The organism is Vibrio kagoshimensis (assembly GCF_050337535.1).
Taxonomy (GTDB): domain Bacteria; phylum Pseudomonadota; class Gammaproteobacteria; order Enterobacterales; family Vibrionaceae; genus Vibrio; species Vibrio gallaecicus.
On the sequence record NZ_JAKJSZ010000006.1, the window covers coordinates 1 to 230686 of the forward strand.

At 41.0% G+C, this 230686-nt stretch carries 195 protein-coding genes, 3 tRNA genes, 1 other RNA gene, 2 pseudogenes, 1 riboswitch and 1 other annotated feature (1 of these 203 cut by a window edge); of the genes and pseudogenes, 119 read left to right on the top strand and 82 right to left on the bottom strand.

The window, feature by feature from the left end; all coding sequences use genetic code 11:
• Positions 1-54: 54 nt before the first annotated feature.
• The 3 genes from L4C37_RS06300 to L4C37_RS06310 form a co-directional block, all read right to left on the bottom strand.
• Positions 55-139 (bottom strand) — tRNA-Tyr (locus L4C37_RS06300).
• 101 nt (positions 140-240) lie between these two features.
• Positions 241-325 (bottom strand) — tRNA-Tyr (locus tag L4C37_RS06305).
• Between the two features lie 102 nt (positions 326-427).
• Positions 428-512 (bottom strand) — tRNA-Tyr (locus L4C37_RS06310).
• A 346-nt stretch (positions 513-858) separates the two neighbouring features.
• Here L4C37_RS06310 and L4C37_RS06315 point away from each other — a divergent pair.
• The 6 genes from L4C37_RS06315 (at position 859) to L4C37_RS06340 (ending at position 10804) form a co-directional block, all read left to right on the top strand.
• Positions 859-1932: an efflux RND transporter periplasmic adaptor subunit gene (locus L4C37_RS06315; RefSeq protein WP_137374626.1), complete on the top strand. Its 1074-nt coding sequence runs from the start codon at positions 859-861 to the stop codon at positions 1930-1932.
• Positions 1932-5045 (top strand): vibriobactin export RND transporter permease subunit VexH, encoded by a 3114-nt coding sequence (gene vexH / locus L4C37_RS06320; RefSeq protein WP_429768150.1) that lies wholly within the window; start codon positions 1932-1934, stop codon positions 5043-5045. Before L4C37_RS06315 ends, vexH begins: the two co-directional genes overlap by 1 nt.
• A gap of 230 nt (positions 5046-5275) precedes the next feature.
• The gene (locus L4C37_RS06325; protein ID WP_017088853.1) at positions 5276-6502 is read left to right on the top strand and encodes a tyrosine-type recombinase/integrase; all 1227 of its coding nucleotides are present in this window, start codon (positions 5276-5278) and stop codon (positions 6500-6502) included.
• On the top strand, positions 6499-8238 hold the full coding sequence (locus tag L4C37_RS06330; protein WP_429768151.1) for a hypothetical protein: 1740 nt from the start codon (positions 6499-6501) through the stop codon (positions 8236-8238). Before L4C37_RS06325 ends, L4C37_RS06330 begins: the two co-directional genes overlap by 4 nt.
• A 2-nt stretch (positions 8239-8240) precedes the next feature.
• Entirely contained in the window at positions 8241-10394 is a 2154-nt protein-coding gene (locus tag L4C37_RS06335; protein WP_429768152.1) for a site-specific integrase, read from the top strand.
• 2 nt (positions 10395-10396) lie between these two features.
• Positions 10397-10804 carry a hypothetical protein gene (locus tag L4C37_RS06340; RefSeq protein ID WP_429768153.1) on the top strand — a complete coding sequence of 136 codons (408 nt, stop codon included), beginning with the start codon at positions 10397-10399 and terminating at the stop codon, positions 10802-10804.
• Between the two features lie 183 nt (positions 10805-10987).
• Here L4C37_RS06340 and L4C37_RS06345 read toward each other — a convergent pair.
• A pseudogene (locus L4C37_RS06345) lies at positions 10988-12504 on the bottom strand (ISNCY family transposase).
• 392 nt (positions 12505-12896) lie between these two features.
• Between L4C37_RS06345 and L4C37_RS06350 the strand changes: the two are divergent.
• The 3 genes from L4C37_RS06350 to L4C37_RS06360 all read left to right on the top strand — a co-directional run bounded on the left by L4C37_RS06350 (position 12897) and on the right by L4C37_RS06360 (position 17750).
• Complete coding sequence (locus tag L4C37_RS06350) at positions 12897-14690, top strand: ATP-binding protein (protein ID WP_123284588.1); 1794 nt, start codon at positions 12897-12899, stop codon at positions 14688-14690.
• A 9-nt stretch (positions 14691-14699) separates the two neighbouring features.
• On the top strand, positions 14700-16976 hold the full coding sequence (locus L4C37_RS06355) for an nSTAND3 domain-containing NTPase (RefSeq protein WP_429768154.1): 2277 nt from the start codon (positions 14700-14702) through the stop codon (positions 16974-16976).
• Between the two features lie 456 nt (positions 16977-17432).
• Positions 17433-17750, top strand: a complete 318-nt coding sequence (locus L4C37_RS06360) for a DUF1244 domain-containing protein (protein WP_137374624.1) — start codon at positions 17433-17435, stop codon at positions 17748-17750.
• A gap of 117 nt (positions 17751-17867) precedes the next feature.
• Here the strand turns inward: L4C37_RS06360 and L4C37_RS06365 are convergent, their stop codons facing one another.
• Entirely contained in the window at positions 17868-18932 is a 1065-nt protein-coding gene (locus L4C37_RS06365) for a PLP-dependent cysteine synthase family protein (protein WP_137374623.1), read from the bottom strand.
• A gap of 153 nt (positions 18933-19085) precedes the next feature.
• Here L4C37_RS06365 and L4C37_RS06370 point away from each other — a divergent pair, with 153 nt between their 5' ends.
• Positions 19086-19544 carry an Lrp/AsnC family transcriptional regulator gene (locus L4C37_RS06370; RefSeq protein WP_273294236.1) on the top strand — a complete coding sequence of 153 codons (459 nt, stop codon included), beginning with the start codon at positions 19086-19088 and terminating at the stop codon, positions 19542-19544.
• Between the two features lie 67 nt (positions 19545-19611).
• Entirely contained in the window at positions 19612-20274 is a 663-nt protein-coding gene (locus L4C37_RS06375; protein WP_137374621.1) for a hypothetical protein, read from the top strand.
• 217 nt (positions 20275-20491) lie between these two features.
• On the opposite strand, the gene tesB is transcribed toward L4C37_RS06375, so the two are convergent.
• A complete protein-coding gene (gene tesB, locus L4C37_RS06380; protein WP_137374620.1) occupies positions 20492-21355 on the bottom strand; it encodes an acyl-CoA thioesterase II in 864 nt (287 codons plus the stop codon).
• A gap of 161 nt (positions 21356-21516) precedes the next feature.
• On the opposite strand from tesB, the gene L4C37_RS06385 reads away from it, so the two are divergent.
• Positions 21517-21945, top strand: a complete 429-nt coding sequence (locus L4C37_RS06385; RefSeq protein ID WP_137374619.1) for a YbaY family lipoprotein — start codon at positions 21517-21519, stop codon at positions 21943-21945.
• Positions 21946-21997: 52 nt separating this feature from the next.
• Here L4C37_RS06385 and L4C37_RS06390 read toward each other — a convergent pair whose 3' ends face one another.
• Positions 21998-22300, bottom strand: a complete 303-nt coding sequence (locus tag L4C37_RS06390; protein WP_429768155.1) for an MGMT family protein — start codon at positions 22298-22300, stop codon at positions 21998-22000.
• A 51-nt stretch (positions 22301-22351) separates the two neighbouring features.
• Here L4C37_RS06390 and L4C37_RS06395 point away from each other — a divergent pair, with 51 nt between their 5' ends.
• The 3 genes from L4C37_RS06395 to ffs all read left to right on the top strand — a co-directional run bounded on the left by L4C37_RS06395 (position 22352) and on the right by ffs (position 25493).
• On the top strand, positions 22352-23089 hold the full coding sequence (locus L4C37_RS06395; RefSeq protein WP_137374617.1) for a VP0952 family biofilm-associated protein: 738 nt from the start codon (positions 22352-22354) through the stop codon (positions 23087-23089).
• A 148-nt stretch (positions 23090-23237) separates the two neighbouring features.
• Entirely contained in the window at positions 23238-25244 is a 2007-nt protein-coding gene (locus L4C37_RS06400) for a GGDEF domain-containing protein (protein ID WP_429768156.1), read from the top strand.
• Between the two features lie 152 nt (positions 25245-25396).
• Positions 25397-25493, top strand: an RNA gene (ffs, locus tag L4C37_RS06405) — signal recognition particle sRNA small type.
• Between the two features lie 672 nt (positions 25494-26165).
• Here the strand turns inward: ffs and L4C37_RS06410 are convergent.
• Positions 26166-27065, bottom strand: coding sequence for a LysR family transcriptional regulator (locus tag L4C37_RS06410; RefSeq protein WP_429768157.1), 900 nt, complete (start codon positions 27063-27065; stop codon positions 26166-26168).
• A gap of 140 nt (positions 27066-27205) precedes the next feature.
• Here L4C37_RS06410 and L4C37_RS06415 point away from each other — a divergent pair, with 140 nt between their 5' ends.
• The 3 genes from L4C37_RS06415 (at position 27206) to L4C37_RS06425 (ending at position 30211) form a co-directional block, all read left to right on the top strand.
• Complete coding sequence (locus L4C37_RS06415) at positions 27206-27844, top strand: class I SAM-dependent methyltransferase (RefSeq protein ID WP_429768158.1); 639 nt, start codon at positions 27206-27208, stop codon at positions 27842-27844.
• 620 nt (positions 27845-28464) lie between these two features.
• Positions 28465-28608, top strand: coding sequence for a DUF2256 domain-containing protein (locus L4C37_RS06420; protein WP_137372822.1), 144 nt, complete (start codon positions 28465-28467; stop codon positions 28606-28608).
• 34 nt (positions 28609-28642) lie between these two features.
• Positions 28643-30211: a cryptochrome/photolyase family protein gene (locus tag L4C37_RS06425; RefSeq protein WP_429768159.1), complete on the top strand. Its 1569-nt coding sequence runs from the start codon at positions 28643-28645 to the stop codon at positions 30209-30211.
• Between the two features lie 250 nt (positions 30212-30461).
• Here the strand turns inward: L4C37_RS06425 and L4C37_RS06430 are convergent, their stop codons facing one another.
• Entirely contained in the window at positions 30462-31316 is an 855-nt protein-coding gene (locus L4C37_RS06430; protein WP_372268335.1) for a LysR family transcriptional regulator, read from the bottom strand.
• A 140-nt stretch (positions 31317-31456) separates the two neighbouring features.
• Here L4C37_RS06430 and L4C37_RS06435 point away from each other — a divergent pair, with 140 nt between their 5' ends.
• Complete coding sequence (locus tag L4C37_RS06435) at positions 31457-32425, top strand: haloalkane dehalogenase (protein WP_429768160.1); 969 nt, start codon at positions 31457-31459, stop codon at positions 32423-32425.
• Positions 32426-32440: 15 nt separating this feature from the next.
• A complete protein-coding gene (locus tag L4C37_RS06440; RefSeq protein WP_429768161.1) occupies positions 32441-33034 on the top strand; it encodes a short chain dehydrogenase in 594 nt (197 codons plus the stop codon).
• A gap of 315 nt (positions 33035-33349) precedes the next feature.
• On the opposite strand, the gene L4C37_RS06445 is transcribed toward L4C37_RS06440, so the two are convergent.
• From L4C37_RS06445 to L4C37_RS06485, 9 genes are all read right to left on the bottom strand, one after another.
• On the bottom strand, positions 33350-33757 hold the full coding sequence (locus L4C37_RS06445; protein WP_429768162.1) for a helix-turn-helix domain-containing protein: 408 nt from the start codon (positions 33755-33757) through the stop codon (positions 33350-33352).
• Positions 33758-33860: 103 nt separating this feature from the next.
• A complete protein-coding gene (locus tag L4C37_RS06450; protein WP_429768163.1) occupies positions 33861-34247 on the bottom strand; it encodes a VOC family protein in 387 nt (128 codons plus the stop codon).
• 647 nt (positions 34248-34894) lie between these two features.
• Positions 34895-35770 (bottom strand): hypothetical protein, encoded by an 876-nt coding sequence (locus tag L4C37_RS06455; RefSeq protein WP_429768164.1) that lies wholly within the window; start codon positions 35768-35770, stop codon positions 34895-34897.
• 2 nt (positions 35771-35772) lie between these two features.
• Complete coding sequence (locus tag L4C37_RS06460) at positions 35773-36654, bottom strand: metal ABC transporter permease (protein ID WP_273293391.1); 882 nt, start codon at positions 36652-36654, stop codon at positions 35773-35775.
• Between the two features lie 14 nt (positions 36655-36668).
• Positions 36669-37415 (bottom strand): metal ABC transporter ATP-binding protein, encoded by a 747-nt coding sequence (locus L4C37_RS06465; protein ID WP_429768165.1) that lies wholly within the window; start codon positions 37413-37415, stop codon positions 36669-36671.
• Positions 37412-38314 (bottom strand): metal ABC transporter solute-binding protein, Zn/Mn family, encoded by a 903-nt coding sequence (locus tag L4C37_RS06470; RefSeq protein WP_429768166.1) that lies wholly within the window; start codon positions 38312-38314, stop codon positions 37412-37414. The genes L4C37_RS06465 and L4C37_RS06470 overlap by 4 nt, the downstream gene beginning before the upstream one ends.
• 14 nt (positions 38315-38328) lie before the next feature.
• Positions 38329-38889 (bottom strand): DUF6162 family protein, encoded by a 561-nt coding sequence (locus tag L4C37_RS06475; RefSeq protein WP_273293394.1) that lies wholly within the window; start codon positions 38887-38889, stop codon positions 38329-38331.
• A gap of 9 nt (positions 38890-38898) precedes the next feature.
• The gene (locus L4C37_RS06480) at positions 38899-39234 is read right to left on the bottom strand and encodes a hypothetical protein (RefSeq protein WP_429768167.1); all 336 of its coding nucleotides are present in this window, start codon (positions 39232-39234) and stop codon (positions 38899-38901) included.
• Between the two features lie 23 nt (positions 39235-39257).
• Complete coding sequence (locus tag L4C37_RS06485; RefSeq protein WP_273293395.1) at positions 39258-41015, bottom strand: PepSY-associated TM helix domain-containing protein; 1758 nt, start codon at positions 41013-41015, stop codon at positions 39258-39260.
• Positions 41016-41232: 217 nt separating this feature from the next.
• On the opposite strand from L4C37_RS06485, the gene L4C37_RS06490 reads away from it, so the two are divergent.
• Positions 41233-43512 (top strand): TonB-dependent receptor, encoded by a 2280-nt coding sequence (locus tag L4C37_RS06490; protein ID WP_429768168.1) that lies wholly within the window; start codon positions 41233-41235, stop codon positions 43510-43512.
• A 94-nt stretch (positions 43513-43606) separates the two neighbouring features.
• Here L4C37_RS06490 and L4C37_RS06495 read toward each other — a convergent pair whose 3' ends face one another.
• Positions 43607-45280, bottom strand: a complete 1674-nt coding sequence (locus L4C37_RS06495) for an amidohydrolase (protein ID WP_429768169.1) — start codon at positions 45278-45280, stop codon at positions 43607-43609.
• Between the two features lie 238 nt (positions 45281-45518).
• Here L4C37_RS06495 and L4C37_RS06500 point away from each other — a divergent pair, with 238 nt between their 5' ends.
• A complete protein-coding gene (locus L4C37_RS06500; protein WP_429768170.1) occupies positions 45519-45986 on the top strand; it encodes a hypothetical protein in 468 nt (155 codons plus the stop codon).
• A gap of 110 nt (positions 45987-46096) precedes the next feature.
• On the opposite strand, the gene L4C37_RS06505 is transcribed toward L4C37_RS06500, so the two are convergent.
• Positions 46097-46999, bottom strand: a complete 903-nt coding sequence (locus L4C37_RS06505; RefSeq protein WP_429768171.1) for a LysR family transcriptional regulator — start codon at positions 46997-46999, stop codon at positions 46097-46099.
• A gap of 99 nt (positions 47000-47098) precedes the next feature.
• Between L4C37_RS06505 and L4C37_RS06510 the strand changes: the two genes are divergently transcribed.
• From L4C37_RS06510 to L4C37_RS06525, 4 genes are all read left to right on the top strand, one after another.
• On the top strand, positions 47099-47947 hold the full coding sequence (locus tag L4C37_RS06510; protein ID WP_429768172.1) for an SDR family oxidoreductase: 849 nt from the start codon (positions 47099-47101) through the stop codon (positions 47945-47947).
• A gap of 175 nt (positions 47948-48122) precedes the next feature.
• Positions 48123-49001 carry an AraC family transcriptional regulator gene (locus tag L4C37_RS06515; RefSeq protein WP_429768173.1) on the top strand — a complete coding sequence of 293 codons (879 nt, stop codon included), beginning with the start codon at positions 48123-48125 and terminating at the stop codon, positions 48999-49001.
• Positions 49002-49086: 85 nt separating this feature from the next.
• Positions 49087-50466 carry an amidase gene (locus L4C37_RS06520; RefSeq protein ID WP_429768174.1) on the top strand — a complete coding sequence of 460 codons (1380 nt, stop codon included), beginning with the start codon at positions 49087-49089 and terminating at the stop codon, positions 50464-50466.
• A 233-nt stretch (positions 50467-50699) separates the two neighbouring features.
• Entirely contained in the window at positions 50700-50882 is a 183-nt protein-coding gene (locus L4C37_RS06525) for a hypothetical protein (protein ID WP_429768175.1), read from the top strand.
• A gap of 481 nt (positions 50883-51363) precedes the next feature.
• Here the strand turns inward: L4C37_RS06525 and L4C37_RS06530 are convergent, their stop codons facing one another.
• The gene (locus L4C37_RS06530) at positions 51364-51744 is read right to left on the bottom strand and encodes a winged helix-turn-helix transcriptional regulator (protein ID WP_137372847.1); all 381 of its coding nucleotides are present in this window, start codon (positions 51742-51744) and stop codon (positions 51364-51366) included.
• A gap of 75 nt (positions 51745-51819) precedes the next feature.
• Here L4C37_RS06530 and L4C37_RS06535 point away from each other — a divergent pair, with 75 nt between their 5' ends.
• From L4C37_RS06535 to L4C37_RS06555, 5 genes are all read left to right on the top strand, one after another.
• Positions 51820-52572, top strand: coding sequence for an SDR family oxidoreductase (locus L4C37_RS06535; protein ID WP_137372848.1), 753 nt, complete (start codon positions 51820-51822; stop codon positions 52570-52572).
• A 247-nt stretch (positions 52573-52819) separates the two neighbouring features.
• On the top strand, positions 52820-53647 hold the full coding sequence (locus L4C37_RS06540) for an AraC family transcriptional regulator (protein WP_429768176.1): 828 nt from the start codon (positions 52820-52822) through the stop codon (positions 53645-53647).
• Between the two features lie 34 nt (positions 53648-53681).
• Positions 53682-54278, top strand: a complete 597-nt coding sequence (locus L4C37_RS06545; protein ID WP_429768177.1) for a LysE family translocator — start codon at positions 53682-53684, stop codon at positions 54276-54278.
• 15 nt (positions 54279-54293) lie between these two features.
• Positions 54294-54704 carry a DUF2000 family protein gene (locus L4C37_RS06550; RefSeq protein ID WP_137372851.1) on the top strand — a complete coding sequence of 137 codons (411 nt, stop codon included), beginning with the start codon at positions 54294-54296 and terminating at the stop codon, positions 54702-54704.
• Positions 54705-54935: 231 nt separating this feature from the next.
• The gene (locus tag L4C37_RS06555; protein ID WP_429768178.1) at positions 54936-55652 is read left to right on the top strand and encodes an NYN domain-containing protein; all 717 of its coding nucleotides are present in this window, start codon (positions 54936-54938) and stop codon (positions 55650-55652) included.
• A gap of 439 nt (positions 55653-56091) precedes the next feature.
• Here L4C37_RS06555 and pyk read toward each other — a convergent pair whose 3' ends face one another.
• Together pyk and L4C37_RS06565 are read right to left on the bottom strand one after the other, a co-directional pair.
• Positions 56092-57570: a pyruvate kinase gene (gene pyk / locus L4C37_RS06560; RefSeq protein WP_372266100.1), complete on the bottom strand. Its 1479-nt coding sequence runs from the start codon at positions 57568-57570 to the stop codon at positions 56092-56094.
• Between the two features lie 150 nt (positions 57571-57720).
• Positions 57721-59097, bottom strand: coding sequence for an MFS transporter (locus L4C37_RS06565; protein WP_137372854.1), 1377 nt, complete (start codon positions 59095-59097; stop codon positions 57721-57723).
• Positions 59098-59383: 286 nt separating this feature from the next.
• Here L4C37_RS06565 and L4C37_RS06570 point away from each other — a divergent pair, with 286 nt between their 5' ends.
• The 3 genes from L4C37_RS06570 to L4C37_RS06580 are packed head-to-tail and all read left to right on the top strand — an operon-like array spanning position 59384 to position 64282.
• Complete coding sequence (locus tag L4C37_RS06570) at positions 59384-60670, top strand: ABC transporter substrate-binding protein (RefSeq protein WP_167494010.1); 1287 nt, start codon at positions 59384-59386, stop codon at positions 60668-60670.
• Entirely contained in the window at positions 60670-63024 is a 2355-nt protein-coding gene (locus L4C37_RS06575; RefSeq protein ID WP_273293405.1) for an ATP-binding protein, read from the top strand. Before L4C37_RS06570 ends, L4C37_RS06575 begins: the two co-directional genes overlap by 1 nt.
• Positions 63014-64282: a sigma-54-dependent transcriptional regulator gene (locus L4C37_RS06580; protein ID WP_273293416.1), complete on the top strand. Its 1269-nt coding sequence runs from the start codon at positions 63014-63016 to the stop codon at positions 64280-64282. Before L4C37_RS06575 ends, L4C37_RS06580 begins: the two co-directional genes overlap by 11 nt.
• A 129-nt stretch (positions 64283-64411) precedes the next feature.
• Here the strand turns inward: L4C37_RS06580 and L4C37_RS06585 are convergent.
• The 3 genes and pseudogenes from L4C37_RS06585 to L4C37_RS06595 form a co-directional block, all read right to left on the bottom strand.
• Positions 64412-65173: pseudogene (locus tag L4C37_RS06585) on the bottom strand (IS5 family transposase).
• Between the two features lie 401 nt (positions 65174-65574).
• Entirely contained in the window at positions 65575-66042 is a 468-nt protein-coding gene (locus L4C37_RS06590; protein ID WP_429768179.1) for a DUF3429 domain-containing protein, read from the bottom strand.
• A complete protein-coding gene (locus tag L4C37_RS06595) occupies positions 66039-66584 on the bottom strand; it encodes a glutathione peroxidase (protein WP_429768180.1) in 546 nt (181 codons plus the stop codon). Before L4C37_RS06595 ends, L4C37_RS06590 begins: the two co-directional genes overlap by 4 nt.
• 350 nt (positions 66585-66934) lie before the next feature.
• On the opposite strand from L4C37_RS06595, the gene L4C37_RS06600 reads away from it, so the two are divergent.
• Complete coding sequence (locus L4C37_RS06600; protein ID WP_273293408.1) at positions 66935-67903, top strand: nucleoside hydrolase; 969 nt, start codon at positions 66935-66937, stop codon at positions 67901-67903.
• Between the two features lie 266 nt (positions 67904-68169).
• Here the strand turns inward: L4C37_RS06600 and L4C37_RS06605 are convergent, their stop codons facing one another.
• The 5 genes from L4C37_RS06605 to L4C37_RS06625 form a co-directional block, all read right to left on the bottom strand.
• On the bottom strand, positions 68170-70590 hold the full coding sequence (locus L4C37_RS06605) for a GH92 family glycosyl hydrolase (RefSeq protein ID WP_429768181.1): 2421 nt from the start codon (positions 70588-70590) through the stop codon (positions 68170-68172).
• A gap of 109 nt (positions 70591-70699) precedes the next feature.
• Complete coding sequence (locus L4C37_RS06610) at positions 70700-72124, bottom strand: PTS fructose transporter subunit IIBC (RefSeq protein ID WP_372266105.1); 1425 nt, start codon at positions 72122-72124, stop codon at positions 70700-70702.
• Between the two features lie 13 nt (positions 72125-72137).
• Complete coding sequence (locus tag L4C37_RS06615; protein ID WP_429768182.1) at positions 72138-72578, bottom strand: PTS sugar transporter subunit IIA; 441 nt, start codon at positions 72576-72578, stop codon at positions 72138-72140.
• 270 nt (positions 72579-72848) lie between these two features.
• Positions 72849-74066, bottom strand: a complete 1218-nt coding sequence (gene manA, locus L4C37_RS06620) for a mannose-6-phosphate isomerase, class I (RefSeq protein WP_137372862.1) — start codon at positions 74064-74066, stop codon at positions 72849-72851.
• 94 nt (positions 74067-74160) lie between these two features.
• Positions 74161-76065, bottom strand: a complete 1905-nt coding sequence (locus tag L4C37_RS06625; RefSeq protein WP_429768183.1) for a PTS fructose transporter subunit IIABC — start codon at positions 76063-76065, stop codon at positions 74161-74163.
• A gap of 378 nt (positions 76066-76443) precedes the next feature.
• Here L4C37_RS06625 and L4C37_RS06630 point away from each other — a divergent pair, with 378 nt between their 5' ends.
• Positions 76444-77283, top strand: a complete 840-nt coding sequence (locus L4C37_RS06630; RefSeq protein ID WP_137372864.1) for a helix-turn-helix transcriptional regulator — start codon at positions 76444-76446, stop codon at positions 77281-77283.
• 146 nt (positions 77284-77429) lie between these two features.
• On the opposite strand, the gene L4C37_RS06635 is transcribed toward L4C37_RS06630, so the two are convergent.
• Both L4C37_RS06635 and L4C37_RS06640 read right to left on the bottom strand, forming a co-directional pair.
• Positions 77430-78203, bottom strand: coding sequence for a PTS sugar transporter subunit IIA (locus L4C37_RS06635; protein WP_273293414.1), 774 nt, complete (start codon positions 78201-78203; stop codon positions 77430-77432).
• Positions 78204-78211: 8 nt separating this feature from the next.
• Positions 78212-78532 (bottom strand): PTS fructose transporter subunit IIB, encoded by a 321-nt coding sequence (locus L4C37_RS06640; RefSeq protein WP_137372866.1) that lies wholly within the window; start codon positions 78530-78532, stop codon positions 78212-78214.
• Positions 78533-78814: 282 nt separating this feature from the next.
• Here L4C37_RS06640 and L4C37_RS06645 point away from each other — a divergent pair, with 282 nt between their 5' ends.
• Positions 78815-80680: a fructose-specific PTS transporter subunit EIIC gene (locus tag L4C37_RS06645; RefSeq protein ID WP_273293415.1), complete on the top strand. Its 1866-nt coding sequence runs from the start codon at positions 78815-78817 to the stop codon at positions 80678-80680.
• 50 nt (positions 80681-80730) lie between these two features.
• On the opposite strand, the gene L4C37_RS06650 is transcribed toward L4C37_RS06645, so the two are convergent.
• Positions 80731-81624 carry a LysR family transcriptional regulator gene (locus L4C37_RS06650; protein WP_429768184.1) on the bottom strand — a complete coding sequence of 298 codons (894 nt, stop codon included), beginning with the start codon at positions 81622-81624 and terminating at the stop codon, positions 80731-80733.
• 104 nt (positions 81625-81728) lie between these two features.
• On the opposite strand from L4C37_RS06650, the gene L4C37_RS06655 reads away from it, so the two are divergent.
• The 3 genes from L4C37_RS06655 (at position 81729) to L4C37_RS06665 (ending at position 84297) form a co-directional block, all read left to right on the top strand.
• Entirely contained in the window at positions 81729-82640 is a 912-nt protein-coding gene (locus L4C37_RS06655; protein ID WP_429768185.1) for a DMT family transporter, read from the top strand.
• 45 nt (positions 82641-82685) lie between these two features.
• Positions 82686-83042 (top strand): nuclear transport factor 2 family protein, encoded by a 357-nt coding sequence (locus L4C37_RS06660; RefSeq protein ID WP_429768186.1) that lies wholly within the window; start codon positions 82686-82688, stop codon positions 83040-83042.
• A gap of 76 nt (positions 83043-83118) precedes the next feature.
• On the top strand, positions 83119-84297 hold the full coding sequence (locus tag L4C37_RS06665; protein WP_429768187.1) for a MalY/PatB family protein: 1179 nt from the start codon (positions 83119-83121) through the stop codon (positions 84295-84297).
• Between the two features lie 76 nt (positions 84298-84373).
• On the opposite strand, the gene L4C37_RS06670 is transcribed toward L4C37_RS06665, so the two are convergent.
• Positions 84374-85069 (bottom strand): substrate-binding periplasmic protein, encoded by a 696-nt coding sequence (locus tag L4C37_RS06670; RefSeq protein ID WP_429768188.1) that lies wholly within the window; start codon positions 85067-85069, stop codon positions 84374-84376.
• A gap of 465 nt (positions 85070-85534) precedes the next feature.
• On the opposite strand from L4C37_RS06670, the gene L4C37_RS06675 reads away from it, so the two are divergent.
• Positions 85535-87457: a sensor domain-containing phosphodiesterase gene (locus L4C37_RS06675; RefSeq protein ID WP_429768189.1), complete on the top strand. Its 1923-nt coding sequence runs from the start codon at positions 85535-85537 to the stop codon at positions 87455-87457.
• Positions 87458-87575: 118 nt separating this feature from the next.
• Here L4C37_RS06675 and L4C37_RS06680 read toward each other — a convergent pair whose 3' ends face one another.
• Positions 87576-88925, bottom strand: coding sequence for a sensor domain-containing diguanylate cyclase (locus L4C37_RS06680; RefSeq protein ID WP_429768190.1), 1350 nt, complete (start codon positions 88923-88925; stop codon positions 87576-87578).
• Between the two features lie 666 nt (positions 88926-89591).
• Between L4C37_RS06680 and L4C37_RS06685 the strand changes: the two genes are divergently transcribed.
• Positions 89592-91118 carry a methyl-accepting chemotaxis protein gene (locus L4C37_RS06685; RefSeq protein ID WP_429768266.1) on the top strand — a complete coding sequence of 509 codons (1527 nt, stop codon included), beginning with the start codon at positions 89592-89594 and terminating at the stop codon, positions 91116-91118.
• Between the two features lie 88 nt (positions 91119-91206).
• Here L4C37_RS06685 and L4C37_RS06690 read toward each other — a convergent pair whose 3' ends face one another.
• On the bottom strand, positions 91207-92499 hold the full coding sequence (locus tag L4C37_RS06690) for a YncE family protein (protein WP_429768191.1): 1293 nt from the start codon (positions 92497-92499) through the stop codon (positions 91207-91209).
• A 139-nt stretch (positions 92500-92638) separates the two neighbouring features.
• Between L4C37_RS06690 and L4C37_RS06695 the strand changes: the two genes are divergently transcribed.
• From L4C37_RS06695 to L4C37_RS06705, 3 genes are read left to right on the top strand one after another with little or no spacing between them, the layout of a single operon-like run.
• On the top strand, positions 92639-93814 hold the full coding sequence (locus L4C37_RS06695; RefSeq protein ID WP_429768192.1) for a TonB-dependent receptor: 1176 nt from the start codon (positions 92639-92641) through the stop codon (positions 93812-93814).
• Positions 93804-94700 carry a metal ABC transporter solute-binding protein, Zn/Mn family gene (locus L4C37_RS06700; RefSeq protein ID WP_429768193.1) on the top strand — a complete coding sequence of 299 codons (897 nt, stop codon included), beginning with the start codon at positions 93804-93806 and terminating at the stop codon, positions 94698-94700. The genes L4C37_RS06695 and L4C37_RS06700 overlap by 11 nt, the downstream gene beginning before the upstream one ends.
• A gap of 2 nt (positions 94701-94702) precedes the next feature.
• A complete protein-coding gene (locus tag L4C37_RS06705) occupies positions 94703-95488 on the top strand; it encodes a metal ABC transporter permease (RefSeq protein WP_137372878.1) in 786 nt (261 codons plus the stop codon).
• Positions 95489-95702: 214 nt separating this feature from the next.
• On the opposite strand, the gene L4C37_RS06710 is transcribed toward L4C37_RS06705, so the two are convergent.
• Both L4C37_RS06710 and L4C37_RS06715 read right to left on the bottom strand, forming a co-directional pair.
• A complete protein-coding gene (locus L4C37_RS06710; RefSeq protein WP_429768194.1) occupies positions 95703-96464 on the bottom strand; it encodes a transporter substrate-binding domain-containing protein in 762 nt (253 codons plus the stop codon).
• A gap of 221 nt (positions 96465-96685) precedes the next feature.
• Positions 96686-97021: a hypothetical protein gene (locus L4C37_RS06715; protein WP_429768195.1), complete on the bottom strand. Its 336-nt coding sequence runs from the start codon at positions 97019-97021 to the stop codon at positions 96686-96688.
• A 283-nt stretch (positions 97022-97304) separates the two neighbouring features.
• Here L4C37_RS06715 and L4C37_RS06720 point away from each other — a divergent pair, with 283 nt between their 5' ends.
• The 3 genes from L4C37_RS06720 (at position 97305) to L4C37_RS06730 (ending at position 99390) form a co-directional block, all read left to right on the top strand.
• The gene (locus L4C37_RS06720; RefSeq protein WP_137372880.1) at positions 97305-98141 is read left to right on the top strand and encodes an AraC family transcriptional regulator; all 837 of its coding nucleotides are present in this window, start codon (positions 97305-97307) and stop codon (positions 98139-98141) included.
• Positions 98142-98329: 188 nt separating this feature from the next.
• Positions 98330-99064: an AzlC family ABC transporter permease gene (locus L4C37_RS06725; RefSeq protein WP_429768196.1), complete on the top strand. Its 735-nt coding sequence runs from the start codon at positions 98330-98332 to the stop codon at positions 99062-99064.
• The gene (locus tag L4C37_RS06730; protein ID WP_137372882.1) at positions 99061-99390 is read left to right on the top strand and encodes an AzlD domain-containing protein; all 330 of its coding nucleotides are present in this window, start codon (positions 99061-99063) and stop codon (positions 99388-99390) included. Before L4C37_RS06725 ends, L4C37_RS06730 begins: the two co-directional genes overlap by 4 nt.
• Positions 99391-99478: 88 nt before the next feature.
• On the opposite strand, the gene L4C37_RS06735 is transcribed toward L4C37_RS06730, so the two are convergent.
• From L4C37_RS06735 to L4C37_RS06745, 3 genes are all read right to left on the bottom strand, one after another.
• A complete protein-coding gene (locus L4C37_RS06735; RefSeq protein ID WP_137372883.1) occupies positions 99479-99766 on the bottom strand; it encodes a Bor family protein in 288 nt (95 codons plus the stop codon).
• Between the two features lie 117 nt (positions 99767-99883).
• Entirely contained in the window at positions 99884-101215 is a 1332-nt protein-coding gene (locus L4C37_RS06740; RefSeq protein ID WP_429768197.1) for a sensor histidine kinase, read from the bottom strand.
• Positions 101216-101251: 36 nt separating this feature from the next.
• Positions 101252-101956 (bottom strand): response regulator, encoded by a 705-nt coding sequence (locus L4C37_RS06745; protein WP_429768198.1) that lies wholly within the window; start codon positions 101954-101956, stop codon positions 101252-101254.
• Positions 101957-102120: 164 nt separating this feature from the next.
• On the opposite strand from L4C37_RS06745, the gene L4C37_RS06750 reads away from it, so the two are divergent.
• From L4C37_RS06750 to L4C37_RS06770, 5 genes are all read left to right on the top strand, one after another.
• On the top strand, positions 102121-103221 hold the full coding sequence (locus L4C37_RS06750; protein ID WP_429768199.1) for an alpha/beta hydrolase: 1101 nt from the start codon (positions 102121-102123) through the stop codon (positions 103219-103221).
• Between the two features lie 483 nt (positions 103222-103704).
• Entirely contained in the window at positions 103705-104250 is a 546-nt protein-coding gene (gene ectA / locus L4C37_RS06755; protein WP_429768200.1) for a diaminobutyrate acetyltransferase, read from the top strand.
• Positions 104251-104269: 19 nt separating this feature from the next.
• Positions 104270-105535 carry a diaminobutyrate--2-oxoglutarate transaminase gene (gene ectB, locus L4C37_RS06760; protein ID WP_137372888.1) on the top strand — a complete coding sequence of 422 codons (1266 nt, stop codon included), beginning with the start codon at positions 104270-104272 and terminating at the stop codon, positions 105533-105535.
• A gap of 14 nt (positions 105536-105549) precedes the next feature.
• Positions 105550-105936 (top strand): ectoine synthase, encoded by a 387-nt coding sequence (locus tag L4C37_RS06765; RefSeq protein ID WP_137372889.1) that lies wholly within the window; start codon positions 105550-105552, stop codon positions 105934-105936.
• A gap of 189 nt (positions 105937-106125) precedes the next feature.
• Positions 106126-107550, top strand: a complete 1425-nt coding sequence (locus tag L4C37_RS06770) for an aspartate kinase (protein ID WP_429768201.1) — start codon at positions 106126-106128, stop codon at positions 107548-107550.
• A 120-nt stretch (positions 107551-107670) separates the two neighbouring features.
• Here the strand turns inward: L4C37_RS06770 and L4C37_RS06775 are convergent, their stop codons facing one another.
• Together L4C37_RS06775 and L4C37_RS06780 are read right to left on the bottom strand one after the other, a co-directional pair.
• Complete coding sequence (locus tag L4C37_RS06775) at positions 107671-108588, bottom strand: permease (RefSeq protein WP_137372891.1); 918 nt, start codon at positions 108586-108588, stop codon at positions 107671-107673.
• 273 nt (positions 108589-108861) lie between these two features.
• A complete protein-coding gene (locus L4C37_RS06780) occupies positions 108862-109014 on the bottom strand; it encodes a hypothetical protein (protein WP_167494014.1) in 153 nt (50 codons plus the stop codon).
• Positions 109015-109300: 286 nt separating this feature from the next.
• Here L4C37_RS06780 and L4C37_RS06785 point away from each other — a divergent pair, with 286 nt between their 5' ends.
• Positions 109301-110233 carry a DMT family transporter gene (locus L4C37_RS06785; RefSeq protein ID WP_273293912.1) on the top strand — a complete coding sequence of 311 codons (933 nt, stop codon included), beginning with the start codon at positions 109301-109303 and terminating at the stop codon, positions 110231-110233.
• A 52-nt stretch (positions 110234-110285) separates the two neighbouring features.
• Here the strand turns inward: L4C37_RS06785 and L4C37_RS06790 are convergent, their stop codons facing one another.
• Both L4C37_RS06790 and L4C37_RS06795 read right to left on the bottom strand, forming a co-directional pair.
• Positions 110286-110657: a hypothetical protein gene (locus L4C37_RS06790; protein WP_429768202.1), complete on the bottom strand. Its 372-nt coding sequence runs from the start codon at positions 110655-110657 to the stop codon at positions 110286-110288.
• The gene (locus tag L4C37_RS06795; RefSeq protein WP_372266994.1) at positions 110657-110971 is read right to left on the bottom strand and encodes a monooxygenase; all 315 of its coding nucleotides are present in this window, start codon (positions 110969-110971) and stop codon (positions 110657-110659) included. The genes L4C37_RS06790 and L4C37_RS06795 overlap by 1 nt, the downstream gene beginning before the upstream one ends.
• A 132-nt stretch (positions 110972-111103) precedes the next feature.
• Between L4C37_RS06795 and L4C37_RS06800 the strand changes: the two genes are divergently transcribed.
• On the top strand, positions 111104-111994 hold the full coding sequence (locus L4C37_RS06800) for a LysR family transcriptional regulator (protein ID WP_429768203.1): 891 nt from the start codon (positions 111104-111106) through the stop codon (positions 111992-111994).
• A 101-nt stretch (positions 111995-112095) separates the two neighbouring features.
• Here the strand turns inward: L4C37_RS06800 and L4C37_RS06805 are convergent, their stop codons facing one another.
• Positions 112096-112707 carry a TetR/AcrR family transcriptional regulator gene (locus tag L4C37_RS06805; protein ID WP_273293918.1) on the bottom strand — a complete coding sequence of 204 codons (612 nt, stop codon included), beginning with the start codon at positions 112705-112707 and terminating at the stop codon, positions 112096-112098.
• Positions 112708-113002: 295 nt separating this feature from the next.
• Between L4C37_RS06805 and L4C37_RS06810 the strand changes: the two genes are divergently transcribed.
• The 4 genes from L4C37_RS06810 to L4C37_RS06825 all read left to right on the top strand — a co-directional run bounded on the left by L4C37_RS06810 (position 113003) and on the right by L4C37_RS06825 (position 119759).
• Entirely contained in the window at positions 113003-114106 is a 1104-nt protein-coding gene (locus L4C37_RS06810) for an efflux RND transporter periplasmic adaptor subunit (protein ID WP_372267000.1), read from the top strand.
• An 8-nt stretch (positions 114107-114114) separates the two neighbouring features.
• Positions 114115-117216: an efflux RND transporter permease subunit gene (locus tag L4C37_RS06815; protein WP_429768204.1), complete on the top strand. Its 3102-nt coding sequence runs from the start codon at positions 114115-114117 to the stop codon at positions 117214-117216.
• 241 nt (positions 117217-117457) lie between these two features.
• Entirely contained in the window at positions 117458-118240 is a 783-nt protein-coding gene (locus tag L4C37_RS06820) for a nitroreductase family protein (protein ID WP_429768205.1), read from the top strand.
• Positions 118241-118478: 238 nt separating this feature from the next.
• Entirely contained in the window at positions 118479-119759 is a 1281-nt protein-coding gene (locus L4C37_RS06825) for a ferredoxin reductase family protein (RefSeq protein WP_429768206.1), read from the top strand.
• A gap of 45 nt (positions 119760-119804) precedes the next feature.
• Here L4C37_RS06825 and L4C37_RS06830 read toward each other — a convergent pair whose 3' ends face one another.
• From L4C37_RS06830 to L4C37_RS06855, 6 genes are all read right to left on the bottom strand, one after another.
• Positions 119805-120287, bottom strand: a complete 483-nt coding sequence (locus L4C37_RS06830) for a hypothetical protein (protein WP_429768207.1) — start codon at positions 120285-120287, stop codon at positions 119805-119807.
• A gap of 259 nt (positions 120288-120546) precedes the next feature.
• Positions 120547-122523, bottom strand: coding sequence for an alkyl sulfatase dimerization domain-containing protein (locus tag L4C37_RS06835; protein ID WP_429768208.1), 1977 nt, complete (start codon positions 122521-122523; stop codon positions 120547-120549).
• Between the two features lie 296 nt (positions 122524-122819).
• Entirely contained in the window at positions 122820-123809 is a 990-nt protein-coding gene (locus L4C37_RS06840; RefSeq protein ID WP_429768209.1) for an efflux RND transporter periplasmic adaptor subunit, read from the bottom strand.
• Entirely contained in the window at positions 123809-124375 is a 567-nt protein-coding gene (locus L4C37_RS06845) for a magnesium transporter (protein ID WP_372267016.1), read from the bottom strand. The genes L4C37_RS06840 and L4C37_RS06845 overlap by 1 nt, the downstream gene beginning before the upstream one ends.
• A 584-nt stretch (positions 124376-124959) precedes the next feature.
• Entirely contained in the window at positions 124960-125865 is a 906-nt protein-coding gene (locus tag L4C37_RS06850) for a hypothetical protein (RefSeq protein ID WP_137372905.1), read from the bottom strand.
• A gap of 659 nt (positions 125866-126524) precedes the next feature.
• Positions 126525-127772 (bottom strand): OmpP1/FadL family transporter, encoded by a 1248-nt coding sequence (locus L4C37_RS06855; protein ID WP_429768210.1) that lies wholly within the window; start codon positions 127770-127772, stop codon positions 126525-126527.
• 387 nt (positions 127773-128159) lie between these two features.
• On the opposite strand from L4C37_RS06855, the gene L4C37_RS06860 reads away from it, so the two are divergent.
• The 4 genes from L4C37_RS06860 (at position 128160) to L4C37_RS06875 (ending at position 131837) form a co-directional block, all read left to right on the top strand.
• On the top strand, positions 128160-129101 hold the full coding sequence (locus L4C37_RS06860; protein ID WP_429768211.1) for a LysR family transcriptional regulator: 942 nt from the start codon (positions 128160-128162) through the stop codon (positions 129099-129101).
• Between the two features lie 258 nt (positions 129102-129359).
• Positions 129360-129737, top strand: coding sequence for a lactoylglutathione lyase (gene gloA, locus L4C37_RS06865; RefSeq protein WP_429768212.1), 378 nt, complete (start codon positions 129360-129362; stop codon positions 129735-129737).
• 15 nt (positions 129738-129752) lie between these two features.
• Positions 129753-130850 (top strand): alkene reductase, encoded by a 1098-nt coding sequence (locus tag L4C37_RS06870; RefSeq protein ID WP_137373286.1) that lies wholly within the window; start codon positions 129753-129755, stop codon positions 130848-130850.
• A gap of 108 nt (positions 130851-130958) precedes the next feature.
• Positions 130959-131837, top strand: a complete 879-nt coding sequence (locus tag L4C37_RS06875; RefSeq protein WP_429768213.1) for a DMT family transporter — start codon at positions 130959-130961, stop codon at positions 131835-131837.
• 88 nt (positions 131838-131925) lie between these two features.
• Here L4C37_RS06875 and L4C37_RS06880 read toward each other — a convergent pair whose 3' ends face one another.
• The 5 genes from L4C37_RS06880 to L4C37_RS06900 all read right to left on the bottom strand — a co-directional run bounded on the left by L4C37_RS06880 (position 131926) and on the right by L4C37_RS06900 (position 135590).
• Positions 131926-132354, bottom strand: a complete 429-nt coding sequence (locus L4C37_RS06880) for a MarR family winged helix-turn-helix transcriptional regulator (protein ID WP_429768214.1) — start codon at positions 132352-132354, stop codon at positions 131926-131928.
• A 177-nt stretch (positions 132355-132531) separates the two neighbouring features.
• Positions 132532-133026 carry a peptidylprolyl isomerase gene (locus L4C37_RS06885; protein ID WP_137372911.1) on the bottom strand — a complete coding sequence of 165 codons (495 nt, stop codon included), beginning with the start codon at positions 133024-133026 and terminating at the stop codon, positions 132532-132534.
• A 243-nt stretch (positions 133027-133269) separates the two neighbouring features.
• Complete coding sequence (locus L4C37_RS06890; protein WP_273296209.1) at positions 133270-133869, bottom strand: thiol:disulfide interchange protein DsbA/DsbL; 600 nt, start codon at positions 133867-133869, stop codon at positions 133270-133272.
• Positions 133870-133961: 92 nt separating this feature from the next.
• A complete protein-coding gene (locus L4C37_RS06895) occupies positions 133962-134378 on the bottom strand; it encodes a hypothetical protein (RefSeq protein ID WP_429768215.1) in 417 nt (138 codons plus the stop codon).
• A 93-nt stretch (positions 134379-134471) separates the two neighbouring features.
• Positions 134472-135590, bottom strand: a complete 1119-nt coding sequence (locus L4C37_RS06900; RefSeq protein ID WP_137372914.1) for a sensor domain-containing diguanylate cyclase — start codon at positions 135588-135590, stop codon at positions 134472-134474.
• Between the two features lie 261 nt (positions 135591-135851).
• On the opposite strand from L4C37_RS06900, the gene L4C37_RS06905 reads away from it, so the two are divergent.
• Positions 135852-136808 carry a glycosyl transferase family protein gene (locus L4C37_RS06905; protein WP_429768216.1) on the top strand — a complete coding sequence of 319 codons (957 nt, stop codon included), beginning with the start codon at positions 135852-135854 and terminating at the stop codon, positions 136806-136808.
• Between the two features lie 251 nt (positions 136809-137059).
• Here the strand turns inward: L4C37_RS06905 and L4C37_RS06910 are convergent, their stop codons facing one another.
• The 4 genes from L4C37_RS06910 to L4C37_RS06925 form a co-directional block, all read right to left on the bottom strand.
• Positions 137060-137821: an iron ABC transporter ATP-binding protein gene (locus tag L4C37_RS06910; protein ID WP_273297244.1), complete on the bottom strand. Its 762-nt coding sequence runs from the start codon at positions 137819-137821 to the stop codon at positions 137060-137062.
• Between the two features lie 11 nt (positions 137822-137832).
• Positions 137833-138783 (bottom strand): iron chelate uptake ABC transporter family permease subunit, encoded by a 951-nt coding sequence (locus L4C37_RS06915; RefSeq protein WP_429768217.1) that lies wholly within the window; start codon positions 138781-138783, stop codon positions 137833-137835.
• Complete coding sequence (locus L4C37_RS06920; RefSeq protein WP_429768218.1) at positions 138776-139732, bottom strand: ABC transporter permease; 957 nt, start codon at positions 139730-139732, stop codon at positions 138776-138778. The genes L4C37_RS06915 and L4C37_RS06920 overlap by 8 nt, the downstream gene beginning before the upstream one ends.
• A 112-nt stretch (positions 139733-139844) precedes the next feature.
• Positions 139845-140762: a siderophore ABC transporter substrate-binding protein gene (locus tag L4C37_RS06925; protein ID WP_429768219.1), complete on the bottom strand. Its 918-nt coding sequence runs from the start codon at positions 140760-140762 to the stop codon at positions 139845-139847.
• Positions 140763-140882: 120 nt separating this feature from the next.
• Between L4C37_RS06925 and L4C37_RS06930 the strand changes: the two genes are divergently transcribed.
• Both L4C37_RS06930 and L4C37_RS06935 read left to right on the top strand, forming a co-directional pair.
• A complete protein-coding gene (locus L4C37_RS06930) occupies positions 140883-141803 on the top strand; it encodes a LysR family transcriptional regulator (RefSeq protein ID WP_137372920.1) in 921 nt (306 codons plus the stop codon).
• 153 nt (positions 141804-141956) lie between these two features.
• Positions 141957-143981, top strand: a complete 2025-nt coding sequence (locus tag L4C37_RS06935) for a TonB-dependent receptor domain-containing protein (RefSeq protein WP_429768220.1) — start codon at positions 141957-141959, stop codon at positions 143979-143981.
• 167 nt (positions 143982-144148) lie between these two features.
• Here L4C37_RS06935 and L4C37_RS06940 read toward each other — a convergent pair whose 3' ends face one another.
• Positions 144149-144382 carry a hypothetical protein gene (locus L4C37_RS06940; protein WP_137372922.1) on the bottom strand — a complete coding sequence of 78 codons (234 nt, stop codon included), beginning with the start codon at positions 144380-144382 and terminating at the stop codon, positions 144149-144151.
• A 356-nt stretch (positions 144383-144738) separates the two neighbouring features.
• Between L4C37_RS06940 and L4C37_RS06945 the strand changes: the two genes are divergently transcribed.
• The 4 genes from L4C37_RS06945 (at position 144739) to udp (ending at position 150332) form a co-directional block, all read left to right on the top strand.
• Positions 144739-145155 (top strand): CBS domain-containing protein, encoded by a 417-nt coding sequence (locus L4C37_RS06945; protein ID WP_137372923.1) that lies wholly within the window; start codon positions 144739-144741, stop codon positions 145153-145155.
• 105 nt (positions 145156-145260) lie between these two features.
• Entirely contained in the window at positions 145261-146718 is a 1458-nt protein-coding gene (locus L4C37_RS06950) for an MATE family efflux transporter (RefSeq protein ID WP_429768221.1), read from the top strand.
• A 124-nt stretch (positions 146719-146842) separates the two neighbouring features.
• Positions 146843-149179: a zinc/cadmium/mercury/lead-transporting ATPase gene (locus L4C37_RS06955; protein ID WP_429768222.1), complete on the top strand. Its 2337-nt coding sequence runs from the start codon at positions 146843-146845 to the stop codon at positions 149177-149179.
• A 394-nt stretch (positions 149180-149573) separates the two neighbouring features.
• Positions 149574-150332, top strand: a complete 759-nt coding sequence (gene udp, locus L4C37_RS06960; protein WP_004736272.1) for a uridine phosphorylase — start codon at positions 149574-149576, stop codon at positions 150330-150332.
• Between the two features lie 420 nt (positions 150333-150752).
• On the opposite strand, the gene L4C37_RS06965 is transcribed toward udp, so the two are convergent.
• Complete coding sequence (locus L4C37_RS06965) at positions 150753-151913, bottom strand: DUF1887 family protein (RefSeq protein WP_137372926.1); 1161 nt, start codon at positions 151911-151913, stop codon at positions 150753-150755.
• A 195-nt stretch (positions 151914-152108) separates the two neighbouring features.
• Complete coding sequence (locus tag L4C37_RS06970; protein WP_273293883.1) at positions 152109-154100, bottom strand: methyl-accepting chemotaxis protein; 1992 nt, start codon at positions 154098-154100, stop codon at positions 152109-152111.
• A gap of 231 nt (positions 154101-154331) precedes the next feature.
• Between L4C37_RS06970 and L4C37_RS06975 the strand changes: the two genes are divergently transcribed.
• The 4 genes from L4C37_RS06975 to lpoB all read left to right on the top strand — a co-directional run bounded on the left by L4C37_RS06975 (position 154332) and on the right by lpoB (position 157348).
• Positions 154332-154682 carry an HIT domain-containing protein gene (locus tag L4C37_RS06975; RefSeq protein WP_137372928.1) on the top strand — a complete coding sequence of 117 codons (351 nt, stop codon included), beginning with the start codon at positions 154332-154334 and terminating at the stop codon, positions 154680-154682.
• 260 nt (positions 154683-154942) lie between these two features.
• Entirely contained in the window at positions 154943-156271 is a 1329-nt protein-coding gene (locus L4C37_RS06980) for a COG3014 family protein (protein WP_429768267.1), read from the top strand.
• Positions 156268-156651 (top strand): YcfL family putative periplasmic lipoprotein, encoded by a 384-nt coding sequence (locus tag L4C37_RS06985; protein WP_137372929.1) that lies wholly within the window; start codon positions 156268-156270, stop codon positions 156649-156651. Before L4C37_RS06980 ends, L4C37_RS06985 begins: the two co-directional genes overlap by 4 nt.
• Before the next feature lie 106 nt (positions 156652-156757).
• Positions 156758-157348, top strand: a complete 591-nt coding sequence (gene lpoB, locus L4C37_RS06990; protein ID WP_137372930.1) for a penicillin-binding protein activator LpoB — start codon at positions 156758-156760, stop codon at positions 157346-157348.
• 187 nt (positions 157349-157535) lie between these two features.
• Here lpoB and L4C37_RS06995 read toward each other — a convergent pair whose 3' ends face one another.
• Complete coding sequence (locus L4C37_RS06995; protein ID WP_273293886.1) at positions 157536-158864, bottom strand: anaerobic C4-dicarboxylate transporter; 1329 nt, start codon at positions 158862-158864, stop codon at positions 157536-157538.
• Positions 158865-159235: 371 nt separating this feature from the next.
• On the opposite strand from L4C37_RS06995, the gene L4C37_RS07000 reads away from it, so the two are divergent.
• The 3 genes from L4C37_RS07000 to L4C37_RS07010 all read left to right on the top strand — a co-directional run bounded on the left by L4C37_RS07000 (position 159236) and on the right by L4C37_RS07010 (position 162445).
• On the top strand, positions 159236-160090 hold the full coding sequence (locus L4C37_RS07000) for a phosphotransferase (protein ID WP_429768223.1): 855 nt from the start codon (positions 159236-159238) through the stop codon (positions 160088-160090).
• Positions 160091-160199: 109 nt separating this feature from the next.
• Positions 160200-160739: an alpha/beta hydrolase YcfP gene (gene ycfP, locus L4C37_RS07005; protein WP_137372933.1), complete on the top strand. Its 540-nt coding sequence runs from the start codon at positions 160200-160202 to the stop codon at positions 160737-160739.
• A gap of 416 nt (positions 160740-161155) precedes the next feature.
• A complete protein-coding gene (locus tag L4C37_RS07010; protein ID WP_137372934.1) occupies positions 161156-162445 on the top strand; it encodes an NAD(P)/FAD-dependent oxidoreductase in 1290 nt (429 codons plus the stop codon).
• Positions 162446-162548: 103 nt separating this feature from the next.
• On the opposite strand, the gene L4C37_RS07015 is transcribed toward L4C37_RS07010, so the two are convergent.
• The 4 genes from L4C37_RS07015 to L4C37_RS07030 form a co-directional block, all read right to left on the bottom strand.
• The gene (locus L4C37_RS07015) at positions 162549-163085 is read right to left on the bottom strand and encodes a GNAT family N-acetyltransferase (RefSeq protein WP_429768224.1); all 537 of its coding nucleotides are present in this window, start codon (positions 163083-163085) and stop codon (positions 162549-162551) included.
• Between the two features lie 78 nt (positions 163086-163163).
• The gene (locus tag L4C37_RS07020; RefSeq protein ID WP_429768225.1) at positions 163164-163931 is read right to left on the bottom strand and encodes a peptidoglycan binding protein CsiV; all 768 of its coding nucleotides are present in this window, start codon (positions 163929-163931) and stop codon (positions 163164-163166) included.
• A 64-nt stretch (positions 163932-163995) separates the two neighbouring features.
• Complete coding sequence (gene mfd, locus L4C37_RS07025; RefSeq protein ID WP_429768226.1) at positions 163996-167457, bottom strand: transcription-repair coupling factor; 3462 nt, start codon at positions 167455-167457, stop codon at positions 163996-163998.
• 6 nt (positions 167458-167463) lie between these two features.
• Positions 167464-168033, bottom strand: a complete 570-nt coding sequence (locus L4C37_RS07030; RefSeq protein WP_137372938.1) for a PilZ domain-containing protein — start codon at positions 168031-168033, stop codon at positions 167464-167466.
• Between the two features lie 206 nt (positions 168034-168239).
• Between L4C37_RS07030 and lolC the strand changes: the two genes are divergently transcribed.
• From lolC to lolE, 3 genes are read left to right on the top strand one after another with little or no spacing between them, the layout of a single operon-like run.
• Positions 168240-169448: a lipoprotein-releasing ABC transporter permease subunit LolC gene (gene lolC, locus L4C37_RS07035; RefSeq protein WP_429768227.1), complete on the top strand. Its 1209-nt coding sequence runs from the start codon at positions 168240-168242 to the stop codon at positions 169446-169448.
• Positions 169441-170133: a lipoprotein-releasing ABC transporter ATP-binding protein LolD gene (gene lolD, locus L4C37_RS07040; protein ID WP_429768228.1), complete on the top strand. Its 693-nt coding sequence runs from the start codon at positions 169441-169443 to the stop codon at positions 170131-170133. The genes lolC and lolD overlap by 8 nt, the downstream gene beginning before the upstream one ends.
• Positions 170134-171378: a lipoprotein-releasing ABC transporter permease subunit LolE gene (lolE, locus tag L4C37_RS07045; RefSeq protein WP_429768229.1), complete on the top strand. Its 1245-nt coding sequence runs from the start codon at positions 170134-170136 to the stop codon at positions 171376-171378.
• Between the two features lie 174 nt (positions 171379-171552).
• On the opposite strand, the gene L4C37_RS07050 is transcribed toward lolE, so the two are convergent.
• Positions 171553-172062 (bottom strand): DUF2062 domain-containing protein, encoded by a 510-nt coding sequence (locus L4C37_RS07050; RefSeq protein WP_372267080.1) that lies wholly within the window; start codon positions 172060-172062, stop codon positions 171553-171555.
• Between the two features lie 17 nt (positions 172063-172079).
• Between L4C37_RS07050 and L4C37_RS07055 the strand changes: the two genes are divergently transcribed.
• From L4C37_RS07055 to L4C37_RS07140, 18 genes are all read left to right on the top strand, one after another.
• Positions 172080-174341: a DNA internalization-related competence protein ComEC/Rec2 gene (locus L4C37_RS07055; RefSeq protein ID WP_429768230.1), complete on the top strand. Its 2262-nt coding sequence runs from the start codon at positions 172080-172082 to the stop codon at positions 174339-174341.
• Positions 174342-174372: 31 nt separating this feature from the next.
• On the top strand, positions 174373-176121 hold the full coding sequence (gene msbA / locus L4C37_RS07060; RefSeq protein WP_137372943.1) for a lipid A ABC transporter ATP-binding protein/permease MsbA: 1749 nt from the start codon (positions 174373-174375) through the stop codon (positions 176119-176121).
• A gap of 27 nt (positions 176122-176148) precedes the next feature.
• Entirely contained in the window at positions 176149-177156 is a 1008-nt protein-coding gene (gene lpxK / locus L4C37_RS07065) for a tetraacyldisaccharide 4'-kinase (RefSeq protein ID WP_429768231.1), read from the top strand.
• Positions 177137-177316, top strand: coding sequence for a Trm112 family protein (locus L4C37_RS07070; protein WP_137372945.1), 180 nt, complete (start codon positions 177137-177139; stop codon positions 177314-177316). Before lpxK ends, L4C37_RS07070 begins: the two co-directional genes overlap by 20 nt.
• Positions 177316-178062, top strand: coding sequence for a 3-deoxy-manno-octulosonate cytidylyltransferase (gene kdsB / locus L4C37_RS07075; protein ID WP_429768232.1), 747 nt, complete (start codon positions 177316-177318; stop codon positions 178060-178062). The genes L4C37_RS07070 and kdsB overlap by 1 nt, the downstream gene beginning before the upstream one ends.
• Positions 178063-178320: 258 nt before the next feature.
• A complete protein-coding gene (gene cmk / locus L4C37_RS07080; RefSeq protein WP_429768233.1) occupies positions 178321-179001 on the top strand; it encodes a (d)CMP kinase in 681 nt (226 codons plus the stop codon).
• A gap of 106 nt (positions 179002-179107) precedes the next feature.
• Positions 179108-180778, top strand: coding sequence for a 30S ribosomal protein S1 (rpsA, locus tag L4C37_RS07085; RefSeq protein WP_137372948.1), 1671 nt, complete (start codon positions 179108-179110; stop codon positions 180776-180778).
• Between the two features lie 99 nt (positions 180779-180877).
• Positions 180878-181162 carry an integration host factor subunit beta gene (gene ihfB, locus L4C37_RS07090; RefSeq protein WP_137372949.1) on the top strand — a complete coding sequence of 95 codons (285 nt, stop codon included), beginning with the start codon at positions 180878-180880 and terminating at the stop codon, positions 181160-181162.
• Positions 181163-181303: 141 nt separating this feature from the next.
• Positions 181304-181576, top strand: a complete 273-nt coding sequence (locus L4C37_RS07095; protein ID WP_137372950.1) for a LapA family protein — start codon at positions 181304-181306, stop codon at positions 181574-181576.
• 23 nt (positions 181577-181599) lie between these two features.
• Positions 181600-182769 carry a lipopolysaccharide assembly protein LapB gene (gene lapB, locus L4C37_RS07100; protein ID WP_429768234.1) on the top strand — a complete coding sequence of 390 codons (1170 nt, stop codon included), beginning with the start codon at positions 181600-181602 and terminating at the stop codon, positions 182767-182769.
• A 95-nt stretch (positions 182770-182864) separates the two neighbouring features.
• Entirely contained in the window at positions 182865-183575 is a 711-nt protein-coding gene (gene pyrF, locus L4C37_RS07105; RefSeq protein ID WP_429768235.1) for an orotidine-5'-phosphate decarboxylase, read from the top strand.
• A 400-nt stretch (positions 183576-183975) separates the two neighbouring features.
• Entirely contained in the window at positions 183976-184998 is a 1023-nt protein-coding gene (locus tag L4C37_RS07110) for an ABC transporter permease subunit (RefSeq protein WP_137372953.1), read from the top strand.
• Positions 184995-186041, top strand: coding sequence for an ABC transporter permease (locus tag L4C37_RS07115; protein ID WP_218940997.1), 1047 nt, complete (start codon positions 184995-184997; stop codon positions 186039-186041). The genes L4C37_RS07110 and L4C37_RS07115 overlap by 4 nt, the downstream gene beginning before the upstream one ends.
• 54 nt (positions 186042-186095) lie before the next feature.
• Entirely contained in the window at positions 186096-187934 is a 1839-nt protein-coding gene (locus tag L4C37_RS07120) for an extracellular solute-binding protein (protein ID WP_429768236.1), read from the top strand.
• Positions 187935-187950: 16 nt separating this feature from the next.
• On the top strand, positions 187951-188817 hold the full coding sequence (locus L4C37_RS07125) for an ABC transporter ATP-binding protein (RefSeq protein WP_429768237.1): 867 nt from the start codon (positions 187951-187953) through the stop codon (positions 188815-188817).
• Positions 188818-188821: 4 nt separating this feature from the next.
• Complete coding sequence (locus tag L4C37_RS07130; RefSeq protein ID WP_273294462.1) at positions 188822-189622, top strand: ABC transporter ATP-binding protein; 801 nt, start codon at positions 188822-188824, stop codon at positions 189620-189622.
• A gap of 194 nt (positions 189623-189816) precedes the next feature.
• Positions 189817-190656, top strand: coding sequence for a hypothetical protein (locus tag L4C37_RS07135; protein WP_273294464.1), 840 nt, complete (start codon positions 189817-189819; stop codon positions 190654-190656).
• A 35-nt stretch (positions 190657-190691) separates the two neighbouring features.
• Positions 190692-194810: a zinc-dependent metalloprotease gene (locus tag L4C37_RS07140; protein ID WP_429768268.1), complete on the top strand. Its 4119-nt coding sequence runs from the start codon at positions 190692-190694 to the stop codon at positions 194808-194810.
• A gap of 88 nt (positions 194811-194898) precedes the next feature.
• Here L4C37_RS07140 and miaE read toward each other — a convergent pair whose 3' ends face one another.
• A complete protein-coding gene (gene miaE, locus L4C37_RS07145; RefSeq protein WP_273294466.1) occupies positions 194899-195672 on the bottom strand; it encodes a tRNA isopentenyl-2-thiomethyl-A-37 hydroxylase MiaE in 774 nt (257 codons plus the stop codon).
• Positions 195673-195767: 95 nt separating this feature from the next.
• On the bottom strand, positions 195768-196532 hold the full coding sequence (locus L4C37_RS07150; protein WP_137372959.1) for a DNA repair protein: 765 nt from the start codon (positions 196530-196532) through the stop codon (positions 195768-195770).
• A 330-nt stretch (positions 196533-196862) separates the two neighbouring features.
• Here L4C37_RS07150 and cysB point away from each other — a divergent pair, with 330 nt between their 5' ends.
• Together cysB and L4C37_RS07160 are read left to right on the top strand one after the other, a co-directional pair.
• On the top strand, positions 196863-197837 hold the full coding sequence (gene cysB, locus L4C37_RS07155; protein WP_137372960.1) for an HTH-type transcriptional regulator CysB: 975 nt from the start codon (positions 196863-196865) through the stop codon (positions 197835-197837).
• An 84-nt stretch (positions 197838-197921) separates the two neighbouring features.
• Positions 197922-199121 (top strand): methyltransferase, encoded by a 1200-nt coding sequence (locus L4C37_RS07160; RefSeq protein WP_429768238.1) that lies wholly within the window; start codon positions 197922-197924, stop codon positions 199119-199121.
• Between the two features lie 118 nt (positions 199122-199239).
• Here the strand turns inward: L4C37_RS07160 and ald are convergent, their stop codons facing one another.
• The gene (gene ald, locus L4C37_RS07165; RefSeq protein WP_429768239.1) at positions 199240-200364 is read right to left on the bottom strand and encodes an alanine dehydrogenase; all 1125 of its coding nucleotides are present in this window, start codon (positions 200362-200364) and stop codon (positions 199240-199242) included.
• Positions 200365-200520: 156 nt separating this feature from the next.
• On the opposite strand from ald, the gene lrp reads away from it, so the two are divergent.
• From lrp to serS, 5 genes are all read left to right on the top strand, one after another.
• Positions 200521-201015, top strand: a complete 495-nt coding sequence (gene lrp / locus L4C37_RS07170; RefSeq protein WP_004734558.1) for a leucine-responsive transcriptional regulator Lrp — start codon at positions 200521-200523, stop codon at positions 201013-201015.
• A 287-nt stretch (positions 201016-201302) separates the two neighbouring features.
• Positions 201303-204518, top strand: coding sequence for a DNA translocase FtsK 4TM domain-containing protein (locus tag L4C37_RS07175; RefSeq protein ID WP_429768240.1), 3216 nt, complete (start codon positions 201303-201305; stop codon positions 204516-204518).
• A 110-nt stretch (positions 204519-204628) separates the two neighbouring features.
• Positions 204629-205225: an outer membrane lipoprotein periplasmic chaperone LolA gene (gene lolA / locus L4C37_RS07180; protein WP_429768241.1), complete on the top strand. Its 597-nt coding sequence runs from the start codon at positions 204629-204631 to the stop codon at positions 205223-205225.
• Positions 205226-205263: 38 nt separating this feature from the next.
• Positions 205264-206619: a replication-associated recombination protein A gene (locus tag L4C37_RS07185; RefSeq protein WP_429768269.1), complete on the top strand. Its 1356-nt coding sequence runs from the start codon at positions 205264-205266 to the stop codon at positions 206617-206619.
• Between the two features lie 143 nt (positions 206620-206762).
• Positions 206763-208070 carry a serine--tRNA ligase gene (gene serS / locus L4C37_RS07190; RefSeq protein ID WP_429768242.1) on the top strand — a complete coding sequence of 436 codons (1308 nt, stop codon included), beginning with the start codon at positions 206763-206765 and terminating at the stop codon, positions 208068-208070.
• 149 nt (positions 208071-208219) lie between these two features.
• Here the strand turns inward: serS and bioA are convergent, their stop codons facing one another.
• On the bottom strand, positions 208220-209503 hold the full coding sequence (gene bioA / locus L4C37_RS07195) for an adenosylmethionine--8-amino-7-oxononanoate transaminase (RefSeq protein WP_429768243.1): 1284 nt from the start codon (positions 209501-209503) through the stop codon (positions 208220-208222).
• Positions 209504-209663: 160 nt separating this feature from the next.
• On the opposite strand from bioA, the gene bioB reads away from it, so the two are divergent.
• From bioB to bioD, 4 genes are read left to right on the top strand one after another with little or no spacing between them, the layout of a single operon-like run.
• Positions 209664-210716, top strand: a complete 1053-nt coding sequence (gene bioB, locus L4C37_RS07200) for a biotin synthase BioB (RefSeq protein ID WP_429768244.1) — start codon at positions 209664-209666, stop codon at positions 210714-210716.
• Entirely contained in the window at positions 210703-211899 is a 1197-nt protein-coding gene (gene bioF, locus L4C37_RS07205) for an 8-amino-7-oxononanoate synthase (protein ID WP_429768245.1), read from the top strand. The genes bioB and bioF overlap by 14 nt, the downstream gene beginning before the upstream one ends.
• A 3-nt stretch (positions 211900-211902) precedes the next feature.
• Complete coding sequence (gene bioC, locus L4C37_RS07210) at positions 211903-212706, top strand: malonyl-ACP O-methyltransferase BioC (RefSeq protein WP_429768246.1); 804 nt, start codon at positions 211903-211905, stop codon at positions 212704-212706.
• A complete protein-coding gene (gene bioD / locus L4C37_RS07215; RefSeq protein WP_137372971.1) occupies positions 212703-213386 on the top strand; it encodes a dethiobiotin synthase in 684 nt (227 codons plus the stop codon). The genes bioC and bioD overlap by 4 nt, the downstream gene beginning before the upstream one ends.
• Before the next feature lie 72 nt (positions 213387-213458).
• Here bioD and L4C37_RS07220 read toward each other — a convergent pair whose 3' ends face one another.
• On the bottom strand, positions 213459-213674 hold the full coding sequence (locus L4C37_RS07220; protein WP_137372972.1) for a hypothetical protein: 216 nt from the start codon (positions 213672-213674) through the stop codon (positions 213459-213461).
• A gap of 33 nt (positions 213675-213707) precedes the next feature.
• Positions 213708-215096, bottom strand: a complete 1389-nt coding sequence (locus L4C37_RS07225) for an MATE family efflux transporter (protein ID WP_429768270.1) — start codon at positions 215094-215096, stop codon at positions 213708-213710.
• A 95-nt stretch (positions 215097-215191) separates the two neighbouring features.
• On the opposite strand from L4C37_RS07225, the gene L4C37_RS07230 reads away from it, so the two are divergent.
• A complete protein-coding gene (locus L4C37_RS07230) occupies positions 215192-216082 on the top strand; it encodes a LysR family transcriptional regulator (protein WP_429768247.1) in 891 nt (296 codons plus the stop codon).
• Between the two features lie 61 nt (positions 216083-216143).
• Here L4C37_RS07230 and L4C37_RS07235 read toward each other — a convergent pair whose 3' ends face one another.
• Positions 216144-216311 (bottom strand): hypothetical protein, encoded by a 168-nt coding sequence (locus tag L4C37_RS07235; RefSeq protein ID WP_167494016.1) that lies wholly within the window; start codon positions 216309-216311, stop codon positions 216144-216146.
• A 274-nt stretch (positions 216312-216585) separates the two neighbouring features.
• On the opposite strand from L4C37_RS07235, the gene htpX reads away from it, so the two are divergent.
• Positions 216586-217449 (top strand): protease HtpX, encoded by an 864-nt coding sequence (gene htpX, locus L4C37_RS07240; protein WP_137372973.1) that lies wholly within the window; start codon positions 216586-216588, stop codon positions 217447-217449.
• A gap of 279 nt (positions 217450-217728) precedes the next feature.
• Here the strand turns inward: htpX and purB are convergent, their stop codons facing one another.
• The 3 genes from purB to mnmA all read right to left on the bottom strand — a co-directional run bounded on the left by purB (position 217729) and on the right by mnmA (position 220949).
• On the bottom strand, positions 217729-219099 hold the full coding sequence (gene purB, locus L4C37_RS07245; protein ID WP_429768248.1) for an adenylosuccinate lyase: 1371 nt from the start codon (positions 219097-219099) through the stop codon (positions 217729-217731).
• A 68-nt stretch (positions 219100-219167) separates the two neighbouring features.
• Positions 219168-219785 carry a high frequency lysogenization protein HflD gene (gene hflD / locus L4C37_RS07250; protein WP_137372975.1) on the bottom strand — a complete coding sequence of 206 codons (618 nt, stop codon included), beginning with the start codon at positions 219783-219785 and terminating at the stop codon, positions 219168-219170.
• A 27-nt stretch (positions 219786-219812) separates the two neighbouring features.
• On the bottom strand, positions 219813-220949 hold the full coding sequence (gene mnmA, locus L4C37_RS07255) for a tRNA 2-thiouridine(34) synthase MnmA (protein WP_273295850.1): 1137 nt from the start codon (positions 220947-220949) through the stop codon (positions 219813-219815).
• A gap of 203 nt (positions 220950-221152) precedes the next feature.
• On the opposite strand from mnmA, the gene L4C37_RS07260 reads away from it, so the two are divergent.
• Together L4C37_RS07260 and L4C37_RS07265 are read left to right on the top strand one after the other, a co-directional pair.
• A complete protein-coding gene (locus tag L4C37_RS07260) occupies positions 221153-221422 on the top strand; it encodes a hypothetical protein (protein WP_137372977.1) in 270 nt (89 codons plus the stop codon).
• Between the two features lie 103 nt (positions 221423-221525).
• Positions 221526-222830 carry an inosine/guanosine kinase gene (locus tag L4C37_RS07265; RefSeq protein ID WP_137372978.1) on the top strand — a complete coding sequence of 435 codons (1305 nt, stop codon included), beginning with the start codon at positions 221526-221528 and terminating at the stop codon, positions 222828-222830.
• Positions 222831-222926: 96 nt separating this feature from the next.
• Here L4C37_RS07265 and L4C37_RS07270 read toward each other — a convergent pair whose 3' ends face one another.
• Positions 222927-223337 carry an H-NS histone family protein gene (locus L4C37_RS07270; protein ID WP_137372979.1) on the bottom strand — a complete coding sequence of 137 codons (411 nt, stop codon included), beginning with the start codon at positions 223335-223337 and terminating at the stop codon, positions 222927-222929.
• Positions 223338-223722: 385 nt separating this feature from the next.
• Positions 223723-223900, top strand: a riboswitch (Lysine riboswitch).
• A 113-nt stretch (positions 223901-224013) separates the two neighbouring features.
• Between L4C37_RS07270 and L4C37_RS07275 the strand changes: the two genes are divergently transcribed.
• The 6 genes from L4C37_RS07275 to hisH form a co-directional block, all read left to right on the top strand.
• Entirely contained in the window at positions 224014-225615 is a 1602-nt protein-coding gene (locus L4C37_RS07275; RefSeq protein ID WP_429768249.1) for a Na+/H+ antiporter NhaC family protein, read from the top strand.
• 203 nt (positions 225616-225818) lie between these two features.
• Positions 225819-225954 (top strand) — a sequence feature (His leader region).
• A gap of 54 nt (positions 225955-226008) precedes the next feature.
• The gene (hisG, locus tag L4C37_RS07280; protein WP_137372982.1) at positions 226009-226905 is read left to right on the top strand and encodes an ATP phosphoribosyltransferase; all 897 of its coding nucleotides are present in this window, start codon (positions 226009-226011) and stop codon (positions 226903-226905) included.
• A gap of 5 nt (positions 226906-226910) precedes the next feature.
• On the top strand, positions 226911-228206 hold the full coding sequence (hisD, locus tag L4C37_RS07285; RefSeq protein ID WP_137372983.1) for a histidinol dehydrogenase: 1296 nt from the start codon (positions 226911-226913) through the stop codon (positions 228204-228206).
• A 9-nt stretch (positions 228207-228215) separates the two neighbouring features.
• The gene (gene hisC, locus L4C37_RS07290) at positions 228216-229256 is read left to right on the top strand and encodes a histidinol-phosphate transaminase (RefSeq protein WP_137372984.1); all 1041 of its coding nucleotides are present in this window, start codon (positions 228216-228218) and stop codon (positions 229254-229256) included.
• 90 nt (positions 229257-229346) lie between these two features.
• Entirely contained in the window at positions 229347-230435 is a 1089-nt protein-coding gene (gene hisB, locus L4C37_RS07295) for a bifunctional histidinol-phosphatase/imidazoleglycerol-phosphate dehydratase HisB (protein ID WP_137372985.1), read from the top strand.
• Positions 230436-230460: 25 nt separating this feature from the next.
• On the top strand, positions 230461-230686 hold the 5' end (the start) of the coding sequence (gene hisH / locus L4C37_RS07300) for an imidazole glycerol phosphate synthase subunit HisH (RefSeq protein WP_137372986.1). 389 nt of this gene lie beyond the right edge of the window; only the first 226 of its 615 coding nucleotides appear in the window; its start codon is at positions 230461-230463; the stop codon falls past the right edge of the window.

Genomic DNA, 230686 nt, shown 5'->3' on the forward strand with positions numbered 1-230686 from the left:
CATAAGCCCATCAATCAGGTTGTTCTCTTAACTCAAATAGAGGTAAGAAGAATATGGTGGAGGGAGACGGATTCGAACCATCGAAGGCAGTGCCGGCAGATTTACAGTCTGCTCCCTTTGGCCACTCGGGAACCCCTCCAGGGTGTATCTTAYTCTTCACAAAGTAAGCCTAAATTGATGTTTTCCCATAAGCCCATCAATCAGGTTGTTCTCTTAACTCAAATAGAGGTAAGAAGAATATGGTGGAGGGAGACGGATTCGAACCATCGAAGGCAGTGCCGGCAGATTTACAGTCTGCTCCCTTTGGCCACTCGGGAACCCCTCCAGGGTGTGTCTTACTYTTCACAAAGTAAGCCTAAATTGATGTTTTCCCATAAGCCCATCAATCAGGTTGTTCTCTTAACTCAAATAGAGATAAGAAGAAATATGGTGGAGGGAGACGGATTCGAACCATCGAAGGCAGTGCCGGCAGATTTACAGTCTGCTCCCTTTGGCCACTCGGGAACCCCTCCAGGGTGTTTTTCCTATCTCATAATGGATAGGCTAAAGAAATGTTTTTCCCAACGCATCTCTCAAGTTCGGAGCGCATCATAGCAAACACGTAAAACCTGTAAAGGGTTTTTCTAATGCTTTTGTGTTGAATGCTGACTTTTTGGGCAAAGGTGCTGAAAACTGCGCATTTTGATCGGTTACTAAGCATTTTTTCCTTAATATAATTGGTTTTAAGTAAACCGATGTTTTCCTATTTCACCTATTTACGGATATTTACACTTCTTGACGTTATAAATGGCTTCAATTGATAGAATATGTCCAACTTCATTTGCAGATACCTATTTTTTTTACTTGCAGACCAATATTATGAAAAACAAAACAATTATCTCACTGCTAAGTCTGTCTATTCTCATGGCTTCGCCAGTTGCAATGTCAAAACGTATGGGACCAAGCTCAGTTACTGTAGTGACAGAGCAAGTTGATATTCACCAAGTTAATCAATCGCTTTCTTTGATCGGAAAATTAGAAGCTGAGCAATCGGTTATTATTTCTTCAGAAGTATCAGGGAAAGTGGATTCCATCCATATAAAAGCGAATCAAGAAGTAAAGCAGGGACAAGTTCTGGTTTTACTGAATGATGACAAAGCCAAAGCAGCAGTTGCTGAAGCTAAAGCCTACTTAAAAGATGAACAACGTAAACTTGCAGAATTTGAGCGCTTAGTTAAGCGCAATGCAATTACACAAACCGAAATAGATGCACAGAAAACGAATGTTGATATAGCAAATGCTCGGTTATCTGCTGAAAACGCTAATTTAAAAGACTTACACATTACTGCTCCGTTTGCGGGTACTGTCGGCTTTATCGACTTTAGTCGTGGCAAGATGGTTAGCGCAGGGACTGAACTCGTCACCCTTGATGATCTTTCAGTTATGCAATTGGATCTACAAATTCCTGAGCGTTACCTATCTAAATTATCTGAAGGTATGGAAGTGACGGCTCAAACTAGCGCGTGGGGAGATACTGTTTTCACCGGTACCGTGGTTGGTGTCGATTCTCGAATTAATGAAGAAACCTTAAATTTACGTGTACGTATTCACTTTGATAATGAAAGTCGTCAGCTAAAGCCTGGTATGTTGACTGCGGCTAATATGAATTTCCCAGCGATTGAAGCGCCTATCATTCCTGTTCAGGCTCTAGAATACTCCGGCACCAAGCGATTTGTGTATGTGGTGGGTGAAGATAATAAAGCGACTCGTACCGAAGTGTTCTTAGGTGCACGTATTGGTAATGAAGTAGTTATCGATAGAGGCATTGAAATCGGTCAAAAGATCGTAGTTCAGGGTATTGTTAATATGCGTGATGGTGTTGCTGTTCAAGAACTGGGTGTATCAAAGTCTACTGCTCAAAAAGATAAGCCAGCAAAAGAAGGGGCTAACTAATGCTGTTATCTGACGTCTCCGTCAAGAGACCAGTCGCAGCCCTGGTATTGAGTTTGCTTCTGGTTGTATTCGGTATTGTGTCATTCTCGAAACTTGCTGTGAGAGAAATGCCAGATATAGAGAACCCTGTTGTCTCCATAAGTACTCGGTATGAAGGTGCATCTGCAACCATCATTGAAAGTCAGATAACGTCGAATTTAGAAGATCAGTTATCAGGCATAAGTGGGATCGATGAAATCGAATCCACGACTCGAAACGGCTCTTCACGGATCACCATTACGTTTGAATTAGGTTATGACCTTAATACTGGTGTCAGTGATGTTCGTGATGCCGTTGCGCGTGCTCAGCGTTCATTACCTGATGAAGCCGATGACCCTATTGTTTATAAAAATAATGGTAGTGGTGAAGCGTCTGTTTATATCAACTTAAGTTCGACAGAAATGGACCGAACGCAGTTAACTGATTATACAGAGCGTGTATTGATTGATCGCTTTAGTTTGATTTCAGGTGTGAGTTCAGTCGATATATCAGGTGGCTTGTACAAAGTCATGTATGTGAAACTGAAACCGGCATTAATGGCTGGGCGCGGCGTCACCGCTTCTGATATTACTTCAGCACTGAAAAATGAAAATATCGAAAGCCCTGGCGGTGAAGTTAGAAATGACGCCATTGTCATGTCAGTTAGAACCGCCCGTTCATACACTGAAGCCAGAGATTTCGAGTATTTAGTGGTTAAGCGAGCTTCAGATAACTCACCTATCTATTTAAAAGATGTAGCTGATGTTTATATCGGCGCTGAAAACGAAAATTCGACCTTTAAGAGTGACGGTGTTGTCAACGTTAGCATGGGTATTGTCCCTCAATCGGATGCAAACCCACTTGAAGTCGCTGACTTAGTGCATAAAGCCGTTGAAGATATTCAAAAGTTCTTACCTGATGGCACTAGGCTAGCGGTTGATTACGACTCGACTGTTTTTATCGACCGTTCAATTTCAGAGGTGTATAGCACACTCTTTATTACTGGTGGTTTAGTTATTCTCGTGCTTTATGTCTTTATAGGCCAAGCACGCGCAACGCTCATTCCAGCAGTGACGGTTCCAGTATCTTTGATTTCATCATTCATTGCTGCTTACTACTTTGGTTTCTCAATTAACCTTATTACGCTGATGGCGTTGATCTTGTCCATCGGTTTAGTCGTTGATGATGCCATCGTAGTCGTTGAAAATATTTTCCACCATATTGAGCGTGGAGAATCGCCTCTACTTGCTGCTTATAAAGGGACACGAGAAGTAGGGTTTGCTGTTATTGCGACAACGCTCGTACTCGTAATGGTGTTCCTGCCTATTTCGTTTATGGACGGAATGGTTGGTTTATTGTTCACTGAGTTTTCCGTGTTGCTTGCAATGTCGGTAATTTTCTCATCGATAGTCGCGCTAACATTAACACCAGTTCTTGGAAGTAAAATTCTAAAAGCTAATGTGAAGCCTAATCGTTTCAATATGTTTATTGAACGTATATTTGGCAAATTAGAAAGCGGTTATAAAGGTATTTTACGTCGAGCGTTGAATTGGCGTTGGGCCGCTCCTATCGTCATCATTGCGTGTATGGGAGGCAGTTACGGTTTAATGCAACAAGTACCTGCTCAGTTAACACCTCAAGAAGACCGAGGCGTAATTTTTGCGTTTGTTCGTGGTGCTGATGCAACCAGTTATAACCGTATGTCTGCGAACATGGACATTGTTGAAGAACGCTTAATGCCATTACTTGGTCAAGGGTTCTTGAAATCATTCAGTATTCAATCTCCAGCCTTTGGCGGTAATGCCGGCGACCAAACTGGCTTCGTTATCATGATCTTAGAGGATTGGAATGAACGAGAAGAAACCGCTCAAGAGGCATTGAATGTCGTTCGCAAGTCACTAACGGGTATTCCTGATGTCCGAGTTTTCCCATTCATGCCGGGTTTCCGAGGTGGTTCGAGTGAGCCTGTACAATTCGTACTTGGTGGGTCTGATTACAATGAACTTCAAAAGTGGGCTGACATCTTAAAGCAAGCTGCGGAAGATTCCCCAATGATGGAAGGTGCCGATATAGATTACTCGGAAAAAACACCTGAATTATTGGTAACGGTTGATAAGCAGCGTGCCGCTGAGCTTGGTGTTACTGTGTCGGATATTTCCGATACATTAGAAATTATGCTGGGCGGGAAAAGTGAGACAACATTTGTTGAGCGTGGTGAAGAATATGACGTTTATTTACGTGGTGATGAGAATAGCTTTAACAACGCCACTGATTTAAGCCAAATATACATGCGTACGCAATCGGGTGAGTTAGTGACATTAGATGCGCTCACTAATATCGAAGAAGTCGCTTCGTCGATTCGTTTATCTCACTACAACAAGCAAAAGTCAGTGACCATTACAGCGAATTTAATGGATGGATATACACTTGGTGATGCACTCGATTTTCTTGACCAACAAGCAATAGAGCAGCTACCTGGTGATATTTCTGTGAGCTATTCAGGCGAGTCGAAAGATTTTAAAGAGAACCAATCCAGCATTTTAGTGGTGTTTGCTCTAGCTATGTTAGTGGCTTATTTAGTGCTGGCTGCTCAATTTGAAAGCTTCATTAACCCATTAGTTGTTATGTTTACTGTGCCTATGGGGATCTTTGGTGGTTTCTTAGGGCTAGTGGTGATGAGCCAAGGGCTGAATGTGTACAGTCAAATTGGTATGATCATGCTGATTGGTATGGTAACGAAAAACGGTATTTTGATTGTTGAGTTTGCTAACCAACTGCGTGATAGAGGCATTGAGTTCGAGAAAGCAATTATTGATGCTGCAGCAAGACGCTTACGCCCAATATTAATGACCGCGTTTACGACATTAGCGGGTGCCATTCCACTAATTACCTCAACGGGTGCCGGTTATGAAAGCCGAGTGGCAGTTGGTACGGTGATATTTTTTGGTATGGGTTTCGCGACATTAGTAACGCTCTTTGTTATTCCAGCTATGTATCGCTTAATTTCTGGTTCAACTCGTTCTCCTGGGCATGTTGAAGCTGTACTTAATAAAGAACTGAGTCATGACACTGTCGGAAGAACGAACCACGGTTAGTCAGTCTGTGAACGTGATGAAGTATTTGCGCTTATGCGTAAGTATTATCGCTAGGTAGTAAAATACTCTTCTAATGAAAAGCCTGCATTTGTGTATAGCGAATAGCAGGTTTTTTTACAGCCAACATATCTAATAAGTTGTTGTGGGGGAGTAATAGTCACTCCCTTTTTAATTGAATTTATTAGACTGTTAGTCTGATCTAAAGTTAGATTTATTTTAAAGAGGCTGTTATGGATCACTATTACCATCTCACTGCAACAAGTAAAGAGATAGAGATTGGGGATGTTGAAGAAGATATCTCAGGAGGTAAGCCTGATTTCTCTATTCACAAACCTATGCGTTTCGATGGTGTGAAATTACTGTTTACCTCAGAGGGTGAGCCTGAGTTTTATGCTAACGCTTATATCCTGAGTCGTCGTATCGTTGAAGGTATAAAGAACACTGAACCTACCTCTTATGCTTTACTTCGTTTCTTTAGGTTTCTAGGGAAGAACAATCTCAACTGGAATGACGAAAATCAAGAGCTTGAACGTTATCCCATTTACCTGTTCCGAGCTTACTTAAATAAGCAAATTGACAGCGGCAATATGAGGCGCAGTGTAGGTTCAACAACCTTGTCCGTAATTAGAAGATTCTATGTGTTTTGTCTGCGACATGGTTATGTTGAAAACCTCCCTTTTGAAGTAACTGGTTACACCAAATATGGTCAGATGCTTACAGACATAACCATTACCAGCCCGAAGCAGGAAACCATATTAACACCAATGAATGACATGGATATTCAGCATATAAGAGACAACTGGCATCGTGCAGGGGTTTCAGGTGAGTTTAGGTTACTCGTTGCAACTGCTATCAACTCAGGATTAAGAGCAATAGAGGTTGCTGACTTAAAACCTCGCCATGTGAAAGTGCCCAAGGGGTTTAGGGGTAAAACTTTCACCAACATTAAGATTGGTAATTCTCACGGTTGCCGAACTAAGTTTGGTACAAATCGATTGATTTCAATGCCAGTGTGGTTAATGGAGCAGTTATCTAAATACTGTGAAAGTGAGCGATATAAGGAGCGTGCTAGGTTGTATTTTTACAATACAGGTGATGAAGATGCCCCTATTTTCATCACTAAAGAAGGTAATAGATTTAAAGAAGAAAACGAAAAATCAAACTCAATCGACGCCCTCTGGAGTAAATTGCGAAGTGCGATAAAAGAGAACAGTAATCCGCATTTTGACCATATTTTTCATGATACAAGAGTCACTTTTCTCGCCAATAAGTTTGAGCTTTTGGTTAACATGGATGACATCACAACCTCCCAAGTATTGAAGTTACTCAAAGATGAAGCGGGTCATAAAGATTTAAGTGTCACCATGCACTATTTAACGCATTGGGAAGGCAATCCAACTAAGAATCAAGTGCCTGAATTAATGATGAACTTACTGGATGAGGCTGACATTTTATGACCGATAAAATAGATGTTAACAAGCCAGAAAATGCTCGCATTTATCGCTCTATCCCAACGGATGAAATGCAATCGGACAACCCGTTAGCAACGATTCATCAATGGAAGTATGTGTGGAAAAATGGCAACGGCACTAATTCTAACTGTAATTTTGAAGAGTTACTGCAATACAGCACCAAGAAGCATGTTCGTTTTCTTATCTCTAAGTTTGACCAGTCTGGGTGGGCTGAGCCTGGAAAAGTGGTATATTTTGCAGACATAAGAGCCATATTGTCGCACGCCTTTAATGAGAAGAAAGGAAAGCAAAAGGTTGAGTTATCCCCTGAATCTGCCAGTACCTACATTCAAGCGCAGTGGTTTTCAATAAGAACAACGGGTGTTGGGTTGCGTGGTAGACCTAAAAAGGCCAAAACCCTCGGGTGGGAGGCATCGAAATACAGCTCTATGCTCAAGAAATTTGGTTTGGGCGCAATTCCCAAGGCACTTCGAAACCTTGACACTAACTCTGCTTCTTTTGATTCGAACAACTACAACAAAAAAGAGTTAAAAAAAATAGGTCGCGCTCTTTTATCCGATAGAAAAGCGCTCAATAAGCGTTATCGGGATGAATCTATTAGCGATTCTCAAAGAAGGTTGGCGTTTGATAGCTTAATAAATAATGCCGTATTTCTATACATCTATTATACGGCGGCAGGTCTGACAGAGGCTCTAAATACCTTTGTGTTAGAAGATGAATGGAAAGTCGATAACATCGGTGGAAACCGCATCTCCGTTAAGGGCTTAAAAACTCGTGGTTACAAAGAAGAAACGCGTTCATTTACCCCGAGGGCTGCATCAAAAACCTTTTTTGAAGAACACATTCAGCTATCAAAACTTAACGCTGAAGATTTAAAGTTGGATAAACATTACTTGTTTGTTCGCAGAAGCGGTGAAACACTTAATCACATAAACTTGCGGTACTACGCTAAAGGATTGATGGAGCGCTCTACAACGTTAAAGTTGGCCGTATCGAGCAACCCAAACTTTAAATTGAACTGTATGCGGTTAAAGTCCTCGATTAAACAGTATGCCGAGAGTCAATACGGTCGGATGGGAGCAATGGAAAGCTCACGCAACCAATCAGAAAGCACTTGGAATAATTCGGAATATGGCAAGAACTCCAAGGCCATCGCAAGGAGAGAGTTGGCGGTAGGCGGGGCGACATTATACGCTTATGCGCAGAACCCGACAGGTGGCGCTACGGTCGCTATTGCAAAGACAAAGGCTAAATATTGTGAGGTTTTATCAGTTGAAGAGGTTGATGCACTTAGAACAGCCTCTAAGCACACTGTTGATGATATATCCAATGGTGGTATCTGTAAGGGCGAGGACACACCTCAGAAACGTGAATTCCAAAAGACGAATGTGGATGCAGGGTTGCTAGAAGAAGACGATGTAAAGGATTTGGGATGTGGGTATGTCATTAAATGCTTTATGTGTCGTAACTTCGCCGTTGTCGATGAGGTTCATGATATTTGGCGTTTTCTTTCCTTTGAACTGAGGTTCAAAGAGGCGTTAATTGCTCATAAAGATTTAACGCATTTCATTAAAAACTTCAGTGAGGTTCAATCTTCCATCGTAGAAATCAAAAAACGCTTTAAAAAACGCAACCTAAAGGCCGCAGAAGCCTATCTCAAACGTCAAGGGTGTCATCCTATGTGGGATGAAGATTCCATTTCAGATGTCTTTAAGGGGTAACTATGTTCAGTATTAGTCACGACCACGCTTTGTTTGATAAGTATTCGTTACCAACCACTACAGACTACCCTGTGCCGACGAACCGTACCGTGGTAAGTGTAAACAAAGATGGTAGCCCAGCCTCTTACTTTGAGAATGATGTGTGGGATTTCAATGATTTATTTAATACCACAAAGGCATCTAAGTCACTGTACACACTAGCGTTTCAAAGTGCCAAGCATAACCCTAAACTACTCAGTGAACTTAAACAAAGAATGTATTGGTTAATATGGGGAGGTAAAGGGGCATTGTTAAGCGTTGAAGGTACTGATACTTTTCGTAAAATTGAGAGCTTAAAGCTGGTACAGCATTGTGCTGAACACACATTAAGAATGTTTTTTGACACAAGTATTGACTCTTTTGGCTACTTGAACAATGAAATTGTTTTTTCGCAATTGGTCGAATCACTGAAAGGCCAAGCAGAGAAAACAATTACAATTAAGCTCGATGCTTTGAGTGTCTTAACACAAGTTAATCAGTATTTTCCAGAACCTCATCGCTTTCAAATCCCATATCAAGAGGGGCAAGCAGCCAGAAGTCTAGCAAAGAAAATTGCTGGCTATGGCAAAGGGCACCACCCCACAGTAATTCCAGTGATTTATGAGCAGTATTTATCTCGTATCATTAATGACGTGGAATCAGCGTATACAGAGTTCTTAAATGGCCGTGATTTTGATGGTGATGTTGAGAGTGAATACAACGCATTGGTGGCAAGTATTGATAGTGGCGCTGAAGTAAAAGCGCTATATCAGGAGTTGACGGCTGGCGTTGATATTAAAGAAAAGGCTCAACTCAACAAGCTCTCAGAAAGTGAACTCGTTAATGATTTTATGGAAAAAGCAAAGGATGGGGTTGAAGCGATTTATCGCAATCAAGCGCATCGCTCGGTACTAGAAGCTTATAAGAAAGAGAATCCGTTGTTGGACGTAAAGGAATATGCAAAAAGCAATGGCATTACAGAACGGCAGGCAGTGAATGCGTTTAACGTTATTCGAGGCGCATGCTTTGGGGCGTGTTCAGCATTTACAGGCATGAGAAACAGTGAACTAACACAAATTGACAGTACCTCATACCAAGAGGTCGATATTGATGGCATAACACTGTGTACGATGCGGTCATGGACGAATAAGCTAGAAAAACTGGCGCGTGAGGATACGTGGGCGTGTGCACCAATTTGTGAAAAAGCATTGTTGGTGTTATCTGTACTCAATGATCACTATCGCTCAGAATCGGGGGATATTCACTTCGCTCCTCGGTTTACATTTGATGGCTCAGGTGGCAGGGGTGATAATATAAAGCGCCAGCTAAAAGATATAGCATTGAATACTACTAACCTTAGGAACCAATGGAGGTTTTACGGTAAACACCTTGATATTCGTTATATTCCAGATGAAATGGATGAACTGTATAACCTATTAAACCCTGTCGTGCCAAAGAGCTATTACCCTATCAAAGATAATGGTAGTGGAGAATTGTACTGGCACGTTTCAACTCACTCATTAAGACGAACATTTGCCCATTTTGTTGTTGGGCATGGTTTGGTATCACTCGCATCATTAAAACACCAGTTCAAGCACATTAATTTATCTATGACTGCCATTTATGCCAGTCATTCAGAAGTTTTGACGCTCATGGGCGTACAAAAGCCAGCAGAAATCAAGAAGCAGATTGAAGAGCAATATAATGCACAGCATCATGATTACATGAAGGATATTATTGAGCACCCTGAGGAGCAGTCAGGTGGATACATACAATCCTTTGAGGGTGATAGAGTAAAAAGTTCTGCTGAGTTTAATGAACTGGTCAGTAAGACAAAAGGCGCAAATAAATCAACAGGTTTTGGTACTTGCTTTGCAGGAGACTCGTGCAGTATGAATCACTTATTTGAGTCTTCTAAGTGTGTAGGTCGAGATTGTGAAAACCTCAATGTCAATAAAAGAGAAGCTGAGAATTGGGTTAGAAGACGTGAGGGTTGTATAGCTAAAATTGAAAAGATGAAAGAGATGGATTTGTTTAATAAAAGCTCTTTAGCCACTCAGCTTAGTGACATTAGGGCGGCTGAAAAGGTGATGTCAGATCACGGCATTGAATTTGATAAATATAGAGTAGAGGTATAAGCATGGCAGCGGTAGCTGTAAAGCTAGAGAGCGCTTTTAAAGCACTTTTGAAGGAAGGGAAAAAGATTAGTCCGTTCGCTGTCGAAAAACGTGCGGGTGTGTCTAACGGCTCTTTGAAGAATCATGCTGAGTTGTTGGGGAGGGTGCTTGAAGAAAAAGAAAAGTACCTTTCAGATCCAAAGAAAGTAGGTGTGGTTAAGGCGAAGGAAAATAAGTCAAAAGCTCAGGTTTCAAAGGATAAATATCAGGAAGTGTTGGAGCAAAACGAAAGGCTCAAAACTAAGAATGAGCAGTTAGAGTCGGAGCATGTTGTCATGGCTGATAAGGTGGCCCAAATGACTTGGGAGTTACATCGCTACAAAACCAAAACAAGAAAAAATTCGACGAGCGTGAAGAATTTGAAGGTGTAATCAAAAGCCTGAAATGGCAACGGCCAATAAATTTTTCTCAGTTTTAATAAAGTCTGATCTGTTTTGAGTAATGTCAGGTCTGGAGGAGTGAATTATGTGATTACCGAGGGAGGTTGACGGTCTAATTACCGAAGGACTCTGTTACAGTCTTATTAATAGTAGTCAACCATGACAGTTCTGCTCTTATTCGATAATTGATGCCTCGGCACGAGCTTCCCGTAACTCTCTTGTATTCAGCTTTTCTTCAAGCCAGATGTTCCTTACTGTTGAGTGACTAATCGAGATGTTAAATCGCTTTCTCATCTCACCACTGATCCTGATCGATGTTAGATGAGGTAATTTGAGCGTTAATGAGATGACGACATTTCGAGTCTTCTCATCGATGCGGTTACTGTGCCTTGATTGACCATACATACGTTTCAAAGCTAATGGACCATGTGCTTCGAGAAGTTGACGGTTGTTGTGAATGCTTTTGACAGAGCAACCGCTCTGCCGAGCAGCTTCTCTCACATTGCCTAACTCCTTGGCAAGTTCAATAGCATCGAGCTTTTTCTGAACTTTTTCCCCGTATTCTTTCCTAGAGCTAGGCTCAACAAGCTCTTTAATGGACAGCTCTCGGTCAGCAAAGTAAGCGGCGAAGTTACCATCAAGTTGCTTACGTAGCTCAACTTGTTGACTCACGATAGAGTGCCTTAACGGAGAGGTAATTTGATACATTGCGTTACCATAACTGAAGGTATGGTCCCGACGGATTTTTCGATATTCTTTTTGGATACATATCGCATCGAGGTTTAGGTGTTTCGGAACGGGTCTATGTTCCGAGCGCACCTGCTTAGCGTTGACGGTGAGGGTTGTCGCCCAATAGTCAGGGATGAAAGTGTTTTGCAGGTAGTCATTTGCGCTATTCATATCGGTGATCCCCGCCAGTCTTAACTCAGGGACGAGACGATCTTGGAACGTATCGAAGGCACGTTCGATACGACCTTTTCCTTGGGGGGAGTTGGCAAAAATAATTTCTATACCAAGCTCTTCGCAGGCTCGTTGCATCTGAGAGAAGTGGCAGCGTTTTGGTCCACCAAAGATACCCGCTCTATCGACATAAAGCGTCTTAAAAAGCCCCTTTTTTCGATATAAGCCTTCATTACTTTAAGGCAGCCTTCCGTAGTTTCTGAAGGAAAGAACTCTGCATGAACGTCACTGGTTGCGTCATCAATCATAGCGATAAGGCAGGACTTTTTGTCCCCGAACCAAAGGTGGGGGCTGCCGTCCATTTGCAACATTAAGCCTTCTGCCTCCATGCGCTCTCGTCGTCTTCTTACTTTGGAGCGGCGATGTTTAGCTCGTTTTACATGATGGATTTCGTGCGCCCAGGTACGAAGTGTCTCTCGCTTTACTTTGATGCCTTCAAACACTTCCAGCATGTCTGCCAAATGAAGCATGTTAAAGTCGTAATACTTGGCTTTTATCAGATCTTGAACTTGCTTCTTTAAGGTCACGGGGATTTTATTAGCGGGTGCTCTTCCTGTGTTGCCATGAACAACGAAACGAATACCATCGGTACGGTATCGCCTGAGGTAACGCTCAATGGTTCGGTGGGATTTATTGAGCAGTTTCGAGGCATTGAGAATAGAGATTTTGTTAAGTGCCACTTTAGCAATGACATCCACGGTAAGCTGGGATTTAGCATCCATAACGATCATCCTATACACCCTTTGACTAATTCACAGTGATAGTCAAAGGATTACGTAAAAAGTAGGACCGTCAATTTCCCTCGGTAATTAGGCTAACGACAAAGTCGTTTGGTAGTTAAGGTACGACAGAATCGCTTGGTGATCACATCTGGAGGAGTGAATTAGCTAACACGCTTCTGCCCCATTCTCATTTAGAGTTCTGACTCATTCACAAAATACTCAACGCTTTTTCCTTACTTTTTGTAATCACCATGGACCCTTCTCGATTCAGAGAGAAGAAGTAACCACAATTCACTATGCACAAACTTAAATTAACTAACACAATAGATGAGAGATACGTTGCGTATTGATGTGCACCTTAAGTGATATAGTGAAGAAAATTGTTTTTATGTGGCGCTGAAATGAAACTAGAAAAAATAATCATAAAAAATTATCGTGGCTACCAAGGTGCCTTTGAAGTCAACTTTAACCAATTTACAGCTTTGATTGGTAAGAATGATGTAGGTAAAACTACTATTCTTGATGCCTTAGGCCTATTTTTTGGTGAAAAGCTGTGTAAGTTTGACCCTATGGATAAGTGTGTTTTCGTAGGTGAGAATGACGATGTTAGCGTAGGTTGTGTCTTCTCTGATGTGCCAAATAATTTGATTATAGATGCTGCATCACAAACAACGCTGTCTGGTGAATATTTACTTAATTGTGATGGGAATATCGAACTTCATAAAGTATTTAAGAAGGGCAAAGGCAACGGCTCAATGCATATAAATTGCCTTCATCCATCAGCAAAAGATGCTAAAGGGATAATTCATAAAAAAAACGATGAGTTAAAAGCAATCGCTGAAAGACGTGGTATTGAAGTTGACGATAAGAGATCTAATGTTTCTTTAAGACAGTCAATATATAGCTCTTTTGATGATCTCAAGGTGAAAGAGCAGCTGATTTCATTATCTAAAGAGGATGGAAAAGCTATTTGGGAACAAATTCAGTCGCACCTCCCTCACTTTGCTTTATTCAGAGCTGATAGGCCCAATACAGATGAAGAGGCTGAAGTTCAAGACCCAATGAAAGCAGCTGTTGCAAATTCATTAGCCACCATCCAGCCCGAACTTGATGCTATAAAAGATAAAGTAAAAGATAGTGCTCTTTTAGTCGCAAATAACACTATTAGTCATTTGCATGATATTGCTCCGAACCTTGCTAGTAAACTGAGCCCTACGTTCAAGGCAGAACCAAAATGGGACAGTCTCTTTAAGTTAAATCTTATTGGTGATGATGGTATTGCTATCAATAAGCGTGGTAGTGGTGTAAAGCGTTTAGTACTGATCAGTTTTTTCAAAGCAGAAGCTGAAAGGATCAAAAATGAGAACTTAGGTCGTGGCGTAATTTACGCAATTGAAGAGCCCGAAACATCTCAACATCCTGATAATCAAGCAGCTTTAATGGAGGCCTTTAGTGAGTTGGCTAGTGCAGAAAACTGCCAAGTAATTATAACCACGCACGTTCCCGCTTTAGCTGGTTTACTGCCAGTATCATCAATTAGACATATTGCTCGAAATGAAAATGGTGAGCTTAAAATTTCTAGTGATGAACCAAGAGTACTGGAATTGATTGCTAAAGACTTAGGTGTTTTACCTGATAGCCGAGCTCAAGTAATCTTGTGTCTGGAAGGACCGAATGATGTGAATTTCTTTAAAGGTATGGCCAAAATACTTAATCGTGATGAAGTTGGTGTGCCTAAGTTGGGTGAGGACCCTAGAATTGTGCTGCTTCCATTAGGAGGTTCGACGCTTAAAGATTGGGTTAACTCTCATTACTTAAAGAATATAGGTAAGCCTGAAGTTCACGTTTATGACCGAGATGAGAATGAACCGCCAAAATACCAAAAAGCTCATGATATGGTAAACGCGAGGGATGATAATTCTGTAGCATTTTTAACAACAAAGCGTGAAGCAGAAAATTATATTCATCTCGAAGCAATTAAGAGGACATTTAGGCTTGAAGAGGACTTAGATATTGATGATATGACTGATATTCCTAAGTTACTTGTTGAAAAGACCCCTTTCAATGAAAGCAACGTGAAAAAGAAACTCAATACTAGAGCTGTAGCACAAATGTCATTGAGCTATCTAAATGAAGTGGATCCAAATGGTGAAGTGTTGGAGTGGTTTAAGGCTATAGAGTCTAGAATGAAATAATATAACATTATGAATAGATTGATTAATTTGTCTCATGCAGACTTTGAAGACTTGTGTCGTGATATCGCACAAACCGATACCGGAATGCGATTTGAAGCGTTTGGTCCTGGCGCTGATGGGGGGATTGATGGGCGTCACTCAAAAGGTAGTGAAGCTACAATACTTCAGTGTAAACATTATGTAGGTTCAAGCTTTTCTCAACTGAAAAGTTCAGCAAAAAAAGAGCTAGAGAAAGTTAATAAACTCAATCCTAGTCGTTACTTGTTTTTTACCTCGCAATCTTTGACCCCGAGTAAAAGTAACCAGCTAGCTGAAATATTTGGCTCTTATATAAAGCAAAGCCAGGATGTTTGGGGAGAAGGTGATATTGAGGGAGCGTTGAGAAAACATCCTGAGATAGAAAAATCACATATGAAACTCTGGCTTTCAAGTACAGCTGTTCTTGAGAGGATTCTACAATCAGGGCTAGAGTCATTCACTAACGCGACAAAGTCCGAGATACTTGAAGAAGTCAAAGTGTATGTTAGTAACCCAAGCTTTGATGGTGCTATAGAAAAACTAGAAAGGGAAAAAATACTTATTGTCTCAGGGCCTCCTGGAGTTGGTAAAACTACTTTAGCTAAAATGGTTGCATACAATTATTTGAATGATGGGTGGCGTTTTTATGCAATTAACTCCTTGGAAGACGGTTTTGCAAAGATTGATGATGAACACCCGACGGTTTATTTCTTTGATGATTTCTTGGGCCGTATTGAGTTAGATCGACAGTCACTTATTCAGCGAGATACAGCACTTTCAACCTTTGTTAAAAGAGTTAGAAAATCTAAAAATGCTAGGTTTATTTTAACTACACGAGCACACATTTTTGAGGAAGCAAGAAGGTTATCAGATCATGTTGATGACCAACGATTGCAATTAGCAAAGTATTTATTGGATGTGGGTGAGTACACTAGAAAAATTAAGTCACACATTTTGTTCAACCACTTATCTATATCCGCTCTAAGTCCGCAACATTTTTCCTCTCTACTAGAGGGAGATTGGCTTAGTAAGATTGTGGATCATAAAAGCTATAACCCTCGGGTAATTGCCTCGGTTTCTAGTGATTGTCTCGATACTATAGAGCCTAGTGAGTATCCGAAATATATCTATCATGCCTTGAATAATCCTGAGTTGATATGGAGTAAGCCATTTAAGTCATTGAGCATGAAATCTCAAAATCTGCTAATTGCACTTTTTTTTGGTAGTCAGTTTGGAGGAGAAAGTATCGAATTGCTCAGGACAAACTATTCAGAGCTCCATCGTTCTGTCAGTTCGTATTATTCTCAGTCAACTATGCCAAGCGATTTTGAAGATGCACTTCAGTCACTAGAGTCGGGGTTTATTTCTATATCTGGTAAATCAGTAAGTTTTGTAAACCCCTCTGTTCGAGATTTCCTCAAGTCATATCTTATTGATAGGGAATTTCTCAGCCTGTTGCCTGAGACTTCTAAAAATGTGGGTTGGGCAAGAAATCTTTGGCGACACCTTAAGGCGGTGTTTGAAAGTCGCGAAATGGATCTGAAGTTTCTTGCCTCTAAATTTAAAAAATTTTCTGAAGTTATAGATAGTACGCCGACATTGGAAAGAGTGGAAAAAAACGGTTATGTATCTTTTAAGTATCATGATCTATCAATTTCAGATCGGGTAGAGCTTCTTCTTGAGTGGTGGGAGCGTACTGGTGATCAATATTTTATTGAAAGAGCGCTGGACATCTTCCGGTCTGGCTCACTCGAAACAGTGTCGTGGGTCGATGGTCCGTCTCTACCTGATTTGCATTGGTGGGTTCATAATTTCATAAATGATGATAATAATCTTAAATTGGATATGTTGGAGACCATTGAAGATAGTCTTTTAAAGATTCTCAGTAATGGAGTTCCTATAGATGAGTTAGTATCGATTGTAGAAAAATTGAAAGAGTCCATGCTTGATACAGCTCCTCAGCAAGTAAGCGATATTATTAATCAGCTTGTTAGCTACGAATTCAACGACACACGTAATGCCATTAGCCACCTTGATACTGAGGATGAATTGTCTGAACACTTAGAGTTTCTTAGCGAACTCGCTAAAATTACTAAACATGATCTGGAAAAATCAAAAATGATTGTACTTGATCGAATAAATGAGCTAGAAGAGGAAGATCCTGCCAACCAGAACACCAGTTATACGCCTCGTAGTAATCGCGATAAAGAGGAATTTAGTGATGATGCTCTAAAAAGCCTCTTTTCAAACCTAGTAAAGAGTGAATAGTTTAATGGTTGGTTCCTCTTCTGCTGAAAGTTTGCGCTAGTTCGATTTAAATTACTTTTTCTAATATTCAGACACCTGTTTTAGTGATGACTCTAACAAAGTTTTGTCCAAAAATGAGTTTAGTGGTTAGTGTATGATTGTGTGAACAGGTGAAATCGAACCACGATTTTGTCAGACTGAGTATGAACCAGTACATATAAAGTTAGATAAAAATATAGTAGAGACCACCAGTTTTTGGTGATCTAATTTTTTCATTTAGCACCTGAACTCTTACAGAAAAATTAGATCTACACGTAAAAGTTAGATAAATGGCTTCTAGCCCTCGTTGTGTAAGGGGGGGCTAACTTTTAAGTCTAACTTTAAGTTAAGTGTGCCTTTTTTGTATAACAGGAAGGCTGGACAGAAAATTCGTAACTGAAAATAATAAAACAACAAAACCTTAAGAAGGAAAGTAAAGTGGCAGAATTCAAATACAAGAACCTTTCTCAAGAAGAGCAAGATAAGTTAGATGCGGCATCATTCCGTCGTTTGCTTGCACACTTAGATGATAATAAAGATGTTCAAAATATTGATTTGATGATCTTAGCGGGTTTCTGCCGTAACTGTTTTAGTAAATGGTACAAAGCGGAAGCTGAACAGTTAGGAGTAGATATCGATATAGATGATGCGCGTGAGCGTGTGTATGGCATGACTTACGATGAGTGGAAGCAAAACCACCAGCCAAAAGCGACAGCTGAACAGCTTGCTGCTTTTGAAGCAAAGCAAAAAGATTAATGTACAACAAGGTGGATGTAGTCGTGACTTCAAATTAAGAAAACGGTTATGGGTGATTACAGCCTCTGAAAACAAAAGAGCCCGTAAAGGGCTCTATTATGTTTCACTTAGCTAGAATTACATTTCGCCAGTTTGGTCGAAGGTTTTTAGTTTTGCAGTGTACTCTTTTAAGTCGCCAATATTTTCACGAATCCACTCATCGTTAAAATAAGTATCTAGGTATCGTTCACCGCTATCGCATAATAAAGTCACGATAGAGCCTTTCTCCCCTCGCGCTTTCATGTCAGATGCTAATTGAAGAACCCCATACATATTCGTACCAGTCGAAGCACCTACTTTTCGGCCTAACATCTCAGACAACCAGTGCGTAGTGGCAATACTGGCTGCATCAGGGATCGTGCGCATTTCATCAATCACCCCAGTGATAAAACTTGGCTCTACACGTGGGCGACCAATACCTTCAATCTTACTGCCTTTGTCACCAGTAATATGCTTATCACCCGTTTTAAAGTAATCGTGGAAAACCGAGTTTTCAGGGTCAACGACGCACAGTTTTGTTTCATGCTGCTGGTAACGAATGAATCGTCCAATCGTCGCTGAAGTACCACCAGTGCCTGGGCTCATCACTACCCATGTTGGAACCGGATGATCTTCCATCTGCATTTGGTTAAAAATGGAGTTAGCGATGTTGTTGTTCCCACGCCAATCCGTTGCACGCTCTGCGTAAGTAAACTGATCCATGTAGTGACCATTGAGTTCATCAGCTAAACGGTAAGATTCTGCGTAAATTTGGTCAGAACGATCGACCAAATGTGCTTGCCCGCCATAGTACTCAATTTGGTCAATTTTAGTTTGAGCTGTAGATTTTGGCATCACAGCAATGAAAGGTAGACCGAGCAAGCGAGCAAAGTAAGCTTCTGAAACCGCAGTGCTACCAGAAGATGATTCGATAACCGTTGTTTCAGGACCAATCCAACCATTGCAAATGGCGTAAAGGAATAATGAACGAGCTAAGCGGTGCTTAAGAGAACCAGTTGGGTGCGTACTCTCATCTTTTAGATAAACATCAATACCTTCGATGCTGGGAAGATCGAGTTTGATTAGATGAGTATCCGCAGAACGTTGGTAATCGGCTTCGATTTTTCGGATGGCGTTATTGATCCATTGATGGTCTGTACACATAGGGAACTCCATGAGCAGCTAAGCTGTCTATTCGTTATTATTAATTAGTATGGTAATAATTTATCTATTTTTCAGGAGAAAAGCTTTGCTATATTTACTATGATTAGTCAGTTTTATAGAAAAATTTTCTACTAATATTGGAATTTAAAGGAAATGTTAGATTCAATTGATAAAAAAATACTGGGGTTGTTGCAGCAAGACAGTACATTATCTTTAAGTGATATGGCTGAAGCTGTAAATTTAACGACTACACCGTGCTGGAAAAGGTTAAAGCGTTTAGAAGAAGAAGGGGTGATAGAAAAGCGAGTCGCGTTGTTGAATCCAGAAAAGCTGGACCTTTCTTTTACCGCTTTTGTCCTAATAAAAACCAGTGATCATTCTCATGAATGGTATGGTCGGTTTGTCAGTACCGTCTCAGAGTTTCCTGAGGTAATGGAATTTTATCGAATGGCCGGCGAATATGATTACATGATGAAGGTGCAGGTGAGAGATATGAAATGCTTCGATGAATTCTATAAGCGTTTAGTGAATAGCGTTGATGGGATTTCGAACGTCACTTCTACTTTTGCCATGGAGCCATTGAAATATACAACTGCTCTGCCTATCTGTTAAACAAAACTGTTGATAGAACGGTTTCATTTCTAATCTAAAGTCCATTAAATCTATTGTGGAGCGACTTATGTTTGCAAAGTTCACTACTGGTGTTCAGCTACTTTTAGCGGTATCGATTTTTTATCTCGGCTACTCCATTCATGGGTTTACGAGTAAAGTGGGTGACGTCATTGATACGTATCCACAAGCCATCACTGACTTGGAAAGCCTTACAAATGGTCTACAAGTCGGAGAGTGGTTAGTTGTTGCGAAAACTGCAGAGGAATTGCTGCCTCAAGCATTAGAAGCCGTTGAGCAAGTTCGACTTACCGTTGAGCAAGTGAACCAAACTGTCAGCTCTGTAGATAAAAAAATACCTTTGATATTAGATGAAGTAGAGAGCATACGCTCAACCTCTGTACCAGCAGTGCTTTCAGAAGTTAAACGCGTTCGAGTGGATATTATCCCACCTATGTTAACTGAGCTAAAAGGGTATCGGACGCAAGTTGTGCCGCCATTATTGTTGGAAAGTGAAGGCTATCGTCACAATACGGTACCGGCCGTTATTGCTGAATCAGAATTGTTACGTGCAGAAATCCCGCCGATACTGGTGAAAGCGGATCAAGTAATTGATAAGTCGAAAAATCTAGCTGAAGAAGCGACTCAAGGGGCTGTTAAAGGTGTTGTTTTATCTCCAATTAATTTACTCAGAGATGCTGGAAATGAATTGAAGCTAAAAGTGCAAGAGTAGCTAAAAGTACAAGAATAGCTTTACTTTGAGCACCCTAAAATTATCTGCCGCTATTGGGATGAACAAGAATAAATAGCTAGCTAGGGCAGAAGGGAATATTGAAGGATTCAAGTTAATGGTAAAGCAGTAAGTAACAGCGTAAAGAATAAAGCTCTGGTGTTTCCAGAGCTTTAATTATTTTGAAACCATCATAAACATATGGATGATTCAGATTGCGTTATTTATTTGTGAAACGCATTACACCTTCTTGAACGGCTGTTGCGACCAACTCACCTTTTTGGTTGAATATTTCGCCGCGTACAAGCCCGCGAGTGTTACTTGCTGTTGGGCTTTCGATGACGTAAAGAAGCCATTCATCCATCTTAAATGGGCGATGGAACCATATAGAGTGATCAATGGTTGCAACTTGGAAGTTGGGCGTCATTAAAGATACTTCATGGGGGTGTAATGCGGTTACTAAAAATCCCCAATCCGAAGCGTAAGCCATAAGGTACTGATGGATAAGTTGGTTATCTGGCATCTCACCATTTGCACGAACCCATAAATATTGTTTTGGCTCAGTCTTTTTCGGCTTTAATGGGTTAACGACGGTGACTGGGCGCATTTCAATGGGTTTTTCACCGCAAAAAGTCTTTCGCAATTTCTCTGGTAAAAACTCAGCAATATGGCTGGCTAGCTCTGTTTCTGAAGCAAAGTTTTCAGGGCCTGGAATCTCCGGCATGGTGTTTTGGTGTTCAAAACCAGGAGCATCACCGTGATAAGATGCGGTTAAATAGAAAATAGGTCGGCCATTTTGAATCGCTTTCACACGTCGAGTACTAAAGCTTCTGCCGTCTCTCAGGTTTTCTACATCATAAATAATTGGCTTTTCAGGATCCCCTGGGAAGAGAAAGTAGCTATGAAATGAATGCACACTTCTATCTTCTTCTACAGTATATCGAGCTGCAGAGAGGGCTTGTCCTAATACTTGACCACCATACACTTGAGGTAATCCGAGATTCTCACTTTGACCACGGAAGAGCCCTTCTTCCAGTTTTTCTAGCTGGAGTAAGTTTAATAATTCTTTTAATGGTTGACTCATTGCCAGCGTCCTTCTTAAAAAATACTCGTCAGAATAATGTGTTAAATTACTAGCTCAGTCAAATAACTGTCAATAAATCATAGGGATTCAAGACAGAAAACGAAAGCTTTCATATACTGAGTCAATGTCGCATTTGACAGGTTTAATTAAAGAGAGAAAATATGAAAAAGGCACTGCTTATTGTGATTTCGCTAGTTACATTGGGGTTACTATCAGGTTGCCAGTCTGCACCCAAACCAGAATTGGAAGGCAGTAGCATTAAAACGGTTTCAGGTACGGTGACTTACAGAGAACGAATTGCATTACCTGAAGATGCATTAGTGACGGTGACTCTTGAAGATATCTCCTTAGCTGACGCACCTTCAATTGTTATAGCAAAGCATCGTTTTATGACAAACGGAGAGCAGGTACCATTCAAATTTGATCTGGGCTTTGATAGCAAAAAGATAAAAGAAAATCACCGATACAGCGTAAGAGCAACGATAGAAGTGAATAACCGCTTACGTTTCACTACAGATACCGTTGCCCCTGTGATTACCGACACATATAAAACGGACTATGTTGACTTGCGTTTAGTTGGAGTGAGATAAGCCACACAATCAAGTTATCCATACGAAGTATGAACATTGTCATTTGGCAGCTTTATGGCTGCCATTTGTATATTCGGAGTTTGACTTTACCTTTTTCACTGACTTCAATACCTTCTCTTTCTAGTGCCGATTTCTGGCGTTCGAAACTTTCACCGACCAGTGACAACTCACCTTTGCTATTAATCACTCTAAACCAAGGAAGCTTACTGCCTTTTGGAAGGTTACCCAATGCTTTACCTACATGCCGAGCGTAGCCAGGAAAACCTGCAAAACGTGCGACATCTCCATAAGTTGTTACTTTTCCTTGTGGAATTTGGTGAATTACAGCAAAGATTTGAGATAGAAATTGGTTCATACTAAAAAGTCCTAGTTCAAAGTTACCACGGATCGGTAGAAGGAGAGAGCTATGGTATTTACCACATTTCAATTCCTAATCACTACATTATTAGCAGTAGTGTGTGCCAGAGCAATCAGTTTAAGTGATGGAGACATTCCAGTACTTGCTATGGTTATTCCTGCGCTTTGGATACTGCCACAAGGCGGTATCGCGGGTTTAGCGCTATTAGCTTCTATGACTGCTTATGGGCTCACGCTTCCGCTGCAACCTATCACACTCTCAGTCAGTGTGTGGGTGTTATTTCCATTGCTAATGGTGGTGTTTTCAAAAAGAAGCAGCCTGTCGGTCGTTATAATATCAGGGCTTATCGTTGCGACGTTACAGGTGGGGATTATGGTGACCCAATCAGCAGGAAAGCTTGAAGGCACACCATGGGTGACGATAGTACAAACTCTCGCTATCATGGTTATTTGGTGGGCAGCTAATCACTTGAAACCTATTAGTAAACACAGCTGGTGGTCATTAGGTTTGATACTTCCTTTATGGATAGCTGATTTACCCTATGCGGCATTGATAGCATTAAGTGTCACCGGAATTATGGCCTCAATGGAAGCACTTACAAAATTAAAAACCTTCAGATGGAATAAACTGTTATGTTGGACATTACCTACAGTGGGTTTTGCTGCATTAGTCGTTACCCCAAGTATTGAAGTACCCAATCCCGTTTTCGTTGTTTGGTTGTGCCTGCTTGGCACTGCGTGGATGACAGATTACATTTTAAGAGCTGAAGACGAACAGAATACATAAAAAGACAGATCATATCCGGATAAGGGTATTTTGTTCGTTTGTACAGTAAACATGGATAGAGCTTACGGTTTAAACGGTAAGTTAAATACAAGAGAATTGCAGCGTGCAATATTTTTACAGGCTTATCTGCCTACTGCTTAGTGTAATGATGACTACCTCCATTACACAAGCAGGGCAGCAACATGACTCTTATATCGTCGCGACAGAAGCGGATGACATAGTAACGAGAGTACTTTTTGATGCCATTTCTGAAGAATTTCAAATTCCCATCTATTATAAAGACTTCTCCAGTTTTGACGCTATCCTTGACTCTGTAGCGAAAGGTACCAGTGATTTTGCTGCTAATGTCACTCACACTGAACAACGCTCACTAGTCTTTGAGTATTCTCGCCCAACCAACATTGAATACACTTTTCTATTTAGTGATACAGGCAAAGATTTAGATGAGGTAAGTATCATCGGTGTCCCTAAAGACACAATCTATGGAAGTCTCGTTTTATCTCATTTTCCTAATATGGAAATTATTGAGTACCAAGGGCATGACGCTGCTAAAGCGTTACTCAAAAATAGCCAGGTAGAGGGAGTTGTTGATGCAATTAATCAGCTTAAACCTATGCTTATGGCGGGTTTCAATTCACAACTTTTAAATAACCAACTAACAATCAAACCTGTCTCTATTATTGCAAAGAAAGGTAAACATATTGCAGATCTTACTCGATTTACCGATTTCATCTATTCTGAAGGTGTACAACGTTTACTAAGAGAAACGGTTAATCAGTATCAGTATGATCTTAGAAGAAATGCGCTAAGAGAAAGGGTCGTGACGAGCGGTATTGATACTACACAGCCGCTTAAAGTGAAGCTGGAAAATATTTACCCCTATGCGCAATTTGATTTACCGGGTCAGCCCTATGGTATTAGTGCTGAAGTGTTATTTGAAGCATGCGATATCCTCACTTTGAAATGCCAAGTTGTAAATGAAGCAAATGAAACATGGCAAAGTATGTATCAAGATTTTCTGAATCAAGAAATTGATATTATTGCGCCGCTGGTCATTTCACAGCAAAGAAGAAAGGTTGCCAATTTTACTTCTGCACATTATTCCCCGCAGTCCATTCTAGTAAAAAGAATTGGTTACAAAGACAGGGTTTATCAGAATATATCTGAGCTTATTTCTGAAAGGATTGGTGTTGTAAAAGACGACTTTTTTGATGAACTATTAAGCTTGCTGCTCCCTAATAAATCTCTTCATTACTATGATAGTAATGCAGAATTGATAGATGCTTTACTTAATGAAGAAGTGGATTATGTAGCACACAGTTTGGCAGGCTTAAGTCATGTGTTTCGTGAGCAAGGCTTATTACCCATTACTCCAGCGCAATCAATCGGCAATATATATCAATCTCAAATAGCGATTGGTTTAGTCAAGAATGAAAAAGGTGCCTTGCTGACCCCTTTATTCGATAAAGCATTGGCAATGATAGACACCGATCGAATTAATCAAAAATACGATCAACTGCCAGATTGGCGAGAAACGTTGGAAGCCGAGCAACAGCTGTCCCGACGCTCTCAAGGTCTGTTTGTCATAGTATTAGGGTTTATGCTTGTTACAACTCTCTTGCTCAAGAAACAAGCTTATACAGACTCACTGACTAAATTACGTAATAGGCGTAGTTTACAGAGCAAGTATCGTAGAAAAGTGAAACCTTGGCATACTGTCGTTTCACTCGATATTAACCATTTTAAACAAGTTAATGATACCTATGGGCATGAGGTTGGGGATTTAGTTCTTCAACAATACGCCAACGTGATAAATACGCATTGGAGAGGGTATAGCTACCGTGTTGGTGGTGATGAATTTGTTTTAATCGGGGAAGCTAAGAGTAGTGACTTAGATACAATTGTTGAGCAACTAAGTGAATTCATGTTTGTGAGTGAAATACATAACTTGTATCTCTCAATTACCGTTTCAGTTGGCGTATCAGCTAATCGTAAACGAGATAAGCACTTATCAGAGATCTTGTCTAAAACCGACTCGGCAATGTATCAATCTAAAAGAGATATTGGGAGGAAATGCACTTTTGTTGATGGCAATGGTAACTGTGACAAAGTGTATAATCGATCTTGTGAGAAAAACGCTCAAAAAAGTGCTTAGTACGATGGCACAATAGGCAGATTGTTTGAATAAACAACGGTTAAACCAAAAAAGTAAGATTCCTCTACTAAGGTACTTGCAATAGAGATCCCGATGCTTGATAATCCAGTCACTCACTAAGGCAAGCCTTATTGAAACAGAATCTATGGAGGCCCTGGTCCTCCCGCAACACTAACTCGTGAACTCGGTCAGGCCTGGAAGGGAGCAGCCGCAGCGGGCGACGTGTGTGCCGGGATGTGGCTGGGGCTTCCACCCTTTAAAAAAGCCGCTCTTAATGAGCGGCTTTTTGCTATCTAAATCCTATCAAATCAGAGCTTTATCTCTATCAATAACGTGATTTTCAGCTTGCTACTAAAATACGTTATCTCTCATTACGAAAAACTGAAACTGGTATTTTCGTTATCAAATCCCCCAACAGTTCAGATATCTTTTTGTAATCACTTCTCAGCTCTTTGGTTTCCATTATCAATTAAATAATCGTAAATGCCGATATCCCCTGACTTTTTAGTAACGGATCACAATGAACAGTCAACATTCTTCGAAGTAAAACACTTTGTCAGATCCTCAAATCTGATTTTAGGAATGGATTTTAAGAGAAACAAAGAGTTGCGTTGAATGAGTTCAACAGGCGCGTAGTGTTGGTTACTGAGTTTCAAAAGCTAGTATTGGCGTTTATTCAACGTAAACGAATGGTGCAGCTACAAGAGGTGCCTTTGTGGATCTGGGTACACTTATCTTCATATGATGGATCGAAAAGCTATTCAGTCAAATGAGTAAAGGGTTAGTAAACGCACTTTTTTCTTTTCAATGACAATAATAAGGGGATTTAAATGTACCAATTAGCTCACTTTATCTAGAAGGTTGCATTCTTACATTCATAAAAATTCTCGGGTATAAATTGAACCCTCTTATTGCCCTAGATTAATTATAGTTTGATAACTCTTTGCTCAAAAATTCGAAAACATATTGGATTCGTCTATTTGTTCGAAGTTCTCGATGGGTAACAAGCCAAAGCTCCGTTGGGAAATGACCAAGTTCTGGCAGCACTTTTTCTACATTATCTGTTGGTTGAACCAAGCTATCTTGAATAAAACCAACACCAACGCCTTGCTTAACTAGCTCCCAGTAAACAGTATGATTACTTGTTGTGACTGGGAAGTTTTCAGGAGTTAGCTGTAACCCGCGTTGATTTAGCAGTGAAATGATTTTTTGATAATCCGAAGGACCAATAAAATTAGCACTATTGAAATCTGATAAAGTCTGAGGGTTTGCTATCGAGCTAAGGTATGAATTGGCAGCATAAAGATAGAAATGGTCGTCTCTGATCTTCTTAGCAATTAAGTCTAGCTGCTCAGGTCTGTATGATCTGATAGCAATGTCTGCTTCTCTGCGTTTTAAATCACTACTCGCGTTAGATGCGACTAATTCAATCGTAATTTTGGGTTCAATACTTCTCAACTTCGATATGATCGCAGGCAACTCGTAAACTGCCATGCTTTCTGATGCGCTTATGCAAACCGAGCCTTCTAATACCTCGGATTTTCCTGAAGCGGTCAGGGATAAATGGGCGGCAGCATTCCCCATGTTTTTGACGCATTCTGCCAATTCTATACCACTTGGCGTTAACTCAAGCCCTTTGCCTACACGTTCAAATAGAGCAACTTTAAGCTGTTTCTCTAATGCATTGACTTGCCGACTCAATGTTGGCTGGGAGCTATTTAAAGCCTTAGCAGCCGCTGACAAAGAACCCAGCTCAGCCGTCGCAAGAAAAGCTCTCGCATGATTCCAATCAAAATCTACCGCCTTCCAATCTATTCGCATATGAATACCTTTTATGCATTTTTCCGCCTATCAATCCATAATAGCATCGATAGAATGTATGTGATTTATGAATTTCAAGTCATCGAGATTCAATTGAAATAGCTAGTGTATGGTTTCATAGTACTGAAAGGTGGTAGGTAATGAACAAGACTGAAAAGTTCTGGAATAAGGCGTCAAAAGGCTATGACAAGTCTGAAGCCCGTTTTGAATTCATACATAATATGACCAGAAAATATGCAGAAAAATACCTCGATGCTAGCAATGTCGTGCTGGATTACGGGTGTGGAACTGGTACAAAATCATGCGAGTTAGCGAGCCATGTAAAGGAGATTCATGCCATTGATATCTCAAAAGCAATGGTTGAATCAGCAAGAAATAAAGCTGCCAATAGCAACATTGAAAATGTTCATTTCACTCAAGCTACTATCTTTGACAGCAGATATGAAAACGAGTCATTTGATGTGATCTTTGCTTTTAATATGTTACATACCGTTGATAAACCTCATCATGTTGTACAAAGGATACACGAGTTACTCAAACCTAATGGTCTGTTGATTTCGAGTACACCTTGTTTAGGGGGGAGAAAATCGTTATTGGTTACCATGCAAATTCACCTTGTCAGAATACTCTCGAAGATCGGAATAATCCCCATCACTATAAGAGAATACAGACGTTCTGATTTGGATAGTTTATTGGGAAAAGGCGACTTTAAGACAGTTGAAGCTAAAGAGATCTACAAGGGTGCATCTAGTTATTTTATTGTCGCAAGAAAAGCGTAGGGATGTGGGTTTTGCGATATAAAAATACGTTGATCGGAGATGGTTTGTTGGAAAAAAAGCCACTTAATGTAAAAAGTGGCTTTTCTATTTTTCTACAATGTACATGCTATTTCTTTCTTTTACAGTGTTACGGTTTACGTTGAAACTTGTTCATTTACCTACTGATGATGTTCTATCAGTTCTTAAAGAGTAGTCTAATTGCTAGCCTTGTCAATAAATGCCCATCTATAAAACTGACGTTGGTTAGTGACATTAAATATATAAAGATGAATGAGATCTCTTAGATAAGCGATCATGGTGACGATAACTATTTTCTAATCTGACTGAAATAGTTTAGACCAATACATCTAAATCGCTTGTGTCCAGAATCGTTACAGGTCGAATTTTTACCCGTGGCATCTTCCATCTTAAAAGGCACTATTTTCCTTATGATGCACAGGGGGGAAGGTTAAATATGCCCTGTTGAGATGACAAATAAACCTTTTACTTAAACTTTATTGATATGACTGTTTTTTTGTGAACCCTAATACTCTTTTTTGCGTAAATATATTAACTGTTTATCGATAACGACCAAGATCCGGAAAAATCGTTATCACGACAAATTAGTTCAGGCAAAAAAGATGAAAAAAACACAACTGCCAAAAAAGATATGTGTTGTTTGCCAAAGACCATTTAGTTGGCGAAAGAAGTGGGAGCGAGATTGGCTTACGGTTAAATATTGCTCTAAACGTTGTCAGTCTTTACGTCGTCGCAATAAAGAATAGATCACCATATGATGGTCTTAGTTAGAGGATGATCATGAACGCTACCCCTCATCGTTTACGACTTATTTTGGGTGACCAATTGAATGCCAGTCATTCTTGGTTTAGGCAAGCCGATACAAAAACACTCTATGTGATAGCTGAAATGCATCAAGAAGCCGTTTATGTAAAACATCATGTTCAGAAGGTGTGTGCTTTTTTTGCTGCAATGGGGCAATTTGCAACTGCGTTAGAAAAGGCGGGACATCGGGTAATACATTTAACGTTAGATGATACCCAACAATTTGAAAATATAGATGATCTACTAAACCACCTGATTGACGAATACCACATCACTCACTTTGAATATCAACTACCTGATGAATACCGATTACGCAGTATGTTAGATAAATATTGTTTGTCGTTATCGATAACTTCTCAAGTTTATGAAAGCGAACATTTCTTCCTCTCTGAAACGCAAATAGAGAAAGACTTTAAGCCTGATCATCATCATCGTATGGAAGCTTTTTATCGTAAGATGAGAAAACGCTTTAACATTTTAATGCAAGATGGAGCACCGGTTGGTGGGAAATGGAACTTTGATAGTGCAAATCAAAACAAATTAAAGCGCAGTGAGTTTGATACTGTGCCTATGCCTCTTTTATTTGCTAACGATGTATCTGATATTCTGAAACGCCTAGACCGGCATAATATAGAAACCATTGGTCAAGTAGATAAGCAATTATTGTGGCCTGTGAATCGCCAGCAGGCGAGTGAATTATTGGTATTTTTCTGTCGTTATTGTTTGCCACGGTTTGGTCAATTTCAAGATGCGATGACCTGTAAGCTCGATGATATGCTCACTCAAAAGCAATGGAGTTTATTCCATTGCCGCTTATCCTTCGCATTAAACGCCAAAATTCTCAGTCCTAGGCAAGTGATTGATGCCGCTATTATGGAATTTAACCAACGCCCTAACGAAATTAATATTGCGCAGATTGAAGGCTTTGTGCGTCAAATTCTAGGGTGGAGGGAGTTTGTTCGTGGGATCTACTGGTGCAATATGCCTACCTATCAAAGTTTGAATAAGCTCAATGCTTCATTGTCATTACCAAGTTGGTTTTGGACGGGTAATACAAAAATGAATTGTATGCATCATGCTATTAAGCAATCACTTGATTTTGCCTATGCACATCATATTCAGCGCTTAATGATCACTGGTAATTTTTGCTTGTTAACAGGCATTAAACCTGACCAAGTAGATGAGTGGTATTTAGGTATTTATATCGATGCAATTGAGTGGGTTGAAATGCCGAATACGCGTGGTATGAGTCAGTTTGCGGATGGTGGTATTGTTGCTTCTAAGGCTTACGCAGCTAGCGGTAATTATGTGAATAAAATGAGCGACTATTGCACGGATTGCCATTATAACGTGAAGCAAGTGAGTGAGGATACTGCGTGCCCTCTAAATGCTCTATATTGGTACTTTATGCATACACACATTGAGCAGTTTAATAATCCACGAACTCGAATGGTTTATGCTAACTGGAAGAAAAAATCAGCAGAGCAGCAACAAACCATTCTTGATAAAGCGAAGCTCTTGTTATTGAATGTTGAGGAGTTATGACCTTCTATCGTTGCTCGTCTCAAGTCATATACTGCTGCGCGAATTACAGGGTTCTGTTGCACTACATCTTGATACTCATGCTATTCTTCTAGCATTTTGCTTATATCGTCGGGGTTGCATATGTATTCAGTTCAAAGATATAAACTTATAGTATAGGTGCCCATTCAGTCTCAGTGGCTGTTACCAGATGTCAAACCAGCTTTTCAATTGACCGGACGATGGCATTCTTAAGCTACAAAAATGCTCACTCTTAATCATTGAAAAAATTCCATACAGTCATGCCGACAGGTCCTAAGGTTTTATTCTTAAGTTTCGCTACATATACAGGAACTTCCATTGTATTTTGGGTCTTTAGCTGGATGAGTTTGCCTTGTTCAAGCTCTTTACTCACCTCATGCATTGGCAATCGTCCCCAGCCAAGTCCGCTGCATATCAATGATTTTTTTGTATTATGATCTGACACATACCACTGTATACCTTCTTTCAATATACCCGAATCAGGACTTGTCTTGTATGAAGATTTAACGACAACTTGTGGGTATTCCGTTAGCTCTGCTTGGCTGATTTGGTCTTCACCTGCTAATGGAAAACTATCCGAAATAAAGACTGGCAACTTACAGTGATCTATGCGGCGGTACTGTACTCTTGCGTCTTGCTCGAAGCCACCATAGATACCAATGTCGACCAAATCATCTAGTAGCATCCGTTCACCTGATGCGGTTTCGATATCTATGTGGATAATCGTCTTCGGAAATTCTTGTTTAAGTCTACCCAGTAATAGCGTGACATTATCCATTGGAAATATGGCACTAAAGCTGATTCTCAGTTCGGTCTCAACTTCGCTGTTCATCTGTCGGGCAAACGTATCAAAGTCGTTGGCTTCACTAAGTAAATGCTGAATTCTGTTGAAGAGTATTTTTCCATTACGCGTTAGTTCAGGACGATAGGTATCACGAGTAAAGATCTTTATCTGGTAATACTCTTCGACTTGTTTAACTGAGTAAGATACAGCGGAACGCGCTTTGAACAGCCGCTCGCTTGCTTTGCGAAAGCTGCCTTCTTGATGGATCACGCTGATAACGTGTAAATGTTCTAATGCAATCATGGTCTAATTATATGACTGACTTGGTATAAAATATATACTTTTTTAGACCATGGTTATCATCTAAAGTTAACGCATCAGCCACCACCAAGCGTTTTCGTCGATGAAGGTAGTCGAAATAACAGACCAAAGAGGAAAATAAAATGACTCTGCAAACTCTTAGAACACCGGAGGAAGCATTTGCAACCTTAATAGACTATCCGTTTACAGCGAACTATCTAGAAATCGATGGATTGCGAATGCACTACCTCGATGAAGGTGAAAGTAATGATAAAACGATATTCCTACTTCATGGTCAACCTTCGTGGAGTTACCTATACAGGCATATGATTCCTTTGTTTGTAGCAGCAGGCTATCGAGTGATTGCTCCCGATTTAATTGGCTTTGGTAAATCAGATAAACCCGCAAGTAGCGATGTGCACTCCTATGGAAATCATGTGCACTGGATGGCTAGCTTTATACGACAGTTAGGTATTAAAAATGCTGCTGCATTTATGCAGGATTGGGGAGGAATGATTGGTCTGAGAGTTTTGGCTAAAGAGCCTGAATGGCTGGACCGACTCGTACTTTCAAATACAGCACTGTCTGAAATGAAAGGCTTAGAAAAAATACTGGTGCCTAAGGTGCTTAAGTTTATGGCGGCAGCGGCTGGCAAGCCAAGCATTACGAAATTTGCTGATAACATTAACTACGGAAATTGGGCCAGTTACTTTAAGCATTCAGATCAGCTAGAGATTGGGCAGATTATTCAAACGCTTACCACTAGACAGCTAAGTATTGAGGAAATGAAGGCTTATGATGCTCCATTTCCTACGGCGGACTATTGTGCAGCTCCCAGAAAGATGCCTGAGATCGTTGCCTCCGAATTAAATCAGGTTAATAAGGACTGGGACAAACTAAAACAGTGGCACAAACCCGTACTCACGCTATTCAGTGATCAAGATCCTTTTTTAGCTGATCGAGGTTATGACATTAAGTTTCAATTCAATTTTAGAGGAGCTCAGGGTCAGCCCCACGCTACGATTGAAAATGCATCACACTTTTTACAAGAAGACCAATCACAACAACTGGCCTTAAATGTCATCGATTGGTTAGAGCAAACGCAATATTAATAATCAGGAAAAGTAATGAAAATTCTAGCAATTGGTGCAAACGGAGTTATTGGACAAGCTGTTGTTAATGATTTGCAGCGAGACAACGAAGTGATCGCTGTTGGGCACTCTCATGGTGATTATCTGGTTGATATTGAAAGCACTGAGTCCATTCGGGCATTGTATAATAACGTGGGAAAAGTCGATGCCATTATCAGTATGGTTGGTAACGGACAGATGGGTAGCTTAGAAGATATGCCTGAATCTGGCTACCGCACAGTCCTAGACAACAAAGTGATGGGGCAAGTTAATCTGGTGCGTATAGGGCTTGATTATCTAAACAAGGGAGGCTCTATCACACTGACTTCAGGACAGGCATCTAACCGGCCTATGCTTGGCACTGGAGCCATTGCCATGGGGGTTGCTGCCGTGAATGCATTTGTAACTTCAAGTGCATTAGAGCTTAAAGAAGATAAACGAATTAATGCGGTAAGCCCAAGAATGGTGAAAGAAACTATGGAGCTTTGGGGTATAGACAGCAGCTCAGGCATACCTGCAACGGATGTGGCTGAACATTATAGGGACAGCATTGAAAGCCAGAAAAATGGGGAAGTACTCGATGCCATATAAAAGCTGATATCTACCTTCTTTTATTAAATAATATACTATTCTCTTTAATGCTCATGAATGCGAAAACGAGCAGTAGTCTCAATGCAACCATAACTTAACTGCTACATTAAAGTGCTCTATGGTTGCATTAATATTCAGCTGATACCTTAAATTCTTCGGCCTTCAAGATGAAAGCTTCTATCCATTTTCGTGCTCGATCGGTATTTCCTGAAGCGGTGCCGTTTTACTGTTTGGGAGATAGTAAACTCTCTGATGGATAGATTCCGTCCTAAGCCCCAAACTCATTCCTGTCCAAAGACGTGCCATCACGCTTGGTCATCCTTGATGACTGTGCTTGTGCTGCTCTTGAAAGATGCTTGGAGCGTAACCTGTGCTTTTTTTGAAAGTACTAGAGAATGTCGTTACGCTTTCGTAACCGACCGCATAGCATGTATCCGTGATCGAATGTCCGTCTTTAAGCAATTGCTTGGCTTTTGATATACGCATGTCTTTTAAGTAAGTTCTCGGTGTCACGCCATAGAGTTGCTTGAAGACACGCACATAGTGAAATTTTGACATGAAGGCTGCTTGTGCCAAATCGTGTAACTCAATCTTTTGTGAGTGATACTTCTCCATGAAGCGCTTAGACTGCCTGATTAACATGTATTGCTTGGCGGGAAGTGAGATCTCGTTGTAGAGGCGTTCGATTTCTTGTTCATAAAAGGTTTTCGCAGTGGATGGCATCTGACACCTGCAACTGGTTATGAGACTGCATATTAACACAGAGTGAACTTCTCTAGTACTCAGGCAACACTTTGTGCACCTGAGTCCCTCATGACAGCAGCTGTCAGAGTTGCTGCATGATTTGAATGTAATTCCCACAGGTGTCATCGAATACAGCAATGATCACATTTCCTGCTTCTCTCGGGGTTATGGAGAACTTAACTCCCAGCTTACAAAGCCTAGTGTACTCTTTATTAATATCATCGACAGAGAAAGAGGTCCAAGGGATCCCTGCTTCTTTCAGGGCATCTTGGTAGTGCTTGGCTGGCTCAAATGCCATAGGCTCAAGCAGTAGTTCGACCCCTGACTGCTCTTGAGGTGACACTAGGGTGAGCCACTTGTACTCACCGAGAGGCACTTCTGTTTTCTTTATAAATCCTAAAATGTTGGTATAGAAATCGAGCGCTTGGTCTTGATCTGTCACTGGAACGCTGGTGACGCATATTTTCATAGGTGGTTGCCTGAGTTGGTTGGGATAGGAAAATAATAACCACAGTGGTGAGTAAAAACTTCTTCTAGATTGCTTTTATCTGATTTTCAGAATAAACGGTGTGAGCCCATAACACAGGTGCATTATTAGACGGTTTTAAAGAAAAAACACGCAGAATTGCACTAGAACAATTGAAAAGCCTTGGTGTTGAAGTTGAAGTTGAAGTTGAAGTTGAATTTAACACTAGTTATAGCAAAGTCGATAGTCAAAAAACTAAAGAACAAAAAGGTAAAAGGATATAAACGTAATCCGTTAATAACGCTCATTCCAACAGGGCAAAAAAGCGGTGTAGCCGAATTACCTTTTGCTGTGACGACGTTTAAATCTCTTATCAATATGAAGCAAAAAGACCTATTTATAAAGAAAGTGTACACGGCATTCGGGGCTGATTAGAGTACGGTACTTTTATTCCGTTGAACTGTATTTTTTCCGTTGAACTTGAGTCAGACAAAGAGGACTGAACGTAGATACGTTCGGTCGTTCTTCGTAGTGAAAGGTTTCGATTCTTCAGTAGCAAAAAAAGGGCGACTTGCACTTTTAGTCGCTTAAGTCTCAGTCGTATAAACTTTCAGGTGCTTCAAATTAGATCCGCTTAAACACAGCCTAGCTTAGTTTGAGGGCAAAGCCTTCATGTTCATTTTCCAACGCTCGGTAAATGATCCTTTACGCTGTTTAGCGAAGTCATCCACGCTCCAAACTACAATATTTTCGGGAAGATCTTTTAAGGAAGAGTGGTGCAATTTTCTATTTGTGACCAAAAGGGTTTGAAGCCCATCTTCAATCGCATCTCTACGTTCAACTAATGGCAGTAGTGTGGCAGAAGCAAGTCCTTTTAGTTCTGGTTTATTCACTATGACTTGCATGGATTCGCTATTGAAAATGATGTTATCGAATGTGATTTGGCTTTGACGTAAAGACTTGTTCATTTGTGCAAAATTGGCATTTAACCTTTGTGTTTCCTCCTTGGATCCTTTATTTCCTTTGTAATCAAGAATAAGGGATAAATCTCTATGCAGAATGCCTAACATAACAAGAGCATTCGCTGGGTTTAACCAAAAATAGCTCGAAACTTTACCTTGTGAGCTCAGCACTGCGACTCTTTCACCTTTTGGTATTAACGCTTGCGCGATGTCTATGGGGATTATCGCTATATTTTGATTGCGCAAAGCTGGATAGGCGTCAACATTCGACCAAATTGAGGATATTCCAATGACAGCATCTGCAATGGGGTAAGACTCTGAAGGTTGTCGTTCCAACCATCCAGGGATACGTTTTATATTGTACTTCAAAGGCGGTAGCAACTTCACAGTGATGTTTGTGCCCTTAACCAGCTCCTCTGTCATGCTCGCGACAACAGGAATGACTGTCACGATCTTGAGATGGTTATCTTCATCGGTTTGTGCAAAAGATGAGCGATAGGTAAGAGCAAGTAAGCTAATGAATACTGCAACACGGTGTTTAACTATAAGTCGGATTAAAGTCATTGTTAGGCTGCCTTTTTATTCGCTTGTCGATGAACAAGGCTAATCAAGAACCACCCGCAGGCGAAGAGTGTAATCGCTGGTCCGGCGGATATAGGCCATTGTAGATACATGGGAATTAGGACTCCGAAAACGGAAGCCGTAGTGGAAAAGAGTACGGATAAAATAAGAAGTTGTTTTAGATTCTGTGCAACCAAACGAGCACTGGCGGCAGGAATAAGCAGCAGTGCACCGACTAATACCGCCCCAATGATCTTAACTGAGGCGACGGTAATCAAGGCGATCAAAATGACAAATGCATAGTCGTGTAATTTGGTTTTGATTCTTTGGCTATGGGCAATATCGGGGGAGATCGCGACTAAGTAAGCGTGATTACCATAGAAGTAACTTAAAATTAGTACAATAAAGCAAATAATCGCGAGCATGATTAAGTCACTCGTACTTGCAACCAAGATTGAGCCAAACATCACTTGTTCGATAAGGTGGGCATTCACTTTCTTAGCGACATAGAGGAGTAACGCAGCACCTGTCGCGAGTGCAAAAGATAAAAACACACCGATCAAAGCGTCGTAAGGAATGGTTGAACGACCTTTAACCCATTGCAGTAATAGAGCAAACAAAATGGAGAAACTGAACAAGCTAATAAGAGGGGATGTTGCGGGCTCTCCAAGCAAAATTCCGATGCTGACACCCGTTAGGACACTATGCCCAACGGCTTCTGAAAGGAAGGCTAAGCGCTTAACCACGACAAGAGTGCCAAGCAGACCAAGTAAAGGACCAATCATCATGCTGGCTAACAGCGCATTGATGAGAAATTCGTATTCAAACATTTGTGGCAATATGCCTTGCTCAACCCAGTAAGCAAAAAAATCATATACTTTGTTCATTTGAGCTCTTTAGATTATTTATTGACGATAGGGTGAAGCTTATTGGGCTGCTGGTATTGAGCAAAAAAAGTGTTTGAGTGGTCTTGGGTTTGAATTGTTTTATCTATCCAATACACTTGTTGGCAGTGTTTTTTAACTACTTCCCAATCATGTTCGACCATGAGAAGTGTTCCTCCAGAGCGGTGGAATTTTGATAAGAGGCTAAGGCATTGTTCTTGGCCTTGTTGATCTAAACCTGTCATCGGTTCGTCCAAAATGAGCAAACTCGGCTTCTTGAGGAGCGCGATACCAAGAATGAGCCTTTGTCGTTCTCCACCTGAAAGATCGCCAAGTTTGCGTTCTAATTTGTCGTCTAGACCTAACTCTTCTAGCGCTAATTGTACGTTTTTCTGTAAAGTTCGAGTAAACCAAACTGGTTTGGTGGATAGACTCATTAGTACGTAATCACGAACAGAGATTGGCAAGCTCGAATCAAAAGGGGATAGCTGTGGCATATAACCAATGTCATTCATGTGAGCTTGGGAATAGTCGGAAGAATGCGGCCAATGTATTGCCACTTCACCTGAATGGTGAGTTAACCCTAAAATGGTTTTTAATAGCGTGCTTTTTCCGCCCCCATTCGGTCCTAAAATAGCGTGCCAACCACCCGATTTTAGCTCGGTGTTAATGTTTTCAAGTATGGTTAACTTCCCTTCGACCAAGCCTACATTTTTGAGTGTGATTAACGGACCTAAAATAACATCTGGAATTAAACAACTCATAATGTTGGCTTTCCCTCTGCATACTTGAGTGAATGAACGAGGGTGCTTAGGTTGTGTTTCATATCGGTTTCAACCAAATCTTTCCGGTAGTCACCATAAGTCATGTGAGAAAAGTGGAACACACGAGTTCCGCTCTCCTTCTCAATGACGTTGATGTATTGATTAGCCATCTTGAGTTCAGTGAAAAGAACTTGAACATTCGCATTTCGAATTTTATTAATGGTTTCTTGCAACTGTGAAGCACTTGGGGATACGCCGTGTGCTGGTTCTACAACAGCAGATACTGTCATACCAAACTCTTGTAAGAGATAGCCATACGCGCCATGTGTACTCGCAATTCTAATGTTACTCACGTTTAAGCCGACAATTTCCTTTAAAGCTGTTGACTTAATTTTGCGTAGTTTTTTGGCGTACTTCAGTGCGTTGCGTTGATAGTATTTTGAATTTTCCGGGTCTAGCTTTGCTAAGCTTTTGGTAATGGTATAAATCTGACGAATCGCGGCGTCAATGGATACAAAAGTGTGGGGGTTGTGTATTTCCCCTCCCGGTTTGCTGATCAGAGGCACGTTGGCATTTGCTTGAATTACGGTGAGCTGCGGTAAGTTCAAGCTTTCCAAAGCTTCAACAGCAAACTGATCATGACCAATACCGTTTACGACAATTACATCCATGGATTTTAATCGCGACAAATCCGCAGGTGATAGCTTATAAGCATGAGGATTGAATCCCGCATCAATTAGAGGAGTTACGGTTGCTTTATCACCTACAATATTCGTCACGTAGCTGTAGTAGGGGTGTAAAGTAATCCCGATGTTTAATTTAGCAAAAGCCAAAGAGGGTAAAGAAAGGGATAAAATAGCGATAAAAATCGCAAAAATATTACGATGTAAAAAAGACATTAAAATTCCCTATATCAATGACTATGCAGTTGGTTGTTATTTGTGGAGTTTAGGGTGTGCCATGTCTTATTTGCTTGAACAGAACATAACTCTTCCAGTGTGTCTGGTTGTGCAACACGCCAAGCAATTGAAGCTCCGCTGGTATCGCCGACGATTAAGCGCATTTGATAATCAACTTGATTGATGTGGGTTTCGCCAATAAAGCAGTGATCGACTTGTTTCCATGAAACGACACTTAAATTACCGATGTTCTGCTGTGTAAAAGGCGCAATGTCGAAATTGACTAACTCAGAGAGGCTAGGGAATTTTTCGCCCATTTCACTCATCATTAATATCTCATCTGTCGCGTTTGCTAGGCTGGTTAAATGCGCGTGCATACCTTGCGGAATCGTAGGCTTGTGGTTACTTTTTGGCGGGTATAACCAAAAAAGCAATGAGGATGCAGTGAGCACAACGGCTACAATACAACTCAACACTATTTTGTCTTCTTTCTTCCCGTCGGCTGGTGGAATTATTTCAACAAGCACCATCTTTGAGTCTAACGATTTGACTTTACAGTCAATGGAATGATTCACGAGCATTACCTATAAATTGTTATTCACTTCATCGTTAGATATCTCTAGGACATGTCCTGGTCCCGCATCCATAAGAATGAAGTAATCACCTTCTGGGAGAGGAAACTGGTACATCGCCTTTTCATCAGTCACGCCAGAGGACAATACTTCATCCTCGTCAGAAAAAACTTCCATAATGACATTTGGGGCTTTAGCTCGATTTGAGAAACTAGCTTCACATACCACCAATTTGCTCTGGTCATTGTGTCCTATGTTGCAAGTCAAGATGGGGTAGTGTGCAAAGCTAGCAATACTCGTAAGCATTGAGCCAAGAGTTATTGAGAGTAGAGTTGCTCTTCTTAACATGATTTAAAGCCTTCTTATTCGTTCTAATTTAGATCGGTTGTTCGTTTGTCGAACGTACCTACACCATCAGGCATGAGTGACCAAGAGGCTTGGTAAAACTCGCCACTCCAGTCTTCAATCGTTAGCCAAAGTTTTGCGTCGGTAGGCAGCTTTTTAGGAACAACAACATGGGCGGCTAAATTGCCAGTTACACCATGGATAACAAAGCCGGGAGCTCTTAGTGTCCGTGGTTTTTTGAAGTCAACGTACATAAATTTGATGTTGGAGAAGTCACCTTCAACAAACGCATTAACGTTAGTTTTTCTACCGGGACTAATTGGAGGCAGGTCTTTTTCTAAAAGACCGAGTACGACTTGCAAGCTAATATCCCATTGCCCAACGGTTTGTTGTTGGTATTGGTATCCGCCACCGGATGTGCCCTCTCGTTGAAGCTTGAAGGCAATACTAATTCCTATGCACATAACCAAAATAAACGCCCAGTTAAGATATTTGAAACCGGACATTGGTCCACCCCAGGGTCTAATGACTAGCCAAGCTTTAAGTAGCCTTTTTTTAGATTTAGACATTGAAGGGCGAATAATGCGTGAGACTTCAGATCTGGTTCGTTTGTAGTAAATAATGGTTCCTGAAACTGAAAGTGCTGTCATTGCAAATCCAAAAACAAACCATATCGTTTTAACTAAAATATCAGTCCAGCCTGATTCTCCGAAAGTTCCGTAATGAAGAGGTCTCATTGCCCTGTCAAACCGGTGACCAAAGTTGGCATCTTCCATTAATCTTGAGCCAATAATTTCACCTGTATAAGGGTGGATGAAATACACACTATCCATTATGTGAGTGAGTAGGTCGCCTTTTGTTCCACGGATTGAATAAGCCATACCATTGTGCTCAGGTGGGCGAAGTAAAAGGGGAGTAAAGTTAGGATCATGCTTATAAACCGCATCTACAATTTGCGCAGATGTCAGTTTCGTTGGGGTTTCGGTTCCTAGCTGTTTTATATCGGCTCTTGTCAGCCCTGGCTCAATTGGGAGTGCTTCGATGACTGGGGGAGCTAGTTTATAGAGGACCAGTGGGTTGTGATAAAACCACCAACTTCCAGATACGCCAATGATGAGAACAAACCAGAGAGACCATAAGCCAATAAATTTATGTAAATCAGCAAGAAAACGGTGGAATTTTACGCCTTGGTAGCGAGGTAAAGTAAAAAAATGTCGCCAAAATCGACGGTAGGATATCAGCCCTGTGATTAATCCAATAAGGCAAAGAATGCCGAAAAAGTTGACAAATGCACGACCAATTAACGGCATGAAAAGATTGGTATGAAGGATACGAATGAAGCTACCAACGGTTAAGAAGTCGGTTTCTCCTTTATATTCGCCAGTATATGGATCGATATGGACAACAGTAAATCCACCGCTTGATGTGCTTTTAATTGCGGTAGCGGATGTTTGCTCGCGATCGGAAGCCGTGTAGTAGGACGATAGCCCTGAGTTTGGAAATTCTTCCTGAAGGCGGTCGAACACAGCCCCTGCATTCATCTTCTTTGGCTCCGAAACCACGCGTTTTTCAGAGTAAATTAGCCAGTCGATTTCTTCATGGAAAACAGCGATTGTGCCACTAAGTAGAACGACACAAAAAATAATGGATAGCTTTAATCCAATGTAGCTGTGCACAAGAAAAGCGATTCTCCCGGCGGTGATTTTCTTGGCCTTTTTATTTTTTAATTTCCGCTCTAGACTTTCGTCAACTGAACTTCCAGATACTGACACATTCGTGGTCACGACTCTCTCCCTGTCTTGTTATTCAGCTTAGGTACTGTGCTTTATTCAATATGGGATCCAGATAAAGTTATCTAAATCAGAGTATTAACGCACTTATAATTCTGAGTGATGATTATTTATAAAATGCATTGTAAATGCAAACAATTACTATTATTGTTCGCTTCTTTGCTGCTTTTTATACACAAAATTTTCACAAATAATTAAAGGGAGGTGTGTTTTGAGGTTTTCTGCAACCGCTGTGGCAGTTCTATCTGTCCTATCAAATGGCGCTTTGGCTCAATCAGATATTCGAGATTCAGCACAAACAGAAGTGATTGTCGTTACAGGACAAAAAATTGCTCGCTCTACTCAAGACACTAAGGAAAGTGTGGCAGTCGTAACCGATCAAGATATAGAAAGGTACGAGCTACAAGATCTTAATGATATATACGCTTTTTCTGCCAATGTTTATGACATGGGTTCTGGTGAAGTGTTTGGTATTCGTGGGGTATCGCAAAATTCTGCATCAACCGGTGGTGGCACTGGTGAAATGGGCAGTCTTTATATTGATGGTGTTGCTTACACTGGCTATGCGAGCCGTTTTTTAGCGAAAGATGTTTGGGATGTTGAACAAGTTGAAGTGCTGCGTGGTCCCCAGTCCACTAACGTGGGACGAAATGCCCTTATCGGTGCTGTCGTCGTTGAATCTAAAAAGCCTGAACTTGGTTATTATGACGCTGTGATGAGAGTTGGAGCCGGTAACTACGGGCGTAAAGTTCTTGATGGTATGTTCAATGCTCCTGTTGGTGATGATGCGGCTTTGAGAGTTACTGGACAGTTCCATGAATCTGATGGGTTTATGAAAAATGCAACTTTAGGTAATGATGATTTCGATGCTCGTGAGAATCACAACATCCGAGCACAATTGTTGATCGAACCAAGTGACCAGTGGAGCCTAAATCTCATGGCTCAGTTTGCTAAGTCAGATCGTGGGCAAGACATTTACTATGTGAATCCAGCCAATGGATACCCACTAGATAGCCGAACATCTTATGATGATGTGGTAGCTCGAGAGAATTATGATGGCTTTACGGCTGCGATCGATTTTACGTATTACTTAACAGAGCAGTGGACGCTCAGCTCAATCACATCTTATTTAGGCGGTGATTACGTTCGAACAGACGATAGTGACAGAATACCAGGAGTAACGGGTAATCAAGTGGACAGGACTGTTGAGGATAAGAATATTGCTCAAGAAGTCCGTTTCAATTTTGAAGGTCAAGATACAAGAGGTGTCGCGGGCATCTATTTGACTCAGGTTGAACAAAAAATTGCTACCGATAGATTACAACTCGTAGGTATACACCCGTTGATTTCTGCAGGTTTAAATCAAATGGGCGCGGGAGCTTTGGAAGGGGCTATTCTTCCTCTTTACATGGAGAATGCGCAGATTGATGACAGTATCGCTTATGATAAAACAGTTAAGAATATGGCGTTTTTCACGGAATGGGATCATGATATCGCTTCTGCTTGGACTGCTTCTGCTGGTTTCCGTTATGACTATGAGAAGAGTGAAATTGCGCCATCTCAGCAATCGCGAAGTGTTGTTGGCGGGCTAAACTTACCAGATGCTGCAGGCGCAGGCGCTGCCATTGATTCGGCTACTGGGTTACCAGCGGGCACTGGTGCGGCGATTGTGTCTTCGATTAACAATAACCTTAATTCTTACGTAGGTGTTTCTAATCAAGCAAAGCAAGAGACTTCTTATCACGCGCTGCTTCCGCAGGTTGGGTTAACTTACAATATAAACCAAGATGCATCGATTAGCACTTTCTACAAACGCGGATACCGTTCTGGTGGTACAGATATCGATGGTACAGGTACATCTCGAAGTTTTGACCCTGAACACTTAGATAACTTCGAGCTGGCGATACGTACTGCTTGGTTAGATGGTGATTTAATTTCTAATGCTAATATTTATTACGGTGATTGGAAGAATCAGCAAGTAGATGTTTGCCCTGATGGAAACTCAGTTAACTGCTATACAGAAAATGCAGGTGAGTCGGAGATTTACGGTTTAGAGTTTGAGAACATCTACCTGTTTAATGAAGACCTGTCGCTATTTGCAAATGTGGGTTTTGCTAAAACGAAATTCAAAGATTATGTGGGAGCACAAGGGGATCTTTCAGGTAACCAATTCGCATTTAGTCCTGAATATACGGGTTCACTAGGGGCTAATTATTTCTTTACTGAACGTGTCTACTCTACATTTAGCGTGGATTATGTTGACGAGATGTACGGCGACCAAGCGAATAATGAGCTTTATAAGTCCGATGCTCGCACGATTTACAACGTAACCGCAGGTTACCTTGGGGATAACTTTAAAGTAGATGCTTATGTGAAAAACTTAACTGATGAGTTTTATATTAATGGTAACTACTCTGACTACCTTGATAACCAGAATATTCGAGCGGGAGCGCCAAGAGAGTTTGGTGCTAACCTAACAATATACATGTAGTAAAAGACCTATCATCAACGGAGAGGGCACGGGTATTTCGCCCTCTCTGCTTGGTGATTTATATTCAGCTAGAGCTGACTCTTCACCAAATCATTTACTCTTCAGCATCAAATACAATATTGCCCTGCAAGACAGTCATTAAGATGTTCGTATTTGCTATATCATCGGCAGACAAGTGGGTAATATTTTGCTCTAAGATAGCAAAATCAGCAGATTTTCCTACGTCGATAGAACCTGTAATGTCTTCTATTCCAAGGCTTATAGCTGCGTTGATAGTGTATGCATCAATAGCGGTCTTTATATTAGGCAACCCTGAACTTCCCATTCTTATACTGTTTGCGATACCTACAAGTGGGTTTAACTCATGGACATTCCAGTCACTACTTAATGTGAGGTTAGCCCCTGTATCAAATATAGCTTTAAGGTTCATTAATGCGTTTGCTCTCTTTGCTCCTAAAAATAGTTTAGCCCACGGGTGGTCGTGTTCGACAATGTAATCAGATCCTACTTGAAAATCCGCTGTAACATTTAAATTCGCAAAGCGATGAATATCGTCTGGATCTATAAGCTCGACATGGGTAAGCGTGTACGACTTCGATGCCCCGTTGCTACGAGCATGTTCTATCGCGTTAAGTGATTCACGAACAGCCCCGTCTCCAATAGCATGAATATGTGCGCTATAACCAATTTTATCCAATGCAGTCAGCCAAGTTTTCATTTGAGTAGGCGGAATATAATTAATGCCGTAAGGCTCATCTGGTATGTAAGTCTCTAAATACGGTGCCAGAGTTTTTGCGGTACCATTGATCGTAATACCATCGCTATACATTTTTACCTGATCGATTAGGAGTAGGCGAGATGTATCACTTGATTGAATTTTTTCCAGATAGACTAATTGGGGATTCATGGAGTCAGCAGGGTAAATCCATGGACGTAGGGATACTCGAGCCGTTAAGTTACCGTCTTGTTCCGCTTGTTTCCATACTTCATACCAACCGCGCTTCCAATAGAGCCGACCATCACCAATAGTCGTAATTCCGTATGATGCGGACTCTTCAAGACCAGCTATTAAGCCGTCATAGCTTTGATCAAATTGACCTTCTAGGCTGTTCCATGCCATTTCCATAACGATATCGCCAGCATTATCAAATAAGATGCCGTTAAGCTCACCGCTATCTGGATCTTTGATAATCTTTCCACCTTGAGGCTCGGGTGAATCTTTGGTGATAGCTGCAAGTTCAAGAGCGGCAGAATTGACCCACATAGAATGAGAAGTCTGTTCCATGAGCACAACAGGGCGAGTAGGAAAAATGCTGTCGATTACCTCTAGTGGAGTTTGAGTATTATTTTCATTGATTATGGCATCTAACGAAAAACCATAGCCTATTAACCAGCCTCTAGACTGACTTTTTCTACTACAAGCTTTTAAGTAAGGGATTTGATCTTCAAGTGAGGCGTCCATATGCAGCTCACAGTTACCGCCGGCCTCAGAAACAGCTTCAAATACATGGTTATGGTTATCAATAAACCCCGGCATGACATACGCTTTTTCAAGGTCTATCACTTCAGTATTTTTATTACTATACATTTTTGTGTCTGTAGCTTTACCTATAAATAGGACATTTCCATCATGAATGGCTATCGTATCGGCGTTCTCATGACCGTGAATTTGTGCGTTTGTAAAGATCATATCGGCTTCATCGAAAGCCAAAGTATGCGAGCTCATTATTAAACTCGCTACCAGAATTAGAGAGGAAGTTCGGTTCATCGTTACTCCTTCGGTTCCCACCGTCATTATGAATATAGTAAAGGTATGAACCTTAACCCATGGCGTTTTTGGTTCGTAATTCGCACACTTTATTAGAGTAAAAGCTCTGTCACATTCTGTAGATGACCTGTTGAGATATATATGAAACGAAACAATTGAGTGTCAACAATAAGATGAGTTGATGCAGGTCTAACAACGCCCCGTGATGAATAAAGGGGATAAATTACTTTGGTGAAAAATGAAAAAATTTGCGATTATTGCCTCTTCAACATTACTCTGCTCATGTGCCATCTTGGGACCTCAATCATATAAGGCACCGGATACAGGGAAAACGGCAACCCTAACATTAAGAAATCAATCCTCACTAGAGGCTCACATGACCTTCTTCAGAGAATATGAATTCTGTGCAGGCAGAAGTGAAGGGATCAAAACGCCACCTAATGGAAAGAACACATATAAAATTAGTGCAGAAACGCCTTTATCCATCAATATAACTATATCTGACTATTATACTTCATGCGGTGGCTTCTTAACTTTTCCAACCGAAGATAATCATTCTTATACTATGGAAATAAATGAGACTGTTGGAGGGTGTAGTACACAAATTTATGATTTAGTGTCTGGAGAAAAGACTGCTGTACCGTTTAAAAAGCGGAAAAGTAACATTTTCATGTTAAATGGAGACAGTGAATTTTGCAGTGATTAATTCGATGGTTTAACGAATACTGATTATCGTTGGCTGCCCGCGACAATCAGCAAATGATTCGTTGTCTACTTTAGGGCAGAAAACGACAAAGAATAGCTGTCGTGTATTAGTTAACGGATGCCTGGCAGTGTTTGCAGTTGCTGCTGTTTTTCGAAGATAAATTCAATAAACGTTGACAGTTTTTTTGATTTATTTCTCGCTTCATGGAATACAAGATAAAAAACGTTCCAATCAGGCCAAAGAGCTTCACAAACTGGCACAATTTCCCCATTACTAATGGCTGAATTCGCATCAAAACAAGGGACATAAATGATTCCTAACCCTGCTTTTGCGGCTTTCACAGCTTGCTTGGGGGATTCAAGTAACAAGTCGGAATTAGGGTAAATCGTCAGCTGTTTATTATCTTGCTGAACTAACCATGGTAATCCCTTACCTTTCACACCAATGTTAACTACCTTGTGTTTTTGTAACCACTCTAAATCGTGATTACTACCGTGCTCTTTTATCCACGAAGGCGAGGCATAAATGCCGTATTGCAACTCGAACAACCGTCGCTGTTTCAGATCTGAATTGGACAGTGGTCCCTGACGAAACGCAATATCTATCCCGTCATCGTAAAAATCTAGATTTTCATTGCTACCAACTAATTCGATATTGAGTTTTGGGTAAAGGGATTTAAATTCAATGATCCAGTCACTGAGTGGCCAATCAACAAATTGTAATGGAGCGGTGATGCGCAATGTGCCAGAGACCTGTGACTGGTTATCTTGCCAATCTTTTAGGGATTGATAACCCAACTCGAGTGGCTTTGTTAGAGCTAAATACTCAGTCCCAGATTGAGTTAACTGCATACTTCGCGTGTTCCTAACCAATAATGTGACACCTAATTGAGCCTCAAGATTGGCGATACGCCGGCTGACGGTACTTGTCGGCACTCCCAACGCGATAGCAGCTTTCGAGAAAGAACCCGTTTTAACAACGGTTGAAAACCATAAGCTAGCTTCAAGATCCATATTTATCCCATTTTTGGCAAGCAGGCTCTCACTTTATCCTACTAATGATTTTAATCAATGGTGTTTATGATTAGTGAACCATTAAGAAGGAGTATTACTATGTTAAAAACAATTGCTGTAATTGGCGCCACTGGCATGCTTGGTTTACCGGTAGCAAAAGCATTCGCTCATGCTGGTTATACGGTTCGTATCATTTCCAGAGATTCATCTAAAGCTAGAGAGTTATTCCAAGGTTCGCAATTTGAATTTATGGAAGCAGACCTATTTGACCATGATAGCTTGAGTGTAGCTCTGGAGCAGGTAGAAGCTATTCATATCAACCTTAGTGGTAATAGCCCTGAGACTTATCGCCGAAATCACATTGAAGGAACAAAACATATTCTTCGAGCTGTGGATAAATCGTCCATACAGTTAATAACGATGATTTCAACCGCAACGGCGTATCCCCAAAATAGTTTTAGAATCGATACGCAGGCAAAGCTAGAAGCAGAAAACTTATTAAAGAACAGTGGCATTCCTTACATGACATATTTGCCAAGTTGGTTCTTCGAGACTCTACATTTATTAGTTGACCAAGAGACAGTGACAACAATGTGCAACTCAACGAAACCAATTCATTGGCTAAGCGCAGATGATTACGCAAAGGCCGTTGTTCAAAGTTACACATTGCCTAGCTTATACAATAAGCGTTTAACACTGCTGGGGCCGGAAGCCATGACAATAACCGAGGCTGCTGATATATATGCACAATCAAAAAAACTATCCAGGCAGCATATGATTGAAAGTGATGCTTGGGCTTACGCCAAAGAGCTGGGTGATGACACTCTACTTGATGCCGTTGATTTATTATCGTACACCGAAAAAGTTGGAGAAAAACCAGATCTTGTTACTCTGGAGCATCCACTGACTTCCTCAACCAGCCTATCCGAATGGTTAAAGGTAAATTAAATCTCGGTGGAAAAAGGCTCCTAACAATTAGGGGCTTTCATTGTTAAAAAGAAAAATTTCTTGCACCATAAACATCAATAAAGAGCTATAAAGTTCATTTCCATTTTAGACATGGGTTGCTTCATTGCCCTAGCTTCATTCCATGTTTTATTCTGATTGAAGGCACTATGATTGTATGAGTGATAGAACACGAAAAAAACTAGAGAAAGCTCTACTGTTTATAGAAAAAAATATAGAAGAGAAAATATCGGCAGAACAAATAGCTGAACATGCGATGTTGTCACCTTTCCATTTTCAACGTCTCTTCAGTGCTCATTTAGGTGAGTCCGTTGGTCAGTATGTATTACACCGTCGCTTAGAATTGGCTGCAAATAGTCTATCAACCCAACCAACACTTGGTGTACTCGATATTGCGCTGAAATCAGGTTTCGAAACTCACAGTGCATTCTCGCGGGCATTTCGTCAGCATTTTCAGGTGAGCCCTAGTGAGTTTCGTTCTCACCCTGAGCACATTCGAATAGGGTTGGATGAATCACGTCCTTTCCTAAATACTATTGCCGCAAAGAACTTGTCACCAAAGGTTGAGCTTAAAACTTTACCGACCTTGTTTTATCAATACAGTGCAACGTCTGGAACGATCAATGGAACGTTTCTGACCCAAGCTCTACGAGATGTTTCGACGGAATTCCAGCGACTAAGTCAAGAGCCACAGTTGTATGGTTTAGTGAGTGCTTTTCCTTCCAGCCCACAAAGTCTTAACGATGAACATGCCCAAGTCCTGTACGGTGCACTTTTTTATGAACCGAAGGATCATTTACATACACCATATTCAAGTCGAATTGAGCAGGGGTTATGGGCTGTATTTGAACACATCGGTCACTACGATTACCTTTATCAGACGTGGAACCATGCTTTTCGCTCTTGGCTACCAAGCTCAGGCTATGAGCTCAGAGATGCTCTTCCTTTTGAGCTATATTTGACCTCCCCAGAAAATACTCACCCACAAAACTGGGTAACACACATTTATGTGCCGCTAAAAGCTAGCAGAGATTAAACGGCGAAAAGATAGCAGAGATTGAACAGCGAAAAAGTGCGTATGCTGGTGCAATAGATCGTAGATAACACACAAGGGAGTATCTATGACTATTCACCATATGACGGCTATTGAGGCTTGCAAAGCGCTAAAGAAAAGAAGTATCACCGCTCAAGAAATCAAGACACACTTACTAAGTCGAGTTTCCTTACTCGATGATGAAATGGGCGCTTTTATTTATCAAGATCAAACCGCAGCGTTAGATAACACCGAGTTACTAGCCGGTCTTCCCATAAGTTTTAAAGACCAGTTCCATATAGAGAATCTACCTTGTAGTTTTGGCCTTAATAAAACCATACACAGTGATATCACAGCGCCAATTGCAGAAAAGCTGTTTGCCCAAGGTGCTACCTTGCTTGGTAAAACTAGCCTTCCGCCTTTAGCCATGGATTTTCAAACGAATAACCCAATACGTGGTTTTTGTAAAAATCCGTGGAACCCCGATTACACGGTTGGAGGCAGTAGTGGAGGCGGTGCGACCGCAGTTGCGACCGGGATGAGCTTCGTTGATATTGGTACTGATTTGTCTGGTTCGTTAAGGATACCTGCAAGCTTCTGTGGTGTTTATAGTTTATTACCGAGTGAAGGTGCAGTAAGCAGCGACGGAATGCTGTTAACCCCATCATTGTCTCTAAATCATTTTGCACGGCCAGGTCCAATAGCTAGGCAAGCAAAAGACTTAGCTTTAATGTGGCGAGCACTCAGTGGTGAACATGAATCTAGTATTCCAAAAAGTTTGAATTTGGCGTATTGGCTCGAAGCTGATGACGTGCCGCTGGATGCTGATATTCAGGATCTAATAACTCAAATGATGGCCTGCTGGCAACAAAAAGGTCATCAATGCGTGAAAGCTAAACCCAAGAATTTCTGCTTCAAAAAGTCTTGGGAAACATTCGGACGCATAATGGGTGATGAAACGTCGGCATTCATGAACCCTTTGACACGATGGTTGAGCTTACTCTTCGGAAACCAGAGTCGAAAGCGTTCCCCGAACTTTCTTAATAATGTAATGAAGGGTTATCGTAGAAACCCAAATGAATATACAAGCGCACTGAAAGACAGAGAAGAAACGCTTCTAGACTGTCATGATTTTTTTAAAAACATTGATGCTTGGATATTACCTGTCACCTGCTGTACCGCGTTTAAACACATGACACCTACATCTGAGCATGGTCCTAGTCGTGATTATAGAGAACCAATAATGGTCAATGGTTTAGAGGTGAATTACTTTGATGCTCTCACCGCTTTTACTACACCAGTCAGTCTGATAGGTCATCCCGTTGTAACCATCCCAATTGGTTTAGACCGAAATGGGCTCCCCATCGGAATTCAAATAGTCGGGCGCATGAACAAAGAATCAGAATTGATATCAATTGCAGAAGAGTTATCAAAGCATACCCGAATTCCTGACTGTCCGGTCTTCTAATATGCCTTCTATTAAATGAAAGTTTTTAAAAATCATGAGTTCACAGTGGTGTGAATTTTATTGTTAAACAACAACTAACAGGTGTTGATATGCAGTATGAGGTTGATGTTAAGTCGGAACATAGCGCATTGTTTTTATTGTTGAGAAACATATTAATTGAAGACTATAAGTTGCTCGAAACAAGAAAACAGCGAATAACCAGTTACTCAGACCCTTGCGGTGGAGTTTGCCATATGAGGACCACGAAAAATGGCGTTGATATCGGTTTCTTAAAAGGCGTCCACATGGTTGATACCTATAATCAACTGACAGGTACTGGAAAGATGATGCGAGTTCTACCGATTAAAACGGTGGAGCTAAAAGTAATTACTCACTACCTTACTCAAGCTATAGACATCAATAGAGCAACTCGGTGATGTTCGATTTTTGGCTAGAAATGAGCTGCCGTAAGCCAAGTTATCTGCCTATGTTCATGGGGACATGCTAATGGATCTATGCTCATGGTTTGTGTGCATAGACCAATTTCTATAGATCAGTGTTCAATGTTATAGACCTATATTTTATAGGTCTTTGAATTGTTATCACTGGCGCTGGTGGGCTAGTTTTTAGTCAGACCATTTTGTTTAGAACTAAACATCTAGATTCAGTCAGCGAACAAAGTTGCGAATAGGAGAGGCGAGATCATCCAACGGAACATGTCTTCGCAGAAATGTTGTGTCTTGGATTAACTAATGCGAACTGATCCTGTCCATCCAAAATGACGGAAGTAGTCTTGGGTAGGATCTCAAACCACCAGGCTCCCATATCACCAATCTATTGCTTTCCAGTTTGCTAATGCTATTTAGCCCGACTAAAAGTAATGTTTGTCAGAATGCAGAACTCGACCCCAGTACTGTTCTATTCATTCTCTGATACAGCTTTGCCAATCAATTGACCTCGATATTGGGTCATCCAATTAGCGAGTGAATCGAGAGTTGGTTTTAATGTAATTCCCAAATCAGTCACACGATATTCAACTCTGGGAGGCATCTCTGGATAGACTTTTCTACTAACAAGCCCAAGGCTTTCAAAAGCACGTAATTGCTTTGTTAATTCCTTTTGCGTGATAGGACCTATCGCTCTCTGTAACTCGCCAAAACGTATTACATCATTCGTGACAATCAAGCGGTATAAAATTGGGATTGCCCATTTTCCTGAAACAATATTTACGAAGTCGACCATTGGGCATGAAGACTTATTGTCTATAAATTTATTTTTATTTATTTCCTTAGTATCCATTTGGTACCTACTATGCAATTGAAACTGTTTAGCAAATAATGCCCTCCGATTACGTAAAAAACAACAGGAGATATGATGTCATTAAGATTACAGAATAAGTATGCCTTAATCACCGGAGGTACCGCAGGTATCGGACTGGAAACGGCAAAGCAGTTTCGCTTAGAAGGGGCGTGCGTTGCAATAACAGGACGTGGAGAAGAAGGGCTAATAAAAGCAAAGCAGGAGTTAGGGGATAGTACAATCTTTATTCAAAATGATTCTTCTGATGTCCATCAGCAATACAAGTTAGCCGAAACAATTAAATCTGTATTTCCGAGGCTTGATGTACTTTATATCAATGCTGGCGATGTAACACACAAATCACTCGAAGAATGGGATGAGGAAGGTTTTGATCGTGTAATCAATACAAACTTAAAAGGTCCTTTCTTTCTAATTCGCTCATTATTACCGATATTATCTGACTCAGCCTCTATCATCCTATGTGGAAGCGTTTCAGCCCAAATAGGTCTACCGAAAAGTAGTGTTTATTCTGCAAGTAAAGCCGGACTGATCTCCCTTGCCAGAACATTATCTGGGGAACTAAAACATCTAGGTATTCGAGTTAACACACTGAGTCCAGGACCAACGCAGACAGAGGCTTTTGATAAATTTGGTTTGCCTGATTGTGAGAAAGTAGCTTTGATTAACCAAGTAAAAGAGTTAGTCCCGCTAAAGCGTTTGGGAACACCACTAGAATTGGCAAAAGCAGCCGTTTTTCTCGCCTCTGACGAATCCGCCTATATGCTTGGTTCTGAATTACTGATTGATGGCGGCGTAGGGAATTTATAAGTGTTTTGTGGTGAAATCTTGCGGTGAAAAAATAGATTTGCCCACAACTTTCGATGTTTTTCATACCTATTCTTATCCAACAATACCCTGACTTTTACCCGTGGCACTTTCCAGCTCAAAAGTGCCACCAAGCTTGCTAGGTAAGAAAAAGCAACTGTTATGCATTTAGCAATTTTGTTCTATCTTCACTATCACTTGCTCTCTATACTTTCATTATGTTTCCACTAAATAGGTTGAGTCTGTAAGCATGCAAGAACAATTTAGCTATCAAAAAAGTACGCATACTAAAGGATTGTGTTCATTTTCGGCAAAGATCAAAGACTTTAGCTACGGTAAACATGCCCATGAAGAGTTCAGTATCGGTGTGACATGCCGTGGCCGTCAGGACTTTTTTAGTAATGGAACTTTTCATAAAAGTCAGGCAGGAAACGTGATCTTTTTTAATCCAGAACAGGTTCATGATGGGCATGCTGGAGGTGGAAAAGATATGGAGTATGAAATGGTCTACATACCTGAATCGACAATGATGAGTTTGATGCAAAGCATAGGTAATGTATCTAAAGATCAGTCTCTATTGAAAGTATCATCTTTCCATGATGCGGTTTTGCAAAAACAGATCATTTCAATTGCACGCTTTATGAACTTAGATCAGCCACTTTCTTCACTAGAAGAAGAGCATCTGTTACTCGGCATCGCTCATTCGATTGTTCGTCTTGGCGATGGCTCTTTTATTGATAAGGTAGCTTATGGGCGAACAGATAAACTATTGGAGCAAGCAAAGGAGTTTATTCACTTCAACCTTAATCGAAAACTAGGTATTGAAGAGATTTCAAGCGCTGCCAATATGTCTAAATATCATTTCATTCGACTGTTTAACAAACAGTTTGGCATGACGCCACATCAGTATGTACTTAGCTATAAAATCAATCGTGTAAAACGCGAATTAGAACTAGGTGACAATGCAGCGAATATTGCTTTTAAGTACGGTTTTTCCGATTTAAGTCATCTTAATCGTAACTTTAAGAATACGTTTGGCATCACGCCGACCCAATACCAAAGACAACTCTCGCTTTAGACTCAACTAAAGCATCTACCAAAAGATAAAATCTATGCTGGACATAATTATTTATGCTCTAGGGGTCATGTACACCCCAGGGCCAGTCAATGCTATCTGCTTAAACAGTGGCATACAGAAACAAAATTCGATATTTGGTTTTAGTCTCGGTGTCTCGATCGCCATGTTTGCATTATTCAGTGCTGTTTCGCTGATTGGTGAAACATTAATGAATTATGCTGTCTTACAATGGACAGCAATACTGGGTGCTATCTACATTCTTTGGTTGGCATACAAAATATTCTTAAGCCAAGTGGGTAAGGTTGAATTAAAGCCAAGCCAAAGCATGAATCTGCGAGACGGTTTGATGCTTCAGCTTCTTAATCCGAAAGGCATTACGGTTGTATTGCCTATTGCAACAGTTCAATTTCCATCAGCAGGTATTACGGGCGGGTACATCTTTGTATGGTGCGCTATTTTGGCACTACTTGCGTTTGGTGCACCTACTGTTTATTACATTGCTGGACGTCTTATTGGCAAAAAGATAAACGAAACTGACTATTTAGTTGTAATGAATAAGCTAATGGCAGTGTTATTACTGTTTGTTGGCTTAAAGATGGGTGTACCGCCTGTCATTGATTTAGTGTTCTGATTAATAAGAGGTTATATGCGATTTGATTCTAAGTTTGTCATTGTTGTGGCAGAGGATTTACCAGTATGGCAGAAATTGAATGTTGTAAGTTTTTTATCTGGTGGCATCACTTCGACATCAGCGGTTAAGACTGGAGAACGATATGTGGATGGGAGTGACAACACCTACCTACCACTTTGTATTCAGCCAACAATAGTACTTAAAGTGAAGAGAAGTAAACTGCCTACTTTTATCCAACGCGCTAATCGTGCAAACATTGAAACTGCAATATTCATCGAAGATATGTTCGCAACAGGTCATGATGAAGCTAATCGAAGAACCGTTCGTTACTATGGTACGGAAAGCTTACCCTTAGTCGGGATTGCTATGTATGCAGAGAAAAAATTAGTGGATAAAGTGGTCAAAGGTGCGAAGCTTCACGATTAGGGTTGAAGTGATTATATCTGTAATAACACAAACCTAGGGTAACGAGCCAGAGAAAAGTCCGGCTCATTTTTGTCCAGATTCGTGCTGATGGGCTAGATCATCGTAACGCAGATCTGCCCCTTTCCTGTTTAGAGTCGTTACTCATAACATTTCTGAACAATTCGATTTGAACAAATATTACTAATGCCGATATAGTGCAACTAACTACATAAGGATGGTCACGCACGGATTATGGGTAATGGAAAAATCGCTGTATTAATTGATTCAGAAAACACTCCACACTCAAAGCTAAACCTTATTATTGAAGAGCTTTCTCGTTTTGGGCAGATCATCGTTAAACGGGCATATGGCGATTTTTCTGCTGAGCAACTAAAGAACTGGAAGCAACCATTGAATGAGTTAGCGATTCAAGCTAAACAGCAATTTGCCTATACATCTGGAAAAAACTCGACAGACTCTTTAATGATTATTGATGCAATGGATCTTTTGTACAGCCAAAGGTTTGATGCTTTTGCTTTGATATCCAGTGATAGTGACTTTACAAGTCTTGCTACGAGATTAAGAGAGTCGGAGATACACGTCATCGGTGTTGGAAAAGCGATGACTCCGACTTCGTTTAAAAACGCTTGTGACGACTTTGTAGCGATAGAAAACTTAAACGCTGATCTTGGGGAGACACAATCAAGCTCTAATCAAGACGCAGAATGCGAATTATGGCAATTAATGCATCAAGCTTGGCAGAACTATAGAGATGAATCGGGTTGGGCAAAACTAGGCGAAATTGGAAAGTATTTAAAAAGATTGAAGCCAGATTTTGACCCTCGAAACTACGGATTGAAGAAGTTATCTGATTTTTTTGATAAATATCCAACGCGCTATAGAACCCGTAATACTAAACGTTCTGGTATGGAATTTCAGCTGATAACAAAGGCTAGCAAACAAAAATGATGTGCTGTCATCACTGGCGGCATACGGCAATCGAGTAACTCAAAACTGCCCCAAATTCATTCAGAATAAATACTCATTCATATCTTGCTATTATGAGTTTGCCCTACAATAAATTGTCCGGATTAAGCACCGAAGTCAGTTCGTCCAAGAGGAGAAAACCTGGCTCTATGCATAAGGAACGGACAATCGAGATGCCCCCACAAACCTAGGTGGAATGCTTACTCTTCAACATTAGCGCGCTTTTGGAGATAACAATCGCTCTACAATAGCAACTAATGACCGTACTTTTATTAACTTAAGTTCCTTGCCTAACGAGTATGTAAAGGTTAGATAGATAGTGCGAAATAAAAAGGACCTGCCATGTGGCAGGCCAAATCCCTGTGGAGCAAGTTATGGGCGATAAATTCAAGTCAGAACTTGAATAAGGGGGGAGGTCGACCTAGGCTGCGATTTCTTTGGCAGGCTTGATTTGAGAAGTCATATTCAAGCTTAGTAAGCGACAGGCGTTAACTTCTCCCATGCCTTCTATAGAATCTAACTGAGTCATTAATATTGATGAGATTTGAGCTTCTTGAGCTTTCTGGTTTAAGCATTCTACTACCTGCGATGCGAGTTCGACTTTGGCTCCTTCCGCTTTGAAGTACAAGGGTTCAACCCCTCGTAAGATTGTCATTTGTGCAAGCAACGCTGGATTATCGCTAAGAGCCCAAATCTTAGCCTTACTCTGACAGCGAGACATTAACAGCGGAGTTTCTCCCTGTTTGGTTAGAATCGCAACGCCAAGATCTTGATGAGCGCGAGAAGCTGAAATCATCGATGAAAGCGCAAAGCTTTTACCTGGGTTAGAACATAAATGTTGAAGGGTATCCCAGCAGTCATGGTTACATTCGAGTTCGTGTTCTGCGCCTTCTGCGATACGAACCATAGCTTCGACTGCTTCGATAGGGTATTTACCCGCCGCGGATTCGGCTGAGAGCATCACGGCGTCTGTACCATCAATAATCGCATTTGCCACGTCTAACACTTCTGCTCGAGTAGGAAGTGGGTTATCGATCATTGATTCCAACATTTGTGTTGCGGTGATCACTGGTTTACCCCAATACTTAGAGCGGTTTATTAGTGATTTTTGAACCATAGGTAATCGCGCGTCACCAATCTCTACGCCTAAATCGCCGCGAGCAACCATTATGATATCTGATGCGATAATCACGTCATCCATGGCTTCTTTGGTTGCCACGACTTCTGCACGTTCCACTTTTGCGACGATCTTGGCATCGCAACCTGCTTTACGCGCTAAGCTACGAGCGTATTCGATATCTTGTGCATTACGAGGGAAAGAAATAGCAAGGAAGTCGGCACGGATTTTCGCTGCGGTTTCAATGTCTTGAACGTCCTTAGCGGTAAGGGCCGGTGCAGAAAGACCGCCACCTAATAAGTTGATGCCTTTACGGTTAGATAATTTACCGCTATTCAATACCGTAGTTTTTATCCATTGCTCGTTAGTATCCACTTGGTTAATTTTCAGCTGAATGCGGCCATCATCCAGCAGCAGAATATCGTCTTTATTTACATCTTGAATGAGCTCTGGATAATCAAGGCCAATTATCTCTTGGTTACCTACGTGTGCATCGAGTGTTCCGCTCAGCGTGAATGTGTCGCCTTGATTGAGTTGAACTGCATCATTTTCGAAACAAGAAATACGAATCTTAGGACCTTGTAAATCAACAAGTACACCAACATAAGTGTCAAGTTCAGCCGCGATTTCACGAACCAAGTGTGCACGTGCGATGTGCTCTTGCGCTGTTCCATGTGAAAAATTTAGCCTGACTATGTTAGCGCCTGCTCGAATTAATTTAGTCAGTGTTTCACGGCTTTCACTTGCTGGACCTAGCGTGGCCACAATTTTGGTTTTACACATTTATCACCTCAATCGACACATAAAAAAGAAAATAGAAATAAGGGGTCTATCAATTTCGTAAGCACTCTTTGCAAAAGAACTTAAGAAAATGGAGAGCGTCAGAAAATAGTGAAGTAAGCGGGAGTTGCCTCCCGCTTTTGTGATGAATTACTAACTAGGGCGAACCTCTAGTTCTGTTTCTTTAGCTGGGTTGATATCAACTACTTTCTTCGCATTCCAAACCGTCAAAGCAAGAAGAAGAGAAACTACACCAGCGGCTAGCCAGAAGTATTGTGCTTGCGAGAAGTCGTATTTGGCTACGCCATCAACCTCAGTGATTTTGATAAGAGAAGCTGATACTAACTCTTGACCAGAAGCTGCGATGTAAGAGAACAGTCCGATAAAGCCTTTAACTGCACCTACGGCATTTTTAGGCATTAAGTCACATGCAGTTAAACCAGCAAGGAAAACAACCAGACCACCAATAGCGAAACCAATCAAACCTAGTGCAACAGCGTCAACAATGCGGTGGTCTGGGCCGAAGAACATCAAACACATACCGCCAATGTTTGCCAATCCGTAAAGTAGAGTAGGAATGTGGCGGTTAGAGTTGAACAGCTTGTCAGAGACAATGCCCGATAGTATTGCACCTGCGAGACCTGCAATAGGGTAGGTGGACATTGCAAAGCCAGCATCGAGTAACGAGTAACCTTTTACTTCTTGAAGATAAAGAACAGCCCAAGAAGACATAGCGTAGCGAGAGATATACATCGCCGCGCACGCTGCAGCAATTAACCAAACAGTCGGTTGCTTCATGATGAACATTTGAGCGCGACGAGTTTCTTTCGGGTCGTTCTTTTTCTTCATCTCAGTCGCTTCATCAAACGCCGTAGCGGCATCTGGCAAACCATAAGTTTGTGGGCGATCTTTTAGGATGAAGAACATACATAGTGCTGCGGCAATCGCTGCGATACCTGCACCGATAAAACCAGCGCGCCAGCCAAAGTAGCTCACTAGAGATGCCGTTAAGATCCAAGTAATACCTTCACCGATGTTACGTGAACCACCCCAGACAGAATATCGACTACCACGTTGCTTTGGTGAGAACCATTGGAACAGGGACACACAAGAAGGAGCTGAACCAACAGATTGGAACCAACCGTTCAAACCCCACAGTAGAATGAAGAAGAGGGCCGTTGTATTCAAACCCATGAATACTGCCGTGATGCCTGACAGTAGCAATGAGAACGACATAAATCGGCCAATGTTGGCGTAGTCAGAAAGGAAGCCGTTCGAGAACTTACCAATTGCGTAAGTGAAGAAAAAAGCCGAACCCATGATGCCGAGTTCTTCGATGGTTACGATGCCTGCATCCAGCATTGGTTTTTTAACAACGCCTAAACTCATACGTACTACGTAGAAGACTGCGTAACCAAAAACCAAGCCTAAAAATACCTGCCATTGGTAGCGTTTGAAACGCGCCTGCATCTCCTCTTTCGAGCCATCTGAAAGAGGGAGGTCAGGACGTGATTTAAAGAAATTAAACATGTTGCACTCCAAGTTTTAATTACAAATGTTTTGTTGCAGGGGCATCTTGAAGTGACAGATTGCACAGTACAAAGGTATGAATTTGAGGCAGAATTGACTCATATTGATATTTAGGCTGAGTCAAAAACGGGAATTTAGAACGGTAGGCTGCTACTTGTTACTGATAGAATATACGTAGTTTAGGTTGAAGTGCGTCAATACTGACTCAAACATACTCTGTAAGATTTTTAACGATCTTTAATAGATTTGAGTTACCGCACATTATTTAAGGTTTTTGGTTAATCTGATGGCTGATTTAAAGCAATTAGGGCGTCGTTTACTTCTGAGTGCTGCTCTTTATACACCACTCACAATCGCAGCAGATAAAGAGCTGGTAATACTCACTACTTTTTCTCAAGCTCCAATAATTGCTTTGGTGGATGACTTTACGCAGCATTATCCTGATGCGGAAGTCAGAATAGTGCACCGTCGTACTCAATCGAGTCTGCAACTGCTAAGCAAAAGCTATATGAAGGATATCGACTTGGTATTGAGCTCATCTCCATTTTTGATGAAAGAGCTTTCTAACGAGCATCGATTAGTTGATATGCCATCTAACGTGCAAGTTCCGAAATGGTTATCTGCCTATTTATTGCCGAATAAAGAGCAAGTTGTTGCGTTTGGGTACTCCGGGGCTGGGATTGTTTGGAACAAAGACTATTTAGCCGCAAACCATTTGCCAGAACCGAAGTGGTTTCAAGATCTGACAAACCCTCTGTACTTTGGACATGTCACCATGAGTACACCAAGTCGTTCAGGAACAACTCAGCTGATGGTTGAGAGTGTACTTAGTCGATATGGTTGGAAAGAGGGCTGGCGCATATTACTCAACGTAGGAGCGAATTTGGCGACGATTTCATCTCGCAGCTTCGGGGTTGCGGATTATATAGTCAAAGGCAAGTTAGGTATTGGACCAACAATTGACAGCTATGCATTGATTGCCCAGCGTAAATTTGACTATGTCGGTTTTGCTTATGATCAAGACTTTACGCTAATGCCCACTTACATTGCTCAAATAAATCGTGGTGAGAGCGACAAGTTGGCAGAAGCCTTTGTTGCGCATTTACTTTCAAAAGAAGTTCAAGAGCAAATGGAAAGCAGCGCAATTTCAAAAACGGCCCTCTATGATACGGCTCGATACAGTGGTGATAACCCAGTGCTCGACCTAAAACAGGTAATGCCGAGAGAAGCACTGATCAATTTGATTTTTGATACCGCGATTACTAAGCGTCTTCCAGAGTTACAAGACGCTTGGCTCACCCTCATTAAACTCAATCTGCTGGTTGGAGATAGTCCTGAACAACAGTGCTCACTCAAGACGATCGAGAAGCAGTTGTTTGAACTACCACTGAGCGAAGAGAAAATAACTACCATTGCCCAAAATTTGGCGACAATGGATAAAGACTCCGAAGTTGGAATGACGCACTACCAAGCCTTGTTGGCGGAGTTTTCTCATGAATTGGGGCGCGCGATGTCGGAAAAGTTGGACAACGTAAATCAACAATTGGCTCACTGTCGGGGGCAAGGGAAGTAGTGTTATACCCGAAATATAAAACCATTGGGGCTCGTTTAGTTGTAGCTTTCGCTTGCAGTACGCTTTTACTCACGGTGGTGTGTGTGGTTGCTTGGGCTACTTGGAACAGTTTAGACAATCAGGTGAGGACTTTGCTGGAAGATAGCGTGCCCAAATACAACGCCAGCTATTTCCTCGAAAGCAAAACGAGTGAAATAAACCGACGCGTTGCAGCGCTTCAAGTCGTTGATAACAAAGTACAGCTGAATGAACAAGCTATACAGGTGAATGAGGAGCTAGCTTCAATTTCAACGGTTCTAAAAAGCAATAGAATGAATTCGGAGTTCTATCAGTTGCTTGAATCGGAAGCAGGACTTACCTCGTTACTGGCAAAATATGTCGATCTGATTTCCACACGAATTGATCAAAATCGGCGTGTCGATCAACTGATGGAACAAATTAACTGGCTCCACCAAGATATTCGCTCCGAGCTCAAACCTCTTCGCCAAGAAGTGCATTGGCAGATTGAGCGGGCAAACGATTCAAAAGATATTCAAAGTTTGTTGGCTAAACTGAGTACATTACAAAAGGTTATTGACGTTGAATCGGCTGTGTATGACATGGCCATTGACGTTTCAGGAGCCTCAATGTCAGAGCAGGTCGATAATGGTATGAAAGTGATTTACTTTCGCCTGTTGGATCTTCAAGAAAGCAGCACAATGTTAATGAACCAACCAACCTCAATAGCTTACAAACAGTTGCTGCAAGAACTCGTAGTGGTGTTGAGTCCTGATGGTGAGTTCGAAAAACAACTTATGTCACTGGTGAAATTAAACGGTGGCATCAAAAAGATGCAAGACCAGATTGCACTAAGTATGGATGCCATCCATCATCAAATCGCAGAATTGGTTCTTACCGCCGACCACACGTTCAAACAAGTAAAAACGGAGACTGCCGAGCGTGTGTCATATGGTAATCACGTTTTGCTCGTTTGCTTCAGCATCTCGATCATGACAAGTATGTTCTTGACGTATTACTTTATCAACCGCCGAATTGTGGCGCGTTTGATAGGACTGGGTGACAGTATTGATGCCATCATCAAAAATGACCTAAATCATCCAGTTGTGGTGGACGGAAATGATGAAATCGGACGCTTGAGTGAAAAGCTCATCGAATATGGTGAAAAGGTACAGGAAATTCAGCGTACTAATGCCTTGAGTTTAATCAACAATACCACGGCGAGTTTGATCACAAGCGACCTCAACGGAGTAGTGGAGTCTGCAAACTTAAGTGCGCGTAAGTTATTGAAACTTGGTGAAGTAAACGAAAGTTGCTCGATTTGGGAATATTTCCCAGAAAGCTGCCGAGAACAGCTAAAAAAGGTATTCGATCGCTCGCACTTGTGGATTGAACTTGGAAAAGTTCATGTGACCTTGTCACTTGGAGGAGATCAGCCTAAATACGTACGTTTCGATATTCGCCCTTTTGCCCACGGAGCCGAATACAAACTTATCATGACTATCACTGATGTGACTCATCAAGAAGTTGCTACGCGAACATTGGAAAGTCGAGTGTTAGAAAAAACGCAAGACCTATTGCTGAAGAACCAGCAGCTAGAAAACGAAATCGAAGAGCGAATTCGAACTGAAGACAATCTTAAAAAAACACAAGATGAACTCATTCAAGCTGCAAAAATGGCGGTTGTAGGCCAAACCATGACGAGCTTAGCGCATGAACTTAACCAGCCACTAAATGCGATGTCGACGTATTTGTACAGCGCGAGAATGTTTGTTCAACAAGACAACCCAGATAAGGTCAGCGAGTCGATCACACATATCGAGGGCTTAACGACTCGGATGACCAAGATTATCAACAGTTTGCGCCAGTTCGCACGGAAGCCAGTCGGTGAGAGTGAAGCAAAGCCTGTATCTATTCATGAAGTCGCGGAGCAAGCGTCGACCATCGTGAATACGCGTGCAAAACGTCAACAGATCACGATAGAAAATAGGCTACCTGATGACGTGAAAGTTCAAGGCGATATGTTGGCGTTAGAACAGATTTTCATAAATGTCTTAGTAAATGGCTGCGATGCGCTAATGGAAAGCACAAGAGAAGATAAAAAACGAATTAAAATGGAATTGGTGGACCGGAGTAAGCAAACCACACTGGTTGCGATCAGTGACAATGCTGTTGGTTTCGGAGAAGAGATTGTGCCACGGATTTTTCAGCCTTTTGTTTCGACAAAAGAGGTTGGGTTAGGGCTAGGAATGAATATTTGTAAATCATTAATAGAAAAGCATAAAGGAAATATCTACCTCGCTTCCTCACTAGAAAAAGGTGCGATGGTTGTGTTGGAGTTACCTAATGATCAATAACCAGTATTCAGTATTATTAGTCGATGATGATCAAGATGTTTTGGATTCATATTCTTACCTAATGAACATCTCATCGATAAAGTCGAAGGCCATTAACGACCCAACACAAGCGTTGCAATACGTCTCTCCTGAGTGGGTGGGCGTTGTGATTCTAGACATGTATATGCCACAGATGCATGGTTTAGAACTGCTGAAACTGATTAAAAATGTTGATGAGCGAATACCCGTTATTGTGATTACTGGGCACGGCGATATTCCGATAGCTGTGGATGCTGTGAAGCAAGGTGCGTGTGAGTTTTTAGAGAAGCCGATTAATCCTGCGGATTTATTAACATTGGTTAAGCACCAGCTTGAAACTCGCACTGGTCAGGTAGAGTTCCAGCGTCAGGCAGAGAAGTCCATTTCACGTTCACTAATTGGTAACTCCGCGCATATGGAGCAGATCCGAAAATATGTCGCGCAATACGCTTTGTTGGACACGCACTTGGTAGTTTATGGCGAGTCAGGTACAGGGCGTCACAGTGTCGCTGGGATCATCAAAGATATGATGACGAAGAACGAAGAGATGGGATATATCACTCTTGCGCTCAGCAACACCACGACAATGAAGTGTATTGATGATGCGACTAACAAGCAGGAGCCGAGTGTGCTTGTGTTAGATAACTTACCAGAATTGCCTGAAGAGGTGCAACGGCATTTGGCTCAGTTGCTGCTGGCGCGTGAGCGTTGTGGTAAAAAAAATCTGCGTGTAGTGACAATTTTTGAGTCCGAGCCGGAAGAGTACATCACTAAGAATCAATTGTTGCCAGAATTATACTATCTGCTTAACCAGGGAGTGGTTCACGTGCCTCCTTTGCGCCAGCGGCCAGATGATATCGTCGCGATATTTCATTATTTCTTGAAATTAAGTTGTAAGAAACTAGGTAAAGCACTGCCAAATGTAGACTCTAACTATCTCGCTCTTTTGAGAAGTTACCCTTGGCCAGGCAATATCCGTGAACTGCGAAACATTGCTGAGTTGTATGCCATCGGGATTGTTAAGCTGACAGGTAAAGAGCGTATCTACTCACAAAATGATATTCAGCTTCCATTAGCAGAGTTGGTAGACGATTTCGAAAAGCAACTCATAGAAGATGCGCTGTTTTTGCATTCTGGGCGAGTTACCGATGCCGCTAATCATCTGCAAATACCCCGAAAAAAGCTGTACTTGAGAATGAAAAAGCACGGAATAGAAAAAGGCAATTACAAGTCGAGATAATAGAAATGTTTGAGAACTGCACCATTAGAATCAGGCACTTTTTATGTCATTTAACTAGTGATGAAAACTAATGTGACGCATAGGTGATGACATTTTAGGGCGTGTTGATCTTTGCTATATATTTCATGTTCAGCAATACATCGGTAGCCACATTAACATAAATACCAGCGATAACATGCTGGTATAAATCCTTTCTATCTTGTCATATCTACTTGAAATGGCTAGATAATGCTTAATTCTCGCAAAGGCATTTTCGACCAAGTGACGATACTTGTATAGACACCAATCCATACTGCCTTTGTCTATATATTGTCCGTAATTGCGTTTAGCAATTACCGTTTCTCCGCCACGTTCCTTAACAAAAGCACGAAAAGGTTCGCTGTCATACCCTTTATCACAAACCATGGTATTAACTTCATCAAGTTGCTCAACTAAACTTTCGAAATGCACTATATCGTGGCGTTGACCTTCTGATAAATCAAAGCAAATCGGCAGGCCACCACTATCAACAGTTAAATGAATTTTGGTTGAATTACCACCACGACTTTTTCCTATTTGCTCTGAGATTTCAGTAGCTGCACCTGTGCTATGCTGATACGCTCGAACTATAGAGCCATCCAGAAAGAGCTACTCAAAGTCAGCTATGCTAGATAAGTCCATGAAAATCCTATCTAAAGTCCCTTTTTTTTACCAAAAATTAAATCACCTGTAAACGGTACTCCACTCTCCGAACTCAGGTGGCAGATCTCGCCAAGGAATACCTGTTCTCATTCGATAAAGTATTCCTTCAAATGTCATTCGATGTTCAGTTTTATCGTAAATACGACCTGTATTTTTCATAAGTCGAAGTAGTAGTTCCCATCGAATATCAGTTAATATTGTTCTTGGTATGGTATTGGTTATGGTTTTACTTTTGGCAAAGCAAATTATAACTCTTTACTATGCTGTTTAAAAAATAATCACGAAAGATCAACACGCCCTAGCTCTTGAAACTCAATAAAGGCATGATCTAGAGGTAAACTCCAAAGTCATAGTTTTATATAAAAGCGTTCTAAATGCCATTTCTCAGGATTCACAATAGCGCTAGTCCTTAGATTGTGCAGTCTGACCTGATTAGTGCAAGTAATCCGTAAATCTATATTTTTGAACAACACCTAACTCATAAATGTCCAAAACCTTGTTACGTTTCTAATACGTTACAGTTAGTGAGCTAGTTTCGAGACACAAAAAAATAATGCGTGTCAAAACTCAAGACCTGCCCCTTTTTTATACGTGATGCAGGCGTCACTCGCTTAAGTCAACATCACTATACCGTGCATTAATACCACGCTGGAGGTTAATCTGGTTCGCATGTCAAAATAGCCGTCGGGACCTTCACTTTGGTTCTCTTCTCTCATTGACCTTTCCGCTCGCCAAACCGCAATGTAGCCTAAGAGCAGAATCAGAGTGGTGAGAAACTCTTGCTGCTCACCGAGCAGCGCCGCTAGCCAAGCTGCCAACACAATAACATTACTCAGAATTAGAGCCTTGTTACTAGATTGGTTTTCGAAGTTCTCTATTCCATTCCCCCACAAGATACCCGACAAAAAGCTCAATATAACCACGCTATAGGTGATGAAGAACGTTTCGCCGCTCAAGCTAAAGAGTTGGCTGTCGGTGAGCGATAACAATAGACCGAATAAAAAGGGGATTAAACCCATGTAACCGAGCTTGACCATGGTGTTGCGTGTTTGAGTTGTCTCCATACAACCTGACCTCATAACTGCTGCTCTATTGCATTTTGGAGGGTAGTACTGGTTGGCGATGTAGAACTCGGGAAGGTTGCTATCACTTTGCCTTCTTTGCTGACCAAGAACTTGTAGAAATTCCATTTCGGTTTAATACCAGCTTGTTGTTGGATCTCGGCAAAGACTGGATTTGCGGCTGGTCCAGAGAGTGATGCACGCGCCATCATCGGAAAGGTTACACCATAATCTAGGTAGCAGACTTTAGCAGATTGCTCCTCGCTTCCTCTGTCTTGGCGAAAGTCATTACTTGGAAAACCAACAACCGTGAAACCTTTCTTTTTGTAGGTTTGGTGAAGCTGCTCAAGTTGCTCGAACTGAGAAGTGAAACCGCACTGACTTGCCGTATTGACAATCAATAAAGTTTTACCTTGAAATTCTTCACAGAGTTCAATCTCTTCATTTGAATTTAACAGCCTTTGTTTGCCGTTAAGTATCTCAGGGCAGCTTGCTGAAAAGGCGAATGAACTTGTTAGGCTCGCGATTAGGGTGGTGGAGCACAGCAGCGAATATTTCATAGGTCTGACTCATTTTAGTTGGCGTAGTTATTGTTACGGTTGATCGACTTGAAATGATCACGTTAAAGACCGTTATCGCTTAAGAATTAGTCATCAGTGAGTAAGTAGGGAGCCACTAAGAGCCTTTGGACTTTACATATCTATAGTTACTCATGATTAGTTAAAGGAATTAAAGTTTAACTAATTTTTCCAGAACATAAGGAAAAATGCTCGTAGTACAATATTCATACGAACAATCCACACCTTGAGTGTTTAAGTTAATATGCACTCGTCATGCGATTTAAGTCACGTTTATCAGTGTTTTTTCTAGGTATTGTCTATTCTTTTCAACTGTTTAATTAGAGGCTGATATGACAAAGAAAATCATCCTAGATACAGATCCGGGCATCGATGATGCAATGGCAATCTTATTTGCAGAAGCGCATCCAGATATTGAGCTGATGGGGATCACCACTGTTTATGGTAATGCGACGATAGACAACGGGACTCAAAATGCCCTTTATCTAAAGCAGAAGTTTGGAATGAAGACGCTGGTGGCTAAGGGAACGGATAAGCCGTTGATAAGAGATCCCGTTGGAGCCACGGTTGTAGTGCATGGTGAGGCTGGATTTGGGGATGTGAAAGCGCCAAATTCATTAGATGTTAAAGCTATTGATAAGCCGGCTTATCAGTTCATTATCGACAGTATTCGAGCTGAGCCAGGAGAGATTACCCTTGTGGCGGTTGGTCCTCTTACTAATCTGGCACTCGCACTTGAAGCTGCTCCTGATATCGTTGACTTGGTCAAAGAAGTGGTTGTTATGGGTGGCGCGTTCGGCGAAAACGACCACAGAGGGAACGTGACACCATTTGCAGAAGCGAATATTCATGATGACCCTCATGCTGCCGATAAGGTGTTTACGGCATCATGGCCAGTAGTCATTATAGGGCTCGATGTGACGGAGGAGAGCTTTTTTACCAGTCAATACCTTGATGAGTTGCGAGATGATGCAGGAGAGGTAGGGCAGTTTATCTGGGATGTTAGCCGTTACTACTTAAAGTTTTATTCTGAAAAAGTAGGAATGGATGGCTGTCATGTTCATGACCCATCAGCTATTGCTTATGTTATCCAACCATCTCTTTTTACAAGTCGTAGTGGTCCTGTCAGGGTAGTCACAGATGGACCTGCGGAAGGGATGACTATTCAGAAAGCTGATCAACGTAACTATATGAATGATGAATGGGGCTTATTTCCAGCACAACAGGTTGGTGTTCAAGTAGATAGCGCTACTTTACTCTCACTCTACAGAGAGACATTAATACACTATTCACAGCAGTAATAGTTGGTTCTGTCGTACATGTTGGGAAGTGCGCGGCAGGCTCATCCTCTAGACACAATGCGTAGAAACGCTCAAAGGCAATGTCAGCTTCATTGGCTTCAATTTAAACTGATCTGCACCATCAATACAAAATACCGAGCTAAGTGCCTTTCCATACTAAAAAGTAATTTCATTTACTGAATTCGCCAGTTCATTTATGTCCAAACGTTTGTTGGCTTTATGATGTGTATTGAGCACAAAAGGGGGCATAAAGCCCCCAATAAGCGTTATTTTCCGAGATTGGCTTGCATAGCTTGAGATTTATCTGCAGTCATAACGAAGTGAAGTTCGCCTCCTGCTTTAAATTCACTGTGCTGGAAAGTGTTATACATATCTAGCGGCTTGCCGTTAATGCTTACCTCTTTGATATATAGGTTATCCGGTCCGTTGTTTTCAGCGGTGACAGTGAATGACCCAGATCCAATATTGACGACGGCTTTATCGAAGATTGGACGACCGATACTATAAGTAGGATCCGTTGGTGAAATTTGATAGAAGCCTAGTGCCGACATCAAATACCAAGCCGACATTTGCCCTACGTCTTCGTTACCGATGATCCCGTCAGGTGTTGGTTTGTAGAACTGGTCATAAACCTGATCTAAGTATTCTTGAGCCTTGTAAGATTCCTCTGTGCGGTTGTACAAATAGATGACGTGATGCGATGGCTCGTTACCGTGAATGTATTGACCAATGTAGCCTGTCATGTCTTGGTGCGCTTCACCACCATTAGGGTCAGCATTGAATAGGTTGTTCAACTTGTCGTTTAACCCTTCGCTACCACCCATAATTTCAGTCAATTTGTCTAAGTCTTGCATGAACGCCCATTGCCATTGCCATGCGTTGCCTTCAGTGTAGTAATACGCGTCTGATTTATATGGGTCAAAGTCAGTTGAAGCGTATTTCAATGCACATGGGTCGCCTTCTTTTAGTTCCGTTGGTACGAAGAAGCCTGTGCCATCTGCTCCGCCAGCATTGGCATCCCAATGTGTCAGAGAGTTATACGAGCGTGCTTTAAACTCTTCATATGCATCCATATCACCAGCCGCTTTCGCCATTTCAGCAATAGTCCAATCGTAGAATGAGAATTCTAGTGAATAGGAGATAGAGTTCCAGTTCGGGTAGCGAACACATGTCTCACTCTCGTGATAGTTTAGCTGTCCCGCCATTAGCGAGCTTAAAATGCCATCATGAATTTGTGGATATTCATGGGGAGTGTAGCGAGCTGATTTTACTGAGGCGGTATATGCTTGTTCTGCATCAATTAGCCCTTTAGTCACCGCGTCACCTAGAATCGCCGCTGAAGGATAGCCAATCATTGTGCCAGTTTCAGAACCATGACCTTCCCATTTAGGCAGCAGACCGAATTCATCGTTAGATTTACGAATTAAGTCTTTTGCGTAAAGTGTTGCTTGGTCAGGATCGATGATCGTCCACATTGGATGCACTGCGCGGAACGTATCCCATGTTGAGTAGATAGAGTAGTTCGGTGTATCACCTTCTTTTAGGGTGCGAACGGTGCCGAGCATATCAACATATTGACCATCTACGTCGTAGAATTCTATTGGGGCAATCATCATGTGGTACATGCCAGTATAAAAATTGGTTTTCTCGGCGTCAGTACCACCTTCCACTTTGATTTTTGCCAGCTTTTCAGCCCATGCGTATTCTGCGCCTTCTTTGACTTTTGTTAGATCAAAACTCGGAGCTTCTGCTTCTAGGTTTTTCTGAGCACCCTGCCAACTCACTGGAGAAATACCAACACGTATTTCTATGGACTCGTCACCAGCACCAAAATTGAGGTACGCGGTGAGATCATCGCCCGAATAAACAGACGATTGGCGCATCTCTCGTGTCGGTTCTTGATCTTGTTCACCTAACATAGCTTTGGCGATAGGTTGGTTAAACTGGGCATAGAAGAATATGTCTTGACCTTGGTGATCTTGACCTTGGAACCAGCCAGTCGATGTTTTTCGGCCTCGGATGGTGTAGTCGTCTACCACTTCGATTTTATTCTTTAATGATTGTCCGTTGTTGTGCATTAAGGTGTGGCCTAAATCAAACTTCACATTACGTTCGGCACCGTCTTCGAAGACATATTTATGTAAACCGACACGCTTAGTTGCCGTGAGTTCAACTTCAATTTGACCTTGATTTAGCTTTGTTTTGTAGTAACCAGCGCTGGCTTCTTCGTTAGTTTTGTCAAAAGTATTCAATTGGCTGTTTGCCATATCCGAATAAGGCAAAACCAATATATCGCCTAGATCTGTGGCACCTGTACCTGATAGGTGTGTATGAGAGAAGCCGTAGAGTGAAACGTCAGTGGAGATAACCTCTCCCGTTTCATAGTTCGATGAATCCCAGTAACCAGAAGCTGAATGCCATGGATTAAGACCAGACTCATGGTCGGTATTAGAACCAATAAAAGTGTCTGGAGACAGTTGAACCATACCCGCAGGTACGGTTGCTCCTGGGAACGTATGACCAGATGCCGCAGTGCCGATCATAGGATCTACGTATTTTAGCACCGCAAGATCAACTAGAGGATCACCGGGTATTGTGGCTGTTGAATCATCGTTGCTATTGCAACCAGTTAGACCGATAAAACTACTGAGAATCGCGCATGCGAGAAGAGAACGTTTGAGTTTCATACAAAACCTATTATTTATAATTTTGAGGGATACAAGTAGAGCGTGTTTGTATTGTTATTTTGAAAATAGAGCCCTTGGGGGAAGGGCTCTAGGGGTGGAGCTTATTGGTTTACGCCGACATCATCTGCGTGGCGTTTTTCATTGCATGCTTAGTTGAACATTCGACTACGTTTGCGTTAGCAAAGCGGTGTGCGTCTTTCACTTGAATATCGTGTGCCAAGATAACCAGTCTCGCGTTAGCTACATCTAGGTCGGTGATGCGGTTTTGAATACCGTTTTGACCTTGAGTTTCTACCTTAACCTTAAGACCTGCAGCTAAGCCTGCTTTCTCTAGTGCTTTTGCTGCCATGAAGGTGTGTGCAACACCTGAAGGGCAACATGTTACTGCTACGATGTCGTACTCGCCTTCGCCAGCGGCAGGAACCGCTTGAGTTTGTACTGGTGTTTCAGCCATATCTTCTTCGGTTTCAACCGCGACAGGTTTCCAGAAGCCAACAATAACCGCTGTGGTTAATGAGCCAAGTGCAATACCGACTACATACATTGGAATGTTGCTTGATACTGGTGCTGTGATTAGACCGCCCCACGGTGCGTGCAGAAGAACGTCTGTCATAAAGCCAAACACACAGCCAACGATACCACCGGCAACGATTGAAGGAAGTACGCGCATTGGGTCGTTCGCGGCGAATGGGATAGCGCCCTCAGAGATACCGATAGAACCCATAATTGCTGCCGCTTTGCCTGCTTCTTGCTCTTGTTTAGAGAATTTGTTTTTGAATAGGAAAGTCGCCAGAGCCATACCTAGAGGTGGAGTACAAATCGCGATGCCTACGCCGCCCATTAGCCATGGTTGTGTGTCTACTTGAGTTTGAGCAAATAGTGTTGCTACTTTGTTGATAGGACCGCCCATATCAAACGCAGTCATACCACCAAGGATGGTGCCTAAAACCATCTTAGAAGCGCCAGCCATTGAAGCTAGGAACTCGTTCATAGAAGACATGAACAGTTTGATTGGCTCACCGATTCCCCAAAGTACGATACCGGCAGAAATTAATGTGCCTAGAAGTGGGTAGATGAAGTAAGCACCAAGTGCTGTCATGTTTGAAGAAAGTGGGATCTTCTTCAGTTGGAACACCACGCCACCTGCGATAAAACCAGCCACGATACAGCCAAGGAAGCCGCCGCCCATATCTGCCATGATGCCAGATGAAATCATCGCTGGTGCAAGGGCTGGTTTGTCTGCAATTGAGTAACCAATAAAGCCACCAAGAATGATTGGGAAAAGAACAAGCCCTTTGATACCGATATTAGAAATGTCAGCCAGCAAGCCATCGGCAGGAACCGCGCCTTTACCTGATGCCATTACCGCTAGAGCTAAAAGAACACCGCCGGCTACAATGAAAGGTAGCATGTGTGATGTACCAAAAAGCAGGTGACCTTTCATGGTGCTGAGTATTTTTTTATAATCGCTACTGCTATTTTTATTTTTTGAATTAGCATTATTATTCGTAGCTTGATTTGTTAGGGTGGTCATAATTTTCTACGCCTTATGAATTAATTAAAATATTAAGTATTTGATGTTCATCTTTTGCGTTATGGATATTTTGAATAAACTCATCGCTGAATTTTCCAAATAATTCTTGTAGTACATAAATATGATGGTCAGCGCCGTTGTCTGGTGAGGCAATCATAAAAAACACGGTTGGGTTAATGCCATCTTCATCGCCATATTCAATGCCTTCTCGTTTTACTCCAACAGCTATTGCAGGCTCAGTTACCGCTTGGCTTTTCGAGTGTGGGTAGGCGATGCCATCCATCGAAGTAATGCTTTGAGATTCGCGAATTTCGATGTCTGTTAAAAAGGCATCTTTATTACCGATTCGGTTATTTTTAAATAACATTGTTGCGAGTTCTTCAAACAGTTCTTTCTTATTATTTGCTTGAAGGTTGTTATTAATTAAATTGACGTTAGTTAGCTGTGTGATCATTTATTAACTCATTCACTTTTGAAGTTCTTGAATTAAAATTAATGGATTAACAGCATTCGCGAAATAGCAAATAAAAGCCCTTCACTGTACATTTGTACCAAGCAAAATTAAGTGTGATTTGCATCATTTATACAGTGTGATATTGGTCATGGTGCATCATCGTTGATAACGATTCTTAACTTAGGAATTGGAGTGTGCAGAAACAAAAATGCCCCGCAAAGCAGGGCATGAGTAGTGTTAAGTAAGTGTGTTTGATCTGTTTATCGAAAATTAACTGTAAGCGCGTGCGACACGTCCAATACAATCCAGTTTGTAGCTCTCAGCATAAGCGGGAATGAAAACTGACTGACCTTTTTCTATCACGCAGGTTTCGCCGCAAGGGTGAGTGAGCAGCATAGATTCATCGAGCGGTAGCAAGATCTCTGCACCCTCTGTGGTGATTTTCCTTTGATGAGAGTTTTGAACAATAGAGAACTTAAAGTCCTCCACTGGAATCTGGTATTCCATTACATCACCTTGCTCAATCGGGCTTAGTAGCAACCTATCTGCAGGCTTTTCATTAAATCGAGTACAAGAGACTAGCTCATTCACGTCCATATATTTAGGCGTTAACCCTGCGCGAAGCACATTGTCTGAGTTCGCCATAATTTCTAAGCCGGTGCCTTTTATGTAGGCGTGCGGTGTTTCAGCATCCAGATACATAGCTTGCCCAGGTTTTAGAGTGATCACGTTGAGTAGCAGTGGGGCGAATAAACCCACATCACCGGGATATTGCTCTTCCAACTCTGAGATTAACTGGAATACGGGTGCATCAGAAAGCTTAGCCTTCATCAGCAACATGGTAAGTGACATTCCTTTTTGCTCGCCCTCCAAAGACAACAAGCTCGCGAAGAAGCTTGCTAACCCATTGGGAGTTTGGTCGCCCGTTAAGTCGTTGACCATTGAATGCAGCTCTGGAATGTCGAGGTATTGGAAATGCTCAAGGATCTCATTAATCGCTCTAAAGCCGTTCATCGCCGTGTAGTCGGTTAATGCGTAAACCAGCTCTGGCTTGTGATTGGCATCTTTGTAATTACGGTTACCCGCCGTCATAGGAATGCCTTGTTGCTCTTCTAGAGCATATCCAGATTCTGCTTGCTGCTTGTTTGGATGAACTTGCACAGACAGCGCTTTCTCTGCTGCTAACACCTTAAACAGATAAGGAAGTTCTCCAAATCGACGAGCCACTTTTTCACTAAGGAACAGGTTCAAGTTTTGAGAGATTAGGCTCGACAGTGTGGTTTGTTGCCCGTTATTAGTCACCATCGAGCAACCGTTGGGGTGAGCGCCCATCCATATTTCCGCTTGCGGTTCACCAGACTGGTTATCAATACCAAACAATTGGCTAAACGAAGAAGGGCTACCCCATGCGTAGTTTTGAATTACGTTGGTCATAGGGTAGAAGAAGCGTTGTACGAACGAGTCGTTCGCTAAAGAAAAATCAGACATCGAAATCACCATGAAGGGAAACATGGCTTGAGCTCTACCCGATTTATTTAAAGTACAAGAGTAGAGGGGCTCAAGCCATTGGAGTTGAAATGGCTTAAGCCGCTGCTGTCATTAGCTTGGCTTTGCGTAGGTTTTTAAGCGCGATACAAGTAACAGCAGTCACACCTGCACCTGATGCCATGCACAGAAGAGCCAGCATTGGGTAATTCATTGCGCCTAGTAGAGCCACAACGGGGCCACCGTGAGCAACGCTGTTGGTGATGCCGAATGAGAACGCCATAACCGCTGCAGTCATTGAACCAAGCACGTTGGCTGGGATAACCGACATTGGGTCTTGAGCGGCGAAAGGAATCGCACCTTCAGAGATACCCACCAAACCCATCGCGCCTGCTGCTTTGCCGGCTTCAATTTCAGAAGATTCGAACAGGTCGAACTTGCGGCCAAGTCTGGTTGCGATAGCCATACCGAGTGGAGCCACAGGGATTGCACACGCCATCGCACCCATGAATTGAGTCTGACCGCTGGCAATCATGCCAACTGAGAATAGGAATGCCACCTTGTTGAATGGTCCGCCCATATCGAAACCAGCCATACCACCCAATACGATGCCAAGCAGAACCACGTTGCCTGTACTCATGCTAGTTAGCAGTGCAGTAAGAGCATCCATTAGCCCAGCGATAGGTGCGCCAATCACAAAGATGAACAGACCTGCGATGAACAAAGAGCCAGTGATCGGAGCGATCATGATAGGCACAAGCGGTTGAACGAACTTGTGGTAGTTAAACGAGGTGATCCATTTAACGAAGTAACCTACCAATAGACCTGCGATGATCGCGCCAATGAAACCCGTACCAGCATCTGCGCCGTAGAAAGAGCCGTTGTTTGCAATCCAACCGCCAATCAAACCTGGGGTTAGGGCAGGGCGGTCGGCAATCGCGTAAGCAATGTAGCCAGCCAAGATTGGGATCATTAGGGTGAACGCAACCACGCCCACTTCTAGAATTTGGTTCCACATGCTGCCTGCTGGAATCGCCATGCCGGATTCACTTGGCTCGCCGCCAATTGCCAGTGCAAGCGCAATCAAAAGACCGCCTGTTACCACGAATGGGATCATGTGAGATACGCCATTCATCAAGTAGCGGTAAAGGTCTGAACGCGCTTGTGAGGCTTTTTCTGCGACAGATTGGTTGTTCGGTGTTTGTTCTGCTTGGTAGCTTGGCGCACTGAGTGCTTGTTTAATTAAGCCTTGTGCGTCTTTGATTGGCGCTTTTACGTTGGTGCTGATGACGCGTTTTCCGACAAAGCGAGCCATGTCGACTTGTTTGTCACAAGCCACCACAATCGCATCTGCACGTTCGATCTCTTCTTGAGTCGGGCTGTTTTTAACACCAATTGAACCGTTGGTTTCGACCTTAATATCGTAGCCAAGAGCCGCAGCGCCTTTCTCTAGTGCTTCGGCTGCTAAGTAAGTGTGTGCAACGCCAGCTGGGCAGCCTGTCACACCTATGATGAAGCCTTGATTCTCAACGTTAATTTCGGTTGCGGATGGTTCAGGCTTTTTAAGCAGTAGTTCCAAAGCCTCTTGTTCAGAGCCGGCATTCATGAAGTTTTCGATAAAACCTTCTTCAATCAGTTTTGAAGATAGCTCTGCCAGTACTTCAATATGGTGATTATCGCCACCATCTGGAGAGGCAATCATAAAGAACAGCTTTGATGGCTGACCATCATCTGCGCCGTACTCAATACCCTGTTTGTGAACACCGATAACAACGGCTGGTTTGATAACCGCGCTGCTTTTTGCGTGTGGCAGGGCAATACCTTCTTCAAACCCTGTATTACCTTGTTCTTCTCTTGCCTTAATATCGGCAAGAAATTGCGCTTTGTCTGAAATTCTGCCTTGCGCGTAAAGCACATCTATCAGCTCTTTAAAAACTTCTTCTTTTGAATTGGCGCTAAGCGAAAGCTTAATCAAATCTTGATTGATCAATGTCGTGATCATAATGAACCCCTACTTTGTTTTTATTTTGTTAGGGGTATTTTGAAATTGATTACTTGCCTTCTGTAGTGAAGAAAAAACGCATTTACTGGATGATTGTTGCGTGATTGATGGAGTGTGATTTTGATCGAGCGGTCGACCATTCTTAGACCTGTATTGACAAGACTTACGGGGTGTTAAGGCTTTTAAATATAAGGGATGTAGCGTAGTTACTTGTTTGAGATGTAATGAGGTATATCAGTTTTATGGCTGGATATTTATTTCCATTACTGGATTTTTGTAACACAGATCTCAAATTGTGATTTTGCTCAATAGCGCTATGTTTCACTTACAGGTATATCTATTGGCGTAGCCTCATTGCTGCCCATAAGAGTTCGAATAATGATATTTCATGACTTAATTTCCTCAGTGTTAAATGAGCGTGAGCCATTGCATAACATCTGGTTTGCTGGGGATTTTCACACGCCATCAGCATGTAGCTATCAGGTGAATTTTCCGCGCTTAGAACTGGTGCTTGATGGAGAGTATGTCAATGAAATGGAAAGCCATGACCGCAAAATCACCAATGTCATAGCCAAAGCTGGAGACGCGATTTTTATTCCGCCTAACTGTTGGAATAAACCGAATTGGGACACGGACTGCTCGGTATTGAGTATGTTGTTTGGTCGTCGTCAGCTGGGTTTAAGTTTGGTGAGTAAGCGCAAAGGCGAGGAGAGCTTTTATGATATTCAAAAGCACAGTATTCAGACTCGATCTGGGTTCGCGATTGATAACATTTTGGAGGCGCTCAGCTCATTAGCGAGAGAGAGCAACAAGCAACCTATGGACGAGTTATTGCTGCAAGCTTTACTTCAATACAGCAAGACGATGTTAGAAGCACCCGTCGAAAAATCTCATAGCCGGGTGCAGGATGTGTATCAGGGTATTTGTATCTATATTCAAGAGAACTTCCACCGTCAAATCACCCGAGACAGCATTGCTTCACGCTTTAGTATTTCATCCAACCATTTGTCGCGTATGTTTCGCCAACAAGGTCATATGACGCTGGCTGAATATATCACCCGCGTGCGAGTTGACCGCGCCAAGTTCATGCTTAAGAAGTACAATTTCAAGCTTAATGAAGTGGCAGTACGTTGTGGCTTTAAGGATGTGAATTACTTCTGTCGAGTATTTAAAAATCGAACTGGAAGAACACCAACTGAATACAGAGGTTCTATTTAGCGAGCCAGTTTCATTTCATAAACCTGCGCTGTTGAGTTAAGCCGAACGTTCGAGTTGAGTAGGATATCAAGTTAGTAGGCTATCGAGTTGTTAGGTTGTTGATTTAGTAGATTATTGATTTAGTAAGAAAGCCAGGGCAAAAAGTGTTAAAGCAAGCGAGATGAGATATACATCAGCAGCGCTTGTAAATCGACACTGCTTCTGGTTTTTTGCAGGCGCTCATTTACCTGATCGTGGAGTAGATTTCTCGTTAAATTGGTGGCAGCTACAATGTGTTCGCGTTGCGGTCTTGTTGGAAGAACGAGTGCGATGGCAACATGCACTTGACCTATCTGCGATGCCCAATCAATTGGGCTGTCACTGACGATAACAGCAATAGAGAGATCTTGAGTCGACTCAAACATCACATGAGGTAAAGCAATTCCAGGTGATACACACGTCGACGAACGCTCCTCTCGCTTAATAAACGCCAGAATCAGTTCATCTGGGTCTTCTGGATAAACCAAATGAGCAAGCCCTTTTAAGCATTCAAATTTGGTCAGTTCAGTTTGCGCTTTGGCATGGTGCCATTTGATGTCACAAGGTGGGCAAATCTGCGGCATACGCTGAATTAAATCGTTAGAAAATTCATGGTTCACTTGAGAGCCAACCATGTCGTAATGCTCGGCAATCACGTCTTTTAATACAAAACACGCCAGCTCTGCATCAATACCAACGGCGGTGATCTGACACAAATCTCCACGAAGTAAGCCTACTTGTAACATCGCAACAGATTGGGACAGATCGGCAGTTCGGTTTTGAGTGATGTTGATAATGCGGATGTTGCTTTTGAACTTCTTCGCTAAGCGAGTAAGAGGCTGCGCGACGTGTGAATTCGCGGCAGGATCGTTAACGAAGAAGGTAATCTGATATTCATTCATACCGAGAGTTAGGCTCGATTGCTTTTTATGTCGCGACAATACTTAATAAAGACTTTATCCACGCTCAGTAGTACCTCTTCCATTGGGACAAATATGGTTTTAGAGGTTTCAAATCGGTCTGGCTGTTCGATATCGATATCAGAGACGATCAACACTTTGTCCGCTAGGGCAATGTCCTGTGCAGATAGTAGGTTTTCAATACCCATAGCCCCCTGTGTCTCAACCTTAATTGAGACGTTGAATTTAGGGGCCGTTTTATTTAGTGCATCAGCAGCCATATAGGTGTGCGCAATGCCTGTAGGGCACGCAGTTACCGCTACAATTCTCATTGTTCTTCTCGGTTTAATCTCGGCTTATTCTCTGGTGACTAGATGACTAGATGACTAGATGACTAGATGACTAGAGTAGCAAGATCTTTATAGTAATCTGTGAATTTTATGGATTACCGTTTTTAATTCAAAGGTGGACGTCACACTCTCGATTCTTGGTTACAAATATCCAGTTAATGCACCTTTCGTCCTATATAATGAGTGCCCTCACACCGTTAATCTTTTCATCTCATTAACCTCTTTATCTCATTTACTTAAATTGGTACTCGAACGAGGCAGCACATGGACATCACTGACATTATAGAGCCGGAGATTATCTGTCTGGATTTAAAGGCAGACTCTAAACAAGCGGTATTTGAAGAGCTTGTTGAACTGCTTGACCGTGCTGGCAAACTCTCCAGTAAAAGTGAATTCCTTGATGATATTTGGAAGCGTGAGGCGATTGGTAACACCGGCTTTGATGATGGAATTGCGATTCCACATGCGAAAAGTTGTGCCGTAGCGAAACCTGCTGTCGCGGTGGGTATCAGCCGTTCCGGTATTGATTATGGTGCAGACGGTGGAGAACTGTCTGATGTGTTCTTCATGCTCGCTTCTCCTGACAACAATGATGACCATCATATCGAGGTGTTGGCTCAGATCTCGACTAAACTGATTGAAGATGACTTTGTTACAAAATTAAAGGCAGTTGAGTCGGTGGAAGAGGCTCAAGAACTGTTTCTCGAAGCTAATTCTGAATCCTTCGATAGCTATGTCTCAAATCATCAAGAAGCGTACAGCGAGCCTCTAAGCCCTTGGGCTCAATCACTTAATCGTCTCAAAGAACATCTCTTATACGGCACGTCACATATGATCCCATTCGTGGTCGCGGGTGGTGTGCTTTTGTCTCTGTCTGTGATGATCTCTGGTCACGGCGCTGTGCCTGAAAGTGGCGTTCTGGCTGACATCGCACAAATGGGTATTGCGGGTTTAACTTTGTTTACTGCCGTACTCGGTGGTTATATCGCGTATTCAATGGCAGATAAGCCGGGTTTGGCGCCCGGTATGATTGGTTCTTGGGTCGCCGTGGATCAATATAATACTGGTTTCCTCGGTGCGATAGTGGTTGGTTTTTTTGCGGGCTTTGTGGTCAATTTACTCAAGAAGATCAAACTACCAGACAGTATGATCTCGCTGAGTTCGATCTTTATTTATCCGCTTGTCGGCACCTTTGTTACGTGTGGTGCTGTGATGTGGGTGATTGGCTCGCCGATTGCCCAAGTGATGCTTGAGATGAACCAAATGCTTACTGGCATGGCAGGATCAGGAAAAATGTTATTAGGCAGTATTCTAGGTGCGATGACGGCCTTTGATATGGGCGGTCCTATCAACAAAGTCGCGACGCTGTTTGCCCAAACTCAGGTGAATACTCAACCCTGGCTAATGGGCGGCGTCGGAATTGCGATTTGTACGCCACCTTTGGGTATGGCATTGGCGACTTTCATCTCTCCAAAGAAGTTTAAACGAGATGAACGCGAAGCAGGAAAAGCCGCAGGAATCATGGGTATGATCGGCATAAGTGAAGGTGCGATTCCTTTTGCCGCCGCTGATCCTGCGCGTGTTTTACCTGCTGTTGTTGCTGGTGGTATTGTTGGTAACGTAGTCGGTTTTATGTTCCATGTTGTGAACCATGCCCCTTGGGGCGGCTGGATTGTTCTGCCTGTGGTTGATGGCAAGATTGGCTATATCGTCGGGACATTAGCAGGGGCTCTAACAACAGCTCTAATAGTGATATTACTGAAAAAGAACGTGGTCGAAAGCGATGAGCGTTTACACCAATCTCTGGGTGGCTCGGTGACGGAAGAAGGGCAAGCCGATGTACTTGCGATTACTTCTTGCCCATCAGGTGTCGCGCACACTTTTCTCGCGGCAAAGTCTTTGGAAAAGGCGGCTCATCATCTTGGAGTTCGAATTAAAGTTGAAACACAAGGTGCCAATGGAGTAGACAATCGCATTACGCAGAGGGACATTGAAAAGGCAAGATTGGTGATCTTTGCCCATGATGTGGCGATTAAAGAGGTCGAACGCTTTGCTAACGTTAAAACCTTAGATGTCAGCACCAAAGAAGCGATGCTCAATGCACAGGCTTTGATTATGAGGAAAATCTAAGGCTAAAACTAATGTTAATGATAAGTCTGAAGCTAAAACATCATAGACGTTCAACGGTCATTGAGTTCAGCTGCAAGGAAATCGATGAACAATCGTAATTTGAGTGGCATAGGGTCTCGCTCGGGAAACAAAGCATAGACATTTTTCTCTGGCATCAAATAGTTAGGAAACAAAGGCAGCAATTGTCCCGACTGAATTGGGGCATTGGCGATAAAGTCGGGGAGCCTAGCAATCCCAAGCCCTGCGATTGTCGCACACAGTAATGCCTCGCTGTTGTTGACTCGGTAATTTCCTTTTACAACAACACTGGTCACTTGATCTTGGTGACCAAAAAACCACTCGGCACTCTCAGATGCATGACGATAAAGCAAAGCGTTATACGTACTGAGTTCACCGATCTCGGTTGGCGTAGATAAACCATTCTCATCAAAATACGTAGGAGAAGCGCAGATGACGCTACGGACGCTGGTTAATCGCTTCGCCACTAAACTCGAGTCATTTAAATCCCCAGCTCGAATCGCTACATCATACCCGCCTTCGACAATATCGACGTAACCATCATCCATCGTCATGTCGATGTGAATATGAGGATAGCGTTTAAGAAATTGTGGGATGAGAGGGGCTAATACAAGACGACCAAAAGACATTGGCGCATTAACCCGCAATGTGCCAATTGCCTGATCTTGTTGACTGGTTGCTGCATCTTCAGCTTTTTTCAGCCAATAATTGGCTTTGGTGAGGTGATCATAAAACTGCTCACCGGATTCAGTAAGCGATACTTGCCGCGTAGTGCGGTGCAGCAAACGCACTCCAAGGCTTGACTCTAATTGGATCACCCGTTTGTTTACTGCCGAACGTGACACGCCCAGTTCACGCGCTGCGCCCGCAAAGCTTGAATGCTTTACCACCGCAAGGAAATAAGGAATAGCGTCTAAGTGCTGCATGATTGTCGCCAAATTGGATACGGTGTGGAGAGTGTAGAGCCTATTCTCTAATCAATCTAGGTCTTTTATGCTGATTTCATCGACTCCAATCTATAGAGTAAAACATGAAATCACTGATAAAACCGTTAACGGTAAGAAGGCATCTGAATGATATTGGTCGGCAATTTCAGTCTCCGTTATATGTGGTCAGCATTGGCAGCCTTGTTGCCGTAAATTTTGCATTAGCCAAATATTCTGTAACCATTGGTATTCCACCGATTGATGTCGCAATAATACCGATGGCAGGTGCTGCTATATTGTTAATGACGTTATTGGTGATTAGAGGTCAGCTCAACCGAACGGCATTGGTGCATTACCGTTATTATCTTTGGGCTGGCTTACTGGGTGTCGCAATCCCAAATCTTGCGTCGACCTATGCCCTGCAATCACTCAATACCAGTACGTTCAGTGTACTCGTTACTTTGTCGCCCATTTTTACCTTGCTGTTTACCTTACCTTTTCAAGGTTCCTCACTAACCTTGCGAAAAGTGCTCGGAATCATGGTTGGGTTCATTGCCGCACTCTCTGTGACTTTGTCACCACAAATGAACACTTCATCCCCATGGTCAGCGCTGGCTATTGCGCTACTCGTACCCATATTTTTGGCTGCTGGTAATGTCTATCGCAGTCGCGCGTTTCCTCCTCTTGCCAATCCAATTGTTCTGGCTGCTGGGATGCTGACACTTCAGAGCATGATATGGCTTCCGTTTACACAGGCGGTTGAAGGTGAATTCATTTCAAACGGAACTGGCGTACTGGCACTCATGGCAAGCTTATCAGCACTCAGTTATTTACTGACGTTTCGTTTTCAACGGATCACCGATGGGCTGGGCTTTAGCCAAGTGGGGAATGTGGTGACTGTGGTTGGTGTATCTATTGGGATCTCGTGGTATGGCGAGCCATTAACGCTGCAATTGATCGCAGCAGTCATTCTGTTGTTGGTAAGCCTGTACTTATTTAATCACGCTAAATCTTAATCTCGTTTAAAGCCAATTTAGTTCAAACACAAAGGAGCAACATATATGTCACTATTAATCGAACAGACCAAATATCTATATCAAGTCGTCGACCAAAAGGATGTCCACGCCTTAATGGCATTACTGCATGATGACGTGTCATTTCATTTTTCGAACGCGGAGCCAGTAGTTGGGAAGCCAGCCGTCGAAGCAGTTAACACTGCGTTCTTTGGATCAATTGAATCAATGACACATACATTTTCTGGGATTTACGTAAACGATGATACGGTTGCGTGTGAGGGGCAAGTTGATTATGTACGCCTGAATGGCAGCGCGCATGTCGCCAAGTTTGCGACCTTCTTATCTTTCAAGCAGGGCTTGATACATCAATATAAAATCTTCGCGGATGTCTCTGAATTGTAATACCTGAAAATATTTTGCATCTTTTGCGCGGTTTATTCGTCTTATAAGTACGAACCAAAAATGCAGAGAAGAAATCATGTTTAAAGCCTTTACAAACAACCCAACCGCCGCGAATAAATTTATCAAACACGATAGCGATATGCTAAGCCAAGTTTACGGCTCAGATGAAGTTACTCCATATTGGATTGCAGATATGGAGTTTCCAATTGCTTCTCCAATCACTCAAGCTATGCAGCATTTGGTAAGCCGCGAGACTTATTCCTATGAGTTTGACTCAGAGACCGTATTTGCAGGGATCTCTGCTTGGAATAAAAAGCGTCATGGTTTGACGCTTGACATGAAATCGTTTGTTCAAGTGCCAGGTGTACTAAGTGCGATTGCATTACTCATTCGTGAGTTCACAGAAAAAGGCGAAGGGGTACTTATCCAGACTCCGGTTTATCATCAGTTTCGACGCTTAATTGAATCAGCAGGAAGAACCGCTATTAGTAATACGCTAAAAATCGAGAATGATCGTTATGTGATGGACTATGAAGCTTTTGAAAACCAGCTTCGTGACGAAAACGTGAAAATGGTATTGCTATGTAACCCTCACAATCCTGTAGGTCGCGTTTGGTCAAAATATGAACTTGAAAAAATTGTAGAGATTGCTGAGAAAACTCAAACACTCATTGTGAGTGACGAGGTGCATGGCGATATCGTCTTTGACGGAGCAGATTTCACTAGCATCGCTTCTTTTGATTACGAAAACACCATCACAATTATTGGCTCGCCAGCAAAGAACTTTGGTCTTAATAGTATTTCGAATGGCTATATTTACACTACAAACAGTGAATTAAAAGATGCAATTAAAGCAACGGTTGCTTCAATGTCGCTTGACCACGGCAATGCATTTACTACTTACGCAACGATAGCCGCATATCAACACGGAGAAGAGTGGTTCAACCAATTTGTTGAATACACACAAAACAACCGTGACTGGATTATGGACTTTATTTCACAGCATATGCCACATGTGAAAGTGTTTAAGCCAGAAGGTACTAACCAAATATGGTTCGATTTTACTGGTTTGGATCTAGAAACCGGAGCGCTCAAAACATTACTAGTGAATGATGCAAAAATGGCATTAACACCGGGAACCTGGTTCGGCGAACCAGACACCAACTTCTATCGCATGAACTTTGCTGCACCTCTGGAGCAAATTCAAGCATCATTGGAGTTACTGAAAAGTGCGGTTATAAATTTGAATAAGTAAGTGCAGTTATCAAAGTTTATGTAGGTGAACTTTAATGCTCACTAGCTGTGAATATACCGAGACTTTTAAAAGGGAGCTAGTGCTCCCGATATGTCCGGATTGCTTGATTCAGCTTGGACATAAAACCTGGGTTATTACTTAGGAAATGCTTAGAAATATAAAGACCAAACTCTTTCTCTTGTTCTAAGATGATTTCGTAATCACTTATCTGGTTCACGGTATCAAGAAAAGTCATTTCAGCAATTAATATGGCAGTTATTGTTCCTGAATCTAGCTTATCTTTAAGACTTCGAACTGATGTGGCAGCGTGTACAGATGTAAAGCCACTGACTTTTAACCAGTGGTGTGTGTTGGTATTGAGCAAGCTCGCGACTGTCGAGCGTTTTTTAAACATTGGATCGCTGGGGTTAAAGTTTTGCGCATTTTCTTGGCGAATAACCCAAACCCAGCGGTTGGACATTAAAGGCTCTGAAAACTCAGCGTATTTATCTCGTTCTGAATTTTGTGATGCCATAAAGAAACCGTCAGAATGTTGCTTTCGGACCTCTTGTAATGCGCGACCATGGTTCGACGATATAGTAATCGTATAATTAACTCCCATAGAATCCAGAACTTGTTTGACTGCATCTGTTCCAATGCCTGAGGGAAGGGAGTCAGAGTCTAATTGAGTGTAAGGCGGAAAAACAGGGACGATAAAGAACATATCTTCAAACGAATATGACTTAAGAGAAATCAGAAGTGTTACAGCTAATAGAAAGAATCTACTTATCATGTTGATATTTACACCTTAAACAAGCTTTTCATTCATTATAGTCTCTAAATGATGGAACTATGATTGTCCCTTCTATATTTTTCAAAATCATCAAAGAGTAAGTTCCATTGCTTATTCTTCACACCCTTTTACCGGTTTCTCAGATAGTGAATCGTTCGTTTTTTTCATTCGAAAATAAATTTGGTTATTAGCTAATTATTGAGTGCCTATTCGCTAAAAAGAGTAGGGGCAAAGTTACGGTGCTTCTCTTCGAATGAATGAGGATGAGTTGCTTGTATAATTCCTTATTACTGACCATCATCATTATAAGCGTGAAGTGATTAACACTAACAATAAGTCTATGAACTAATTGCAGTGCCTATTCTAATTAATATACTTATATACATGACTTAAAAGAATAAATTCCACATACTCTTACTTAGTCACTAAATTTATTAGCAGTGAAAAATCCAAGGATGTAATTTAATGCCCTATAAAGCCGAGCTAAAAAAGCTGCAATATGATCACCTATTCGGTCATGTGGATATTAATACATCTCAGATCGACGTACCTGATGATATGTTCAATGGTTGGCAGAAGACACTTGACCTATTAGCTGAAATTGTCGATAGCCCTGCTGTGCTAATAATGAAAGTAACAGCGACTGATATTTCAGTCTTTACGACGAGTAATACTCAAGGCAACCCTTATAATCGACATGATAGTGAAGTTCTAGGAAATGGGCTTTACTGTGAAACGGTCATTAAAAATCAGAGTGAACTGCATATACCGAACGCTCTTAAGGATCCTGAATGGGACCAGAACCCAGATATTAAGCTAGGAATGATAGCCTACTGTGGTTTACCTTTGACTTGGCCGGATAAGACCCCATTTGGCACGATATGCATGTTAGATAATCAAGAGCGAGAATACAGTCAATCTTATCGGCAATTATTGGAACGCTTTCAAAATGGCATAAATGCTAATTTAGCGCATTTGTATCAACAGTCTGAGTTGCAATGTCTGAATCAGATACTTGAAAATAATGTTCAGAAAAGAACTACAGAGCTGGCGAAGTTGAGTGAAAAACTGATTAAAGAGATAGAGGAACGTAGAGTTATAGAAGACTCTGTGGATTACTACAAAAGTTATGATGCTCTCACAGGTTTACCTAATCGTTTAAGTTTTATAAGTTCCCTGACTCAACAGTTAAATGCTTCCATTCCAGCTAATACAACGGTGATCTATTTCGGGCTAAGGAACTTTAAGTCGATCAATAATAGCTACGGTTATGTGGTTGGTGATAAATTATTGCAGCTCTTTACTCAGCGTATTCAGAGCTTTTTAAGAGGTGATACTCTATTTGCTAGGGTTGCGGGAGCTGAATTTGTCATCGCACAACCTAAGTGTGACTCTACTGATGAGATTCAACTGATTAATCAGATTATTACGAGCAGTAATACTCCGTTTATGATTGCTGAATTTACCATAACCATCCCTTGCTGTATGGGTATCGCCCAAGCTCCGTCAGACTCTGAAAATGCGGCTGAGCTGATCCAGAAAGCAGGAGCCGCGATGGACATTAGCAAGGTTAATGGCTCCCCGTACACATTTTTTACGAAACAAACTCAGTTAAATATTGAGCAGCGATATCACCTTGAATCAAATTTAGTCGATGCCCTAAAAAATGGAGAGTTGAGCCTTAACTACCAACCTTTCTTCTGTCTTAAAAATAATAAAGTGATTGGAGCTGAGGCTTTATTGCGTTGGAATAACCCTATTTTAGGTAATGTACCACCAGATCAGTTTATCAACTTGGCTGAGCGTAATGGGCAGATAAATGAGATCGGTAATTTTGTATTACATACCGCGATTGCTCAAGTCGCTAAATGGTTTGTCATACAACCCCAAAACTTTCGAATTGCGATTAATATTTCGCCAGTTCAATTTAGGAATTCGAGTTTTGCGGAACATATAGAAAACCTTTTAAGTTTGTACAACTTGCCAGCATCGGCGTTGGAAATAGAGATCACTGAAGGTATTTTGTTGCAAGATGAACATGTTGCGCAGCACACGATCAAGAAACTACAACAATTCGGGGTACGGGTGTCATTGGATGACTTCGGGACTGGGTATTCATCATTAAGTTATTTGCAGAAATATTCTTTTAATACCCTTAAAATTGATCGCTGTTTTATCACCAATATAGAAAAAAATGAGCAGGATAGAGAGCTCTCTAAAGCGATCATTGCGATTGGTAAGAAGTTAGACATGCATGTCATTGCTGAAGGGGTTGAAACGCAAGCTCAAGATGACTTCATAAAATCTGAAGAGTGTGATTATGGTCAAGGCTATCTTTACGGTAAGCCAGTTACTGCGGATTTATTTGAGAAGCGCTACTTTAGCTAATTCTTTCTTTTTATTAATAAATTGGTTTTCTTTTGATTACTTGTTTGTAATTGAATCTATAAATGGGTAACCAAAACCAAAACCAAAACCAAAACCAAAACCAAAACCAAAACTCAAGCTAACTGTAAATAACGACTCTATTTCTTCCTTCATTTTTAGCGTCATACAAAGCTTTATCTGCTTTCTCAATCAAGACTTCTAATTGGTCTTGTTTAGTCAGAACGGAGACCCCAATACTCACGGTTAAATGGAGGGGCTTGTCTTTTGAAACAAAGGGAGTTTGGGCAACGAGGGCTCGAATTCGATTAGCGACTTCGATGGCTTTTTCAAGGTTCGTATTTGGTAGAACAACTGCAAATTCTTCCCCTCCAATTCTGCCAAAAATATCAGATTCTCTGAGTTCCTTGAGACAAAGTTGAGCAAAATGCGTTAAAGCTTTATCACCTACACTATGACCATGCTGGTCATTAATCGCTTTAAAGTGGTCAATATCAAGGACTAAAACGGTAAATAGCCCCTCATCTAGGCGTTTATAGGCATTAAGCTCTCTTGAGCCTATTTCCATAAAGTAGCGTCGATTATTCACTTTAGTAAGAGAGTCGGTAGTGGCTTCGAGAAAGAGTTTATCCTCATATTCTTCTCGGCTAGCTTGTTCTTTTTGGAGAAGAATTTTCATTACACTCGTAATAATGAAAGTAAATAGTATAGATATGAGAATTATTACTGGAATAATATCCCGACTCGGCAGTTGAGGCTTCCATGATAAATATGCAATGGCATTTCCAGAAGGTGCAAGTAGGGCTGTAAAGTATTTGAGACCTTTAGGGCTGTAGCTTAGTTTAAGGTCGAATAGCTGATAATTCTTCTCAAGCTCACTCAAATACTCGGTGTCAATACGTCTCCCGAGGGCTAAAAAGGTCCCTTGTCTCGGGCTTTTCAATCTTTCATCGATTAATGGACCACCAACGATATGATAAACATCCGAATTAAAACGAAACAGCCCGTGAGCTAATTGAGTCTCTGTATTGTGCTGTTGTGCTAAATTCATCAATTCAAAAAGTGAGTTCTTTATTTCATCAAAGCTTAGGTTTTGAGCATCAACGCCTTTAATGAAATAAGCTTCTTTATCTCCCTCTATAACCCCAACACTAAAATCATGATCACTTTTTTCCATCAAGTAGTTTCCTGAATTGTTTTCAATCCAGTTAGCATCACTTTCAATGACTACCTTCAAATAAGTTTCATCCCAATATGTATACTCTTCGAGAATATCTCGACCATGATTGGCTTCAAGCTTTTGCGCTAAATGAACCCGCTGGTCTAATTCATCGGTAGTAATCTGATCGAGTGAATTTAAAAAAAACAATAGGCAACTAGCCACTGCAACTACCATAGCAAACAAGAGCCACGCGACTATGTGAGTCAATGACTTGACCGGAATAAAGGTGCGTGATTTAAACTTTTTCATACCTATAGAAGGTTACCTATGCTTATTGGGTGAAATACAGGTGGCACTAAATCAGTATAGTCTTAAGTAGGTTTATCAAAGGGAATCCGCTCTTTTTAAATAACAGATTAATAAAATTATAGATAACTCCATACATCTAGGTATCTCACCAAGCAATTTTTGAATGGTTGCAACAGCAGAGTACTACTTAGCCCCCTGAAGTATTTTCCAACACAAGAGCTCCTTCGGAAAATCCAGAGAGTAGAGCATAGATAACGATATGAATATTTATAGCGTTAATAGGCAGTCGTTTTTCTTTTAGCAACACTAGTTATTATTGCTCTCGAACCACAACTCTTGCAGCTGTATCTGCTTAAACAACTAATCTGATATAGAAACTTTATAAGAAGGTATGAGATTTAAATCGAAGTTGTATTACGGCTTTCATCTTTAATTGGAAAGTAATTGATATAAATGTGTAAGGACTTATTACCAGTATAAATGTGATAGCGGTATGCTTTTTGGGTTATTTTGTTAAAGCTGTAGGAATCTATGGGGATAAAGTAGCGGTAGCTAGCCCTAATGTTGCGAAGTAAATCATGAAATTAGGTCTCTTTCTTAAGGTTTTAACAAAATTGCATCGAGGCAATATAAATGAAAAGAATAATCCTATTAGCTGTTTTTATCATGTTTGGCATCGCAGTTGCCGCGAGCATGGCATCAACGTATCTCATTTCTAGTGAAAAAATTGATGAGATAATTTTGCAAAAATCTCAAGTGCAAGCTGACTTTTTGGCAGGTAATGCAGAATACATTCTAGAGAATTCAAGCGATCCCGTACGAGATCTACAAAAACTTGTTGATGAACTAAAGCAACGCTCTGATGTGACATATGCCATTGTTATTGATAGTAATGTTACTGCAATAGCGCACAGTGACAAGAATAAGCTAAACAAAGTTTATAAAGACAGTTACACCGTAGAAGGTGCAACTAAAGGTGTACCGCAATATTCTAAATGGTATGCAGATGTTCAGAAGGTATGGGTGTTTGACATAATGGCTCCAATTTATGTCAATGGTCAATTGTACGGTACTTTTGATATCGGTATTCCCATTATAGAAGTAAGCCAAGCAACAAATGGAATAGTCACGTACCAACTCACTTCAATGGTGATTATTTTTATTGTTTGTCTTTTGATCCTTTCGCTTTTATTAAGTAAATTGATGCAACCTCTCTTAGTGTTAAAAAGTACGCTGCAGGACATTTCTAAAGGTGATGGTGATTTAGCGGTTCGACTTCCGATTAAAGGCAATGACGAAGTGGCTCAAATATCTTCGGCTTTTAATGTGTTTGTTGGAAAAGTGCATGAGATCATTACGCAAACGGTGAATACTGGCGTTGAACTGAATGGTACGGCTATCTCATTACGTGAACAGTCACAGCAAGCTTTGCAAAGAGGACAAGAACAAAACGAGCAAACCATGCTGGTGGTGACCTCTATGAATGAAATGATTGCAACGGTGAATGAAATTGCGACGAGTGCAGCTAATGCTGCAAGTGCAGCAAATACGGCATCTAGTGAGACTCAAGAAGGGCATAACACTATTGAGAGAACAACGACTGCAATTGCTAACCTCGAAGCTGAAATGAATAGTGCATCCAACATAATAGTGAGCCTTGCAGGTAATACTCAATCGATAGGTACCATTCTGGATGTTATCAGAGGTATTTCCGAGCAAACGAATTTACTTGCGCTAAACGCTGCGATTGAAGCGGCACGTGCGGGGGATGCTGGCCGAGGCTTTGCTGTAGTTGCTGATGAAGTGCGTAACCTTGCAACCAAGACAGCGCAGTCAACAGACGAAATTGACACTATGATTAATCAGCTACAAACCGAAGCTCAAAATGCTGTTAATTCAATGAGTAATAGTAAAAACTTGATTGAAGAAGGGACAACTGAAACGGACATGGCACGCCAAGCATTGGAAAAAATATCGATGCAAGTCTTAGCTATTTTAGATATCAATACTCAAGTCGCAACAGCAACAGAGGAACAATCAGCGGTGGCGAACGAGATCAATATGAATATGGATATAGTTAACACGTCTGTTAAAAATGGCTTGGACGCGAGTGAGAAACTTGAACAATCGAGTCAAAAACTTGCAGACTTATCTCAAGTGTTAGACCGACATGTTGGTTCATTTAGAATCTAGTGTTAGTAATTTCTAATTAAAAACAGCGCAGTGTCTAGCTGCGCTGTTTTGTTATCTACATAAGTTGATTATTTTCAGCACCTAATGATTAGTGGTGGTGCTCTTCTTTTGTTGTTCCTGCCCAAGTAATTAAACCTGGTACAAAACTCAGTTGGTGTGTTTTCACTGTTGGCTGTTCATGTAGCTCGACTTCTAGTATCACCTTGTTCGTTGGGTCGGTTACGTAAACATGGTGGCTTCGTTTATCGTAACTGATACTGAATTTTTGACCTTCAGCTAGAGTTGGTACAGTTTCCCACAGTTGCACTTCGGCACTTTGGGTGAAGCTAGTTGATGGGTCAAACACCTTTAATTTACCAGTTGAAGACAACACTAGGAATGCAGATTCTGTGCTGGCATAAGTTAGGTATCCTTCCTCATTTGTCTCTTTCCATGAGATTTCTTCCAATGCTCCCTGATTAAGCTGGAATGCTTGTAGAGAGCGGCTTACGAAAAGTAATTTATCAGAGTTTTTGAAGCCTAAAACTTTACCAAAGCGAGAACCAGCCTCTAGAGATGTTGGATTAACAATTTTAGTGTACTGCGGTGTTACGCCAGGATCGCTGATTACTACGACGCCGTCATCACAAGCGAATGCCACTTGAGTTTCTGATTGTGCGCTGCCGTGCAATGAAGGACAGGTGACGTTCGCAACTGTCGGTCCATGGAAGTGATCACCATGTAGTTCAAGCGCTGCGACTTGATCTGGTAGCCCGTCGACTGCAGGGTCTGATTTGATGCCTGTAAAAACATGCTCGCCAAATATTTGAGCTGTGCTATGCATTGCATAAGTGAATGAGTAGCTTGCGATTTGGCTTGCTCCCGCAATGGTCGCGTCATCCAAAATTTTCAATTCAGCGTTTAAGCCAGCTTCTGCATTCCCATCAAAGAACAGTGCAGTTTTATGGTCGGCTAAGTCGTAGTGTGTTGGTGCTGGACTCGTGTACGTATCGCTTAGCAGTACTGGTTCATCTGCATGCAGGTGGAAGTGATCCCCATGAGTTTCCGCATAAACGCCACTGTCTATGATTTCTACTGTGTCTTGGCTACGTTGAAGCGCCAATGCATAGCGCCCATCCGGGCTAGTTTTTAACCCTGAAGGTGCATTAAGCAAAGCAAACTGCCCAAGGGTTTCAAAACTATTGGCATTTAAAACATAAACATTGTTGCTACCCGCTTCACTAATCACGACTCGGCTTACATTTTCTTCCTGGTGATCAGGTTGGCTATCTTGTGTTCCTGTGTCGGCTTTGTTTTCACCATCAGAACAACCACTGATAAATGCAGCGATTGACAATGTTAATAGTGTTCTTTTTCCGAAGAAACCTGGAGCAAAGTGCATAGAACTTCCTTTTATAAATCTATGAATTGTTGAATGAGAAGTATTCATTGAATGATTGACTTTGTGAGATGTTATAACATAACATTATTATCAATCAATCTTTTTGTTAGTAATAATCATTTACAATTCAGAGGTCTAGGTGAAAAAATTCTCTTTAAATGCGTTTTATGGTGCTTCTCTCCTTAGTTTAGTTTCGCCATTTGCGGTAGGTGCGCCTGATGTAGATCTGGGTGTTGTGCTAGATGGGGCTTATCAGAGTGAAACTCGACAGTGGGGGATGCGAGATAAAGGATTCGGTCTTGGTCATTCTGAAATTTTTCTGAGTAGCAACATTGACCAAAACTTTCGAGGTCAATTGGTTACGGTCTTAGCCACTCACGGTGGTGCGACTGAATTCGAATTGGAAGAAGCGTTTGTTGAAACGCTAAGTTTGCCTTTGGGTTTCAAAGTGAAAGCTGGTCGATTGCTGTCAAACGTTGGCTACCTCAACAGTAAACATCTTCATGAAGATGCATTCAGTGACAGACCCGCTGTCTATCGCGCCGTGTTTGGTAGCCATTATTTTGATGATGGTGTGCAGGTTTCTTGGTTGGCGCCAACGGACACTTTTATTGCCGCTAGTTATGAAATGTTTAGCGGAAAAGGTTGGGATGTTGGCTACAGTGATCCGGCAACGGTTGGCGTGTATACCGCAAACCTTCAAATTGGTGATGATGTTGATGAATCGAATAGCTGGCGTGTTGGGTTGAGTACTATGTACAACGCTAATGGTGAAGGATTTGTTGCCCAAGAAACGTCTGGCGGCTCACACGATCATTCATCCCATGACCATGGAGATCATAGTCACTCACATGGACCAAGCGTTACAGGTAAATGGATACATGGTGTTGATATGACATGGAAGTGGGCGCCACAAGGAAATTATAAGCAAGAGAACCTTCGAGCAACCACTGAAGCATGGTTAATAGATGATCGCTACGATGAGAAAATGGAATCCATTCCAAATGCAGATGACCAAGCTTATGGTTGGTATGCTGAATTAGCTTATCAGTTTTCGCCAAACTGGACCGTGAGCGGTCGATACGGGGAGATGAATGCTGTAACTGGAGAAGTTCACTGGCATGTAGACCATCATCATGGCGAGTTGACTCAATCTGATATCCAAGAAACGGATATTGCTCTAGATTGGCATGGCTCTCACTTTGGACGAGTGCGTACTCAGGTGACCCATGAGCAATTAAGCGAAAAATCTCAGACTATCTTTACTGTGCAGTACATCATGTCATTCGGAGCACACCCAGCTCATGCTTTCTAAATTCGTTATCGCAAGTGGTTTGCTCGCGACCTCCTTTTTTACAAATGCAAGCTTGAACGTATTTACATGTCAGCCCGACTGGGCGGCTTTAGTCAAACAACATGCGCCAAATGCCGAGGTTTTTTCAGCGACTACCGCAATGCAAGACCCACATTATGTACAAGCGAGACCTTCTCTTATTTCAAAGATGCGAAAAGCTGATCTAGTGGTTTGTTCAGGGGCAGAGCTTGAGATTGGTTGGCTACCAGAATTGCAACGTCAGAGCCGTAATAGCAAAGTTCAAAATGGCAAAGACGGTTTATTTTGGACAACAGATTATGTGAATATGTTAGATACTCATGATCACGTAGATCGTTCTATGGGGGATGTGCACGGCCATGGTAATCCACATGTACAATTTGCAGTAGAGGATATTCCGAATATTTCTAAGGCTCTGGTGGAACGATTAGCTAAAATCGATCCAAGCAACCAAGCTTTGTATAAAGGAAATGGGGTTAAGTTTCGTGCAGATTGGCGCAAGCATATAAAGCGTTGGCATTCTCTAGGTGATAGTTTGAAAGGAATGCAGTTAGTGGGGTACCACGAAACCCATCGCTATTTATTCGCATGGCTTGGTGTCGAGCAAGTGGCAGATTTAGAGCCTAAGCCTGGTTTACCGCCGACAGTTGCACACCTTAATTCATTGAGCTCAATTAGTTCCAAGGATGCTAATGGTATTGTGTACTCCAGTCATCAGCCAACAGACGCCGCGAAATGGTTATCAGAGCGAACATCCTTACCTGTATCAGAACTAGCACAGAGTGTAGGTGGCAGGCCAAATACAGAGACATTAGCGGCATTAATTGACGATAGCATCGCGCAGCTACTCAACCTTCAAAGGAAATAAATGTGGCGTATTCATGGATAGTTGCCCCTGCTTTAGTGGGACTATTTGCTCTGTTTGCTAACATTATTCTTGGGCGACAAGTCTTGAAGCGAGGGGTGATATTTATTGACCTAGCGATGGCGCAAATTGCTGCCCTTGGAGTCTTGATAATTCAGCTATCTGTTGGACATGCTGATGTACCGTTTAGCTCAAAATTATTGGCTTCTTGGGTATTAACAGTGCCTGCGGCGATACTTCTGAGCTACCTTGAGCGCAAAGTTGACCAGCATTTAGAAGCCTTAATTGGGTTACTTTATGTGTTAGCTGCGTGTTTAGCAGTACTACTGGTTAGCCACAACCCGCATGGTAAAGAGATGATATCTTCTTTACTCAATGGTCGCTTACTCTGGAGTAGCCCAAGTGACGTGCTGCCAGTTTTTTGTGTAGCTGCTGCTTTATTTGCTATTCAAGTATGGCGTGGTAGCTGGTTAGCTGGTCGCGGATTTTACATACTATTTGCCATCGCGATTCCACCTTTAGTGATGAGTCTTGGCGTGTATCTAGAGTTTGCTTGCTTGATCATTCCAGCTTTGTCTGTTGCCGCTCTGAATAATCGCACCATGTGGTTAGGAGCCATTGTTGTCGGTATGGTTGGAGGCGTTGGAGGGTTTTATACCTCTCTGATTTGGGATTTCCCCGTTGGACCTTGTGTAGTGTTAAGTATGGCTGTTTCTGGATTGCTATATAGCGTGATTTTATCAGGAGTGTCTAAAAAGGTCGCTTCAGTCGCAAGTACGCCGAACAGCTAAATTTTGGTATGAATGAAGTAACGTTATCGATACTAGTAATAAGTGTTGGATGGTGAACTTTGTAAAAGTACTGATGTGTAAGAAAAGCCGCTTTAATAGCGGCTTTTTGTTGTCTACATTGCTTAAAAATCGAGCCTAAATCTTTATTCACGATTTTTGAAAACATTGTTAGTTCTCTTTATAAACATAGTCGGCTCTCTTTTAAACCAATAGACTACTCGTAAATACTGTATGAAAAATACTTACTTGCAATCTTTTTGTGTTGTCCATTATTGATAAGTCTTTGTATACCATCATCAATAAGGTCTTTGAGTTCGTTATCTTGTTTTCTGACTGCTACACCAATACCGCGACCAAACCATTTCTCTTCAGTGAACTTCGGACCTGTAAAGTGATAGTCCTTACCTTGTTCTGTTTCAAGAAAGCCTGCGTTCAGCCCCATTGAACCACCAAAAACGGTATCAAGACGTCCATTGAGTAAATCTGTGAATGCTTCATCAAAAGTACCATAGCGACGAATATCTACATTAGGGTAAATTTCAGATAGATATTTATCTCCAATGGTTGCTCTTTGAACCCCAATCGTAAGCTCATTTAAACTGTCGTCCTGCATATTGATTTCTCTATCACTTTTCATGACAAAGCGAGTCGGTACTTTTGCATATGGAATAGTGAAGTTAACCTTCTTTTCCCGCTCTTCAGTAATCGTCATTGCCGCAATAATCGCATCGTTTTTGCGACTTAACAGAGAAGGGATGATACCGTCCCAATCTGTTTTTGAGATGATGCATTTAACACCTAATTCGATGCACAGAGCATTAGCTAAATCCACTTCAAACCCTTCAAGTTGACCATCTTGTGTTGTCCAACTGAATGGCGGGTAAGCCCCCTCAACAGTAAAGCGAATTTGTTTCCAATCTTTTGCGTATGTGAATACAGAAAAAAAACTGACGAAAGTAAGTAATATCCATTTCATTTGTTATTTCCTTATTGTAATAATGGATATGGATAATTAACCATTTGTTAACATTTATCAATGTGAATGCATATTGATGTGAACTTAGGCATAGATGGATTTTGATTTAGATGAAAGAGGTTTGAAACTTTTCTTAAAGCAGAACTTGAATGCAAAAAAGGAACGATTGTTTATTGGTTGGTACTTGCTAAAACTAAAGCTAGTACCAATTAACTTATGGATTAAATAGCAGGAACTACAACGGGCGACTCTTCTTCAGAACCTTGGTTGTCATCTACTTTATCAGAGACCCAATCAACGGCTTTTGTAAAATAGAGCTTGTTTGTCTCGCGGTCACACCAACTTTTTGATAGCCCTCTTCTATTAAACTCACTTCCAATTGCAGCCAGTGTTTGATTGCTTGAACGCCCGTAATACAAGGTGTCGCACAATTGTAGGTTTGACATAGACTGAGGATAGACATTGACTGCCGACGTGTTAGCACTTAAAGCTTTAGATTGGTTATGTGTGCACCCAGTGATGCTTAAAAATAAGAGCAGGATTAAGATTATTTTCATTATATTTCTAGTCTGTTACCGATGATTTGAGGTGTTGGTTTAGTTTTTGGTCTGAGTCGAAATGTTGATTTAGGCAGAGATTATGCGCATGAATACTGAAGTGTTTTGTCAATTTTTTGCTAAGAGAGTAAATAGCAGGATCTTCATCTCATTAAGGTGAATCGTTAAATTGATGTCTAAGTTCATTAAATAAATGCTAAATGCGCAATTTTATACAAAAGTCATGTGAACCTATAAAGTAGACTGATAGGTCGTTTGATGATTAACAGGCTTGGGGATAGCTATGGACAGCAAAAAGCGCTCTAAAGAAAAAGCTGAATATAAGATCACAGAAGAGCTCGGCGGCCTTGAGATCCTCAATGCAGAATACGAAAAGCAAAACTTCTCTCGCCATAGCCATGAAGGCTACACCATTGGTGTGATTGAACAAGGTGCTCAGCGCTTCTACCGAACAGGCGGTCACCATGTCGCGCCGCAAGATACCATCATTTTAGTTAATGCGGATGAAGTCCATAGCGGGCATTCGGCATCTGAAGGTGGTTGGGCGTATCGAGCAATGTATCCTGTACCAGAACAGTTAGCTAAAATTTCTAAAGACCTCAATTTACCCAGCTATGGGGCTCCATATTTTCCTAATGCCGTAGTTGAAGATCCTGAGTTAGCGAATCAAATTCGTCTTGTTTTCAATACCATTGATGCTTCTGACAACCGCCTACTCAGAGAAACACTGATGTACGGAATGTTTGTCAAATTAATCAGTAAGCACGGCAAGTCTACACTTACTCCAAAATTAGAAGGTAAAGTTCAGAGACAACTTTTACTGGTTAAGGAGTTTTTAGATGATTTCCCACAAGCTGATGTGTCATTAGAAGAGTTATCTAACCTTGCTGCATTAAGTCCTTATCATTTGGTGCGTTCTTTTCAAAAAGAGTTTGGTTTACCGCCACACGCTTACCAAATCCAAGCTCGACTACGGTTTGCACGTCAGTTATTAAAGAAAGGGCATACCATTTCTGAAACGGCGCAAGAGTGCGGTTTTCACGATCAAAGCCATTTTCATCGGCACTTTAAAAGAGCGAATGGATACACGCCTGGTCAGTATATAAAGATGCTTGCTTAGCTATAAAATCAGACGTTGTATGAGTAAGTCTGACTCTAGTGTTAGCAGTTATAGAGCGAGTCGTTGATTAGCTAGCCGTTAATAGCGTGAAAAGCCTAATAGAGAAAGCAGTCAATAGAGCAAGTTTGTACAATCGCGGCAGTGGATGCTCTCTTACATTAAAAGCATGTGACGAATAATAAGAATATATGGATTACGCAAGAATGAACAAACGCACTGAGTTACGAAAAGGGTTTATTGCGGGAATGCCTTTAAGCATCGCAGTAATACCGTGGGGGATATTAGCGGGTTCCTATGCGATTGATGCCGGGCTAAATGTATATCAAGCTCAGGCTATGTCTGGAATCTTGTTTGCAGGCTCTGCACAACTGGTTGCTGCGGGCATGTTTAAGTCGGGGATTGGTCTTGGCACTATGCTATTAACCACTCTATTTATCACTTCAAGGCATTTCCTTTACAGTATTTCAATGCGAGATAAGATCAGCCATTTGCCTGCCCGCTGGCGCTTGTTATTGGGTTTTTGGTTAACGGATGAGTTATTTGCAATTTGTAATGGGCAAACACAGCAAGAATTCAACCGTTGGTATGCAGCGGGAGTTGGTGGCGGTTTTTATCTTATTTGGAATATTGCCAGTTTTGTCGGAATTATAGCTGGTAGCCAAATACCTTCATTAAACGAAATTGGTTTAGATTTCGCGGTAGCGTCAACGTTTATCGCGCTGGTTTTCCCTTTAATTAAAACTCTACCTGTGGTGGTGTGCGTATTGGTTTCTCTGGTTTTATCGGTATTTCTAACGGTCAATCAGGTGGAAGGGGCATTAATGATCGCTTCCATTTCGGGAATGATCGCTGGGTTTATTAGTGAGTCTTATGTGCAACGTGGGCATTCCAAAAGGATGACTGCCGAAGGAGAACAGCTATGATTTGGTTATCCATTTTATTAATGACAGCGATTGTGTTTGCAAGTCGCTACATTTTTTTGGAGCCAGCGATTCCACTAAGGCTTAATAATACTGCGCGACGTTTCCTTCGTTATTCAAGCCCTGCGGTGTTAACTGCAATCTGGGGGCCTATTGTATTTGCACCGGAACAAGAATTTTTCCCAAGTTTTGAGAACCCGTATTTGATTGGTGCCTTGGTCACTGGGTTACTAATATGGAAGACAGGTAATGTATTACTGACGATAGGAGTGGGGATGGGAGTTTTTCTGTTTTACAACTTAGTTGTTATTGACCTCTTATTTAAGTAAGCCACGTCTTAGTCGTGAGTATAAATAATCCCTCATAGCGAGGGATTATTTACAGAATTTTACTTATAGGGTTTACACCAGTTCGAGCTTAAGCCTTACAGTAAACACGAGCCTCACGAGGTGTGTAGATACCGAAAGTAACCGTAGCAAGTAAACCATTAACGAATGTTTCTTGAACTTCTACTTTCGCTACTTTATCGATGCCACCACATACTTTCGCTGCGTCGATTTGTTTCTTTTGAGCAAGACCATTAATAAAGAAGTGGTGAGATTGCTCTGTGGTGACTTCAGTTTCTTGTGGTGCCATTACGAACGTTTGTTGTGCACAACCAGTAGCAACTAATGATAGGGCAGTAATAAGAATTAACTTTTTCATGGTATCTCCAAATAATATTTAATGATTTGGTCAGGAGTAACAAAGGTGTGCATCATGAAAAATGTTCTCGTGCATCTCCTAACCGATGTCGCATATTATTCCAGAGCTTTTATTGATTTACTGTATAGGTTTGTCAGCGCATTCATTACATAGCGGTAAAGTTATAATAAAAAGCGCACCATGTAATTTGGTACTACGCTCGATATTTATGGAGCCATTGTGCTGTTCGCAAATCTTTTTGACGATAGATAACCCTAAGCCATGCCCACTTTTTGCCTTGTTTCGTGCTTTATTGCCGACATAAAAAGGTTCAAATAGATGAGCTTGATGTTCATCTTCAACACCGGGACCATCATCATGAATAGCAATCTGAAATTGATCATCGTGAGTGGTTAGTTCAATAAGAATTTGTGTTTGAGCATATTTAAAAGCGTTTCGCACTAAGTTATCTAGCGCGCGGCTGAGCAATTTTTTGTCTGCTTCAAAAAACAGTGTTGAAGTACTGAGGGGCTGGGGAAGAGCAAAATGTATATCAAGCTTGGTTTCTTTGCTCCAGCGTTTGATTGCTTTATCAAAGAAGTTTGTGGGCTCTAGTTTCTCATACATTAACTCAAGGCAGCTATTGTCGAGTTTTGCGTAATATAAAAGTTCATCGACCATTTGTTCCATTTCTTCAGTGTCTTCCACAATGCTTTCAATGGTGGCAAGTTGCTCATTCGACAGTGGGGTATCTTTTAATAATTCAGCTTGCCATTGGATGCGAAAAACAGGAGTACGAAGCTCATGAGCGACGGCGTTAGTTAAAGAACGGTTACTTTCAATAAGATGAAAAATCCTGTCTGCCATAATGTTGAATGATTTGTTCAACGTACCAATTGAGCTTCCTCCTGAAGTATCAGCACGGGAAGATAAATCACCTTCGGCAAAGCGTAAGGTTGCCTGTTCTAACTTATTGACTCGTCGGAAAATAATCAATAAATGACCTAAGCTGTACACAATAAAACTAGAGATGAAGAAAACCCAAAGTAACTTATCTTCGAGTTCAATTTTTTCACGAACTAAAGACTGGTCATCAGGGTAGTAATGGTAAATACGGGAACTATCAGACAACCGAAACCATAGATCTCTATTGTCATCATGAAAGGTATACAAAGTCGGATTCTTTGCAAAAAAGTTAGCAGCTAAGTCCGGAACAGTATCGTTCGGTTCGTAAACGGTTAGAACAAGCCTAGTGGTATTCGCAAATTCATTAATGGCTTGCTGAGCGGCTTCTAAACCCTGACTTTGGGCAATATTTTCTAAAAGTTGCTGATGGGCGACCGCTTCGTAGTCCTGCAGTACGTACTCATAATCAGTATTGAGTTGATAAACACTGATTTCAAAGGTGATCACACCCGTTAAAAAACAAGCGATTAAGCCGAGTATGGATTCTAGATAGATACGTCGCATTAGCGTTCTCTTTTCACACGCTCAATTTGAGCGTCGTTAATTCCAAGCCGTTGAAACAAACAAGTAGCCTTTTCCTCTGATTGTTTGCACCTTTTCTGCTGAAGCATTGTCGTCACCAAGCAGTTTTCTCAGTTTGACCACTTTGTTATCGATAGTCCGGTCGATGCCATCGTACTCAATGCCTCGTAATGCTTGGGTAAGGTAATCACGAGATAAAGGTTCGTCAGGGTTGCTTGCCAGTAACCAAAGCAAATCGAATTCGCTATCTGTCAAAGGTAGTAAGTCACCCGCTAACTCACATTTCTTGTACTTGTTTTTAAGAACAAGTTTTCCAAAACTAATGTGATCCGGGTTTTCAATCGAAGCGGCTGAGTTACTTTGACGACGAAGCAAAGACCGAACTCGCGCAAGCAAAACGCGCGGCTTGATAGGTTTAGTCACATAGTCATCAGCACCAGTTTCAAGCCCCGCAACGTGGTCAAAGTCATCATCGCTTGCAGTCAGCATTAAGATCTTACCTTGGTATTGGGAGCGTGTCTGTCGGCAGATTGTCAGCCCATCAGTTACAGGAAGCATCAAATCAAGTAGAACAATATCTGGTTGCTCATTGATGATCGTTTGTGCGGCGTTACTACCATCGTCTAAAGCAGTGACATCGAAGTTTTGTGTGATGAAGTAATCTTTCAACATCTTCTGCAGCTTTAAGTCGTCTTCAATGATAAGCATTGTTGGGTGTGTCATTCTGTATCAACCTTGTTGTACTTATGCTTTGTAGTTCTTAAGTTAAGAGCACCTTTAATGGTTTGTATTCTAACGGGGTAAACGACATTTCCATACATAACCAAGACAGTAAATTACACTTTTAACTCATAAAATTCTCCCATACTCAAAACTGGGACAAACACATGAAATCTTATCGTACTCTTTTACTGGCTACTCCTCTTATGATTCTCGCTGGATGCAACTCTGGATCACCTGGCAGCTCGACTAAACCAAGTACAGTGAATAAGCCTTTAGCAAACTATGATTTTTCCGAGCAAGCTAAGGCTCAGTTAGTGGGTGAACGCCAACAAATACTTGAAGTGATGCGTTTGTCTTATGATGGAACTACCTATTCAAGTATGAAATTCGCCGAAGCGTTAGGCGAAGCGACACTCATTAAATTGTCAGACAGTAATGGTAAAAGTGTCGATCTTTACCTACAAAGTGCAGAGGGTTCTGAGCCTTGTGTTATTTATCAAAACGCAGAAGACTTTGAGACCTTCCCATGTAGCCAATCCACTCGTTCTGTTTCAAATGAAACCACATTGATTAGTAGCGCTACATCAGATAAGAAGCGACCAGTTCAGGTGGAGTTCTACACGGAAGCTGAAGAGCACATCGGTAGCATAGGCTCAACTTTACTGACCCCACAAGTGAAAGATAACCAAGTCAACATTCAAACTTCATTTGCGTTCAATAAGTTTTATAAAGTTGTTTTTGCAGATGATGGTACAGGCGAAAGAATTAACTCAACGTTGGGTTATACAACTTACTTACAGTTGGATGAAATTGTGAAAGCGAACCAAGGAACCAATATGGAAATGCAATTTAACAATCATATTGGAGGAAGTGCTGACGATGACATTAATATGTATACCGGACTTTTGATTAAAGATAACGATATGGACACGGTTGTCACGGCAACGGGTTCTGTTTTCTCTGGCGGGACGGATTTATTTTCAGCAGGTAAACAGCGTACTTTGATTCGTTCAAATGCGGCAAAAGCGATCGAGAAAAATCAACAAATAGGGGTGCATAGTTGGGGGCAGGGGGACAAGACAGCGAAAGACTTCCCATATACTGACGAAAGCCATCGTAAGCAGGCGACCTATTTCAAAAAAATGATGGGCGATAAGGGCATCGACTTTTATCTGTTTACTTTGGATTCAGCACCTGCAAGCGGAGCACACTGGGTAACCAAAGCGGATTCAGATAAATATAGTTTCATTACTCAAATAAAGTAGCAAATACACATTAGGTTGAAATATCTGACACTCTTAAATACATGAAGGAGGCAGTTTGTTGCGAATATAAACGTAACAGTCTGTCTCTTTTCTTTTATAAAAATCTTCTCTCTAACCAAACTTCCTTCCATCTTTGATCACCCTCTTACTCGTATATTTGTCATATTCTCGGTTCACTATTTGTACTGGTTTTTGTTTTTTTATACCCATAATTTCAGACCTAAGAGTTGGTGTATTACTTTCTGTTTTGACTGTTTTTAAGGGTTTTTTTATAAACAAAATACCGCGTAATTGGCTTTTTTAAATGCTTATTCAATAAAAAGATTAGAGATCTAATTAAATTATTTAAGGTCGATCTGGCTTGTTTTTGTGATTTAAGTCTCAAGTTTGAGCTTAATAAACGGGTATTTTTGATTTTGAAGAACAGTTCTGTGCCTAATAACGGCGAAATTTGCTTAGAGTACAAAGGAAATGTATTTACACATGATCACATCAGTACCTTGGATGATGTATCCCGATATAGAGCAAGATCCTAACGAAAAATGGATCTTTTCTGAGCCATCAGCAGAAGATGGTGATGAAGTTTTCAGTCTCATTGCAGCATGCCCTCCTCTTGATGTTAATTCATCATATTGCAACTTCCTTCAGTCATCACACTTCAGCCGAACTTGTATCATCGCAAGATCGAACGGTGAAATAGCCGGTTTTATTTCTGGTTACAGAAAACCAGACGATCCAAATACTTTATTCGTATGGCAAGTTGCAGTTTCTCCCCGTTTCAGAGGTCAAGGGCTAGCTTTTAAAATGCTTAGCGAATTACTCGGACGAGACTTCCTTAATACTGTAACGGCTGTTGAAACGACAATAACGGAAGATAACGCCGCTTCTTGGGCATTGTTCAAAAAACTGGACGCCGAGAATGATCAGCAGGGTGAAGTCAGCACATTTCTAGATGAAAAAACACATTTTAAAGGGAAGCACGATACGGAATATTTGTATCGAATCCCGTTAAACAATTCTAAAAAATAGGAAACCAAACGGTCTCATCATGGATATTTTTAACAAGCAAGAATCAAAAGTACGTTCTTACTCAAATAGCTTCCCTGTCATTTTTACAAAAGCGAAAGGTTGCTGGCTAGAAACAGACAAAGGCGAACGTTACCTAGATTTCCTTGCTGGTGCAGGATCACTGAATTACGGACACAATAACCCTGAGCTGAAGCAATCATTGCTGGACTACATTGAGATGGATGGCATCACTCATGGTCTAGACATGCATTCATCAGCAAAGGCTGGTTTCTTAACCGCGCTTCAACGCGACATTCTTCACCCTAGAGGTTTGGACTATAAGGTTCAATTTACAGGTCCTACAGGAACCAATGCCGTAGAAGCAGCACTTAAACTTGCTCGAAAAGTAAAAGGTCGCAGCTCAATTGTGGCGTTTACCAATGGTTTCCATGGTTGTACAGCTGGAGCATTAGCAGCTACCGGTAACCAACACCACCGTCAAGGCGCTGGTATGAGTTTAAACCAAGTAACACGAATTCCATTTGAAGGTTATGCCGACATTGATGGTCTTAAATTGTTTGAAACTATGCTTTCAGATAATTCAGCAGGAATGGATAAGCCAGCCGCTGTTTTACTAGAAACGGTACAAGGTGAAGGCGGGCTGAACGTTGCATCTAATGAGTGGTTACAGCGCCTAGATAAAATCTGTAAAGCGCATGATATTTTAATGATTGTTGATGACATTCAAGCGGGTTGTGGTCGTACAGGCACATTCTTCAGTTTTGAACCGTCAGGCATTAAACCCGATATGGTGACGTTATCTAAGTCTATCGGTGGTTATGGTTTACCTATGGCCGTGGTTTTACTTGCCCCTGAATTGGATATTTGGAAAGCAGGTGAGCATAACGGTACTTTCCGTGGGAATAACCATGCATTCGTTACCGCTGCTAAAGCGATTGAACTTTACTGGTCTGATAATCAATTTGAAGCGCATATTGCCTCATGTTCATCAAAAATTTCAGAAGTCATTCAGCGCAATGTTAAACGCCATCCAGATCTTTTTGCACAGCAGAAAGGTCGTGGAATGATGATTGGTATTGAATGTAATGACAGCGAGTACGCAAGTGCAATCGCGAAGACATGTTTTGAAAATGGCATGATTATCGAAACAGCGGGACCAAACGATGAAGTTGTGAAGTTTTTCTGCCCACTGACTATTACAGAATCTGAGCTAGAGCAAGGCTTGAGTATTTTTGAAAACGCAGTAGAGCTAGTAGTAGCGAAGCACTTTAAAAAAGCATCTTAAGAAGGATTAGAAAGATGATTGTTAGAACACTGGATGAGTGTCGCGATAGTGAGCGTAGAGTAGCGTCGGAAACATGGGAAAGTGTCCGCATGCTCCTTAAAGATGACAATATGGGTTTCTCTTTTCACATCACAACGATATATGAAAATACAGAAACGCATATTCATTACAAAAACCACTTGGAGTCTGTGTACTGCATGAGTGGGGAAGGTGAAATTGAAGTAGTGGGTGGTGAGACGTATCCAATTAAACCGGGAACGTTATACATACTTGATAAACACGATGAGCATTTTCTTCGAGCGTTTAAAGACAAAGAAATGGTAATGGCGTGTGTCTTTAACCCGCCAATTACCGGTAAAGAAACGCATGACGAAAATGGTGTTTACCCGTTAGTTGATTAGGTAAAGCCTATTCATTGTAAATTGACGAAGAGCGAGTGGAGATCAGCCGTTGATGTAACGGGCTCCACATTTCAGTGAGGCGTAATGCCTCACTGAGCTTTTTTAAAGCTATCGGTATGCAAAGCTATTGCAGTAATAAAATCTAGTAAAGCCTTCAAAGCTACCAACCTCATACACTAAGGTTCCCTTATGACTTATACCGTAGAGAAAATCGGCGGTACATCCATGACAGCATTTGATGCTGTTTTAGAAAATATAATGTTACGTCCAACTAACCGCTACAATCGCGTATTTGTGGTTTCGGCTTACAGTGGTATGACAGACGCACTGCTTGAGTGTAAAAAGACCAGTAAACCTGGCGTGTATCAGCTCATCGCGAAGCGTGATGATAACTGGGAAGAAGCCCTCAGTTATGTTGAACAGCGAATGCTTTTGACTAATGAACATATTTTTGCAGATCCAATGAGCCGCCTTCGTGCAGATAAATTCATTGGTTCTCGTATTTCAGAAGCTAAGCATTGTATCTCGAATATCTTGGAAACTTGCCAGTATGGTCAATTTTCGTTACGCCATTATCTGCCACAAGTTCGTGAATTCTTATCTTCGATCGGTGAAGCGCATAGTGCATTTAATACAGCACTAAAGTTAAAAAACTTGGGTGTTAACGCCAAGTTCGTTGATTTGTGTGGTTGGAATTCTGAAAAGCCGAAAAGTCTGGATGACAATATCCGTGATGTATTCGCTGATATTGATGTCACAACAGAGCTTCCGATTGTTACTGGTTATGCTTCGTGTTCAGAAGGTTTGATGTCCACTTACGATCGCGGATATAGCGAGATGACTTTTAGCCGTATTGCGTCGATTACCAAAGCGGATTTAGCGATCATCCATAAAGAGTATCATTTAAGTTCAGCAGACCCACGAGTCGTAGGTTCCGATAAAGTATTGCCAATTGGTCGTACGAATTATGATGTGGCGGATCAACTTGCGAACTTAGGTATGGAAGCTATCCATCCGAATGCCGCGGCGGGCTTACGTGAAAGTAATATTGAGCTGCAAATTAAAAATACTTTTGAGCCAGAGCATGCAGGTACATTGATTTCGAGTGACCATCAACCGACGGCAAATAAAGTTGAAATTATTGCCGGAAAAGAAAAGGTTTTTGCTTTGCATTTATTTGATCAAACTATGGTTGGTCAGGTGGATAATGTGAGCTATGAATTGATGGAAATTATTGCGGACGCTCACGTTTGCCTTGTAGGTAAAGAGATGAATGCAAACTCGATTACTTATTATTTAGGCGGCAGTACTGAAAGTTTGAATAAAGTACTTTATAAAGCTGAAAAGCGATATCCAAAAGCGGAGATTAAAGGCCGAATGGTCGCTCTTATTTCTGTGATTGGTTCTCAGATTGATACTAACAAAGCACTCACTCAGGGTGTTTTAGCCTTGATGAAAGAAGGGGTGACACCTGTAGCATTGCACTCTTCAATGCGTAATGTGAATGTTCAATTTGTAGTGGGTCATAAAGAATATGGTCCAGCAATCTGTGCATTGCATGGTGAATTTTTCAACTCTTCAGATAAAGGCGAACTTTCTAGCAAAGTGGCTTAGTCGATTACGCGAAAAGACTTTGTAAAAAGCCAATGGCACATTCGATTGAATGTGCCATTTTCTTAACTTCTTAACTTCTTAACTTCTTAACTCCTGTGAGCTGAATTCAGCACTAAACCGTTAGAAGATAAATTGGTATAGGAAGCCAGCGCTCATTGCCATACTTAAAATTACGAATAAGAAAGCGGCAATCATTTGGTTTTTGAAGATCGATTTAAGCAAAATGACTTCAGTTAAACTTGCCCCAGCGCTACCAATGATCAGTGCCATTACTGCCCCAAGACCCATTCCTTTTGCAGCTAAAGCGGCACTCAACGGAATTACAGCTTCAGCTCTAATGTACAGGGGGATACCAATAACGGCAGCAACTGGAATAGCAAATGGGTTATCTTCACTTGCTACGCTCGCCACTAATTCTGTTGGCATGAAGCCGTAAATCATTGAACCTAAAGCTATACCACCAACTAAATAAGGTAGAACTTTCTTAAAATCAGACCACGTGCTGTTCCAAATTTTCTTCCACTTATTCACTGGCGCTGCTTTAGCCCCGCATGATGACCCACAACCTTTAGACTCCGGTTCAATATACGCTGATTCTTTTACATATTTCTCGAAGCCTAGCTTTTCTAGTGTGTAACCAGCAATTACGGATACACCCATCGCAATGGCAAAGTAGAACGCAGTTACTTTAAGACCAAAGGTTACGGCAAATAAGCCAATAATAATTGGGTTTAAAAGTGGGCTAGCAAACAAAAATACCATCATAGTACCGAAGCCAGCTTTTGCTCGTAGTAAACCTTTTAAGAAAGGAATCGTTGAGCATGAGCAGAACGGAGTAATTGCTCCTAATAGCCCTGCAATAAAGTAACCTTTACCATTTTTTCCGCTAAGAATGCTCTGAATTTTTGCTGGTGGAATGTATAGCTGCAGTACACCAACAATGTAACTAATCAGTAAGAATAGGATTGTTAGTTCAACTGCTAGAAAGGCAAACATGCCTAAAGTGTCCATTATCATATCTTGTGTAATATTAAACATAATCTAAATCTTCATATTTCTGGAATAGTCGAAATATACGCTCGTCGATTTGTTAGATCAATATATATTTCGATAAAGTTGGAAATAATTTTGTTTTATACAAAGCTTGATTATTGAGTTTTTTGTTAAGTGATTGATCTGTATTAAATTAGTGGTAATTGTATCTATGTTGGTTCTGAAGATGAAAATTGGTAGGTTTCTGGAAGGGGCAAAACAAAAAAGCAGCGCGAGGCTGCCTTTATTAATATCTGTAGTGGTCAAGCTAGCAACGAACTATGCTTTTTTAAGGTCTTGAGCTGGGTAAGTCAGAGCCATACCATCAACCGTTACATGAATGTAGAAACCGCCTGCGCTGATGCCAGTTACAGTCATCTCACCAAGCTCGATACCTTTTGTAGCTACTACTACGTCATCAATTGAAAACATTTAAATACCCTAATAATAGAAAATAGAACAGGACAATTGTCTGAGCGCGATTAAAGCAGATAGTCTTGAGCTGACCTAATCGGGTTATTTATCGTTAGGATTAGCATTATTTGTTTATCGAGTCGGTGAAAGGTATTGCTGATATATGGAAATGTAAGTGGTAAACCTAGCCGCATAGAACCATGTGACTTGTAGCTCAATCGTTAAATTCGTGAATAAATACGTGTCTTATTGATATGGATGCCGCTAGTATGCAATTTCAACTCAGTTACATGGACTGTTCGCTATGACATCTGCTATCTCAACCTCTATGAGTACTCGCTTATGGATAATGCTGGTACTACTTTCAATGCTTTGGGGTGGCTCTTTTTTCTTTGTTGGAATAGCCGTCAATGAATTACCGCCATTAACCATCGTTGCTTTAAGAGTTGGTATTGCAGCGCTAACATTATGGTTTATCGCTTTACTACTTGGTTTGAAACCACCTAAAGAGCTAAGTATTTGGGGAGCCTTTTTTAAAGTTGGTTTATTAAATAATGTTATTCCATTTGTGTTGATTGTTTGGGGTCAAACTCAAATTGCTTCTGGTTTAGCGTCTATTTTGAATGCAGCAACGCCAATTTCGGCTGTGATTGTGGCTGGTTTATTGTTACCCGATGAGCGTCCAACGCCTTTAAAAATTATGGGTGTAGCAATAGGGTTTATTGGTGTGGTGGTTATGATTGGTTTACCAGCCTTGAGCGGCGGGGGGAGTTTACTTGCGCAGCTTGCCGTAATTACAGCGACTATTTGTTACGCATTTGCTGGCGTTTATAGCCGCCGTTTTAAAACTCTAGGCATTAATCCTATCATTGTTGCAGCTGGTCAAGTGACAGCATCAACAATGATATTGCTGCCTATCTCATTGTTTGTTGATGGTCCGCTAAATGTATCAAATGTTAGCTCACAGACTTGGCTCGCAATCATTGGATTAGCTGTGGTATCGACTGCTCTTGCCTATGTTATGTACTTCAAAATAATCGAATTAGCTGGTGCTACCAATGTACTACTTGTCACCTTATTGGTTCCTGTGTCTGCAATATTACTTGGGTACGTCTTTTTGAATGAAACCCTTGAACCTATCCATTTTATTGGCATGTCTTTAATTGCTTTAGGACTTTCAGCTATCGACGGGCGTTTATGGAAAGGGTTATCTAATGTTAAGCAGGTAAGCAAATAACATGATTCTGTTCCAGTAGATAAGTAGATAAGATAAATGAAGCAGTGATCACTCACTGCTTTTTCATTTGTACAAAGCTTAAAATGGACAGAAGCATAAAGAATGCTGGGTCACTCCATCCTAAGCCTGTAAAAACACCTATTACAGCACCATAGAATGTAATGATTACACCTAATAGGTTAGTCAGCAGTAAAGATAAGAATAAGTTCTTTGCTACTTCTCCAGGCTCTAAATCTCTTAGCATAAAACTAATGATGGCAAGTCCACCAAGGAAAATACTGGTATGTTGAGATAGAAATAGCGCATGTTGGTCATTGATTTCCACGCCATAGACCGGCCACATTAGCTCTGGTATTAGAAATAAAGCCAGAGCAAAAGCGGTATAAATACCGCTATGCAAACTTAAAAAAGTTTTGTTGTTCATTATTGAACCACCTGTGCTACAGGACCTCTGTTGATAGCCGTTAATGGTTGATTAATGTCAAATATGAAGCCACGTACATCATTAATGCCCATGTTCTGTAATCGAGTGGTATGCATTTCTAGGTAAGCTTGAGCACTGGGTTCATCTTCGAATAAGTAAATACCACCACCCATTTGGTCTTTTTCGCTTTCAGTCCAAACTTTCCAAACCATGCCAGGTTCGTTATTAATTGAGTTTGCTAGCTCCACTAATGCATTTGCCATATCTTCACCAAATGGTCCTTTAAATCCAAAATCTACTTGTAATAATTTCATGGTGTTTCTCCAATTTTCGATGAGTAAACTGACGGACAAGATGAGTCTTGTTTGTCGTTGAGGTAAGTATCACCTGTAAAAATTGAACAGAAAAGTTCATAATACTGCCAATAACCCTCAATAAATTAGACCATGAGATTAAAGACAACTTTAGACCAGTGGCAAACCTTGTATGAAATAGACCGTGCAGGGAGCATTCAATCTGCCGCCATACAGTTAAATAAAAGCCACACCACGTTGATCTATGCGGTGCGTAAATTGGAGGAGCAACTTGGTGTGACGTTAGTTCGTGTCGAAGGGCGCAGAGCCGTGTTATCTGAAGATGGTAAAGCATTGTTAAGAAGAGCTAGTAGCATGCTGGAACAGGCACGTGAGTTAGAGCTGATTAGTGAGCAGTTATCGAAAGGCATCGAATCTGAAATTACTGTAGCGGTCGATCACCTTTGTAACCCTACATGGGTATATCAAATAATGGCTCAATTCCTTGAAAGTAACAGTACAACATCTATTCAGCTTATCGAGACATCGCTTTCTAAAACGACAGAGATGGTGACTCGGGAGCTGGCTGATGTCGCTATTATTAACTTACCCGTGACTAATTTTCCTGCTGAAGCTTTTGGGGTGACTTCATTAATTCCAGTCGTTGCTAAATCACACCCCTTAGCGAGTGTTGATATTGTGTCTTTGAATCAGCTTTCAACGTTGCCTCAAATAGTGGTTAGAGACTTAGGATCAGTTGAAAAGCTGAGTGATAAAAAAGATGTGGGTTGGCTAAAGTCGAGCCAGCGCGTCACGGTTGATAACTTCGACCACGCATTTCGAGCTGTAGAACAAGGTGTTGGATATTGTCGTTTACCTAAGCATATAGTCGAAAGCCGAGGGCAAGAAACACTTACTATACTGAACATCGAGCACTCTCGAAGCTACCAAGTTCCGCTACATTTGACACTGCCTAAAGGGGTGAAGACAGGCTCTGCGGCAAAAGAGTTTTACTCTTTATTACTGAGTTCAGCGGCAACATGAGACTTTACCTTTTAACTCAATAGCGAAGCTGATATTCAGCAGTACATGTAAACGGTTAGATGGAGAGAACAACACAATTTTTCATGTAGATCAGTCGTTTATTAAGAGCGGTTACCGTTAATAAACAGAGCCACGCATTCTTGGATGTAATTTAGTCTATCTTCATCACTTTCTTGGCTGTCTTGTCCGAAGAATCCCCAGTAAGCGGATTTTCCGTGGAACATGAGCAACAACTGCATGGCTGCAATTCTTGGTGAACTTGAAACTGACAAGTTAAAGTCACCTGAATTGACTTTGTCTTTTAGATACTCAGCCAATAAGTTAGTCGTTTTCTGGGGACCAGACTGCAAGTAAACCGCGGCTATTTCAGGATGAGTGTTGGCTTGGCTGACTGCATTTTGAAAAGTTTGCCTTGCTTGTTCATCAAGCAATAAGTTTTGAAACTTCATTCCAAATTTGACCAATTCTTCGGCGACAGGAGCATCCATATCAAATGCGCTTGGGCTTAACTCTCTCTCAATACATCTGGTCTGCATGCAGGTTTCAAATAACTCATCTTTGTTTTTGAAATGAGAATAGACCGTTTGCTTAGAAACATTTGCAGCTTTCGCTATTTGATCCATATTGATCTTGTAGCCGTATTGAGAAAATAGCTCACTGGCTGCGGCTAAGATCTGCGATTTTTTTTGTTCACTCTTGATGATTTTTGTCACGTTTGCTTCTCGTTACGTTTTGTTTCTCGTTACTTTTCGTGGCATCGCTACTTATGTTGCATTGCTACTTTCATTGTAACTGTTTTTCTTTCCAGGTGCTGACAAGGCTCAAGTTGATCCGACAAATCGCATTGAACCAAATGTAAGTTAGCCGATGGATAGCATTATGCTTTTTGTGATGTTTTTATCAATCATTAACGATGAAACTTATTTTTAACACAATCAAACTAGACAGTCTAGTTTGATTTGGTTAGTCTAAAAAGGATACGATTGAAAACTGCATAGGAACAGTAATATGTATAAATTGATGAAGAGAAGTGCGATGGCGTTAGCGCTATCGACTTTTCTTATTGGATGTGGAGAAGCAACGCAAAATGAGTCTCCAGTTGACTCAGATGTTTCAACTACAGGAACGGTATTAACTGTTGAAACGATCGCTTTGGAGCTATCACCTTCTTATGCAGTTCAGCGTGAATATGTTGGAGTTGTAAAAGCTGGGCAGCAAGCCAATTTGGGCTTTGAATTAGCAGGGAAAGTACAAGAGATATTTGTTGATGTGGGTGATACCGTCACAGAAGGGCAGCCACTTATTCGTTTAGATACTCAGCTTCTTAAAACAGAGTCCAGCCAGTTAAAAGCCCAATCTGAAGAAGTAAAAGCTCAGTTAAGTTTAGTGGCGGCTAACCTAAAGCGTCAGCGTTCGCTCAAAGCGAAAGGTTTCAGTGCTGAAGCTGAAATCGACACACTGACTAGTGAGCAGCGTGTGCTGCAAGCTAACCTTCTGCGCATTGATGCTTCAGTACAAGCAAATGATTTAAAACTGATTAAATCGACTGTTCTTGCTCCGTATTCGGGCACGATAGCCACGCGTTTTGTTTCATTAGGTGATGTGGTGAATGTGGGAAACCCGACATTGACTCTACTTGCAACGGAAGGGAAAGAAGCCTTCATTGGCATTCCTGCTCATCAAATGCAAAAGGTCACTTCACTTGAAGCTCCGGTGATAAGAGTGGCTAACTCAAATTATTCTGTGAGTTTACTTAACCCTGGTGCCATGGTTGATACCCAGTCTCGCAGCGTAGCATTACGCTATCTCTTCCCAGAAAAATCACCGGTTTTAGAAGGGCAGCTTACTTACCTTCAATTTGATGAAACGATAGATGAACAAGGTTATTGGATCCCATTAACCGGATTAATCGATGGTTTACGTGGCGTGTGGAATATTTTCGTTATTGGTGAAGGTAACAAAGTTGAACGCAGAAGCGTTCAGGTTCTATTTGCAAATAATCAACAAGCTTATGTGATTGGTGCCTTAGCTGATGGCGAGCAGGTGATTGCCAGTGGTTTGCATCGTTTAGTTCCAGGGCAAACAGTAAAGCCTGCTGAAGTGGCTAAGTAGGGAATACCATGAAAATCATAGAGACTATTTCCAATACTCGGCTACTGATATTAATGACTGCTTTACTTCTTGTAAGCGGTATTTCAGCTTTCATGACCTTACCGCGTGCTGAAGACCCAGTCATAGAAAACCGCTATGCAAACATTACCACCAGTTTTCCTGGTGCTAGTGCAGAGCGGGTTGAAACGCTGGTGACTGAAGTCATCGAAAACAAATTGCGTGAACTGAGTGAAGTTAAATTAGTCACCTCAACTTCAAGACCGGGAGTGTCGATTGTGACACTGGAATTGAATGATGATATTACCGAACCAGAACCTGTTTGGTCGCAGGCTCGTGATAAATTATCTGATGTTGAGGCGCTCTTGCCGTCTGGTACTCATTCCCCAGATCTCGACAGTGACCATACTTACGCCTTCACCACAATTACTGCGCTTACTTGGTCAGGTTCTGGAGAGCCAGATAGGCTAACGCTTGGTCGTTATGCAAAAGAATTGGCTAAGCGATTAAGAACCTTATCAGGCACCGAATTCGTTGATGAATACGGGATGCCACAAGAAGAAATTCAGATAAGTTTGCGAACTGCTGATGCTGCGGCATTAGGGCGTTCAAGCGCTAATATTGCGGAATCATTGGAAGGCGCTGATGCGAAAAATTCTGCTGGGGAATTAGTCAGTGCATATTCTCGTTTTGGGTTAGAAATTGAATCAGAACTCGACTCGATTGAACGAATTAAACAAGTGCCTATTGCTACCGACAGCAATGGACACATTATCCGAATGGAAGATATTGCTTCTGTACGCCGAGGTGAGAAAACGCCACAAAATCAAATCGCCATTATTGATGGTGAGCCCGGAGTGATTGTTGCTGCGCGAATGCATCCTGACTTGCGAGTGGATAATTGGACAGCTAGAGCCAATACCGTTATCGACAAGTTTGAGCAAGAACTGCCAAGTAATGTTCAAGTAACAGTGTTGTTTAATCAGCAGGGTTACACCGAGACTCGCTTAGATGATTTAGGCAAAAGTTTAATGATTGGTTTTGTGCTGATCTTAATTGTACTGTTCGTGACTCTAGGTGTTCGAGCTGCAATTTTAGTCGCCATTTCTCTTCCGTTAACCTCATTACTCACACTTTCCATCATGAAGATGACCGGAGTACCAATCAACCAAATGTCGGTGACTGGTTTAATCGTTGCACTCGGGATAATGGTGGACAATGCGGTGGTAATGGTGGATACCATTCAAGCTTACCGTTTGAAAGGTCAGCAGCGAGCCGAAGCAACCATGAATGCACTTAAGCATTTGTGGGTGCCGCTACTAGGTTCAACACTTACGACCGTTCTTGCTTTTGCACCAATCATCTTAATGCCAGGAGCTTCAGGTGAATTTGTGGGCGGCATTGCGATTACTGTTTCTTTCTCTCTGTTAGGTTCTTACCTAATTTCGCATACGCTGATCGCAGGTCTAGCGACTAAGCTTCTGCCTAAAAAGCTCAGTGATGTTGATAAAAAAGGTCAGCACCACTGGTATATTACTGGGCTGAGAATTCCTGCATTGACTCGCTGGTTTTCGTCGTCAGTTCGCTTTGGTGTCACTCACCCGATAATCACGATTGCCCTTGTGCTGTTAGTGCCTTTTACCGGTTACTGGAGCATGTCTCAATTAACAGAGCAGTTCTTCCCACCTTCGGACAGAGATATGTTTGAGATTCAGGTTTACATGCCGCCTCAAGCAAGTATCTATGCGACCAAAGCCACTTCAGAAAAAGTCGATGACATTATTCACCGTTACCAAGAAGTGGAGCGTATTGATTGGCTGGTAGGAGCTAACTTCCCGTCTTTCTATTACAACCTGCAAGCAAGACAAAACAACGCGCCTTATTTTTCACAAGCTATGGTGAAAACGGAGAACTTCGCACAAGCCAATGCTTTGATTCCAATGTTACAAGAGGTGTTGGATAAAGAGGTTCCAGAAGCGCAGATTTTGGTAAGAAAGCTTAATCAAGGACCGCCATTTACTGCGCCTGTAGAATTACGTGTTTATGGAGAAAACTTAGATACCTTGAAAGCGATTGGTGAAGACGTACGCTTAATTCTTGCCAATATTCCCAATGTTACGCATACACGAGAAACCTTACAGCCGGGTACACCTAAAGTATGGCTTAAGGTCGATGAGGATACAGCCAAGCTAAATGGTATTTCTCTTAATCAATTTGCAGGCATGCTACAAACCACATTAACGGGCCGTGAAAGCGGCTCAGTGATTGAAGGTAGTGAGTCAGTACCCATTCGAGTGCGTGTGGCGGATGATGCCCGCGAGAATTTATCGCACCTAAGTAATATCCGTTTACCGATAAGCTCAGAGGTGTACTCAACGGGTATCAATGTTTCAACGTTAGCAGAGTTAGAGCTTACGACTAGCCGCGGTTCTATCACGAGACGTAATGGGCAGCGTGTGAATACTATTGAGGGTTACATCAAAGCTGGTGTACTACCACAGACTGTACTCAATGAGTTCCAAAAGCGTTTAGAAAGTTATGAGATCCCGTCAGGCTACACTATTGGGTTTGGTGGCGAATCGGCGGAACGAGATAACTCAGTAAATAGTCTCATTTCTAATGTAGCGGTCGTTGTGGTTTTGATGGTTCTAGTAGTGGTGATGTCGTTTAACTCATTCAGAATGAGTAGCATCATATTCATGGTGGCAGCGCTTGCGGGCGGTCTTGGGTTATTGTCCGTGTGGATATTTGGTTACCCATTTGGCTTCACTGTAATCATCGCTATGTTGGGCATTGCAGGCTTAGCTATTAATGCTGCAATTGTTATTTTGACTGAGCTTAAACTGGATGAGAGGGCTTCATCTGGCAATGTAGATGCTGTGGTAGAAGCAGTGATGTCGTGTACTCGTCATATTAGCTCCACAACCATCACAACGGTTGGCGGTTTTATGCCTTTGATTATTGCAGGCGGTGGTTTTTGGCCGCCATTTGCAGTTGCCATCGTCGGCGGTACCGTATTAACCACGCTGATTTCATTCTACTTTGTGCCTGTCGTGTTCCACTTGATGACACGTAGAAAAGGGCTGCATTCTCAGAGATTAGTCTCAGATTAAATATAAGAGTGTAATGAATAGTTTAATAAGAAGCGCAGCTAAGGCTGTGCTTTTTTATGTCTATGTCTGTGTTTGTGGCTACGGGGTTGGGAAATAGAAAGTCAGTCTGCATTCTATATTAAATACAGGGAGAAACTTATCTGACCGAATGTCTCATTTTTATTTTTAGAACATATGATTCGATAATGAGTTAGTTACTATGAGGCTTCATAAGGATAACTAAATCAATAAGGAAATTTCAGTGGATATTTTGTCTCACTTGCATTCTCATCGTTCAATTCGTCAGTATAAATCTCAAGAAATACCGCAAGAGGTGTTAGATGAAGTGCTGCAAGCCGGTATTCGAGCTTCTTCATCGGGTAACATGCAGTCCTATTCGATTATAGTCACGAAAGATCCTGCTATTCGTGAAAAACTTTATCAGCCACACATGGAGCAAAATATGGTGGTTGATGCACCAGTATTAGTCACTTTTTGTGCAGATTTTAGTCGAATGAAAAAGTGGTTAGAACTCAATGAAGCGAAGCCTAATTTCGATAACTTTATGAGTTTTATGATTGCGACTATTGATGCCACTTTAGTCTCGCAAAACGTTGCGACTGCGGCTGAAGCGAAAGGTTTAGGGTTATGTTATATGGGTTCTACATTAGCTAACTGCGATCAGATCGGTGAGATACTCAATTTACCGGAAGGTGTAGTCCCCGTGGTAGGTTATTCGCTCGGTTATGCAGATGAAAACCCTGAAGTGCGAGATCGTTTACCATTAGAAGGGCTTGTCCATTACGAGACTTATCAAGATCAGACGGATGAACAGATTAAAGCCATTTATAAGCAGCGAGAAACGGACGGTTGGAACCGTTATATGTCGTTCCCTGAACTTAAAGCTAAGATTGAAGCATCAGATGTGAAGAACTTAGCTCAGCTATATACAACTCTAAAATATACGCGAGAGTCACACGTTGAGTTTTCACAAAGCGTTCTTCATTACATTGAGAAGCAAGGCTTTATGAACCACAATCTCTAGTTCGAATCGATGTTTATGAGGCTAGGGACCACCTTGTTCTTTTAATCATTTATTCTTATTTTTTGTAAAACTAATGATTCTATATTTATGTGCCAGTCAACCTTTCAAGCATAGGTGACTGGCCTTTTTGTATTGAGTCGTTTCTCTATACACATCAATAAGCTGAACAATAGGTTCATGTTTTATTCACATTCGGCATGGCATTCTAAAAATATCTTATTACCTGTTCCGGTTTATTATGACATTCAAAAATTTCACCTTAATTATCATTAGCTTCTTACTGTTGGTAGGCGTTTGGTTTTTGCTTCCTGTTGATTTGGAACTGGCACGAAAAATTCCTGCATTCTTTGCAACGATCTCAATGATTAGCATGGCTTTAGCTATGGTGATCAGCTGCCGCCCTAAGTGGATTGAGCCTTTGGTCGGAGGAATGGATAAAGCGTACATTTGGCACAAATGGCTGGGTATTTTCGGTTTAATTGGTGCAAGTTTTCACTGGATGCTAGTGCCAGGACCTGCTGGTAATGCACTTGATCCTCAGTTTGCTGAAATGGGGGAAGAAGTTGGGCAATGGGCTATGTATGGTTTGTTGCTTCTAGGTGGAGTGAGTATGGTTAGACAAATCCCATATCGTATCTGGTTTTATACTCACAAGCTTATGGGACCTATTTTCCTAATTTCTGTCTACCACACGTTTTTTTCTGATGTACCGTTTGAATTATTCAGTGTAACCGGGGCAGCTTTGGTTATGGTTTCCCTCATTGGCTCGGTCAGTTGGATTTACAAAACATTCATGAAGCCTAAGCAGTATCGAGCTTATCAGGTGGCTGAAGTGAACCCTATGGATGATGCAGTTGAAGTGGTCATGAAAGCGGAAGGTGAAAGCATTCAATATCATGCAGGTCAGTTTGCTTATCTTGATTTTGGCTTTGACCGTGTAGAACATTTTCACCCATTCACCATTACATCGGCACCTGAAGTTATTGCAGCTACCAATGCAGCAAGTGTTAAAAACAAAGGCACTGGTCAACAACTTAGCTTCGTTATTAGAGGGCTTGGTCGCCACACCAAAGAATTACAAAGTAGGCTTAAAGTTGGTTTACCTGTCACGGTTGATGGCGGCTATGGACGCTTACATGCGAAAAAGAAAGCCAATAAACCTCAAGTTTGGATTGCTGGTGGTATAGGTATTACTCCATTCCTAGCGTGGATTCGCAGTTGGAAAGAAAGCGATCAACCCGTGCATTTGTTTTATGTAGGAAGAGGGTCGCTCTATTCGTTAATGTTAGAAAAAGTGGGGCACTTGATTGGCTCTAAGCGAATTGTACTGCATAAGCAACATTCTGGAAGTGAGCGACTAACTGCAGAGACCATGTGTAGCAAGCTAGAGTTGGATATTAAACAGTATCAATGGTTTGCATGCGGACCAACACCAATGCTGATGTCATTGAAATCTCAGCTAGTTGAGAAGGGTATGAAAACCAATCAGTGGCACAATGAAAACTTTAGCATGCGATAGTTTTCAGTAACTCATTTATTCGAATCCCACTTAAAGGCAGCGGCATCAAAAGATGTCGCTGAACCAAGCGTTTAACTGTTCACGTTTATCATCGGGTCCATTGATGACTACTAATCCCTGAAGGCTGGCTTGATCCCAAGAAATGGTGCCAGTTGCGAGCGCATCAAATACATCGAGTTCAGTAATTAGTAATAGATCTTCTTTTGTTGGGAGGGTTTCTCGCCCCGAAACGCTCACCTCATTTGCTACATTAATTTCACTGTAATGACCTTTAATGGCTTCGAATAAGTTGAAGTCAGTGCTTAGTGAGTGCTCTTTGGCAAGCGCTGCTTTTATAGCAAATAATCGGAAGTGGTCTGGTTTATTGAGATTATTGAATTCATCGTCTTGGCGGGCATTAATGATATTGCCAAAGACTTCAAGTGAACCTGGTTCTGTAACTAAGCTAAAGCCTGTTTCTTGGTGTAAACCACACGCAAAAACAAGCGAAGAACTTAATGAAAGAAGTAGAGTAATTCGTTTTAACATGGAGACCTCTAACTTTAAGCGGTAAAAATGCCGTTTAGCTGCATTAATATAGCAGCACTAACATAGATGCAATGGCATAGGTGTTTTGATATTGATGCAGCTTAAAGAAGCCGCTAAATCATCCACCAGCCTGCCGGATGGCGCACTTTACCAGTAAATCAAACCAAAAGATAAAGGGACCATGAAGGTCCCTTTTGTATATCGTTATCTATCCTTGAAATCAAACAAGCTATCAGCTGTTTATTTAGCGAACATTCAATTAGCGAACGATAAGCATGATTTCTTCAGGAGTCATTGGCTTATCGAAGTAGCTCATGAATTGACCGAAGCCTTTGATGTCGCCATTCGAGAATTTGAATGCGCCAGACTGTAGGTTTTTACCAATCACTTGTTGAGCGTTTGGACCCGCAATCAATATTTGGTTCAATACTGTACGCGTGGTGTCGATTTGTACATCAGCACCTTTCACTGCTTCTTCGTGTAGCTGTGCAATACCGTTACGGATTTCGATAGTAAAAGCTTCGTTAGTATCAGAGAAGTTGTACGTTAGCATCATGTTTACGTCTAACGAGTTTTCTGCGATAAGCGTTGAAGTCATCATGTCGAAGATCTGCTTGCTTGGTAGTGCAGTAAGAACGTCAACAGAAGCAAAGCTGATCATGTTAGAGAAATCACGTTTGTTCTCTAGTTCAGCAGCAGCGTTAAGTGCCCAGTTACGCCAGTTGATGTTCACTTGATCTGCAGCCCATGCTTTGTAAGCTTGTGCTTTCATCTCACGAGCTTCCATATCTTGCTTGTTAACCGTAATTGGGTAAGAAAGAATTTCTGCCGCAAATGTGTAGTTTTCTGCTTTGATTGCTGCTTTAGCTGTTTCGATGATGTTCTCACGGCCGCCCATGATCTCTACGAATGCTTTAGCGCGTTGCTCGTATGCCATTGGCTCTAGTTGCCATGGATCCGCTTCGAAGAAACCGTTGTAACCTACGTAAATCTGGCGCACTGCGTGTGCAACAGTACCGTAGTGTTCACCTAACCAAGGGTGCTCTGCAAGGTGATTAGGAAGTTTTACCACTTCAACTAATTCATCTGGCGTCATGCCTTTGTTCATGTAACGAATTGTTTGGTCATGCGTGTATTGAATCGCATCACGGTAAGCCGTTAGTACGTCAGATACTGCTGCTTTACCTTCAACAGGGCGACCGTGAGAGTTAATCATAATCTCAGTGTCAAACTTACGCATTACGTCGATACCTTTGAACCACATTGAAGGGTCACGGAATTTCGTGCCACGAATTGTGTGAAGGTTCGGGAAGTTTTCACCTTGAAGTACTTCTGCAGCGTGTAGAATTTTTTGCTCTGGAAGATAAACAACTAGCTCATCTTTAGTTTCAGAAGGCACGTTTTCAATGTGCATTTTCACGCCAGAAATTTCAATCTCTAAGTGCCCTTGGCTTGGTACAAGCACGTTTGGTTCGATGAACGAGATAGCACCCTGCATGAAACGAGGACCTAGACCATCGTTTACAGTACCGTGCTCACCTTCTTCTACGTGCTTAGCGCCAGTATAAGAAGTACGGTGACCGAATAATGTTCCCAAGTTTGAAGACCAGTTAGCAACGGCTGCTGTTAGGCCTTCTTCAGCGATGATTTTAACGTCGCCTGATGCCACTTCTTCGTCTGTCACCCATGCACGAACACCAGAGATGTGGTCAATATGGTTGTGAGAATAGATGATAGCTTTAACTGGCTTATCTGTGATTTGACGGAATTGCGCTTTAACCGATTGAGCCATTTCTACTGATTCACCTGGATCAACGATGATAATGCCATCGTCACCTTCAATCATTACTGGTGTATCAAGACCGAAACCGTAACCAAGGTAAACATTGTCATCTACCTTGATGATAGCTTGATCCATTTTACGACCATGCTTGGTTAAAATTGGGTGAACATGGTCAGACTCAGCGGTGTAAGCTAGAGAATCACCTGTTTTAGAAACAACCTGAATACGTTCGCCTTTACCCCAGAATAAGTTAGATTTATGTTCAAATAGAACCTCACTCTTGTAACGTGAATCAAGATCGATGTTTTGGTATTGAGCTGCATTTGCAGTTTGAAGTTCTTGACCTACTTTCGATGTTGCTTCAACAACTGGAGTTGCAGAGGCAAAGCCAGAAGTGAAAAGAACACTTGCAATCGCAACGGGTAAAGCCATTTTCTTAAACGTATTAGTCATAATGTGACCTTTATTTTTAAAACAGGAATAGGATTTGATGGGGTAATCATAAAGAGGTAAGTGAATGGTATCTACGAGGAAAATCGATTTCGAAATATCGTTATTACGATGATTTAATTTTCATTCAATCGCTTATTCGATTTTATTGATCAAGGTCAAACAATGATTTTTGGCATTGATGAATACAAAAAAACACCTCAAGAATGAGGTGTTTTTGATTCAGTAATGGAGCATAGAGTCTTTCTATGAAGCTATAAGCTATAAGCTATAAGCTATAAGCTATGCGAACGATCATATTACCAAGCACCCAGATAAGATTTGTAGGATTGAAGGCGGACTGTTGCTGCGCCAATCACATCAATGAAGCCCCAAAATGGATGCGGTTTCTCTGCGGAAATCCAAGCTGCACCTGCTGCACCTATTGGAATGGTGTAGCCTTCAGGTTCAAATATTTCTAGTACGATAGTTCGCCCTAAGCCATTACCGTTTCGAACAACGTGTTGACCGACACTTTGTGGTCCTTGAAAAGGTGAAATACTCGATTCACCAGTACCAGCTGTAAAGCTGTGAACTTTGGCGCGGAACACGTGACCTGGGTAAGCGTCAACAAAGAACTCGGCAAAATCGCCCACTTTTACGTAACCGTAAGTTTGGTCTGAAATACGCATTTCAAGGAATTTCTTACTGGTGTTGTATAGGTGCATGTTACCCATAACTGAACCTTCAGCAATGTTCACTATTGACACTTGACCATCAAACTCGGCGGTAATGGTTTTCTTTTCTTGTGCCCAGTTAACCTTCTGTAAATCGGCTCTGAGTGACGCTAATGCAGCATTCATAACACGAAGATCTGAGTTTAATTTTTCTACGTCACGAGTATTAAAAATTTGAGGCGATGTTTCAGCGCGATCCAAATCGCGAGTCATCTGCTTAATCTCTTCTTCTTTTTGTACAATCGAAGATTCAATTTTTGCTTTATCTGCAGCCGAATTAATGTCGACTAATGTATAGATCACATCGCCTTTCTTAACGATTTGGTTGTGATCAACGAACACTTGGTCGATCTGTTGACCGAAAACAGGAGACATTACAGCGTGTGGTGCTTTTACCGTTGTTGAGTTAGTCATATCAACAGGTGCCCAAAGGCGAGATACGATAGCTAAAAGACCTAAAATAACCGCGCCTCCAATGGCTGCCCATGTGTAGTTTTTAAAGCTCTTTTTTAATGCGCCAGTTGCAAACAGGGACCATACAATCAGGATATATGGGATCATCATTTCTTTCATTATGCTGCCTCGTTTCCGGTTGCTGTCTGTTTAGGATTCGCTTGGTTGATAAGATTTTGGTCGTTTGAATCTTGATTATTTGGGGTTTTATCGCTGGCAGCTGGGTCTTTAGGTTGAACACCTCGGCGAATAACGTCACTGATGGATTGACCGACATGTTTCCAATTTGCTAGGGCAATAACCAAAGCGATAACCCAAAAGGTTTTGCTGATGAATAGACCGCAAAGAGAAAGGGCGAATACAATTTGAACATGTGCACTTTTATGCTCTTTCGCTTTATGCACACCGAGTTCATGGACTTGCCACATGCCGTATATAACAGCAAGTACCACAGCCATGGTTACCGAAAACAGATAACCCGAGAAATACTCCGTTTGAAAAAACGTCATCATCATTTCATTTGGGTGGTTATTGAATTGGCTAAGGTCGATGTCTTTTGAATGTATTTTACCCATTGGTGCTAGCACCCAAGCGCCAGCAAACATCAGCACCATAAAAAGGATGAACTTAATAAAGACTAAGGCGACAGCCCAAATCTTTTGGAAAACAATTTTAAGAAATTTCATATCTCTACCTACGTAAAATAAGAAGAGAGAACTTGTAGCCTAGAATATTTTTTAGCATCACCTGAGAAGTTAATGCCTACCGCGTTTTAGTCATATTACGCATAGACAAAAGGTGTCGATGAACTCTAAAAATAATGGCGCTATATCCAGACAACGGATTCTCTGTATTAGGCACAAATTGGCCCCTTAGTGAATCAACTTCATTGTCTCGTTCCAAAAAATACGAGTATTGGTCATTATCCGGTGTAACTCACCTTAAATAAGGGGCTCTTCCATGATGCTTTACACTGAGCGCGATAAAAACATTCGTCATTCTGTTAGTTCGAGTGAACATTGATTTACTAGCAGGATAATAGGAAGAGAATTGAGTGGTATCTACCGTGTAATACGATTTTAATGTATCGAATTTACGATGTGTTTGTTTAATACTAAATCGGTACTCCGATTATTTGAAAAGGCTCATATACATCTTGAAAACTTTGTTCATTAACTTGGTCTGGATCATAGAAGTGGGTAAAAAAGAATTAGGAAGACCGGTCTAAAATATTTGAGAAGTTAGACCAGTCAGGGGGGATTTAGACAGTTTATTTGAATGGATTCAGTGTAACCGGAGCAATGAAGAATTTCAGATTCCAATCTGGAGCATACGGAACATATTCTGATGGGTTAGTTGCACCAACATTGGCATCAGGCTTCATTACATAATACTGAAGTTCAACCCCCCAGCGTACGGGCATAGGTCCAATTTTAAACATATCGATATAGCCCAAGCCTACTGGTACCGTGAATTGGTCTGAGCCATCTTTTGTCCAATCAACTTGTATATTCGGTGTCATACCTATTAGGGCTGTGTTGCTTAAACGATAGTTTAAAAAATACTGGATATCAGCTTGGCTTGTTGAGTCGGTGACGCTATCACTTCCGCCAACATCCCACCATTGCTGAGCTAAGAAACCTACGTTCCAGCTTTCAATGCTTGTTGGGTTACCTGTCTCTTTACCAAGACGAGCCACCATTGCAGCAGGACCTACTTGCCATTTATCTTGTGTTAAACCGTCAGTACCGGTGGGCATAATCATTGTTGGACCAACACCCCAAATCCAACCGTCGTCACGGTTAGGTGCAGCCATTGATAGAAAAACAGTGTCGCCCATACCATTTGTACGACCTTCAAAGAAGTCACCGTCTTCACGATCTCCTGGAGCGCTATAATGGTTCGCTACCAGACGGTTAACTAGGTTCCATTCGCCATCCATAATAGGGACTGGCATTACTGGTTGAAAGCTGAAACGGTTTTGCATTTCATGGTGACCATCGTCTTTTTCTAGGACTGTGTAATCATTTTGGGTGATCAACATCCAAACATCAGATACAGGGTTAGCTGATTTTTTTGCAGCTTCTTGCACTGATAATTTTTCTTGTGCACTTGCTGTTGTCGAAAGTAGTGCTGCTGCGGTGATTGCAACAGAAAGGAGATTCTTTTTAAGCATATCTATATCCTTAGCCATAATTTTTAGGAAATTTATTTCATCTTCATAGCCATTAGCCATTAGCCATTAGCCATGAAGCGTTTATTCGTTGGGAGGAATATAGAGGAAGCGAATAATATGAATCTACGTGATATTTCGTTTTGTAATTATCGTGAATCCGATAGTTATAGTTATTTATTCCTTAGATATACAGATTAATAACAAATAACCGGCCGGCTTTTGAGAAAAGATATGTGTCGATTTTTAGAGGAATGACGTGCAGATAAAGTGAACGAAAAGTTCACCATGCTATGTATAGTAAGGGCTAGAGCTTATGATGCTTGAAGATGAATGGATTTATCTGGAAAGCTGTATGGTGGGAAAAGGTGTAATGTTTGGTGCGTACGATATAAATATAAAACGAGCTTTACTACATGGCAGAAAGTGATGCGCGAAACAGTGTCACGAAAAGTGAGACAATAAGCTCTTGTTTATCCCGTTCATTAGGCTAAAATTCAATACAAATCGAAACGGTGTAGTCATGATTTACGGATAAAGCTCTAAAGAGAAGGGTGAGACTCTTTTAGAGTGTATATACGCGACATAAATAGAAAAAGCTTAGCCAACGCTAAGCTTAATATTCCGATAAGTACTGAGTAGATTTATACCTGAGTTAATCGTTACTTGAAGCGATAGTTAACTTGGAGACCTACATAATGAGCATGGCTTTCATAGGAGCCTTTCATGTTACCAAGATTAGGAAGTACATCGAGCGTATAATCGATCTCAGGTTCGCTTAAGTCGATGTAGTCGTAATAGCCGCGCATCTCCCAATTACGGTTGATTTTATACGTTGCACCTAGACCAAATCGCCAAATTTCACCTAAAGGCACATCCATGTAAATATTATTTGGATTGTCTTGAGGAGATGTTTCGTAACTTATTCCTGTTTCTAAACGTACTTTTCGGCTTAATTGGTAGTGAGTGCCTATTGCGAAGTTCCAAACATCATCAAAGTTTCGAGTCACAACAGGGATAGGGCTATCATTGATATCCAGCGTTAAGTCAGTCCAGGTTGATAAATCGTACCAAGTGACACTCCACAGTAAATCCCATTTTGGAATAACTGTGTGTACACCACTTGCTTGTAGGTGTGCTGGCATAATGAAGTCCAAACCAACATCTGCAGAAGGAGCTGTGTCTAAAAACCCGGTATGGCTGGTCTTCACGTCTCCTTCACCATAATGTGCGATTTCAGAACGGTAAATTAAGCCAAATCTATGGTTATTGTTTGGTTTATAAAACGCACTTAATGAATAGCCAACGTTAAAATCGTTCGCTTCTGCTTCAAGCACACCCGTTCCAATAGTAGGCAGTGAGCCGGGGAGTACATCAAGCTCGCCATTTGCCGTAAAGTATTCAAAGTTAGCTGACATACCAACCGCTAATTCTTCATTTACTTTATAAGATATGGCTGGTGTAATTTGTACGGTAACAAACTCGGCATTTTCTAATAAGCTTTGCCCGTGAAAGTTTTTCCCATAATCAACCCCTGATCCTCCTTGGGATGCAAGCGCAATTCCGCCGTGAAACTTGTCATTAATCGGGGTTGCGAAATAGAAACTGGCCGCAGGGGTTAGCGTCCCACCATCTGCATTTTGACCATTAGCGAACGCACCCGTTGAGCCCGCGTCTGTATAATCAAATGTGGTATCAAGTAGCGCAGCATTCATCGTTACATTCATTTCTTCTAACTGCGACATACCTGCTGGGTTTGTCCACGCTGTTAAAGCACTTTCTGCTAATGCTGCGCTTCCTGCTCCTGCTGTACTGACATTTAAAGAGCCTAATTCAGGAAGAAGTGGACCCGCAGCATATGCTTGGCTTACTACCGTAGTAATTGCCAAAGCTAAAAAGTGTTTTTTCATTTAACCAACCTATTGTGATGACTACCATAAACAGGCGGATACTAGATGGACTTTAAAGTGAGAAACATAAGCAAAATAATTATTTAATTATCGCTTTCACGATGATTCAATCTAGGTGGATGTCAAAAGTCGGTTATATAAATGTGTTGTTTAGAAAATCTATGAAATTAAGTGATTATATAGTTAGACCGCAATACGTCAGTAGTAAACACTGAAATCTATCGCTCTTATTATTAGGTCTAGTGGTACTACTCATAGCAATTGAGTTTGAAGAGTTAAGTTTCAGTTCACATATAGAAAGCAAGTAAATGGTAAACATTGAACCTATTACGAAAAACAAGTAAAAGATAAGTTAATTATCGTTTTAACGATTGATAGGAAAAATGAATGAGTAACGACATTCCGAACTTTAACTTATTGGCTGTATTTTCTGCTGTGATGGAGCAGGGGAGTTTAAGTAAGGCGGCCGAGCACTTGAATACCAACCAGTCGACAATCAGTACCGCTTTGGGACGATTAAAGAATGATGTTGGTCAGGAATTGTTTGTACGCAGCGGGCGAGGAGTGGTACCAACCGCTTTTTCACAGAGTTTGTATGAGCAGGTGAAAGCACCAATACAAGAGCTTAATGGCGTATTTCAGGGAATGGCATCATTTGATGAGGTGACATCTGAGCGTAAATTTGTCGTCTCAGCCCCTGAACATTTGCAGTGGTTATTGCTTAACCGCTTTGCTCAGTTGCCTAACCAAGGGATCTCGTTGGAAGTTTATGATCAACCTGACACTGATGATCAAGTTCATGAAGATCTTTTAACGCAAAAGTTTGATGCAATGATTGATATTGTATTGCCTGAGCATCCAAGTACCGTCAGTGAGAAGCTTTATGATGGTGAGTTTGTGATTGCTTGTCGCACTGGACACCCAAGAATTAAGGGTGAGATAACTGAAGCGCAATACATGACAGAAAAACATGCTGTTTTGGATCGAACTCGGCGTCAGGTTAGAAGCTTAAGTCACTATACTTCACTGGATTTATCACAGCGTAAGATTGTTTTTCACGGCAGTTCGCTATTTAGTAACTTATTACTGTGCAGTCAGTCGGACTACATCACGGTTGTGCCACTTTCAATGGCAATTCAATTTCAAGAGCGTTTAGATTTACAGTTATTCCAGCCTCCTTTTGAGTATTTGCCTATCTCTCATTATCTGATTTGGCTGAAAAAACAAAATAACGATCCTGCTCATAAGTGGTTCAGACAAGAAATTATCAACACTTCCGATGAAATGTCACAGCTGTTACATCATAAGTGTCCTGCTTTTAAAAAATAGCAAAAGTATAAATTTTCATTAATATTCAATGATATAAATTAATTAGGAGGCTTCGGTCTCCTTTTTCTACTTAAGCTTTCATATTACCCGCCTCTCCCTTCCCAACAATTATATTGATAACAAAAAATTATCACTATGAAAATTTTTGATAATTTCAATAAATTGTACCTTTCCCCTAATATACCCAACAACAGAGAAGATTAAGACTTCAGAACAGACAAATCGCTTCATTAGTTTGAAGTATACAAAGGTGAATAAATGAAATTCTTGCACACAATGCTTCGAGTGACGAACTTAAATAAATCTATTGAGTTTTATACGAAGGTTCTGGGTATGAAGGAGCTTGAGCGTCACGAGAACACTGAATATCGTTATACACTGGTTTTTGTGGGTTACGAGCACGGTGGAACAACTATCGAGCTGACATTTAACTGGGATACCAATGAGTACAACATGGGCAACCAATTTGGTCATTTGGCACTAGGTGTAGAAGATATTTATGAAGCGTGTGACAAGATTAAATCATTGGGTGGGAGTGTGACTCGTGAAGCGGGACCTGTAAAAGGTGGAACCACTCATATTGCTTTTATTACTGACCCAGATGGCTACCAAATCGAACTGATTCAATTAGGTTAATTAGAGGATAACATGATGACAAACGCACTATTCCAACCGATTCAACTTGGTAATATCACTCTAAAGAATCGTATTGTAATGCCACCCATGACTCGTTCTCGTGCTACTCAGCCTGGCAACGCAGCAAATGAAATGATGGCTGAATATTATGCTCAACGTGCAACTGCAGGTTTAATTATTGCGGAAGGTACACAGATCTCAGCTATGGGACAGGGTTATGCTTGGACTCCTGGCATTTATTCAGATGAACAAATCGCGGGTTGGAAAAAAGTAACGGATGCTGTGCATGAAAAAGATGGCGTTATATTCGCGCAGCTTTGGCATGTTGGTCGTGTTACACACCCAGACAACATCGGTGGTGAACAGCCAATTTCATCATCAGCAATGAAAGCTGAAAATGTAAAAGTATTTATCGATAATGGTACTGATGCTCCTGGATTTGTTGATGTTGTTGAACCTCGTGAAATGACGAAGTCAGACATCAAAGATGTTGTCGAACAATACCGTCAAGCGGCTTTAAATGCGGTTGAAGCGGGTTTTGATGGCATTGAATTACATGCGGCGAATGGTTACTTGATTAACCAGTTTATTGATTCTGAAGCAAACAGTAGAACAGATGAATACGGCGGTTCAGTTGAAAATCGCTTACGTTTCTTAGGTGAAGTTGTTGAAGCTATGGTTAGTGCTATCGGTGCTGATAAAGTAGGTGTTCGCCTTGCGCCGTTTACGTCACTAAATGGCACTGTTGATGCGACACCTGTTGAGACTTACACAGCCGCAGCGACGCTACTCAACTTATACAAAATCGTTTATTTGCATATTGCAGAAGTCGATTGGGATGATGCTCCAGAAACACCTAAAACATTTAAAGAAGCGGTGCGTAACGCTTACGATGGTGTTCTGATTTACGCAGGTAAATATGACAGCGAACGCGGTGAGAGAGCAGTTGCTGAAGGAGTGACTGATATGGTTGGTTTTGGTCGCCCGTTTGTCGCGAACCCTGATTTACCCGCGCGTATTCAAAATGGTTACCCACTAGCAGCACATGATCCAAACACATTGTTTGGCGGTGCTGAAAAAGGTCTGACTGACTACCCAGTATATGCAGGCTAAAAATACTGCCTGAAAGCAGAGTATTAAGATAGTATCTTGATCCTGTGAAATGTTTATAAAAGCAACCCGCAGAGTCGGGTTGCTTTTTTGTTATTGGACCATATGTAAATGATGAACGTAAAAGCAATGCGTGGAGAACTTTATCTCTTATGTGCAACTTTATTAGCTGGGGTTGGATGGATTGCTTCTAAGCTGGTGGTCTTAGAAATGCCAGGTCCCGTGTTTATTGGTGTCCGATTTACGATCGCAAGTTTATTGCTTTTCCCCTTTTGTTTTCGCCATATTCGCCAACTGACAATTAAACAAATCATGTCGCTATGCGGTGTTGGCTTGCTGCTTTCTGTCTCATTACAGGTGTGGGTGTATGCAGTTTCAGTAACCGAAACGTTATCTGAAGGGGCGTTTATTATGAGCTTAGCAATGATTATTGCCCCATTTGTTTCTTGGGTGATCTTTCGAGTTAAACCTAATCGTGCGTTTTGGCTGTCATTTCCTATCGCGATTATTGGTATGTTGCTGCTTACCTTAACTAATGGTTGGCATCTAGAGCCGAGCCAGATCTATTTTCTGCTGGCATCAATGCTGCTATCACTTCACTTTGTAATGAACAAACGAGTCATCACCAATATCAAGCCTATTGCATCAATTTGTATTCAACTTTTTGTGGTCGGCATCAGTGGGCTCGTGTTTGCGTCTTCGACTGTTCAACCTGAGTTTGAAATAACTCAAACTCTTGTGTTTTGGTTCGTAGTCTCTGCTGTCGTTGCCACAACTATCCGCTATTTACTGCAGACTGTGGGACAACATTCAGTGAATATGGAAGTGGCTGCTCTTATCATGATTTTAGAACCGGTATGGACGTTGTTATTAAGTGTCTGTGTACTTGGAGAGAGTGTAGAACTGCAAAAATTAATAGGTGGGGCGGTAATCATTGCGTCACTGTGTTGCTACATCAAATGGTCGAGAAAAAATAAAGCCCTCGACTAGAGCGAGGGCTTTGGTGATTTGGTTTTGTACTTACTGAATCTTGACTGAATTGCAGGGAGCTTATTTGTTAGATAGCGAAAACCTTTCGCTAGATATCAGCAACCATTTTCTGTAGTAAAGCGATCATTTGCTTCTGCTCATCTGAGTCGAGAGTGCTAAGTAAGTCTTTGTTTAATCTTAGAGGGATAGGGATCAACTCTGTTTCCAGCGCTTTACCTTTTTCAGTCAAAAATATTCTAAATGATCGACGGCTATTTGGGTCATCTCTGCGTTCAACAAGTGCGAGTTTTTCCAACTTGTCTAATGTTCGTGTGGTTGTTGAATTTTCAACCTTCGATTTAGCGGCGATGTCACGTTGGGTGATGCCTTCTTCTTCCCACAGACACATCAATGTTGGCCACAAAGCAATGGTTAACCCATGCTTTTTCAACTCAGCATCAAAGTCTTTACTCGCTTTGTTAGCAACGACATTGATCATCCAGCCAAAGCTACTTTGTCTATTAAACTCTTCCTGCATTTACTTACATCCAGTTCTTACTGTGATAATACAACTATTGTCATCGTAACTAATGCTGATGCAATAAGCACTAGAAATGCTTTTTGTTCTGATGAAAAAAGTTAACTGCATACCATTTTATTAAAAAACATCCAATATCATCAATATGCAGTTTTCGTTGTGGCTTATTACTCGCGCCTATTCACTGACCGTAACTTTAGATATGACAATATCTTCGCATGGAACATCTTCATGGCCCCAACGAATTGTTGTAGGGGCTGACTCTATTTTTCTGACCACATCCATACCAGCCGACACTTTTCCAAACACGGCATATCCCCAACCAGAATTTGTAGTAGAGGTATGATCTAAAAACTCATTGTTATCTAAGTTAATGAAAAATTGAGCGGTAGCGGAATGAGGAGCATCTGTACGCGCCATAGCGACGGAACCAATGACATTTTTTAAACCACGATTTGCTTCATTAACAATCGGAGCTCTTGTTGGTTTTTCTGTCATATCGATGGTATGCCCACCACCTTGGATCATGAAACCTTCGATGACTCTGTGGAATGTGGTGCCTTCATAAAATCCATCTTGGCAATACTTTAAAAAGTTCTTAGAGCTAACCGGAGCTTTCTCTAAATCCAACTCAATCTCAATGTCACCAAAGTTTGTCGTAAAAATAATCATAGTATTTACTGTTTTAAAAATAGTTGAAGGCAGTATAAGGAAATTCCATAAAGAAGAGTAGAAGAGTAGAAGAGTAGAAGAGTAGAAGAGTAGAAGGTCAACAGAATACGAAAGCCATACTAGAAACAAAAAGGCTTAGTCATGAACTAAGCCTTTGGATTAATAAACTGGATGATTGTTCAAATTAATATTCGCTTGGAAGTACCCGCAAATATCAGCACAAAGCTAGCCAGAAAATGACTATTATAGATCCAGTAAGTAGTTAACTAATTGGTTGTATTCTTCGTAGCTCTTGATGCTACCAGGTTTCACAATGTATTTATCATTCACTAATACGCCAGGAACACCTGTTAAAGTACTTGCCTCAAACTGCTTATCGAAACGTTTTTGCATCGAGTTAACAGCAAAGCTGTTATATGCAGCATCAAACTTTTTAGCATCAATCCCAGTATCTAAGAAGATTTGACGTAGAGCCTCTTCATCTTTTGGCGCTTGTCTTAGGTCGTGTATTTGTTTGAACATTTCAGGAATCATGCTCTCTTCAGCGTCAAGAGCGATCATAGTTGCGTATGACTTAGCCATAGGCACTGCCATGTTGCTGCCCATAAAGGCTACGTGCACTTTCTCAAAACTAGCATCCTTTGGTAAGCTTTTTTTCAAGTTCTCAACCACACCTTCAAACTTGTAGCAATGCGGGCAATAGAAAGAGAAAAACTCCGTCACTGTAGATGTTTTTGCTTTTTTCACATCTAAAGTTGTGTAATGCGTCCCTTCTTCAAATTGTGCCGCTTGTGCTGATAAGCTAAGAATTAATGCGCTAAATAGAGTAAGTAATTTTTTCATAATGATGTTATTTCCAATAATTAAATCGTCAGCCATCACGCCATAAGTAGTAGCGTAATGAATTTATGTTGTTGTATAAGCTGAGATGAAAGCTAGGAAATAGGAGGGCGTAGTAAAGTTTGGCTATGTAAAACCGGTTTTAGTTTAGGTTCGCGTTCTATAAGCGCTAAAGATTGATGCTGATAATCAATAGAGCTTGAAGCCTTGAAAGGTGGCATTTTTAACAGGCAGACAGAGCTACAACCACTGTGTTCAGTGTGTTTAACTTCAGTCTCTTGATGGTTATTCGGGCAATCTAAGTGAGTGACTTCGGTAGTTAGGTGAGAAGTCACTGGCTGAATGGTATTCGCAAAACTAGGGCTGTTATGTAGGCTTGTGCTTTCTGTTGCCGGAATTTCAGATACAAGCCCGGTGTCAGCGCGTTTTATGGCACTAACTGAGTTATTTGCTACTAACATAGCAAACAACATAAAAGCATGTATCCAAATTTTATTAAGCAATTTTGGCATGAATGATCGCAATCTAGTTTAAACAATAACTTTCGTTGTTAAGCATCATACATGACCAAGGGTAACCCGCCAATTGTTCGATGTGATTCAATATTATTCTCTACTTTCGTTAAACATGTGTATGGTCCCGCGTTCCATATTTTTCGCATAAAATAGAGCTCTATCTGCTATCGCTATGAATTGTTCAATATTGACTTCATCGTTTATTGTTTTGCGATGCATAAGTCCAATGGTAATCGAAAGTACGTTACTAACTGTCGAGTCGATATTAGGAATTTTCAGCGATTGAATAATCATAAGCAATTTTTGAGCGTATTGTTGCGCTTCATCCTTACTGACTTTAGGCATGAAAACTAAAAATTCATCCCCCCCAAAACGGAAACAGTCACCACCTTTACTTGCACACCAACTCTTAATTGAATGAGCTATTTTTATTAATGCTTGATCACCTTGTAAATGTCCGTAGCGGTCGTTAAGGTTCTTAAAACAATCAATATCGATCATAAATAAAGCGGCACTTGTTTTATTTATTATCGTAGTATTCAAAGCCGTTGGAAGAAGTTTTTCTAAAGCAAAACGATTATATATTTGAGTTAAATGGTCTGTATAAGTTTGCTTTTCAAGGGCTTGTTGCTGCTCAGCCAGTTGAACTTGAATGACTTTGTATTCAGTGATGTTTCGCACGGTCCAAAGTACATGGTGTTGAGCTAACGGAACAACAAAAGCGCTGAAGTATTGCAATCCGGAAGGTCCATCCATACCTTTAAAGCACGGTAATTGCCTTGAGTCTAATTCATACTCTAACTCATACGCTTGTTGAGTTCGGATTACTTGCCGGACAATATCTTCAAACCAACATGCTTTTTCCATAGGTAGAATTTCACGAATGTGCATTCCTACCACTAAGTTTGGACTATGGTGACGCGTATGATCTGTTCCACCCCAAGCTTCCACGTAGAAGCCATCCTCATTAATTAAGAATGTTGGTTCTGGAAGTACATCAAACACCTTTGAGATGACTTCAGGGTTGTTGCTGACTGCTCGGTAAAATACTGAATCCAAGTTTTCGGGGTCCTGATAAATCCAACTGTTAATAAAGATATAGCGTATTTCATCAATTTTAACCGGATATAGCCCATATATTGATAATGAAGTCCCACTTTTAGGACCGTTTTCGTTACGGGAAGAAAGCAGTGCTGTATGGAATGTCATTCTTTATTTTAGAGGCATTAAAGCGGATTAAGACTATTGCTTTGAATCAAGACCCACGTGTCATAGAATCAATACTCCTATAGTTTGTGTCAGAATTTTTGATGTTCATCGGACTTGGATGGTCAGTGTGCATGTTTTAGGATTGACGCATATTCTCGATTGATAAAGCGATAGAGTTAAGTGCTGAACGTATTTCACTTAGCTGAATCAGTCGACCAATGGTCTACCCGTTAAGATTAATTTGAAGAGTAGTGAGAGTTAATGAGCAGTATTTTAGAGTGTATTCGAACTGTTGGACGTGGTGAAAGAGGGCGTAAGCCTTTGTCGTTCGACCAAGCTTATAGAATCATGGATGAGTATTTAAGTGGGCAAGTTGGTGATGACCAAATGGCAATGCTTTTAATGCTGATTCGAGTGCAAAATGAAACGAATGAAGAGATTGCCGGCTTCGTTAAAGCATTCCAATCTCGAGTCCCAGATCTTGGTGCCGATATTGATTGGCCATGCTACGCAGGTAAGCGAAATGACAAAAGTAGCGGTAAACCTTGGAATCTCTTAGCGGCAAAAATTTTGTCGGAACAAGGTTATAAAATTTTAATGCATGGTTATATGGATAAGCCAAGCGGGCGAGAGCATGTTGAAACTTACCTCGAAACACTCAACGTGCGAAGTGCCGAAAGCCCAGAAGATGCGAAAGCAATAATGGATGCGGATGGTATTGCTTACTTGCCATTGGCTAACTTTGCTCCTGAAGCAAAAACCATGATCAGCTGGAAAAATCGTTATGGTCTTCGTACTCCTATTAATACCGTAGTTCGAGCGTTAAACCCCGGTGGCGGCCGTTTAGGTTTAAGGGGCAGTTTCCATCCAGGATTTCCACAATTACACGCTGAAGTGGAACATGTAATAGGCAATAAGTCACACTCGGTTATTTCATTTAAAGGTCAATCAGGTGAGTCTGAATACAACCCGAAAGTGAGCCAAACAGTATGGATGAGTACTCCTGAGAAAGTAGAGTCATTTTATTGGGAAGGGTCAATGAATGTTGAGTTACCTACGCCTAAAGAATGCGTTCTAGGGACACCTGAAGAAGAACATGAACTCATGGTTAATAGTGTAGTGGATACCATGACAGCGATTCTATTTGCAGAAAAGCACAATAAAGAAGAAGCCTATGCTTTGGCTTTACAATATTGGAAGCAATACTGCGCAGCTTGATAGCTTGATAGCTTGATAGCTTGATAGCTTGATAGCTTGATAGCTTGATAGCTTGATAGTGCAAAAATACTGAACTCCTGTCTGTACTTTGAGCATGCATTAAAAAGGTCAGCATAATTGCTGACCTTTTGTATTCGAGAGCGAAAAACTTAAAGCTATATATTTGGCTAGGCTTTGTTACTCATGAAGATTGCACCCCGAGAAGGTGATTGTATTAGATAATCAATAGGTTACCTACGATAAGAAATTAGCTATCTACGGTAATAAAGTGATATGCGATTGCCATCTATTTCTTGTACTTTGAAAGGGATTTCATAGATTTCACTGAGTACATCTTCTTGAATTACCTCTAAAACAGTACCGCTTTTTATTACTTCACCAAATTTCATTGCCACAATATTATCCGAATAACTAGAAGCAAAGTTAATGTCATGAATTACAATCACCACCGCTTTGTTGTGTTTATCAGCCAGTTTTTTCAATGTTGCCATGATATCGACAGAATGCTTAATATCTAGGTTATTCAGTGGTTCATCTAAGAATATGTAGTCGGTATCTTGCGCGACAACCATCGCAATGAACGCCATTTGTCTTTGACCACCAGAAAGTTGATCAATATAGCTGTCTTGCAACTCCGATATGTCGAGATGGAAAAGAGCGCGATCAATAATGCTGTTATCTTCATCAGTGAGTCGACCTTGAGAATAAGGAAAACGACCAAAGGCAACTAGTTCTCGAACCGTAAACCGCATGTTGATGTTGTTAGATTGTCTCAACACCGATAAACGTTTTGCAAGGTCTGCACTGCTCCATTGTTCTAATGGTTTATTACCGATGATGACTTGTCCGGCATCGCTCTCAGTTAACTGGCTTGCCATAGAAAGTAAGGTGCTTTTGCCTGCACCGTTAGGCCCAATGATACTGGTCACTTTTCCTTGGGGAAACAATGCATCGGCGTTTTTTACGACGTATTTATTATTATATTTTTTGCTTAGTCCGCTAATTTCAATCACGAGGGTAGACCTTAATCAAATTTGTATTTCATTAGGAGAAATAGGAAATAACCGCCACCAAGGAAGTTGATAATTACGCTGATAGTTGTATCAAAATCAAAGAGGTTCTCGACTACCCACTGTCCGCCAGCAAGTAGCACAATAGAAATTATCGCCGTCGCAAAAAGCAAGAATCGATGTTGGAATCGGCTGAATAACTGGCGGGTGAGTGCAACGACGATAAGACCGAAAAACAGCACGGGACCAGTTAAAGCTGTGGAAATTGATACCATCACAGTGATGATGAACATTACTTGCATGGTTAGCTTGTGGGTATCAACCCCCAAGCTTTTTGCGTTATCAACGCCTAACCACATTACGTCCAGCTTGTTCGCTATTTTGAACAAATATGCGTAGCAAGCGAGCAAAGGAATCGTACACCAGTAAACAAGTTCAGCGTTGATGTTATTGAAGCTCGCAAACATAGAACCTTGTATGTAAGTGAATTCATCAGGGTCGATGACCATAGTGAAAAAGCTCGTCACACTGCTGAATAAGCCGCTTAATACCACGCCAATCAATAGCAAAGTAAAAATGTTCCTTTGCCTACCCTTAAAGTAAAAATGAAATAATGTCATGGCACATACAATCATGATGCATGTTGCAAATAGAAAGTTCATTTTCGTATCAATGATGATGGTACTGAAGCCACCAAAAGCCGCTACAAGTATCACTTGAATCATGACGTAGAGATAGTCAAAACCTAAAATAGAAGGCGTAAGGATACGGTTTGCTGTTATCGTCTGAAAAATTAAAGACGACGATGCAATAGCCATTGCTGAGAGTATGATAGCCAGTACTTTGGGAATTCTTCGTGATAAAAAGAATTGGTAATTCTCTGGCGTGAGCCCTTTACCCAAAAATAATGCACAAATAGCAAAAGCCATCACTATGAGAAGAATAAGTTTATTTGAATCACGCATTCGACTTATCTCTCATGATTAAGTAAATGAACACGGCACCACCTAGAATACTGATGATCATTGAAATGGGCATTTCGTAAGGGAATATAATGATCCGTCCTAAAATGTCGCAAGCTAAGACCATCACCACGCCAACGTAAGCTGTCCATGGAAGATTACGGCGCATGTTGTCGCCGATGAACAAAGAAACAATGTTGGGAACAATTAACCCTAAGAAAGGGATCATTCCAACGATCATCACGACGGATGAAGACAATACCGCAACAAGGATGACGCCAATCAACACAATACGTTGGTAGTTTAAGCCAATGTTTTTTGCAAAGCTTTCTCCTACACTTGCCGCGCTAAAGCGGTTTGCGTACGCATATGCCAGTAGCGAAACCGGAAGTGCAATATAAAGAAATTCATAGTTGCCACGTAATACCGAAGCAAAGTTTGCAACAGTCCATGACCCTAATGTCTGAACAAGATCGTATTTATAAGCGATGAAAGTCGTCATCGATGAAATAACGTTGCCATACATGATGCCGATGAGTGGAACCATAACAGTACTTTTGAATTTTAAGCGCTGTAAAAAACGCACGAACACAACTGTGCCGAAAACAGAAAAAGCAAAAATCGTAAGCAAGTGGACCCAAGCACTCATTCCTGAGAAAGTGATTAAGGCTACGATGTAACCCAGCATGGCCCAATCAATGGTACCTGTGGTAGAAGGAGCTGCAAATCGGTTCTGAACAATTTGCTGCATGATAAGACCAGCAATACTTAATCCAGCACCTGCAAGAATAATGGCCAATAAACGAGGCAGTCGGCTAGTAAACAGAATATTGATTGCATGGCTATCGCCGGACAATATTCCTGATAAAGAAACATTGGCAGCGCCAACTAATAGAGAGCCGCTAGCAAGGGCGAGTAAAATTAAAAATGCTAATAAGTGTGATGATTTCATTTTGTTGGATACGGTACTTATATTTAGTGTTTTTCGTACGGTTTATAACGAAAAACTTGGCGATTGATATTAATCAATCGCCAAGCGTATGGTAATTTTGGTAATTGGTGACCTAGCGAATAGAATCGTGTAAATCATCAATCATCACTTTAATCGATTGGTAGCCACCCGCAGCCAAATACCAAGCGGAAGGGTCAAGGTAAGTGATGTGCTTATTTTTTGCTGCAGGCGTTGAGGATACTAATGAATTATCAAACAGTTGCTTTGCTTGACCACTGGCTTTTCCGATAGCTTGATCTCGGTCTAAAATTAGCAGTACATCTGGTTTTGCATCGGCGATGTATTCGAATGAGATTAAGTTACCGTGTGTGCGAGTTTCGCTTGAAACATTATCTGATGTAGACGTTTGCATACCAGCTTCATTATAAATAAATGAGAATCTGCTAATTGGTCCAAACATAGTAATGTTACTGCCGTTGCTCATTACAGTTAAAGCTTTAGGTTTTGCCTGCTTTGTGAGCTTGGTTAGTGTATCAACCTTAGCTTGAATTTCTGTAATTAACGCGTCTGTTTTTTCTTCTTTATTGAAAATTTCACCTAGTGTGCTCCAGTGCTTCTGAGTGGTACCCCAGTAATTCTTTGAATCGATTTGGAACATATAAGTAGGGGCAATGTCAGCTAGATCTGAGTAGATACTTGCCATTCGACCTTCAGCAATAATTAGATCAGGTTTAAGCGTAAAAAGAGTCTCATAATTAGCTTCTTGCAAGCTACCCGTATTAATGTATTTATCAGACTTGTATTTACTAAGTGCTTCTGGAAGTAAGTTTTTCGGCATACCAAGAGGTTCAATACCTAGTGCGTCAACAAAATCTAAGCTACCAAACCCTAACACTACCACTCGTTGTGGCACTTCATTGATTTCAATCGTTCCCATACTGTGCTCGTATGTTTTTGCAAAGACAGAGGCAGAAGAAAGAGCGATTAAAGACGCCGTAAACGCCAATTTGTTAAAGATTTTAGTTAACATTCGAGAACCTAGGCAGATGAAATTGATATAGATCAAATAAGAATAGTTATTAATTGCGTTTACGTTATCATAGGTTCACTATGCGTCAATCGCATTTCTGTAATAGTGAGTATTCTTAAAATGAATCTATCTCAGGTTGACTTGAACCTTTTAGTTATTCTTAAGCACCTTCTCGAAGAAAAACACGTATCCAATACAGCGCTAGCTCTTGATATAAGCCAGCCAACCGTTAGTCGAACATTGCAAAAATTACGAGGTGTGTTTAAAGATGATCTCTTGGTCAGAACAGCTTATGGCTATGAGCTGACTCCTAAAGCAGAGTCGATAAAGCAAGATTTAAATTCTGTATTAGCGAGTCTTGAAAAGCTCGTTCATGGGGATAATTTCGATCCTTTGGAAAGCCAGAGCACAGTACGATTTTTTGGTTTAGTACCTCAAATTACGCATCTCATGCCTCAGATAGTGGCAAAGATAAGGCAGGATGCGCCAGGCATGATCGTTGATATAGATTCCATTCCCAAAAGACCCTTTGAAGCATTGTTATCTGGTGAGGCTCACTTTGTGCTTTCAACTCATGAGCCGTTGAGTTCAGAGCAGAACTTATATCGAATGTTTGTTGTCAGCCGTGATTACCGTTTATTAATGAGCAAAGATCACCCTTTAGCAGATAAAGAAATCACGGTGAATGACTTATTAGTTAGCCCGTTTGGTCAAATATCCTTGCAGGGTGATAAAAAACTCTCAATAGAAGGTCGCTTTAAAAAGCTTGGACTCATCGATAAGAATCAAACCTTGTCTGTGCCCATTCAGCTTTCTAATTTTAACGTTGCTCCTGCGATTGCAGAGACAACAAATGTAATCTTCCATCTCCCCACACCATTTGCTGAACAAGCCGCGGAACATAGAAACCTTGTATGTAAGCGAGTTCCTGAAGCTCTGCGTCATCCATCCGAAGATGTATACCTTTACTGGCATAAGCGATTCCATAATGATCCTATGTGTCAGTGGATCCGTTCGTTGTTTAAAGAGACTTATTCATAACGTGAATAATGAACTTTGAATATTCATCGGTTCAATTATTTAATAATTGAATAATGATAATTACAAATCGATATGAAGCTTTTATTGATATGGTCATTGGTTAAATATCTAATGCAAACCATTATCATTACCAACCTCATTAAGATTGAAATTATGTCAACGAATTCACAGTTTAACCGCTGCCCACTATCTTTAGCCGTAGCTGTTATTTGCTCAACTCTGTCATTGAACGCTTTAGCTGAACAAAACGAAGTAGTAACTGATGAACAGATGGTCGTGACAGCTACGCGTACAGAAATGGCGCTTAAGCAAGCACCTGCATCTATGTCGGTGATTACTTCAGAAGATATTGAAAATAGCCCAGGCATCACTTTGGCGGATATTGTGGGTGAAGCCACAAGCGTTGAATCTGACTTCGATAGTACTCGTGCTGGTCGCCAGATGATATCTATCCGTGGTATGGATTCAGACTACACCTTAATTATGGTGAATGGTCGACGTTTGAGCTCGGCAAGTGCGATTATTCGAGGCAATGATTTTGATCTTTCGACTATTCCTTCAGAGTCTATTGAGCGCGTTGAAATCATTCGAGGTCCAATGTCTGCGCTATATGGCTCAGACGGCATGGGTGGCACAATTAATATCATAACTAAAGCGCCATCTAATGATTGGAATTCGACACTCAGCATGGATAACGCCACACCGGGCGATGGCGATGGTGGTCAGGAGTATTCAGTAGGCTTAACGTCTTCTGGCGCATTAATTGAAGATGAACTATTTGCTCGTTTCTCTGTTAACCAAACCACACGTGATGCTTGGCAACCGTATTCTGGTCAGCACAGCAATGGTTATGATCGTGAAGAAGTAACGGCGTTAGAAGGTAGAGACACTCTCAGCCTGTTTGGTACTTTATCTTGGAACGTAACTGACGACCAAACTATCGATTTGGACTTAGGGTACAGTGACGACCAACGTGACAGCGTGGCAGAGCATGCAACAGGCGTGAATGTTACTAATTCTCATGTTAAGCGTAATAGCCAAGCATTAACTCATAATGGTTTTTGGGCATGGGGCGACACGCAAGTTCGTTATTCTCGTGAAAATGTTGTCGATAAAAATGCGGCTGACGTCGGTCGCTCTACTCGTGATGTTGAAGAGTTAACACAAATAGTTGAAGCGTCTGCAACCGCTGATCTTGGTCAGTCTCACACTCTTACGTTTGGTATGGATTACCAATTAAGCGAACTGACGAATGAAGAAAACATTCAAGGTGCACCAGCAGAAGCTTACCAAGGAGCCTTGTTCATTCAAGATCAGTGGTTGGTGACTGAGCAATTAACCGCAACATTGGGTGGTCGTTTAGATAAGCATGAAAAATACGGCGAAGAGTTCAGCCCGCGAGTGTACCTAGTCCATCAAACAACGGATGAACTCATCATTAAAGGTGGTGTGGGTAAGGCATTTAAAGCTCCAACTTTGACTCAAAACCATGCTGATTACACAGTGTCTAGTTGCAAAGGTTGGTGTGATCTTGTTGGTAATGAAGACTTAAACCCTGAAACAAGCTGGAACTATGAACTAGCAGCTGTTTATAGCCAGCAACGTTGGAATGTAGAAGGTGCTATCTTCCGTAACGAAGTTGAGAACTTGATTGATCGTGGCGACACCACATGTGAGCTGGGCGGGACTTGGGGTGGAAACGGTGTTGGTTGTGTTGATAGCAACGGTAACTTTATCAGTAACGGTAGCCGTACATATGTGAATGTGGATGAAGCTGTAATTCAAGGTGCGGAGATTGCTGGTCAAATAAGCATTACAGAGCAATGGGATTTATCGGCAAACTACACATATTTAGATACTGAAGATAAATCAACAGGTGAAGAGCTACTTGAAAGATACAAGCACTCTGGTCTAGTTAAAGTGAACTGGAACCCAACATATGAACTAAGCACATTCTTGAGTGCTCGTTACCGTGGTGAGCGTAAGATCGAAGATAATTTATATCAAGATGCATATACTACTTTGGACTTCGGTACGGTTTATTACGTGAATGATTCTGTAAGACTACGCGCTGGTATTACCAACCTTACTGATGAAGCGGTTTCGCAAGAATTAGAAAACTTAGGTTATGTAGAAGCGCCTCGCACTTACTATGTAGGTATGACTGCCGACTTTTAAGTTATGTAGCTTGTATTCGCCTATCTATATAGCCATCAACTGAATGTCTATTACACAACTTGATAGGTAAAATTGCCCACACTGTTTCAAAGCTACTTACTTTGAAGCATGTGAGGGCTTTTTTGTCTTATTTCACTGGTTTTGATTTACGCAAGGAGTAGCGAGTTTTAACCAATAAAAGCCGCAAAGTCGATTTCTTGTATTTTCTGGTACTTTGCTAGTTTGATCTTTTTATTGTCATTAGCCGCGCAATTTATAGCGATGCTCGTCATGCTTTCTATATCCGCAATGTTGTCAGACATTAATGCCTTTTCTTCTCCATTGATGTTAGCGGTTACAATACTATCAACGCCATTTTCTCGTTCATAAATGAAAGCATAAGTGATGTTTTGATGTGGCATAAGGGGCAAAAACTAAGGTCTGTAATAATTGGCTGTAGAGTAACAAAATGATTTTAGCTCGCTAGAGTTTGTAAGTAAGGCAATGTAAGAGGTACCTATAAAGAGGCAAAAGTACATGAAACGAATAATAAATTGCCCTTTAAATTCGTTAATTTGGATAGTTCGTAAGCGTCATTTTTTTGAAAGATAAAAGTGAAAATGACGAGCGAAGCCTTTCTCCCTATAGTCTGCTGAGCTTATAGGTTTTACCTATCAATAAAATTGTTGAAATCCATTTAGTAAAATCAAGATTTTAGACAACAATTAACTTATAGGAAAAATTAAATTCAAAGCAAAGAAAGTTTAGGGAGTAAGTTATGGAATCATTAAAAGTTAAAGACTATATGACTCAGCAAGCCGTAACATTTAAAGCTGAGATGCCATTAAGCTTAGCTTTGGACAAAGTGATGAAGAGTGCTCATATGGGCGGTCCTGTTATTAATGAACATGAAGAAGTGATTGGATTTTTGTCGGAACAGGACTTATTAGATAAGCTGGTAAAAGTGAGCTATTTTTGTCAAGACACCCACCTTGTGGGGGATTGTATGCATCCTGATGTACTGTCTGTATCACCAGAGTTACCTATTATTGAACTGGCCGATCTGATGAAGGTTGGTAAACCTAAGGCTTACCCTGTTATCGATAACAAAAAGCTGGTGGGTATCATCACACGAACAGATGTATTACGTGCGATAGGAAAAACCTTAGATGACTGCTTCAAGCACCCTGTTTAATACATTGTAACAAGTTGTGTTTTTGACTATATTTCTCTGACGATAAAGGCGCATTAAGCGCCTTTTTTATTTGTTTTTATAAATGAGTGTAAGTAAGGGGTATAAATGACGAATCAAACCGCCAAGTTTGTTGAAGGCTCGACAATGCGTCATATCTTAGTAATGTCGGGTGCTGGCTCTGTTGGTTTAATGGCGTTATTTGTGGTCGATTTGTTAGACATGCTATTTATCAGTATGTTGGGACAAATCGAGTTAGCGGCTGCCGTCGGGTTTGCAGGCACTCTTACTTTCTTCTCTACTTCGGTATCCATTGGCACTTCAATTGCGATGGGAGCTTTAGTTTCTAAGGCTATTGGTGCTAAAGATCGTGAACATGCTCGGCACTTGAGCAGCAGTATAATGATGACGGCTTTTGCTATTAGCGCAATTATAACGGCGGTTATGTATGCCCATATTCCTGAATTACTTTCCGCAATTGGTGCTAAAGGTTTAGCGGCGGAACGTGCTGCCGCTTATTTACAGATCTTATTACCGAGTGGTCCCTTTCTTGCCCTTGCTATGGCTGCGGGGGCTGGCTTAAGAGCTGCGGGTGACGCTAAACGTTCAATGTGGGCAACCTTATCTGGAGGTATAGTAAACGCCATACTCGATCCTTTATTCATTTTTGGTTTTGGCTGGAATATTGAAGGGGCCGCTATTGCTTCTGTGATTGCTCGATTCGCGGTTTTATTCTTTTCTATTTATCCTTTGATCCGTGATCACGATTTGGTTGCCTCACCTACTTACCGAGCGTGGCGTAGTAATCTAAGAGTTATTTTGGCTATTGCTTTACCTGCCATTATTACCAATGCAGCCACTCCAATTGGTAATGCTATTGTGACTACTGGTATTGCTCAATACGGGGAAGATTTCGTCGCAGGTTTTGCGGTTATCGGTCGTTTAACGCCAGTTTGCTTTGCCGTTATATTTGCTTTGTCTGGAGCGGTAGGCCCAATTATTGGACAAAATTTTGGGGCGGGCAGGGTTGATAGGGTTAAAGAGACATTAAACAATTCATTATTGGTTACCACTATCTATACGATAATCGTATGTACCATTCTGTACTTTGTCCAAGACTTCATTATTTTAGGTTTTAGCTTAGAAGGGGACGCAGCCATAATTGTCGGGGCTTTTTGTACTTATATTGCTCTTACATTCATTTTTAATGGTGCATTATTTGTTGCGAACACTTCTTTTAATAACCTCGGTAAGCCCCTTTATTCGACGGCTTTGAATTTAAGCAAAGCGACATTAGGCACCTTGCCTTTTGTGTATTTCGGTTCTGAGTGGTATGGGGCTCTTGGTGTTATCTATGGGCAAGCCGTGGGGAATATATTATTTGGTCTGATTGCTATTGTTGTTTTACGATTCCACATCGCTGAACTAACGGCTGGTTCTAAGGTAGAAGTAGAAGAGGAGGATGTTTCAATTGTGAGTTTAAACACGCAGCCTTTCTGCTCTCATGATGCGGTTTTAATTGATGATGTTTCAACAAATAGAGATGAAACCGCTGAAGCCAAGTAACTTTTCTTAATTTATCTATTGACCTTGGAGTCGCCTCCAAGGTTTATACTTTTTATATTCTTGTAATGCTGTCAAATTTTGATAATCGACAGTCAGAGTATTTAATGTATTAAGGATAAATATTATGTGCACAAAACATACAGCATGCCGCTCGTCCAAAGTGAATGTTCAGTCTGTGGGACATTCTAATTGCTCAAATTCTAAAATTACCAGTATAAGCGCTGAAAGCGACCTTGCTGGTAATTCCGAGGGAGGGTGCGGCGGTGGTGCATCCAAAGGCGATTCTTGTTGCAGTTCAGATAGTGGAGAAGAAGACAGTCTGGTTTCTAGTCAAGCCGCAGTCGCTACATTTACTCAAAGTTGGAAAGTCAGTGGTATGGACTGCCCTTCATGTGCTAAAAAAATTGAAACCGCAATCAATAAAATAAGCGGTGTGGTACATACGAAAGTCTTATTTGCGACCGAAAAGTTAGTCGTTCAGTTTAATGATCAAGCCCTTTCAGAAATAATCGAGCAAACCGCTATAAAGACAGGCTTCACTTTAAGTGCTGTCGGCGCTAGTCCATCCAACCAAGCGCCAGAGACCTTTTTGTCTACGTATATTCAACCCAATATTCAAATCATAGCCATAGCATTTTCAATGTTGATTGCCGCTGTGATTAAAGGACCGTTACCAATCATCAGTGAAGGTCTATTTACCTTAACGTGCCTTCTTGGTTTATATCCCGTTGCAAAAAAAGCTGTCCAATTAGCGCGCTCTGGTACTCCATTTGCGATTGAGACGCTGATGAGCGTTGCTGCATTAGGGGCTTTATATCTTGGAGAAACAGTAGAAGCGGCGATGGTATTGCTGCTGTTTTTAATTGGTGAGCGACTAGAAGCTTTTGCGTCATCGAGAGCGCGTAGCGGTGTGCAGGCGTTAATGGCTTTGGTTCCGGAAAATACCATTAAGATAGTTAATGGTGAACGTATTGAAACTGCCGTAAGTGACTTAGTGCCTGGCGATGTCATTGAAGTTGCCGCCGGCTCTCGTTTACCAGCAGACGGAGCATTAGTAACGGCTTCCGCGAGTTTTGATGAAAGCGCATTAACAGGAGAATCAGTCCCTGTTGAGCATATGGAAGGCAACAGTGTAATGGCTGGGGCAGTTGTTGTAGATCAAGTGGTACGCCTTACCATCACTTCGAAACAAGGTGAAAATGCGATTGATCGAATTCTTCATTTAATTGAAGAGGCAGAGTCACGTAAAGCACCTTTAGAACGCTTTCTCGATAAATTTAGTCGTTGGTATACACCATTAATGATGTTTGTTGCAGTCCTTGTGATAACTATCCCTCCAACGCTTTTCGCACAACCGTGGGAAACCTGGGTATACCGAGGCTTAGCATTACTGCTGATTGCATGTCCTTGTGCACTTGTGATTTCAACACCAGCAGCCATTACTTCAGGTTTGGCTGCTGCTGCAAGGCGTGGTGCACTGATTAAAGGCGGTGCAGCTTTAGAGCAATTGGGAAAAATTGAAACTATCGCATTTGATAAGACTGGCACGCTAACTCAAGGTAAACCTCAAGTAACGGATGTTCATGCGCTTTCCAATTGGGAAGAAGCGGCGATGCTGCAAGTGGTAGCAGCTATTGAGATGGGCTCGACTCACCCATTGGCTCATTCTTTAGTTAAAAAAGTGGAAGCCGACGGCATTGTTATTCCTGAAGCAGAAAATAAAAAAGCATTAATCGGCAGTGGAGTTGAGGGGTATGTTGGCGGTGTTAAATACAGTGTTATCGCGCCATCTAAAGTTGAATCAGACCTTCCTGATGAAGTTACTCATCTCGTTGGTCAACTAGAGGGTGAAGGTAAAACCGTTGTAGTTGCCTTGGAAGGTGAAGCTAGTTCAACCAACACTATTGGTTTAATCGCATGGCAAGATACTTTAAGAAAAGACGCTAAAGAGGCGATAGATAAATTAACAGCTTTAGGTATTGATTCAATAATGCTGACAGGGGATAACCCTCGAAGTGCTGCTGCAATCAGTAAGAAGATTGGAATCCAATTTAAAGCGAGCTTACTTCCTAGTGATAAGGTCAATTATGTAGAAGCCTTATCTGAACAGTCACATGTTGCCATGGTGGGTGACGGTATCAATGATGCTCCAGCAATGAAAACAGCGAATGTGGGAATTGCAATGGGGGGCGGTACTGATGTAGCGCTTGAAACCGCCGACTCAGCATTGACGCATAATAGGCTGACTGAATTACCAGTGATGATAGAGTTATCACGAGCAACGATGAATAACATTCGTCAAAATGTTGCACTCGCACTTGGTTTGAAAGGCGTGTTCTTAGTGACGAGTCTATTCGGGATTACAGGTCTTTGGGTCGCAGTTTTAGCAGATAGCGGGGCAACAGCACTTGTAACATTGAATGCACTTCGTTTACTTCGTTTTAAACCAAAATCAGAGTAGTGCCTATATCCGTATATTTTAACCAAGTCTTAAAAGAGTAATGAGTGCTATATCTCGGAGTTATTTCGCTATTTACTCGGTAATTTAGTTTACATTGCGCAGTGACTAGAATGTACGTTACCAAGATAATGTGAACTGCATCTTATAAACGCCTTTCGCGGATTACCGCTAGAGGCGTTTTTTGTCTCATTAATATGCAACCACAATGTCTAAATTGCTGATTTTTGTGATGCCAACCGATTTTTCTTGAAATGTCATGATACATTACAACGTTCAATGTGACTCTCGTCACTTCATTTGATGTTTGCCTTCGTTAAAGTACACCTGTACCCCATGAATTTATTATGCGCTTAAATAAGGACGAACAACGTCTATAAGCCACAAGGAGCAAACTATGTCTCAAGCTGTTTTCCACTTAGGTGTTACTGAAGCTGATCTTAACGGTGCTACTCTTGCTATCATCCCTGGTGATCCTGCTCGTGTTCAAAAAATTGCAGAAGAAATGGAAAACCCAGTTTTCCTTGCTAGCCACCGTGAATACACGCTTTACCGAGCTGAACTAGATGGCAAACCTGTTGTTGTATGTTCAACTGGTATCGGCGGTCCATCAACATCTATCGCGGTGGAAGAGTTAGCACAGCTAGGTGTTCGTACTTTCCTTCGCGTTGGTACTACTGGTGCTATTCAACCGCATGTAAATGTGGGTGACATGATTGTTTCTACTGGCTCTGTTCGCCTTGATGGTGCAAGCTTACACTTTGCTCCGATGGAGTTCCCAGCAGTTGCTGACTTTGAAGTTGCAACAGCAATGAAAGCTGCTGTTGACGAGTCTGGCGCGACGGTTCATATGGGTGTTACAGCATCAAGTGATACTTTCTACCCAGGTCAAGAGCGTTACGACACGTTCTCTGGTCGCGTTGTTAAGCGTTTCCAAGGTTCTATGCAAGAATGGCAAGACATGGGTGTTCTAAACTTTGAAATGGAATCTGCAACACTGCTGACTATGTGTGCAAGTTCTGGTCTTAAAGCGGGTTGTGTTGCGGGTGTTATTATCAACCGTACTCAGAAAGAAACGCCTGATCACGAAACTCTAAAAGTAACAGAAGCTCGTTCAATCAAAGTGGTTGTAGAAGCTGCTCGTAAAATGCTTTAAGAGTATTATCAATACTACGACAACAACTTTTTATTGTTTAACGTAGAATATTGAGAAAACACAAAGCTGATAGATTCGAAGCGCTCACATGAAAATGTGGGCGTTTTTTTATGCGCAAAAATTGTTGTATGACTAGAGAAAAGTGGTCATGTATTTTGAAGCTATGAAGCTATGAAGCTATGAAGCTATGAAGCTATGAAGCTATGAAGCTATGAAGCTATGAAGCTATGAAGCTATGAAGCTATGAAGCTATGAATGGAAAAAACATAAGATACAAAGCTTGATAAGGGTAAGATTGTCACTAAACCGTAGTCATAAAAAAGCTAGGTTATACCCTAGCTTTTTGTTTTTAAATATTTTTAGTTTCGTAAAGCTATTCGATTCTTAAGATTTGTTCTTAAGAGTGACTAGCCAATAAAATTACAATTCTTCGTGCCCACCGGCTGCTGTAAACCAAGCGGCTAAATGGGTTTTAAGGTCTTTCAACTCATCAGGTCCAATTAAGGCTAAGCCTAAGTCTTCCGCACGAGTGATGTCATTGTGACGCAAAGGTCTAAAACTCACTAGCATTGCTCGCGCTTGCAAGCCACCAAGCAAATCGCGAAGGGATTCAAGCTTATAGAGCGTGTCATCCCCGTCATCACGCATGCCTTTCGTCTTACATTCGATAATGTGCAGTTTGTTATTCACAACAGAAGCAACATCAAGCTCATTTCGAACTTCTCGTTCGCCTAGCTGACGGTAAACTTGTACATTCAATGAACGATCTTGAATGGTAGGCAGATCATCTTGAATCTGTTTAACTGTGCTGTGCACCAAGGTTTCAAGCCATTCACCATTAGAGAATCGGCGCGCATCTTCATTTGCGAAGGTCAAAATCCCGTTATCGTAAGTAGCAATTTCAGCTTCAACAAGATCACTGAGCAGCATATTTAGTTCTCGGTAGCCTTGTTGCTTCTCTGAAAGCCCGACATCTAATCTTTGTTCTTTACGACAAGTCGTTGCTAGGTAATTCAGCGTTGCTAAACCGGGACCTAGTTCCAGTGCATTACCAGCCCAACGTTCACCGAGTTCATAAAGCTTTTGGTCCAGTTGTGGAGGTAATTCGATATCGCTGAATTCACCACGAGCACCAAAAATGGTTAAGTAATCATCGATTGTGATGCGGTCTTGAACTTGCGCATCCTCCTTTCCATTCGGGTATAGCCAGCATAACTTATCGCTGTTTGGTTCAACGACGAAAATTGGCCAGTGGTAGGTACGGAAAACTTCATAGACAGAGAGCAAGCGGTGACGTAAACCACAACTTGCATTGAGTTTTACTTCCTCCCCTCTGGCTTTTAAATCTTCGGCGAGTACTTGTACAGACTCTTTAATTGCTGAAGTGTTAATTGCAGTTGGAAGTTCGAAAAATTCGCTCGTGATATCACGTTTTGTGAGTACTGAGTGTAATCTCAGGTACATGTGTTCTTGTGTTTTATCCCCGATAAAAACAATGTGGGTACTGATTGTTCGGTTATCTAAGAGTGGAGTAATCAAGCGGATAGGGTCTTGATCGATAATGCCAACATGTACAGCCATAAATGTTCCTTAGTGTTGGCTCACTCAAAAGAAAAGAAAACTGGAATAACAGCAAGCCATACTAATCATATAATGACACTAGCCCCAAAAAACAAGGGTAACTTCTGATAAAAGTTACCCTTGTTCAATTAGTTATTAACTTTAACAGCCATTATTTAAGCAGAGGCGCAGTGTTTACTGCCAATTAATTGTTTATTAAAGTTTAAATTGATGGACTAAATCACCCTGTTGATTTGCCAGCTTAGTCAGGTTTTGGCTTGCTTCAGCGATGGTTGACATTGCTTGGTAGCTCGCATCAGCAATTAAATTGATATCTTCGATATTACGGGCGATATCACCTGATGTTTCACTTTGCTCAGCTGCAGCTTGTGAAATGTGAGTACTCATATGACTAATCTCTAAGATTAATGCTTGAATCTCTTCCATTGCACTGTTCGCACTTGAAGCTTGTTGAACTGACATGTCCATATCACTCACACAGCTAGTAATTACGGCACTTGCTGTTTTAGAGCTAGACTGCAAATTACTGATCATAGTTTCAATTTCAGACGTAGATTGAGTCGTTTTCTGTGCCAGTACACGAACTTCATCTGCAACCACTGCGAATCCGCGTCCTTGTTCACCTGCACGAGCGGCTTCAATCGCGGCATTCAATGCAAGCAGGTTAGTTTGCTCGGCAATGCCACGAATAACATCAAGAATAGAGCCTATTTGGCTACTCATTTTTTGAAGTTCATCCACGGCACTAACCGATTCATTTAAACGGGTTTCTAATTGGTTAATCGTACTTATATTGTTGCTCATGATTTGGCGACCAGAATCTGAAGCAGATTCCACTTGCTGAACCATTGATAGTGAGCTCTGAGCACTTTGTGCTACTTCTTGTACAGAATGCGACATCTCGGTCATTGCGGTTGCTACATTTGCAGTTTGCTCACGTTGACTGCTCAATTGAGTTTGAGCTTGTGAAGATGTTCTTTGGTTGTTGCTTGCCGTTTCTGTCAGATCATCAGAAGCATCATTTAGTTTTACGAGGATATTGCGTAGGTTATCTGCCAAGGTATTAATGTGACCGCTTACGCGGCTAAATTCGTTGTTATAGCGAATATCAATACGTTGAGTCATATCACCCTCAGTTAGACCTTCTAGAGCGCTTAGAATGCGTGTTAGTGGCTCTCGAACGCTATGAGCAATGTGGTAACCAATCGCTGCCGCAAAAACAGTAACAATGACACCAATAGTGATCGCTTTAATTAAACCTTGGTCATATACATCGCTTGCTTCAGCTAGAGAATTACCCAGCTGCTCACTTGCCACAGTATTAAATGAATTTAACACTGTCATTGCATTATCAACTTCAGTCGCTAAGTTGCCGATATTGATATATAGCGCTTTTTTAGCTTGAAGATAATTGTTGTGTTTATCGAGCACACCACCTTTTTTACCAACATCCAAGGTGAATTGTTCAACAGGCTTATCGAAAACGGTTTTAATTGCAGGCACTTGTGTCGCAAGCCCTCGGTATGCGTAATTAAGATGCGCCACTGCCTTTCTATTTTGTTTTACCGCTTTACTTACAAAATCAGTATCTGAACTTGCTAGAGCATCTGAAGTAGTGACTTCTGCATCTTGTAGTTTGATGAAATAACTTTTCGCCATTACTTTTACAGTGATGCTTGATTGGTCTGCTACGTACTCTTTCATACCAACCGTTAGCTCAGAATGAAGCCTTTGGAAATCACGTGCAGCTTTTTGAACTTGAGCCTGAGCGGCAAACATTGCTTCGTAGTTATCCATTGCTTCGGCAGCTTCAGAAAAGTAGCGCTTTTCCATCTCTTTCAGCTGAGTGATACGTTCTGCGAGATCGTTATTACTCATACTTGCTGATTCCAACTGCCCAAGTATTTGAGAAAACTCGCCTTTAGATGCAATAAATTCGCTGCGCATGGTTGCCATGCGCTCAGCGTTTTGTGTAGTTAAGAAATCTTTAAATGACTTGTCAGCTGAAAGTAATTGAACACTTGTTTGGTTTGAAAGCGAAACTAGAGGTAAAGAGGTGGTTGACACACTTTCAAAGTTGGTGTGAATTTGATTCATGCTGCTCATCATGATGGTAATCGTGATTGCAAACATAATGATGATCAGTGCGAAACCTGCGTACATACGCTTAATCACTGAGCCTTTCATGGCATTCTCCCTAAAATGGACCTAATTGGTAGGTATATGGAAACTTACAAAATTATCAGCATTGTATTCAGCTTGGGCTGCACATTTTATGACGGAGTCTTCAAAAATAGATAAGCAGACTAAGCAGAATGGCGTACATTGTAAATGAACAGTGTTTTTTATTGAGCTTTAAGCTGCCATCACGCATACTCAAAGCATAAATTTAGATGAGAATATTAAGTGGAGAACAAAATGGCTGAAGAAACAATCTTTACAAAAATTATCAATAAAGAGATTCCTGCTGATTTATTGTACCAAGATGATCTGGTGACGGCATTTCGTGACATTAACCCACGCGCTCCAAGCCATATTTTGATTATCCCGAATAAGCTAATTCCAACGACTAATGATGTAGAAGTTGAAGATGAAGCAATGATGGGGCGTATGTTTACGGTTGCTAAAAAACTAGCTAAAGAAGAAGGCATTGATGAAAACGGCTACCGCTTAATCGTGAATTGTAATTCTCACGGCGGGCAAGAGGTTTATCATATCCATATGCACCTGGTTGGAGGTCGACCACTAGGTCCTCTTTTAATGAGCTAAATCCCCTTTTGTAATGAGCTGAGCCATACTGAACAATGAACTAAGCTTATTTATAGCATTCAATATTTTTGAAACTGATGTCAACTTTTTGTCTAGATAGCTGTCAGAGTTCTACATAGCTGCAAGTTACGAGATGTAAAAGTTGGCATTTTTTAATGTTCAGTATGACTGGAGATAGAGTATGGAGAATGACTTTGAAGCGACACGTTAAATTAGCTTCTATTTCTTTGCTATCCGCACTTATAACAGGGTGTTCGAGTCTGTCGGCAGGCAATTTATTTAGTCATTACAGCGCACAAAATAACGAAGTATATCAAGCTGTGAAGTTGGGGGAGTATTCACAAGCCCAGCAAGAATTACCAGAATATAGAGCGGGTGATATTCTTGATAATTTTGAGAAAGGTCGAGTTAACTTTCTTGATCAACTTTATCCTGAAAGTAAAACATCATTCGAGCTTGCGGATAAAGCGGTAACGACTCAGCAAGATAAAGCTGTAATTTCTGTTGGAGATAGTGCCGCAAGCGTTGGGGCATTAGCCGTCAACGACAACCTTACCGAGTATTCCCCTGCTGATTATGAGCTCGGATTTCTTCATCTATACCTAGGTTTAAACTACCTAAAGCAAAATGACCTTGAAGGCGCTGTCATAGAAATGCGCCGTGCAAATCAAGTTCAAGAACGTGCGAAGAAGCAGCGTGAAGATGAGTTGAATGCAGCAGCGAATGAGGCTCAATCCAAAGGCGTTTCAGCAAATGTTGGCAGTATCTTGTCAAACTACCCAGATGCGGGTGATAAGCTTCGATCTGTTCAAAATGCTTACTTAATGTTTTTATCAGGCTTGTTATATGAAGCATCAAATGACTTAAACAGTGCTTATGTTGATTATCGTCGTGCGCTAGCCGTGATGCCTGATAATCAGCAGATTGTAGAAAGAACGCTAGCGGTTGCGACACGCTTAGGGATGAAAGAAGATTTAAATATCCTAAATAAGCGCTATGGTAAATCGAAACCTTTACCAATAGGTCATGGGCGAGTCATTGTTTTACAAGAGCAAAGCGTTGTTCAAGCAATGGATAGCTGGCGTTTAGACTTGCCAGTTTATGATAGCCGAGATCAAGGCGCGATTTATTCGCTAGCTCTTCCTTATTATCCAAGTCAAAACGTAGAGAAATTTTCGCAGATAAAACTTGATGGGAGAGTTCTGCCGAATAGTTTACTCACGGATGTGAATGCGATGGCTCAAAACGATCTTTCAGAAAGGTTACCGAGTATTGTTATTCGCCAAGCGTTACGTGTGGTAGCAAAAGATAGAATACGTAAAGAAACAGCGAAAGGTGATGATGTTGGTAACTTGCTCTTTAATGTGTGGAATACATTAACAGAACAACCAGATACTCGCAGTTGGCAGTCACTCCCAGCAGAAGTTCGCAGCAGTAGCTACGCAATTCAGAGTGGGATGCATAGACTTGAAGTCGGCAGCCAGCAATATGAATTTAATGTTGTAAAAGATCAAACCACATTAATTTGGGTTTCTCGACAAGGAAGCAATGCAACAATGTGGCATAAACAGCTAGGGAGGCTGAGATGAAAAAATGGTTGATGTGTTTAGTAGCGGTTATCACGCTGGCTGGCTGTGCGAACAATACGGCAGGTGTAAGAGTTGACAGCCTAACTCAAAACGTGATTTTTGGGGACAAAGTTTTAGGCAGTCGCTTACTTGTTGAAGATGTACGTACTGATCAAGTCGATGGTCATACTCGGGGTATTGTACGTTTAACTAGTCAGTTTAAAGGTGAACAAAACATCATTTATCGATTCTATTGGTATGACGATGCTGGCTTAGAAGTCAATGCTAAAGAAGGTCCATGGAGACAAGCTATTGTACAGGGATTTGAAAGTATTTCGATTTCTGAAGTGTCGTTGAATCCGAAAGGTACACAGTTTCGAGTTCAGTTCCGCGAGCAATAAATAGTATGTTTTTAAATGCATCTGCTTTGGCTCAGCTTGAGTGGATGACAATAGATTAAAGTGCAAACCCAGCATGGTTTGCCCGTTTGTAGATTGAGGTATTAAGATGAAGAAGAGTGTAATTGCGCTATTAGGTTTAGCGGTGATCTTAGGTGGTTGTTCTAATAAAGTAAGCTATGGCGACGCACAAGCTGTAGAAACCACAACTATTGATTTTGGTTCTACGGATCTACAAACTATCGCCGGTCAAATGGTTGATAGTATGATGACTTCTGGCTCTGTTGCGTATATTACTCGTGAGCAACGTCCAATTGTATTTGTTGAGCGCATTAAGAATAAAACAAGCGAACACATTGATACAGAATCAATTACAGATACGATCAGTACTAAAATGCTTAATTCTGGCAAATTCCGTTTCGTAGATATGGACAGAGTTGAATCTGTTCGTGATCAACTTAATTTTCAAAACAACGATGAACTGGTTAATCAAAGTTCAGCGATTCAATTCGGTAAAATGGTAGGTGCTCAATACATGCTGTATGGCAACCTGTCTAGCATTGTGAAGAACGATGGTAGTGACCAAGACGTGTACTACAAAATGACAATGCGCCTAATGGATCTTGAAAGTGGCTTGATTGAATGGGCAGACGAAACAGAAATTCGTAAGCAAAAATCAAAAAGTTTACTTGGCTTATAACCACTGATTAAGTGACTAAGTTATTAGATCTAAGCTGAGAAGGTTCTTCTATAAGTATGTTTCGCATCATATAGTTTGAATGTTCTAGCCTAAGGTAAACAGTAAAGCCCGCAGATAAGTTTCTGCGGGCTTTTTGTTTTAGTTAATTTAGGTTGGTTAGTTTTACTGTTTAGTTGGGTTTTATCGATTATCCGATAACGATTTGTCCTAAAATATAACCTAAGATACAAGCCGATATTACCCCAATTAAACCGACGGACATGAAGGAATGGTTGAAATACCACTTACCGATTTTAGTTGTACCTGAACTATCAAAGTTCACAGTTGCAATATCAGATGGGTAATTTGGAATAAAGAAGTATCCATACACCGCGGGCATTAAGCCAATCACTAATGCTGGTTCTAACCCCAATGCTAAACCTACAGGAAGCATCATTCGTGCAGTTGCAGCTTGTGAATTAACTACAACTGAGACAATGAAAAGTGAAAGGGCAAATGTCCATGGATGCAACGTCACCATATCAACAATTCCCGCTTTGAATTGAGGCATAGCGTATTGGAAATAGGTATCTGACATCCAAGCGATACCAAAAATAGCAATAGCAGCAACCATACCGGATTTAAACACAACTCCGTTTGGCACATCTCGTGGGTCTGTTTTGGTCGAAAGTAAAATAACGCCACCAAATGCCAACATCATCATTTGAATCACAACAGACATTTTAATTGGTTTTTCACCATCGACTATTGTTCGAATCTCTGGGAACATTGCAATAACGACAATCGCGACTATTGCTCCTAAGAATATCAAAACAGCATTGCGAGCTTTAGCGGGTAACTCTTCATCTAGAGAAGTTGATGTCGTATTGAGGATTTTTTCACGCCAGATTGGATCTTTTAATCGAGCTTGGTATTCCTCATCATCGTCTAATTCTTTACCTCTGCGTAAGCTGTACAGAGAGAGCATCAAAGTACCGAACAAAGTGGAAGGAACCGTGACCATTAAAATAGACATTAGTGTAATAGATGCATCAATATCGACTAATTGAGCTAAATAGTAGACAACCGCTGCCGATAAAGGGGAGGCAGTAATAGCAATTTGAGAAGCAACTGAGGCTGCAGCCATTGGTCGTTCAGGGCGAATACCGTTTTTCAAAGCCACATCACCAATGATTGGCATAATAGAATAAACCGCGTGGCCTGTACCCAATAAGAAGGTCATTGAATAGGTGACAAAAGGTGCGATAAGAGTAACGCGTTTGGGGTTCTTTCTTAAAATACGCTCAGCAACCTGAAGCATGTACTTGAGCCCGCCAGCCGCTTCAAGAATTGAGGCACAAGTCACTACGGCTAAAATGATGAGCATGACTGTAACAGGTGGAGATGTTGGTGGCATTTTGAAGATAAATACTTCAATCACTAAGCCTATGCCAGATACGACACCAAGTCCGATACCACCAAATCTAGAACCGATATACAGAACTAACAACAAAAAGATAAATTCAAAATAGAGCATAAGGCACCTATAAAAAGAAGAGCAATATAAAGAGGGACATTAGCCTAGTAATACCTGTTAAATGGATTACATTTGTTGAACGTATTCTCATTTGAATTGTTGTTGTTTTTATCAATAGAAGGTTGGTTGATCTGTATTAAAATTGGCGTTACTTTTCGTTTTTCAATAGAAATATGTGCTCTATCTATCAGATAAATAAAGTTTTAATGATTATGGAATTTATAATCGGTGGAACGAAAACCCTAAAATTGGTGTCCAATTGTATAAATGTATTAGGCATGAGAATTAGAACGGTTGTGTTAGACGGGATTTGAAGTTGATAGTGCCGTCATTATTGTTGATGACATTAAAAATTTTAGAAGGAATTAAGTATGGCGATTTTTGCTTGGTCTGAAGCGAAACAGTTAGATGATAGCTTGAATTCGCTGGACGATTTCTTTGCTTTTCCGCCTCAGTCGGTTCAAACCTTAACTGGGGGGCTTACTAACCGCTGCTGGAAAATAGTTGACGCTGAAGGCGTTGCTTATGTTTGGCGACCAACAACGGCAATTACTAAAGCTTTTTCTATAACTCGTCATCAAGAAAACCAAGTTCTGTCCGCCATAGAGTTATTAAACATAGCCCCTAAACCGATACTTCTGAATGATAAAGGGCTACTTGTCGAATGGCTAGACGGTGAAACCTTATCGGATGGCTTAGCACTGGATAGCTTATTAAGAACCGCTATTTCGGTACATCAAGTCAATACGGCAAGAATTCCTTTAACCCCTTTTTGTTTTACGGCACGAGTCGATCATTACTGGTTTCAACTAAATGAAAAGCATAGGATTGAACCGTTTAAAAGTATTTATCAAGAATGGCGTTCTTCACCGAATGTGAAAGGTGTAGATAATGCACTTTGCCATTTTGATCTAGGTGGTTATAACTTAGTGAAAAATCAGCAAGGGATTCAAATAATAGATTGGGAATACGCAGCATTAGCTGATCCACGACTGGATTTAACATTAAGTATTGCTGTTGCACAGCAACCTTTGTTGCAATCGGTGTATCGCTACTGTCAATTACGCGGAATCGAAGATGTTGATACTTGGGTCGAAGGTGTACAAGCCTGGTTACCTCGAAGCCAGATGATGGCGATGCTCTGGTACTTACTGGCTCATCAACTATGGGGGGACGCATCATTCCTTGAAGAGGCTGAAGCGCTTAGTCACACTTTCTGTAGCTAGGATCACGTTTATTGTGTGAAATGTGTAATTTCACAGCCCATCCCTTTAAAACCATAATTTTCGTGTTAGATTTACAATACGAGTACCAGCATTCAACGGGGGAGGTACAATGATTATTTATCTACACGGGTTTGACTCTACAAGCCCTGGTAACCATGAAAAAATACTGCAGTTGCAATTCATTGATGATGACATTCGTTTTATTAACTACAGTACTTTACATCCAAAACACGACATGCAGCATCTGCTTAAAGAAGTACATAAAGTCATAGAGCAGTCTGATGACCCACACCCTATTATTTGCGGTGTTGGTTTGGGTGCATTTTGGTCGGAACGTATTGGTTTCTTGTGTGGAATTAAACAAGTTATCTTTAACCCTAACTTGCATCCAGAAAATAATATGGTGGGTAGAATTGACCGACCTGAAGAATACGAAGATATTGCTACTAAGTGTGTTGAACAGTATCGAATGAAAAATAAAGGCCGTTGTTTGGTCATTTTATCTCGTAATGATGAAATACACGACAACAGCAAATCCGCAGAAGAGTTAGAAGATTATTACGATTTGATTTGGGATGAGAAAGAACCCCATAAATTTAAGAAGATCTCTCAGCATCTACAAGCGATGAAAGCATTCAAAGATATGTAAATCATAAATTTATGATGAAAAGCAGTGCCATGTTGGTGCTGCTTTTTTTATGCGTAAAGCAAAGTTGACATCACGTACTGATATTGAGTTAAATTTAATCGAAACCTCATTGAAGGTAAGGATTTTAGTTGCGGACATTGTTTTGCTCTATATAATGTTTAATATCTAAATATGTTGATATTTATCAAATAAAATTGAGAGTAAGTGTAAAACTTACCCAAAATATGTGCAGTAACCCTCATGTTGCGCACCTTTAAATCTATGTGAACAGAACCTTGGAGCCAGCCTCCTTGGTCTAGCCCCTCTAAATACTCAATGAATGTGCACTGACTGCATTGAGTAACAGCGAAAGAATTTATCGGTTGGATTCATCGAGCCGAACACTAATTTATTCATTTTTGTAGAGGATTGTCATTATGACAAATATTATCGTAGTTGGCGGTGGTGCTGGTGGTTTAGAACTAGCAACAAAACTAGGTCGAACCTTAGGGCGTAAGAACCGCGCAAAAATCACTCTTGTCGATCGTAAAGCTAGCCATCTATGGAAGCCTTTATTGCATGAAGTTGCAACGGGCTCTCTCGATGAAGGTGTTGATGCTTTAAGCTATCGTGCACACGCAAAAAACCATCAGTTTGATTTCCAAATGGGTAGCTTGAGCGATATCGATCGTGAACGTAAAGTCATTGTATTGAGCGAGCTAAAAGATGACAACGGCGAGCTTTTAATGCCAGTACGTGAACTGGAATACGATATTTTGGTTATGGCGATTGGCTCGACTTCGAATGACTTTAATACTCCAGGCGTTCGCGATAACTGCATTTTCTTAGACAGCCCAGAACAAGCACACCGTTTCCGAACTGAAATGAATAATGAGTTCTTGAAGCTTCATGCGAAAAACGGTCAAGGAACCGTTGATATTGCCATTGTTGGTGCTGGAGCTACAGGTGTTGAGCTTTCAGCTGAGCTTCACAATGCAGTGAAAGAATTACGTACTTACGGCTTTGGTGACTTAGACTCTAGCAAACTGAACGTTAGCCTAGTCGAAGCGGGCGAGCGTATTCTTCCAGCTCTTCCTCCTCGAATTTCGAGTGCTGCCCATTCTGAATTAACTAAGCTTGGTGTAAATGTCCGCACGACGACAATGGTTACACAAGCTGAGAAAGACGGTCTAACGACCAAAGATGGCGAGAAAATCCCGGCACAAATCATGGTTTGGGCTGCTGGTATTAAAGCTCCTGATTTCATTAAAGATATTGCAGGTCTTGAAACTAACCGTATTAATCAGTTAGTTGTTAAAGATACATTGCAAACGACTCGCGATGACGACATTTTTGTTATTGGTGATTTGGCACAGTGTACACAAGCTGATGGGTCATTTGTTCCGCCACGAGCGCAAGCCGCGCACCAAATGGCAAGCTGTGCATTCAGTAATATCATTGCGAAGTTAAACGGGCGAGAGCCAAAAGCTTATGAATATAAAGATAAAGGTTCATTAGTATCTTTGAGCCGTTTTTCTACTGTTGGTAGCTTGATGGGTAACTTAACTAAAGGGTCGATGATGGTAGAAGGGCGTATTGCTCGAATCGTATACATCTCGCTTTACAGAATGCACCAAATGGCTCTACACGGTATTATTAAAACATCATTAATGATGCTAGTTGGGCGTATTAACCGTGTGTTACGACCAAACTTGAAGCTTCACTAATAAACTTTGATGAACGATTTGTTATATCTCTAGCAAATCGTTGCAGGTAATAAAAAAGAGCTCTTAGGAGCTCTTTTTTTATGTGGAAATTTTCAATTGAGTTCTAGGGGATGATGGAAAACACAACCCCATCTTTAGGCTTACCATTAAACACAAATCTATTTCTGGCTATGGCTTCTTTTTCTGCGCCGCAGCGTTCAATTAATCTTTGGCTAGGTAAGTTATCAGGGTCACAAACAATCTCGATACGAGTGAGCTTTAATTGTTCGAAGCAAAAATTGATAAGAGCTTGAAGAGCCTCTGTTGCTATGCCTTTGTTTTGGTATTTGTCTCCAATCCAATAACCTAGACTAGCCATGTTGAAGGTATGGTAAAGCTCATTAATTGCTACCATTCCTAGTATATTGCCACTGATATTATCGAAAACACCAAAGCCAAAAGCGTCGGCTTTAACCCAGTTTAATCGTGTTGCTAGAATGAATTTTTCAGCTTCTGTTTCGCTATAGTCAGGAGTACACCAATCAATCCATTTAAATAAGCTACTGGATTGGCGAACAAGTTCAGAAAACTCACGAGCATCGGATGCTTCTATAATTTTTAAGGTTACGCGGTTTGAAGATATTCGATAGTCTGGGCTCATGCTCTTTACCTAATAATACGCCCTCGGAAGAGGGCGTATAGTTGTAATTGAAACTGCGATTTATCTAATGAGTGAGTGCTACTCCACTCGTCTTACTTGGATGATCATACCAAGAAGAGGGTTATCTAAATAATGAGTTTCTGTGCTGCGCATACGACGTTTTTGATCCATACGATAGCTTTTCAAAAACTCTTCTACTTCAACTGTAGGGGATATTTCTTTTAAATTCCCGACCTGAACTGTACTGTCAGCACCGCTTAAAGGCGCATCTAATTCAATGGTTTGATCCTGAAGAGTAATCTCTCTTACACTCGGTGATTTTAAATCTAAAGTTGTTTCCGCGTATAGGTAATGCTGTACATAAATTTGAAGTTTACCGTCTAATTCATATAGGGGCTTATCAATAGTCTCTTCTTTAAAAGATGAATCATTACTGTTACCAGACAACGCAGATTTTTCAGAACCATCAGCATTAAATTGTGCTGAATAATCTCTTCCGGCTTGTATTCTGAAGATAGGAGCAGACCCTTTACCTTCATCACCTTGTCGCCATGCTGTATGTAAAAGAACATTAAAACCAGCATGCTTACGTAATGATTCTTTCTGGTTTTTTAAGTGATATTCAGAGTGGGGCAGCATCTGAACATTTTTTTTAGCTCTGTATTGGGCATCTTGAAATGACCCAACTCGTGCCATTGATATCTCAGGAAGCTTATTTGGCCATGATTCATTAATCTTTTCGGCATCAACTGCACGTTTGAAAATGATCACTTCTATATCAAATTGTCTTTGTGCCAAACTTGGCAAAGAAACGAATAAGAGTAGTAGCGGGATCAGTCTTTTCATTTTTACTCCATCTTCCAACTGCACATTTTGTTGGATTCATATTGTTATACTGTGGCGAAATTGATTAAGCCGAAGGCAATAGATTCTGACGGAATTCGCCAAGTAAATCGCTTACAAACTGTATGCGCTTGCGTCTATCAACTAATGGTACCGTAAACTTAAACTTAGTTGGTCCTTCCATTGAAAACTTTTGAGGCTGAGATTGCAATAGTTTAACCAGATAGGTCGGGTTAATGTCAGCATCAGGATAGAACTCTATAAAGCCCCCTTTATCATGTGCTTCAATTTTTTTCGTTTTAATTGCAGCAGCAGCAAGTTTTAGTTCTGAAACTGAAAGTAGATTCTTTGTTGCATCTGGCAATGTACCGAATCGATCTATCAACTCAACTTTTAGCTCGGCTAATTCGTCAGTATCATGCACACTGGCAATTCGCTTATAGGTAGATAAACGGGTGTTTATGTCTGGAATGTAGTCGTCAGGTAGAAGAGCGGGTAAGCGCATTTCAATTTCAGTCTGTTCTCTAAGCAGGTCATCCAAAGATGGTTCTTTTCCTTCTTTTAGAGCTTCAACAGCCTGCTCCAACATTTCCATATATAACGTAAAACCGACAGACTGGATTTGACCACTTTGTTCATCACCCAATAGCTCACCAGCACCACGAATTTCTAAATCGTGCGTAGCAAGTGTGAAACCTGCGCCTAAATCTTCTAGTGAAGCAATGGCATCGAGACGTTTAACCGCATCTTTAGTCATTGCTTTAGGGTGAGGAGTGAGTAGGTAAGCGTACGCTTGATGATGCGAGCGGCCCACACGACCACGTAGTTGGTGAAGCTGAGCTAAACCTAAGTTGTCAGCTCGATCCATTAGAATCGTGTTAGCCGTTGGAACGTCAATACCCGTTTCTATGATCGTGGTACAGACCAACACATTAAACCTCTGGTGGTAAAAATCATTCATAATACGCTCTAGCTCGCGCTCGCGCATTTGGCCATGTGCAACGGTAATTCTTGCTTCTGGAATCAAAGCTTGAAGTGATTCAGCTGTTTTTTCGATCGTATCTACTTGATTATGCAAGAAGTAAACTTGACCACCACGCATAATTTCACGCAATACAGCTTCACGTACAGTCGCATCATCGCTCTGGCGCACAAATGTTTTTATTGCAAGACGACGAGCTGGTGGAGTTGCAATGATCGATAGATCTCGCATGCCACTCATTGCCATATTTAATGTTCTTGGGATTGGCGTCGCTGTCAGTGTGAGGATATCAACATCAGCACGCATTGCTTTGACTTTTTCTTTTTGGCGTACACCAAACCTGTGCTCTTCATCAACAACAAGTAGCCCAAGGTCTTTGAATTTAATGTCGCTTGAAAGTAATTTATGAGTGCCGACTACAATATCAACTTTACCTTCAGCGACATCTTGCAGAATGACTTTCTGTTCTTTTGCTGATTTGAAACGTGATAAAACTTCAACTCGGATTGGTAGGTTCGCGAAACGGTCTCGGAAATTTTCAAAATGCTGTTGAGCTAATAACGTGGTTGGGACAAGCACGGCCACTTGTTTACTGTTATCTGTACATACAAAAGCTGCTCGCATTGCCACTTCAGTTTTACCAAAGCCTACATCACCACAAACAAGACGATCCATTGCTTTAGCTTGACACATATCCGACATGACCGCATTGATTGCCATGGATTGGTCGTCGGTTTCTTCAAATGGAAAGCCTGCTTTAAACGTTGCATATTGCCCTCTATCGAGTACGAATTTGTAGCCTGGTTTTAGTTCTCGTTTTGCATAGACATCAAGTAACTCTGCTGCCACATCTCTGACTTTTTCAGCCGCTCGCTTACGTGCTTTTTGCCAAGCTTCACCACCCAGCTTATGTAGTGGGGCTGAGTCTTCTGCTCCTCCAGAGTAACGACCAATTAGGTTGAGCGAAGCAACAGGAACATATAACTTTGCATCGTTTTGGTATTCAAGCGTCACGTATTCTGTGATTAAACCACCAGCTTCAAGTGTTTGAAGCCCAATATAGCGACCAATACCATGGTCAATATGTACGACTGGCTGACCTGGTTTAAGTTCTGCGAGGTGACGAATAACCGTATCACTATTGACACTTTTCTTATCTTTTTTACGTCGTTGAACGACTCTGTCACCAAGTAAATCACTCTCACAAATAAAGGCTAAGTCTTGGTCTTTAAAGATGAAGCCGTGCTCAGCTGAACCTAAAACAAGTGAGAACTTTTTACCTGACTGAGTTGCACTTTGCAGGCTATTCATTTCTGCAGGGCGAATCTTTATCCCTTGTAGCAGTTCACCTAGCGCTTCTCTTCGACCTTCTGACTCAACTGAAAATACGATACTCCCCTGAAAGGACTCCGTAAATTTTCTAAGGTTGGCTAATGGTTCTTTGTTTTTGTGCTGAACACTTAGATCAGGCAAGTTAGAAATAGGTAAGTTTACTCTTCCTGCCTTTTCTTCAATGTTGTCTAGATTCAGTAGAACTTGCGACTTTTGTTTGAAGTGAGCGAATAATTCATCTTTCTTTAGCCAAAGTTGCTCTGGGGATAGAAGAGGGCGCAAAGGGTCCACTTTACGCTGTTCATATCTATGCTTTACATCCGATAAAAATGTATCAATTGCTGTTTCAACGTCACCTAAAATAAGAAGCTGAGTTTCATCAGCTACATAGTCAAAAAGAGTTTCGGTATGCTCAAAGAAAAGAGGCTGCCAATATTCAATACCTGATGGCCAAGTTCCTTTGGATACTTGCATATATACCGATTCAGGCTCTCGTCTTGCTTCAAACTGTTGACGCCAGCGAATACGAAAATCTTCAATTGCGGTTTCAGAGGTTGGAAACTCGTGAGCTGGTAGGAGTCGTATTTCGGAAACGTCCTCTATGGATCGTTGATTTTCTGGATCAAAAGTACGAATGGTATCGACTTCGTCATCAAAAAAATCAATTCGATATGGATCTCTGCTGCCCATAGGGAATAGATCAAGAATTGACCCGCGGCTTGCGTATTCACCAGGACCAAATACTTGATCAACATAGCGGTATCCTGACTTCTCTAGCTGTAACCTTAGTTTTTCAAGCGAGAACAAGTCACCCGTTTTTACCATTAAAGTGTGCTGCAATAAGTAATCACGTGGAGATTGGCGTTGCAAAAGTGTGCTTATTGGAACAATAGTGATTCCGCTATTCAGAGTAGGTAATGAATAGAGGCGTGCTATTCGATCTGAAATTATTTCTTGATGCGGAGAAAAGCTATCGTATGGCAATGTTTCCCAATCAGGAAATAAGGCAACTTCTTGCTGTGTAAACTGCTCTATCTCATTTTGTAGCTTAAGCGCTATTTGAGGATCAGGAACGGCAAGCAGTGTATGGCTATTGTGCTGCTCGGCAAGTTCAGCGATTGAAAGCGCAAGCGATGAACCAATTAAATTACCGATGTGTTTTTTGTCACCAGAACCTGTTGGTTTTGGTAAAGAGAAAATAGGTGCTGTTTTCATGTGTGATTACTTGTTATCTCGGTCTAGAGAGCGCTGGCGTAAAAGTTTTTGCTGCTGGTGTAATGCGGCTTTAATAAGTAGGTCTTGGTCTGTATCCCTAAGAAGCGCGTACTTGAAATTGACTTCAAATCCTGAGTCTTTTTCTTGGCTGGTAAGAACTTGTGCGTAGCAATAGATAGCCGCTGCTGGATATTCTAAAAACAGTTTAGCTTTAACAATTTGTCCAGCTTCTAGTGGTTGGTCTGCGTAGCAAGAGAACAAGCTCGCCCCAAAGCTATAAGTATGTGTTCGAAATTGTTCGTCATCTTGCTGAGCAAGCATAAAACTGAGTAATAGGTTTAACTTTGAATTTTGAGTATCAAGTAGGCTGATGACATTTTTGAGATCACTGTTCTTGAGTTCAATTCGAGCATTATCCGCAAGCAGATCAAGCTGACTGAATTCACTAGCCACTACAAAGGGAGCGGGGATTTCTGCTTCGAATTGTATCTGAGAGGGCAAAACGAACTCGCTTCCCATTGGCTCGATATTAGCGGTAAGGCTATGGTGAACGGTGAAATACTCTTGTTCTGTCATGTGCGTGTTCCTTGAATAGTTATATTGATTATCGTCATGTAGACGGAGTAATCAAGGCTCGCGGTTGGAAAGTAACAAATAGTTAGTTGATTCTTACTTTATCGCTAAGTAATTGACTTATTTAACTCAATAATTTCAATTACCCCCTACACAGTAACGGCAATTCCCGTTACATTAACTCGCATCTCTTTTCTATGGTTCAAAGTATGTTTCATCCTATTTCTATATACATAGGTCTGCGTTATCTCAAAGGCCGTTCAGGTGATCGCTTTAGCCGCTTTGTCTCTTATATTTCGACAGCCGGAATCACAATTGGCGTGTTGTCTTTGGTTACAGTCTTATCTGTAATGAATGGATTCGAAGCGCAGTTAAAAGAACGAATTTTGGGTGTGTTACCACAAGCCGTAATCTATGAAGATGGTGGTAAAACTCTCCAAAAAGAACAAGCACCTGATTTTATTCGTGACATGTCTTTGAATGGTCGCGTAGAACCGATAGTTCGAAGTGAGGCTGTTATTCAAAGTTCAGCGCAACTTTCGGCTGGCTTGCTAATTGGTGTTGAGCCTACAGACAATGACCCACTACAAAATCATTTAATTGCTGGTCGTCTTTCATCATTAAAGCAAGGTCAATACCATGTTTTTTTAGGACACACTCTAGCAAGAGACTTGAAAGTTTCTATTGGTGATAAAGTGCGGCTTATGGTGACTAGCGCTAGCCAATACACACCTTTAGGTCGTATTCCAAGTCAGCGTAACTTTACTGTAGCCGGTATTTTCAATACGGGCTCAGACATTGACGGGCAGCTTATGGTTACTCATATTCAAGATTCAGCTCGATTAATGCGCTTTAAAACAGGCACCATCTCAGGGTGGCGCTTATTCTTTGATGACCCATTTGTTGTGAGTGATCTATCCAATCAAACATTGCCTGACGGTTGGTTATGGAGCGATTGGCGTGAACAGCGCGGTGAACTTTTCCAAGCGGTTCGTATGGAAAAAAATATGATGGGTTTGATGCTTGGTCTGATTATTGGAGTCGCGGCATTTAATATCATCTCTGCATTAATCATGGTGGTAATGGAGAAGCAATCAGAGGTCGCAATTTTAAAAACCCAAGGAATGAGTAACTGGCAGGTCATGAGTGTCTTTATGGTTCAAGGTGCTAGCAGTGGCGTAGTGGGAGCTGTATCTGGTGGAGTTTTAGGTGTAGTTCTAGCCTCAAACTTAAATAGTGTACTTGGAGCGATGGGCGTGGCTTTGTTCTCATTCGGTGGTCAACTACCTATCCTTATTGACACTGTTCAAATTTGTATTGTTGTTATTTTGGCTATTGCACTGAGCCTGATCGCTACGATTTTTCCTTCTTACCGTGCATCTTCAGTGAAACCAGCAGAGGCCCTTCGTTATGAGTAATTTTTTGCAATGTCACGATATCCGTAAAACATACCGTGAAGGCTCACTCGATACGGAAGTGTTGAAAGGTGTGAGTTTCTCTATTGATCAAGGTGAGCTGGTTTCTATCATTGGTACATCTGGTTCTGGTAAAAGTACGCTGTTACATATTTTAGGCGCGTTAGATGACGCATCTGCGGGAAGTGTGAGCTTCTTAGATCAAGACTTAGCATCTTTAAGCTCAAACAAACAAGCTAAATTACGAAATAAACACTTGGGTTTTGTGTATCAATTCCATCATTTATTAGCGGACTTTTCTGCATTAGAAAATGTGGCAATGCCGCTACTCATTGGGGGCGAAAAACCTCAAGTTGCGAAAGATGCAGCCCGAAAATTATTAGATAAGGTTGGGTTGTCGCACCGAGTGGATCATCGACCGTCTGAATTATCTGGTGGTGAAAGACAGCGTGTGGCGATTGCAAGAGCCTTAGTCAATAAACCAGCTTTAGTCCTAGCGGATGAACCGACGGGTAACCTTGATCACAGTACTGCACTTTCTATTTATGATTTGATGCGAGAACTTAATCGCGAGTCAGGGACCGCTTTCTTAGTGGTAACACACGATGGTGAGTTGGCTTCCAAAATGGATCGCCAATTGCACATGCAAGACGGCTTGCTTGTGAATGTAAATAACGAGGTGAAGTAAGTGTTTTCATCTTTATCCTTACTAATTGGGAGCCGGTTTAGCCGTGCGAAACAACGCGATAAAATGGTGTCATTCATTTCTTTGTCTTCGACAATTGGGATCGCCGTGGGGGTTGCGGTGATCATCATTGGTTTGTCTGCAATGAATGGTTTTGAAAGAGAGTTGGAATCTAGAGTGTTATCAGTTATTCCACATGGAGAATTTGAAGGGGTAAATGCCCCTATCACTCGCTGGCAAGAAGTGATAGATAAAGCTGAGCAACATGAAAAGGTTATTGCAGCTGCCCCCTATGTTCGTATTACAGCATTAGCTGAAAAAGGGACAGAACTGAAAGCTATTGAAATTCGTGGGATTGATCCTGAACAAGAAAGCGAAGTGTCTAGTTTACCTCGTTTTATTGACCAAGATGCATGGAGCAACTTTGTTCCTAACCAGCAGCAAATTATTTTGGGTTCAGGTGTGGCTAAAACACTAGGTGTCAGTGTGGGGGAGTATCTTACACTTATGATCCCTTCCGTTACCAACTCAACTAAAGTTCAGGCACCTAAGCGTGTTAGGGTTAAAGTCGCAGGTTTACTTTCGTTAAGTGGACAGATTGATCATAGCCTGGCATTAGTGCCGATAGAAGATGCAAAGCAGTACGCTAATATAGGTCAAGGTGTCACTGGTGTTTCCTTGAAGGTTACCGAGGTACTTAATGCTGCAGCCATTGTTCGCGAACTAGGTAATACGCTGGATGTTTATGTCTACATAAGAAGTTGGCAACAAAAATTTGGTTTTCTATATCGTGATATTCAACTTGTAAGAACCATTATGTACTTAGTCATGGTACTTGTAATTGGGGTTGCATGTTTTAACATTGTGTCTACGTTAATGATGGCAGTGAAAGATCGCGCAGCTGAGATCGCTATTTTAAGAACGATGGGAGCAACAGACAGACTAGTTAAACGTATTTTTGTTTGGCAAGGTGTGTTTTCGGGAGTGCTGGGCAGTATCGTAGGAAGTGCTATTGGGGTACTGGTTGCATTGAATCTTACGAGCATAGTTAAATTCATTGAATCTATTGTCGGACACCAGTTTTTATCTGGGGATATCTATTTTGTCGACTTTTTACCTTCGCAACTTAATCTAACTGATGTTGCGACAGTTTCAGTTACTGCTATTGTTTTAAGCCTGCTTGCGACTTGGTATCCTTCCTCAAGAGCTGCAAAGTTGAATCCGGCGTCAGTGTTAAGTTCGAAATAAACGCTGCTCCTAAACGGATTAAATATTCACTAATAAAAAAGGACCGCATATGGTCCTTTTTTGTTTTGAGATGGAAATTGGACTTATTGAGCTTGTATTACATTGCCATACTCTTATTTAAGTCTATTACTCTAATATCTGAAAGTGATAGCTACACGTTCAAATAGTAATCATTTATCTTGCTCTACGTTTCTGCCAGCTTCTTACCACTGAATAGCGCCATAGTCCTCGAATGCCAAAATAGCCCAACATAGCAGATAGCACTCCACAAATGAGGCAACCGAGTAAGAATGGGGGGCCGATAGTTGTCATTTGAGCTAGGATGAAGTCCCACTCAAGCTGAAAATGAAAAGGCTGAGGAGGGACCTGCATTACAAATGCACCGACCTTATACGCGAAATAAAACAGGACCGGCATAGTAACAGGATTACTTATCCACACTAACGCTACCGCTAAAGGTAAATTTACACCACACATTACAGCTAGGCCTGCAGACATGATCATCTGACTGGGAAGGGGAACAAAAGCCATAAATAAGCCAACCGCAAATGCGCCAGCAGCAGAGCGACGATTAAGACACCATAAATTGGGGTTATATAAAACGTTGCCAAAAACTCTTAATGCTTTCTGACGCTTTATTAGCTCATGGTCAGGCATAAATCGTTTAATAAACTTTCTTGGCATAGTAGGAAGTAACTCTCTTGTTTAACAATTATTTTCTAATGTCATTCGCTTTAACAATAATTTCAGCGAGTTTTTGGCCCATTATCCCTTCAATAGTTTGGATAGTGCCGATATTTTGTATTTTATGCGCATCAATTAAGTATAGGGCGTTCTCTTATTTGGGCGGAGTCATTTTAGCTGTTTTACTTATTATTTATCAGGGTAACCTGATTAAAACCCAGACGAGTGCGCTGTTTCAATCAGGTCAGAATACTATCATAAAAGCGTCTGTTACTAGCCTTTTTAAGAAAAATACTCACGGTTATAAAAGCGTTTTAGTGGTTAGATCAATCGGCGATGAAAAAACAATCAAGCCGCAAGCTGTTAAGGTTCAACTTTTCACCCCTTTTAAGTTAAATCAAGGTGATTTGGTTACACTTTCGGTGTTAATCAAGCCAATCTACGGACTTTTAAACGAAGCTGGGTTTGATAAAGAACGTTACTTATTTAGCAAAGGTATTGTCGCGAACGCAAACTATATTGCAGGTACATCATATAGAATTCGTTCAACGCAAAGCATCAGAGCGGTTTGGTTCGAAGAGATAAAATCTTACACGGAGAATTTCAGTAACCAAGATCTAATATTGGCTCTAAGTTTTGGTTATAGAGAGTTAATCTCCAACGATACTTGGGGGTTATTAAAAAGTAGCGGTTTGCTTCATTTGATCGCTATTTCAGGATTACATATTGGCATTGCTTATGGCATTGGATACAAGGTTGGCATATCGCTTAGGTGGCTTCTTCCTCATGCGGTCTGGATACCACTAATTACTGGTTTGAGTTTAGCCATATTCTATAGTTGGTTTGCAGGCTTTACTTTACCGACTCAGCGAGCTCTTGTGATGTGTTGTATTGCGAGCTTTTTAATTTTTTCTAGAGTCAAGGTAGGATTAGTTCAATATCTTTTGTTGAGCTTGTGTGTCGTTTTGATTTTTGACCCGTTCTCAACATTATCAAGTAGCTTTTGGATGTCTTTTGGTGCGGTTTCAGTCGTTCTATACTGTGTTCAATTTTTTGCTATGGATAAAAACAAAACCGGTTTAATTAATAGATGGGTGAGCTTATTAAAGATTCAGTGCATGTTATCATTCATGGTATTGCCGCTGACTATGCTGTTCTTTGGAGGCTTCAGTGCAGCCACTGTCATTTATAATGTTTTATTTCTCCCCTGGTTCACGTTAGTTGTTATTCCCTTACTTTTCTTATCAATTTTCATTACGATATTTTTAAATGTTGATGCCACTTTATTCTGGGGGTTAGTTGATAAATCTTTATCAATTTTAGAGCTATCAATTCCATACTCTGATTCATATTGGATTAATAGCAGTATTGAACTTGCTGCGACGATGACAATCATCATAGTCATATTGTTCATGTTTTACCGTTATCTATCGAAGAGTACAGTTTTTATTATTGGTTGTATTTGTTTGTTAGGGTTACTTACTCGAGAGAATGAGAGGAATTCTCTGAAAATTGATTTTCTCGATGTAGGGCATGGGTTAGCCATTCTGATTGAGAAAAATAAGCAGGTGATTGTTTACGATACTGGAAAAGCTTGGGAAGGAGGAAGTATTGTTGACTCCGTAGTTACTCCTATACTTCAAAGTCGGGGAGTTAAAAAAGTTGAAGGGGTCATTATTAGCCACTTCGATTCAGATCACTCCGGGGGATTTAAAACAATAGTTAAAAATTTTGCACCTGAATGGATTCGTACTAGTCAAAGAGCTACAGAGTTACATAAACCATGCATTCAAGGTGAATCATGGCTATGGAACCAAGTGAGCTTTAAAGTTCTTTGGCCACCAAAGTTAGTCAATCGAGCATATAACCCCCAATCTTGTGTTGTACGTTTAGAAGATCATGATAGTGGTCGGTCTCTTCTTTTAACTGGTGATATTGAAGCTCTAAGTGAGTGGTTATTATCACGGAATCCAACATTGCTTAAAAGTGATGTGATGCTAGTTCCTCATCACGGTAGCTTTACCTCTTCAATTAATATTTTTATTCAATCTGTTGAACCGGAATTTGCTATTGCTTCTTTAGCAAAAGGTAATCAATGGGGAATGCCAAACAGCCGAGTTATGGACCGATATGCCCAGGTAGGCAGTCATTGGTTAGATACGGGCTCTAGTGGTCAAATATCATTCGAAATCGTTGAGGGTAAATGGAAATTTCATACGATTCGAGGAGATAGCCCTTTCCCTTGGTATAGGCAGATGCTTCGTAAGGGAGTAGAATAGATAGATTATTGTAAGAAAAATAAGCGATTCTATGTCTACAGAAACTGATGAAACAACATGGGTTACCTTTAAGCGATTATGGACCTATATTCGCCTTTATAAATCGGGTTTAGGTGTTGCTGTCATTGCTCTTGTAATTAATGCAGTGTCTGATACTTATATGATTTCTTTACTGAAACCTCTACTTGATGAAGGCTTTGGTAATGCAGAATCAGATTTCTTACGTACTTTGCCGATTATCATATTTGTGATGATGTTTATTCGCGGTATCAGCGGCTTTGTTTCCACCTATTGTTTGAGCTGGGTTTCTGGCAATGTTGTCATGGAGATCCGGAGAAAAATTTTCAGCCAATTTATGCATATGCCGGTTTCGTTTTTCGATAAAGAGCAAACCGGGGCATTGTTGTCTCGAATTACATATGACTCAGAGCAAGTATCATCAGCCACAAGTAAAGCGTTGGTGAGCATTGTGCGTGAAGGTGCAAGCATTATTGGCTTGATAGTATTAATGTTCTGGAATAGCTGGCAGCTTTCTCTTGTTTTATTTGCTGTTGCACCGGTCGTTGCATTTGGTATTAGTGTTGTATCTAAGCGTTTTAGAAAAATTTCTAAGAACATGCAGACCACCATGGGTAAAGTCGCATCATCTGCAGAGCAAATGCTTAAAGGTCATAAGGTTGTTTTGAGTTATGGCGGGCAGGATATTGAAAAGAAACGTTTTGATGATGTAAGTAACCAAATGCGTCAGCAATATATGAAGTTGGTAACGGCTCAGGCGGCTGCTAACCCAATTATCCAAATGATTGCTTCTATCGCTATTGTTACCATCTTGGTGTTAGCAAGTGTTGATTCAATTCGCAATGAATTAACTCCTGGTACTTTTACCGTTGTATTCTCGGCAATGTTTGGTTTGATGCGTCCGCTGAAAGCGTTAACAAACGTTACTTCTGAATTTCAACGTGGTATGGCTGCCAGTCAAACCTTGTTTGGTTTGATGGATTTAGATATTGAATCTGATAAAGGCAAACTAAATGTTGAACACGCCAATGGTGATGTAGCGGTTAAGAACGTAACCTTTACGTATGAAGGAAGCGAGAAACCAGCACTAGATAATGTGAGTTTTACTATTCCTAAGGGTAAAACAGTAGCTTTGGTTGGGCGTTCAGGTTCAGGGAAAAGTACCATCGCAAATTTGTTTACACGCTTTTATGATGTGGATTCGGGCGTCATTAGCTTAGATAACCATGATATTCGAGATTACAAATTGAGAAATTTAAGGGAGCATTTCGCTTTAGTTTCTCAGAATGTTCATTTATTTAATGACACGGTAGCTAATAACATCGCATATGCTGCTGAAGAAAAATATACACGTGAGCAGATAGAACATGCTGCGAAACTTGCTCATGCGAAAGAGTTCATTGATGGGATGGAGTTTGGTCTAGACACAGTTATAGGTGAAAATGGATCAAGCCTGTCTGGTGGTCAAAGACAGCGTATTGCGATTGCTAGAGCATTATTACGTGATGCTTCAGTGTTGATTCTTGATGAAGCAACATCCGCTCTTGATACTGAGTCGGAAAGAGCGATTCAGTTGGCTCTAGATGAGTTACAGAAAGATAAAACCGTTTTGGTTATCGCTCACCGCTTATCTACAATTGAAGATGCAGATGAAATCTTAGTCGTGGACGAAGGTAAGATCATTGAACGTGGACCACATGCTGAACTTCTTGCTCAAGATGGCGCATATGCTCAACTCCATCGAATTCAGTTTGGTGAGTAGTCGCCTGCCGATTATTAAGGTAATAGTTTGATTGAGAAAATTTGGTTCCATAACCACGTTTTGAAATATGTACTGTGGCCGCTATTGTGGCCGTTAAGCTTGATATTCAAAATTATCAGCAATAAACGACGGAACGCATATCAATCCGGAAGTAAACCAGTATACAGAGCCCCACTACCCGTGATTGTGGTTGGGAATATAACTGCTGGTGGGAATGGTAAAACTCCCGTTGTTATATGGCTGGTAGAAACACTTTTAAAGGAAGGCTTTAAACCAGGTGTTGTTTCCCGTGGTTATGGGGCGAAAGCACCAAGTTACCCATTAGTTTTGAATGACTTAACACCCGCTGAGTTCTCAGGAGACGAACCCAGGTTAATCCGAAAAAGAACCGGAGTACCAGTTGCCGTCGATCCAATAAGAGCAAATGCAGTAAAAGCTTTATTAGAGCAGGGCGTAGACATAATAATTACTGATGATGGTCTGCAGCATTATGCATTGGCAAGAGACATTGAGTTTGCGGTAGTTGATGGCATGAGACGTTTCGGTAGTGAACGCTTGATACCCTTGGGTCCCTTAAGAGAACCAATATCACGATTAAATGATGTCGATTTTATTATTAATAATGGTGGGCAACCTGGTGATAATGAAATCAAGATGTCTCTCGCACCTAGTGAAGCTATTAATCTAAAAACTGGTGAGAAAAGCACAGTCTGTGACTTAAAGGCTTTAGTGGCGTTTGCCGGTATTGGTCACCCTCCTAGATTTTTCAAAACGTTGGAAAGTTTAGGTGCTGATTTGATTGATACTAAAGGTTTTGCTGACCATAAGAGTTTTAATAAAGATGAACTGCATTCTTTTTCTAGACAAGGCAAGAATGTGATTATGACAGAGAAAGATGCGGTCAAATGTGAAGATTTTGCTGAAAGTAATTGGTGGTACTTACCTGTTACTGCTGATATTGGCATCGACGCACAACACAAAATTATGCAAAGAATTAATGAGGTTATGGAATACTATGGATCATCGTCTACTTGAAATTGTTGCCTGCCCAGTGTGCAAGGGTAAATTAACTTTTGATAAAGATAAACAAGAGTTGATATGTAAGGTTGATCGTTTGGCATATGCAATCAAAGAAGGCATTCCTGTTCTGCTGGAAAATGAAGCTCGTACCATGACAATGGAAGAGGGTAAGTAATGTCGTATACGGTTGTCATACCTGCAAGATATCAATCAAGTCGACTACCAGGAAAGCCATTAGCTGATATTGGTGGAAAACCAATGATCCAATGGGTTTATGAGCAGTCTATGAAGTCGGGTGCTGATAAAGTGATCATTGCAACCGATGACAGCCGTGTTGAAAAAGCAGCTGAAGCTTTTGGTGCCGTGGTATGTATGACTTCACCTAATCATGAGTCTGGCACTGAGCGGCTTGCTGAGGTGATTGAACTAATGAATATTCCGGATGACCATATCATCGTGAATGTCCAAGGAGATGAGCCTTTAATTCCACCAGTGATTATTAATCAGGTCGCTTCTAATCTTGCAAATAGTTCTGCTCCGATGGCGACATTAGGTGTTGAAATTTCTCATGTTGATGAAGTGTTCAATCCAAATGCTGTCAAAGTCGTGACTGACAAAGATGGATACGCTTTATATTTCAGTCGGGCAACAATTCCATGGGATCGTGATGCTTATGCTAATAATGGAACATCGGCTGAATCTCCATTATTACGTCATGTAGGCATTTACGCTTATCGAGCGGGCTTCATCAATACCTATATTAATTGGGAGCCGAGCACCTTAGAGCGCATCGAGTGTTTAGAGCAGTTGCGTGTACTTTGGTATGGCGAAAAAATTCATGTTGATGTGGCACAAGAAGCGCCTGCCGCTGGTGTTGATACACCAGAAGACCTCGAAGCCGTTCGAGCAATTATTGGTTAAATTGTTTCGGATTATAGTGACTAGTTTTTAAGCCTCGCACATTGCGAGGTTTTTTTCTGTCTAATGGAGCTTATGCGTATCTTGTTGACTGAAGGTAATTAAAATTGAGTTGATTGCATTCATTAGTGCATTGTTCTATACGAATTAACTGATATTTACCTCGCTCGACTTTCAATTTTTCTTTATAATATGCCGCCTATAAAGTAGTGGCCAATTGCTAGTACAAAATAAAATTTACGACAAAACGTGGAGTAAAAGATGCCTTCTCAAAGCCCAGTGATTACGGTTGATGGACCAAGTGGTGCAGGTAAAGGTACCCTGTGTATGTTGCTAGCAGATAAGCTAGGCTTTCACCTTCTAGACTCAGGCGCGATCTATCGTGTGCTGGCTTTAGCTGCAATTCATCACGGTCTTGATACTGAATCAGAAGATGTTTTAGTTCCTCTTGCTACTCACTTAGACGTTCAGTTTATTGCTGAAGGCGACTTAGTTAAGGTTATACTCGAAGGTGAAGATGTGTCAGGTGAGCTTCGTAAAGAAGAAACCGGCATGGCAGCATCAAAAGTGGCAGCTTTACCTCGCGTTCGTGAAGCACTGCTTCGTCGTCAACGTGCATTTAATGCGGCACCTGGTTTAGTTGCTGATGGTCGTGATATGGGAACGGTAGTGTTTCCTGAAGCTGAAGCAAAAATATTTTTAGATGCAAGTGCAGAAGAGCGTGCGAGTCGCCGCCTTAAACAGTTGCAACAGAAGGGGTTAGATGTTAGATTTGACGACCTTTTGAGCGAGATCCAAGAGCGAGACGACAGAGATCGTAATCGCCCAGTGGCACCATTACGCCCTGCAGAGGATGCGCTTGTGCTTGATTCTACTTCGATGAATATCGAACAAGTAGTAGAAAAAGCACTACACTATATTGAATCGAAACTGGCTGGGTAATTTCACTGGGCTAGTAAGAACGTTGGTCGCAAGGATGATGACTGGCGAATTTATCAACCCCATGCGGTAGGATACCCATGGACGTTTAATTATTGAAGATTAAATAATGACTGAATCTTTTGCTCAACTCTTTGAAGAGTTTCTAAACGAAACAGAATTCCAACAAGGCAGCATCGTTAAAGGTACTGTAGTAGCTATCGAGAACGGTTACGTTCTTGTTGATGCTGGTCTTAAGTCTGAATCTGCTATCCCTGCTGAACAATTCAAGAACGCTGCTGGCGAACTTGAAGTTGAAGTTGGTGCTGAAGTAGACGTAGCTCTAGACGCTGTTGAAGATGGTTTCGGTGAAACTCAACTTTCTCGTGAGAAAGCGAAGCGTCACGAAGCTTGGATCGTTCTTGAGAAAGCTTGTGAAGAAGCTGAAACTGTTGTTGGTATCATCAACGGTAAAGTTAAAGGCGGTTTCACTGTTGAACTAAACGGTATCCGTGCTTTCCTTCCTGGTTCTCTAGTAGACGTACGTCCTATCCGTGACACTGCTCACCTAGAAAACAAAGAGCTAGAGTTCAAAGTAATCAAGCTAGACCAGAAGCGTAACAACGTTGTTGTTTCTCGTCGTGCTGTTATCGAATCTGAAAACAGTGTTGAGCGTGACGAACTTCTTGAAACTCTACAAGAAGGTACTGAAGTTAAAGGTATCGTTAAGAACCTTACTGACTACGGTGCATTCGTTGATCTTGGCGGTGTTGACGGTCTTCTACATATCACAGATATGGCTTGGAAGCGTGTTAAGCACCCATCAGAGATCGTTAACGTTGGTGACGAAATCCTAGTTAAAGTTCTTAAGTTCGATCGTGAGCGCACTCGTGTTTCTCTAGGTCTTAAGCAACTTGGCGAAGATCCATGGGTAGCAATCGCTAAGCGTTACCCAGAAGGTCACAAACTTTCTGGTCGTGTTACTAACCTAACTGACTACGGCTGCTTCGTTGAAATCGAAGAAGGCGTTGAAGGTCTAGTACACGTTTCTGAAATGGATTGGACTAACAAGAACATCCACCCTTCTAAAGTTGTTAATGTTGGCGACGAAGTTGAGGTTATGGTTCTTGATATCGACGAAGAACGTCGTCGTATCTCTCTAGGTCTGAAACAGTGTAAAGCTAACCCATGGCAGTCATTTGCAGAAATGCAAGCTAAGGGCGACAAAGTTACTGGTAAGATCAAGTCTATCACTGACTTTGGTATCTTCATCGGTCTTGAAGGCGGCATTGACGGTCTAGTTCACCTATCTGATATTTCTTGGAATGCTTCTGGTGAAGATGCAGTTCGTGAATACAAGAAAGGCGACGAGATCTCTGCAGTTGTTCTAGCAGTAGATGCAGAACGTGAGCGTATTTCTCTTGGCGTTAAGCAAATGGAAAACGACCCGTTCAACGCATACGTTGCTGATACTAAGAAAGGTACTCTAGTAAACGGTACTGTAACTGCAGTTGACGCTAAAGGCGCTACTATCGAGCTAATCGAAGGCGTTGAAGGTTACATCCGTGCTTCTGAAGTATCTCGTGACCGTATCGAAGATGCATCTCTAATCCTAAGCGCTGGTGACAGTGTTGAAGCGAAGTTCACCGGTGTAGACCGTAAGAACCGCGTAATCAACCTATCTATCAAAGCTAAAGATGAAGCTGATGAGCAAGAAGCAATGGCTACACTGAACAAGTCTGACGAAGGCTCATTCGGTAACGCAATGGCAGACGCATTCAAAGCTGCTAAAGGCGAATAATTTAGTTTTTCGCTAAGAAAGGAGCCGAAAGGCTCCTTTTTTTTGCTTATTTTTCCGATAGGTCTATAATTTCTAAAAAGAAAACCAACGAGGGTAACTATGACTAAGTCTGAATTGATTGAAAGATTGTGTGCTGAGCAAACACATCTTTCTGCTAAAGAAATTGAAGATGCTGTAAAAGATATTTTAGAGCACATGGCTACAACACTTGAAAGCGGTGACCGAATTGAAATCCGTGGCTTTGGAAGCTTCTCATTACATTATCGTGAGCCTCGATTAGGAAGAAACCCTAAAACAGGTGATAAAGTAGAACTAGAAGGTAAATATGTTCCTCACTTCAAGCCTGGTAAAGAATTACGTGAGCGAGTAAACGCTGGAATGTAGTGCAACTTATCGGAATTAAAAATGCGGCATACTATAATGGTATGCTGCTTTTTTATGTCCATAATATTGCTAATATGCGTGGTCTGAATAGTAATTTTCCTGCATAATTGTCTAAGTAAACTAACTCATGAGTGATGAACTATGAAAATAATAAAAATAGTCGCGGTTATAGCACTTTTCTTAATTGCATTGGCTTTGGGTTCTCAAAACCAGAGCGTAGTTACGTTTAATTACCTGCTAGCACAAGGTGATTTCCATTTATCAACATTATTAGGTGTAGTGTTTGTTTCAGGTTTCGCACTCTCATGGGCTGTTTTTGGGAGTATGCATCTTAAATCGCAGTTGCAGGTTATTCGCCTAAAGAAAAAGCTTAGTAAACAGTCAAAATCGATTGTTGTTGAGTCAAAAGCTTAAAGCAACTAAAGGTCTAAGACTTAATGTTAGAGTTACTGTTCTTGTTATTACCAATTGCTGCTGCTTACGGGTGGTACATGGGTAATCGTAACGCTCAGCAAGAAAAGCAAAAACATTCCCATCAAATATCTCGTCAGTACGTCACGGGCTTAAATCTATTGCTATCAGATCAATCAGATAAAGCTGTAGATCATTTCATTGAATTACTACAAGTTGATAATGAAACTATTGATACGCATCTAGCTCTTGGTAATTTATTTAGATCTAGAGGTGAGGTTGATAGAGCAATACGTATCCATCAAAACTTGATTTCCCGTTCAGGTCTTACTTTGGACCAAAAGAATTTAGCACTTCAGCAGCTAGCTAAGGACTACATGGTTTCAGGTTTCTTAGACCGCGCGGAAAAGATTTTTGAACAACTGGTTGAAGAGCCTGAACATAGAGAAGGTGCTTTACAGCAGTTAGTGTCTATCTATCAGCAAACACGTGAGTGGGACAAAGCCATTCATTATGCCAATTTGTTGGTTAAGTTAGGCAAGAAAAAGATGCATGCAACAGTTGCACACTTTTGGTGTGAACTGGCTATGAATGAACAGGCTGACGGTAACCAAGTTAAGGCTATCCAGTTTTTCAAAAAAGCATTAGCTGAACATCCAAAATGCGCCCGCGCGAGTATTTCACTTGGTAAATTGTATTTAGGAAATGAGCAGTACCAAAAGACAATTGATCATATGGAGCAAGTGCTTGATCAAGATATTGATTTAGTCAGTGAAGTACTACCAACTCTTGCTGATTGTTATCACCACTTAGGTCAGGAAGATCTCCTAGTCGAGTTTTTACGCAAGTGTATAACTAAGAAAGCTGGGGTCTCTGCTGAGCTCATGCTTGCTCAACTTGTTGCCCACCATGAAAATACGGGCTCTGCACAAGAGCTGTTGACTAAGCAACTAGTAAAAAACCCTACTATGAAAGGCTTTTACCGCCTAATTGATTACCATCTAGCAGAAGCTGAAGAAGGGAGGGCAAAAGCCAGCCTAACTACTTTACAGTCTATGGTAGGTGAGCAACTGAAAACTAAGCCACACTATCGTTGTAGGAAATGTGGTTTTTCTACTCACTCCATGTATTGGCATTGCCCATCATGTAAAGGGTGGGGAACGATTAAGCCTATTCGTGGGCTTGATGGTGAATAGATTTTATGGTCATCAGACCAAATTAATAATTGCAGCTTTCGAGCTGCATTTTTTTGAGTGAAAATTGCACAAAGTTAATTACGTTAGGAGATGAAATGAACGATCAGAAGATTATCGTAGCACTGGATTATGATAACCAAGCAAACGCATTAGCTTTTGTCGATAAAATTGATCCAGCGACATGTAGGTTAAAAGTGGGCAAAGAGATGTTCACACTATTTGGCCCAGAGTTTATTCGTGAATTACATAAACGTGGTTTTTCAGTATTTCTAGATTTGAAATTTCATGACATACCCAATACATGCTCTAAAGCGGTAAGAGCTGCAGCTGAGCTTGGTGTGTGGATGGTGAACGTTCACGCGAGTGGTGGTGAAAGGATGATGCAAGCATCACGTGAAATTTTAGAACCATACGGAAAAGACCGCCCATTACTCATTGGTGTTACGGTTCTGACTAGTATGGAGCAGAATGACTTAGCCGGAATTGGACTGGATTTAGAACCTCAAGAGCAAGTTATGCGATTAGCAAAACTGAGTAAAAACTCAGGTCTCGATGGTGTTGTATGTTCAGCTCAAGAAGCTTCATTGCTTAAATCTACTTTAGGGAAAGAATTCAAGCTGGTTACACCGGGTATTCGCCCTGTAGGTGCTGATATTGGTGACCAAAAACGCATCATGACCCCAACAAAAGCGGTTGAGTCGGGATCTGACTATTTAGTAATAGGTCGACCAATCACTCAGGCTGCGAATCCTTCTGAAGTATTGATGTCTATCAATAATACCCTGTTACAATCTAGCAACAAATAATAGTTCTAATAATAGCGCCTATACATGCCAATCCAATGACGCAATCGTTTAGGCGCCTTCCATTCCAGTATAAATCACTAATTCTTATCAATGTATAACTAAAGTATCTAATCTATAGTCATAAATCCTTTTTCGAAATACTCCCAAGTCGAATATTATAACTTCGTTAACTGAAAATGTTTTTTTTGAGCGCAACGTGTTTTATGAAAGCACAAAATCTGCCATAAATATGACATAACTCGATTATCTTATAAGTTGTTAAAATTAAACGTTTCATATGAATAATTTATAGATTAGAGTTTTCCACCAGTTTACAACTTTGCAATAGAACGTTTTTACATCATCTTAATAATTTACAGGATGTAAGTTACATTTAGTAATTGGTACGGAGTATTTCCAATTGTTAGCATATATTATCAGGCGATTATTATTAGTTGTGCCTACCTTTATAGGTATTACAATTTTAATCTTTGCAATAACAAGATTTGTCCCTGGTGGACCAGTAGAAAGAATGCTAGCCAGTATGCATTCGGGATCGGATAGCGCCTCAGTTAGCGTTGCTGGTAATAGTTCCGCTTTATCTGAAGATCAAATTGCAGATCTAAATGCATTCTACGGATTGGATAAGCCTGTTATTGAATCCTACCTTGATTGGCTTTCAAAAATAATCGTATTGGATTTTGGAGAATCTACTCGATATTACGAACCTGTCAGTGACATGATTGCTGAGAGATTACCTGTCTCATTATTCTATGGTGGGATGACATTCTTTATTAGTTATTTCATTTCAATTCCTCTCGGATATTTTAAAGCCATAAAGCATGGGTCAGTATTTGATTCATTCTCGTCAGTATTGATTTTTGTTGGATATGCTCTTCCTGGTTATGTAGTTGGTGTATTTCTTATTACTGTGTTCGCATACAATTTAGATTGGTTCCCTATGGGAGGCTTTGTTGGCGACGACTTTGATGATTATGAAACCGGATTAGAACAAATCAAAGACATTATGTGGCATGCAGTTTTACCATTGATTTGTTATTTGATTGGTGACTTTGCAACATTGACAATGACGATGAAAAATAATTTGATGGAAAATATTTCCGCAGATTACATTCGTACTGCGATAGCTAAAGGGCTTCCATTTAAAACAGCTGTTAAAAAACATGCTTTACAAAATAGCTTAATACCAATTGCGAGCCATTTTGGTAACTCATTATTATTCTTTATGACAGGTTCATTTTTAATTGAAGTAATCTTTAACATTGATGGTATTGGCTTACTTGGGTATGAATCCATTATGGAGAGAGATTATCCAGTAGTAATGGGAATTGTAGCAATTAATGCAGTGATGCTGATGATAGGTAATATCCTTTCTGATCTTTGTGTCGCAATTGCAGATCCAAGAGTGAGGTTTGGTTCATGATATTTCAATTAACCCCTTTAACTCTAAAAAAGGTTAAACATTTTAAAGAAATAAAACGAGGTTATTGGTCATTAATTATCCTTTCTACTTTAATTTTATTATCTTTATTTGCTGAAGTTTTAGTCAACAGTAAAGCTTTGGTTGTTAAACAAAATAACCAATGGTTCTTTCCTGTATTTAGTGATGTAAGACTTGGTACAGATTTTGGTCTGGATTATTCAAGTGAAGCTGATTATCGTGATCTTCAAGTGCAATTTAGTCAGGCTGATAATGGCAATTTTGTCATTATGCCAATAGTTCCATGGAATCCATACGAACAGGATTTTTCAGGGGATTTTCCTCCCTTGGCTCCAAGCCTAATAACTAAGCATTACCTTGGCACAGATGTCATTGGTAGGGATATCCTTGCAAGACTAGTTTACGGATTTCGAATAGCGATGGGATTCGCGTTGATGACAATGGCAATCTCATACGTAATAGGAACAGTTGTAGGTTGTTCCATGGGTTATTTCGGTGGGAAGTTCGACTTATTTGTACAAAGGCTGATAGAAGTATGGTCCATGGTACCTTTCTTGTACGTCATCATGATATTGGTATCTATAACTCAACCAACCTTCACGCTCTTTGTTGCTATTAATGTGTTATTTGGCTGGATGGGTATAACTTGGTATATGCGAACAATGACATATAAAGAGTCAGCTCGAGAATATGTCATGGCTGCACGAGCCTTAGGTGCTTCAACATCTCGAATTTTACTACACCACATCTTGCCGAACACTATGGTTATGATTGTAACGTTAGCACCTTTTACGATCGCAGCAAATATTACAGCGTTGACTGCGTTAGATTACTTAGGTCTTGGGTTGATGCCACCGACACCTAGTTGGGGTGAACTATTACAACAAGGTAAATCAAACTTAGATGCCCCTTGGATTGTAGTTTCTGTTGTGACCTCAATTGTTGCAGTTCTGGTTATGGTTACCTTCATTGGTGAAGCGATTCGCTCAGCTTTTGATCCTAAAAAATTCACACGTTACATTTAAGCGTCTTTTAGCGCTAATTTACAGGATGTACCTGATTCACAGGAAGTAATGATTATGAAAAATAAAGTAGCACTGTCTGTTATAGCAGTATTGTCGAGTATCAGTTTTTATTCGAATGCTGATGCATTACCGCAAGAGCTTACTTGGCTTTCAAATAACGCTGAACCTCTTTTTGCTTCAGAAGATGCAAAAAGAGGGGGGACATTAAGAACCTTTATACAGAGTTTTCCTCAAACTTTGAGAAGTGTTGGTCCTGATGCCAACTCAGGCTTAAGGCACTACTTCATGGATGGGGCTCCTAAACTTGTACAGCGCCATCCGAATACAGGTAAGTGGATTCCTCAACTAGCGACTGACTGGGCATTTAATAGTGATAATAGAACGGTATATTTCAAGCTTGATCCGAACGCAAAATGGTCTGATGGAGAGCAAATAACTGCTGATGACTATTTGTTCATGCTTAAATATTATCGCTCGAAAGATATTGTTGATCCTTGGTATAACGAATTCTTCTCAAACTCAATTGTTAACGTGAGTAAAATTGATGACCTTACTATTTCGGTTGAAACTGAAGTAGAACAAAGCTCTGATGCATTAATGGTTCTTATTAATATGCCGAGCAATGGTTTTCAACCACGACCTGAACACTTCTTTGAAAATGGTAAAGATGAAAATGGCGATGGAATGGTTGATAGCTTTGTCCGTCAATACAATTTCAAAAGTGAACCTACAGCTGGACCTTACTACTTAGACAAAGTTAAAAAAGGTAAAAGCGTCACCTTTAAACATGTAGGGGATGATTGGTGGGGCTATTCAAATCGCTATTATCAAAATCGTTATAATGTCGATAAAATTAGAATTACTGTAATTCGTGATTTTGATATCGCATTAAAGCACTTTGAAAAGGGTAAGCTTGATTTCTTTGATCTAGTTCTTCCTGAATATTGGCATGGAAAATCCGACTCTGAAGGTGTTGAGAACGGTTATATTCATAAGTTCTGGGGATTTAACCAAACACCGCAAGGAGCTGGTGGTCTTTGGATGAATACATCTCAACCTTTACTTAATGATATCAACGTGCGTAAAGGCATCATGCATGCTACGGATTACGACGGTATGATAGCTAATATTATGCGCGGTGATTATTCCCGTAAGCCGCATGGCTTAGGTTTTGGTCATGGTGAGTATGATAAAGCAGATAATAAAGCCCCTGACTTTAATCCTAAGGTTGCGGTTCAGCATTTTATTAAAGCAGGATTCGATAAAGTTGGTTCAGATGGTATCCGTATAAATAGTAAAGGTGAGAAGCTAACTTTTGCTATTACTTATGGGTATACCACTTGGACTCCACGTATTGCTTATTTGAAAGAGCAAGCCAAATTAGCAGGCGTTGAGTTTTCACTTAATCTTGTAGATGGTTCATCAGCATTCAAATACATTTTGGAAAAGAAACATGAACTTGCTTTCCTTAATATGGGCTCAGGTGAAATTCCGTCATATTGGGAATATCTGCACTCAGATAATGCAAATAAACCTCAAACCAATGCTCATACTAATTACAGCAGCCCTGAATTAGACGCATTGATAGAAAAATATGATGCGGAATTTGATCAGCAAACACGCTATGACTTATCACATCAAATTCAAGATTATGTTACTGATGCCAATATTATCGTACCAGGTTACATGGTGCCGTATTCGAGAGCTGTTCATTGGCGATGGGTTCAATATTCAGACAATGCTATGACTAAACAAACTCAGGCCTTCTTTCATCCGATGGATATAGGCAACTTTTGGATTGATAAATCGGTTAAAACCGACACCCAAAAAGCGATGAAAAAAGACAAAAAGTATCAGCCAGTAACAGTTATTGATGATCAGTATAAGTTGTAAGCCAGAGTTAGAACCTATGAATAATGAAACAGTATTAGAAGTCAAAAACTTAGAAGTCGAATTCAAAACTGATGACGGAATAGTGAAAGTACTGCATGGCGTAGACTTCGAAGTAATAAAAGGTCGCACATTAGGTTTAGTCGGCGAGTCAGGTTGTGGTAAGAGTGTCACTTCTATGTCCATTATGGGGCTGCTTCCTAAGCCATATGGGAATGTAGTCTCAGGGAGTATCTCATACAAGGATACAGAGCTAACCTCATTGCCTGCTGAAGACATGTATTCAATGCGTGGTGATTCAATTTCAATTATTTTTCAGGATCCAATGACTGCTTTAAATCCTGTCCATACAGTTGGTAAGCAGATAATGGAAGTGCTGGAGCTTCATAGACCTGAATTACAAAAAGTAGAGCGAAGACAATACGCGATTGAAATGCTCGAGAAAGTAAAAATCCCAATGCCAGAAAAGCGTATTGACGAATATCCGCATAACTTGTCCGGGGGGATGAGACAACGAGTGATGATCGCAATGGCACTGGCATGTAAACCAGATCTTCTGATTTGTGATGAACCAACTACAGCCTTGGATGTAACGGTTCAAGCTTCAATTCTTTCTTTGATGAAGGAATTGCAAGATGAGACAGGTATGGCAATGTTGTTTATTACTCATGACTTAGGTGTAGTTGCACAGATATGTGATGATGTTGCAGTTATGTATGCAGGCAAGGTTGTTGAAAAAGCCGATGTGTTTGATTTATTCGATAACCCTCAGCACCCGTATACAAAGCGGTTGCTTGGGCTAATGCCAAATTTGGATCACAAGCCGAAAACCATTATTGATATTGAACCTATTGATACAACAGAGTTTCCAGAGTTCAGAGGGTAATGGAATGAAAGAAGTACTAAGAATTGAAAACCTAAAGCAGCATTTTATATCTGGAAAACGCTTATTTTCAAAAGGCTACACGATTAAAGCGGTTGATGGTGTTTCTTTTACATTAGATGAAGGTAAGACTCTTGGCTTGGTTGGAGAATCTGGCTGTGGAAAAAGCACTCTAGGAAGAACGATCCTTAAGTTATTTGAACCTACTGCGGGTAAAATTTATTTTGAAGGCAAAGATATTACAACTCTGTCGTCAAAGGAAATGCGACCATTACGTAAAGACATGCAAATAGTATTTCAAGACCCGATGGAATCACTAAACCAGCGCCATACTATTGGAATGATATTAGAAGAACCTTACATCATTCATGATATTGGTACTTCTAGTGAAAGAAAGCAGTGGGCTTTGGAATTGTTGGATAAAGTGGGTCTGCCTCGTGAATCAATTAATCGGTACCCACATGAGTTTTCAGGCGGTCAAAGACAAAGAATCGGCATAGCTCGCGCAATTGCTTTAAAGCCTAAATTACTTATTTGTGATGAATCGGTTTCAGCACTGGATGTATCTGTTCAAGCACAAATTATTAACTTGCTTTTGGTACTTCAGAAAGAAATGAATCTAGCGATTATATTTATTTCTCATGATTTATCTGTGGTAAAGAAAATGTCTGATGACGTTGCTGTTATGTACTTTGGTAAAGTGGTTGAATTTGGTGATGCGCTAAAAGTTTATAACCAACCGGAACATGATTATACGAAATCGTTACTGTCAGCAATCCCAATTACACATCCAAGGCAAAGAATATAATTCAGTATAATAAAGCTATATAAATAAAATAACTAAAAAGTAAAACATTATTTCGCTTGTAAAGAATATTAGAGTTAAGCATAGCTTTACTCTAGTAGTTATTGTCATACCTAAAATATAGAGCATTGATTACTCGATATTAATGACAATACATGGATGACTCGAAAGAGTTTAATATTTCATGGACGTAAAATATGCAATATACACAACAGTGGAAAAAAAGCGCTCTTGCTTTGCTTCTCACACCTTTATTAATTACATCCGCTTTTGCGGATGAAAATAAAGGTGAGGAAGTTCAAGAGAAGGAACAAGTCGAGTCTAAATTGGGCGGCTCAGTTTCCTTAGCTTACGATACAAATATATATAATAAAGATGACTACAGAGCGGTTCGTAACATTTCATGGGGCGGGTCGTTATCGTATAGATTTAATCAGGATTATAGAGCTTATTTATCTTCAGGTGGATATCGTGCTCTAGAAAATGAAACAGGTACATTTGCTAATGATACTGTAATTGGTCTCAGTCGTTCTGGACTTTTTACATTTGGTGAAACTGGATCTATTGGAATGAGTGGTCAATTTACTATTCCAACCTCGGAAACATCGAAAAATGATGAATTAAATACTGCTTTTAGATTAGCTATTCCAGTTAGTTTTAAAGCATTAGGCATTGATTTTTCGATAGCACCTCGTTTGAGAAAAAACTTCCATGAGTATAAAACTGCTGGCGGTAAGTCTTTAACTGAGTGGACATATTCGTTGTCTACAGGTGCAAGTTATAAGTTTGAAAAGCTAGTTATTGGTATTTCTGCACTAGGTGGAAACTCTCAGAGTTACCAAGGAACGCGTAGAGATAGCTTTAATTATGGCGGCTCTATATATGGTTCTTATCAAGCAACCGACAGTATCGGTATTAGTTTGACAGGAGCAACATCTGGATTTTATGCAGATGCTGAGCAGGGTACATTGGGAAATATCGATTTATTTGATGCAGACCGAGCTTCGTATATAGCAGAAATAACTTATTCCTTTTAAGGAAAAATAAAATAATAAAGAAGGATCACATGATGATGTTTAAAAAAATTGCACTAGCAGCAGCAGTTTCTGCTGTACTGGCTGGTTGTGGGGCTGATGACCAAGCCTATGAATACGAAAAAAGAGATGCAAAAGAAGTAGCTGTTAAAGATCTTAAAGAAGGTCGATGGTTCTATGTACCTACAACTGGTGCAGCGCCACGTTTCGCTTTAAACCAATTCCCATTTTTACAGGGCATGGGACGATACGTTGAGCTGTGTTACACAAAAAACGGTCTTGAAGTTCGTAGTTTTGATAAAAACTATCCTGACGCATCACTTAATATTGATGAGAACAACTACTGTGCTGAGTCTGGTATTGTTGGTGATGACGATTCCGTAAACTTCCCACATGTTCTAACTATTCCTGGTGACTATGCTGCATATCGTTGTAACGAAGATAGCTATGGTGACTGTACGAATGAAGAAGAAATCAACACAGATAAAAACTTACCATATACTGCTCAAACGCACTTCACACCAAATCCAGAAGATCTAGAAGTTTCTGAATTCAACTATGAAGACTTATTTGGTCTAACAGACGGTGTAACTGAAACTGATGGCGCGAAGTTGATCTCTTGGGAGTTCGATGACAAGTCTGGTGTTCTTAACTTCGAATTAGAGCGCACTTTCCGTATTGATATGGATAAGCTATCTGATTACATCAATTTTAGCACTAAGAAAGGCCTAGAAGAAGCCTTGGTAGATGGCGCTTTCAAATCCCGTTTTTACTACTCTCTAGTTCATGAAAGTGTTGTTGCAACAGAAGGTTACCAACCAGCTCTATACCCTGTTGGTGACGAAAATGATATTGGTTTCTTCACGACTGAAACGAAAAAAATCAACCCGATTACGAATAAATACGATCGTGATGTTGTATATCTAAACCGCTTTAACCCAGATCAAGACTCAATTAAGTACTACCTAACGGATAACTTTTTTGAAGAAAAGAACAAATTATTCTTAGATTCGACTATTCAAACTTTGAATAAGATGAACCAAGCATTGAACATGTTTGGGGCTGATTCGGCAATGCCGATACTTGAAATTGTAAATGAGTCTGCACCTGCAGGTATTCACCCTGGTGATTTACGTTATAACATCATTAACTTAGTTGATGAGCCTTTGGCAAATGGTCTGCTAGGCTATGGTCCTTCAGTAGCAAACCCTATGACGGGCGAAATCATTAAAGCGCATGTTAACCAATATTCAGGTGTTGCTCGAACGGGTGTACCATTCTACTGGGATAACCTTGCACGATTCTATAACCGTAATCAGCTAGACTTAGATGGACTAGATCCGCTACCAAGTGACGCTGCAGCTTCTTCTGAAGTTCAGTCTCGAATCCAGCAATTGTCTACTCTAAGTGCGTTAGCAAAAATTGAAGGGACATTAAACCCTGAGTCTGCACCAAACGTCAGCCGTGATGAAGCGGTTAAGAATGAAGCTCATCGTGTTGCACCAACAGTTTTATTAGATAATTTCAATGATGAAATGGACTTTAAAGATGTGGTTGCAGCAGAAGAAAACCGCTTAGCTTTCTGGTCTGAAAACAACGCTTATCCAATCGAAGCTTCATGGGTATCTTCAACAAACAAAGCGATGTTAGATAATCTGAGCCTTGACGATGCACGTTACTTCAACATCAAGCTTGATGCTGATGGTAATGAGGTTTCTCGTGAACTTAAGCGTTGGAAATATCTACCGACTGAATTACAGCAGCTGGCAGCTGATGCAATTACTGTTGCGACTTACAGCAATACTTTAGTGCATGAAATTGGTCATAACGTAGGTTTACGCCATAACTTCAAAGGCTCTAATGATAAAGATAACTACTACTCATTAGAACAAGCTCATCAACTTGGCTTACACAACGTACCTGCATACAGTTCAACAATGGATTATGCACCTAGTATGTTAGATGAGACGCCAACTTGGGGTCTGTATGATATAGCAGCATTTAAATTTGCTTACGGTCGTATTGTTGAAACAATTCAAGACTCTCCAGGCCAAGCTCCAACTCCGGTTGCAGAGCCTGCAGCAGATGCATCGGATGAATTGAAAGCAGCTTATACGGCTTACCTAGCAGAGTTAGAATCTTATAACACTAGCTTCGCGATGAGATTTGGCAACACTTCAAGTAATCAATCTTTGATGGTGTGTCTACCTGTAGCAGAGTTAACTGATGCAGCTAACGCAGGCAAGTCTATTTACAACTGTGATTTCTCTAAGTTTGATACTGCAGCTCTATCCGGAAACGAAGATGACTATCAAGCAACCCGTTACGGTATTCTTCATTACTTAGATGAAGTTCAGAAAATTGAAAGAAAAGACTATGCATTCTGTACTGATGGCAACGTTTCATTAAACAGTGATTGTAACCGTTTTGATGAAGGTACGAGCCTAGAAGAAATTGCTACTTATGAATGGCAGAGCTACCTAGATAGCTATGACAGACGAAATGCAGCAGCTTATAGCGTAAATGGTCTATATAGTTCTGATTACCCTAGCTACATTATTAGACGCTTCCGTGAAATGTCATCTATCCGTGACAAGATCGAAGATCTAGAGCGTATTGATAATTTATACACTAACTTGGGCTATACGAGTTCAACAGACAAGCCAGGTGATTTCTTATCTCGCCTAGCTGCTAACCCAACTTATTGTACTGAAGGTGGGGATCAGAATAGTTGGTTCTGTGATTACTCATACGGTGCAACCAAAGCTGCTGAGTTCTTCTTAGATGTATTACGTACACCTGAGCATCAGTGTGTTATTCAGAACGCTACTGGTCAGCAAAAAGTAGTTGCATTAGGTACTCTACTGAATAATAACTCTCATCAGTTACCTGCAAGCTACGATATCTTAGATGCGAACTGTTTCGACGAACAGGCAACTGCATTTATTGCTGATGCTGAAACTGGATATTCAGCTGTAGCTGAAACTAAAAATGGTCGATTCCTAACATCTATTGGTAGCTTTGACCCAGATTACCCGTGGTCAAACGCGGTATCTGTACTAGGTAGTTGGCCTGATAAAGCGCTAGCAAGTTACTTCTTAGCGCGTCGCTATTCAAACCGTTACACCGACGAAGTGAGCTTTGCTTCATTACTTGACTTATCAGGTGTTAAAGCTGAATACGACGATATTATGTCGAACATTATCGCGAAAGAGCCATTAACAACGCCACTAGAATTGGTTGATGCAAATGGTGATGCCTTTACTAGTTTATCGGGCGTTACTGTAGATCTTCATTCTACAGTACAAATGGAATCTCTTTCTCCAATGCCTCGTGGTATTAACCGATTCTTTGGTTTGTCAAGCATTAGTCGTGAGCGTGTAGGTGATGTCATCCTGAACATGGGTGTTCGTCAAATGCAATCGAATGATTACCAAGTGAAATCTCGAGGTAAAGCACAATTTGATTCATTCACTAAGCAACAAGACCGCTACGGACTTATCGCTGGTGATAAAGTTGAATTCGTCATTGATGGTGAGAAGTTTGTCGCGACTAAATCGAACAAACTAGCTTATGAGTACGCAAATCAGCTAGTAAGTTCAGATGGTTACGATTTGAAAGTATTCTTAGATAACTATGATCCTGCTGCTCTATCAACAGTCGTGACAAATATTGATACAGCGTGGGGCGGTTTCAGAACAGCAATCTTGCCAGCTTACCATGACGCAGTATTACTGTTCGATGCACCTATGGTCAATGCAATGAAGGTAACGATTGATACCGATATTGCTGCTGGTATCCTTAACTTTAATACATCGTTCAATAACTTCCGAGACGCGAATATTGCGTCTGGTGATTTAGTTTATGATGCTGGGGCTGATACTTTAGTTTACCAAGGTGGTGCAGTCCATAGTGTTGCTGATGCTTATGCAGCGTACACAGATGCAATGCTACTTATCTTTAATAACTACACGACTTCTATGATGTTCGCAGTAGATAATGTTTACGCAAGCTACACTGCTTCTTCTGATGCAGATAAAGAGCTATGGTTGAAGGATTTCAACATGCTCCAGGCTTACGTTGCTGGTGATATTGGCGCAGTAGCTGGTAAGTACTACGAGTTACTAGACCGCTTACCAAATGCTGGAGACTTTTAAGTCACATTAGGCATGTAGTAAGAAATGAAAAATAATAAGGCTCGCATTTGCGAGCCTTTTTTCATTTAACAGACTGAATAGTCAGTAACTAATTCAGTGCTGGCTTCCCGCTGTGGAATTTAAAATCAGAGTCATCAGAACTAATTAGATCAGCCTCAACTCGTCCAAAATGAGCAACACGCTCAGAAATATCATCTTTAGAAATTTGTTGAGCAAGTGCTAAGTAATCTTGGTAGTGCCTAGCTTCTGAACGTAAAAGAGAAATATAAAACTTTTCGATATCTTCATCTAAATGAGGGGCAAGTTTAGCAAAGCGTTCACACGAACGAGCTTCAATATAAGCCCCCACAATCAGCTTATCGACTAGTGTTTGAGGCTCATGTGTTTTCACATGTGAAAGCATTCCTTTAGCATAACGGCTCGCAGGGATGCTCTCGTAAGGAATATCTCTTGCCGTCATTATTTCAAGAACTTGGTAGAAGTGATGCAATTCTTCTTTGATGAGTAGAACCATTTTATCGATTAAATCTTGGCTATATGGCGCGCCAGATTTAGCCATAATTGCTTTCGAAATATTACTTTTACCTTTTAATGTTTCAAGGCTACCTATTTTTCGATAAGCAAATTCTTCGTAGGGCTTGAACCACTCTAACAGTGTTGCTGCGCTGTCTTTATCAACTGCATATTTACGAATTAAGTACATAGCAGATTGACCGGCTTTTAATTCACAAAGAAGGTGATCTAGAAGGATGATTTTTAAATTTTCGGGCTTTTTAGCTTCGTCGACCCATGCATCAGGGGTTTCACATTGTAGGAAGGATTTGATGGGTTCTAGGAGTTTTTGAGTCGCGTCATTAGTCATTGTTAATACTTACACTGAGAGATTTTTCACTGCGTGGAGTGAATAAAAAAGGCCACCACAGGTGACCTTTAAAGGGAATGAGATCTAGCTGAAATTTACCACTTTTTCTTCTGACCAAAAAGAGCATCCATATCATCATCTCGCTCTTTTGATTCAATTTGTTGAAGTTGTTCAGCATTTTTATCAACACGTTTTTGGTCCAGGTCGTTGAGCATGTTTTGAAGCTTCTCGCGAGCTTGGTTTGAATACGTATCATTTTTTGAGTTTAGAGCGTCAATACCTTTACGAAGTAGCTGTAAAGCAGTTCCGGGTTGACCACGTGCAATAGAATCATTTGCTCGCTTGATTACATTTTCAATGTTGATACGAATTTGAATAGTCTCAAGACGTGCATTTTCAGTCACATAAGCTTGGGTATCAAATCGACCTTTATTATGTTCATTACGAACTGTATCTCGTAATCTTTTCACGAGTTTTAGCATCATGATTGCTTGCTTATCACTACTTGGTACTTTAAAAGTTGTGCTTTCGCCACCTTGGTAGTTTTCTTTAAGCTGTGTAATTTGCTGTTTTACACTTTCAATTCGTTGAGCCAGTTGCTTATTCTTTGGATCTAATTGATACATGTTTTCAAGAGCGTCAAGAATACGCGTATTCAGGCATACGAGAAGGTCTTGGCTGAAAGGCATGTGATGAGCATTACCAATGAGTTCTTCGGTTCCATCAATAATGGTTAGATAGCGAGAAGATTCCTGCTTCTTCGCGGTTTCAACCTTCACTTTGTATTGAAGCATGATGTTATAGCCTAAGACTAATACCAAAAGAACGGCTACTAAGGCGATAATTAAACCAATATTCATATATTTGTGTCTGCTTATTGTTTTTATAGCTAGTCGTAAAGGATACACGATCCTGTTGTGTATCTGCACATAGAAATTGCAATTAATGATTATTCCCTCTAACAAGGCATTTGATAATCAAAAAATACAACTATTAGTTAATAATGAGCTATAGCCTGCAAAATGTCAGTTATCCTTTGTTAATTTATTTATCAATAGTCGTAGAAATGTGCTTTTTATCTATCATTTTATGGGATTAGACGTTATAACTATTAATTATATTAGACGCGCATTAACAGCTCTATTTTTAGATAAGTTAGCACTAAATAGTAAAGGATTACGAGGTTAAAAATGAAGTTACAGCAGCTGAAGTACATTGTTGAAGTCGTTAATCATAACTTGAATGTTTCTGCCACCGCGGAAAGCTTATACACATCTCAACCTGGTATTAGTAAGCAAGTTAGACTATTAGAAGATGAACTAGGAATTCAAATTTTTGAGCGTAGCGGTAAGCACCTGACTCAGGTAACCCCTGCAGGTGTTGACATCGTTAGGATTTCACAAGAAATCTTAGCTCGAGTTGAAAGCATAAAAGCGGTAGCAGGGGAGCACACTCACCCTGAAATGGGAACGTTAAATATTTCAACTACTCATACTCAAGCTCGGTATGCCCTTCCTGATGTCATCAAAGGTTTCACAGCTCGATATCCTAAAGTGTCACTTCATATGCACCAAGGCACTCCTAGTCAAATGTCTGAAGCAGTCGCAAAAGGAACGGCTAACTTTGCAATCGCAACGGAAGCATTACATTTGTATCAAGATGCCATTATGTTGCCTTGTTATCACTGGAATCGCTCTATCGTTGTGACCAAAGATCACCCATTGGCGCAGAAGAAATTGGTGACGATTGAAGATCTGGCTGCCTATTCTCTAGTTACTTACGTATTTGGTTTTACTGGTCGCTCTGAGCTTGATACTGCTTTTAATAAGGTAGGGTTAACTCCGAGAGTTGTATTTACAGCAACAGATGCAGATGTCATCAAAACTTACGTACGAATGGGCATTGGTGTTGGTGTCATTGCTAGTATGGCGATTGACCAAGAACAAGATACAGATCTCGTGGCTATTGACGCTAGCCATCTATTTGGTGCAAGCACCACAAGTATTGGCTTCAGACGTGGGACTTTCTTACGCTCTTATATGTTTGATTTTATGGAGCGCTTTGCACCTCATCTCACTCGACCAGTGGTAGAGCAGGCTATCTCACTAAAATCTAATGATGAAATTGATGAGATGTTTAAAGATATTGATTTACCAATTAGGTAAATAGCAAACAAACTAAACGAACATGTTTTAAATCTTCCTATTTTAGCTTCTTCCCCCTACAATCTCGCGATATTAGGGGGAAGCATGCACTCAAAATTCATATCATTTGACACCTTTTTATCTAGCCATCAAGAATATTGGAGACTTGACCCATTTCATTTGTGTCAAACGAGTACTATTCCTTGGTATCGCGCTAACCCAAGTCTAAATGGATGGTTAAACTCGCTAGATGCTTCATCAGTCCAATCATTAAAAAGTAACCCTAATCATCTTATTGAAGAAATTGAACGTTTCATTCCTATGCTTGAGTCGATTAAACATTTATGTGTTTTACCCGAACTGCAATTGAATGGTTTAGAACTTCCAAAGGGCGCCGATACTGGAATACCAGGAAGAAAGCTGACTCAAATTTTAGCAATGGGTGAAGCGGCTTTGCATGCTAATGAAGGGTCTGAATGGTTAGAGTGGTGTGCGGGAAAAGGCTTTCTAGGTCGAATTTTGTCTTCTCAATCTCAGCAGAAAGTGACCAGCTTTGAGTGGCAAAATAGTTTATGTATAAACGGACAAGCTGAAGCTGACAAACAAAGTCTTAACATGCAGTTTGTTCAAGGTGATGCGTTTTCTGATACTTCTGATCATGTATTTAATTCATGTCAACACGCTGTAGCATTGCATGCTTGTGGGGATTTACATACGAAGTTACTTAGAAAGGTAGCACAGCATGCTTTACCTGCCGTGAGTATTTCACCATGTTGCTATCATCTTATTCAGTCAGAACATTACCTCCCTCTCTCTGAGCGAGCAAAACAGTCTAAGCTCGAATTGTCTAAAAGTGACCTGAGGATCCCTTTACAAGAGACAGTGACTGGCGGGGAGAGAGTGAAACGGCATCGTCAACTTGAAATGACGTTTAGGCTTGGGTTATGTCAATTGTTGAAGACACAGGTTGGTATTAAGCAATATATAACCGTTCCAAGCATCAAAAAGTCACAATTGGCTGAGGGTTTTAAAGCTTTTTGTTTATGGGCTGCAGCAGAGAAAGAAATTACATTACCAACACCGATTGATTTTGGGCATTATCAACAGCAAGGAGAAGCCTTGTATTGGGAAATGGAAAAATTAAGCTTGGTGCAACAGGTGTTTAGAAGACCCCTAGAATTATGGCTGGCATTGGACCGAGGTATGTACTTACAAGAGCAAGGCTATCAAGTTGAAATTAGCCAGTTTTGCGATAAACAAGTAACTCCAAGAAATATTTTAATTCACGGTCATAAAAGAAACTAACTTCATATCCATGAATAGAACGAGCCAGTAGGGATTACCTTACTGGCTCTTCTGTAACATTCGTCGCATTTCCGGCTAAATTAGCACGTCAATAATGAATGTCATTTTAGCTGTAGTATTAGCTGAACATTGCAATTGCTTCAGCTGGGTCTACGTATTCTAAGTCAAAGCTTTCAGCAACTTCTTTACAAGTTACTTTACCGTGAATAACGTTCAGACCTTCTAGGAAACCTTTATCAGCAAGTAGTGCTTCGCGGTAGCCCTTGTTTGCTAACTTAACAATGTAAGGAAGTGTTGCATTATTAAGAGCAAAAGTAGAGGTACGAGCAACAGCGCCTGGCATGTTTGCTACACAGTAGTGAACTACATCATCAACAATGTAAGTTGGATCTGCGTGAGTTGTTGCGTGTGAAGTTTCGAAACAACCACCTTGGTCGATAGCAACGTCAACCACAGCTGAACCTGGCTTCATCTTAGCGATGTGATCTTTTGTAACAAGTTTTGGAGCTGCAGCACCAGGAATTAGTACTGCGCCAATTACTAGGTCTGCTTCTAGAATGTGCTTCTCAATAGCGTCTTCAGTAGAATAAACCACTTTTGCACGACCTTGGAATTCTTCATCTAAACGACGAAGAGTATCAAGGTTACGGTCTAGAATGGTAACGTCAGCACGAAGACCAACAGCCATGCGTGCAGCATTAGCACCCACAACACCACCACCGACAACTACAACTTTAGCAGGTGCAACACCAGGTACGCCACCTAACAGTAAGCCACAGCCACCGTTCGATTTTTCTAAAGTTTGCGCACCTGCTTGAATAGACATGCGACCAGCAACTTCAGACATTGGCGCTAATAGTGGCAAGCGACCCATATTATCTGTTACAGTCTCATATGCTACGCAGACAGCTTTGCTCTTGATCAGCTCTTCCGTTTGTGGAAAATCTGGTGCAAGGTGTAAATAAGTAAATAATATTTGCCCTTCGCGAAGCATAGCTCGCTCGACAGCTTGAGGTTCTTTAACCTTTACAATCATCTCTGCTTTCGCAAAAACGTCAGCAGCAGTAGGAAGAATGGATGCGCCTACAGCGATGTAATCATCGTCTGAAAAACCGATTCCTGAACCGGCATTGGTTTCGACAAACACTTGGTGGCCTTGTGAGATTAGTTCTCTCACACTAGCTGGAATCATACCGACACGATATTCGTGGTTCTTGATTTCTTTAGGTACGCCAATGATCATCCTGAATCCTCTTTTAATTATGGTTGTATTATCTATGTGTAGGGTAATTCTGTCGAATTAATATCTAGTATAGATATGTTTAGATAAAATTTTGTACTGAATATTAAAAAGTTGTAGTATATTTTTTTGCAAGGAAGTAATAAGGTGGAATAAAAAATGGCAGACAATTATAAGAAGCCGTCCAAGGAACTAGATCGTATTGACCGCAACATTCTTAATGAGTTGCAAAAAGACGGTCGCATCTCAAACGTTGAACTTTCAAAACGTGTAGGTCTATCTCCTACACCATGTCTTGAACGCGTTCGTCGTTTGGAGCGTCAAGGTTACATTACGGGCTATACAGCATTGCTAAACCCGCAATACCTTGATGCATCACTTTTAGTGTTTGTAGAGATCACATTAAACCGTGGTGCTCCAGATGTATTTGAACAATTTAACACTGCAGTACAAAAACTGGATGACATCCAAGAATGTCATTTAGTGTCGGGTGACTTCGATTACCTTCTAAAAACACGCGTATCAGATATGGGTGCCTATCGTAAACTACTAGGGGATACGCTATTGCGTCTTCCTGGTGTAAACGACACTCGCACTTACGTTGTGATGGAAGAAGTGAAGCAAACGAACCAGCTGGTGATTAAAACTCGTTAATCCCAATTGAAGAAGTGAAAGAAAGCGGACTTAGTTTCCGCTTTCTTGCTTTCTGCAATTGGGTTTTTTTTGTATGATATGGTTAAATAAACAGTGTTTTAGTTGAGTAGAAAGGTTAATTTCATTTATAGAGTAGATGTGAATTGTCTGTATCAATGCTGACTCTCTGTAAATGTGTGATTACCAGTCAGTAAACCAGAGCCTTTATCAAAATCGATTATTCAAAGCTTGTTAATGTAAACAAGTGGATTACATTCAATATTTAATTCTCAGTCAGAAGTTGGTTTATGTTCAAAGAGAGTAACAATAAAGTCGAAACCATCATCAAAACGAGTGAAGAGCCTCAGTCTCCTCGGTTAGATGGTACCCAGCGTTTAAAAGAGTGCAGCTTTATTATAGGTGTACTTTTTTCTATCCTACTGGCTGTAGCATTATTCACGTTCAATCCTGCCGATCCTTCTTGGTCACAAACTGCATGGGGTGGTGACATTCAGAATGCTGGTGGGTACGTTGGTGCTTGGCTAGCTGATACCCTTTTCTTTACCTTCGGTTCTCTTGCTTACCCTTTACCAATTTTAGTGACTATCGCTGCTTGGGTTTTATTTCGTAACCGAAACGAGGATGAACCCCTTGATTTTATGCTTTGGGGAACAAGGCTACTTGGTCTTACAGTGCTAATTTTGACGAGCTGCGGGCTGGCAGATATTAACTTTGATGATATCTGGTACTTCTCATCTGGTGGGGTCGTTGGGGATGTGCTTTCCAGTTTAGCTTTACCTACTCTTAACGTGTTAGGCAGCACATTAGTGTTGTTATTTTTATGGGGGGCAGGTTTCACATTACTGACTGGCATCTCATGGCTGAGTATTGTTGAGTGTCTTGGCGAAGGTGTTATTCATTTGTTCGCAATGCTAGCGAATAAAATTCGAGGAAATAGTGAAGAAGTTCTAGAGCCTCAATTGCGTGAAGCAGAAGCTGAGGTACCTCATGAAGATGGACAAAATGGATTAGAAGAAAATATTGCAGAGCCAATGTTCATCGACCCTGATACTCCATATAGCAAGGATGAGATAGATGATGAGAGCTTTAAGGCTGAAGAATCGGCTGATGATAGCTTCTATGACGAAGAGCCTGTTACTGAAAAGCGCCAATATAATATACATATGCCATCTGAAGTATCAGATCCTATTGTGCGTCCTCAAGCCACTCAATCTCTACCTAAAGCAGAGCAATCTCAAGCCATTCAATCAATTTATTCAGCATCGCCAGAAGCACATACGGTTCAAGAGTTTGTTGCGGATGCAGAATCACTTCAACAAGATCGATCAAAGCAGTTGAATGCAACTATAGAAGAGTTAGAGCATGCTGCTATATATGAAGACGATCTAGCAGAGCAAAACCACCTTGAAGCTCAAGCCTCTCAAGATGCCTACCAAGAATATGTTGCAGATGCTGCTACAGATAGGAACCATGGAACTGAAACTAGCATTGAAGATAATGCAGAACACTTTAGTTCAAATGTTAATGAGCCTTCGGGGTCCAATCCTAACCAAACGGCGAGACAAGAAGCGTATGTTCCTTCGTTTGAACCTGTTATTTCTGAACATGGGTTGGAACAAGTTACGCAGCAAATTGCACCAGAACAACAGTATGTAGAACCTACGATCTCTTCGATTGAACCGATTGAAAGCGATGGTGTGGATCAGGTTCAGTATACGAAAGAAGCGACTATGGCTTCTGAATCATTTACTTATGACGATGAGCCTTTGGCTGATGATGTTAACCTGCAACGAGATGATTATTCTGAAGTAAAACCTTCTAATAGTTTGGAAGGAGTAGACCTACCATGGGAAGAAGTTACTGGTGATGATCAGCAGGTTATTAATGTAGATCAAAACGTAGATGAAGATGTGGCTGCATTTCAAGATATTGTGTCAGAAGCACAAGCAAACATGGCAGCAACGCAAAATCCATTTTTAGTCCAAAAAGATGTGAATTTACCTAAGCCAGCAGAGCCGCTTCCGACATTAGAACTTTTGTTCCATCCGGAGAAGCGAGAAACTTTTATAGACCGAGATGCATTGGAATCTATCGCTCGTTTGGTTGAATCAAAATTGGCAGATTATAAAATCAAAGCTGATGTGGTTGATATCTTCCCTGGTCCTGTCATTACGCGCTTTGAGCTTGATTTAGCTCCTGGTGTGAAAGTTAGCCGAATATCCGGTCTTTCAATGGACTTAGCACGATCGCTATCAGCTTTGGCTGTGCGTGTTGTAGAGGTGATTCCAGGTAAACCTTATGTGGGTCTCGAGTTACCGAATATGAGTCGCCAAACGGTTTTCTTTTCTGACGTTGTAGGCAGCCCAGCCTTCCAAGAAGCCACATCTCCAACAACCGTCGTTTTGGGACAAGATATTGCTGGTGAAGCCGTTATCGCGGATCTTTCAAAAATGCCACATGTCCTAGTTGCAGGTACAACGGGTTCTGGTAAGTCGGTTGGCGTTAACGTCATGATTCTCAGCATGTTATATAAAGCTTCACCTGAAGAAGTACGCTTTATAATGATCGATCCAAAAATGCTAGAGCTTTCGATTTACGAAGGTATCCCACACTTACTATCCGAAGTTGTAACGGATATGAAAGATGCATCAAACGCTTTGCGTTGGTGTGTAGGTGAAATGGAACGTCGCTATAAGCTTATGTCTGCTCTTGGTGTGCGTAATATAAAAGGCTACAACGATAAACTAAAAATGGCAGCAGAAGCTGGGCATCCAATACATGATCCTCTCTGGAAAGAAGGGGATAGCATGGATACTGAAGCGCCATTACTAGAAAAACTACCTTATATCGTCGTTATCGTTGATGAGTTTGCGGACTTAATCATGGTGGTGGGTAAAAAGGTTGAAGAGTTGATTGCTCGATTAGCACAAAAAGCTCGTGCTGCTGGTGTTCACCTTATTCTTGCTACTCAACGTCCATCAGTAGATGTTATTACCGGTTTAATTAAAGCAAACATTCCGACCCGTGTTGCTTTCACTGTTTCAACTAAAACGGACTCACGAACTATTCTCGATCAAGGTGGCGCGGAGTCATTATTAGGAATGGGTGATATGCTTTATTTACCACCTGGCTCAAGCCATACCACTAGGGTTCATGGTGCATTTGCATCTGATGATGATGTGCATGCTGTGGTGAATAACTGGAAAGCTCGCGGTAAGCCAAATTATATTGATGAAATTACTAATGGTGACCAAACTCCAGAAACATTACTTCCAGGCGAAAAAATGGAAAGTGATGAAGATGTTGATCCACTGTTTGACCAAGTTGTGGAGCACGTCGTGCATTCTCGAAGAGGTTCGGTATCAGGCGTTCAGCGTAGATTTAAAATTGGCTACAACAGAGCAGCCCGAATTGTCGAGCAGTTAGAAGCGCAGGGAATCGTGAGCACTCCCGGGCATAATGGTAACCGTGAAGTTTTGGCTCCGGCCCCCCCTAAAGATTAATAATTTGACAGAAAAATAATAAGTTAACGAGGAACTCGTGTTATCAAGGTGAGTCAAAGCCCTAGTGGTAGTGATTTATCATCATTAACTTATTGTCCATAGGAACATTAATGAAAAAAATATTCGCACTTTTATTTATGAGTTTTTCAGTTTTCGCATCTCCCAAAGAAGAGCTCAATAGCCGACTTGCATTAAATGATGGTTTCAGTGCAGATTTCAAACAAACAGTGACTAGCCCTGATGGGGATATTGTCATGGAAGGGGAAGGCACGGTTGAGATTGCAAGACCAAGCCTATTCCGCTGGGAAACAACATTCCCTGATGAAAACCTTTTAGTTTCTGATGGTCAAAGCCTATGGTATTACAGTCCGTTCATTGAGCAGGTCAGTATTTATTGGCAAGAGCAAGCGACAGCTCAAACTCCTTTCGTTTTGTTAACACGTAATAAGCCAAGTGATTGGGATAACTATAACGTAGTACAAAAAGATGACTTGTTTACATTAACGCCAACAGCCGTTGATTCTAATCAAGGTGACTTCCTTATCCACATTACCGATCAAGGTATTGTGAAAGGTTTTGATGTTATAGAGCAAGATGGTCAAAAAGGGCAGTTTGTTTTTAATAATGTCACTTTAGATAAACCAAAATCAGACCGTTTTACCTTTGTAACACCTGAAGGCGTTGAAATTGATGACCAACGAAATTAATAGTTGGGGGTTGTTGGTGACATTCACTATTCAAGAGACTGCCAGTGAGTAATTACAGCTTAGATTTTGCAGGGGACGAAGATTTTCGTCCCCTTGCTGCTCGTATGAGACCAGAAACCGTCGAGCAATATATTGGTCAACAACACATTTTAGGTGTGGGTAAACCATTACGCCGTGCATTAGAGGCGGGGAATCTTCACTCAATGATCCTTTGGGGACCGCCTGGCACCGGTAAAACAACCCTCGCAGAAGTTGCTGCCAACTATGCGAATGCAGAAGTTGAGCGAGTGTCTGCGGTGACATCTGGTGTGAAAGATATCCGAATTGCGATAGAGAAAGCGCGAGAAAATAAGCAAGCAGGCAGAAAAACAATCCTGTTTGTAGACGAAGTTCATCGTTTTAATAAAAGCCAGCAAGATGCTTTTCTTCCTCATATTGAAGATGGCACAGTGACATTTATCGGTGCTACCACAGAAAACCCTTCTTTTGAGTTAAACAACGCTTTGTTATCACGTGCGCGTGTCTACAAACTGACTTCTCTTAATACAGGTGATATCTCCCTAGTCATTCGCCAAGCTATCGAAGATAAACGGCGTGGACTTGGAGATGTTCCGGCTTATTTTGCTGATAACGTTTTAGATCGACTTGCTGAATTGGTTAACGGTGACGCTCGTATGTCGCTTAACTATCTTGAGCTACTTTATGACATGGCAGAAGACAACGCGCAGGGTGAAAAAGATATAACTATTCAGTTGCTTGCTGAAGTGGCTGGTGAAAAGGTTGCCCGTTTTGATAACAAAGGTGACATTTGGTACGACTTGATTTCAGCCGTCCATAAATCAATCCGCGGTTCTAACCCTGATGCTGCTCTTTACTGGTCTGCACGAATGATAGCAGCTGGCTGTGACCCTCTCTATATTGTAAGACGTTTGCTTGCTATTGCATCTGAAGATATTGGTAATGCTGATCCAAGAGCTATGCAAGTCGCGATGTCGGCATGGGATTGCTTTACACGTATAGGTCCTGCTGAGGGGGAACGAGCGATCGCCCAAGCTGTCGTCTATTTAGCGTGTGCACCGAAAAGTAATGCGGTGTATACCGCTTGGAAACAAGCACTTTCTGACGCTCATAACCTACCTGAGTATGAAGTCCCTCATCATTTACGAAATGCACCAACAAGTTTGATGAAGGACATGGGATATGGGCAAGAATATCGTTATGCTCATGATGAACCTGGAGCTTATGCTGCTGGGGAAAAGTACTTGCCGCCAGAGATGGGGTCAACGCAGTACTATTTTCCAACAAAACGGGGCTTAGAAGGTAAAATCGGCGAGAAGTTAGATTACCTCGCGGATTTAGACGCAAAAAGCCAACAAAAGCGCTATGAAAACTAGGCTTTTTTGGATATCGTTACATCTACATTATCTTCAGATTAAATTGCCATAAATTGATTGTTTTACAACCATTTTAGGCGGTTTAGTAGTAATTCAGTGGTTAACTCGCTGAATATTCAAATAACTAAAGCATGGGATTAGCAATGCTGGACTCTAAATTACTTCGAACTGAGCTGGATGAAACAGCCGCAAAATTAGCACGTCGTGGTTACACTCTTGACGTAGAGACTATTCGTGAACTTGAAGAAAAGCGTAAATCGCTTCAAGTAAAAACTGAAGAGCTACAAGCTTTACGTAACTCCCGTTCGAAGTCCATTGGTCAAGCGAAAGCGAAAGGCGAACATGAAGAAGCGGCGCGTATCCTTGCTGAAGTCGGTAACTTAGGTGCAGAGCTTGATGAAGCAAAAGTTTCTTTAACTGAACTTCAAACTAAGCTTGATGAAATCACATCAGCAGTACCAAACTTGCCTGATGATTCAGTACCTAACGGTGCAAATGAAGATGAGAACGTTGAAATTTCTCGTTGGGGTGAGCCAAAAGCTTACGACTTCGAAGTAAAAGATCACGTTGATCTAGGTGAAATGTCTGGTGGTCTGGATTTCGCAAGTGCTGTGAAAATTTCAGGTTCACGTTTCATCGTTATGAAGGGTAAATTTGCTCGCCTGCACCGTGCTATTGCGCAGTTCATGCTTGACCTTCACACTGATGAGCACGGCTACACAGAGATGTATGTTCCTTACCTTGTAAACTCTGATAGCTTATTTGGAACTGGTCAATTACCAAAATTTGGCGAAGACTTATTCCACACTAGCCCTCTGACTGAGCAAGTGAGTGACGTTCCTCTAAAAACATTGTCACTTATTCCTACGGCTGAAGTGCCTGTAACGAATATGCTGCGTGATACTATTAGCGAAGAAACTGATCTTCCGATTAAGATGACAGCTCATACTCCGTGTTTCCGCTCTGAAGCGGGTTCTTACGGTCGTGATACTCGCGGTCTTATCCGTATGCACCAGTTCGATAAAGTTGAACTCGTACAAATTACTAAGCCAGAAGATTCAATGGCTGCACTTGAAGAACTAACAGGTCATGCTGAGAAAGTTCTTCAACTTCTAGAGCTACCTTACCGTAAAGTGATTTTATGTACTGGTGACATGGGCTTCGGTTCTGCGAAAACTTACGATTTAGAAGTATGGGTTCCAGCACAAGAGACTTACCGTGAGATCTCTTCTTGTTCAAACATGTGGGATTTCCAAGCGCGTCGTATGCAAGCTCGTTTCCGTCGTAAAGGCGAGAAGAAACCCGAGCTTGTACACACGCTAAATGGTTCTGGTCTTGCTGTTGGTCGTACTATGGTTGCTATTCTTGAAAACAATCAAAAAGCTGACGGTCGTATTGCTGTACCAGCTGTACTACAGAAGTACATGGGTGGTGAAACGCACATCGGTTAATTATTACGATTACCGTGAATGATGACTTAAAAGCCCAGCTAGATGCTGGGCTTTTTTATATCTTTCAAAAGCACAATTTATCTTTTAAAACACGATTTTCTAATGGGTTAATCTTCCATTGCAGGAGCTTTAAAGCTTAATTATGTACATCAGGTGTTTTGAAAACATTCAGGTGTTTGTAGTGCTGTTTCAATAGCACGAACTAGAACAAGGAGTTCATCAGCCTTTGTGATAAAGGGAGGCATCATATAAATCAACCGCCCGAAAGGTCGAATCCAAACCCCTTGATCAACAAAGTGAGCTTGGATGGTTTCCATATCGACAGGTGTGTGGGTTTCAACGACACCGATAGCGCCCAACCAACGAACCTCTTTAACCAGTTCATGTTCTCGTAAAGGAGGGAGTAATTCAGAGAAGAGCTGTTCGATCTTCTGAGTCTGATTTTGCCAATGACCTTGCTCTATGATAGATAAACTTGCAGCACCTACCGAGCATGCTAATGGATTACCCATAAAGGTTGGTCCGTGCATAAAGCAGCCGGCTTCACCTCCACATACAGTGTCAGCAACTTCTTTGCTAGCAAGCGTCGCGGAAAGGGTCATATAGCCCCCAGTCAGCGCTTTACCTAAACATAGAATGTCTGGTTGAATGTCTGCATGTTCACAAGCAAAGAGTTTTCCTGTACGTCCAAATCCAGTAGCTATTTCGTCCAAGATAAGCAGAACATTAAACTCATCACATAGTAAGCGAACTTGTTTCAAGAATTCAGGGTGATAAATTCGCATGCCGCCAGCACCTTGAACGATAGGCTCTAAGATTACTGCTGCGACTTCTTCATGATTAACTGTCAGCTTATCTCGAAAACTATCAATGTCATTAGGGGACCACTCATCCCAAAAGCCAGTTTTTGGCGAATCAGCGAAGATATGCTCTGGCAAGAAACCTTTATACAGACTGTGCATTGAATTATCAGGATCTGTCACCGACATCGCAGCAAAAGTGTCGCCGTGGTAGCCATCACGTAGGGTCAAAAATTTAGAGCGTGGTGTTCCTTTTGCATGCCAATACTGAAGCGCCATTTTTAGACTCACTTCAACAGCAACAGAACCAGAATCGGCAAGAAAGACATGCTCTAAATTCTTAGGGGATAAAGATAATAACTTTTTGCATAAATCGATAGCTGGTTGGTGGGTGATTCCACCGAACATAACATGGGACATCTTATCAATTTGGCTATGTGCAGCTTCATTCAATACAGGGTGATTGTATCCATGAATGGTTGACCACCAAGATGACATACCATCAATTATTCGTTTTCCCCCTTCTAATTCTAGGTAAACCCCATCGGCATTGGTGACTGGGTAGCAGGTCAGAGGTGTAAGAGTCGATGTGTACGGATGCCAGATATGCTGGCGATCAAAGGCGAGATCCATAGTATCTTCCATAAATTTGTCGATTAAAAAGCAATCAAATGTAAACTTTTAATATTCTCATTATGTTGACAGTCTAATGGTTGTAGGTAGACTAGCCAAGTATAAATGCAGGCCACAAGTATGAGAGCTTGTAATACTAAATAAAGATAAGGATCGACACGTGGAAGTTCGTCATAACTGGACAGTATCTGAAGTAACTGCTCTTTTAGAAAAACCGTTTATGGATTTAATGTTTGAAGCTCAATTAGTACATAGAAAGTACCAAGAGCTTAACCACGTGCAAGTCAGTACTTTGCTCTCCATTAAAACAGGTGCTTGCCCTGAAGATTGCAAATACTGCCCGCAAAGTGCCCACTACCGTACCGATGTAGATAAAGAACGCTTAATGGAAGTTGAGCGTGTTTTGGATGCGGCGCAAAAAGCTAAAAATGCTGGTTCAACTCGCTTCTGTATGGGCGCAGCTTGGAAAAACCCGAAAGAACGCGACATGCCTCACCTAACTGACATGATCAAAGGTGTGAAAGGCATGGGTTTAGAAACTTGTATGACACTAGGTATGTTGACACCAGAGCAAGCCGGTGAATTATCTGACGCCGGTCTGGATTACTACAACCATAACCTTGATACGTCTCCTGAGTTTTACGGCAGCATTATTACTACTCGCACTTACCAAGATCGTTTAGATACGCTTTCTCATGTTCGTGATGCGGGTATGAAGATTTGTTCTGGCGGTATCATTGGTATGGGTGAAAGTACTAATGACCGAGCAGGGCTACTTGTGGAATTGGCTAACTTACCAGTACACCCAGAAAGTGTACCAATCAATATGCTGGTGAAAGTGAAAGGCACACCAATGGAAAGCGTTGATGATGTTGAATCTTTCGATTTCGTTAAACTTATTGCTATTGCTCGTATCATGATGCCTATGTCTGCGGTTCGTTTATCTGCAGGTCGTGAAAACATGAATGAACAGATGCAAGCAATGTGCTTCATGGCTGGTGCGAACTCAATCTTCTATGGCTGTAAGCTACTGACTACTCCAAACCCAGATGAAGATACAGATATGCAGCTGTTCAAGAAGTTGGGTATCAACAGCCAAGAAGTGGCTCAAAAGCCTGATGAAATTCAAGAAAATGAACTGTTAGATCAAGTGGTGGAGCGCGTAGCTGCTCGTCCAGCGAAAGATGACATGTTCTACGATGCCACTGTTTAAATCTCGAATTAAAGAAGCCCTTGTTCGTCGTAGTGAGCAAGGGTTAAGTCGTCAACTTAAAGTACTCGAAAATAGTAATGGTCCTTTGCTTCGTAGCGAAGGCTCAGATTTTATTAATTTTTCGAGCAATGATTATTTGGGTTTAGCGAATGACCCAGAACTTGTTGATGCATGGCAAACAGGGTTATCCCAGTATGGCGCTGGTAGTGCTGCATCACCACTCGTTTCTGGTTTTAGTCCTGCTCATCTAAATTTGGAAGCTCAGCTGTGTGAGTGGCTCGGCTTTGAACGTGCCATTCTATTTAGCTCTGGTTTTAGTGCTAACCAAGCTTTGTTGTTCTCTCTTCTCGAGAAAGATGATTTTCTGCTGCAAGATAAACTTAACCATGCTTCTTTGATGGAAGCGGGTATGTTTTCCCCTGCAACAATGAAACGCTTTAAGCACAACGATACACAGCATTTAGAGTTGCTGCTGAACCGAACTCCTCAATCGCTTGTAGTGACTGAAGGTGTGTTTAGTATGGATGGGGATCAAGCACCTCTCAGTCAGATATCTAACCTTACTAATCGATACGACAGCTGGCTCGTCATTGATGATGCTCATGGCATTGGTGTGCTGGGTGAAAAAGGGGCGGGGAGCTGCAACGTAGCGCAAATAACACCCGATATTCTGGTCGTGACTTTTGGCAAGGCATTTGGCCTTTCTGGTGCCGCTATTCTGTGTTCGGCAGAGTTGGGTGATTACTTAACTCAATTTGCTCGGCATCATGTTTATTCAACAGCAATGCCGCCTTCGCAAGCTGTAGCTCTATCTTATGCTTGCCAAATGATTCAAACGCAAGAGTGGCGTCGTGAGAAGCTCTTTGAGCTTGGGGGCATTTACTCAGAACAGATGAGTGGTGTTGAAGGGTTTATCGAGACTCAGACTCCTATTAAACCGTTTGTGGTTGGTGAAGCCAAAACTGCATTATCTATTGCAGAAGAGTTAAAACGTGATCAAGTATGGGTCACCGCGATAAGACCGCCAACGGTGCCGGTTGGAACTGCTCGTTTACGCATTACGCTAACGGCAAGTCATACTCAAAAACAAGTTCTTCAGTTAACAAACTCATTGCATCAAGCTATCGAACGAAACATCGAATCAAGCTTTGAATCAAAGGTCGAAACAAATAATAGGGCTTAGTAAATGTCACAAGAAGTAGTAGTGAATAATTACATCGGCCACGATAAGAGTGCGATTGCTGAAGCTTTTGGCAAAGCAGCAACCACTTATGATAAACACGCTGAGTTTCAGCGCGATGTCGGTCATCGATTACTAGACAAATTACCTAATGATTTGTCTGGGCTTAAAGTGCTCGATCTCGGTTGTGGCACTGGTTACTTCTCTTATCAATTACTATCAAGGGGAGCAGATGTAGTATGTGCGGACCTTTCTCAAGAAATGCTAAACCAATCGAAGTTAAGGTGTGGTGATCAGGTTTCATCTTATCAGCAAGCAGATGCGGAACAACTTCCATTCGAAAACCAAAGCTTCGATATTGTCTTTTCAAGCTTAGCATTGCAGTGGTGTGATGATTTATCTGTACCTTTATGTGAGATAAAACGAGTGACGAAGCGAGGAGGAAGTGTTTTATTTTCCACTTTGTTAGATGGCTCACTGTTTGAGTTGCAAAAATCGTGGAATAAAATTGACACACATCAACACGTTAATAACTTTATTTCTGAGAATCAGGTAAAAATTGCGTTAGCGCAATCTAGCTGTGAGGCTCATCAACTAGACTTGCCCTCTATCACAGTTTGGTACGACACTGCATTAGAGTTGATGCGAGACCTTAAGGGAATCGGGGCTACTCATGTAAGTGGTCGCTCACACGGTTTAACAAGTCGCAGAATGTTGCAACTTGTCGAGAAAGAATATCGAGAGTTTCAAAGCCATCAAGGTTTCTTACCAGCAACATATCAAGTTTGTTTAGGGGTTATTAAATTATGATTGATGCATTATTTATTGCAGGTACGGATACCGAAGTGGGAAAAACAGTTGTATCTAAGGCAATTCTTCAAGCTTTAGCTGCAAAAGAGTTATCAACAATTGGTTACAAGCCGGTTGCTGCAGGGTGTGAAAAGTACCCAGAAGGTTTACGTAACAGTGATGCTTTGCATTTACAAGAAGCCGCTACACAAGATCTAGCTTATGAAGATGTAAACCCTTATGCGTTGCTTCTTCCGTCTTCTCCTCATATTGCTGCTAAGCACGATGGAGTGGTCATCGAAGAAAGCATCTTAAGTGAGAAATTGGCTGAGCATAAAGAAAACTCCGACATCGTATTAGTTGAAGGTGCTGGTGGATGGCGTGTCCCGATTTCAGATGACGAATATTTGTCTAAGTGGGTAAAAGCAGAAAAACTACCGGTGGTTCTAACTGTTGGGATTAAACTCGGTTGTCTTAGCCATGCTTTGCTGACTGCAGAAGCTATTCGTGCTGATGGATTAGAGTTAATTGGTTGGGTAGCAAACCGAATCAACCCAGGAACAGAACATTACGCAGATATTATTGCAATGCTTGAAGATAAGCTAGGTGCGCCGAAGTTAGGTGAAATCCCTTATGTGCCAAGAGCAGAGTCTAAGAACATTGGTAAGTACATTGATGTTTCCCCCCTTCTGAATCTATAGACTTCGCCTACCAAACCCGCAAAAAACCGATTGTAGCTTCTACAGTCGGTTTTTTATTTTTGTATTAGCACATTATTTTTTATCGTCTTGATTATCTGGTTTATAACCCATTGTTCTAATATGTTCGCCGTGGATTGTGTTTTTCATTAATGCCCATAAAGCTTCTAGAAACCGTTTATGTGCTTCATGGTGTCGAATGTACTTAATATGGACAAATATATAAATTGCTATGAAAAGTAGAGTCGCGATAGTGAGACCATAGGCTTCATATAAGGTGATTAAATTCATTTTTATATCTCAATTTTATTTACATTAAGTGTGCTATTGGGCTAGGTAGTTCAGCCATTTTTTACTTCTAAACCGATGAATACATGCAAACCATTTGAAGAGTGTCTCCAAGAAAAACAGAGCGAAGATCCATTCAGCGTTTAAACCTATTAAGAAAGCGCCTATCGCAGCCAAAGGAATACCGAAACACCATTGGGTGAGTAGATCTTGATGTAGGCAGAATTTTACATCACCCCCAGCTCTTAACACGCCAACAACCATCATGGTTGGGAGTGATCGCAAAACAATTCCTATACATAGAATTAGATAGAACTTATTGGATAGATCTCTAGTAGTCGTACTTATTGAAGTGAAGAGATCGAGAACGTTATCTTTGATTGCATATAAGGATAGAGACACGCAAAGGGTAACCAAAATCGCGACTACATTGAAAACAATAGCGTGGTGGTAGGCAGACTCAAAATCTTTTGCGCCTATATGGTTACCAATAATAACGGCAGAGGCGTTGGCGATACCGATCAAAAAGCTAAGCGATAATGCTTCAATCGGTGTAATGATAGATAAAACAATCAAACCTTCAGAGCTTGCCTGTCCCATGATTGAGGTATAGGCAAATAAACCTCCTACCCATAACGTAAAATTCACGGTGGTAGGGAATGCCAAATAAGTGATCTGCTTTATATAGGGGAACTGTAAAGCTTGTTTGATATCGGAAGAGTCAAACAAGGTTACGTATCTATTGAGTTTTAGATAGATAATCGTAATAACAACTTCGAGCACGCTGCTGATTAATGTGGCAATAGCCGCACCTTTCAATCCCATTTGTGGAGCGCCAAAGTGTCCAAAAATGAATACCCAATTAAGTAAAATATTGAGAATAATACCAATACTACTCAAATATAGACTGGTTGAGGCTTGATGGATGGAGCGAAGGTAAGCTGCGATGCTACCGGTAAATGCTATACACAATAAACTAAAGCTTGTAACAACAAGATATTGAGAGCCTAAAGCTTGAACTTCATTATTATTAGATGATATCGCCATTACCTGAGTACTTGCTAGCGCAAGAACAGCAAAAGGTACTAAGGCGAGCAAACTAGATAGTAGCCAAGTTAATGCAGTCCCTCTTTTGGTTCCTAGGTGGTCTTTTTTTCCAAAGTATTGAGCAATTAAGATCGCTCCAGCAGTGGTTACGCCTGAGATAATAATTGTTGCCACAAATAATGCTCTACTTGCAACTCCTGCGGCTGCGATATCATTTTCGCTCAATTGACCAATCATGATTAGGTCAATCACTCCTTTGCTAGAAAAAAAGATACTTTGTAGTGTTATAGGGAGTGCGAGAGCAAAGAGCTGCTTTAAAATTGGGGCATTAAATTGTGCCAATAGGTTTGAATTTATTGTTCTTTTATTTGAAGTCATAGCTGTAAGAAGTAAGAAATACTTCTGGTAATTATGAGTGGACTTTAGCACTCTATAAAACCACTTATGATGGGGTTTTACGTCCAAGAGGTTGTATGCATACATTGGAACAATTGCGAGCTTTTGTCGCTGTCTATGAGGAACATTCGTTTAGTGCTGCGGGGCGCCGTTTAAACAAAGACCGCACGACTATTCGTGAATTGGTTAAATCTTACGAAGACTCTTTAGGCTACGAACTTTTTATTATAGTTGGGAGGAAAGCCGTCGAAACCCCTGCCGCAGAAAAGCTCTATCCGCATGCTATTTTAGTCATTCGACAAGATAGTAAGTTGGCAGAAATCAGTAAGTTTTTGTTTAACGATTCAAAAACACATTTCAATATCGGCTATGACATTGACTTTCCTTTTGATTTTTTGAAATACATTGAGTTATGGGCTGCAAAATCTTTTCCATTGGTCAGTATTAATTGGCTAGCAAGAAACCGTGAAGTTGGGCTCGAGGAATTGAAAAACGAAAAGTTAGACTTTGCTTTCTTCCCGACAAAAGGTTCAATCTCATTGACGTTCTCCGCCTACTATCAACATCTTGGCTATGTCGACTATGGGTTATATGTTGGGTCGAATTCCAAGTTGGCGGCTAAATCGACGTTTGACCTTGAAGATGCGCAGTTAGAAGTTCAATATTTGAGTGAAAACGCGTTAAAAGCAGAGGGAGTTATAAAAGCATTCTCTTACTGTACACGTGTTGTGAGTAGTAGCGAGCTAGTCATGCAATTGCTTCAAGAGCAAGGGTGGGCGTTGCTTCCTAATCGTACGGCAGAAAATGGTGTGCGGAAGGGCGTGATACAAAAGAAAGAAACGGGCTTACTTTGTAATGATTTCAAAGTACCTTTTAGTTTGTTTTATACCATTGGTTTAGAGCAAGATTCTTTTATTAAAGCATTGCGCGAACAGTGTGACTTGTTGGCTAAAGATTATTTTGATTAGACTAATCGTGGAAGTTAAATGAAGGGTCAGAATTGAAGTTGAACCCTTCATTTTAATAGGATTATCTGTCTTGAGTTAAACCCATTAGTGCTTGTTGGGTTTCAGATATATGTGTTTGGATATCTTGTGTAGGTTGAACGCCAATCTGCTTTTTTGCTTCTTCTTCAGATATACCTAAATGGCAGCATAGTAAATCTATTGCCATTTGGAAGCTATTCCCTTCAGCCATGATCTTTCCTTTTATTACATGGACAAGCCAATCATTAACATGGCTGCTACTCTAGACTGATTGTTTTATCATCGCCATACTACTTAGGTCTAATAGACAAAAGTTAATGGAATGTAGTCTCGTAATCAAATGTTGCAATTTAATGCTTAACCTTGTTTTCTAAATCTTAGACTATATGTATAAGTAATAAATATTCGAGAGTGTTACCAATTGGTGGTCTTCTTGTTATAACGATAAGTTTTAATAAAAAACAGCTTTCATGCGGAGAAAAGTAATGAAGCGAGTAATGTTGTTCCTTGCAACCAACCTAGCGGTTGTATTGGTACTAAGTATTGTATTGAATATTGTTTATGCTGTAACGGGGATGCAGCCAGGTAGCCTATCTGGACTATTGGTGATGGCTGCTGTATTTGGTTTTGGTGGATCATTTATTTCACTGTTAATGTCAAAAAAAATGGCATTACGTTCAGTTGGTGGTTCGGTCATTGAAAGTCCTAGAAATGAAACAGAACACTGGTTAATGGAAACAGTGAGTCGCCAAGCAGGGCAAGTTGGTATTGGTATGCCGACAGTCGCGATTTACGACTCTCCAGACATTAATGCATTTGCAACGGGAGCAAAGCGTGATGATTCACTTGTCGCAGTTTCTACGGGGCTACTGCATAACATGACTCGTGATGAAGCTGAAGCCGTGTTAGCGCATGAAGTTAGCCATATTGCGAACGGTGACATGATCACGATGACATTGATGCAAGGTGTTGTGAATACGTTCGTTATTTTCTTGTCTCGCTTTATTGCGAATATTGTTGCGTCGAACGATGACGAGGAAGAAGGTGGCAGCAACATGATGGTTTACTTTGGTGTGTCCATCGCCCTTGAACTGGTATTTGGTTTCCTAGCTAGTTTTATCACTATGTGGTACAGCCGTCATCGTGAATTCTATGCAGATGCTGGCGCAGCTCAATTAGTGGGTAAAGAGAAGATGATTGCTGCGTTAGAGCGTTTAAAGGTCAGTCATGAGCCACAGCTAGAAGGCTCTATGATGGCGTTTGGTATCAATGGTAAGAAGTCACTTAGTGAGCTGCTAATGAGCCACCCACCGTTAGATAAGCGTATTGAGTCTCTACGTAACATGTAATCATTTAGTAATTTACAGTCACTAGGCGACAATATGTAATTGAAAGGCTTCCTTCTGGAGGCCTTTTTTGTTCTAGGCGTCCAAAAAACAAGTATTCAAGGAGTACGGGCTTTGGTTACAGCAAGCTACGCCATTAAATGGATTGAGGAGAGTAGGGTAAACTAGGAAAAAGCACTTTGTCTTCTTTAATCAGAGTGTTCTTTTTATACGGTTTATCCAGTGCAACAAAAAGGCTTCCATATAGGAAGCCTTTGAAAATTACTATTCGAAAGTCGAATTTTACAGCTTGTCAGTCAGCTCGATTGCTTGACCGATGTAGTTAGCTGGCGTCATCTCTTTTAAACGAACTTTTTCGTCTTCTGGAATCTCAAGACCATCGATGAATGCGTGCATGCCTTCACCGTCTACACGCTTACCACGAGTTAGCTCTTTAAGCTTCTCGTATGGCTTTTCAATGCCGTAACGACGCATAACGGTTTGTACTGGTTCTGCCAATACTTCCCAGTTTTTGTCTAGCTCAGCAAGTAGTGCTTCACGGTTAACTTCTAGCTTGCTAATACCCTTCAGAGTTGAAGTGTAAGCAATGATAGCGTAGCCCACACCAACACCTAAGTTACGAAGAACTGTAGAGTCAGTAAGGTCACGCTGCCAGCGAGATACTGGAAGTTTTTGTGCAAGGTGGCTGAACATTGCATTAGCTAGACCAAGGTTGCCTTCAGAGTTTTCGAAGTCAATTGGGTTAACTTTGTGCGGCATTGTTGAAGAGCCAATTTCACCGGCAATAGTCTTCTGCTTGAAGTGACCTAGAGCAATATAACCCCAAACGTCACGGTCGAAGTCTAGAAGGATCGTGTTGAAACGTGCAATTGCGTCAAAAAGCTCAGCGATGTAATCGTGAGGTTCGATTTGAGTTGTGTATGGGTTCCAAGTTACGCCAAGAGATTCAGTGATGAACTCTTCGCTAAATTGGTGCCAATCAACTTCAGGATAAGCAGATAGGTGAGCATTGTAGTTACCTACTGCACCGTTGATTTTCGCTAGAATCTCAACGCTTTCGATTTGCTTGAATTGACGTTCCATACGGTACGCAACGTTCGCCATTTCTTTACCCATAGTAGATGGGGAAGCTGGTTGACCGTGTGTACGAGAAAGAAGAGGAATATCGCGGTATTCTGAAGCCAGTGCCTTAATCGCATCAATAACGTTGCGAATTTCAGGAAGAATAACAGTATCGCGAGCTTCTTTAAGCATAAGTGCGTGCGAAGTATTGTTGATATCTTCTGAAGTACAAGCGAAGTGAATGAATTCATTAATCGCGTGAAGTTCAGGAACGTCTGCTACTTTCTCTTTTAGAAAGTATTCCACTGCTTTTACATCGTGGTTTGTTGTGCGTTCAATTTCCTTGATACGCATTGCATCTTCTTCGCTGAAGTTAGCAGCGATGTTATCTAAGAATTGGTTCGCTTCTGCGCTTAGAGTAGCCACTTCCGCAATCGATTGCGTTTCAGCTAATTTTTGAAGCCAGCGAACTTCAACAACAGTACGGTACTTTAGTAAGCCGTACTCACTAAAAATACTGCGTAGAGAAATTGTTTTACTTCCGTAGCGACCGTCTACAGGTGACACAGCAGTTAATGCTGACAATTCCATGTGAATCTCCTAGATATTTAAATAAGTTAGGGGGAAATAAAGAAGCTCGCAATTAAGCGAGCTAAAAATTAAATTCTTGCTAAAAGGATCTGAGCTTGCTCGATCATTTTCTTACGACCAAAAATAAGGTGGCGACGTTTGCCGCCAACTTGGCGCCAAAGTACAGCACTTCGGATACCAGAAAGAAGCAAAGCTCTTACTTTATGCTGGCTGGCAGTCTGCTGTAACACTGAAGGTGTTCCAGAAACTTGAATTCGAGGGCCTATTGGACTGACAACGTCTAAATAGATGCTTGCAAGATTACTGAGCATTTGCTCGTCAAATAAGTCAAAGTGCTCAACTTGTCGCTCAACCATTTGAATACGATCACCCAGTTGAGACATCGCATCATTGCGACCCGAAAGTTTACGCTCTAGCGCCATTAAGCTAATAATATAGCGGGTAATGTCACTACCTGCAGGAGTACTATCAATCCCTTTTACCAGGCATTCTAAGCCTAGCTTTAGGTTCGCTTCACGACCAAATACACCCACAGTATTGACTGGGTTAATATTTAAAATCGCATTTAGAGAGGCTTCGAAGGCATCGTTATCACAGTGACCGTCTTTCGCAACTTGTTGAACCAATGCCACAGCTTGGCATATTCCAGCAAACGCAATGGTGCGGTCATAAAGTGTATTAGCCACGTAGTAACTCCTTGTTGAATTATTGTATTAGATGCGTTTTTCGATGATACCGCCACCAAGGCAAACTTCACCTTGATAAAATACTGCTGATTGACCTGGTGTCACAGCAATTTGAGGCTCATCAAAAATGACTTTAATATTCTCATCATCAATAGGGATGATTGTACAAGGAATATCAGTTTGGCGGTAACGTGTTTTTACCGTGCACTTCATAACATCGGTAATTGCTGCGCGGTCGACCCAATGTAATTGCGAAGCAATTAACCCTTCAGACTTAAGAAGAGGGTGATCTTTACCTTGAACAGCAATTAGCACATTACGTTTTAAATCTTTTTCGCCAACAAACCATGGTTCTTCATTACCGCCACCACCTTTAGTGCCGCCAATATGTAGACCTTTACGTTGACCAAGAGTGTGGTACATAAGACCTTGGTGTTGACCAATAACTTGACCTTCTGGTGTCTCAATATTACCTGGCTGAGCGGGTAGGTACTTACCTAAGAATTCAGTAAACTTACGTTCACCGATAAAGCAGATACCAGTTGAGTCTTTTTTCTTAGCCGTGATCAAATCTTGCTCTTCAGCAATACGTCGCACTTCAGGCTTCTCTAATTCACCAACAGGGAATAGGCTGCGAGCAACTTGATCAGAGCTTAATGTATATAAGAAGTAGCTTTGGTCTTTGTTACCATCAAGACCACGTAGCATTTCTGGTTTTTGGCCAGCATCTAGTTGCTCTTGAGTTGGGAAAGTACGGCGAACGTAATGACCCATTGCAATGTAGTCTGCGTCTAGCACTTCATCCGCAAACTCTAAGAATGCTTTGAATTTGATCTCTTTATTGCAAAGAATATCTGGGTTAGGCGTTCGACCTGCTTTGTATTCTTCTAGGAAATATTCGAATACGTTGTCCCAATATTCTGCAGCAAAGTTAATTGTATGTAGATGAATACCTAACTTGTCACATACCGCTTGTGCATCAGCAAGATCTTCAGCTGCTGTGCAGTATTCTTCGTTATCGTCTTCTTCCCAGTTTTTCATGAAAAGGCCTTCTACCTGATAGCCTTGTTGCTGAAGAAGATACGCCGATACTGACGAATCTACACCGCCGGACATACCGACAATTACTTTCTTTTCGCTGTTTCCAGAGCTGATATCTGACATGTCTAAACACCGTTACAATTACTTGGTCGCAGATTCTATCAGAAAGAGAAACAACGTGACAGATCCGAGACCAGAATCACAGTTTCAATTGCGCAAATAGTGCGCTGACTTTCTTGAGGAATCTCATGAGGCGAGGTGACTCGCTAGGATGTCAGAAGTATATGTGGCATAGTCGCACGAAATCCAAGACCTGAGATGAAAAAATGTCTGAACAAAACGAATTTATGCAAGAAGAGCAGTTAATTGAAATTATTGAAAATCAATTAGAAGACGGCCAGCCAGTTACAGTAAAAGAAACGTTGATGCGATTAATGATGACAGGGACACCCCGTGAAGATGCAATTGCTGCGATGGCGTGTGCACTTGCTATTGAAGTGTTCGATGTAATGAAAAATGGCGCTGAGTTCAATCAAAAACGCTATAAAGAGCATTTAGATATGCTACCAGATTTAAGCTTCATGGAAGGTGAATAAAAAAAACATCGAGCAAACGTTTGCTATAGTTTCAAAGATTGCCGCGTTAAATATAGCGCGGTAAAATCCGCCCCCTATTTCCCCCTTGACTTAGACTGACCCTATGAAATTTCCTGGACAACGTAAATCAAAGCATTATTTTCCTGTTCATGCTCGTGATCCGCTAGTAAGCCAAGCGCATGAAAGTAAGAAAATGTCTCGTACGCATATTATCGGTATTGACCAAACATTGGTTGATATTGAAGCTAAGGTGAGTACTGACCTCATTGAAAAGTATGGTCTAAGCAAAGGGCACTCACTTGTTATTGATGACAAGTCAGCTGAAGCATTATACCAAGAGCTTAAAGAGAGCTGTTTAATTACCAATGAATATGCAGGTGGAACAATTGGTAATACATTACACAACTACTCAGTATTGGCGGATGACCGTTCAACACTATTGGGTGTAATGAGCCAAGATATTAAAATTGGCAGTTACGGTTACCGCTATTTATGTAATACATCAAGCAGAATGGATCTGAACCATTTACAAGGGGTGGATGGTGCCATTGGTCGTTGTTTTGCTTTAATAACAGAAGATGGTGAACGTACTTTTGCAATCAGCGAAGGTCAAATGAATCAGCTTCAACCCGAAACCATTCCAGAGAAAATATTCAAAAATGCATCTGCTTTGGTTTTAACTGCATATTTGGTTCGTTGTAAACCTGGTGATCCAATGCCGGAAGCGACAATGCAAGCAATTGAGTACGCCAAAAAATACGATGTACCTGTTGTTCTAACTTTAGGTACTAAATTTGTTATTCAAGATGATCCTGATTTTTGGAAAGACTTTCTAGAGCAACATGTGAGCGTTGTTGCGATGAATGAGGATGAAGCTGAAGCATTAACTGGTGAAAGTGATCCCCTTGCCGCATCGGATAAAGCCTTGGATCTTGTTGATTTGGTTTTATGTACAGCGGGTCCTGTTGGCTTATTTATGGCTGGTTACACGGAAGATTCAGCAAAGCGTGAAACTTCTTTGCCTTTATTACCAGGTTCTATTGCTGAATTTAACCGTTATGAATTTAGTCGACCAGCTCATAAGGATTCATGTTTAAACCCAATTAAAGTTTATTCGCATATTGCACCTTATATGGGTGGACCCGAGAAAATTAAGAATACTAATGGGGCGGGTGATGCAGCATTATCTGCATTGCTTCATGATATGGCGGCGAATAAATATCATAAATCGAATGTACCTAATTCGAGCAAGCATCAGCATTCATATTTAACTTACTCATCATTTTCCCAAGTTTGTAAATATTCAAACCGAGCAAGTTATGAGGTATTAGTTCAACATTCACCTCGTTTATCTAGAGGCTTGCCGGAACGAGAAGACAGTTTGGAAGAAGCATACTGGGAAAGGTAGAGTATATATTCTAAATATAACTACCTGATACAGGTGAAAAAACAAAAAAGGCTCCTAGTAGGAGCCTTTTTATTATTTAAACCAATTAAACATTAATTAGATAGCGAAATCTTCAAGAGACTTTCCAGAGTTAAGTAAGTCTTGGATAGCTGAAGGAGTACGACCTTGACCAGTCCAAGTCTTCTCTTCACCGTTTGTATCTACATATTTATATTTTGCAGGACGTGGTGCACGCTTTGCTTTCGGGCCTTTAGATTTAGTTTCACCAGAAAGTGCTGCAATTAGATCTGCCACATCAATACCATCTTTTGCTATTTGTTCTGCAATTGCTGCTAATTTTGCTTCTTGTTCAGCTTTTGCTGCACGTTCTTCAGCTTCAGATTCTTGACGCTCTTGAACTACTGTAGTTAGTTTATCTAGTGCTTCTTCTAATTGCTCAAGAGTTAATTCACGAGAGAATGCACGGAGGCTACGAATATTTAATAGAGTTTTAGTTAATTCTGACATGATATTTCCCATCAAGATGATTTTATTTAACTACCTAATAATAAACAGTGGTTTAAAATAAAACAAATAATATTTCATTTAATAAGTAATTAAATCTATTTTAAAACACACAAAACGAATAAGAATAACTGAATTTTGATAAGTGAATATTATAGGTAAAAATAATATGTATATATAAATTGAAACAGCTTTCTTATATATGTAATTAGTGGAATATTTACCTGAGTCACTTTATTGATTGGTTCAAGATAGAAGGTAGCTTTCAATTGAACTTTCTTAGAATGATATGTTGCAATGTTTATCTCTATGAGTACAATTGCGGCTACCTGATGCGATAGCTTAGTAATATTATTGTTAAATTATAGTGACAATAGTGGATAATGTCGTCGCACGTAGAGGTGCAATTATAAAAAGTAATTTTTGTTGGGGTGATGCCAATGAACAAAAATGAAAGGTCTAATTGCCGAAGTAAATTGTATATCTAAGCAATTTGCTGGGGTTGTGCTCAATAGGTACAACACTGCCATAGTCTTAATTTTAAACTATGGAGCGCTACTGTGGGGTTGGGTGAAGTGTTCACTTCCCTTTCGCTTAGTTCAACATGACTTTGATAAGCTGTTATCAAAGTCATCTGCAGTAGATCTCTAGCCAAATAATAAACTGGTTTTTGAAGATCATGAATTTAATAGATTTTGCAACATCTCCTCTTTCTTTGCTTCCGCCCATTGTGGCTTTGAGCCTTGCTATCATCACACGTCGAGTACTTGTCTCGTTAGGTGTTGGTATTGTCATGGGTGCGCTTTTATTAGCTGATTACTCGTTAGGTAATGCTGCTGGCTATATTGGAACAAAAGTTTCTGGTGTCTTTATTGAAGATGGCGGAATTAATACTTGGAACATGAGTATTGTCGCGTTCTTGTTACTATTGGGTATGATGACGGCATTACTGACGTTATCCGGTGGCACACGCGCTTTTGCTGAATGGGCTCAATCACGAGTAAAAAGTAAACGTGGCTCTAAATTGCTAGCGGCTTTCTTAGGTGTGTTCATCTTTGTTGATGACTACTTTAATAGTTTAGCGGTTGGTGCCATTTCACGCCCAGTGACAGACCGCTTTTATGTATCCCGTGCGAAGCTAGCTTATATTTTAGATTCTACAGCGGCTCCAATGTGTGTACTAATGCCAGCATCAAGCTGGGGTGCTTACATCATGACAATCATTGGTGGCATCTTAGTCACTCATGGTATGACTGAGTACTCAGCTCTTGGCGCTTACATTCGACTTATCCCAATGAACTTCTATGCAGTATTTGCTTTACTGATGGTCTTTGCTGTTGCTTGGTTTGGTCTAGATGTCGGCAAAATGCGTGATCACGAGATTGAAGCTTCGCAAGGTCGAGGTTTTGATGGCGATGAAAGCAACAATAAAGATGCAAGAGATCTTAATGAAGAGCTAGACATTGAAGAAAGTGAAACAGGTTCTGTTGCTGATCTAGTGATGCCGATCGTTTCTTTGATTGTCGCAACCGTTGCTGCAATGATGTATACGGGTGGTCAAGCACTTGCGGCTGATGGTATCGCTTTCAATCTTTTAGGCGCATTTGAAAATACCGATGTTGGCAAGTCTCTTGTTTACGGTGGTATCTTAGGTTTACTTGTAGCACTTGGTACTGTGTTTAAGCAAAAGCTGCCAACAATCGATATTGTGAAAACAATGTGGATCGGTGCTCGTTCAATGTTTGGCGCCATTTTGATTCTGGTATTTGCTTGGACGATTGGTTCTGTAATTGGCGACATGAAAACCGGCGCTTACTTATCTTCATTAGTGCAAGGTAATATCGACCACCATTGGCTACCTGTTATCCTGTTCTTACTTGCTGGCTTAATGGCTTTCTCTACAGGTACTTCATGGGGCACATTTGGCATCATGTTACCAATCGCTGGTGATATGGCAGGTGCAACAGATTTAGCGCTAATGCTACCAATGCTAAGTGCAGTATTGGCTGGTTCAGTTTTTGGTGACCACTGTTCTCCAATTTCTGATACGACCATTCTTTCTTCTACTGGTGCTCGTTGTAATCATATTGACCACGTTTCTACGCAGTTACCTTATGCGTTATCAGTAGCTCTTGTTTCTTGTGTAGGCTTTATTGCGCTAGGTATGACAGCGTCAGTTGCCATTTCATTTGCAGCAGCATCAGCAACCTTTGTTGCCGTGTGTTTTGCCTTGGCGTATTTCTCTCGTTGCAAAATGGCAAACTGCGGGAGCAAAGCATAAGATTAAAAGCTTATACTTAAATAGAAATTAATCAGTTAAGGGAGGCGGAAGCTTCCCTTTTTTTATGCTTGTTAAGTTTATTCTTAATTAAGTGAAAAAACTTAGAATAAATGGTTGAAAAAGCGTGTCACCTTAGTTAGTGTGGAGACAAGACAGCAAACAACATAAGAGCTGATAACTATGCGTAAATTTGTAATGAACATTCATCATCACCATCACCCTATCTAGTCTTTCGGGGAGGTTTACGTATACCCGGGAGCAATTTTACTCCCGGAGGTTAAGTCAAAGAATTTAGATTTAAACCCTCGGGATGACAAAGTCTCCCGAGGGTTTTTTAGTTTTAGCTATTTAAAATTATTCAATAAATTCAATATTTTGCACAGGGATATAGCAATGCAGACACAACGCCTAAGAATCGCAATTCAAAAGAAAGGTCGCTTAAGTAAAGAGTGCCAAAACTTACTAAAAAAATGTGGTGTTAAATTTAACATCATGGGAGAGCAGCTTGTTGTTCATTCACTAAATATGCCAATTGATTTGTTACTTGTTCGTGATGACGATATCCCAGGTTTGATCATGGATGGTGTAGTGGACCTTGGTTTTATCGGAGAAAATGAACTTGAAGAAGTTCGTCTAGATCGTAAAGCTTTGAATGAACCGTGTGAGTTTGAAGCGTTACGCCGTTTAGATTTTGGTGGTTGTCGCCTCTCTATTGCGATCAATAAAGATGAAGATTACAACGGCCCTCAAGACTTAGCCGGTAAACGTATTGCAACAACTTACCCGCAGCTACTTAAAGCTTACATGGATGAGCAGGGCGTAGATTATAGTGCTTGTATGTTAACTGGTTCAGTTGAAGTTGCCCCTCGTGCAGGTCTTTCTGATGCCATCGCAGATTTAGTTTCAACAGGTGCAACGCTTGAAGCCAACGGTCTGAAAGAAGTGGAAGTTATCTTTAAATCAAAAGCGACTTTGATTCAGCGCCAGGGTGAATTTGATGCAGATAAAACGGCATTAATTGAAAAGCTTCTGACTCGTATGCAAGGCGTACAGCAAGCTAAAGAATCAAAATACATCATGCTTCACGCACCGACTTCCCAGTTAGAACAAATTAAAGCATTACTACCTGGTGCAGAAGATCCAACTGTACTTCCTCTTTCATCTGACCAAGATAAAGTTGCCGTTCATCTTGTAAGTACAGAAAATTTATTCTGGGAAACAATGGAACAGCTTAAAGAGCTTGGTGCTAGTTCAATCTTAGTTCTGCCAATTGAAAAGATGATGGGGTAAGTAAAATGAGAACCGTTGTATGGCAATCTTTAAGTGAATCTCAACAAGACTCAGTATTAGAGCGTCCAGCGATTACTGAAGGAGCAAATATCACTGCAGCGGTATCCGATATTGTCGCTAAGGTACGCTCTGAAGGCGATGCTGCTTTATTTTCTCTGGCTGAAAAGTTTGATCGTGTGACTCCTGAGTCTATTCGAGTGAGCACTTCTGAAATAGAAGAAGCCAGCGAACGCTTGAGTGAAGAAATGAAGTTGGCGCTTGAGCAAGCTTATAAAAATATAGCTAAATTTCATGAAGCTCAAAAGCCTCAACCATTACGTGTAGAAACCCAACCTGGTGTGGTGTGTGAGCAAATTACTCGCGCAATCAATACTGTTGGCTTATATATTCCTGGTGGAAGCGCACCACTCCCTTCAACGGTATTAATGTTGGGTGTTCCTGCTCAAATAGCAGGGTGTCGTAAAGTCGTACTGTGCTCACCACCACCAATTGCTGATGAAATTTTGTATGTTGCCAAATTATGCAAAATTGATGAAGTTTATAACGTGGGCGGTGCTCAAGCTGTTGCCTCAATGGCTTATGGCACTGAGAGTGTCTCTAAAGTTGATAAAATTTTCGGACCAGGCAACGCGTTTGTTACTGAAGCGAAAAGACAAGTCAGTAACGATTTCCGAGGTGCAGCTATCGATATGCCAGCCGGACCTTCTGAAGTTATGGTGATCGCCGATGAAATGGCAGACCCTGATTTTATCGCTGCTGATTTGTTGAGCCAAGCTGAGCATGGTCCTGACTCTCAGGTGGTACTAGTGACTCCTTCTCCTGTTATTGCTGATCAAGTTACAGAAGCTGTCCAGAAACAGTTGAAAGAGTTAACTCGTGCAAACATAGCTCAACAAGCACTAGCTTCAAGCCTGATTATTATTTCTGAATCTATTACTCAAGCTGTTGCGATTTCCAATTTCTATGGACCTGAGCACTTAATTGTTCAAACAAAGAACCCAAGAGAGTTATTACCATTATTAGATAATGCGGGTTCAATATTCCTTGGTGACTGGTCTCCTGAATCTGCGGGTGATTATGCTTCGGGCACAAATCATGTTTTACCGACTTACGGTTATACAAAAACGTATTCTAGTTTGGGGCTTGCTGATTTTTCTAAACGAATGACAGTTCAAGAGTTGTCAGAAGATGGGTTGAAAGTATTAGCTCCAACGGTTGTAACTATGGCAGAAGCCGAAGGCTTGGATGCGCACAAGCGTGCTGTGACCATTCGAGTTGAAAAGTTAAATAAAGCGAAATAAGGGCTGGGCATGGAAAAGTTAGCAAGAAAACAAGTTCAGGCGCTGACACCTTACTTGTCTGCAAGGCGTATTGGTGGTAGCGGAGATGTATGGCTAAATGCCAATGAATCTCCATTTGATAACGAGTACAACTTAAGTTTGTCTCGTCTTAATCGTTACAGCGAATGTCAGCCTAAAGAGTTGACTGATGCTTATGCTCAATACGCAGGTGTTAAATCAGAACAAACACTGACAACTCGTGGTGCTGATGAAGGTATCGAATTACTGATTCGAGCTTTCTGTGAGCCGAATGAAGACGCTATTCTCTACTGCCCACCAACCTATGGTATGTACGCAATTAGTGCCGAGACGATTGGTGTTGAACGTAAAGTTGTACCTTTGACGGCTGAATGGCAATTGGATCTTCCAGCTATAGAAGCACAACTAGATAATGTAAAAGTAGTCTTCGTTTGTAGCCCAAATAACCCAACGGGCAATCTAGTTGATCGTAAAGACATCATCAAATTGCTTGAAATGACGCAAGATAAAGCGATTGTCGTGATGGATGAAGCGTATATCGACTTCTGCCCAGAAGCGTCCACTGTTGATTTGCTTGAGCAATACCCGAACCTTGCCATTCTACGAACGCTGTCAAAGGCTTTTGCTTTAGCTGGTTTACGTTGCGGTTTTACGCTAGCCAATAAAGAACTTATTGATGTTTTATTGAAAGTGATTGCGCCTTACCCAGTACCAATTCCAGTAGCGGATATTGCGATTCAAGCACTTTCTGAACCAGGGCTTGCTAGAGCGAAATTTCAAGTTCTGGATTTGAGTGCAAATCGAGCTTATTTACAAGCGGGTTTACTCGGTATGCCGCAATTAACAGTATTTGATGGTTGGGGTAATTATTTGTTAGTTAAATTCCCTGATGGCGATGCTTTATTTAAAGCAGCATGGGATACCGGAATTATCCTACGTAATTCACCAATAGAAAATTGTGTGCGTATTAGCATTGGTAATCGAGAAGAGTGCGAAAAGACACTTGGATTTATTCGAAATTTTTATCAGTGATACATGTTAAGCCGTGAGGTTTGATAAGAAAGAATATTTAACCTAGCGACTTTTGCTAGGCGACAGATTTAAAATTAAAAGGAAGTTCAAGTGAGTAAACAACAGAAAATACTTTTCATTGACCGAGATGGCACCTTAATTGTTGAGCCTCCCGTTGATTTTCAAGTGGACCGTTTAGACAAACTAAAATTTGAACCGTTAGTTATCCCTAGCCTGCTGGCTCTACAAGACGCTGGGTATCGCTTAGTTATGGTGACTAATCAAGATGGTTTAGGTACTGATAGTTACCCACAAGATGAATTCGATGCTCCGCACAATATGATGATGGAGTTCTTTGAATCTCAAGGTGTTAAGTTTGATGATGTACTGATTTGTCCTCACTTTGATGAAGATAACTGCTCTTGCCGTAAGCCTAAGCTTGGAATGGTAAAAGAATACCTTCAGGGTGGAAAAGTTGATTTCCAAAAATCTGTTGTGATTGGTGATCGCATTACTGATCTTCAATTAGCTGAGAACATGGCAATCCGCGGTATTCAATATGGCCCGGATGCAGAAACGGATGGTACGCTTAACTGGCCACAAATTGTTAAAGATCTGACGGTTAACGCTCGTGTTGCTGAAGTGGTACGCACGACTAAAGAAACCGACATCAAAGTAGCAGTAAACCTTGATGAAACTGGCGGCAACAAAATTGACACTGGTATGGGCTTCTTTGATCACATGCTTGATCAAATTGCGACGCACGGTGGCTTCCAAATGAACCTGACCGTGAAGGGTGATTTGCACATTGATGATCACCACACGATTGAAGATACTGCATTAGCATTAGGTCAGGCATTAAAAGATGCGCTTGGTGAGAAACGCGGTATTGGTCGTTTTGGTTTCAGCCTACCAATGGATGAGTGTCTAGCTCAGTGTGCACTAGATCTTTCTGGTCGCCCGTATTTGAAATTCGATGCTAAGTTTAGCCGCGAACAAGTGGGTGATCTTTCAACTGAAATGGTGGTTCACTTCTTCCGCTCTCTAACCGACACACTAGCTTGTACATTGCACCTTTCTTCTGCTGGCAATAATGATCACCACATCATTGAGAGCTTATTTAAAGCGTTTGGTCGGACTCTTCGCCAAGCAATTAAAGTTGAAGGTAATGAATTACCAAGCAGTAAAGGCGTCCTGTAAGGCTTACGTTAGCAAGGAAAAAACAATGAAAGAGCAAAAAGTAGTCATTATTGATACTGGTTGTGCCAACGTTTCATCAGTGAAATTTGCCATTGAACGTTTGGGTTACGCGGTTGATATTTCAAAAGAACCAGAAGTCGTCCTTGCTGCAGACAAGCTTTTCCTACCAGGCGTAGGCACGGCTAGTGAGGCAATGAAGAACCTACAAGAGCGTGATCTTGTCGCCCTTGTGAAGCAAGTGGAGAAGCCTC

Bases quoted from the DNA above. Each gene is read 5' to 3' on its own strand.
- L4C37_RS06600 (WP_273293408.1), top strand. From the start codon at position 66,935: ATGACAAAGAAAATCATCCTAGATACAGATCCGGGCATCGATGATGCA.
- L4C37_RS06435 (WP_429768160.1), top strand. From the start codon at position 31,457: ATGACTCTGCAAACTCTTAGAACACCGGAGGAAGCATTTGCAACCTTA.
- L4C37_RS06955 (WP_429768222.1), top strand. From the start codon at position 146,843: ATGTGCACAAAACATACAGCATGCCGCTCGTCCAAAGTGAATGTTCAG.
- ectB (WP_137372888.1), top strand. From the start codon at position 104,270: ATGGATATTTTTAACAAGCAAGAATCAAAAGTACGTTCTTACTCAAAT.
- L4C37_RS06605 (WP_429768181.1), bottom strand. From the start codon at position 70,590: ATGAAACTCAAACGTTCTCTTCTCGCATGCGCGATTCTCAGTAGTTTT.
- lpoB (WP_137372930.1), top strand. From the start codon at position 156,758: ATGAAGAAGAGTGTAATTGCGCTATTAGGTTTAGCGGTGATCTTAGGT.
- L4C37_RS07115 (WP_218940997.1), top strand. From the start codon at position 184,995: ATGATATTTCAATTAACCCCTTTAACTCTAAAAAAGGTTAAACATTTT.
- L4C37_RS06370 (WP_273294236.1), top strand. From the start codon at position 19,086: ATGTTAGATTCAATTGATAAAAAAATACTGGGGTTGTTGCAGCAAGAC.
- L4C37_RS06985 (WP_137372929.1), top strand. From the start codon at position 156,268: ATGAAAAAATGGTTGATGTGTTTAGTAGCGGTTATCACGCTGGCTGGC.
- L4C37_RS06655 (WP_429768185.1), top strand. From the start codon at position 81,729: ATGAAATCACTGATAAAACCGTTAACGGTAAGAAGGCATCTGAATGAT.
- L4C37_RS07225 (WP_429768270.1), bottom strand. From the start codon at position 215,096: ATGACTTCAAATAAAAGAACAATAAATTCAAACCTATTGGCACAATTT.
- L4C37_RS06545 (WP_429768177.1), top strand. From the start codon at position 53,682: ATGCTGGACATAATTATTTATGCTCTAGGGGTCATGTACACCCCAGGG.
- udp (WP_004736272.1), top strand. From the start codon at position 149,574: ATGTCTCAAGCTGTTTTCCACTTAGGTGTTACTGAAGCTGATCTTAAC.
- L4C37_RS06835 (WP_429768208.1), bottom strand. From the start codon at position 122,523: ATGACTAATACGTTTAAGAAAATGGCTTTACCCGTTGCGATTGCAAGT.
- ectA (WP_429768200.1), top strand. From the start codon at position 103,705: ATGATCACATCAGTACCTTGGATGATGTATCCCGATATAGAGCAAGAT.
- L4C37_RS06795 (WP_372266994.1), bottom strand. From the start codon at position 110,971: ATGAAATTATTACAAGTAGATTTTGGATTTAAAGGACCATTTGGTGAA.
- L4C37_RS06845 (WP_372267016.1), bottom strand. From the start codon at position 124,375: ATGAAATTTCTTAAAATTGTTTTCCAAAAGATTTGGGCTGTCGCCTTA.
- L4C37_RS06905 (WP_429768216.1), top strand. From the start codon at position 135,852: ATGAGCAGTATTTTAGAGTGTATTCGAACTGTTGGACGTGGTGAAAGA.
- bioC (WP_429768246.1), top strand. From the start codon at position 211,903: ATGTCACAAGAAGTAGTAGTGAATAATTACATCGGCCACGATAAGAGT.
- L4C37_RS06495 (WP_429768169.1), bottom strand. From the start codon at position 45,280: ATGAACCGAACTTCCTCTCTAATTCTGGTAGCGAGTTTAATAATGAGC.
- L4C37_RS06525 (WP_429768175.1), top strand. From the start codon at position 50,700: ATGAGGACCACGAAAAATGGCGTTGATATCGGTTTCTTAAAAGGCGTC.
- L4C37_RS06850 (WP_137372905.1), bottom strand. From the start codon at position 125,865: ATGCTTAAAAAGAATCTCCTTTCTGTTGCAATCACCGCAGCAGCACTA.
- L4C37_RS06635 (WP_273293414.1), bottom strand. From the start codon at position 78,203: ATGAATGAATATCAGATTACCTTCTTCGTTAACGATCCTGCCGCGAAT.
- L4C37_RS06680 (WP_429768190.1), bottom strand. From the start codon at position 88,925: ATGAAAAAGTTTAAATCACGCACCTTTATTCCGGTCAAGTCATTGACT.
- vexH (WP_429768150.1), top strand. From the start codon at position 1,932: ATGCTGTTATCTGACGTCTCCGTCAAGAGACCAGTCGCAGCCCTGGTA.
- L4C37_RS07000 (WP_429768223.1), top strand. From the start codon at position 159,236: ATGGCGATTTTTGCTTGGTCTGAAGCGAAACAGTTAGATGATAGCTTG.
- L4C37_RS06780 (WP_167494014.1), bottom strand. From the start codon at position 109,014: ATGTTTTCAATTGATGACGTAGTAGTAGCTACAAAAGGTATCGAGCTT.
- rpsA (WP_137372948.1), top strand. From the start codon at position 179,108: ATGACTGAATCTTTTGCTCAACTCTTTGAAGAGTTTCTAAACGAAACA.
- L4C37_RS07015 (WP_429768224.1), bottom strand. From the start codon at position 163,085: ATGAGCCCAGACTATCGAATATCTTCAAACCGCGTAACCTTAAAAATT.
- L4C37_RS06885 (WP_137372911.1), bottom strand. From the start codon at position 133,026: ATGATTATTTTTACGACAAACTTTGGTGACATTGAGATTGAGTTGGAT.
- L4C37_RS06640 (WP_137372866.1), bottom strand. From the start codon at position 78,532: ATGAGAATTGTAGCGGTAACTGCGTGCCCTACAGGCATTGCGCACACC.
- L4C37_RS06665 (WP_429768187.1), top strand. From the start codon at position 83,119: ATGTTTAAAGCCTTTACAAACAACCCAACCGCCGCGAATAAATTTATC.
- L4C37_RS06650 (WP_429768184.1), bottom strand. From the start codon at position 81,624: ATGCAGCACTTAGACGCTATTCCTTATTTCCTTGCGGTGGTAAAGCAT.
- L4C37_RS07070 (WP_137372945.1), top strand. From the start codon at position 177,137: ATGGATCATCGTCTACTTGAAATTGTTGCCTGCCCAGTGTGCAAGGGT.
- lapB (WP_429768234.1), top strand. From the start codon at position 181,600: ATGTTAGAGTTACTGTTCTTGTTATTACCAATTGCTGCTGCTTACGGG.
- L4C37_RS06480 (WP_429768167.1), bottom strand. From the start codon at position 39,234: ATGTTAAGAAGAGCAACTCTACTCTCAATAACTCTTGGCTCAATGCTT.
- L4C37_RS06355 (WP_429768154.1), top strand. From the start codon at position 14,700: ATGAATAGATTGATTAATTTGTCTCATGCAGACTTTGAAGACTTGTGT.
- L4C37_RS06995 (WP_273293886.1), bottom strand. From the start codon at position 158,864: ATGCTCTATTTTGAATTTATCTTTTTGTTGTTAGTTCTGTATATCGGT.
- L4C37_RS06555 (WP_429768178.1), top strand. From the start codon at position 54,936: ATGGGTAATGGAAAAATCGCTGTATTAATTGATTCAGAAAACACTCCA.
- L4C37_RS06840 (WP_429768209.1), bottom strand. From the start codon at position 123,809: ATGAAAGAAATGATGATCCCATATATCCTGATTGTATGGTCCCTGTTT.
- L4C37_RS06530 (WP_137372847.1), bottom strand. From the start codon at position 51,744: ATGGATACTAAGGAAATAAATAAAAATAAATTTATAGACAATAAGTCT.
- hisC (WP_137372984.1), top strand. From the start codon at position 228,216: ATGGAAAAGTTAGCAAGAAAACAAGTTCAGGCGCTGACACCTTACTTG.
- L4C37_RS06410 (WP_429768157.1), bottom strand. From the start codon at position 27,065: ATGCGAATAGATTGGAAGGCGGTAGATTTTGATTGGAATCATGCGAGA.
- L4C37_RS06630 (WP_137372864.1), top strand. From the start codon at position 76,444: ATGATATTTCATGACTTAATTTCCTCAGTGTTAAATGAGCGTGAGCCA.
- purB (WP_429768248.1), bottom strand. From the start codon at position 219,099: ATGGAATTGTCAGCATTAACTGCTGTGTCACCTGTAGACGGTCGCTAC.
- L4C37_RS07095 (WP_137372950.1), top strand. From the start codon at position 181,304: ATGAAAATAATAAAAATAGTCGCGGTTATAGCACTTTTCTTAATTGCA.
- lrp (WP_004734558.1), top strand. From the start codon at position 200,521: ATGGCAGACAATTATAAGAAGCCGTCCAAGGAACTAGATCGTATTGAC.
- L4C37_RS06425 (WP_429768159.1), top strand. From the start codon at position 28,643: ATGAACGCTACCCCTCATCGTTTACGACTTATTTTGGGTGACCAATTG.
- L4C37_RS06455 (WP_429768164.1), bottom strand. From the start codon at position 35,770: ATGACTTTAATCCGACTTATAGTTAAACACCGTGTTGCAGTATTCATT.
- L4C37_RS06675 (WP_429768189.1), top strand. From the start codon at position 85,535: ATGCCCTATAAAGCCGAGCTAAAAAAGCTGCAATATGATCACCTATTC.
- L4C37_RS06725 (WP_429768196.1), top strand. From the start codon at position 98,330: ATGGATTACGCAAGAATGAACAAACGCACTGAGTTACGAAAAGGGTTT.
- L4C37_RS07140 (WP_429768268.1), top strand. From the start codon at position 190,692: ATGTTTAAAAAAATTGCACTAGCAGCAGCAGTTTCTGCTGTACTGGCT.
- L4C37_RS06945 (WP_137372923.1), top strand. From the start codon at position 144,739: ATGGAATCATTAAAAGTTAAAGACTATATGACTCAGCAAGCCGTAACA.
- L4C37_RS06915 (WP_429768217.1), bottom strand. From the start codon at position 138,783: ATGCGTGATTCAAATAAACTTATTCTTCTCATAGTGATGGCTTTTGCT.
- ycfP (WP_137372933.1), top strand. From the start codon at position 160,200: ATGATTATTTATCTACACGGGTTTGACTCTACAAGCCCTGGTAACCAT.
- L4C37_RS06775 (WP_137372891.1), bottom strand. From the start codon at position 108,588: ATGTTTAATATTACACAAGATATGATAATGGACACTTTAGGCATGTTT.
- L4C37_RS06460 (WP_273293391.1), bottom strand. From the start codon at position 36,654: ATGAACAAAGTATATGATTTTTTTGCTTACTGGGTTGAGCAAGGCATA.
- L4C37_RS06470 (WP_429768166.1), bottom strand. From the start codon at position 38,314: ATGTCTTTTTTACATCGTAATATTTTTGCGATTTTTATCGCTATTTTA.
- L4C37_RS06920 (WP_429768218.1), bottom strand. From the start codon at position 139,732: ATGAAATCATCACACTTATTAGCATTTTTAATTTTACTCGCCCTTGCT.
- L4C37_RS06535 (WP_137372848.1), top strand. From the start codon at position 51,820: ATGTCATTAAGATTACAGAATAAGTATGCCTTAATCACCGGAGGTACC.
- bioA (WP_429768243.1), bottom strand. From the start codon at position 209,503: ATGGATCTCGCCTTTGATCGCCAGCATATCTGGCATCCGTACACATCG.
- L4C37_RS07220 (WP_137372972.1), bottom strand. From the start codon at position 213,674: ATGAATTTAATCACCTTATATGAAGCCTATGGTCTCACTATCGCGACT.
- L4C37_RS06690 (WP_429768191.1), bottom strand. From the start codon at position 92,499: ATGCACTTTGCTCCAGGTTTCTTCGGAAAAAGAACACTATTAACATTG.
- L4C37_RS06965 (WP_137372926.1), bottom strand. From the start codon at position 151,913: ATGGCTGTACATGTTGGCATTATCGATCAAGACCCTATCCGCTTGATT.
- L4C37_RS07135 (WP_273294464.1), top strand. From the start codon at position 189,817: ATGCAATATACACAACAGTGGAAAAAAAGCGCTCTTGCTTTGCTTCTC.
- miaE (WP_273294466.1), bottom strand. From the start codon at position 195,672: ATGACTAATGACGCGACTCAAAAACTCCTAGAACCCATCAAATCCTTC.
- L4C37_RS06350 (WP_123284588.1), top strand. From the start codon at position 12,897: ATGAAACTAGAAAAAATAATCATAAAAAATTATCGTGGCTACCAAGGT.
- L4C37_RS06325 (WP_017088853.1), top strand. From the start codon at position 5,276: ATGGATCACTATTACCATCTCACTGCAACAAGTAAAGAGATAGAGATT.
- L4C37_RS06890 (WP_273296209.1), bottom strand. From the start codon at position 133,869: ATGAAAAAATTACTTACTCTATTTAGCGCATTAATTCTTAGCTTATCA.
- L4C37_RS06935 (WP_429768220.1), top strand. From the start codon at position 141,957: ATGTCAACGAATTCACAGTTTAACCGCTGCCCACTATCTTTAGCCGTA.
- L4C37_RS06590 (WP_429768179.1), bottom strand. From the start codon at position 66,042: ATGAGGTCAGGTTGTATGGAGACAACTCAAACACGCAACACCATGGTC.
- pyk (WP_372266100.1), bottom strand. From the start codon at position 57,570: ATGTGTAAAACCAAAATTGTGGCCACGCTAGGTCCAGCAAGTGAAAGC.
- L4C37_RS07010 (WP_137372934.1), top strand. From the start codon at position 161,156: ATGACAAATATTATCGTAGTTGGCGGTGGTGCTGGTGGTTTAGAACTA.
- tesB (WP_137374620.1), bottom strand. From the start codon at position 21,355: ATGAGTCAACCATTAAAAGAATTATTAAACTTACTCCAGCTAGAAAAA.
- cmk (WP_429768233.1), top strand. From the start codon at position 178,321: ATGCCTTCTCAAAGCCCAGTGATTACGGTTGATGGACCAAGTGGTGCA.
- L4C37_RS06385 (WP_137374619.1), top strand. From the start codon at position 21,517: ATGAAAAAGGCACTGCTTATTGTGATTTCGCTAGTTACATTGGGGTTA.
- L4C37_RS06365 (WP_137374623.1), bottom strand. From the start codon at position 18,932: ATGTGTACAGACCATCAATGGATCAATAACGCCATCCGAAAAATCGAA.
- L4C37_RS06785 (WP_273293912.1), top strand. From the start codon at position 109,301: ATGACATCTGCTATCTCAACCTCTATGAGTACTCGCTTATGGATAATG.
- L4C37_RS06505 (WP_429768171.1), bottom strand. From the start codon at position 46,999: ATGGATCTTGAAGCTAGCTTATGGTTTTCAACCGTTGTTAAAACGGGT.
- bioF (WP_429768245.1), top strand. From the start codon at position 210,703: ATGCCACTGTTTAAATCTCGAATTAAAGAAGCCCTTGTTCGTCGTAGT.
- ihfB (WP_137372949.1), top strand. From the start codon at position 180,878: ATGACTAAGTCTGAATTGATTGAAAGATTGTGTGCTGAGCAAACACAT.
- L4C37_RS06970 (WP_273293883.1), bottom strand. From the start codon at position 154,100: ATGAAAGGCTCAGTGATTAAGCGTATGTACGCAGGTTTCGCACTGATC.
- L4C37_RS06940 (WP_137372922.1), bottom strand. From the start codon at position 144,382: ATGCCACATCAAAACATCACTTATGCTTTCATTTATGAACGAGAAAAT.
- L4C37_RS07235 (WP_167494016.1), bottom strand. From the start codon at position 216,311: ATGGCTGAAGGGAATAGCTTCCAAATGGCAATAGATTTACTATGCTGC.
- manA (WP_137372862.1), bottom strand. From the start codon at position 74,066: ATGTCTGATTTTTCTTTAGCGAACGACTCGTTCGTACAACGCTTCTTC.
- L4C37_RS06520 (WP_429768174.1), top strand. From the start codon at position 49,087: ATGACTATTCACCATATGACGGCTATTGAGGCTTGCAAAGCGCTAAAG.
- L4C37_RS06925 (WP_429768219.1), bottom strand. From the start codon at position 140,762: ATGTTAACTAAAATCTTTAACAAATTGGCGTTTACGGCGTCTTTAATC.
- L4C37_RS07260 (WP_137372977.1), top strand. From the start codon at position 221,153: ATGTCTGAACAAAACGAATTTATGCAAGAAGAGCAGTTAATTGAAATT.
- gloA (WP_429768212.1), top strand. From the start codon at position 129,360: ATGAAATTCTTGCACACAATGCTTCGAGTGACGAACTTAAATAAATCT.
- L4C37_RS06390 (WP_429768155.1), bottom strand. From the start codon at position 22,300: ATGAACCAATTTCTATCTCAAATCTTTGCTGTAATTCACCAAATTCCA.
- kdsB (WP_429768232.1), top strand. From the start codon at position 177,316: ATGTCGTATACGGTTGTCATACCTGCAAGATATCAATCAAGTCGACTA.
- L4C37_RS06400 (WP_429768156.1), top strand. From the start codon at position 23,238: ATGACTACCTCCATTACACAAGCAGGGCAGCAACATGACTCTTATATC.
- L4C37_RS06615 (WP_429768182.1), bottom strand. From the start codon at position 72,578: ATGATCACACAGCTAACTAACGTCAATTTAATTAATAACAACCTTCAA.
- L4C37_RS06445 (WP_429768162.1), bottom strand. From the start codon at position 33,757: ATGCCATCCACTGCGAAAACCTTTTATGAACAAGAAATCGAACGCCTC.
- lolC (WP_429768227.1), top strand. From the start codon at position 168,240: ATGTTTCATCCTATTTCTATATACATAGGTCTGCGTTATCTCAAAGGC.
- L4C37_RS06730 (WP_137372882.1), top strand. From the start codon at position 99,061: ATGATTTGGTTATCCATTTTATTAATGACAGCGATTGTGTTTGCAAGT.
- L4C37_RS06450 (WP_429768163.1), bottom strand. From the start codon at position 34,247: ATGAAAATATGCGTCACCAGCGTTCCAGTGACAGATCAAGACCAAGCG.
- hisD (WP_137372983.1), top strand. From the start codon at position 226,911: ATGAGAACCGTTGTATGGCAATCTTTAAGTGAATCTCAACAAGACTCA.
- L4C37_RS06595 (WP_429768180.1), bottom strand. From the start codon at position 66,584: ATGAAATATTCGCTGCTGTGCTCCACCACCCTAATCGCGAGCCTAACA.
- L4C37_RS06830 (WP_429768207.1), bottom strand. From the start codon at position 120,287: ATGTTAAAACGAATTACTCTACTTCTTTCATTAAGTTCTTCGCTTGTT.
- L4C37_RS06900 (WP_137372914.1), bottom strand. From the start codon at position 135,590: ATGACATTCCATACAGCACTGCTTTCTTCCCGTAACGAAAACGGTCCT.
- L4C37_RS06430 (WP_372268335.1), bottom strand. From the start codon at position 31,316: ATGATTGCATTAGAACATTTACACGTTATCAGCGTGATCCATCAAGAA.
- L4C37_RS07030 (WP_137372938.1), bottom strand. From the start codon at position 168,033: ATGACAGAACAAGAGTATTTCACCGTTCACCATAGCCTTACCGCTAAT.
- L4C37_RS06440 (WP_429768161.1), top strand. From the start codon at position 32,441: ATGAAAATTCTAGCAATTGGTGCAAACGGAGTTATTGGACAAGCTGTT.
- L4C37_RS07150 (WP_137372959.1), bottom strand. From the start codon at position 196,532: ATGAATATTGGTTTAATTATCGCCTTAGTAGCCGTTCTTTTGGTATTA.
- L4C37_RS07230 (WP_429768247.1), top strand. From the start codon at position 215,192: ATGCATACATTGGAACAATTGCGAGCTTTTGTCGCTGTCTATGAGGAA.
- L4C37_RS06565 (WP_137372854.1), bottom strand. From the start codon at position 59,097: ATGTTTAATTTCTTTAAATCACGTCCTGACCTCCCTCTTTCAGATGGC.
- L4C37_RS06860 (WP_429768211.1), top strand. From the start codon at position 128,160: ATGAGTAACGACATTCCGAACTTTAACTTATTGGCTGTATTTTCTGCT.
- L4C37_RS06540 (WP_429768176.1), top strand. From the start codon at position 52,820: ATGCAAGAACAATTTAGCTATCAAAAAAGTACGCATACTAAAGGATTG.
- L4C37_RS06550 (WP_137372851.1), top strand. From the start codon at position 54,294: ATGCGATTTGATTCTAAGTTTGTCATTGTTGTGGCAGAGGATTTACCA.
- L4C37_RS06660 (WP_429768186.1), top strand. From the start codon at position 82,686: ATGTCACTATTAATCGAACAGACCAAATATCTATATCAAGTCGTCGAC.
- msbA (WP_137372943.1), top strand. From the start codon at position 174,373: ATGTCTACAGAAACTGATGAAACAACATGGGTTACCTTTAAGCGATTA.
- L4C37_RS07160 (WP_429768238.1), top strand. From the start codon at position 197,922: ATGCACTCAAAATTCATATCATTTGACACCTTTTTATCTAGCCATCAA.
- lolD (WP_429768228.1), top strand. From the start codon at position 169,441: ATGAGTAATTTTTTGCAATGTCACGATATCCGTAAAACATACCGTGAA.
- htpX (WP_137372973.1), top strand. From the start codon at position 216,586: ATGAAGCGAGTAATGTTGTTCCTTGCAACCAACCTAGCGGTTGTATTG.
- hisG (WP_137372982.1), top strand. From the start codon at position 226,009: ATGCAGACACAACGCCTAAGAATCGCAATTCAAAAGAAAGGTCGCTTA.
- L4C37_RS06315 (WP_137374626.1), top strand. From the start codon at position 859: ATGAAAAACAAAACAATTATCTCACTGCTAAGTCTGTCTATTCTCATG.
- L4C37_RS06465 (WP_429768165.1), bottom strand. From the start codon at position 37,415: ATGAGTTGTTTAATTCCAGATGTTATTTTAGGTCCGTTAATCACACTC.
- cysB (WP_137372960.1), top strand. From the start codon at position 196,863: ATGAAGTTACAGCAGCTGAAGTACATTGTTGAAGTCGTTAATCATAAC.
- L4C37_RS06340 (WP_429768153.1), top strand. From the start codon at position 10,397: ATGGCAGCGGTAGCTGTAAAGCTAGAGAGCGCTTTTAAAGCACTTTTG.
- L4C37_RS06715 (WP_429768195.1), bottom strand. From the start codon at position 97,021: ATGAAAATAATCTTAATCCTGCTCTTATTTTTAAGCATCACTGGGTGC.
- L4C37_RS07270 (WP_137372979.1), bottom strand. From the start codon at position 223,337: ATGTCAGAATTAACTAAAACTCTATTAAATATTCGTAGCCTCCGTGCA.
- L4C37_RS06745 (WP_429768198.1), bottom strand. From the start codon at position 101,956: ATGACACACCCAACAATGCTTATCATTGAAGACGACTTAAAGCTGCAG.
- ald (WP_429768239.1), bottom strand. From the start codon at position 200,364: ATGATCATTGGCGTACCTAAAGAAATCAAGAACCACGAATATCGTGTC.
- mfd (WP_429768226.1), bottom strand. From the start codon at position 167,457: ATGAAAACAGCACCTATTTTCTCTTTACCAAAACCAACAGGTTCTGGT.
- L4C37_RS06870 (WP_137373286.1), top strand. From the start codon at position 129,753: ATGACAAACGCACTATTCCAACCGATTCAACTTGGTAATATCACTCTA.
- L4C37_RS06975 (WP_137372928.1), top strand. From the start codon at position 154,332: ATGGCTGAAGAAACAATCTTTACAAAAATTATCAATAAAGAGATTCCT.
- L4C37_RS06765 (WP_137372889.1), top strand. From the start codon at position 105,550: ATGATTGTTAGAACACTGGATGAGTGTCGCGATAGTGAGCGTAGAGTA.
- L4C37_RS07275 (WP_429768249.1), top strand. From the start codon at position 224,014: ATGAATTTAATAGATTTTGCAACATCTCCTCTTTCTTTGCTTCCGCCC.
- serS (WP_429768242.1), top strand. From the start codon at position 206,763: ATGCTGGACTCTAAATTACTTCGAACTGAGCTGGATGAAACAGCCGCA.
- L4C37_RS06670 (WP_429768188.1), bottom strand. From the start codon at position 85,069: ATGATAAGTAGATTCTTTCTATTAGCTGTAACACTTCTGATTTCTCTT.
- L4C37_RS06855 (WP_429768210.1), bottom strand. From the start codon at position 127,772: ATGAAAAAACACTTTTTAGCTTTGGCAATTACTACGGTAGTAAGCCAA.
- L4C37_RS06720 (WP_137372880.1), top strand. From the start codon at position 97,305: ATGGACAGCAAAAAGCGCTCTAAAGAAAAAGCTGAATATAAGATCACA.
- L4C37_RS06895 (WP_429768215.1), bottom strand. From the start codon at position 134,378: ATGCCAAAATTGCTTAATAAAATTTGGATACATGCTTTTATGTTGTTT.
- L4C37_RS07130 (WP_273294462.1), top strand. From the start codon at position 188,822: ATGAAAGAAGTACTAAGAATTGAAAACCTAAAGCAGCATTTTATATCT.
- L4C37_RS06335 (WP_429768152.1), top strand. From the start codon at position 8,241: ATGTTCAGTATTAGTCACGACCACGCTTTGTTTGATAAGTATTCGTTA.
- L4C37_RS06710 (WP_429768194.1), bottom strand. From the start codon at position 96,464: ATGAAATGGATATTACTTACTTTCGTCAGTTTTTTTTCTGTATTCACA.
- L4C37_RS06800 (WP_429768203.1), top strand. From the start codon at position 111,104: ATGAGATTAAAGACAACTTTAGACCAGTGGCAAACCTTGTATGAAATA.
- L4C37_RS07175 (WP_429768240.1), top strand. From the start codon at position 201,303: ATGTTCAAAGAGAGTAACAATAAAGTCGAAACCATCATCAAAACGAGT.
- bioD (WP_137372971.1), top strand. From the start codon at position 212,703: ATGATTGATGCATTATTTATTGCAGGTACGGATACCGAAGTGGGAAAA.
- L4C37_RS06750 (WP_429768199.1), top strand. From the start codon at position 102,121: ATGAAATCTTATCGTACTCTTTTACTGGCTACTCCTCTTATGATTCTC.
- L4C37_RS06330 (WP_429768151.1), top strand. From the start codon at position 6,499: ATGACCGATAAAATAGATGTTAACAAGCCAGAAAATGCTCGCATTTAT.
- L4C37_RS06515 (WP_429768173.1), top strand. From the start codon at position 48,123: ATGAGTGATAGAACACGAAAAAAACTAGAGAAAGCTCTACTGTTTATA.
- L4C37_RS06790 (WP_429768202.1), bottom strand. From the start codon at position 110,657: ATGAACAACAAAACTTTTTTAAGTTTGCATAGCGGTATTTATACCGCT.
- L4C37_RS07265 (WP_137372978.1), top strand. From the start codon at position 221,526: ATGAAATTTCCTGGACAACGTAAATCAAAGCATTATTTTCCTGTTCAT.
- L4C37_RS06610 (WP_372266105.1), bottom strand. From the start codon at position 72,124: ATGACCACCCTAACAAATCAAGCTACGAATAATAATGCTAATTCAAAA.
- L4C37_RS06880 (WP_429768214.1), bottom strand. From the start codon at position 132,354: ATGCAGGAAGAGTTTAATAGACAAAGTAGCTTTGGCTGGATGATCAAT.
- L4C37_RS06375 (WP_137374621.1), top strand. From the start codon at position 19,612: ATGTTTGCAAAGTTCACTACTGGTGTTCAGCTACTTTTAGCGGTATCG.
- mnmA (WP_273295850.1), bottom strand. From the start codon at position 220,949: ATGTCAGATATCAGCTCTGGAAACAGCGAAAAGAAAGTAATTGTCGGT.
- L4C37_RS06415 (WP_429768158.1), top strand. From the start codon at position 27,206: ATGAACAAGACTGAAAAGTTCTGGAATAAGGCGTCAAAAGGCTATGAC.
- L4C37_RS06815 (WP_429768204.1), top strand. From the start codon at position 114,115: ATGAAAATCATAGAGACTATTTCCAATACTCGGCTACTGATATTAATG.
- L4C37_RS06510 (WP_429768172.1), top strand. From the start codon at position 47,099: ATGTTAAAAACAATTGCTGTAATTGGCGCCACTGGCATGCTTGGTTTA.
- L4C37_RS06645 (WP_273293415.1), top strand. From the start codon at position 78,815: ATGGACATCACTGACATTATAGAGCCGGAGATTATCTGTCTGGATTTA.
- L4C37_RS06810 (WP_372267000.1), top strand. From the start codon at position 113,003: ATGTATAAATTGATGAAGAGAAGTGCGATGGCGTTAGCGCTATCGACT.
- L4C37_RS06420 (WP_137372822.1), top strand. From the start codon at position 28,465: ATGAAAAAAACACAACTGCCAAAAAAGATATGTGTTGTTTGCCAAAGA.
- L4C37_RS06930 (WP_137372920.1), top strand. From the start codon at position 140,883: ATGAATCTATCTCAGGTTGACTTGAACCTTTTAGTTATTCTTAAGCAC.
- L4C37_RS06875 (WP_429768213.1), top strand. From the start codon at position 130,959: ATGATGAACGTAAAAGCAATGCGTGGAGAACTTTATCTCTTATGTGCA.
- L4C37_RS06685 (WP_429768266.1), top strand. From the start codon at position 89,592: ATGTTTGGCATCGCAGTTGCCGCGAGCATGGCATCAACGTATCTCATT.
- L4C37_RS06770 (WP_429768201.1), top strand. From the start codon at position 106,126: ATGACTTATACCGTAGAGAAAATCGGCGGTACATCCATGACAGCATTT.
- L4C37_RS06950 (WP_429768221.1), top strand. From the start codon at position 145,261: ATGACGAATCAAACCGCCAAGTTTGTTGAAGGCTCGACAATGCGTCAT.
- L4C37_RS07020 (WP_429768225.1), bottom strand. From the start codon at position 163,931: ATGAAAAGACTGATCCCGCTACTACTCTTATTCGTTTCTTTGCCAAGT.
- L4C37_RS06740 (WP_429768197.1), bottom strand. From the start codon at position 101,215: ATGCGACGTATCTATCTAGAATCCATACTCGGCTTAATCGCTTGTTTT.
- L4C37_RS06570 (WP_167494010.1), top strand. From the start codon at position 59,384: ATGGCTGATTTAAAGCAATTAGGGCGTCGTTTACTTCTGAGTGCTGCT.
- L4C37_RS06580 (WP_273293416.1), top strand. From the start codon at position 63,014: ATGATCAATAACCAGTATTCAGTATTATTAGTCGATGATGATCAAGAT.
- L4C37_RS06395 (WP_137374617.1), top strand. From the start codon at position 22,352: ATGGTATTTACCACATTTCAATTCCTAATCACTACATTATTAGCAGTA.
- L4C37_RS07050 (WP_372267080.1), bottom strand. From the start codon at position 172,062: ATGCCAAGAAAGTTTATTAAACGATTTATGCCTGACCATGAGCTAATA.
- L4C37_RS06825 (WP_429768206.1), top strand. From the start codon at position 118,479: ATGACATTCAAAAATTTCACCTTAATTATCATTAGCTTCTTACTGTTG.
- L4C37_RS06700 (WP_429768193.1), top strand. From the start codon at position 93,804: ATGCTTTCTAAATTCGTTATCGCAAGTGGTTTGCTCGCGACCTCCTTT.
- L4C37_RS06735 (WP_137372883.1), bottom strand. From the start codon at position 99,766: ATGAAAAAGTTAATTCTTATTACTGCCCTATCATTAGTTGCTACTGGT.
- lolA (WP_429768241.1), top strand. From the start codon at position 204,629: ATGAAAAAAATATTCGCACTTTTATTTATGAGTTTTTCAGTTTTCGCA.
- pyrF (WP_429768235.1), top strand. From the start codon at position 182,865: ATGAACGATCAGAAGATTATCGTAGCACTGGATTATGATAACCAAGCA.
- L4C37_RS06625 (WP_429768183.1), bottom strand. From the start codon at position 76,065: ATGATCACGACATTGATCAATCAAGATTTGATTAAGCTTTCGCTTAGC.
- L4C37_RS07125 (WP_429768237.1), top strand. From the start codon at position 187,951: ATGAATAATGAAACAGTATTAGAAGTCAAAAACTTAGAAGTCGAATTC.
- L4C37_RS07120 (WP_429768236.1), top strand. From the start codon at position 186,096: ATGAAAAATAAAGTAGCACTGTCTGTTATAGCAGTATTGTCGAGTATC.
- L4C37_RS06500 (WP_429768170.1), top strand. From the start codon at position 45,519: ATGAAAAAATTTGCGATTATTGCCTCTTCAACATTACTCTGCTCATGT.